Origin of the sequence: Dyadobacter beijingensis DSM 21582 (assembly GCF_000382205.1) — a bacterium.
Classification (GTDB): Bacteria; Bacteroidota; Bacteroidia; order Cytophagales; family Spirosomataceae; genus Dyadobacter; species Dyadobacter beijingensis.
On record NZ_KB907789.1, the window covers coordinates 980,415 to 1,168,699 of the forward strand.

Sequence of the window (188,285 nt, forward strand, 5' to 3'; positions counted from 1 at the left end):
GACATACACATCGCGGCCCGATTTCACCGCCTCGGCGCAATGCAGCGCATGCTGGAAGTCGGCGGTACTGATGATCACCGCGTCCACGTCCTTGCGGGCGAGGAGCTCTTCGTTATTGCGTGCCTTTACAAATTCGCTGGCCGAATAGGGTTTGCCTTTGATAAATGCCTCCGCTTCGTCGCGGCGGCGGTTCCAGAGGTCGGAAACACCCATGAACTCAAAGTTCAGTTCTTTGGCGTGATCTCCGAAGGAAGGTGCCAGCGAACTGCGGAAACGGTCCGAAAAACCGATGATACCTACCCTTACGCGATCATTTGCACCCAAGATACGGCGGTAGCTGGCCGCTCCGAAAGCATTGGCGCCTGCTGCGACACCCGCAGAAGCCAGTGCTGCATTTTTAAGAAAATCCCTTCTACTGGTCATGATATTGGATTGAATAAAAGTTGACTTAATGATTGCCACTCTGTCCGATTTGCGGGCAATCGTTTCTAAATCCCCGATGCCCGTTTATCTACTGTATTTTTTTACCTTTTTTCCGGCGTTTCGGGCTATTTGATTTCCTTCACTTTTAAGCTGCGGAAAAACACATTGTCGCCGTGGTCCTGCAACAACAGGTTACCTTCCTGCGACATACCGAAGCCTTCGAACTTGGCAAATTTCGACCCTGCCACAAATTCCTTGAACTGCGGGGAGCCACGCACGTATTCAACTACCTTATATCCATTGAGGAAATGCTGCACCGTACCATCTTTCTGAACCACAATGCGTCCCTGGTTCCATTCACCGATCTTTTTCACGGCATTTTTGGGCCGGTCGGCGGGAATTACGTCGTAAAAAGACGCGATGGTCCGGTTACCGTTTTTACCCAGTTTCGCATCGGGGTGGCGCTCGTCGTCTAGTACCTGGTACTCGCAGCCGATGCCCGATTTGCCATTGGAATTGAATTTCTGGTCCACAAAATACTTCACGCCGCTGTTGGCACCTTCGGTAAGTTTAAATTCAAATTCGAACTCGAATGCCGGGCCGTACAGCTTGCGCGTCACGATATCGTTGCCTGTTTCCGAGCCGTCGGATTTGGAGATATTGATCACGCCGTCCTGGTAGCTCCATCTTTTGGAAGGAAACTCCGTACCGCCGTAAGACCGCCATTGGTCCACCGATTTGCCGTCGTACAATAATGAGTAACCCTGCGCCTTCTCGGCCGCATCGAGGTTATTAGGGATCAGGTTCACGATGCGCACATTGGTCGCCGGGCTCGGTTTCAGGTTAGTGGTTTGAATGCGTACATTCTTCCAGCTTACCTGCGTGCCTTCCATTTCCTTGCTGCCGATCGCGTGCACTTGCAGACAAATAAACCCTGAGGGCGTCATATCGTCCACCACGTGCGCCACCGGCACGCCATTCAGGAAAGTACGGATCGAATGGCCGATCGCTTCGATGCGGTACTTGTTCCAGGCGTCCCGCTTGAATGCTTTTTTGCCTTCCGGGTTCAGATCGAGCGGGTATAGCCAGCCACGACGGGCCTCGTCGTAAATGCCCGCCGAATAAGCGCGGTCGCTCGGATCGATTTCGACCTGGTAACCGTGCACGCGGCCATTCATATAGTCCGGTTTCGAGAGGCTGCGGATCTGGATGCCGGAGTTCAGCTTGTTATCCACTTTTACATCCAGTTCAAGGATGAAGTCGCCGTAATCCTTTTCCGTCGTGAGGAACGAGTTGGGCGTACCCATCACGGACGTGCCCACGATGGCGCCGTCTTTTACTTCGTATTTCGCCTGACCGTTGAGTTGCTTCCAGCCGGTAAGGTCCTTACCATTAAAGAGGTCCTGCCAACCGTTTTTCGACTTTTGTGCCTGCAACGGCGATACAAGGAGGAACGCGGCCAGACCGACCAGCGGTAATCGGAATTTTTTCATTGTGATGATTAATGGTGATGATACCTGAAAAATGCGAAAGGGTATCTTATCTAATATCAGTTATTACAGTAATAACGAAATATTAATAAGAATACCCTTACAAATCCAGTTGCTGCTACACGGGATATTTCAAAACCCCGGTTATGTACTTTTTATTGATTTCGGCGCAAATCAGCGGCGATTTCTCGGGATCAGGCACGCCGTCGAGTTCTACTACGGCCCAGCCCTTGAATTTGATCTTGTCCAATGCCTTGAAAACCGCAGGCACATCTACCCTGCCCTGCCCCAGCTCCACAAACTTGTAGCCGCTTTTGGTTTCGGCCGGTTTGGTATCCTTCAAATGCAGGGAATGGATAATGTCCTTGTATTTGACGATCGCCTCGTGCGGTTCGCCGCCGCCTTGCTTGTAATGCGCGATGTCGAGCAGGAGCTTGATGTAGCGCGGGTCCATCGCCTGCACGATCACATCCACTTCCTCCGGCGTTTCGCCGAGTTGGTTCATATGGTTGTGGTAAACCGCCTGCACACCCTGATCGGCCGTTTGCTTGCCGATCTCGTTCATTACCTGCGCCAGCTTTTTCAGCTCCTCGGTCGAAGGCGCGCGGTCTTTGGGGCGAAGACTATTCGTCAGCTGCATCGCATTGCCGCCCAACGCTTTCACAAAACTCGCGTGCGCCACGTGCGTGTCCACGGTACTTTCAAATTTCGCCGGGTCGATCTCCACATTCCCGCTCGAAAACATGCAGAGCGTCAGGTTGTTTTTGATCAATGCATCTTTCAATTCCGACGGTTTGCTGCGGTACGGCCCGAAAGTATTGGCACGCAGCTGAATGCCCTTGAAGCCCAGCCCGGCCAGGTCGGTCATGGCCTGTTCGTCCTTGCCGCCCCAGGTAATGGCCGAATAGCCGATTTTTATATCTCCTTTCTTCACCGCGGCTTCCAGCCAGCCGGCTCCCGCCAGGGTAGCGGCCATGGCGAGCGAGGTGTTTTGTAAAAAATTCCGTCTGTTCATTGCAGGTTTAGATTAATGTAAAATCCTCAACTCCCAGACGAAATAAAACAACAATGACCCGCTATCTACGGGCCATTGCGTGTAAATTTATTTCGGAATTTCCGTCAGCGGCGGCGTGTTCTTCTCATACCCCGCATATCCCTTGTTCTGATTGATCCGCCCCTGCGTGTTGCCATCAATCGCCGGCTGCGGTATGGGCCAAAGCACATGGTACGGACTCATGGTGTACTCGTCGGCGTGGCGCGTTTTCACACCTTTGTTGTAAAAATCACTTTTCTCCATCACACGGTCATAAAAGTAATTTTCATCTGAAAACTTGGCAAGGCTGTACGTTTTACCATTCGGCGCGGTTTTGCCGGTTTGCGCAAAAATGTAGGCGATGCGCGTCAGCTCGGTTTTGCGCGGCTCTTCGAAATATAGCTCGCGCGCACGTTCGTCGAGGATTGTACCGATATTGATTTTCGCAGGCGCGAGCGGTGCACAATTGGCGCGGGCGCGCACGGCATTGATATCGTCGGCCGCTTTGGCGAGCTCGCCTTTCCATGCATATGCTTCCGCACGCAGGAGGTAGGTTTCTGCCAAACGGAACACGTACCAATCGGAATTACCGCCCTGCGGCTGCACGCGCGTGGGGTCTTCGACGAAGAGCTTGTAGTTCGGCCAGTCGAACCAGCAGCGGATCGTGTCGATCGTCAGCACGACGCCTTCTGCGTTTTTGAGTTGCAAATTTTTACCGTAGAAGCTGTCCTCGCCCTTTATCGCCGGATTATTGTACAAAATATCTTCCATGCGCGTCCAGTTGCCGGGTGCGTGGCGCAGGTCGTTCTTATCGTCCCAAATCTGGTTCTGCGAATAGTCGGTAGGCCGCAACCGCCCGATCCCGCGTCCCAACTTGCTAACCTGATCGATTTCGATGCCGTAAGTATCGATCGTACCCCGCTTGCCATTCGGCGTATTAATATTGTTGAACCAGAACGGCACCGCATTGCGCATAATAAGCATCCCGCCATCTACATTCCCTTCGATATTCAGCCGGTCGATTACCAGCATCAGCCCTTCGGTATTCGTTGCAATGGCTTTGTTCTGAGGACGGTGCAAATCCCACACCACGTTCCGCGCTGCATCGTTGGCGTTCACGCCGAACCGCGCGGTCATCAGCTTGTGCGTACCGCCGTCGATCACATTGCTCGCCGACTTGATCGCGTCATCGAACAGGCCCAGCGCCAGGTTTACTTTTGTCAGCAAATGGCTTACCGAACCTTTGTTCACCGTTCCCTTATCCGTCACGGCAGGCACCCATTGCTCCGCGAATTCGAGGTCTTCCTTCATTTTTTTCAAAATCACCTCCCGCTTGGTCGACTGGAAATCCAGCTTCGGACCATTGATCTCCGCCAAAATCAGCGGCACGTCGCCAAACTGCTGCGTCAGGCGGTAGTAGCGCGCCGCCCTGTGGAAATAGGCCGCGCCCAGCAGTTCATTTTTCTCCTGCTCGTTTTTATAAGTAGGTAAATCAATGCGTGAAATAGCAGTATTGGCATATTTAATGCCCTTATACCCTTCCAGCCAGTACCATCCGATGCGGTTGTAATCGATGTGGTTCAGCTGTGCGTCGGGCGTGATGAGCAGGTTCAGGTTCTGCGCCGGGCCCGATTTGTCGGTGGTACCCTCCACGGCAATGTCGGAAAAGATCGATTCGGTGATCATCGGCATGGCATCGCCGTACCATTCCATGCGCAGGTTCCGCTCGCAGGCAACGAGCGTCGCTTTCAGCCCGGCGAGGTCCTTGAATGTCAGGTCGGGCTCGTAAAATGAGAGCGGCTCGGGTTTCAGCCATGCTTCCTTGCAGGAGGTCACGGCCAGTCCGGCACCGATCAGGCCCAACGCCAGTATATATTTTGTTTGGTTAAACATAATTCATCCAGTTTTGTGTGTTCAAGATTAAAGGGTGATATCCAGCCCGATGGTGTAAATGCGCGGGCTCGGAACCGACGTCGCAATGCTGTTGTTCGTCGTGCCGTTGGTGCCGTTTTCGGGGTCCCAGAAGTTCCATTGCGGCGCCCAGAAGCCGATATTGCGGACGCTGCCGTATATGCGCAGGTTTTGGACGGCCACTTTCTGGGAAACGGTTTTCGGTACCGTATACGCCACCGAAAGGTTTTCAAACCGCACGAATGACTTGCTCCGGTACACGCTGTAACCCGTCGCCGAGCCCTCGCTCGAATAGAGTCTCGCCCATTCGTTCTGGCGGTTTTCGGCGGTCCAGTAAGGAAATACGTAGGAACTGGTGCGGTCTACGAAGCCGTCGCGGTTTTTCATTTGGTTGAAAGTCCCCTTCTGGCCCCAATAGGAATAGATCATGAACGACACGTCGAACTGTTTGGAGAGCTTGAACTCATTCCGGAGCGTCCAGCGGAAGCGCGGCGAGGTGTAGCCAAGGAATTCTTTATCGTCGTTCGTGAATTTGCCGTCGTTATTGACATCCTTCAACTTGAAATCACCCGGTTTCACGCCATATTTGGCAGCTTCGGTTTCCTCTTCTTTTTGCCAGATGCCCAGAATGCGGTAATTCCAGATCTCGTCGAGCGCGTGGCCGATGAACCAGCGGTTGGTCACGTCGTCGGCTTCGCGGCGGCCGGTCACATTTCCGGAGCCGTCTTTGATATCGACATAATTGCCGTACAAATGCACGATCTTGTTGCGGTTCAGCTGGAAGTTGAATGTCGAGCGCCAGGTGAAGTTTTCGCGACGCATGTTGTTGGAATTGATACTAATTTCCAACCCTTTGTTTTGTACTTCACCGAGATTATCCCAAACATTATCAAAGCCCAGCACATTCGGCAACGCGCGCTTCACGAGCAGGTCTCTGGTCGTCGATTTGTACATTTCAATGCTGCCGTCGACGAGGTTATTGAACAATGCGAAGTCCAGGCCGACGTTCAATGCATTCGTTTTCTCCCATTTCAAATTCGGGTTTGCCATACGGCTCACGTAGAGCTGGCTCACCTGGTACACGGTGCCGTCCGGCTTCACGTGCAGGTATTTGCCGCTCGAAAGGTCGGCCAGGGCGTCGTAGCGCGGGATATCGCGGTTACCATTGTTACCGTACGAAACCCGAAGCTTGCCATAGCTCAGCCATTTGCTGCTCATAAAACTTTCATCCGTAAACACCCAGCCCAACGCCGCCGACGAGAACACCGCCCGCGGGTTTTTCTGCCCGAAAGCCGAGTAGCCGTCGCGCCGGCTCGACAGCGTGACCATGTATTTGTCTTTGAATGAGTAGAATAAACGGGCCATCAAAGCGTCGGCGGTGCTGGTCTGGTCGTCGGTGTACACGATCGGCTGGCCGCCCGCCTGGATGTTGTGATAGCCGAGCACGTCCGTCGGGTTGAAACCCTTGTTGGAAACACTGTCGCGCCAGCTCCTGAACCGCTCGGCATTGGCAAGGAAAGTAAGGTCGATATTGTGTTTCTGGTTGATGGTTTTGGTCCATTTCAGGATATTATCCACCTGCCAGTTAAACACCGTGGAGTCCTTCCGGGACGCGCGGCCGCCCTCTGCGGCCCATTCGGCATGCTTGGCCGATTCTGCGTTGTAGCGGTGGGTATAGTCGAAACGGGGTGTAAAATTGAGTTGATATGTGAAACCAAACGGCAAATTGACCTTCGCGAAAAGGACGGAATTGAGCGTCTGCGCGCCCTGGTCACGCGAGGTGAAGCTGGGTGCATAATAGGGATGGTTACCGCCGCTAGCTTCGCCGTTGGGCCGCCACGAGTAGTTTCCATTGGCATCGAACTCCGAGCCCCAGGGCGACAGCGTTCGAGCCAGATCGTAGTTCACGGGCACCTGGCTTTCATCACGGCGTGCGAATTGCGTATTCATTCCTACCGTCAAATGCCGGTTCACTTTCCCTTCGATATTCAACCGCGCGCGGACGGTACTGTATTTATCGCCGACGACAATGCCCTCGTTGTTCAGGTAACCCAAAGACATATAGTAGGAAATGCGGTCGTTCCGCCCCGACATGCTCACGGTATGGTCTTGCCGGAAACCTTTTTGAAATACCTTACTGTACCAATCGACGCTCTTTCCATCCTTGTAATTCTGGATTTCGGCCGGCTGCATACCGAGGCGCTGGAGCCAAACGGTCGTCGGATCGCCGGTGGAGCCGTCGAAGGCCAGCCATTGTTCGAGCGTGACGCCGGCGGGAAGTTTGTTCGGATCGGCGAAACGGGCGGGATCGGCGGTGGCGTTGATGTTCCGCATGACCTCCTGACGCCATTCGACGAAGCCCGCAGGACTCAGCACCGGCTGGTTCTTCGCCACTTCCGCAAACCCGAAGTTGCTGTTGATATTGATCACCGGCTTACCTTCCTTGCCTTTTTTGGTGGTAATTAAAATGACGCCGCTGGCCGCTTTCGCACCAAATACCGCCGACGAACTGGCGTCTTTCAGCACGTCGATCGTTTCTATATCGTTTGGGTTAATGTCTTCCAAACCGCCATAGTAAATGGTCCCGTCGAGTACGATCAACGGTGTAGAACCTGCATTGATCGAGTTCTGTCCCCGCACCGAAACATTGCCGCCGCCTTTCGCCGAGGTCGAAAAGCCGACATTCATGCCCGGCACATTTCCACGCAGCACATCCTGTACCGACTGCGGGTTTTCGTTTTCCAAACGCGTGGCATTCACCTGCGACACTGCGCCTGTGAGGTCGCGCTTTTTCTGTGTGCCGTAGCCCACTACCACAACTTCGTTGAGCGTTTTCTGGTCCGTCAGCATCGAAACGTCGACGACGCTCGCATTTCCTGTTTCCTGCTCCTGCGTGACATAGCCGACCGCCGAAAACACCAGAACAGCCGTGTTACCCGGTATTTCGATTGTGTATTTACCTTCCGCGTTCGTAGTGGTGCCCTGGTTCGTACCTTTGACGACCACCGTTACGCCCGGAAGGGGCGTATTTCCTTCTTTGGCAAGCACGGTACCGGTAATGCTTTTATCGGCTTGAATGCTATGGCCAACCCTTGCGAGCGGACTCGCGACGACACTGGCGGGCACCGGCGGATGCAGGCATATCGCAAATATGCATACCCCGCTTATGCGCCGCAAAGAGGTGAAAAATCCTTTTGTGATGTGCATAGGTCAGTGGATTAAAAATGATGATTCAGGTGAAATATACCAACCTGACGGCACCCATTCCAGCACGCACCGACCATGAAACAGTCCTAGTTTTTAACCGGATAATTCCACTGATTTAACGGCAACTTTTTTTGCAACTACTCCTTTCCGTATAGCAAAAAAGGGACGGCCGCACGAGGCAGCCGTCCCTTTCGGAACGAAGTCAGGGGTGAATCAATAGCCCGGGTTTTGCGGGAAAACCGATTTACCGTCCGCGGTTTTTGCGCTGCGGTCAATCTGCGTCTGGGGGATGGGTCTCAGCGCATGGTAAGGCTGGATGGCAGCAGCCTGCGGGTTGTATTTTTTAACCCTTTCCACCAACAGTCCCCAGCGTTTCAGGTCCAGCCAGCGGGTTTGTTCGCCGGCCAGCTCCCTTGCACGCTCCTCAATAATCGTCTCCATCGTCAAATCTTTGGCATCGATCAGCATTTTGTCCTTCTTACCTGGCCATCCCGCGCGGTATCTCACGACGTTGATCGCTTCGGCAGCTCCGGCCTTGTCACCCGATTGCAGTAATGCTTCGGCCAGCATCAGGTACACATCTGCCAGACGGACCACATAATAATCGCGGCTACCCGGCTCGTAGGTCATGTCCGGACGTTTGGAATCGAAGAACTTCTGCAATGTCGGGAAGAGCGCCTCCGAGTATTTGCTCGGCACGAGTACCTGGTACTTTTTGGTAGCGCGCACCTCCTTGGTCATTTCAAAACCAGGGATAAAAATGGCCGTATCACCGGATGCGAACGTCACTTTTGTTTTCGAATCGTCGAACGATGCAGCATTATAGGTGCCGGGGTTGTTGGAATACCAGGTGTCGCGGAATGTCTTTTTATAACGCGCGTCGTTCACGCGGTCTGCGAACACGGTGTTGAGCATGTACTCGGTCGGTCTCAGGCGTTTGAACGGACGGCCCCAGTACGTATCGCGCTTCATACCGGGCTGCACGTCGTATTGCATGCCGAAATAAAGGTGCAGGCTGTTACCGGTGCCGTTCGTCAAAGCGTCGGTCGTGTATTGCACGGCGAACACGACTTCGGAGTGGTTCTGGTTATTTTCGTCGAATACCGCCGAGAAATCGTCGAGCAGCTTGTAGCCGTATTTGGTAGACACCTCTTTCAGTAGCGCGGCCGCGTTGGTAAAGTCATCGGCCGCCTTTTCGGTGGAATAACCTTTGGCCAGATACACTTTCGCGAGCAATGCCTGTGCGTGCGGCTTCGTTGCCCGGCCGTAGTCGCTGGATTGCGCCTTGGCTTCGAGGTCGGTCACGGCTTCGCTCAGGTCTTTGATGATCGCGGCGTACATTTCTTTGTCTGTCGCACGTTTGGTTTCCTTGGTAGGAAGCAAAGTTTCGGTCAGCCGGAGGTCGACGCCGCCGTATTGCTGGTGGAGCAGGTAATAATAATGTCCGCGCAGGAATTTGGCTTCGGCCACACGCAGTTTTTTCACATTATCGGCTACGCCGGTCACACTTGCGGCACGGTCGATCACCGCATTACAGGTATTAATGCCCTTGTAAAGCTCGTCCCAGGTGGTTGCGAGGTAATCCACGGTAGGGTTCAGCTGACCGTCGTAAAAATGGAAGCCTTTGTAACCGCCATCGGCGCCGGTAGCGTAAATATCGGTACCGAACTCGCTCAATGTGAGACCCTGCTGGGTGGCATAGTAAAAGCGGAGCGAGGAATAGGCGGCTTTGACGCCGTCCTCAAAACCTTTCGGCGTATTCAGATAGTCGTTACCTACCCCGGAGATGATTTCCTCGTCGAGCACGTCCTTGCACCCCTGCCCTGCCAGCATGAATGCCGCCAGTCCGCACAACACAATCGATTTTCTTATATTTTTCATTTGTCAATATCAGTTAAAAGGAATGTAAAACCGGGTTATCAGAATTTCGCGTTCAGGCCGAAGGTGATTACCATCGTTGCAGGCGTGATGCCCGTTCCACCTGCCGCCAAACCGGTCGTTTCAGGGTCAACACCGTTGTACTTGCTGCGGTATTTGGCCCAGATTACGGGCTGCTGAATGCTCGAATACAGGCGGAGCGATTCCATTCCCAGCTTTTTAGACAATTCCGGCGTAAATGTATAGCCCACGTTCACGTTTCTCAGCTTCACGAATGTGCCATCGAAATAGGTAAGCGTGCTGCCGTAAACTGGAAATTCCTGGTTGCTTTTCGGGCGGGGGAACTCGTTGGTCGGGTTGTTCGGCGTCCAGTAATCCACCTTCATTTGCTGGTAGCGGCCAGCCAAAGCATTGTTGTTACGGTGGAATTCGCTGCGGATCAGGTTGCCGACGCGCGCAAAGAAGAAGAACGAGAGGTCAAACCCTTTGAATGCGAAACGGTTGGTGATACCGCCGCTGAAATCCGGCACATCGGAACCGATGATCTCGCGGTCGTTGGCATTGATCTTGCCGTCACCATCGATGTCTTTCAGCTTGATCTGCCCTACTTCGCTGTTCACGGCTTTGGCAGCATCCGCTTCGTTGGTTTGCCAGATACCGATCTTGCGGTAGTCGTAAACGGTGCTCAACGGACGGCCGATGAACCAGCCATTACCCACATCGTCCACTTTTCCATTATAAAGGGACAAAATAGCTTCGGTGTTTTTGGTAAATGTGAAATCGGTAGTCCACTTGAAGCCGTTGTTGGTGTTGACGTTCGTTGTGGTCAGGCCCAGTTCGATACCGCGGTTGCGCGTTTCGCCCACGTTACGGGTCACAGCGGCAAAACCGATCGACCCCGGCAGCTGGTCAGACAGCAGCAATGCAGTGGTATTGGTTTGATAAAATTCCAGTGAACCCTGAACGCGTCCGCGAACGAGGCTGAAATCCAGACCTACGTTGGATGTTGCCGAGGACTCCCACCGCAAATCGGCATTTCCGATGCGGTCCGGACGATAGCCATATGCCGGGCTTGTGTTCCAGGCGTAGCTGGTACGGCCCAGGAATGCCTGTGTTTGGTAAGGTGCCAAGCCGGTGTTACCAACTTTACCCCATCCTGCACGCACTTTCAGCAGGTCGATCCAGCTCACCCCTTTGAGGAAATCCTCATTACCGATATTCCAGCCGACGGCGATACCGGGGAAGTTACCATATTTACTGTTTTCACCGAACCGGCTCGAACCATCGCGGCGGATCGTCAGCGTAACAAGGTATTTATCGTTGTAATCGTAGTTCACACGGCCCATGTACGAGTTGATCGTCCATTCCACCAAGCCACTGCCCGGAGAGAACACCGTAGTTGCCGCACCCAGGTTGTAGAACGACTGTGCCTCCACCGGCACACCTTGCACCGACGACGAGAACACCTCCGCGCGGTCACGCTGGATCGAGTGCAGCAATGTCACGTTCAGGTTATGCTTGCCGCCGAATGTTTTGGAGTAGTTGATGATGTTTTCCAAAGTCCAGTTGAACCCGAAACCATTTGCATTGCTCGCCTGCGCATCCCCGCCTTTTCTGGCGTTGGTCATGGATCCTACGAAGCGGCCGTAACGGCTGATCGAGAAGTCGGGGCCGAAGTTGACGCGGTATTTCAAACCGGGAAGAATGCTGAACTCGGTGTAAACGCTATTGAAAATGCGGTAGCGCTTCAATTCATCGACCTGTGCCCCTTTTACCAGCTCTGCAAGCGGGTTGGTTAGCAATGCATCGTTGGTCGGGGAGAAGATGAGTTTTCCATTGTCGTCGTAGGGAACAGCTAGCGGGTTTTGGTTGATGGTCATTCCGTAGGTGTTCAGGTTTTCACCGTTACGGATGCTGTTCATCATATAGGAAGAAAGGCCCACTTTCAGCCATTTGTTCACGTTATGGTCAATGTTCGCACGGAGCGACAAACGGGTAAAATTAGCTTCCTTCACCACGCCTTTATCGCGGAAATAACCACCTGAAATGTAGAATTGGGTACGGTCATTACCACCCTGTACACCAATCGAATGGTTCTGCATGACGCCGGTTTTGATCACCAGGTCCTGCCAGTCGGTGCTGGTGCCGTTGGCGATACCTTTCGCCACATTCGGGTCACCGCCGAGTACCGCCACTTTCGCGTCCGCCTCCGCATTGATCACGCCCGTAGGGATCGCATTGCCTGCTGCATCTTTATAACCTCCCGTGGCACGATAGGCTTCCCGTACGAACTCGGCAAATTCCGGCCCGTTGAAAAGGTCAACCTTATCAAGGGCTTTCGAAACGCCCACATAACCATCGTAGCTGATGGTTGTCTTGCCTTTCTGTCCGCCGCGCTTGGTGGTCACGATCACGACGCCATTCGCGCCGCGGGAACCGTAGATCGCCGTTGCCGTAGCGTCTTTAAGTACCTCCATCGACTGGATGTCGTTCGGGTTCATGTCTTCGTAACCTCCCGCCAGCGGGATACCGTCAACTACATATAATGGATCATTACCGGCATTGAACGAACGGCGGCCGCGGATGAGGATCTTCGGCACGGTACCGGGTTTGGAACCCGACTGCGTTACGTCCACCCCCGCCGCACGGCCCTGCAGGGCCTGGCCGAGGTTGGTAATAGGCATTTCATTGATTTCTTTTGCCCCAACCGACGAAATCGCGCCCGTCAGCTGGCTTTTCTTTTGCGTACCATAACCTACCACTACCACCTCCGTCAATATCTTCTGGTCGCTTGCCAGTACGATGTCGATCACGCTTTTGGACCCGACAGGCACTTCCTGCGTGGTGAAACCCACGGCCGAAAACACGAGGATCGCGTTATCCTCCGGCACATTCAGCTTGAATGTTCCGTCCGCATCGGTGTTGGTACCGGATTTACTGCCTTTGATCACCACCGATACGCCCGGGATTACCTGGTTGTCCTCCGCGGAAGTTACTTTTCCTGAAACGGTCCTGTCGATTACCCTGATGGCCGGGTTTGATGGCCTCATTGCGAGGGCCTGCCCTGTAAACCCTGTCATCACCGCACCAGCCATTGCCCAACGCATCATACAGTGGCCAATACTTGTAAAGTTTCTTTTCATACGCCTTAATTGTTTAACCATTAATAGTTCACCATAAACTGTCAAATTGACGATCACTCGATAGAATTCCCCTTACAAATAGTTACATTTTTTCCATATATAATTACAAATATGCACAGAGTTACTTAGCGCAGATTTGTAACCAATCTGTTCAAATAGTTTATCTGGAAAGAGGCTTAGGGATGAAAGGCATTTTGGATTCTCTGAAAACAGGCCTGCTTGTACAATTCCAATAAGCCTATTTATTGTACTTAAAATACAATTTGAAAATCTGATTGAGAATAGAAATTCGGAGAGAGAATCGGAAACGATCAGGGAAGATTATTTATGCAATCGTTGTCGGGAACGTTGCCAGAATTGACTCGATCCAATAATTTATTATAAAATATTTGCACAAAGCAATACAAAAATGCCATATCCGCCGGAAACCCTCCGCCAAAATATTGTACTTAAACAATATTATCTTAGAGAATATCCCAGCAGACATGGCCGGAGATTTCGTGATGAAGGGTAATCTGACGCTTATTTGTAGTGGTCGGGATTCTCGTCCTGCCACTCGTTCACACCATCACGGATTCGGTTCCGGAAAGTGAGCGTATCCTGCGCGTAGGAAGTGGTACCGTCCTCATTTTCATATTTATAACTCAAATACAGCTTGCGGTCCTGCAACAGCCTGGGGCGGTTGAAAGTACTTGCTCCCTCGGGCTTTACTTCTACTTTCGAACCGTCGGCTTTGCTGATTTTAACGGTGTTTCCATCCAGCGTAATCTTGAACGAACCTTCCTGGTCGCTGATCTTGTTCGTCACCAGGGCATCCGGGGCGACGGTTTTGAGCTTGAAAATCTTGGCTTCCGGCGACGGGATCGTCGTGTAGTACTTCACCGTCCTGACCACCTTGCCCGAAGCGTCCTTCACTGTCGTTACGCCGCCATGCCAGTAGTTACCGAACAGCATATTCTCGTATTTGAGCGCCACCACGGCCGAACGCTTCGTGCCGATCACCGAATCGGCATCGGCGGAAGCAATGTAGAACGGAATGGCATAGCCCGCGCGGATCGTCGCGGCATCTTTCAGGAACTTCGCCGAATCTGGACGGATCACCACCGAGCCCATGTGCCCGCCTGATTTGATCACCATTTTACTATTGTCGGAAATGGTGAAATAGTCGGCCGGCATCGGTTTCAGGGTATCTACACCCGCGATAGCCTCGCGGATGTACGTCGCGCCGGATTTCATCGCCTGCAATGCGCCGGCATTCACCAATGCATTGTCCAGGACAAAATTCACGACACGGTCCTGCTTGTTCTCGCGAACGCCCGCCAGCGCCGCGCCCACCTCGATCTTCATCCCCTCGCCCACCACGAACGTACGTGCGTTGGTCTGGTACATGAAATACACTGAGGTGTAATCGAAATCCTTGATGTAGTCGTCATAGCAGGCGCTGAGGGCCAGGCTGAGGCCGAGGGCCATTGCAATAAGTTTTTTCATAGCATCAATATTTATTTCCAGGCTTGCCAGCCATCGTTCTGTACCAGGTTACTCATTCTTAGCATTTCGTCGTAAGGGATGGGCAGGAATGCGGACGTGTATGTGCGCTGCTCCACCACCTCGTCGAGCTTGTACTGGAATGTGCCGTCGGAATTGCGGGTGATCCGGGCCATTCGCACGGGCTTGTTCAGGTCGGTGAGGTTGGTCGTCCAGCGGCGCATGTCGTAGAACCGCAGGCCTTCGAAGCACGTCTCGATCCGCCTTTCGTTTTTGATAAATTCATTGAAACCGGCTTTGCCTTTCGTGGCGACTTCCGCCAGGTAAGGGTCCGTGAGAAAGCCTTTTCCGCCATCGGTGTTGTCCTTTTTGCGCAAATACTGCATGGCATCCTTGGCCGACATACCGTACTTGGCACCGTCCGGGCCTTCCACCTGGTTGGCCGCTTCGGCGAACGTGAGCAGCATATGCTCCCAGCGGATGAAGAACTTCGAATGCGGCTGACGGTTAATGGAGTTGTCCGACCAGTTGAGCCCCATGAATACCATTTTCTTGATATGGTAATTGGTACGGCTGTTCACGGCCGGGCCGGCCGCGTCCTTCGCATTCTGCCAGTTTTCGAAGGTGTACATGGATTTGTCGGTATTGATTTTCACCGCTTTGGCATTGTTGTGAAAAATCGTCGCGTAGAAGCGCGGGTCGCGGTCGGCGTAGGGGTTGGCGGGGTCGTACTTGCTGCGCGGATCGGTGATGGGGTAGCCGTTCTTCATCGGGAATGCATCCACCAGGTCCTGTGTGGCACCTACCGAGCCCGTGCCCTGGAAGCCGCCGGGATAGAACATGCGCTCCATGGCGTCATTGGCATTGTTGTACCGCGACGACCAGACGATAGACGGCGAGTTCGGATCAAACCAGTTCACGGCTTTCGTCGCGCTGAAACCGTTGGTAACGGCGTCGGTCTTCATTTTGAAATCGATCACCTCCTTGGCATTCTGCGCGGCCAGGTCCCAGCGCGTCATGTCGTTGGCCGGGTTAAAGCGCGGGCTGGCCCAGGTGAGGTACACCAGCGCCTTGATAGCCCTCGTGGTAATGCCGTCCATCCGGCCCCAGTAGCGGCCGCCGGCATAGGCGCGGTCATTGACATTCTTGACGAGGAAATCGCGGTGCGCAATGGGCAGGTATTTGTAGGCCGAATCGCAATCCGCAACGATCTGCGCCACACACTGGTCGTATGTGTTGCGGGCGAGGTTGGTTTCGGCCTTGATATCCACCGGGTCGAGCACGATCGGGAAGCCCAGCAGCTGGCCGTTGGCCATCCCGCCGAATTTTTGGAGCAAATCCCATTGAAACCATGCCCGCAATGCATATGCCTCGCCTTGCAGGCGGTTTTTCACGAGACTATCCAGATGCGCGTCCACCAAAAAGCGGGTATTGTAGCCGCGGCGGTCTTTGAGGAACAGATTAACGAGGTAAATGGAGCGGTAATTGCGGTCCCAATACGTCCTGAAAGGGTCCTGGCTCGTGGGCAATGCGCCTACTGCGAGGCGGTTCAGTGCGTGGGTGGTGCTGGTGATCACCACGTCGTCGCTGGCGCCGTCGAGGTACACGCCCTCGTTGTCGTTGTAGTTGCGGGCCATAACATCGTAGCATTGGCCCACGAGGCCCTGCACCATGTCCTGGTATTTCCAGATGTCGTCCGTGGTGCGGTTGCCGTTCGGGTATGGGTCGAGGTAGTCGACGCAGGAAGTGAATGCGAATGCGGCGACGATCAGTGACAGTATTTTTTGGATATAAATCGATTTCAAATGCATAGCGCTGGCTTTAAAATGTCAGTTTAACCCCTCCTGAAAATGTGCGGAAAAGCGGGTAAGTAGTAATGCCCGAGTTCACCGATTCCGGGTCCACGTTTTTGATCTTCGAGAAAGTGAATACATTGGCCCCGCGTACATACAGGCGCAGCCCGCGCGCGGCGATGATGTTTCCGAGGCGCATCGGCACATTGTAAGCGAGTTCCACGGTCTGGATCTTGAAAAATCCGCCGTCACGGAGCCAGAAATCCGAGGCTACGAAGTTGTTGTTCACTTTATAATAGGTAAGCCGCGGGTATTGGCCGCCCACATTTTCCTTCACGAACTCGGAGTAGTTGTTGTCGCCCCAGCCATTCCAGAAGTATTTGTTCGTGAAAGGTATCTGGTAAAAAGCGCGACCATTTCCGATGGCAGTCAGTTCGAGGTTACGGAATGCAACCCGGAGGTTCAGTGCGTAAATGAGCCTCGGAGAGCCGTAGCCGATCTGGCTCTGGTCGTTGTCGTCCACGACGCCGTCGCCGTTGCGGTCGAGGTATTTGAGGTCTCCGGCTTTCAGGTTTTCATCGTAAATCTGCGGTACTACGCTCGTCTCGGCGTCCGTGGCAAATTTGCCGAGGTAGGTTTGGCCCCAATAGGCGTCCGTGGGCTTGCCTACGCGCGTCTGGTACCCGAACCGGTAGTTGGGCTCGTCCCATTTCAGCACCTTGTTGTTCTGCACGGTGGCATTACCGCCTACCGAAACCCGGAACTCCCCTACCCGTTCCGTGTACTGCAAAGCCATTTCGAGGCCGGTATACCGGATCTTGTTGTAGTTGTACCAGGGCCGGGCCGTCGAAATGCCCACCACCAGCGGTACCGTGTTCGCGAGCTGCGAAACGATACCGTCGCGCAGGTTATTGAAATAGTTTATTTCAACCGAAAGCCTGCGTTTCAGGAACAAGCCGTCAATCCCTATATTGAATTCCCTGCGCTTTTCCCACGAGAGATCGGGGTTGCCAATGCGGCTGGGCGTGGTTCGGTACACCGAGTTGTCGGTATTGCTGCCGAACCATTGGCCCGTGGAATAAGGCCCGAATGCGGAACCGGTGGAATTGACGCCCCAGCGGTCGAGATAGTAGAATGGCGGCAGGAAGCTTTCATAGCCGATGGTACCGGCCTCCGCCCTGATTTTGAGATAATCAATGGCTTTTACGCCCTTCAAAAATCCTTCCTCCGAAATCACCCAGCTCACACCTGCCGCGGGGAACATCGCGTAGCGCTTGCCCTTATCGAAGCTGTAAGTACCGGCATAATTAAGCACGCCCTGGAACACGTAGCGGTCTTTGAATGTGTAAATACCGTTGAAAACCGCATTCTGCTGGCGCTGGGGCTCCTCGATGCCGTTCCGCGTCGACTTACCGAGGTAGTAGGTCATCCCGGCCTGGATGCTGTGGGCATCCCAGCTTTTTTCGTAGCTCAGGTTTTCATACACGACAAACCGCTGCGAATAGTAGTCGTGGAGCTTCGCCTGCCCGGCCATATCCACGCCGTCATGTACTTTGGAAAGGCGGATCGTGTCGGCGCCGGCGTCGGTTTTGCCCGGTGTCACGATGTAGGCGATGTAGTCTTCGGCCTTACCGATACGGATGCTGTTGAACAAGTTAAAACCGGCATAGGTAGTCGATTTGAGACCTGGAACGATCTCTTTCAAATCGTAATCGAAGGTAATGTTCGATGCGCCCGTGCGGCCCGTTTCGGTATAGTATCCATTGTGCATGAGGTTACCGATGGGGTTGGTTTTGTAATTGGAACTTACCCCGTACCAAGGCGCCACCGGGTTGTCGGCGAAGGCGGCATATACCGGGAATGCGATCGGCGGCGTATTGGTCATGTCGTTGATCACCGTATTGAATTCCACGAGGTCGAGCGCCGTGTTGGTATTGCCGTCGTCGCTCGTGAAGTTGGAATTGTAGCCGTAGTTGGGCGAACGGCGCAGGGTAAGTCCGCCAAAAAAGTCGAATTTGACCTTGATCAGCGGATTGATTTTAATATCGATATTCGAGCGGACATTAATGCGGTTGTAATCCGACTTCGCACCGATTTTGTAAATATCCCCTTCCCCATTATAGCCCAGGTATGCATTGTACTGCACCGTTTCGTTACCGCCTGTCGACGAGAGATTTACGCGGGTAAATGGCTTCGTGTTTTTGAGCATCAGCGCCCGGTAATCCACGCTCGGCCGGTAGAGGTTGTAAGGATCGTTTTTGGCATAGGCGGCAATGTCGTTCTCATTGTAAAGCGGCGACAGGAAGCTGTTGCCCCGGGCCACGTTGTTCAGCTGCGCATATTCCGCGCCGGAAGCCCAGCCGGGAAACCGGTCGACGATGCTCACGCCCTGTTCGGCATTCACGCTCATAACGCGCTCGTTCACCTTTCCTCTTTTTGTTTTAATGTAAATAATGCCGTCGGCACCCCGCGGGCCCAGCATCGCTTTGCCTACAATGTCCTTAATGATCGTCACGGACTCTATTTCCTGCGGGTCGATGGGCATTTCGGTAATGTCGGTCGGCACGTCGTCGATGATGAAAATCGGGCTGCGGCCGCGTGTGGCGATTCCGATCTTTTCGGTGATCCTGAAATTCCCGATCTCTTCCTCGGCGGTAAGGCCCGGTGAGCCGTCGCGCTCCACCACTTCGAGGCCATTCACGAGCCCGGCGAATGTGTTGCGGAGATCGTTGGTAGGATATTTTTCCAAATCGGAAACTTTCACCGTCACGTAGCTTCCCGTGGCGAGTCGTTTTGGGATACTCATAAAAGGCATGGGAACCGCGTCGTCCGGCGTGGCGAAAAGCTTGGCCTTTTTGAGTTCCACCACACTATTGGCAGCGATATCGCCCACCAGCGAAACCGATTTGCTATATCCGTACGACGACACCGTCACAAAATCCTCCGGCAATGCTTCGAAATCGAAGTCGCCGTTCGCATTGGTTTCGGCGTGGATCTGCCCCTCGCCTACCACCACGGAGGCATTCGGGATGGGGTTGCCGTTTTCGTCGGTCACTTTCAGGCTTACATTCACCGGCTTTGGTTTTTTGGCCGGCATGTCCTGGGCCAGCGCACCGGGCCCGCACAGGAGGCAAAGCATTATCATTCCGATAACCGCCTGCCCGATATAATGCATTGTTTTATTCGTCATGGATTGGGAGCGTAAGGTTACCAGACTTCGTTAGGGACGAAATTTTTCATTTTGTACATATCCTCCGTGTTGAACGGCAGGTAGTACATCGCATCTTTCCAGCGCGCCTGGCGGTCGGCCGAGAGGGGCATGCGGGTGTACCGGTAACCGGTCGGGTAAGTGGTGCTCACGGGCACTTTCTCCACGTTCATGCGGTACAGCGTGCCACTCATAATGCCCGGCGCGTCTTTCCAGCGGCGGATATCGTGGTAATAGTGGCCGCCCTCGAAGCAGAGCTCGATGGTGCGTTCATTCTTGATGCGTTCGCGGAGCTTGTCCTTCGAAGACGCGTATGCGGCCAGCACGTTCGGCATTCCCGCACGTGTACGGATGCGGTTGAGCGCCTGCAAGGCCGTCATGGATGCGCCCGGCGCAGAGCCGTTCGGGCCGTAGGCTTCGTTGGCGGCTTCGGCGTAGTTGAGGTACAGCTCCCCGAGGCGGATCAGCGGATCGGTGTATTGCGGCGTCGTTTTGTTGTTGACGCTCTGCTCGCCCCAGGTCTTGCGCTCGTAGTAGCCCGTGCGCGTAATGCCTGCATACGACTGGTCGAGGAGCTGGCCGTAAATGGCCGCGCCGTCCTTCGTTTCGTAGTAGATTTTGGCATTGCCGTAACCTGGCACCGGTGCGGTATTGTAGATAATGTCAATGTAAAAACGCGGGTCGCGGTCTTTGTACGGGTCCTGTTCGCTGTAATGCCCTGCTTTCATGGCGGCCTGGCGGTCGGCATCGGTGTTCAGCGGCTCGCCCCATTTCGTTTCGAATTTATCGACGGTATTCTGCGTAGGGCATTCACCAGACCAGCCGGTTTTCCCCCCACCGAATACGCCGTTCATCTGGCCATTCAGGTCACCGTTGTTATAAGCTTTCGTTCCGGCGTACCAGGCCCACAGCTGCTCGTTGGAATAGGTGGTACCAATGTAATTTTTCTTGTAATCATCGAGCGAAAGCAGGTCGTAGCCGTATTGCTGGGCTATTTGAATAGCTTCCCAGTTAGCCTGCGCAGCCGCCTGCCAGTCGGCAATGCCCTGCTCGTTGTTCAATGGGCTGGCGGCATACAGCAATGCCCGCGCCTTGAATGCCTTGGCGGCTACGCCGGTCGGACGCTTTTGCTCAGGGTTATTCAAATGCCCCGTCACGCCGGGCCCGGGGTCGCGGCGCATGAGGTCGGCCTTCTCGAAATACGAAGCGGCCGTGTCCATATCCATCGCGATGCGGATGAGCGTTTCGCGCTTCGACAGCCGCGGAATGTCCCACTCGTCGTCCTGGTCCATGACCGACGTCAGGTAAGGCATCGCGCCCCAGAGCCTGAAGAGCTCGAAATGTGCAAAAGCGCGGATGAAATGCGCCTGGCCCTTGAAATCGTTGATATCCACCGGGCTGGCATCTTTCAGCATCCCGATGTTTTTCAAGGAGGTGTTGCATTTACGGATAATGTAGAACATCGAACCCAGGATCGGGCGGCGCTGCGGGTCGTAGGTCATTTTATTGATAATCGCCGAAATTTGCCCGGCTTTGATCACCTGCGCATCCATTACCCGGCCCATATCGCTCATATCCGTGAGCGCTTCGAGGGTATATTTCTGGTCCCAGAAGTCGAAATACAGCGAATAGGCATTTTTGATATTGTAGGCACGCCAGGTGGTACCGTCCAGCCGGTTGCCCTCATAGATATCATCGAAGTACTTTTTGAAATTCTCGTATTTGGAAAAAACGTCGTCAGGCGTAAGCCCCGACTCCGGTGCCTTGTCGAGATAATCTTCCACGCACGAGCCCAGCAGCAGGACGAGCAGCACCGGTATGCATAATATCGTAATGAATCTTTTCATCATGAGTTGGTTAGGATTAGAATGCAGCCCTGATGGCAAATTTCACGGTCGTCATTTGCGGGTAGAAACCCTGGTTGAAATCTTTCCGCTCGGGATCGCCTTCGATGAGCTTCGTGAATGTCCAGAGGTTATTGCCGGTCACGAAAAACACGAGGTTCGAGGTCCCGATCACACGCCGCAGGAACTTGGAATTGAAGGTGTATGAAGCGTACACTTCTCTCAATCTCAGATAATTGGAGTTTCGCCAGAACCGGTTTTCGATCATGATATCGAAGCCGCGGTCGGCCTCGCCGCCACCCCAGAAGAGGTTGTCGGTACTGCCGCCGCCCGAGTAATGCAGGGTAGCGTGGTTCGCGCCGGGGTTCGCAGGCGTCCAGTAATCGAGCTGCGATGCGTGCACGCGCCAGTCGCCTTTGATAAACTCCACTTCATAAGGCTGGTTGAACTCTACATATTTGCCTACATTCCCCTGGAACATGAAGTTGAAATCAAACTTTTTCCACGTAAAACCCGCTGAGAACGAATAGGTAATCGGCGGATAGTCGGAGCCGGGGATCGGGTATTTGTCTAGATTGGTCACCTTGCCGTCGCCATTGTAGTCGAGGAATTTGTAATCTCCGACATTCAGCTTTTGCAAATCAATGGCCGATACATTGTTATGAATATCATCCACGGAAGTATAGTAGCCGGTGCCCGTCAGCTCCACTCCGCTCAGCTGCGCGCCCAGTGGTTTGCCGGCCGCTTTCTGGTAATCGAATGCATACGGGAGGTCGTCTTTGAACAGGATGCGGTTCTCATTGAAGCCGAAAAGCCCTTTGACAAAATAGCCGAGGCCGGAAGCGGTATTGTTGCGGTACTCCATTTCGAGCTCTATACCGTGTTTTTTCAGTCGGCCGAGGTTGAGCTCTTTGAATGAATTACCCACGAGCATGGTGACACTCTGCGGCACGAGCAGCATTTTCTGGCGGTGCTCGTCGAACAGGTCCACGCCGAATGTGAATTTATCGTTCCAAAGCCCCAGCTCGATCCCGAAGTCGCGCTTGCGGGCTTCCTCCCATTGCGAAACGAGGTTCGGGCCAAGGTCTTCGTGGATATAGCCGGCATTATCCTTGAAAAATTCGCTCAGGTACAGCCAGCGGTTATCAGCAATGTCGCTACCCACTTTTCCGTCGGAATAGCGCAGTTTCAGCTTGCTGATCCAGGAAATGCGGTCTTTGAAAAACTTTTCTTCCGACACCACCCAGCCCACGGCTCCCGACGGGAAAAACCCGTAACGCTTGCCCGGCGCGAAACGCTCCGAACCGGTATAACCCACGTTCAGTTCGAGCAGGTATTTGTTGGCATAATCGTAGGTAGCACGGCTTACGAGCCCCTGGTTATAGTAGGGAAATTCCGTCGTTTTGTCCTTCTGCTGGCGATTCACGAGCACGAGCCCCGTCACACTATGCTTGCCGAACGCCCGGTTATAGCTCGTCGAGAGTTCGTAGTAGAAGTCTTTGTAATAATCATTTTCCAGTTCACCTACATTGATATCCAATGGCGGCTGCTGGAACACCTCGTTGCCCTGCCCGGCGCGGAACCAGGGGTTTTCCTCGGTGCCGATCTTGTCGTAATTCAGCTGGTATTCAGGGAACGAATAGCTGGCCGTGAGCGAGCGGTTACGGTAATAGGTGCTCATCGACACCTTTCCTTTTACCGAAAGGCCCTTCGTAATGCCATCCAGTTTCTGGTCGAGAATGAGGTCGGTGAATAGCTTCGAATCCAGGTACCGGTTAAAGGATCCCTGGTTCATGGAAGTGTAGGGATTGCCGGTAAATTCCCCGAAGTTCATTGCGAGGCGGTCGCCCGTGTCGTTGGGGTAATCCGGATCGGGCACCTGCGCGAGCACCCAGGCCGGGAAATAGGCCGGGTAGCGCGATGGCCCCGTGGAATACAAATTCCGCCAGGGCGAGGTGCTGGGCTGGTTCTTGACGCCGGTTTCACCACCCACATTGAGCGTCAGCGTCGTGCTGCGCGTGAGGTTAAAATCGATGTTTGTGCGGTAGTTGAAGCGATTGTACCAATAGCGGGTATCGTTATAACCATTGTGGTAAGCCTTGAAAAAATCGCCCTGGTAAGCGTAGCCGAGGGAAGCAAAATACTTGACAAAATTGGTCCCGCCCGACACGTTAAAATTCGCATTCGCATTGGTAGCGAACGGCTTGGTCATGATATCGAACCAGTTTACGTCGGGATAACGGAGGCTGTTCAGCGGCGTCGACGGGCTTTTGTATTCGTTCAATGCATTCTGCGGAATGAGGTCCGTGAATTGCTGACCGTTCATCAACGCCTGGTTGTACATCGACATCGTCTGGTAGGAACTGATATGGTCGGGAATGCGCGTGGCTTTGGCCAGACCATAGGAGCCCGTAAAGTCCAGTTTCGGCTTTCCGATCGTACCACGTTTGGTCGTGACGATAATCACCCCGTTCGCCCCTTTTGCCCCAAAAACGGCCGTGGCCGAAGCGTCTTTCAATACGGAGATCGTGGCGATCTCGTTCGGGTCCATATCACGGAAATCGCGCTCCACACCGTCCACCATTACCAATGGCTGCGAGCCGTTCCAGCTAGAAAGCCCGCGGATAATGATCTCCGAATGGTCGCTGCCGGGCTCGCCGCTCTGCTGCATCGTGAGCACGCCCGAGAGCTTTCCCGCGAGCGCATTCGTGATGTTGGAGGTACCCGAGCGCATAAGGGCCTTGTTGTCCACCTGCGCAATGGCGCCCACAACGCTCTCCTTGCGCTGCGTGCCGTACCCCACTACCACCACCTCTTCCAATGCCTTGTTTTCCGGGATCAGCTTCACATCCACCGTTCGGCGACCGGCTACCTGCACCTCCTGCGAAATGTATCCGATATAACTGAATACCAGTATGGAAGCATTATTGGTGGTCGTGATTTTATACCGCCCTTCCGTATCCGTCGAGAGGCCGTTGAGCGTGCCTTTCTCCACGACGTTCACACCGGGCAGCCCGATGCCGTTTTCGTCGACCACCATGCCCGTCACCGTTGCCTGCAACGAGGCAATGGCATTGTCCATCACCTGTTGCAGCCTGCGGGCGTGGTAGGCTTCCATCGAGCCGATCATGGCTTCCGGCTGGCTGCTGGCCGAGGTTTTGAGCACGGGCATGCCGTTCAATACCTCGGTAACGGCGTGTTTACGGGCATTCGAAACGTAGATCGTCTCATTCACCCGGTTGAAACTCAGGCTCGTTTCCTGCGAAATATGCCGCAGGAGCTTCCCCACGCTCGCCTGTGGGAAGCTCAGGTCGACCTTTTTGTCGCGGACGAGCCGCTGGTCGTACTGAAAATTGAAATTGGTCTTGTCATTGATCACCACAAAGGCATCTTCCAGCGGCACGTTGTGCAGATCGATGGAAATGTAGATTTTCTCAATGCTTTGCTCCTGCGCCTTGCCGTCGGAAGCTGACAGCAAACCCGCAAAAATGCATTGCAAAACCGTACCGATAACCGCATACCTAGACATCGCTACAATTTGTCGTAGTAGTTTATATTGCATATTTTTGATCGTTTTTGAATTTCACGTTCATGACACGTGACCTCTCCCGTTCCTGATTGAGCGCCAACTCTTAGCACAGGGAAGTCACACGGACCGGTAATCAGCAATGGTTACCGGTTCTTTTTTTAGCTGGTATCTGACGACATCATTTTTTCGGTTAATGAAGGTTTACGGTGTTGTTATGGATCTTGTAGGAAAACCGGTTGGGGTAGCTCATCACGCCAAGGACGTAGTCGAGCGGCTTGTCCTGGAACTTGCCGCTGAACCGCCAGTCGGCGTCCAGGCGCATGCCCGGCGCCACTTCGAACTGCACGCCGTACCAGCGTTCAAGCCGGATTAGGGTTGATTTGAAATCGGCTTTCTGGAAGTAGAGCATGCCGTCCTTCCAGCCGATCTGCTCTTTTTCGTCGTAAGTGCTTACAATGAGCTCGCCCGCCTCCTGCTGGAAAGTCGCCATTTCACTTTTGGTGAGAAAAACGCAGGCATTCTGGTCTACCGACCCGATTTTAGCATTCACTTTCACTTTCCCTTCCACCACTGCCACCTGCACGGCCTTGTTTTCGGGATAGGCGCGGATATTGAAGGAAGTGCCGAGGACTTTGGTCACCACGTCGCCCGTCGTGATCACGAACGGGGCTTTTTCATTTCTTTTTACATCAAAAAACGCCTCGCCGGTGAGGGTAACCTTGCGGACATTGGCCGCAAATGTTTCGGGATAGGAGATCGCGGAGCCCGCGTTGAGCATCACGCGGGTGCCGTCGGGCAGGACGAGCTTGCGTTGCTGGCCGTTTGCGGCCTTATGCTCCACCGGCACAGAAACCACGGCCGGCACATCGCGACCGGCCAGGTAGCGGTTCATGAAAAAGAATGCACCTGCCACCACGCACGCAGCCGCGGTAAGCCGGAAAACCCAGCCCAGACTAATGCGCCGGCGCGGTTGTTCTTCCGCTTTGGCGCCACCCGATTCGGCCATCGACGATTCGAGACGCTTCCATTGCTGCTCGATGTCGTACGTCGGGACGGGCCTGCCCTGAAAATCCAGGGCGTGAACGATTTTCCGGGCTTTTTCGATCTCGGTGTGGCGGGAGGGGTTGGCGAGGAGCCATTTTTCCCACCAGTGATCATTTTCGGGGGCGGTACCATTCAGCCACGCACGAAAATCGTCGTCGAGGACGAAATCCTTGTAGCCAAACCGGTCGTATTTGTGCGCTTCCAATAGGATAATATTTATTCTTTACTTTGATAAAGCCAGAATAAATACGGAGTGACCCTCGACCAGTGAATTTTTTTATAAAAATTTTTACATAAACTTTATAAGAACTTCTACACCCTCTCCCGCCACGCTTCCTGAAGCGAGCAACGAAAGGTAAACGCCCAAAACGAACGGCACATCTTTGCCTTGTGGGGCGAGTTCTTCGTTCAATGCGTCGAGGGCTTTGTAGATGAGTTTGTAAACGGCACGTGTGGAAATATTCATGATCAGCGCGATCTCTCCGAACGACTGGTCATTGTAAAACCGCAGGTATAATGCCTCTTTCTGCCGCGCAGGCAGGTTCATGATTGCATTTTGCAGGGACGATACGCTTTCTTTGAGCGTCTGGTCATGGATCATTTTCATCTCTACCGACAACTCCACATGAAATACCGAATCGTCGTCGTCGAGCGCGACGGTGAGCGGGTTGGATTTCACCCGTTTGAGAATGAGCCTGCGGAGCGACGCCAGCAGGTAATTGCGGATCGAATCGGAGTTGCCCAGGAATGCTTTTCGTTCCCAGATGTTCATGAAAAGGATCTGAATGCAGTCTTTCACTTCCTCGTCGTCCTTGTTAAAACGCAGCCCATAGTTCAGCAGCGACGGGTAATACAACTTGAATATCTGCTCGAATGCCTCGCCGCTACCGGCCCGCAGCGCATTCCAGAGGGGCGCTTCGCCGGAAGGTACCGCCGGGGCGGCCCGGCGCAGTTTTTCGTCAGTCAGGTTGATACGCGCTTCCATGATCGCTGAGATGGCTAAATTAGGTTTAGGGATGTCACCGGCGTGTCACCGCGCAATGATTTCTAGGTGACGCAGTTATTGCCGGTTACCCTTAAAAAAGTCAACATTTTTCAGGAAATAATAAAATCAGCGAGGGTGCGCGGGCATCAGGAAATGCCCAGTATGACATAAAAAATGAACAGTATAAATGTTACCGACATGAGGATCAGGATGATATTCCCGGCTGAGAGCCCGGCACCCCGGTTTTCACGGGGCTTTTTTTTTGAATCACGATCGCCCATAATGTCGAGCGAGCTCATGATCCGGCCCCAGATCGAGTTGACTTCCTGATTGGAAAGGCTGTCGGGTTTCCAGTCGGAGGCGATCAGCACGAGCTCGCGTGCTTTGGCCACCGTATCTTTCTGTGCGGGGTATTTCAGTATCCAGTTTTCCCAAAAGGAGCGGATGGGAGGATCATCCGGAAACCGTACCCATCTTATGAAGAGGTTTTCCATCGCCAACTCCTCAGCCGATAACTCTGAAAACGGTTTCATTGAATCTTAGTAGATTGATTTTTACAGCCTATGACATTAAAATCCGGATTTGAAACAGCTCCGGCATTATATGTTTGTTAAGCTTTTTGTTTAAAAAAGTAGGCGTTTGCGGGTTTATACTCAATTTTCGGAGCGTTAAGAAATAATTTCAAAAATAGCCATCCTGTACTATGGGGTACCCCGAAATTTCGAATATGCGCAGGCTTAGTGACTTAATCTCATTGCAACTATGTACCTTTGCGGCAAATTTTAGGATGATATAGTACGAAAACAGATACAATGACCTCGCATCAAATACGTCAGGCTTTTCTTGATTTTTTCCGCAGTAAAGAGCATTTAATAGTACCCTCGGCGCCGTTGGTGGCCAAGAACGACCCCACGCTGATGTTCAACAACTCGGGGATGGCGCAGTTCAAGGACTTTTTCCTCGGCAACGGCACGCCCCCGTCCCGCCGGATCGCCGATACCCAGAAGTGCCTGCGCGTGTCGGGAAAGCATAACGACCTCGAAGATGTCGGTTTCGATACCTATCACCACACGATGTTTGAAATGCTTGGCAACTGGTCGTTTGGCGATTATTTCAAAAAAGAAGCCATCGCATGGGCGTGGGAATTGCTGACGGAGGTCTACAAGCTGCCGAAAGACAGGCTGTATGTATCTGTATTTGAAGGAAATGAAGCCGACGGCGTACCTTTCGACCAGGAGGCCTGGGACCTCTGGAAAGGCATTGTGGGCGAAGAGCGCATTATCCTGGGTAACAAGAAGGACAATTTCTGGGAAATGGGCGATACCGGCCCATGCGGCCCTTGTTCCGAAATCCATATCGACCTGCGCTCGCCGGCCGAGGTAGCCGAAGTGTCGGGCAAATCGCTCGTGAACAACGATCACCCGCAGGTGGTGGAGATCTGGAACCTGGTATTCATGCAGTTCGAGCGCAAGGCCGACGGCTCGCTGATCCCGCTCCCGTCGACGCACGTCGATACCGGAATGGGCTTTGAGCGCCTTTGCATGGCTATCCAGCAAAAAACATCGAACTACGACACCGACGTTTTCCAGAATACTATTCAAGTACTGGAAACGCTTTCGGGCAAAAAATACGGGCAGAACGACGAACCGTTTGCCGACATCGCGATGCGCGTCATTTCCGACCACATCCGCGCCGTGTCGTTCGCCATCACCGACGGTCAGCTGCCTTCGAATGTGAAAGCGGGTTATGTGATCCGCCGCATCCTGCGCCGCGCGGTGCGTTACGGCTATTCGTACCTGGGCCTGCAAGAGCCGTTTTTCCACAAACTGGTACCGGTGCTGGCCGAGCAGTTCAAGGATGTATTTACAGAATTGAAAGACCAGGAAGAATTTGTGACACGTGTGATCCTGGAAGAAGAAAAAAGCTTCCTGCGCACACTGGAATCGGGCTTGAAAAGGCTTGATACCATTATTACCGGGCTGAAAGAAAGCGGCCTCAACACCATTCCGGGCGACGAAGTGTTCGAACTTAGCGACACATTCGGCTTCCCGGTTGACCTTACCGCACTGATCGCCCGCGAAAAAAGCTTCCAGATCGACGAGGCGGGCTTCCAGGATGCATTGGCCGAACAGAAAAAACGCTCCCGCCAGGATGCCGCCAAAGAAGCGACTGACTGGATCGAGCTGCGCGAGTCGGATGGTGTGGAATTCCTCGGTTACGATTTCGAAGAAACCCACAGCCACATTGTCAAATACCGCAAGGTGAAAACCAAAACCGGCGAAGAATACCACATTGTCCTGGACCGCACGCCTTTCTATGCTGAAATGGGTGGTCAGGTAGGTGATACCGGCGTTTTGATTTTGGGTAGTAAGGAAGATGGAGGAAAGAGGATTTCGATTGTCGATACTAAAAAAGAGAATGATCTTTTCGTTCATGTTTCGCGTGATAAAGACCTTGACCAGGCGTTATCGGAAGCGGGCATTATCACCGCGAAGATCGATATCGGCCGTCGCAATAAAATTAAATCGAACCACACGGCTACGCACCTGATGCTCTCGTCCATGCGGGAGGTATTGGGTACGCACGTGAGCCAGAAGGGTTCGTTCCTGAACGACGAAGTGCTGCGTTTCGACTTTGCGCATTTCTCGAAAGTGACAGATGAGGAACTGCAAAAGATCGAAGACCGCGTGAACGAGAAGATCCGCGAGAACATCGCATTGGACGAACGCCGCAATGTACCGATCCAGCAAGCACTGGATGCCGGCGCGACGGCTACTTTCGGTGAAAAATATGGTGATTTCGTACGGCTGATCATCTTCGATCCGAAATTCTCCTTCGAGCTTTGCGGGGGTACGCACGTACCTTCTACGGGCGAGATCGGCGTGTTCAAATTCATTTCCGAAGGTTCGGTTTCAGCCGGTGTACGCCGCGTGGAAGCCGTTACCGGAGAGAAAGCATTGGAACTGATGCGCCAGCAGGAGGAAACCCTGAACAAAATCAAAGACCTGCTGAAAGGACCGACCGATCTCATCAAAGCGGTTGAAAACCTGATCGAAGAGCGCTCGGCATTGCAGAAGAAGATCGCCGCGCTGGAAAACGAGAAGATCCAGGCATTGAAAGCGACATTGATCGAAAACATGGAAACTCACAGCACGTTCAACCTGATCGTGCAGAAAGTGGACGTACCAGGCGCCGATTCATTGAAACAGCTTTCCTACGAGCTCCGTGAGCAGGTAGAAAACCTGATCGCCGTGTTCGGTGCGGAAATCGGCGGTAAGCCGCAGCTTTCGGTGTTCATCGCGGAAAGCATCGTGGCGGAAACCGACCTCAATGCAGGCAAGATCGTGAAAGACCTCGCGAAGGAAATCCGCGGCGGCGGCGGCGGACAACCGTTCTTCGCCACGGCCGGCGGCTCCGATGCAAGCGGACTGGACGCGGCGCTCGAAAAAGCCAAAGGGCTGTTTTAACAGAACATTACTACTAGTCACCTGATAGCAGAAGAGCGGCGTCCTCACGGAGCCGCTCTTTCTTTTCCGGGTGCACCGGGTGCTTAAAATCAGTGGGTTATTCCTCAGCTTTGAGCTGGCCTCTGATCTCTCCGTTCGGGTATTTCGCCGTATGGATATTGACGTAGTACAAACCGGCTTTGAGATCGGCGACCTGCGCCTCGGTGAGGGTATCGACAAACGCGAACGGCGTTTTGAAATCGGTACCAAAGTCGATCACAACGGAGCCTGTCGAGTCAGGCGAAGCCTTGTGGATATGCCATGCTGTGGGGGTAAAAACCGAGTCGGCCGAAGCGGAATCGGAAGCAGCGGAGTCGCTGTACATAATGTTGAGGCTCAAAATCCTCGTCTCCTGATCCAATGTACCATCTACTGAACCGGTCGCTGTTGATGGATTAGCGGGCACTTCGTTTGCACCGGAAAGGGTCGTGGACACTTTCAGCTCGGGCAACACGGGAGTCGGGTCTGTCGTATCGTCGTCATCATTACAACCTGCCACCATCGCGGCGATCACAAACACACCCATGAATGCTAATTTTCTCATAATGCTTCGTTTTGGTAAATAAATTGGTTTGACCGCCGCAAGGTTAAATTATGGTACCCTTCAAATCCATTTACCAAGAAACAACTCATTTACAGCTTTTTACAAAACTTATTCAAAAATCCACACCTGGGGAAAAGACCTACCCTTTGCTGAATATTACAACAATTTCAACGCATTCACCGGCTTCTGGCCCTGCCGGGAATGGAACTTCCACCGGTTATGCGACCACAGCCAGAGCTCCGGCTGCCGCTCGATAGTGGTTTCCAGCGCTTTGTAATAATGCTCCATAATGCCCGCCTCCCCCAGTTCGCCGGGTTGCTCGGTAATGAGCCGGAACCGGAAATGGTACGTATTGCGCCGCGTCCGGGTCACATCCAGGTATACGACGGCACAGTTGCGCTGGACTGCAATCCGCGCCGCGCCCGACTGGATGAACGTCTTCCGGTTCATGAAATTCAGATAATACTTCCCCGACTCCGGCGGCCGCTGGTCGGCGATGGTCACGAAAATGGCCGGCGAGCCTTCCTCCCACCCCAATGCCTTCCGGTACCATTCCGATTTCGGTACCATCACCACTCCGAAACGGCTCCGCAGTCTCAGCAGCCACGCATTGAGCCATTTGCTCGATACCGGGGTGTAGGCGGCCAGTACCTGGCAATCCGTTTGCAGCGGCAGCGATAGCAGGTATTCCCAGCTTCCATAATGTGAAGCCATCAGCATGACACTTTTCTTATCCTGTAAAAGCCTGTCTATCAGCTGTGTGTTCTCATAGTACACCAGGCTGCCAAGGCCGCCGTGAGGCATTTTGCGGATCAGGAAAGGCTCTACGATAAGGTCTGCCAGGTGGCGGAAATAGCCCGTTACCATTTGCCGCAATTCCTTCTCCGAGCGGGTCGGGAAGCAGCGGGCCATGTTGACGAGCACCATGTTCCGCCGGTAGGGCCACAGTCCAACCAGGACCCAGAAAATCAGGTCGGACAAAGAACGCCAGCCCCAGAGGGCCAGCCTGAACCGGAGCGCCTGCATCAGAACAAGAATTGTACGCCGGCATTAAACCCTACAAACAAGCCCTGGAAGTCTTTGGAAGTGTTGTTCTTCCAAATGTAATGCTTCACGAAATCGTAGTCGTGCTCGCGCCCGTACGACACGTAGTTGAGCGTAGGCCCGGCAAATGCTTCGAAGCGATCGGCGAATTTCAATGCAGGAAGCACGCGGAGCGAATTTTTGAAATAGCTGCCCCCGTCGAAATCGGTGAGCGTGTGGCTGACGGCTTCGAGGTTCAGCCGGAAACTTCTCGCGAGCGCTATATGCGCGCCCAGGCCACCCTCGGCCGCGTACATTGGTTCGGGATTGTCTTTGAGATTATACCCTACCCCGGCGATCCCGTAGAGTACACGTCCACCCGAGCGGAACGACACAATGCCCGTCATCGTCTCGTCGATCGTCACCGCTACGGATTTCTCGCCGTTTTTGATAAAGTTGAACAGCGCGATTGGGTAATCGCTGCTGTCGGCGATGTTGATGAAGCCAGCCAGCTGGATCCCTTTCACCTTTTTGGCAACGTTGGCGAAACCGGCAATCTGGGCGTTGGCTTCTTCGGCCCGGTTGAGAAAACCTGCCACCTGCGCACCTTTGGCATTTTTGCGGGCAATATTGGCAAACCCCGCCACCTGGGCGGCACCCGACGCATCGGCCAGGTTGAGGAAGCCGGCTACCTGCGCACCCCGCGCTTCGGCCCCGGCAATGTTGGCAAAACCCGCCAGCTGGGCCCCCGCAGCACCTCCGCGGGTAACATTCGCGACTCCCGCCAGCTGCGCCCCGCTTGCCGAACCGCCGATGACGTTGGCCACTCCCGCCATTTGCACGCCGCTTACATTTTGCTTCACCACGTTGGCCACCCCGGCAATGGACGCACCGGTTTCGGCTTTGGAAAGACCTGCGATGACGTGTAGTGAAAAGCGGTTCGTGATGGACGCAGCCTGTTTTCCATTGGAACTGATGGGGTAGATAAACCCGAAATGGACGATCGCCGTGCTGTCGCGCTGCGCGAAAACGCGGGTGGAGAATGCGATCAGTAGTATGCTGATGATGAATAGTCTCGATGTATCAGAAAGCAAATTTTTCATGGGTAATGCATTTAAATAGGATTGCGATAATGCATACGCTCCCGTTTTTGCTTGCAGGCCTTCAAGTGTACCGGTTGTAATCCGTATGCATTAAACCGACAACCTGATGTGGCCTTACCCTAAAAAATTTTTTGAAATATCTCGGACATAGTTGTTCAAAAGGCTATTGTTTCGATATATATCTACAAACTAGATTCACAGGTGTGATTTAATAAGTAGAAATAATTTTATATCAACTTCTTTATTCTTTAAATATTTATATACATTTATTTCATTATCACATTCCCCAGTTCACTTAATCAAATCACTATGATGAAACGCTATCTGCTTTTTTGCCAGTTGGCATTACTTCCAACGCTGGCAGCACATGCGCAGTTTACGGCAGGGACCGAAGGGTTCTTTATTGCGCAGGACACGCAAGTCTTTATCGACAGCCTAACCCTGAAACCGAGCGCCGACTTCACGCTGACGTCGCAGACGCTGACCATTTCGCCGACGGCCATTCCTGGTTCGCCGCCCAGCATCGCGCGGGTTTACAACCTCACCACGCCGGTGGATTTTCAGGGTGTGGCGGGTTTCTTCTACCGGGCTTCCGAGCTGAACGGCAACACCGAAAGCACTTTGCAGCTCAACCACGGTAATGCCAGCTTCGTGTCGACCACCGGTAGCACGGTGAATACGGGCCAGCATTACATTTCGAATACCTTGCCGCTCACCAATTTCACTTCGCTGACTGCCGCGCAGGAGAACGCTTTGCCTGTGACGCTCGTCGCATTCCAGGTTAAGCGCGTCGAAAACGCGACCGTACTGACCTGGCAAACGACCGAGGAACGCAACAGCGACCATTTTGAAATCCTGCAAAGCGAAGATGCGCGCAGCTGGACTGCATTAGGTACGGTGAATGCCGCGAAAGAAAGCAACTCCAGAAAGGATTACACCTTCCGGGATGCGGCAGAGCGGTTTGGTACCCAGTACTACCGGCTCAAAATGGTGGATACCGACGGTACTTTTGCTTACAGCGCCATCCAGTCGATCCGCCTGGCGTCCGGCGGGCTCATCAGTGCCTATCCTAACCCCGTTGTGGACAAGCTGCTGATCGGCTCCAAGGAGGCGCTGGCGAGTGTCAAAGTAACCGACCTGGCAGGGCGTTCAATTTTACAGGTATCAAAGCCTGTGGCTGGCCAGGAGGTAAGCCTGAAAAGCTACCCGGCCGGTACCTACCTCGTGAAAGTTGAAACAGCTGCCGGTAAAACGCAGGTTATCAAAATCATCAAACAATAAACATTCGCATTCCCATGAAAAGAACATATATTTTCAATGCTATTTCGTCCCGGAAAACCTTGAAAGGGACTATCCTGGCAGCAGCGCTTGCCTTGTTCACATTGACCGCCAAAGCGCAGGTGGGCGTAGGGACCATCAGCCCCGACGGTAGTGCCCAGCTGGAAGTACAATCCACCTCGAAAGGTTTGCTCATCCCGCGTATGCTCGACACCGAACGCGCGGGTATCTCGGCGCCTGCTACCGGCTTGCTCGTGTACCAAACCAATGGTAACGCCGGCTTCTGGTATTACACGGGCTCGGAATGGGTTCCGCTGAAAACACCGCCGGCTGTGGCCAACCCGTCCATTATACCTTACGCTTCCGGTACACCGGCCGTCGTGACGACCCTGCTCGGCGGATTGGCAGGTACTACTTCCGTGATCGGCTTCGGCTCATCCGCAGCGGGCATATCGCTTGTAGGCGGGCTTATTGATGCCACTGGGCTCACCAACATGGCATTTTCGGTGCCTCGCGCAGGTAACATTACGTCCATTTCGGGATTTTTCAGCAACACGGTGGCATTGGCACTGATCGGCGCCACCGTTACGCTGCAAGGCCAATTGTACTCAGCTCCTCCGGGAAGCAACTCATTTGCCCCGGTACCTGGTGCAATTGTCTCGCTGGCGCCCGGATTTACCGGTATTCTGGCCATCGGAACCACATCGACAGGCATTACATCGGGACTGAACATACCTGTTACGGCAGGAACAAGACTGCTGCTGGTGCTTTCAGCCTCAGGAACCGGTATCCCCATCGCAACGACCGTTTCCGGCTATTTCAGTGCAGGTGTCGGGATCAACTAAGGCCTGCATTCAGAATTAATCAAAAGAGCTTCCGGACAATGGAAGCTCTTTTGATTAATCCCCTATAATTTCCCGTACCGCCAGCTAATACCCGCCTGCCAGCCGATCCAGGAGGTAACGTTCGAGCTTCCGAGGCGGATGTTCGGGTAACCGGAGGGCGGAAATGACTTGTAGCCCTTTTTGACTTCTGCGCCATCGCCGTCGTAAATCGTGTAGGATGGTCCTGCAAAAAGGAGGAAATGCTTGCCCGGCTTGTATGTAGCGGCGATTTGCAAGCGGTAAACGGAGGGCATTTTTTCCCAATCGCCCTGGTAAATGTTCTGGCTGACGACCTCTACAAAAAAGCCTGTTTTACGGAACGGATAAAATTCCCGCCCGATCCCGGCGCCGAATGTCTGCACTTTTTTATCGGCGTTGAAACCCGTTCCGGCCATGAGCAGGCTGTAAAATTTGTGGGTGCCCATTTTCCAGGCCACATTCAGCGGCGCGACGTCGGTCGCATATACCGAAATATTGGATGTACTTTTTCTGACAATATTAAAAAGCCCGATACTCGCACCGGACGAGCTGTCGGCGATATTGACGATACCTACCTGCACGCCGCGCATTCGTCTGGCATAATTGAACGGGGCAAGCTGCACCCCTTTGATGTTCCGGGCAATGTTGATACCGCCGGCAATCTGCGTTGCACGGATCGAATCGCGGGCGTTGTTGGCCGCCCCGGCGATCTGCACGCCCTGGAACACGCCCCTAACCTGATTATACCCGCCGGAGATCTGCGCCCCGCTTCCGCCGTTACGGATAAGGCTAATGGCACCCGAGATCTGCGCACCGTCTATGCCGCCGCCCGTCCGGCTCAGGAACCCGCTCACCTGCACGCCGTCCACGCGCTTCCGCACCATGCCGCTAAACCCGGAAACCTGTACCCCGTGCAGCGAATCGAGCACATTGTTACTGAACCCGGCAATCTGCACCCCATTCACGTGCCCCGACACCACGTTGAATGCCCCCGCCAGCTGCACATAGCGTACATTTTCTTTGGAAATATTAAAACCGCCCGCGATTTCGACGCCATTCACCCCGGCTGTGTAGCCGCCTGCGAGGTTCAGTGAAAACTTGTTCACCACCTGCCCGCTCATGCGCCCGTGCGTCCCCAACCCGGGTGTGAGCGAGGCCTGATAGGGCAATGCCACGAAAAAACGCCCTATGTTCCGGCTCTGCGCACGCAGCCGCGCCGAAAGGAACAGTCGCCCGAGCCAGGTAGATTCTCCCTCGGCATACCGGACAATGAGCGGGTCGAGGTCCACCGCTTTTTGCTGAATGCGCAGGGTACGCTCGGTTTCGTCGGCCTGGGTAATCACCATCGTCGTGTCGCCATAACCTACCTTGCTGATGGTGAGGTACACGGGAAATGCGCGGTCTTTGATCCGCAGCCTGAAACCGCCGTCGTCTTCCGAGAGTGTGGACACAAGCAGCTGCCGCGAATACACGCTGGCATAATCCACGGGCTGGCCGGTCTCGAAATCCAGAATGCGTCCGTTCACGTGGAAGGGTTTTTCTTTGGCAGCAGGCAGGATGATCAGGTAATCGCCCTTTTCCTTGTATTGAAACCGGTTATGAAAAAGTATTTCAAGGACTTGCTTTACCGGCTGGCGGCTGGCATTCAATGTCACCAGGCTGTCGCCGGAAATGAGGTTGCTGTTGTAGGAAAAATAAAACTTCCCCTGCTCGCTCATAGACCGCAGAACGGCAGAAACCGGCTGTCCCTTTACAGAGATGTCAACCGGTTTGTTCAGGATCTGCTGTGCGAAACACCCGCACGGGACCATTATCCAGATCACAGCAAGCCTTAAAATACTACGGAATATAGAATTCTGATTCATCCCGAAAGATAAGGCTATTTCAAAATGATCTGCCCGTGATGGTGTTCAACTTTGAGTGAAAGGGTTTCGCTGATGACGCCCAGGATGCTATCGAGGGAATTTTGGTCAAACGTCGTGTTAATCGGCTCCTCCCACAGTCTTGCGTTGCCGATCACGATGTCGGCGTCGTAGGCTTCGTTCAGGATTTCGACCAGTCGCCATAGCGGCGTGCCGTCGCAGAACAGGCGCCGCGTGCGGTAATAGTTGTGGAATTCGTCGGCTGTTGTGCGCTTTTCGATCTGTGCGCTTTCCTTGATGACCGTCGCTTCTTCCCGCGGCGTAATCCGCACCTTCTCGCCAGCACTCGATACTTCCACCACGCCCGTTTCGACGATCACTTCCGTTTTCTTTGCATTGTCTTTCACATTAAATGAAGTGCCTACCACTTTCACCGTCACGTCTTTCACCGAGATCAGGAACGGCTTGCTTTTATCAGGTTGCACATCGAAAAATGCCTCGCCCGTGAGCTTCACCGGCCGGGTATTCCCCTTGAAGTCGTGCGGATAGGTAATGCTCGACTTTCTGTTGAGCGTTACAATGGAGCCGTCCGGCAGCGTGTCGGTCAGCGGCTGCGCACCCGAGCTTACCGTGAGCATTTCCGGGGCGGCATTCCGTGTGGAGACGAGATAGCTCAGCCAGCCTACGCCGGCCGTGAGCAGTACCATCGCCACCATTCGTAGAATCCTGAAAACCGGCCTGACATGCAGCGGGATTATGTCGTGCTCGGGTTCTGAGGTCCTCGTGCGGGCTTTGAACCGCTCCCAGGCTGCATTTTCGTCCACGGTGCTTACCCGCGCAAACCGCTTGCTTTCGGCCCATATGAGCTCGAAATGCTCAAAATACTGCTGGTTATCGTCGTCGTCGAGCAGCCATTGCTTGATCTCGATCTGCTCGGCAAAGCTGGCCTCGTCGAGCATCGACTTCACCAGCAGTTCATCTATATGGGGGTTGTGTTCTGTTTTCATGACTGATCAGCTGAGGAAAAATAGTAAAATGGATGCCGGGAGGAAGTCGGCGAGTTTGACGCGCAGCAGCCGTAATGCCTTGCCCATCTGGTTTTCCACCGTTTTGACGGGCAGCTGAAGGCGATCGGCGATTTCCTGGTATTTCAATTCTTCAAACCGGCTCATCTGGAAAATCGTCCGGCATTTCTCGGGGAGCTCGCGCAATGCAATGTCCAGGCGTGTTTCGAGCTCCGACAGTTCGAGGGCGTGCGAGGCGTGGTCGCTCTGCTGTTCCTGGTGGAGCACGTAGTTTTGATGCGCTTCGCGTACTTTCAGGTGTTTGAGGTAATTGAGGCTCTCGTGGTACACCGACCGGTACAAATATCCGCTGACCGATTCGCGGATATCGATATGATCGGTTTTTTCCCACAACCGGCAAAACACGTTCTGGACCATCTCTTCGGCCATGACATCGTCCTTCAAGATCGTGCAGGCGTAAGCGTGCAATCCTTTGAAATGTTTTTTGAAAACTTTCTCGAACTCCGATTCCCTGTCCCTGCTCAAAACCGTTACGTGGTCATCCGCTAAGGCTGCATTCATTGCACTGACTGGTTAATGTAAAAAAATAAGCGCCCGACTCGGGTTGTACAATGCATTGACAACCGGTCGGGCGCTTACCCTAAATTTTCCCGAAAAATTATCGGGGTATTGCTTGACTATTTCTTCTTGGCCGCCTTGGTAGTATCGGCTTTGTTGGTTTTGTAACGCTTATCGGGCGTACCGTCTTTTTTGAGGTGTTTGTTCTCTTTGTAGCGTTTGTCTGGTGTTCCGTCCTTTTTCAGTTTGGCTTCTGTTTTCTGTTTTTCGGCCGGTGTGGTCTGAGCAAACATCGGCGCCGCCACGGCCATCATCGCCAGCAGCATCCATGCTTTCAGGTTTTTCATAGTTGACAAAATTTATGTGAGTGATAGTTTAATGTGAGGCTAAATTACAATTCCTGGCTGAAATACAAGGGTTAGAATCTTCGAAAGAGGAAGTTTAATCAGGATTTAATGCTAATAAAAATTGTGACCGATCTGAGATACCATCGTAACAAGGGGCGTACACTATAAACATGTCTTGTTATGAAAAATCAAAAATTGATGGTGAATGATCGGGAAATCGGTATGCTGAGCCAGGGCAACGGGGATTATATTTCATTAACGGATATTGCCCGGCAGAAAAACAGCGCCCCCGGCCTGGTGATCGCCAACTGGATGCGGACCCGGTTTACAATTGAATTTAACGGTCTCTGGGAACAGCTTCACAACCCTGATTTTAACATACTCGAATTCGAATATGTTAAAAATGAAGCGGGAGGTAACAGCTTCGTTCTCAACGCAAAGCAATGGATCGAAAAAACCAATGCGATCGGAATAATTTCAAAATCCGGCCGGTACAACGGCGGAACATTCGCGCACAAAGATATCGCCTTCGAGTTCGCCTCCTGGATTTCGCCTTCCTTTAAACTCTACCTGATCAAAGAATTCCAGCGTTTAAAAGAAGGAGAAAACGACCGTCTCCAACTCGACTGGGACCTGAGGCGCAGCCTGGCAAAAATCAATTACTCCATTCAAACGGACGCGATCAAGGAAAACCTGATTCCCAAAGAGCTTGATCCAATAGCCGTCGGCAAAATTTACGCAGAAGAGGCAGATATTCTGAACCTCGCATTATTTGGCATCACGGCCCGCGAATGGTCGGATATGAATCCAAACAGCGGTAACCTTCGCGATTCTGCTACGTTGGAACAGCTCGTGGTACTTTCGAACCTGGAAAGTATCAATGCCATGCTCATCGGCCAGAGGCGGCCAGCGACAGAGCGCATGATGGAACTGAACCGCATCGCGATCATTCAAATGAAGTCCCTTGTCGCAAGCCATGCGCTGCAAAAAGCTGCATTCTCGATAGATCAATCAAAATGATAGGTATTATCTTTGTATAAATGGAATTTATTGAACTCTTTCTCTTATGAACATCCAGCAACTGGAATATATCGTCGCCGTCGACAATCACAGGCATTTTGTGCAGGCGGCCGAGCATTGCAATGTTACCCAGCCTACCCTTTCGATGATGATCAGAAAGCTCGAAGAAGAGCTTTCTATTAAAATTTTCGACCGCACGAAGCAGCCGATCGTGCCCACGAGCGTCGGGCGGGAGATTATCGATCAGGCCAGGACCATTTTGCGGGAAACGTCGCGTATTAATGAAATTGCCAAGCATTTCAACGGCGACCTGTCGGGTGAACTGCACGTGGGCGTCATCCCGACCATCGCACCCTATCTTCTGCCGCATTTCGTGAATCCATTCATTTCCAATTACCCGGATATCAAGCTCCACGTCTCCGAAATGATCACCGACCGCATCATCAGCGGACTCAAAATGGGTAATCTCGATGTGGGCATCATCGCGTCGGTTTCGGAAGAAAACAGCTTGCAGGAAATCCCGCTTTATAAGGAACGCTTTTACGCCTACGTATCAGAAAAAACGGATTTGTATGCCAAACAGTACATCCTGCCTACCGACATCGAGCCCAACGAGCTCTGGCTGCTCGAAGAAGGGCATTGCTTCCGCACGCAAATCCAGCGCCTCTGCGAACTGAGCCGGAGCAGCCAGTTCGGCAGCAGTTTCAGCTACCGCTCGGGCAGCATCGAAACGCTGATCCGCATGGTGGAACGCAACGGCGGCATCACCATCCTTCCCGAAATGGCCGTGATGGAACTGTCGGAAGAACGTCAGAAGCACATCCGCCACTTTCGTTTCCCGGAACCCGCCCGCGAGGTATGCCTCGTCGTGAACCGCGAACAAATGAAAGCCCGCCTCATCGACGCCCTGCGGGAGGGCATTACCGCCCATCTGCCGGAGGGGATATTGGATAAGGAACTGGAAGTTAGGGTGTTATGAAATTTATGTTAGAAGAAAGGAAGGTTATTATAATTACACTTTAAGAATAGTTAAGAAATACGCCCCGCACGCCCCTTCAAATAGCCTTCCATCTGTTCCAAAGTCAGCGCGTTGAAGGTCATATCCTTTGTCAAACCGCCCTTTCTGGCATTGGCTACGCCGTAGTGCATATCGAGATAGCCTTCCATCGCATGGGCGTCGGGGTTGATGCTGAGCATCACGCCTTTTTCCATGCAGTAGGCAATCCAGCGCCAGTCGAGGTCCAGGCGCCAGGGAGAGGCATTGATTTCGATCACGACGCCGTTGGCGGCGCAGGCATCGATGATCACCTGGTGGTCGATCGGGTAACCTTCGCGGGACAGAAGCAGGCGGCCCGTCGGGTGGCCCAATATCGTTGTATAGGGATTTTCGATGGCTTTCAGCAGGCGTGCCGTGGCTTTTTCGAGTGTCATCGTGAGGTTGCTGTGCACGGATGCCACAATGTAATCGAACGAGGCGAGCACGTCCGCCGGGTAATCCAACGAGCCGTCGCCGAGGATGTCCGACTCGATTCCTTTCAGTATTTTGAATGGTTTTGCGGGATTTTCTGCCGCAAAACGGGCGTTCAGCCGCGCTATTTCCTCGTGCTGGCGAATTACTTCTTCCACTTTCAGTCCCTGCGCGTACGTAGCCGTTTGCGAGTGGTCGGCGATGCCGAGGTACTCGAAACCGAGTTCCCGGCAGTACAGTGCCATTTGTTCGAGGGTATGCTGGCCGTCGGAGTAAGTGCTGTGGTTGTGCAGAATTCCTTTGAGATCGTCCCAGGTCACCAGTTGGTCTGGCGTGCGGGTTTCGGCCCAGACGAGTTCGCCGGCGCCTTCGCGCATTTCGGGAACGATGTACGGCAGGCCCGCTTTTTCGTAAATAGCCTGCTCGGTGTCGGCGGTATCGTAGTATGCATGCCGCCAGATCGTGCTGCCCGATGTCCCTGCCAGGCCCAGGTGGTCGGCGCCGGCAGTTTCGAGGAACAGTTCGTTCACGAGCCTTTCCGGTTTCACGGCCACGATCTCTATCGCGACCGCCACGTCCTGCACATTACCCCGCCACACAAATGGCGACGAAGACTTTTCATCCTGCACCAGCACGTCGATCGCACCGATGGTCGCCTGCAGAAGGGCCGGCGAATCGGTGCCTACCAGCACGCGGATCGTTTCCACGACCTCCGATTTTCTCCTCACCTCCCCTGCCACTTCTACCTGATCGAATGTCTTTTTCAATTCATTCACAATTACTTGCGCCACGGCATCGGCCTTGTCCATGCGGAGCTTCCCTGCCTGGTCTTTCAGGAATGCCAGCGAATCGAGGATTTTTTGCTGGGTATTGCCCCCGAAACCTTTGACTTTGGCAACCGTACCATTCAGGCACGCCAGTTCGAGTTCGTGCAGGTTGTCGATCCCCAGCTCCTGCCACAGCACGGCTATCTTTTTGGGACCTATACCTTTAATATTAAACATTTCCATCACACCCAGCGGTGTGTTGGCGATGAGCTCTTCCAATTCGGGGAACGTGCCGGTTTTGGCAATCTGCGCGATTTTGGTGGCCGTACTTTTCCCAACCCCCTGCAATTTCGTCAGCTCCTGCTCGGTCATGTATTGCAGTTCGCCTTCTTTGTATTTGTCCAGGTAAAAAGCCGCTACCGAATACCCTTTGATCTTGAAAGGGTCGGCATTGTGCAGTTCGAGCAGTTTGGCGGTCAGTTCGAGAACTTCTACGATTTCGGAATTACTCATGGGGATCGGGATTGATGAATTCATTGCGAATTACGACGTATGGATCAGCATTTGCAAGCGGGCGATACCCCGCGGTTGCCCTGATAGAGTAAATATTCCAGAAAAAAATATTTATAGTGATAATTCACCGGGCCGATAGCCGACGCCGGTGGCAAGCCAGTATATCCATTAACCATTTCGAAACTCTTACCTTTTCTTATTCCAATGAATGTAGATCAATTGAAAAGTTACCGCGACGAAATCCGCCAGCATTTGACGACCGAACTACTCCCTTTCTGGGAAAATCGCGCTGTGGACAAGGAAAACGGCGGTTTTATCACCCATTTCGACAATGCAGGCAACGATTCCGGCGAGGACGAAAAGTCGCTGATCGCGCAGACCCGCACCGTATACACCTTCTCTTCCGCGCACCGGGCGGGTTATGGCGAGGGCCGGTATGCCGACATTGCGCGCCACGGGGTGGATTTTCTGATCAACAAAATGTGGGATAACGAGCACGGCGGTTTCTACTGGCTGATGGACCGTAAAGGCAACGTCAAAATCGATGAAAAGATCGTCTATGGCCACAGTTTCGCCATTTACAGCCTTGCGGAATACACACTCGCCACGGGCGACCCGCGCGGTCTCGAATACGCGGAAAAGGTTTTTGATTTACTACAAAAACACGGCGCGGACACCTACTACGGCGGTTACTTCGAAATGTTCCACCGAAACTGGGACCTTAAAGGCCCGGGCGCTGCCGGCGGCGACCGCAAGACGCTCGATGCGCATATGCACCTCATGGAAGCATTCACGACACTATATGAAGCATCGGGCAAGCAGGTGCATCGCCGCAAGCTCATTGAGATTATCCGCTTGCTGATTAATAAGATCATGCACCCGCAGTACAAAACGGGCATTCCGCAATTTTGGGAAGACTGGACGGTGGCACCGCAGATCAAATTCGACATTATCTGGGGATGGGACCGCTTCACGGCCGACGGCGTCAAAAGCGCCGCCGAGGACAATACCAGCTATGGCCATAATGTGGAGTTTGCATGGCTGCTTATGCATGCGCTCGACATCGCGGGCATTCCCTACGATGAGTACCACGACCAGCTGAAAGCTTCCTACGACCACGCCGTGGCGTACGGCATCGACTGGGAGTTCGGAGGTGTGTATGTGGAAGGATCGCACGCAGGTGAGGTGTACGACCGCGAGAAGGAATTCTGGCAGCAGGCGGAGGTGATCATCGGGATGCTGGATGCTTACCGGGTGTATGGCGATGAGAAGTACCTCAAAGCTTACGATGCCACGCACCGCTTTGTTTTTGATAAAATGATCCACCATTCCGTGGGCGAGTGGCTGCCGTTGCTGACCCGCCAGGGCGAGCCGATCTGGAAGCACATGAGCCATTCGTGGAAGGTCAATTACCATTCGGTGCGCTCGATGGTGCAGGGTATCGTGCGTTTGAACAAGCTGATCGACCGTGGCTGATTTCGCGGCCGAACCGGAATGATACGTCGCAAGAATTTGGACGTTTCGTGTAAATTTTTGCTCATTAACATGGCCTGAATCGCCTAAAAAGGGGCGTATGGCAATGGAATGGTTCTTGAAACAAGTTATTCAACAAGCGTCGGCAACGGCGCTATTACAAACTCAAAACCACACAATCATGAGCTCATTCACACAACAAGTAAAAGGCAACTGGAACGAAATCAAAGGAAAGTTCAAGCAACAATACGCTGACTTGACCGACGACGACCTGCTTTATGAAGAAGGAAAAGAAGATGAACTTCTTGGAAAGATTCAGAAGAAGATCGGTAAAACCAGAGAGGAAGTAGAACAGGAGGTAAATAGCTGGTCAAACTAGATCTGAAAACAGGTCGATATAAAGCCCCGGAGCCATTGGTGCCGGGGCTTTTTTTGTAGTAATCAGCCACCGGGAAGCGCTTTTAACCTATATTCCCGAAACAATAATCCTAAATCCGCATTCAGCAATGAATCCTAATGAAATACCTGTCGGCATTGTCGGCCTTGGTTTAATGGGTTGCAGTATTGTGACCTGCCTGCTCATTGCCGGTCACCCGGTAGCGGCGATTGCGCCCGTCCCGGCCGACCTCGACCATGCCGAACGCCGCATCCGAGAGCATTTACAGAATGCCTGGCAAAACGGTATCATCGACAACGAGCCCGAATATTACCTGCGCCGGCTGATCATCAGCGAAGATTATTCGGTACTGCACCCCTGCAAGCTGGTGAATGAATGCACGATCGAAAACGTCGATATTAAAAATGCCGTGTACCGCAAGATCGAGCAGGAAATTTCGGCCGACGCCTTGCTGACCAGCAACACCTCGGCGATTCCGATCAGCCAGCTGCAAAAGCTCACACAGCACCCCGAACGCTTCCTCGGCCTGCACTGGACCGAACCTGCGCACACGACCCGGTTCCTGGAAATCATCTGCGGCGACGATACGGACATTCAAAAGGGCGAATATTTGTACGAATTATCGCATTTGTGGGGCAAGGAGCCTATTCTCGTCCGGAAAGACATTGCGGGCTTCATCACCAACCGCCTCATGTATGCGATGTACCGCGAGGCCATCAGCCTGGTAGAGAACGGTTATGCCACGATCGAGGACGTGGACCGCTCGTGCCGCAACAATGCAGGCTATTTCATGACGTTCGTGGGCGTATTCCGCTGGATGGACCTCACCGGCGTGCCGGCATACCACACCGTGATGAAAAACCTGCTTCCTACCCTCAACAACAGCACCGAAATTCCCGAGCTGATCGACAAGGTCGTGCGGGAAGGCGGCAAGGGCGTACTCAACTCTCACGGTTTCTACGAATACGAGCCGGGCGAAGCGGAAGTTTGGGAGGAAACATTCAAGGAATTCACCTACGACATTCGCGAGCTGGCACTGAAATACCCGGGGGATATTGTAAAACGGCGGCTGGCAGAAAAGAAAAATCAGGAGTCATGATTGTCCCAGCCCATCGCTTCGCGGAACGCTTCACAGGACATTGTATCACCTGTATCAAGTTCTTCCGTGGTTTGCAGCAATGCCCGGTCTTCAAGTTCAAGATTTTCAATATTCACATTCCATCCTAATTCACTTTACCGTCCTGCAAAAACATCGTTGTCCCCGACACACCGTCGCTATCCTTCAAATAGATGAATGCGTACTTGAAACCTTCTTTCGGGACGGGGTAGGTAATGGACTGGATGTCGGGATGGTAAGTGGCGGGATGGTGCTGCCATACACGATGCTCGTTGTCGGACGTCGTGTCGTTGGTGTAATAGAATTCGGCGGAGGCCAGTTGCTTTCCGGCGACGGGTTTGAGCACCGCTACGACCTGATTATCCCTGACCGTGACAGCCGAAAATGAGAGGAATGGCCTCGGATTACCATTCAATGCGCCGTCAAAAAAGGTGCGGATCTCAACGGGCGCCCAGCCGTCCTTGTGGCTATGCGGCATGTCCGGGATAATGCAGACCTGCTTATTATCGGCGAGGTCGCAGGTCTTTTTGTAAGGCCCTACATTATAGTGCTTGTCCTTATTGCCATTGATAAAATACATAAACGGCTTGGCATAACGCAAGTATGAGGCAGGATCGAAATGCCTGATCCACAACTTTCTGCCATTAAAACTCAGCGCATTGAGCGGCTCCTTGAAAACGTCGGATTCGATGTAGTACGCGCAGCCGTACACCGGCGCGGCGGCGATGAAGCGGTTATCAAGGCTGGCGACGATACAGGTAAGATACCCGCCCCAGCTGATGCCCGTCACCCCCGTCCTGATGGGGTCGATTTCGGGAAAGCTGAGCAGCAGGGAATGCGCCAGGATGGAGCTCGCTACGGCATGGTAGCTCCATACGTCGCGCAGGTTCCCTTGTTCGATTTTCTGAAATTTGTTATCGTTGGACTGCTCCGGGCCGGGATGTGCTACTTTTTGTCCATCGGGACCATTGCCTGACAAATCCATCGCAATGGCCGCATAACCCTCCCTGGCCCATTTCTCCACCCATTCGCGGAATGCCTTGCCGCCGCCGCCGTGGATGAGCACGAGGCCGGGGAATTTCTGCTTACCTCCCGGCTTGCCTGCGATGATATCCGGGTTGGAGTAGTAAGCGAACACCTCGGTAGGCTTGCCTTCATAGTCGACGCTTTGGTACAACAATGAACGAACGGGGCCCGCCTGATCTACCCAGCGGAATTGCGGCGCGCTGCTGAGCTCTTTCAGGTCCCACAAAAGGCTGTCGGTACGGATGTTTTTTGTATCGATCAGCCACGGCCGGCTGAACTGCGCATGGGCGGCCGACGCCAGCAATAGCAGTATGGCAATGATTTTTTTCACCCTGTTCATTGATGTTTTGACACACAAATATTTTTCAGCAAAAAATAGCCAAAAACCCGATCATTTTAATGCAAATGGTGGTTCTTCTAAAAAGTCTTGACTAGTTTTGGACTACCCTTTGGCAGGCTGTTCCTAACCCGGAAAACGATATTTTTTCAGTAAATCTATTCCCATGAACGACTTCATAGCCGCCAGATCCCAAATGGCCCTCTCCCTGGGTTTTCATATCATATTTTCCTGCATCGGCATGGTCATGCCCTTTTTTATGGCCGTCGCCCACTTTTATTATCTCAAAACCGGACAGGCCGTTTACAAAAACGTTACCAAAGCTTGGAGCAAGGGCGTTGCGATCTTTTTCGCGACCGGCGCCGTGTCGGGGACGGTACTTTCGTTTGAGCTCGGACTGCTGTGGCCGGAATTTATGAAACATGCCGGACCTATTTTCGGAATGCCGTTTTCGCTTGAAGGAACGGCATTTTTTATTGAAGCGATCGCCCTCGGTTTTTTCCTGTACGGCTGGGACCGGTTCAATCCGTGGTTCCATTGGTTCACGGGCGTGGTCGTGGGCGTGAGCGGGCTCGCGTCGGGCATACTGGTAGTGGCTGCCAACGCGTGGATGAACAGCCCTGCGGGTTTTGAATACCTGAACGGCCAATACCTGAACATCGACCCGATCGCGGCGATGTTCAACGAAGCCTGGTTTTCGCAGGCATTGCACATGACGATCGCGGCATTTGCAGCCACGGGCTTCGCGGTGGCGGGCGTCCACGCGCTCATGATCCTGCGCGGGAGCCATGTACTTTTCCATACCAAGTCATTCACGATCGCGGCCGTGTTCGGCTGCGTGGCGGCGCTGGTACAGCCATTGAGCGGCGACATTTCCGCCAAAGACGTAGCCATTCGGCAACCTGCCAAACTGGCGGCCATGGAAGCACATTTCCATACCGAAAAATCGGCGTCCCTGATTGTTGGAGGTATTCCCAATGAAGAAAAAAAGCAAGTCGATTACGCCATTAAATTGCCCGGTTTTCTGAGTTTCCTCGCACACGGCGATTTTACCGCCGAGGTGACCGGCCTCGACCGCATTCCGGAGGAAAACCATCCGCCCGTCGCCATTACGCACTATGCATTTCAGATTATGGTGGGAATGGGCATGGCGATGATGCTTATTGCCGTACTTTATTTCACGGCATTATGGAAAAAACGCAAATGGTTGCAGGAGCCGTGGCTGCTGAAACTCTTCGCCCTCGCCACGCCGCTGGGATTCATCGCCGTAGAAGCCGGCTGGACCGTGACCGAAGTAGGCCGCCAGCCGTGGATCATTTACAACATCATGCGCACCGCCGACGCCGTCACCCCTATGCCTGGCATTGCCTATTCATTCTATCTTTTCACCGCCATTTACGCCTCGCTGGCAGTCTTCGTCGTGTTTATGCTTTACCGGCAGATCAAGATGGTTGGAAGGCTTTATGATCATAATTAGTCATGAATGGTCGAATGACTGAATGATTGAATATTATGAAAAATCATTCGGTCATTCCATCATTCCATCATTCAATATTAGCTATGCTATACATCGTCATCACATACCTCTGGGCGTCTATCCTGCTATATCTGCTCCTGGGCGGGGCGGATTTTGGGGCGGGGATCATCGAGCTTTTTACTTCGCAGAAGAATAAGCAGGTTACCCGCAAAACGCTGTATTCGGCCATCGGGCCTATCTGGGAAGCGAATCATATGTGGCTCATCATCGCAATCGTAATCCTGTTTGTCGGGTTTCCCGTCATTTACGCTACGATGTCCGTGAATATGCATATTCCGCTCACGGTCATGCTTATCGGCATCATCGCGCGGGGCACGGCTTTCACGTTCCGGCATTATGACGCCGTCGTCGATGATATGCAGCATCTTTACAACAGCATTTTCGCGGTTTCGAGCTTCACTACTCCGCTGTTCCTCGGCATCATCGCGGGCAGCGCCGTTTCCGGGCATATCGACCCCTCGGCCGCGACGTTCGTCGACGCTTACATTTTCAGCTGGCTGCATTGGTTTTCCATTACCGTTGGCCTGTTTACCGTTTCGATCTGCGGGTTCCTGGCATCGGTTTACCTGATCGGCGAAACCCAAAACGAGCAAGAGCGGCTGCGGTTCGCCCACAAGGCGCAGTTTTTCAACATCGCGGCGGTGGTCTGCGGCGCGTTGGTGTTTGCCGCGGCGTGGTTCGAGCATATCCCGCTTTTCGACTGGGTTTTCGGTAACTGGGTAGGCCGTATCGCCATTTTGTCGGCCACGGCGTCGCTGATATGGATGTGGACTTTGCTTTATCAGGGCAAAACAGGCCTTTTGCGCCCGCTGGCGGGATTTCAGGTGACGATGATTTTACTTACTACCACTTACAAGCATTTCCCGAACATCATCATCCTGAAAGGCGGCGGCTACCTGTCCCTTACCGAGCACGCCGGCCAGGAAAAAACGATCGGGGCACTTGCCTGGGCACTTTTGCTCGGCAGTATCCTCATCCTTCCTGCCCTGTTCTACCTCATTTACAGCTTTCAGAAGAAGCCGATCGGTTACGGCAGCGAAGCGCATTGATTCCCGCGCGCTGACCCGGCTGTTTTAGCCGCTCACGTCAGACCCTGATTCCATTCAATAACCGTGTGATGCCATACGGACATTGGAATGGGCTCAGTTGTGCCCGTTATCATACTTTGTGGAAAAATCGCGGAGGTAACACCGCTATTTCAAAAGTGATTTAAACAACACTTGACCCACCATGATAAAAGCACTGATCATCGACGACGAGCCGCGCGCGCGCAATGTTTTGCACCAGTACATCACGAGTTTCATCCCCGAAATCGTTGAGGTCCGAACGGCGGGCACCGTAGAGGAAGCACGGGGCATCCTGGAATTTTACCGGCCCGATCTCGTATTTCTCGATGTGGAAATGCCTAATCAGAATGGCTTCGATTTCCTGCAATTGCCCCATAATTCCGATTTCGACGTCATTTTCACCACCGCCTACAACCAGTACGCCATCCAGGCCATCAAATTCAGCGCCCTCGACTTCCTGCTGAAACCGATCAGTCCGGAAGACCTGAAAACGGCCGTCAAGCGGCATTTAGACAAGCACGAAAGCTCGCGCTACCGCAAAATGCTGTTCGACAACCTCGCCCTGAACGTCGAAAAGCACGATGTACAGGACTTTCGCCTCGCGGTACCGTCCAGCGACGGCGTTTTCTTCTTCATGATCAGTGAAATTATACGCCTCGAAGCCGACCGCAATTACACGATCATCCACCTGATCGGCAAGCGACCGTTCATCGCCAGCAAAACACTGAAACATTTCGAGGATATGCTGGTCAAGTTCCGGTTCGTCCGCACACATAAGTCCCACCTGGTCAATCTCGACCACATTGTCCGCATCAGCAACAACAACGAATTTATTATCCTTTCCGACGGAACGCGCATCGAGGTTTCGCGCAGGAAAAAGGACGAGGTGCAGCGCCAGCTTAAGATCAACTGACCGGCCCCGGCAAAACAATGTATGGGAATATTTATGGGGAGAAGCGACATTTCCCCGTAAAAAAATATAATTCCTTTGCATTGTTTTGTTTTACTTTACAGCCGTTCCTGCATCTAATAATACTAACCTTTATGACCGATCGTAAGACGCGGCTGGCTGTCATCCTCATCACGTCACTGTTTTTCCTCTGGGGTTTCGCCCTCAACCTCAACCCGATCCTGATCCCGCATTTGAAGAAGGCCTGTCAGCTCAGCGACTTCCAATCGGCCCTCATCGACTCCGCTTCCTACATCGCCTACTTCCTCATCGCATTACCCGCCGGGCTGTTTATGAAAAAGTATGGGTATAAAGCCGGCATCGCCTTTGGATTGCTTCTTTTTGCCACTGGCTCATTTCTATTTTACCCAGCGGCGGAAATGCGGCATTTCGGATTTTTCCTCTTTGCATTGTTCGTGATCGCCAGCGGGCTTACCATGCTCGAAACCGCCGCCAACCCGTACATTACCGTGCTCGGCGACGCGGATTCGGCCACACAGCGGCTCAATTTCGCACAGTCGTTCAATGGGTTAGCCGCATTCCTGGCGCCTGCGATGGGAGGCAGATTCATTCTTTCGGGTAAAACGCTTTCGGAGGCTGAGCATAACGCCATGACGCCCGATCAGCTGAACGCTTACCTCGATACCGAGGCCTCGTCTGTCCAGGTTCCATTCATTCTCATTGGATTGGTCGTATTGCTGGTAGCCGTTCTGATCTGGCGCACGTCACTACCGGAAATCAAAGAGGAAGAGTCGCCGGAAGCGAAAAGCGGCGGCTCGATTTGGGGCGAGAAAAATCTCATCCTGGGCACAACGGCCCAGTTTTTCTATGTCGGCGCACAAGTTTGCATCAGCAGCTTCTTTATCCGGTTTTCCGACAAAGTAGCGGGCATCGATGAAAAAACGGCAGCCTATCTCCTGGCCGGCGCGCTGGCCGCATTTATGGTCGGGCGGTTTATAGGTACCTATTTAATGCGCTTTGTGGCACCTCCGCGTTTACTTGCATTGTACAGCATTATCAACGTAGTGCTGCTGATCGTGGCGGTAATCACGAGCGGCATGTTCCCCGTGTATGCCCTCATGGGCGTCGAATTCTTCATGTCGATCATGTTCCCGACAATTTTCGCATTGAGCATCCGCGGATTGGGAGAAAAAACCAAAATCGGTTCGTCGCTCGTGATCATGTCGATTGTCGGCGGCGCTTTTTTCCCGGTGATTATGGGGCAGGTGTCGGATATTTCGTCCATTCAAACGGCTTACATAGTCCCGGCGGTGTGTTTCCTCGTAGTGTTATATTTCGCGATCCGCAACAGCGCCGTCAAGCACGTGACGCTGGGCACTTCGCATTAAGGCATAAGCAGTTTATTGATCAGTATTTATTCAAATAAAATGGATTTAAAACTTCAGAATAAAATCATTATCGTGACTGGCGGGGCCAAAGGCATTGGCGAAGGGATCGTGCAGGTTCTGGCATCCGAAGGCGCGATTCCCGTGATCGTGGGCAGAAATGCGGGAGATAACCAGAAGGTCGTCGATGCGCTGGCTGCGCAAGGAAAAGAAGCATTTCAGGTAGCGGCAGAACTCACCCGGCCGGAAGCTTCCGAAAAAGCGGTCAATGCAGTGCTGGAAAAATACGGCCGCATCGACGGGCTCGTCAACAATGCCGGCGTGAACGACGGTGTCGGCCTCGAAAACGGCACCTACGACGGTTTCATCGCTTCATTGCATAAAAATGTCGTGCACTATTACCTGATGGCGCATTATGCATTGCCTGCGTTGAAAGCTTCCAAAGGCGCCATCGTCAATATCAGTTCCAAAACGGCGGATACCGGGCAGGGCGGCACGTCGGCTTATGCGGCCTCCAATGGCGGCCGTAATGCGCTCACGCGTGAATGGGCCGTGGAATTGCTCAAATACGGTATTCGCGTCAACTCGGTGATCGTTGCCGAATGCTGGACGCCGCTGTACGAAAAATGGATCGAAACATTGCCGAACCCGAAAGAAAAACTGGCGTCGATCACCGCGAATATCCCATTGGAAAACCGCATGACCACCGCCGAGGAAATCGCGAATATGACCGTTTTCCTGCTTTCAGAAAGATCCAGCCACACAACCGGGCAGCTCATTTACGTCGACGGCGGCTATGTCCACCTCGACCGCGCGCTCGCCAACTCCTGACATCGATCCATGGAAATACTCGTTTGCAACACGCCCGGCTCGTTCTCCTACGAGCAAGCGGAGGCGCCGGTTTCCAAGCCGGGCCATAGCATATTAAAAATCAGGAGGATAGGCATTTGCGGTACCGATCTGCACGCGTTCGAAGGAACGCAGCCTTTCTTCAACTATCCCCGGATACTGGGCCACGAACTGGCCGGAGAGATCGTCGAGACGGACGCGCCGGGATTTGTACCGGGTGAGGCCGTGACGTTTGTGCCCTATTTCAACTGCGGCAAATGCGTGGCCTGCCGCAATGGGAAACCCAACTGCTGTACCACCCTGAAAGTATCGGGTGTGCACATCGACGGCGGCATGGTGGAATATCTTTCCGTTCCTTCCTACTCGCTCGTACACGGCGACGGCCTGAGCTACGACGAGCTTGCCCTCGTGGAGCCGCTCGCGATAGGGGCGCATGGCGTACGCCGCGCGGACGTCCGTAAAGATGAATTTGTGTTGGTCGTCGGCGCGGGGCCCATTGGCCTGGGAACGATGGAATTTGCACGCATTGCAGGGGGAAAGGTAATCGCGCTGGATATCAACGACCAGCGCCTCGCATTCTGCCGCGACCGCATCGGCGTAGGCCATACCGTGAATGCGCTCACCGAAAACGTGACGGAACGCCTCGCCGAGATTACGAACGGCGACATGCCTACGGTTGTAATCGACGCCACGGGTAACCTCCGGGCTATCAATACTGCATTTGCTTACCTCGCGCATGGCGGCAAATATGTGCTCGTAGGCCTTCAAAAAGGCGAAATAGCATTCAGCCATCCCGAGTTCCACAAGCGGGAGGCTACATTAATGAGCAGCCGCAACGCCACCCGCGCCGATTTCGAGCATGTGATCCACAGTATGAAAAACGGGCTCGTAGACCCGAAAACATATATCACCCACCGCGTAGCATTCGGGCAAGTGAAGGATGAATTCGAAACCTGGCTCGACCCGGCTAATGGGGTTATTAAGGCGATGGTGGAGGTGGGGTGACCGCCGACGACCGACCGCCGTTTTTTAGCCACGATGTTGCGCCTTCGGCTGTTAATATCAGCGGTCGGCAGTCAGCGGCCGGCGGTCGGCGGTCGGCAACTCAATTCGTTTTTTTGTAATTCAATATCGCCCATCCATTCAGCACCGCGGCCATTGCGGCTACAATACCTAAATGCGGGAGGACGTCGGCGAAACTGCTGCCTTTGAGAATGACCATCCGCATGACTTCGATCATGTACCGCACCGGGTTGACGCGGGTGATCATTTTCGCCCAGTCGGGCATGCTGTCGATCGATGTAAACAGCCCGCCCAGCAGTATGAACAGCATCATGAAGAAGAACATGATGAACATGGCCTGCTGCTGGGTGTCGCAAAACGTCGAAACGAGCAATCCGAAGCCCAGCACGGCGAGCAGGTACACGGAAATGAATGCATAGAGCGTCAGCAAGCTACCCTCCGGCACGATCCCGTATACAAACCTGGCCACCAACAGCCCGATCGTAAAAACGACATTGGCCAGCACCCAGAAGGGGATCAGTTTTCCCAGGATAAAAATGTGCTTCTTAATGGGGGTCACGTTGATCTGCTCGATGGTACCAATCTCCTTCTCCCGCACGATATTTAACGCAGTAAGAAACCCGCCTACCATCGTCACGAGGATCGCGAGGATGCCCGGCACAATGAATACCTTGTAATTCAGTACCGGATTGAACCAGTTGGATGCGACGACGTCGATCACGGGAAACTGGCTGAAACGCGGCGGCGTGACGAGCTGCATGCGTATATCCGCATTGAAATCACCGATGATACTGCCCAGATAGGAACCGCCAAGGCTGGCCTTCGTGCCATTGATCGCATTCACGGCCACGAAAAGCTTCTCATGGTCTTCCCGGATAAGGTTTCGCTCAAAATCGTGCGGAATTTCGAGGATCAGGTCGGCCTCGTCGGATTCGATCAGCCCGAATGCTTCTTTGAACGACCCATTATAGCTTGTCAGCCGGAAATAGCCCGATGCAACGATCTTCGAGATCAGCTTTTGAGAGTAGGGTGATTTGTCATGATCCACGACCGACAGATTGATATTCCTCACCTCGTAATCCGCCGCGAGCGGCATCAGTATCAGCTGCACCATCGGCATGAAAAAGATCAGCGCCACGATGGATTTGTCCCTGAAAATCTGCCGGAATTCTTTGCGTAACAAAAATCGTAATGTCCTCATTGCAAACGGATTTTAAAGCTTTTTAAACTGATCAGCAGCAAAAACAGGGTCATACCGAGCAAAATCAGCGTCTCTTTCCACAGCATCGAAATGCCTAATCCTTTGATCATAATGGATTTGACAATGATGTAAAACCACTTGGAAGGGACAATATTCGAAATGACCTGCAACGGTACGGGCATGTTTTCGATCGGGAACAGGAAGCCGCTGAACATCATCGTCGGCAGCAGCATGCCCATCAGCGAGATGAGCATAGCGATTTGCTGGGACTCGGTTTTGATGGAAATGAATATCCCCAGCGCCAGGCAGGTAATGATAAACAACGTGCTTTCTGCAAATAGCAGCGGGACGCTTCCCTTCACGGGCAAATCCAGTACGAAAACGCTCAGCAGCAGGATCGCCGTCACATTCACGAGCGACAACGCGAGGTAGGGAAATGCCTTGGCAAAAATAACCAGTACCGGCTTGAAGGGCGATACGAGCAGGATTTCCATCGTACCCGTTTCCTTTTCCCGGACGATGGAAATGGCCGTCATCATCACCGAAACGAGCATCAGCACCAGTGCCATCACGCCCGGCACGAACCCGTGGGCGCCTTTCAGCTGCGGGTTGTAGAGCATCCTCACCTCCGGCGTGATGCGGTACGGCATTTGCAGGTTTGCATTCACCTGGTTCTGGTAATCGAGTATGATCGAAGACAGGTAATTGGTGATCATATTGGCCGTGTTCACATCGGTAGCGTCTGCAATGAGCTGGACCTGCGCCTTGTTGTGGTGCAGCAGATCTTCGTTGAAACCCTCCGGGAACACCACCACCGCCTTGATTTTCCCTTGCCGGAAAGTGCTCAGAATTTCCTGGTGACTCAATGCGGCCTGCCGGATATTAAAGTACCGGCTCGACCCGATCTTCGTCAGCAGTTCCCACGAGGCATTGTCTTTCGCATAATCCACCACCAGTATTTCGGAGTCCTTCACTTCGTTGGTTAAGGCAAAACCAAAGATCAAAATCTGCGCAATGGGCATCCCGAAGAGGATCAGCAGCGTGCGGCGGTCACGGAGGACATGGTAAAATTCCTTCCTGACAAATGCGAGAAACTGTTTCATACTAATCCCCTCTTTTGGCGCCGCGCGCGAGTTGATAAAAAACCTCGTCCATGGAACGTGCCTGAAAGCTGTGTTTCAGGTTTGTCGGCGTGTCGAGCACTTCCATTCTCCCATCCACCATAATGGATATACGGTTGCAGTATTCGGCCTCGTCCATATAATGCGTCGTCACGAAAACGGTAATGCCGCGGTCGGCCGCTTCGTAAATCAGGTCCCAAAACTGCCGCCGCGTCACCGGGTCGACGCCGCCGGTGGGCTCGTCGAGAAACACAATCTGCGGATCATGGAGCACGGCCACGGAGAACGAAAGCTTCTGCTTCCAGCCCAGCGGCAGCGAGGCCACCAGCTTGTTAGCCTCGGATTTTAAGCCAAGCACCCGAAGCAGTTCGTCGGTTTTGGATTTAATGCGTTCGTCGGAAAGGCCATAGATGCCGCCGAAAAACTCAATGTTTTCCCGCACGGTCAGATTTTCGTAAAGCGAAAACTTCTGGCTCATATAACCGATGTTCTTTTTGATCAGCTCGGTTTGGGTATACACATCATATCCTGCAATGGTGGCCTTTCCCGAGCTGGGCGACGACAGGCCGCACAGCATCCGCATGGCCGTCGTTTTACCCGCGCCGTTCGCGCCGAGAAAGCCGAAAATCTCTCCTTTGTGTACGTTGAATGTAATTTCGTTGGTAGCGATAAAATCTCCGAAGCGCTTCGTAAGCTTCTCGCAGACAATCACTTTATCGTCCTGCATCATGGCTATGACATTTTAATGTAATAATTTGATAAATGAGTCCTCGATCGTCACATCGGCATCCTTCACCTCCACGCCCGTGAGCCCCTGCCCGCGCAGGTATGCCTGCAATGCCTCCGTATCCGTGTCGGCCAGGGTGGCGTGCGCGTACTCGCCGAACGCGTAGCTGCTCAGGATCGCCGGGTAGCTTTCCAATGCTTTCAGCAACCGGTACATTTCATGGGCCCGGACGGCCAGTAGCCGGTCGGGGTACGCGTTGACTATATTCTGCGGCGTGTCTATCGACAGGATTTTGCCGCCCTGGATCAATGCGATACGGTCACAGAGCGAGGCTTCGTCCATGTAGGGCGTCGAAACGAGGATGGTAATGTGCTGTTCTTTCAACCGTTTCAGCATTTCCCAGAATTCCTTGCGCGACACGGGGTCCACGCCCGTGGTAGGTTCGTCGAGGAACAGCGTCGTCGGTTTGTGGATCAATGCGCAGCACAATGCGAGTTTCTGCTTCATACCGCCCGACAACTTGCCCGCCCGGCGGTTTTTGAATGGCTCGATCTGCACGTAAATGTCTTGGATCAAATGGTAGTTCTCCTCAATCGTCGTCCCGAACACGGTAGCGAAAAAATGCAGGTTTTCCTCGATGGTCAGGTCCTGGTAGAGCGAAAATTTACCAGGCATATACCCTACCGAACTCCGTATCTGCCTGAAATCCCGAACAATATCATGGCCGTCCACGCTCGCCGAACCGCCGTCGGGCAGGAGCAGCGTCGTGAGCATGCGGAATATGCTCGACTTACCCGCGCCATCGGGACCAATGAGGCCGAAAAGCTCCCCTTTGTTCACGGAAAACGACACATCGTCCACCGCCACGGTCTTCTCCTTGCCGTAAGTTTTGGTCAGGTTTTTGACAACAACCGCTTCCATTATTGCCATGCGACTTCTCCGTACATGCCTATTTTCAGGTAACCGTCATTCTTCACACGGATCTTCACCGCGTACACAAGGTTAGCGCGTTCGTCTTTCGTCTGGATCGTTTTGGGCGTGAATTCGGCCTTGTTGCTGATCCATTCGATCGTTCCCGGGAGCTCGCGGTACTTTCCTTCGGCGCTGTCTACCAGCACTTTCACTTGCTGGTCCAGTTTGATACCCGTCAGCTGGTCGCCCGTCACGTAGGCGCGCAGGATGATCGTCGAGAGGTCGGCCACTTTGTACAAAGGCTTACCGGCCGCCGCCACCTCGTTGGCCTCCGCATATTTGGTGAGCACCGTCCCATTCACCTCGTTCACGATCTTCGACTTCGCCAGCTGATCATTAATCTGCTCAATCTGAACATATAACGGCAGCACATCGGCCCGGAGGCCGGACGTTTGCGTTTTCAGCACAGACGTCTGCGCGGCATCCTGCTTGCGGATCACGTCCAGCTGTTTTTGCAGTTCTTCCACCTGCGCATTGATGTCGTCGAGTTGCTTGGGCGTCGCCGCATCGGCTTTCAGGAGGTTCTGAACACGTTTTTGTTCGTGCAGCAAATTATCGAGACGAACCTGCGAAACGGCGATTTGCTGCTTATAGACATTGGTTTGCGCCGCAATGTCCGGCAACCGGCTGCCGGTGGCGCGGATTTGGGCTTCGAGCTGCTTTTTGCGTAAAAACAGTTGCAGGCTGTCGATGTACCCCACCGTTTGCCCGGCTTTCAGTTGCTGGCCTTCTTCGAGGTTCAGCGCCACAATGCGGCCTGTGGCTTCGGCCGAAACGATCGTCTCCACCGCTTCGAACGTCCCCGATGCGTCGTATGGATTTTCTTTCCCTTTGCACGCTGCCAAAGCGGCAGCCATGATGATCAGATATGAAGTGGTTTTCATGATTTTGTCGTTAAATGCATTATTCAATGGTGGTTCCCAATGTGTTATCGAGGTTATATTCCGACATCAGCAGCTGGATGCCATGGAGAATCTTGTTCTGCCGCGCGGCGTCTTCGGCATTCACTTCCCGCAGAAAATCGTTCGTATTGATCACGCCGTTTTCGAGCTGGGCGGCCGATGTCGTTTTAATGCCCTCTCGGAGGGCGATAATCTCGTCGTCGGTCGTGAGCAACTGGCGGAAACGGCTCAGTTCTGCGTTCTGCTGGCGCGCGGCGAGGTTGGTGTTGAAAAGAAATGTCTCTTTTTGCAGCTGAATGGCATCCCGGCTGTTCCGCACCAGCTCGCGGTCCTTTTTTACCGTATAAAGTCCTGAAAGCGACCAGTTCAGCCGCACGCCCGTGATGTAGTACGGGTCAAACCCGTTGCTGAGGATATTCAATGCCGGCCTTCCGTAGCCGCCCTGGAAGAAAAAGTTGAGCCGGGGCCGGTTGCGCACATCGATCATTTGCGACTGGATATCCAGGCTGCGGTGCTGCGCCTCGTACAATTTCAGCTCCGGGCGGCTGATCTCGCGGTTGCCCGCCAGTTCCGCCGGCCTTTCCAGCACCGCCGAATCGCCCAGCGTCCGGCCGGTGAGCAAGCCCAGCATATCCAGGTAGGCTTTCCGGCTGGCATTCAGGTCGATCGTACGCTGGTCGGCTTTCAGCAACTCGGCCTTGAATGTATTGGCATTGCTTTTAAATGCGGTGCCGTTGTCGATGAGTGCCTGTACCTTTTTAATACCGAGATGAATATCTTTTTTCAGCAACTCATTCTGTTTCAGCTGCTCTTCCAGCATTAATATGCCAAAAAACAGCTGGTTCACCCGCTCATTCAGTTTGTACAGCTCCACTTCCAGCTTCTGCGACTCCACCTGCGCATTCGCCTCGTGCGAGCGGACCTGCGTGCGGACGTTCCCGCCGTCGTAAATGACCTGGTTCACCTCGCCGAGCACCTTGTACTGGTCCTTGTTGAGTGTCGGGAACTCCACGCCGGGCACCGATACCGGCAGTTTGAACTCCGTCACGGCCGACTGGTAAGTAGCCTGCCCCAGGACGCTCAGCTGGGGCAGATAGCCTTTGGCCGCATTGCTCACCGAATAGTCGCGCGTTTTCTCGATAAGCCCCTGCTGGCGGATCATCGGGTAATTCTTCCGCGCGAGCTGGTAGGCGTCCCGGATCGTCAGCGACTGCGCCTGCGCGCCCAGGGCGGCGAGTGCCAGGCAGCTGAAAATCATTCGCATTTTCACTTCATTAATCATTTTATTTATTCGTTTTATTTAATCATTTGATTAATATATGGGCAAAAAAAATCAGGTGGATCAGCCTCGAATTGTCGTTCCGCACGCCTGATCAGCTATGGTCGAGCATCAGTTTCATCCACATCGGGATAAGTTTTTTGCGCTGTTCCATCATTTGCCGGTAAAAATCCTCATTGCCCATGATCGGCTGCAAAACCGGCTTGGCTACAAATGGGAACAGGTTCATACCAAGCAGATTAATGACAAAATGCAGCGGATTAATATCGCTCCTGCGCTCCATCAGCTGCCGCACGAAGGCCGATTCCTTCAATATCTTCGGCGCTTGCAGGCGGTTGGCGAGCTGTTCGGGGTTGTTACGGATCTCGCTGAGCACGAAAATGGGCAAGTCGGGATGTTCGAGGAGCATGTTAATATAGTTCTCGGTAATATTTTCCAGCTTTTCGTCCAATGTGGTTGATGCGTCGTTCAGGATCGGGGCCAGCACGCCGAAGAGCTTCTCGATCCGTTCGGCCATCACGATCTGGAAAAGCTTCTCCTTGCTGCGGAAGTAGTAATTCAGCAATGCAAGGTTGATACCCGCTTCCTCGGCAATGTCCCTGGTGCGTGCATTGCCATACCCTTTTTTGGTAAAAACAACGCCCGCCGCCTCTTTGATCTTCTCTTCCGTACTCAGATCCAACGCTTCCTTTTTCGCCTTCGCCATTTGCCGTTTTCAGTTTGATACGTCAAAGGTAAAAGCGTTTTCTGGTTTAACCAAATTATTTAATCAAATGATTAATTACTGCTGGGTGACGACTGATGGCTGGCGGTCGGCGATTACTTTTCGTTTTCCCACTCAAAACATCTTGAAATATTAATTACCCTCGTAATTTTGCATTCGCTTTGGCCTGAACGTACATTCAAAGCACTTGAATAGGAACTGTTTTCATGAAGAAAATCCGTAATTTTTGCATCATTGCCCATATCGACCACGGTAAAAGTACCCTGGCGGACCGTCTGCTGGAATTTACCAAAACCGTAAGCCAGCGCGAAATGCAGGCGCAGCTTCTGGACAATATGGACCTGGAACGCGAACGTGGCATCACCATCAAGAGCCACGCGATCCAGATGAACTATATGTACCAGGGCGAAGAATACATACTGAACCTGATCGATACCCCGGGCCACGTGGACTTTTCCTACGAGGTTTCGCGCTCGATCGCGGCCTGTGAAGGTGCATTGCTGCTCGTGGATGCATCCCAGGGCACGGAGGCACAGACCATTTCAAACCTTTACCTGGCGATCAACCACGACCTGGTGATCATCCCCGTTCTCAACAAAATCGACCTTCCCGGTGCCATGCCCGAAGAGATCAAGGACGAAATGGTGGACCTGCTCGGGTGCGAGCGCGAGGACATTATCCCGGCCAGCGGTAAGGAAGGTATCGGCATCGAAAACATCCTCAATGCGATCGTGGAACGCATTCCCGCCCCTACCGGCGACCCAGAAGGCCCGTTGCAGGCTTTGATTTTCGACTCGGTTTTCAACTCCTACCGAGGGATCGAAGTTATTTTCCGGGTGAAAAACGGCAGCATCAGAAAAGGCGACAAGGTCAAATTCATGGCGACCGGCAAGGAATATATCGCCGATGAAATTGGCACCCTCGGCTTGCAGCAAATCCCGAAACAAGTGGTGGAATGCGGCGACGTAGGTTACCTGATTTCGGGTATCAAAGTGGCCAAAGAGGTGAAGGTGGGCGACACTTTCACCCACATCGACCGCCCTGCCAGCGAAGCCATCGTCGGCTTCTCGGAGGTTAAGCCGATGGTTTTCGCCGGTATTTACCCTGTGGATACGAGCGAGTTCGAAGAGCTTCGCGAGGCGATGGAGAAATTGCAGCTGAACGACGCGGCGCTCGTTTGGGAACCGGAAACTTCCGCAGCCCTCGGCTTCGGTTTCCGCTGCGGCTTCCTCGGAATGCTGCATATGGAGATCGTGCAGGAACGTCTGGAACGCGAGTTCGACATGACGGTGATCACGACGGTACCTTCCGTACAGTTCCGCGTGTTGACTACCAAAGACAAATTACTGAATATCAGCGCTCCTTCCGAAATGCCGGAGCCTAACCATATCAAGTACATCGAAGAACCTTACATCAATGCGCAGATCATCACGAAGTCGGACTACATCGGCCCGATTTTGAACCTGTGTATGGACAAGCGGGGTATTCTCAAAAACCAGATTTACCTCACGGCAGAGCGCGTGGAACTTCAATTCCTGATCCCGCTGGCCGAGGTGGTATTTGATTTCTTCGATAAACTTAAAACAATATCAAGAGGTTACGCCTCGCTCGACTACGAACTGGCAGGATACCAGGAGTCGGACATGGTGAAGCTGGACGTGATGCTGAACGGCGAGGCGGTGGATGCATTGTCGGCCATCGTGCACCGGTCGAAATCCTACGAATGGGGTAAGAAGCTTTGCGAAAAGCTGCGGGAGCTGATCCCGCGGCAAATGTTCGAGATCGCCATCCAGGCGGCCATCGGACAGAAGATCATTGCGCGTGAGACGGTGAAAGCGATGCGGAAGGATGTTTTGGCCAAATGTTATGGCGGTGACATCTCCCGGAAACGCAAACTCCTTGAAAAACAGAAGAAAGGAAAGAAACGGATGCGCCAGGTCGGTAGCGTAGAGATCCCGCAGGAGGCATTTATGGCCGTTTTGAAGATCAACTAATTATCCCGACGGTTTAGAATTATCCGTAAAAGCAGGTGCGAAGTTGCCCTTTTATTGTAATTTTGACCGAAAGCTAAATTTCGACCAAGAACAAAAATACCTTAACAAGCGATATGGCAGAAGTAATTCGTATGCCCAAAATGAGCGACACCATGGAAGAGGGTGTTATCGCGGAATGGCACAAAAAAGTAGGCGATAAAATTAAATCCGGTGAAGTGATTGCAGAGGTGGAAACCGACAAGGCAACCATGGACCTCGAATCTTACTGGGACGGTACCCTTCTTTACATCGGCGTGAAAAAAGGCGACGCGGTGCCTATCGACGGCATTATGGCGATCGTTGGTTCGGAAGGTGAAGACTATCAATCACTGCTCGACGGCGCCAGCAATGGCAATGGAAGCGCTCCCGCCGCTGCTGAGGCTCCCAAAGAAGAAGCCAAAGCTGCTCCTGCCGTTGAAACTGTCACACCGGAAGCAGCAACTGCGCCGGCTGGGGCAGCCCCCGCTGCAAAACCTGCCGCGGCTTCTACCGAGAAAATCAATGCTGCGGTAGTGCGTATGCCGAAAATGAGCGATACCATGGAAGAAGGTACGCTGGTTTCATGGCAGAAAAAAGTAGGCGATAAAGTAAAATCAGGCGATATCCTGGCCGAAGTCGAGACAGACAAGGCTACGATGGAGCTCGAAGCATATGAAGACGGTACCCTGCTTTATGTAGGTATCAAAGAAGGCGAAGCCGTACCTGTTGACGCGATCATCGCGGTAATCGGTGAGGACGGCGCGAATGTGGAAGCATTGCTCGCACGTGAAAACGGCGAAGCGCCTGCGGAAACGGAAGCTGCCCCCGCTGCTGCACAGGCATCGGCCCCTGCCGTAAATAGCGCTGAAAAGGCCGTTTCGCAAGCTGATTCGAGCGAGCGCGTGAAAGCATCGCCATTGGCCAAACGCCTGGCCGACGAAAAAGGGATTAACCTGAGCGAAGTATCAGGAAGCGGCGACAATGGCCGTATCGTGAAACGCGATGTGGACGAGTTCAAGCCTGCTGCCAAAACAGAAGCTCCGGCTGCTGCGCCGGCACAAGCTGCTCCCGCCAAAACAGAAGCTGCTCCCGCTGCCGCTGCTGCACCGGCGACCGGCGATTTCGTGGATACCCCGATCTCGCAAATGCGCAAAACCATTGCGCGCCGCCTGAGCGAAAGCTTGTTCACTGCACCGCATTTCTATGTGACCATGGAAATCAATATGGACAAGGCGATGGCGCTCCGTCCGCAGCTGAACGAAGTGGCTACGGCGAAGATCTCTTTCAACGACATGGTGATCAAAGCTTGCGCCGTGGCACTGAAGCAGCATCCTGCCGTCAACTCCGCATGGCTGGGTGACAAGATCCGCAAATACAATTATGTCAATATCGGTGTGGCCGTGGCAGTGGACGAAGGTTTGCTGGTACCGGTGATCCGCGAGGCTGACAAGAAAACGCTTTCTGCCATTTCAGGTGAAGTAAAAGACCTGGCCGGCAAAGCAAAAGATAAAAAACTGCAACCGAAAGACTGGGAAGGCAACACATTCTCCGTATCGAACCTGGGTATGTTCGGTGTAGACGAGTTCACTGCGATCATCAACCCGCCGGATTCCTGCATCCTGGCGATCGGCGCGATCAAGAAAGTGGCTGCTTTCAAGGAAGATGGAACGGTTTACCCGACCAACATCATGAAGGTAACGCTTTCGGCCGACCACCGCGTGGTAGATGGCGCCACCGCTGCGCAGTTCCTTTTGACAGTAAAAAAACTGTTGGAAGAACCAATGAGCATGCTGGTGTAACCCAACATCGATTGCATGAAAAAGTGTCAGGCCCGCAAGGTCTGGCACTTTTGTTTTCAGAGGCATTGTGTTTCAAACGCGACCAACATTTGCATTAAATATCAATATGGAGAAAATACACGCTACTACCGTCCTCGGGGTACTACACAACGGAACTGTCGCATTAGGCGCGGACGGTCAGGCTACGATGGGTAATACGGTGGCCAAGAGTAATGTCAAAAAGATCCGCACGCTGCAAGGCGGCAAAATCCTCGTCGGCTTCGCCGGCTCTACGGCCGATGCATTCACGCTTTTGGACCGGTTTGAAGAAAAACTGAACGGCTACGGCGGCAATATGAAGCGCGCGGCCATTGAACTCGCCAAAGACTGGCGCACAGACCGCTACCTGCGCAAGCTGGAAGCGATGATGATCACGGCCAATAAGGATGAAATCCTCGTTATTTCGGGTACGGGCGATGTGCTGGAACCTGAAAATGGCATCGCGTCGATCGGCTCGGGCGGGAACTTCGCATTATCGGCTGCGCAGGCATTGAAGAAACATGCCACGCACCTGAGTGCCGAGGAAATGGTGCGGGAAGGCCTGACGATCGCGGCTGATCTTTGCATTTATACCAATCACAACCTGGTGATCGAGAAAGTCGAGCAGTAGATTACCCCTATGCGATTGATGTTTTCCGGCATAGTGGCATGGCTTAGTGAGCCGCAGAGCGGCAACCTGTTTATTGAAATGCTACCTCTACCCGTTTTGGCTCCATCGGAGCCTCCTGCTGGCATAGTCAGGAGGCTGCGGTGGAGCCTGAATGTGTAAAACCACCTTCCCTCACAGCTCCGCCATCAGCGTCATCAGCTTCACCAGCGAATCGGAAATGACCCGGTTACTCCCCGGCACATATTTGTGCGCGATAATCGTAAAACTCAGTAATGCGCCCGATTTGGCGTTCACATAACCCGCGAATGCCCGCGTACCTTCGATTGACCCGCTCTTCGCATGCACATTACCCGCAGCGCGCGAGCCTTTGCCCAGGTTGCGTACCGTGCCGTTCTGGCCGATGACGGCGATACTTTGATAAAAATCCTTGAAACTGGTGTCCTTATTGGCCAGATTGAGAATGTCCGTCAGGCTGCCGGCGGTAATGGAGCCGGAAGGTGAAAGGCCGCTCCCGTCTTTGATATAAAAACCGCGCAGATCCGCTCCCCTGCCCGACCAGTAGCCCGTAATAGCCGTAGCCGCATCATCGAAGCCCGACTTGCCGGAAAGCCGCTTGCCCGATTGTTTGAAAAATACATCAGCGAAAAGGTTAATGCTCCAAAAATTGGCCTGCTGGCACAGTTCGCGCAATGGCGGCGATTTGTATTCGTCGATGATCTTCTTCGGACTGGGCGCCAGCGACGCGTTGTTGCCGGGGATTTGGTCCGCCTCCCCTACCACGACCCCATTGCCCGATAATGCGTTTTTTAATGCATACGCCGCGTACCAGGCCGGGTCGGGAATGGAACCTTTGACGGTAAAAACCGGATTTCCTGCCGGTACCGTGCCGGTGAGGAGCACATTGTTGCCAAGCGGACTACTGTATATGATCGTCTGATCGCCCGAGCCGCGCTCCCCGGTGGTGACCTGGTTCGTGAATGACAGATATGGGATCGCAGGTTCTGTGCCCGTAACGGTCGTGGGGTCACCTGCTTCGACGCCGGGTTTGAATTTGACCCGGTAAAGGTTTTCATTGAAATTCAGTCCCTGGACGCCGGCACCGTAATAGTTGCCCATATCGCCCCAGATCCACGTGCTCGCAACAGCTTCTTTATCGAAAAACGAGGCGTCGGCGAGGATTTTTCCCTTGACATACCGGATACCTGCTTTCCTCACCGCCGCGACCCACCGGCTGATCATTTCCGGTGCCGTTGGATAACCCTTAAACCGGTCACTGCCCAATGACGGGTCGCCGGTGCCGTGGATGTAAAGATTGCCGGCAAGCGTGTCGCCGCGGAGTGCGCCGTCGTATTCGAGGAATGTCTGGAACCGGAAATCGCCGCCGAAAAGAGATAGTACCGTCGCCGTCGAGACGAGTTTTAACGTGGATGCAGAGGGTAATGATCGCTCCGCATTCAATGCAAATACATTTTTACCTTCCTTCACAGCTTTCACGCTGATGGCCAGGGAGCCGCTTCTGAGGAACTCGCTGTTTTGCAGTTCAAGCACCGCGTCGCTGAAACGGACGAGGCCGGCGCTGTCGATCACTTGTGCGGACGCTGTTTGGAATACAAAAAAAACAGATAGAAAAAGAAGGGTGGCTCTCATCATATTAAATCTTCGCAAGGCATAAAAATGGTGCCGCTTTGTCTAATCTAGTAACTAATGTCCGTATCTCAGGCTGTTTTTTGGTACTTTTGTAAGATATTAGACAATCGATTAGTAGTTTACAAAGAAAAGATACAATAGTGATATTGATTTTTCCGCCAGACGAAAAATACCAATATAGCTTACACCCCATACTATTTATATGAAATTGACATTTTGGGGGGCTACACAGCAGGTCACCGGGAGTATGTTCCTTCTCGAATCGGACGACTACCGGATACTGATCGACTGCGGCTCCGATTTTGATCTCGATGAGATCGGCAAGAAAACACGATACGAACAGCAGAAGAGCGTTTTTCCATTCGAACCCAGTCTGATCAACACTGTACTGCTCACACACGCCCACATCGACCACTCCGGCAACATTCCTAATCTCTATAAGGAAGGTTTCGAGGGACGGGTGGTTTGTACCGAGCCTACGATGGCGCTGACGTCGCTTTTGCTCAAAGATGCGGCCAACCTGCATCAGAAACGGCTCAATTCCCGCATTAATAACCGTAAAAAAGGCAAGAAGAAGCGCGAGGTGCCGATGGATTACTATGTCGAAAAACATGTGACCGAGGCATTGGACAACTTCGTGCCCGTGGCTTTCGGCCAGCGCTACCGCATTGCCGACAATGTGACGGTGACTTATTACGCAGCGGGCCACTTGCTCGGCGCGGCGCATATCGTGCTGGATGTGTATGAGAATGGCGAGAAAAAACGGCTGTGCTTTTCGGGCGACATCGGCCGGAAGAACTATCCGCTGCTGATCGACCCGCAGGAAGTACCGCAGGTGGACTACCTGATCTGCGAGTCGACGTACGGCAACCGCCTCCACGAAGACCAGCGCGGCCCCGTGGAAACGCTCGCCGATGTGATCAAACGTACATGTATCGACATTCCCGGCAGGCTTATTATCCCGTCGTTTTCGGTGGGCCGTACGCAGGCGCTGCTTTACACGCTCAACCAGCTCTACCTCGACCGCTCCTTTCCGTTCATTAAAGTATTCTCCGACAGCCCGTTGGCGCATAGCAGCACGAAGGTTTACCAGAAACATTCCCGCATGCTGAACAAGGAAGCGCGCGAGTTCAAGGAGGACAACGATATGCTTTTCGACTTCGAAAACCTGATCTACCTCGAAAGCTCCGACGCAAGCCGCGCGGTATCGAATTACAACGAGCCGTGCATTATCATTTCGTCGTCCGGTATGGTGCAGGGCGGGCGCGTGGAACAGCACGTGGAGGCCAATATCGGCAACCCGTACGCGACGATCCTCATGATCGGCTATGCCTCGGAAGGCACGCTGGGGTGGCGGCTTTTGAATGGGCAGGATACGATCTCGATTCGCGGAAAGCAGCATCCGGTCTTGGCTAATATTGAAAAAATTGACGTATTTAGCGGCCACGGAGACCAAAACGACCTAATTCAATTTGTAAAAATGCAGGACCCGGAGAAACTCAAAGGCATTTTCCTCGTCCACGGAGAGCAGCAAAGCATGGCTGAGTTCCAAAGTAAAATTCAAGAAATCGGCTATCATTCGGTGGAAACGCCGTTAAGAGGCACTACCTACGAACTCTGACCGCTTCTGATTTCGCCCACTAATCACCAGAACCTGAATTATGAGAACATACCTGGATTTTGAAAAACCTATGGCCGAGCTCGAACGAAAGCTCGAAGAAATGAAAACATTGGCGAATGAAAACAATGTGGATTTTTCGGACGCCATTGCGTTGCTGGAAGGCAACATCACCAACCTTCGAAAAGAAATCTTTGAAAACCTCACGCGCTGGCAGCGCGTGCAGCTCTCCCGTCACCCGGACCGTCCCTACACGCTTGACTACATCGAACTGATCTGCGACGAATTCATCGAGCTCCACGGCGACCGCCAGGTGCGCGATGATCCGGCTATTATCGGTGGGCTCGCGAATGTCGGCGGACAGTCGTTCATGCTTATCGGGCAGCAGAAAGGCCGTAATACCAAGCAGCGCCAGCACCGTAACTTCGGTATGCCGAACCCGGAAGGTTACCGCAAGGCATTGCGCCTGATGAAGCTCGCCGAGAAGTTCAACAAGCCTATCGTGACGCTGATCGACACGCCGGGTGCATTCCCCGGTATGGAAGCCGAAGAGCGCGGACAGGGCGAGGCGATCGCGCGCAACCTGAAAGAAATGTTTATGCTGAAAGTGCCCGTGATCTGTATCGTGATCGGCGAGGGCGCTTCCGGCGGCGCATTGGGTATTGCCATCGGCGACCGCGTGCTCATGCTCGAAAACACCTGGTACTCCGTAATTTCTCCGGAAAACTGCTCGGCGATCCTCTGGAGAAGCTGGGATTTCAAGGAGCAGGCTGCCGAGGCGATGAAGATCACCGCCAAAGATATGACCAACTATAAACTCGTGGACGGCATTATCCCCGAGCCGCTCGGTGGTGCCCACCTCGACCACAAATGGATGGCCGACGAGCTGAAAAAGGTGATCCTCGAAAATATAGCCGAGCTTTCCTCGATCGAGGAACAAGACCGTATCGATCAGCGTATCGAGAAGTTCTGTTCGATGGGCGTGGTAGTTGAAGCATAACAATATTCATGAAAAACGACCAGATCAAGAATATCATTTTCGACCTCGGCGACGTGATCCTCAACATCGACGTGCCCATTGCGTCCAGGTCGTTTGCAGACCTCAGCGGGCGCGAACAGAGTGAGATCCTCACGATTTTCAAAGAGAGCGAAATTTTCCGCCATTTTGAAACCGGACTGATGGACGAACCATCTTTCCGGAACTATGTGCGCGAAATACTGGATTTTCCTGATCTGTCGGACGAGGCTATCGATACCGCCTGGAACAGCCTCCTGCTGGACCTCCCGCCCGAGCGCGTGGAGCTGCTGAAAAAACTGGCCGCGAAATACCGGATTTTCCTGCTCAGCAACACCAGTTCGATCCACATTACCCAGGTGAACAAAATCCTGAAAGCCTCAACGGGTGTGGAACGACTGGAAGATCTGTTCGAAACCGTGTTCTTGTCCTACGAAATGGGCCTCATGAAGCCAGATCCGCGGATTTACCAGCAAGTTCTCGAACAAGCAGGCCTGAAAGCGGAAGAAACGCTTTTCCTCGACGACAATGCGGACAATATCCGCAGCGCCGCGGGCCTCGGTATCGAAACCATCCACGTCCAAAAGCCGGTTACCATTCTGGAATATCTCAAAGACTATGCAGTCTAACACACGCACCCACATCATCCAGGCGGCATTATTTGTAATCACCATCGTCACCACGACGATGGCCGGTGCAGAATGGATGTTCGGGAACCTGTTCGGCTTTGTTTACGACATATTTTACTTCCTGATCGGCCAGGAGCAGGCCAAGCAGGTACCCACCCCACCGAAAGCAATGGGCTGGGCGGAATTCAGGCAGGGCTTCCACTTTTCGGTCCCTTTCCTGCTCATCCTGACGATCCACGAGTTCGGACATTACTTCGTCGCGAGGGCGCACAAGGTGAAAGTGACGCTGCCGTTCTACATTCCGCTGTGGTTCGGCATTTCCCAAAGCATCGGTACATTGGGCGCATTTATCCGCATTAAGGAAGTGGTTAAATCGCGTGTGAAGTTTTTTGATATCGGTATAGCAGGCCCGCTAGCCGGGTTTGTGGCCGCATTGGTGGTGCTGTGGTACGGATTCACGCATTTGCCGCCGCCAGATTACATTTTCAAGATCCACCCGGAATACGAACGTTTCGGGCTGAATTACCCGCAGTTTGCCTACGAAAACCCGGCCGGCAACCTCATGCTGGGCGACAATATCCTGTTCTGGTTTTTCAAAAACTATGTCGCCGATCCCGCGCGCCTGCCGCATGCGTACGAGCTCATCCATTATCCTTACCTTTTTGCAGGATATCTGGCACTATTCTTCACCTCGCTGAACCTGATTCCCATCGGCCAGCTCGACGGCGGGCATATCCTGTACGGTATGATCGGCAAGAAACGGTTCAACGTGATCGCGCCCATCCTGTTCGGTATTTTTGCATTCTACGCCGGCCTGGGCGTGTTCCGCACCGAATCCTTCGCCACCGGCAGCGACGCATTGTTTTACGAACAGCTGCTATACCTGGCCATTTACATATATTTCCTCTACATCTGCTTCAAACGCGCGTTCGACAACCCGTCCACCGCGCTGATGATCAGCCTGCTGATGGTCGTCGGACAATTCGCCGTTTGCTACGTCCGCCCGGACTGGGACGGTTCCGTCAACCTGCTGCCGTTCGTCCTGATCCTCGGCCGCTTCCTTGGCATCCGACACCCCGAAACCGAAGACAACAGCCCGATCGGCACGCCGCGCATGATCCTGGGCGTGGTAGCGTTCATCATTTTCGTTATCTCATTCAGTCCTACGCCGTTTATTGTGATTGAGTAGGAAGGAGATCGGTGAGCATCCAGCCTTTTGTAGTTTTCCAAAAGCTGCATGAGCACCCGCATTTCCCGCAGACATTTCCTGACCGCACTCGCCGCCGCGCCCCTGATCCCGAACATCAGCGCCGCCGAAGCGCCGTTCACCTATTCCGTCAATGGCAGAATCCCCGTTTCCCAACTCGGTACCGCATTGATCCATGAGCATGTGCTGGTGGATTTTATTGGGGCGGATCAAATTTCTCCCGATCGCTGGAAGCATGAGGAAGTGGTTCGGAAAGTGCTGCCTTATTTAATGGAAATTAAAGCCCGGGGTATCAAAACGCTCGTGGAATGCACGCCGGCATTCATTGGCAGGGATGTGCTGCTGCTCAAAAAGCTTTCGGATCAATCGGGGCTGAATATTGTGACGAATACCGGCTACTACGGCGCTTCGGATAACAAGTATTTGCCCAAATGGGCATTCATCGAAACGGCGGAACAGCTGGCCGATCGCTGGATCTCTGAGTTTGAAAAGGGCATCGAAGGTACCGGCATTCGGCCAGGATTTATCAAGACCGGCGTTAATAGCGGCGCATTGTCCGAATTGCATCAGAAGCTGATCAGGGCAGCGGCGATGACGCATTTGAGGACCGGGCTGACTATTTGCTCGCACACGGGCCCCGCTTTGCCCGCGCGGGAGGAGATTGAAATACTCAAAAAATCGGGCGTGCATCCGTCTGCATTCGTGTGGGTACATGCAGGCGGGACCGCGGAGGAACTGGCGGATATTGGCAAAAGCGGCTGCTGGATCAGCCTGGATGGCGTGAATTCTGATAATATCGACCGGCATGTGGCGCTCATCCGCCATTTGAAAACTCAAAACCAACTTTCGCAAGTCCTCATTTCGCACGATGCCGGCTGGTACCGCCCCGGCGAGCCGAATGGTGGCGAGTTCCGCGGCTACACGACGATCTCCGACAAGCTGGTGCCTGCATTAAAGCAAGCCGGATTCACCGATGCAGCTGTGCGGACATTAATGGTCGGCAATCCCGCGAATGCTTTTGCGATCCGCGTTCGGAAGGCGTAGCCGTCAGGATCTTTCAATGCGGAATTCCGTCCAGCCGTCCGTGCCGGTCTGCAATGCGAATGCAAAGCCGTGGTTACCGAGGATTTCACGCGTTAATGTGAGGCCGATGCCCTGGCCGTCGCGCTTGGTGCTGAAAAACGGGTTGAAAAGCTTACTGCTTACCTCGGGATCGATCGGTTTGCCATTATTACGGACCACTACCTGCTCAGCGGAGGCGACGATCCGTACCTCCTGCCCGCTACCGCACGCTTCGATGGCGTTTTTGACGACATTGATCAGCACTTGCTCCATTTGCCCCTTATCGACCTTCCAGAATACCTCCCCTGCGGTTTCGCTATGTACCCGTACATTCCGCAGCGAGGCGGCATGCTGCATAAAAACGGCCACGTCGCGCGTGAGCAGGCCTATATCCGTGTGCTCCGGCGCGGGCGCAGGCAGGCGTACCACGTCCGCGAAGTTGCGCATGAAGCGCGTGAGCTGCTGGTTTCGCTCGGAAGCCACATGCAGGGCGTCCTTCACGTCGCGGTAGTCGGCATCGGGGAGCAAATGCGTGGTAGTTTGTAAAATCGAGTCCGTCGCGCCGAGCGTGTTGTTCACCTCGTGGGCCATCATGCGGATTACCTTGCCGTAGGCGTTCTTCTCCGATTCGAGGATTTCGTTCGTCAGTTCCTCGATCATCAGGAACGACCGCCGGAAACCCCGGTCCATAAAATGCGACCGCTGGGCCTTGAATGTGGCAACGCCGTTGGTCTTAACCATCCGCGATTCGCCGTCGAGTATACCAGCAAGTTCGATCAGCAGCGGCAGGCCGGTTTCTTCCAGTTTTTTGCCCGTCAGTGCAACGTTATGCTGCTCAAACTGGCCTTTACCCTTGCTGTTCAGCGACTCGATGCGGTCGTCGTAGTCGAGGATAATGATGGAAATGGGCGACGCTTCGATGAGTTTTTCCAAAAAGAAATGCTGCTCGTTGAGCTTGATACGCTCCTCGCGCAGCTGGTCGATCATCATGTTATAGACCTCAATCAGCACATCGACTTCCCCTTTGCCCGTCGGAACGAACTTGATCGAAAAGTCTTTGTCCTTGATGGCCTCGATTCCGGACTTCACAAATTGGATAGGTTGCATAAAATTGTTGTAAAGCAGAATGGACGCCCCGGCTGACGCGAGCAGAAAGATCTCCGAGACGATAAATAGCGCCTTGTTCTCAAAAAGCAGCTTGTAAACGAGCAATATCAGCACCAGGTGCAGGATCGTGATATAGGCAATGTATTTCGTCTTCGTGGATAACCTCATGCCTCTTCCGAATCAAACGATATGCCGAATTTTTCCAACCGCCGGTACAATGCAAACCGCGTAATGCCGAGCGACCTTGCTACTTTGCTCACCTTATTCTGGTGATGCTGCATGGCCCTTACAATCATCTGGTACTCCATTTCTTCGAGTGTAATGCTGCCCACTGCGGGCACGTTCTTCTGCGTCGGCGCGGTATTCCCAGCATGCAGGTTACGCTGAAAATCCTCGATATCGAGCACATCATTATGCGCGAGCAGTACCGTTCGCTCCACGAGGTTTTTGAGCTGGCGGATGTTACCCTGCAACGGCAGCGTTTTGAGCCATTTCAATGCGGCCGCGCTGATTTTTAGCTCCGGGCGGTTGTAAATTGCTTTCAGGTTATCTGCAAAAAACGACGACAGTAATGGAATATCGTCCGGCCGCTCGCGCAATGCGGGCAGCTTAACGGTGATCAGGTTAATGCGGTAATACAAATCTTCCCTGAATGTACCCTGCGCCACCATTTCTTCGAGGTTCCGGTTGGTAGCGCAAATCACCCGCACGTCCACCGTCCGGCTCTTACTGCTGCCCAGCGGCTCGAATGTGCGCTCCTGCAACACGCGCAGCAATTTCACCTGGCTCGACAAGTCCAGCTCGCCGATCTCGTCGAGGAAGATCGTACCCCTGTGGGCCATTTCAAAGCGGCCGGTACGGTCGGTTTTGGCGTCCGTAAAGGCGCCCCGCACGTGACCGAACAGCTCGCTCTCGAACAATGTCGAAGAAATCCCGCCCAGGTTTACCTTTACAAAAGGCCGCATTTTCCGGCGACTGTTGGAATGGATCGCCTCGGCGATCAGCTCCTTGCCTGTGCCGCTCTCGCCCGTAATGAGCACGGGGGCGTCGGTAGGTGCTACCCGGCCCGTCGTTTCCAGGATCGCGAGCAGCTTGGCATCCTCGCCGACGATATTTTCAAAATGATATTGCTGATCGAGCTTGCGGCGGCTTCCGGCCTGCTGGGCCGGTTTGGCCAGGTTCAATATCGTGCGGATCGACTGGACCAGGTAATCGTTCTGCCACGGCTTGGTCACGAAATCGGCCGCGCCCTCCTTCATTCCCCGCACGGCGAGGTCGATCGTCCCCCAGCCTGTGATCAATATCACCGGAATGGCCGCATTGTGCTTTTTAATGCGTTGCAGCAAATGCATGCCTTCCTTCCCCGACGTTTCGATCGAAAAATTGAGATCGAGCAGGATTAGTTCCGGCGTCGTGGTTTTCAGTATTTCAAAAGTTTCCTCCGGCGACCCTACCCCACGCACGTCGAATCCCTCCTTTTTTAAAAGAAGCATCAGCGAGGTACGGATAGCAAGGTCGTCGTCTACGATTAGGAGCATGCGATGCTGGTATGTTGAACGTTTGTGTTTTTGACGGCCGACAGCCGTCAGCCGTCAGCCATCAGCCATCAGCCGTCAGCGGTCGGCCATCAGCGGTCAGCTGTCGGCCGTCAGCCGTTAGCCTCCTACTCCTCATGCAACGCAACAGCCGGATGTATTCTGGCCGCTTGCTTGCTGGGGAACCAGGCGCAAAGCGTTACAATGATATAAATTACTACGACGGCGGCAAAGATCGCTATCAGGTATATTTCCTTGTCGAGGTCAAAAACGTTCATCAGGGGGAACTGGATGGCGAAAATCAGGCCTATCACGAGGCTGAATGTCGCGAGCACCCATATTTCGCCCAGGAACTGCGTCGTTACCTTCGCTTCGGTGGCGCCCATGGCGCGGCGCAGGCCTATTTCTCCCTTCCGTTTGGCAATATTCAGGTTCAGTACCCCGAACAGCCCCAGTGCCACGTTCGTCAGCAGGAAGCCGCTCACGATGAGGAATATCAGTACCGGCACGAGTGTCAGGTTTTCCCGGTTTTTACGCGAATCTTTGAGATACCCTACTTCCACGCCCCAGCCGGGCAGCATCACCGCTACTTCCTTTACCAGCCTCGCTTCGAATGCCGCGTCGGTACCGGGTTTGGTCTTGATGAGGATATTCGAATTCCAGCGGTCACTTTTTTCCAGCATTTGAAACAATGCGGGATTATCGGACATGTATTTTCCCTTGCCCTTAAACTTATCCACGATGCCCACGATTTTGTACATCGTCTTGTCATCGCGCTTCACGACCTTGTTCAGCCCCGATTCATTTTGAAACAACTTGTCCTCCATCACCTGGTTGATCACGACCGGGACGAACTTCCCGACCAGATCGCCCTCGGCGTACCAGCGGCCCTTTTTGAGCGGCAGGTCCAGCACATTGGCCAGCTCGGTATCGGTATAATAGAAATCCGCGCCCACATTCACCTTGTTATACTCGACCGAATTACCGATCTGGTTGGCCGAAAACGGCGTATTGCTGCTCATACGGCTCGCCGCGGTCACTTCGGGATAGGCCTTGACCCTTTGCAGGGCGCGTTGCAGTTTTGCGGCAATTTCCGTGGTATCCTGGTTGGAGGAGAGTTCGAGGTTCCATACATTCTCATACTGAAAACCGATGGGTTGCAGGTAATTTCGCAGGTTAAAAACAATGAGCGTCAGCACGCCGAAGAGGACCATAAAAGCGGCCCACACCTCGATCATCAGCAGCGAATGCGTGCCTTTTTTATTCCATATCAATTTAAAAAGATGTTGCAGCATGGAATTTCGTTTTGAATGAGTGAATAACTGAATGCAGGGTGGCGCCTTTGTTCATCATACTTTGAGCGCCTCCGCGATTTTCAAACGGGACATCCGGAAGGCCGGCAGCACGCCCGACAGCAGCCCGAAAACGAGGCAAACCACGACGCTGACCAGGAACACGGACACATTGATCGTCAGGTCGGCATAGGCGATCCAGCCGCTCGCGTTGATAAAATGGATCACCACCCATGTCAGCACCAATGCAAATGCGCCGCCGATGAACGTGATGAAGATGTTTTCAATGATAAACTGCCATAACAATGCCCTCGAAGGTGCCCCGAATGCCTTCCGCACCCCTATTTCCGATGCCCTTTCAAGAATGCGGCTCACATTCACATTCACCAGGTTCACGGCGGGTAATCCCATGATCATGAGCAGCACCAGGCCCACGATCGCGTAAAGCGCCACCCGGTCCTTATCACTGCGGGTAAACGTGTTCAGAAAATGATCGAAATAAGTATCGGCCTTCACTACCAGCACGCTCATTCGCTGGCTGTCGGGAATCTCCGACTTCGGGATACGGGCAATATGGCTATCGAATTCCGCCTGGACGGCCGGCAGATCAGACGCTTTTCTGGCCAGTACAATGGCGACGAATCTCCCGCGTAAGCCCTTCTCCTCATAATTGCTTTTGGGAGCCGTGTAGGGGAAGTAAACGTCCGAATAAGTGTACACACGCGTCGGCGGACTGCCCTTCACGACGCCTATCACGCGGTAATTGATGTTTTCGATGTCGATCGTCTTCCCTACCACCGTGGCGTGGTCGCTTCCGAAATATTGGTCGCGCAGCGCGTCGGTGATCACCGCCACGTGGTCGGCATTTCGGATGTTGGTATCATCGTAGGGCTTGCCTTCGAGGAATTCGAAGTTAGTTACCGACCAGAATTCCACGTCGGTATACTTGGTGTTCAGCTTGATGCGCTTGCCATTCACATAGGCATTCGAAAAGCCGAAATTGTTCATAACCGCGACGCGCTCGGCGGTTTTGAGCGTTTTGGCGTATTTCTTCAAGAAGTCGAAAGAAGCCGGCCCCGACGACATCGACGTGTTCGCCGAATCGGTTTGCATAATGGTGGCAATATACAACGAGCGATCGCGGTTGGTTTCCGGGTAGTGCGCCCCGAAAAGATGGTCGATAAAAGACGCCACCACCATCAGCACCGTCAGCGTCAGCGTGATGCCGAACAGGGTGATAAAAGTATAGAAAGGATGCCGCAGCAAGACTTTCCAGGCGATTTTGATATAGTTCGTGAGCATGACGTTAATGTTTAATGTAGTAGCGATTGGGGAGGTTGTCCGCCGGCGACCGACCGCGGACCGCCGATTACTTATGGTTCCTGTGATGATAGCCACCGGCTGTCGCATGTTTGCAGTCGGCAGTCGGCAGTCAGCCGTCGCCCCCTAACTAACCTGCGTTCCGTCGAACAGCCTTACCAGCCGGTCGGTTTTTTTGGCCATCGCTTCGTCGTGGGTTACCATGACGATCGTGGCGCCGTCGGTGTTCAGCTTTTGTAGAATGCCCAGGATTTCGTTGCCCATGGCACTGTCAAGGTTGCCCGTCGGCTCATCTGCGAGGATGATTTCCGGCTTGCCGACGATGGCCCGCGCGATGGCCACGCGCTGCTTCTGTCCGCCCGATAATTGCTTTGGAAAATGCTTCATCCGGTTGCTCAATCCTACCTTTTCCAGTGCCTCCTGCGCGAGCTCCCGGCGCTGCTTCGCGGAAGTATTCCTGTAAAGCAGCGGAATTTCGACGTTATCTATCACCGATAGATCATTGATCAGGTGAAAGCTCTGGAAAATGAAGCCCAGCTTGCGGTTGCGCAATTCGGCCAGGTGCTTGTCGGTATAACGCTCTACCGGGCTGCCGTCAATCTCGATCTGTCCCTTCGACGGCGCGTCGAGCAGCCCGATAATGTTCAGCAATGTACTTTTCCCACAGCCCGACGGCCCCATGATCGAAACGAATTCCCCCTTCCTCACATCGAGGTTGATGTTGTTGAGGGCCAATGTTTCAATCGAACTCGTACGGTAAACTTTTTCGATGTTTTGTAATTTGATCATGGCACGTTGCTTGTATGTTGGATGTTTGTTTTTATGACCGCCGAACGGCTGTCTGTTACGGTGGCGTTTTGCGATCTGTTTTAGATGTCTTTTGTGTTTAACTCAAATTCAAAATCAATAAAAATGATCCCGAAGCGGCGCTTCGTGTCAACGATTCCCTATCGGCGCACCCAGAGTCGGTGGTCCGCGGTCAATAAGCAATTTTCCTCCCCCGCTCGAAATCATAAAGCGTCAGCAGCCGCAAACTGTAATACGCCTGCCAGTAATCGCGTAGTGCGAGGATGTAGTCCCGGCGGGCGATGTCTTTTTCCTGGGTGGCGATGCCGAGGTCGGTGACGCTGAGGTCGCTTAGGATGAACCGCTCCTTGGCGATCTGGTAGCGGTCGGCCGCGATGCCGTCTGCTACCTGCGTAAGTTTGACCTGCTTTTGGAGCATCTGCAAAAGGGTGACCTGTGTGAAAATTTCCTGCTCAAAGGTAAGCTTATCCTGCTCCACCGATTGCTGCGCAAATTCCCGGTTGGCCCGCGCCACTTCGGTCCGCGCCTTGTTGCGGCCCCAGGTGAGGATCGGCAAGGTCAGTTGCAGCTCCACAAACTCGCGGTCCTGCGGGCTCCGGTACACGTCGCGCGGGAGGTTACCCTGGTTGGAAAGCCCGAAGTTGGCATTCAGGGTTGCGTTAAGGCCGTTCGTTTTGCGGGCGTCATCCACGTCACGTTCCGCTTCGAGCAGCCGTCGCCGGAATGCGACCGAGGCCGAGCGGTTGGCAAATGCCTCGTCGAGCGCCAGCTGCGGGTCTATCGCAAACTCCGCAGCTTCCACAGGAATGCCCAGTTCCAATGCCCGCTCGTCGCGGGAGCCCATGTACATTTTCAGCTTCAATGAGGCTACCGCCGCGCTCTGCTGGGCCGAAGCAAGGTCTTTCTGAGCGGTCAACAAGCCCATTTGCAGTTGCAAAAGGTCGTTCTGAGAGATTTTTCCCAGTTCCAGCTTATGCCCGGCAATTTTGAAAAGCGTATCATTATTGCTCCGGTTCTTCTCGGCGATCTGCAAATTTACCTGCGCCACCAGCAGGTCGAAATAGTAACCCGTAGCGTCCAATGCCACCTGTTCCAGCGACTGGATGTATTGCTGGTTACCCTCCTGGAATTTCAGCGGCGAAATCTTGCGGTCCCATTTCAGCGGGTTGAACTGGAAAAGCGGCTGTTTAATGCCTATTTCAAACGGCACCCCGTTGTAGCGCGTCACATCCCGCTGAAAATCGTCGAAACGCTGCATTTGCTGCTGCACGTAAATGGTACCGCCCGTCATGGCGATGCTCTGGCTGAGCGAAAGGTTCAGCATGGAGTTGTTGTTCGAAACCGGCTGGAATGAAACCGTACCGTCGGGCTGTATTACCTCGATGTACGACCGGGTAAAGCCCGGTACCGTGCCGAGCAGGCTGAGCTGCGGCTTGTAATCGGCCAGGAACGAGCGGTATTGCCAGTAATTGGTCTTCTTTTGCGTGACCGCCTGTTTTGAAGAGATGGATTGCTCACGCGCCTGCTGCACCACTTCTTCGAGCGTGAGCTTGCGTACCTGCGCGGAAACCGTACGCGCGAGCAGGAGGATGAAAACAAGGGTAAAGAGCTTTCTCATAATGGTCATTGAATGGTCAGCTCTTCGAGGTGTTCGTAATCGTTCATATTGATCAGTATGACCTTCTCACCCTGTTTCAGGCCGCTTTTGATCTCTACATAATCAAAGTTCGACAGCCCGGTTTCGATCGGCCGGCGGCGCGCGGTGCCGTTTTCCAGCACATACACATATTGCTTACGCTTGCCTGTGAACGCCGGCCCATTGGCCACCCGGAGCGTTTTTGCGCTTCTGCTCGTCACCACGTACACCTCCACCTTCATATTCGGCCGCAGCGATTCATTTTTGGCATTATCGAGTTGAATGGTAAAGCCGATAACGCCGTCCTTCACGGCCGGTTTCACCTGCGTGATCACCCCGCGCAGCTGCGTCTCGTTGATTTTCACAATGGCCGAAAGCCCTGCCTTTACCTGGTCGGCGTATACGTCGGAGCAGCTGCCTTCCACCCTGAAACTCCCCAGATCGGCCACTTTCGCCAGCATTTCGCCTTCGTTGACCGATGAACCGATATTCTCGTTCACCCAGGTAAGTACGCCGGGCCGGTCGGCGATAATGTCGGCCATTTTGAGCTTATGCTGTAATTCCTGCAAGTTTTTACCCTCGATCTGCGCGCCGAGCTCGGTTTCGCGCAGGCTGGCGCCCATCGATTGGCGGTTGTAAGTCAGGTCGTTTTCGAGCTGCTTCTTTTCCAGTTCAGCTATTTTCAATGCATTTTCCGCCCGGGTAATGTCCTCTACTGTCCCGCCGCCTACTTTCTGCAAGCGTTTGGCATCTTCAAAATCCGCTTTCAGCTTATTGATATTCAACGACTTGATCTTATCATTGATCTCGGCATCGTACAGGTTCTTGTTCAGTTTCATGCGCAGCTGGTCGATCCCGTTCTTTTTCAATTCCAGCTGGTCCTTGTAGCGCTCGAATTCAATTTCGGTCAATGATTTATCGAGCTCCACGATGGGCTGGCCCGGCTTCACGCGGGTTCCGGGTGTGAGCAGGATGCGCTTGATACTTGCGCGGATGGGGCTGGTAAAAATCTGTTCGTAAGCCGGGATGATCTCGCCGGAGGCAGTGAGCGTGTTCTCGACGTCGCCGGTCTCCACGGTTCCCGTTCTTACGCGGGCCTTTTCGAGCGTACTGGAAAGCGATTGTTTGAAAAAATAAAAGAGCACTGCCAGCGTCGCCACGGCCGCGCCGATGACGAGCCATCGACGGTTCCTGCTTTGCTTGACATATTCCGGCGCAATTTCCCGATCCATGTGGGTTGGTTGGAGGTTTTCTGGTGAAAAAATTCATGGCTAATACCCATTCATTTATCCGAAATCCGTGCCAATACATAACTAACTACAAATCAAATATTTACACCCAATTATAAAAACAAAAAACCGTGCGATAACGCACGGTCGGTGTGATTTCAAACACTGTTAACTTTTCGTTCAGGTCTTCAATTTCTTCTTTTTCGCCGCCGGAAAAAGGATATTGTTCAGGATCAAACGATAGCCTGCCGAGTTTGGATGCAGGTTCAGATCGGTCGGTTCCTCGCCTACGCGGTGCTGGTAATCTTCGGGATCGTGGCCGCCGTAGAAGGTAAAGAAGCCCTTACCATGCGTGCTGTGAATGTAGCGCGCCTCTTTCGCATTCTTATTCTCGGCGAGGATAATAACCTCCGGTTTGATGAGCCGGTTTTTAAATGCGGTCGTCTGGCCCAGGAAGCCTTTGATCATCGTCTGGTGGTTCTGCGTGAGCATGCTGGGCACGGGGTCCCATTTGGCCGAAAACTGGAACAATGAGAAGAAGTCGTTCGACTCCACGAGGCCGCGCTCGTCGGGCTGGTTGTCAATATCCGAAAATTCGATTTCGTACGGGTAAGGGATCGTTTTGAAATCCTGGAATGCGAAGGAATTTCCGTAGTTCAGTTTCGTGTTCGCGCTCGGGTCGGCCGGGGTGCCGTCGTACATGGCGTCCACAATGTCGATACCGTCGGCAGCCAGTGCGATATCAAACGTATCGGTGGCATTGCACATCGCGAACATATAGCCTCCGCCGGTCACGAACTCGGCGATCCTTTTGGCTACGGCCAGCTTCATCTGCGGCACATTGTTGAAGGAAAACTTGTTGGCTGTCTCTTCTGCTTCCTTCTTCTGCTCGCGGTACCAGGGGTAATCCTTGTATTGGAAAAACTTTCCGAACTGCCCGGTGAAATCCTCGTGGTGCAAATGCAGCCAATCGTATTCGGGCAGCTTGTTGTTAAGTACCTCGTCGTCGTACACCACATCGTAGGGGATTTCGGCATAGGTGAGCACCAAAGTCACGGCATCGTCCCAGGGAAGTTTGGATTTGGGCGAATACACGGCAATGCGGGGTGCTTTTTGCAGTTTCACCGCATCCATATTCACATCGGGCGCGCTGATCTGGTTCAATATCTGGCCCGCCGCGGCATCGGAGATCACCTCAAAACTCACGCCGCGCACGGTCATTTCCGAAGCAAACTGCTGATTGTAAGCTACCATAAAACTGCCGCCCCGGTAGTTGAGGAGCCAGTCCATCTCCATTTCATAGTTTTTCAGTATCCAGTACGATATGCCGTATGCCTTTAAATGGTTCTTCTGCGACTCGTCCATCGGGATCAGCAGGCGGTTCGCCATCGCGTTCAACGAGCCGATCAAAAAAATGACGAGCGGGATATACAGGCGTATCACTGGTTTGATTCTTTCGACTTTCATGCGCAGTTTTACATTCAGGTAAAGATTAAATATAACAAAGAAACCGTCACGATCCGAAAATTATCCCAAAACTCGTACCGGTTCCTGAGGATCAGCTTCCAATACTAACGACCAAACCCTGTTTCTGGTGCGCCAGTTTTAGACCGCTATGATAATACGCGAAAATATCGAAGAAGGCCTGCGTTCGATCCAGAGTAACCTGCTCCGCACGGTACTTACCGCCATGATCATCGCCATCGGCATTACCTCGCTCGTGGGCATTCTTACGGCCATCGACGGCATCCAGGGCTCCGTCAACAGCAGCTTCGCCGACCTCGGCGCCAATACTTTCACCGTCCGCAACCGCGACGACGACAATTTTCGCCGCGGCGGTCGCCGTAACAAGCAGTACCCGCCGGTAAGCTACCGCCAGGCCCGCACTTTTGCCGATAAATTCAAAGCCACGTACGAAGCCACCGCCTCGCTGTCCGCCGACATCGCCGGTGCGGTGCAGGTGAACTACCGGAGTAATAAAACCAACCCGAACAGCAGCGTCGTCGGCTCCGACGAGCAGTATCTTGGCGTTAACGGCTACAAAATCGACCTGGGCCGTAACCTGGACAAAAATGACCTCGAAAATTCCCTGAATGTTGCAGTGCTGGGCCAGGAAATTGCCCGCAAGCTGTTCGAGCGTAACGACCCGATCAACAAGGAAATCACTTTTATGGGCAGCCGGTATAAGGTAGTGGGTGTATTACAAAAGAAAGGTTCGCTCGGCGGCAACAACGACTCCGACCGGCTTATCCTGATACCGCTCGAAAGCGGCCGCGGACTCGCCGCTAACCGGACCCTCACCTACAATATCACCGCCTCCGCCCCCAACGCCGCCGACGGCGACCTGATCGTGGAAGAAGCGCGTGGTATCATGCGCCGCATCCGCAACGACGAGCTGGGCAAGGAGGATTCGTTTACGATCGACCGTGCCGATGCCATGGTGAAGGATTTTGAGAGCATTACCGGCTACCTGCGCATCGGCGGCTTCGTGATCGGTACGGTAACGCTGCTGGGCGCTGCCATTGCATTGATGAACATCATGCTTGTGTCCGTGACCGAGCGCACGCGTGAGATCGGCATCCGCAAATCGCTCGGCGCCACGCCGCGGGTGATCCGCATGCAGTTCCTGATCGAAGCCATCGTGGTATGCATCCTCGGCGGCATTGGCGGGCTGATCCTGGGCATTATCGTCGGCAACGGCATTACGGGCGTGATCAGTCAGAACAGCACGTTCGTCGTTCCGTGGCTCTGGATGGCCGTCGGTATCGCCATATGCGTGATCGTGGGCGTGCTTTCGGGCATTTATCCGGCCATCAAAGCATCCCGCCTCGACCCGATCGAAGCATTACGCTATGAATAAGGTGGTTAGCTTGCGGCATCGAATTTTCTCACAAAAAACTCGCGAAAATTTGCACCCGGGGCTTGCGTAATCTTTTTTTCTGCCTACTTTTGCACTCCCAACAAGTAAGAGAATGCCCAGATGGCGGAATCGGTAGACGCGTTGGTCTCAAACACCAATGAGGTTACACTCGTGCCGGTTCGACTCCGGCTCTGGGTACAGGAAAGCCCTTCAACGCAAGTTGAGGGGCTTTTTTTGAGTGTATAGTGAATCATTCGCTCCGTAAACTCTTAACCGGATTCATTAACGCTGCCTTAATACTCTGAAAACTAATCGTAAACAATGCAATCCCTGTCGCCAATAGTCCAGCCAGGGCGATGACCCACCAATCGAGGGCGGTTTGATAGGCGAATCCTTGTAACCATTTATTCATGGCATACCAGGCAATGGGTGACGCGATAACGATGGCAATCAATATCAACCTCAGGAAATCCTGGGAAAGCAAGCCTACAACTCCGGCGACGGTCGCGCCTAGCACTTTGCGTACGCCTATTTCCTTTGTCCGCTGCTCGGCCATGAAGGCAGACAGTCCGTATAAACCCAGACAGGAAATGAAAATGGCGAGTCCGGCAAATAGGTTGAAAATGCTTCCCATTTGCTGTTCGCTGCGGTAAAGATTGTCGAGATCTTCGTCCAGAAAACCAAAGGTAAACGGGAACGCGGGGTTTAGTTGTTGATTGATCTTTTCCAATTCTTTGATCGTCTGTTCGTTATTGCCGGCAGTGGTTCGCACCATTACCACGCCGCCCCATTTATTTAGACGCAGGATCAGCGGCTCCATCGCATACTGCAGGGATTTGAAATGAAAATCCTTGACAACCCCTATGATCGTTCCCTTGGTATCGCCAAAAGTCAGGTTTTGTCCTACTGCATTCCCGAGATTCATACCCATGATTTGCATTGCTTTTTCATTGATCATATAGCTGGAACTATCCCCCGAAAACGACTCGTCGAAACCCCGACCAGCCAATACCTGCGATTTGAAAACTTTCACGAAGTTTTCATCCACATCCAGCGAAGGGAAGACGACCTGGTTGCGAGCAGTTTGTCCGTCCCATACCACATCGACAGTGCCGGTTTCGAGCGTAGTAGGCAAACCTGAGATGACTGTGAAATTTTCTGTCAATGGATTTTGGGCCAGTGACGCTTTGAGTGCCTGTTTCTTCTCGCCCAGCTCGCCGGTCATAGCCAGATAAAGCAAGTTGGATTTGTCAAAACCAAGGTTCCGATTTTTAATAAAATCGAGCTGTTTGTAGACCACCGCCGTGCCTACAAGCAGTACAATGGCGACCACAAATTGCGTTACCACCAGCGCATTCCGGAAAAGCAAGTTTCCCCGAGCGACTCTCAACTTACCTTTCAGCACTTTTACAGGCGCGAACCCCGAAAGGAAAAATGCTGGGTAGCTGCCGGAAAGCAAGCCCGTCAATATTGCAATGCCGATCAGGCTCAGCAACAGTTTTCCATCCAGCCAATCAATAGCAAGGGATTTCTCTGTCAGTATTTTAAAGACTGGTAACAGCAAGTACACCATACCGATCGCAATTACCAGCGAGAGGAAGGAGAAAATAAAGGATTCGCCAAGGAACTGAAAAACAAGCTGGTACCGATTCGCTCCCACTACCTTGCGCAGCCCAACTTCTTTGGCCCTTCGCTCGAAACGGGCCGTAGCCAGGTTCATGAAATTAATGCACGCGACAACCAGAATAAAAATCGCGACAACGAAGAAAATATTGACATACTGAATGTTGCCGTGCCCTGGAAGATCGATCTGCAGATTGGAATGCAGGTGGATATCCGTCAGCGGTTGGAGCTGGAAATCGATTTTGGCAGTCGCGCCGTGGGTCTTGAAAATTTTGGCAATTTGTTGGAGAAGGTTCTGTTGGGCGGATTCGGATTCCGCCGTTTTCTCGTCTAGTTCGAGATAGGTATAAAAGTTAAAATTATTCCATGTGTCGTTTTGTAAATCCCAATTCCACTTGGCCATGGTTTTCATGGGGATGATGACATCGAACTGCAAATGAGAATTGGAAGGCGTATTGGCCAGAATCCCAGCAATGGTAAAGTTTTCATTGTTGTTGATACGGATTGTCTTACCCACGGCATCGCGCGTTCCATAATATTTTTCGGCCGTTTGCTGCGTAATCAATATCGCCCCCGGATCTTTTAGCGCTGTGGCCACATTTCCTGACAGCAGGGGAAAAGAGAAAACCTGCAAGAAATTGGAATCTGCAAAAAATACACGTTTCTCTTCCACCCTTTTTTCGCCCACTTCGAACAGTGCAGGAAAGGGCTTGCTAATTCTTACCCCGGCTTTTATCTGCGGCAACTGCGCCTGCAAGCCTCTCGCCATACCGGCAGCACTGACGGCCGCTTTGAAGTCGCCGGCACTACAGGTGATGCGGAACAGCTGATCGGCCCGGGAATGGAACCGGTCGTAACTCAGCTCGTTTTGCACCCACAACAGGATCAGAATGCTGCAGGCCAGACCGATAGATAAACCAGCAATGTTCAGTACAGAATATGCTTTTTGACGAACAATGTTTCGCCAGGCGATTTTGAAATAGTTTTTTAACATATCAGGGCTAAGAGAAAATGGTTGTTCATATTTTGTTTTTTGCTGGCGCCTGCGGACAAATGGCGGGACCACGGTTACCAGATTCAGCAGATAGTGCAGCAGTGCCTTTCGTTTTCCCGAACGCTGATAAGAATACGCGTATAATTCGTCCAGGTCTCCTTCCACTTCCTCAATCGTATTTGTGGGATGCAGCCAGCGAAGCAGTGTTTTTGCCCACCGTGGCGGTTGGGTCACCTTCATATGTTGCTCAGCTTTAAAATGTCATCGGGCATTAGTTTCCAAAGCCTGTTACGCAGGTGCTGAATATCGGCCAATGCGGCTTTTCCCAAAGCTGTGATCTCAAATAGGCGTTTGCGTCTCCCGCCGCGCTCAGTAGTCGCCCCGCCCAGCTCAGAGGTAACAAACCCTTTCTCTTCCAGACGGATCAATGTGTTATGAATCGCTCCAAAGGTGACGACCCTGCCCGTTTGCTCCTCAATTTCCTGAGAGACCGTGACGCCGTAAGCACTCCCGTCGTGGATTGCGATCACCATTAAAACGAGTTCTTCAAATTCTCCTAAATACGTCCTGCGCATTCCAAAAATGATTAGTTTATATTTTATAGTACAAATACAATGCTAGATTTGGAGAAGGATAAAAAAATGGCTTCCTGAGACTGTTTGACTGGGTCTTGGAGAAATTCAATGTTCGCAAAGGAACAGGTTGCGTCCGGTTTCGAACAGCAAATTCCGTCTTCTGGTAAAAAAACGGCTGTTCATTCACAAAACACACCAATCCGCAGCGCTAAACACCGTCAAACACATTGACTAAAAATCAAGTTAAATCAGATATTTTACACAAATCAACCAGCATTCGGTTCGACATTTTTTCCGTTGTGCGTACAAAAGTGTTCGAAATAAAATCCTGCCTTGTTTTGATGTAATTATAAGACATTAGGTAAGCGTGACCATTCAGCCGCGTAGCAATCAGTTTAGCGACCGGTAGTCATTCGGTGTGAAGCCGGTGGTTTTCTTAAATAGTCTCGTAAAGTGCTGGGGATATTTGAAGCCCAGCTCGAATGCGATTTCACTAATGGACCTGCGCCGTTCCAGAATTTTCTCTTACCGCATAAAAGCCGAAATTCATTTTCGATGCATATACCTCCGGCGTCCTGCCCGTAATCAGCGCCGAACGACCTTTGTGCAGGGATAATTTTAGCACACCATCCTAAAAATTATGGGTACATTCATCAAAAATATTTTCATTTTTCTGTCAGCCTGAACGCACGGAATGTGGTCTGGCCTGCGCCAGTGGCGGATCTGGAATATGCCAAAGTCAATCAAAAATAATAGGAACTATGATCGATCCCGGATTTTCGAAATGGATTGTAACAGGAATAATTCTGCTCATTGCAATGGATATAAACGCGCAAAATAATGGCAATGATGGCCAGTCGCTGGACGCCCGGCAGCAAAGTATAGTGGCGATTTCCGCCGCCACGGCCACCGGTGACCTGCCGGCCTTGAAAACATCATTGGCTACCGGCCTTGACGCCGGCCTTCCCGTCAATCAAGCCAGGGAGGTACTGGTACACCTGTATGCCTATTGCGGTTTTCCGCGTAGCCTGAACGGTATCAATACTTTGATGGCGCTTTTAAGTGAAAGAAAGGCTCAGGGAATCGTCGATCAAGACGCGGCCGAGCCGGAAATCAAGGCGGACACAACCGACAAATACGAGAAAGGCCGAAAGGTTCTTGAAGCACTGACAAAAGTACCTCAGGCAAAACCTGCGCCGGGTTTTGGCGGGTTTGCCCCACGTATCGACGCATTTTTGAAAGAGCATTTGTTTGCCGATGTTTTCGAAAGCAGTGTTTTAACCTACCAGCAACGGGAACTAGCCACGATTTCGGCATTGGCAGCGATGACGGGCTTGGAATCTCAGTTGAAATCCCATCTCTCCATGGGAGCCAATACAGGCCTTACGCCAAACCAGCTCACCCAGGTAATCAGCCAGGCAGGAAAGCAGCATGCTGGAACCGCGCAGGTATTATCCGGGAAAGCAATCAATGCGAGTCCGTGGATCGTTCGCCTGGCGAAAATTGAAATTGATCCCAATTTCCTGGACCAGTACAAAGCGGCCATCGACGAGCACACGCATGCAGCGTTGGAATCAGAGCCTGGCGTGCTCACATTATATGCGATGACAGAGGAGCTGCACCCCACTCGCGTCACTGTGCTGGAAATATATGCCAGCGCTGAGGCGTATCAGGCTCACTTGAAAACGGCGCATTTCATTAAGTACAAGACAGGAACGCAAAAAATGGTAAAATCGCTCGAACTGGTTGAAGTTGACGCCATTGCATTTGGGTTGAAATCTAATTTGCTGCAATCAGAAAAGTGATCATGGAAAACGACCGCGAGATTATGGAAAAGCGCAAATTAATCGTGTTTGGTCTGGGAATTCTTGCCCTGGTGTCGTCGATTCTCTTTACCAGCTGTAAAGCCAGCCAGGAGGACGACAGGACGTCGAACAGCTCTGGGCTTTTGTCTGTCGATGTAAACTTATAACTAGCGACGGGCACAAATTCTTCATCCGCGAAACCATCTTCCAGGGTAAAAAGCCGCTGATTTTGAGCTTCAAAAGTGACAATCCGATTGTTAAACAATTCATAACGGCCTTCGGCGTCGTCCACAATCCCGCCGCGGCCATCTCAGGGTAAATGTGCCAGCGACCTTCCACTACTTTTCGATTGCCGTAATGACCGGTTGCCGTCAGTTTGGCCAATTCGGGAGGTAAGGGTTGCTGATAGGAACTATTTTTCATGCCAACGGGCGAAAGCACATTTCTTCGCCGTGACGGGTACCTTTCCGTCCTTGTCAATAAATCCATATCGCTGAGCATTCAGGACCTTTCCGTCCTGAATGATCGCCAGCGACAAGCCGGGGACGCCCCGCTGGTGTAAATGCCTAATGGTTGGTTTTCTTGTCAAAAAGGTAGAATATTTTGTCTTCTTTGACATAGTTTTTCTACAACCATTGATCATATACGACAGCGTTCGGTACATTTATAACTTGTAAATAGAGGTCGCCTTAATCAGTTATCCCCTCATGCCCTTTTATCAGCGTATAATGATCGTGATGGTTTGTACCATCCTGCTATTTCCCAATGCGTACGGACAGGTTTTCAAGAATTTTACCGAAGTAAACGGAGTGCCATTATCGTCCACATTGGGCATTACCCAGGACAAGCAGGGGTTTATGTGGTTTGGCACCGAGGGTGGACTGTACCGGTACGACGGCAAAACATTCACCCCCTACCGCACCGGCAACGATCACAATCCAAAGTACATCCGGGAGATGACAACCGATTCCCGGGGAAATATCTGGATCGCTTCGACGCGCTCGGGCCTGCACCGGTACGAACCGGACAAGCATATTTTTACAAACTTCGAGCACGATTCGGCAAACGCGAACTCACTTTCGCACACCTCCGTCAATTGCGTCATGATCGATCGAAAAAACCAAATCTGGGCGGGAACGCAGGACGGCGTGTCGCGTATAACCGAGGATCGCGGCAAGTTCCGCATCAAGCGGTATTTGCAAAAGGATTTTTCCGGCCAGACATTGCAGATCAGGTCGCTTGCCGAGGATAAGGCCGGAAATATATGGGTAGCCACAGGCGACGGTCTCCTAAAAATGCGCAACGACGGCAGCCAGGCCCGGCTGTACCGGATCCCGTCCCAAAAAACGCAGATCGATCTCAGCCAGATCATTTTTGTATATGTCGACGATAGCGGCACGATATGGCTCGGAAGCAATGGTACAGGGCTATATCAGTTCGATCCTGTTGCGGAGAAATTCAGCCTAATCGAAACATTTAAAGCGCCGAATGGCGAGTTTCCCCGCGTTTCCAAAATGGTACCGGACGGCAAGGGGAAATACTGGATGGCGACCACGCTGGGGCTGGTGCATTTCGATCCGCGCACGCTGCGAGCCGATTGGTACGTGAATCGCCCCGGCGACTCGAACAGCCTCGGCAACACCGTGCTTTTTTCGGTGTACCTGGACCGCCAGGGCGGGGTTTGGTGCGGCTCTTTCTACGCCGGCATCAGCTACCTCCACTCCGACTCTCCCCAATTCACTTCCTGGCCATTTGCCGTGACCGACGTACGGAGCAGATCGTTCACGAATGCATGGCTGGGCAAAGGTAAGGCGAAACACATCTGGGCCGTTTCCGATAACCTGGACCAACTGCTCGTCTTCGACACCAACGGTAACAATCCTTCCTCCTTCGCCCTGAAACTTGCGAAAGAGGCGGACTACTATGGCATTTTTCTCGATGAAAACGATGTATTTTGGGCCGCAGGCAATTCGATATTGACCAGCTTGAACCTCCGTACGGGCAGCTACCAGCATTACCCGATTACCGCGGAGGGCGAAACCTGGCTGGCCAACGCCCGGACCTTCGCCATCTTTACCGACAGCCGGGGCCGTTTCTGGATCGGAGGCTATTACGGGCTGCTGATGTTCGATCAGAAGCGAGGCAAATTCATCCGCCAGACGCCGGTAAACATCAGCGTAAGAAGCTTTTATGAAGATTCAAAGCAAAATATATGGATAGGCTGCGCAAACGAAGTTTATCGGGTCAATGCAAAAGACAGTACTGCTGCCGCACCGCCGTTGGAAAAAATCTCCGTTGGCCCGGAAACGACCAACTATTTTTGGAAGATAACCGAAGACCCGTCTGGCACTATCTGGGCTGCCGGCACCAATTTCCTTTTTCAATACAATGCTAAAAAAAACCGGTTTGAGCCGAATGCGGACGTTCCGGGCGGCTTTATCAAAGATGTAGTGCCCGATGGCCAAGGCTATTTGTGGTTGAATGCGACACACAAGCTGCTGCGGTACCATCCCAAAAACAGGACGCTTCAATCCTACGGTTATGGTGACGGCCTGCCGCAAAACGGCCTGATCATGCAGGGTTCCGGGACAACCGACGCCAGGGGGAATATTTATTTTCTGACAAATCAGGGCATGTTTTCATTCGATCCGGCGGCCATTTCCGTCAATGAAGACACCAATCCGCTGATGCTCACCTCCCTGAAACTCTACAACAAGGAAGTGGCCACCGGCGATAGTACGGGACTTTTACCGGAACCGCTCTGGAAAACCAGGGCCATCACATTCCGGCACGATCAGAGCATTTTTACAATCGAATTCGCGCTGCTGGACTATGTTCGTTCCGGTCAGAACAAATATGCGTACAAGATCGACGGCGTCGACCACGACTGGAATTATGTCGAAAACCCTTCCGCCACCTACACCAACCTGCCTTCGGGTACTTATACTTTCCAGGTTAAAGCCGCCAATGGCGACGGTGTCTGGATGAGGGAGCCGGTGGAGCTTCAAATTACCATCCTTCCGCCCTGGTGGAAAACCTGGTATGCGTACCTGTTTTACCTGCTGGTAACGGCGGCGGTCGTTTACGGCGTTACCCGTTTCCTCTGGATCAGGAGTTCCTTCCGCAGGGAAACAGCATTGAACCAGGTCAAACTGGATTTCTTTACGAATGTGTCGCACGAGATCCGGACGCACCTCTCGCTGATCAGCGGGCCTTTGGAAAAGGCGCATAAGCAATGGCAGGAAGGCGAGGACGTCGAGCACAACCTGAATTATGCCCGGGCCAGCTCCGACAGGCTGATGCTGCTTGTCAACGAATTGCTCGATTTCCGAAAAATACAAAGCGGCGGCGTGCGGTTGCAGGTTCGGGAACACGATGTGGTGAAAATCATGAAGCGCATTATCGCCGCGTTCGAACATATTTCCCGGGAGAAGGAGGTCGAAACATCGCTCGTGTGCCCGGATACGCCCGTAATGCTGTGGTTCGACATCGCGCAAATGCAAAAGGTATTTTACAACCTGCTGAGCAATGCCTACAAATTTACACCCAGTGGCGGCAGGGTGTCGGTGCGGATCACCGAGCTTTCCAATGAAGTAAATATTGTTGTGGAAGATACCGGAAAGGGCATTTCTCCCGATCACCTGCGCAAGCTGTTTACCTACTACTATCAGGCCGATTCGGAAAAGCCGGGTTATGGGATCGGATTGGCACTTTCGAAAAGCATTGTAGAACAGCATCGCGGCTACCTGACGGCCGAAAGCCGCCTCACCACAGACACCGGGTCCGGCGGAACGACGCTAAGCGTCAGGCTGCTCCGCGATAACAGGCATTTCTCTCGTGATGAAATTGCCATAAAGGGAAGCGATTACGTCGCCGGGGTATTCGCCGGGCCGGCTGCCGCAGCCGTGATGAACGATGCCGTGGCCGATACGCAGCGTAACACCATTTTGGTTATCGAGGACAACGACGAGCTACGGGCGTTCATAAGTGAGCTTTTCGAAGGGGAATTCAATACGCTGACGGCTGAAAACGGCCTGCGTGGCCTCGAACTGGCCCGCGCACATATTCCCGACGTGATTGTGAGCGACGTCATGATGCCCGAAATGAACGGCCTGGAACTATGCCGCCGGGTCAAAAGCGATATCGCCACGGCGCACATCCCCGTGATCCTGCTCACCGCCCGGACCCATAGTGAACAAATCATCGAAGGCCTGGAAGTAGGGGCCGACGACTATCTGATGAAGCCATTCGACCCGCGTGTTATTACACTGAAAATAAACAACTTGCTACGGTTGCGCGACGACATGAAGGAGCGTTACCGGCAATCTGTGCTTGTGGAACGGGAAGCTGGTAATGCCGTTGCGCAGGACATGAACGACGCATTCATCGGCAAGCTAAGGGTGCTCACGACAGAACACATCTCCGACCCCGATTTCGGCGTCAGCGAACTGGCGGTGCAGGCAGGCATGAGCGTATCGGTGCTATACCGGAAATTGCGCTCGATCACGGGGATGACGATCAACGAATTCATCAAAACCATCCGGCTGGCCGAAGCCAAAAAGCTGCTCGAATCGGGCGTTTACCAGGTTGGGGAGGTTGCTACGTTTATCGGCTTTGAAGACAGCAAATATTTCAGCAAGGAATTCCGAAAGGCATTCGGGAAAAACCCGGCGGAATTCAAGAAGATGGAATCTTTCAAAAAAACCTGACAACCGGATTGTCTGAATTCAGGCCAACCAATGCGCTATCGGCCGTCCTTTTTTTCCAGGATTTCGTAAAAAAACGTCACCACCCCGCTGCCGAAGGTTTTCGTCTTCGAAAGTTTCAGCATGACCTTGTCGCTGATCTGATCGAACAACGCCAAGCCCTTTCCGGCAATAATCGGGTGAACGCTCAGCTGGAACTCGTCGACCAGGCCGAGGTTGAGCAGCTGGACGATCAGGCTGCGGCTGCCGACCAGGATGTCTTTTCCCGGCTGTTCCCGGAGCGCGATCGCTTCCTCTTTCAGGCTTCGCGTGGCCAGGGTAGCGCTATGCCATGCGGTATCGTGCAGGGTGCGGGAAAAGACAACTTTGGGAACGCTGTCCATCGCTTTCGCGAAATCGTCCATTACCGGGTCGCCACCAGGTTTTTCTGCAAGGTCCTGCCAGTATTTCATCAGTTCGAATGTCGTCCTGCCGTACAGGATCACGCCCGAGTTCAGCAGCAGTTCTTCATAATGCTGGTGCAATTCGTCGTCGGCAACGCCCTCCGTATGATCGCAAACGCCGTCAAGCGTCATATTCATGCCTGCGATGATCTTTCTCATGGTATTTCTGATTTGATTTAGGATTGATACGAAATTAGGTAGCCACGGCACAACATCGCAAAGCCATTCGGGACAAATAAAGGGGGTATTAACGACAGGTTGAAGGGAAAGTTTGTACCAAATAACCTATTGCTGACGCACCGCGGCACATATTTTTTGTATTTTCAAAAAACAACCTGAACAATCACTATTACGGCCTCAAATCCCTGCAACACCACTATGCTGATAGGCAAAAAAATCTCCGTCGGATACTTCCTGAATATGATCAAATGGGACGTGATAGCCATTTTTTGCTATGCTTCCCTCTCCGGCGCGCTGGATCACTTCTCATTTCTCAAAAGCATTACCATTCCTCTGGCCGTCTCGGCGTTGATCGGCACATTGCTGTCGCTGCTGCTCGCATTTCGTACGGCGCAGTCGTACGAGCGCTGGTGGGAAGCGCGCATCGTCTGGGGCGCAATCGTGAACGACAGCCGGACGCTCATCCGCCAGTTGCTCCACTTCCTCCCGCCCGACGACAGGAAATCCGATATCGTCACAGATTTCGCCGTCAGGCAATCGGTTTGGTGTTTCGCATTGGCCGATAACCTCCGCCGGCTCCCCTACTCGCCCCACGTAGCCGAATACGCGATCGACCATGCCTACACCGACCAGCATTTGCCCAACCAGCTGCTCACCGTCCACGCCGAAAAACTGGCATTGGTAGCGAATGCCCACGCCCTGGACCCGATCCGCCAAACCCAGCTGGACAGCACCCTGGCCCGGCTAACCGATGCGATGGGCAAATGCGAACGCATTAAAAACACGGTTTTCCCCCGCTCGTACAGTATGCTGCTGCATTTCCTCATTTACGTACTCATGACCATCCTGCCCTTTGGCCTGGACGACCAGAACCCGTTCGTCGAGGTGGTAATGGTAACGCTGGTTCCCGTGCTGCTCATCGCCATCGAAAAAACGGCGATTGTCCTGCAAGACCCGTTCGAAAACCGACCGACCGACACGCCGATGACGACATTATCGATCAATATCGAGAAAAACCTCATGGAAATGGCCGGCGAACCGGCGCCAGAACGGGAAAGTGCCACGATAGATTACTACCAATTATAGCAATTCAAAAAGAATTCCAAATTGACTCATAGGTTGCTCCGCAAAAAGGGCTTTTGCCGCCCTGCTGACACCTCTGATGATAACCACCATTCAAAGGCCGGAAGATGAACGGAACCGGCGCATTTCAAAAGCGGGATTTTTATGCCCCTCATGGACCATCGCGTCCCTCCTTATCCTCGTTTCAATGATCACCCGGGCCGCATTGGCAGCCAAAGTCGCAGGTAACCTCGATACCGGACCGCTCGCTGTTCCCGGTGCATTTGCGATCGGATTTTTTTATGACCTGGTCAACGCCCTGTATTTCATATTCCCTTTGATGCTGATCGGCTGGCTGACCCCGCGCAAACTGGCCCGACGGAACGGTTTCCGCTGGTTTGTAACCAGCCTTATCTTCATCCAGACTTTCCTGATCTTACTTAATGCAGTCTCGGAATGGATTTTCTGGGACGAATTCGGATCAAGGTTCAATTTCATCGCGGTCGACTACCTCGTGTATACGCAGGAGGTATTGGGCAATATCCGCCAATCCTATCCGGTGGAGGTGATTGTGCTGGTCCTGTTGTTGCTCGCGGCCCTTCTTACCTGGGAGCAGCGGCGGATACTGGCCCGGCAAGACGTTCCCGGTGCGGGGTTCGGGCAGCGTTCGCTATGGATGACCGGCTACCTGGCAGTGCTTCTCGCCGCATTTATGTGGGTGGGTAATCAGTTCAGGCAGTTCAGCGACAACAACTACGCCAATGAACTCGCCGGCAACGGCATGTACGAGCTATTTGCCGCCTACCGTAACAACGAACTGGATTACAACCAGTTTTATCGCACGCTGGATAACCGGCAGGCATTTCGGGACATCCGCGCGCTCATAAGCACCCCGGAAAGCCATTTTACCGACAACAACCCTTTCAGCATTCAGCGGGACATCGTCAATCCGGCCCCGGAACTGCACAAAAATGTTGTGCTGATCAGCGTAGAAAGCCTCAGCGCCGATTTCCTGGGGAGCTTCGGTAACGAGCAGGGTATCACGCCCTACCTGGATTCGTTGGCCCGCAAGAGCCTTCTTTTTACCAATCTCTATGCCACAGGCACCCGCACGGTTCGTGGGTTGGAGGCACTATCCATCGGCACGCCGCCGACGCCGGGTCAGTCAATCGTGCGCAGGCCGCACAACGAAGACCTCTTCTCCCTGGGCCACGTGTTCAAAGAAAAAGGCTACGAATCGAGCTTCATTTACGGAGGATATGGCTATTTCGATAATATGGGCTATTTCTTCGGGCACAATGACTACCGCGTCGTGGATCGCACGGTGCTTTCCAAAAAAGAAATCGACTATGAAAATATCTGGGGAGTGGCTGACGAAAACCTGTTCAGTCTCGCTGCGCGGGAAATCGAGAAAGGTACCAGCGCCGGAAAGCCGGTGTTCGCGCACATCATGACAACTTCCAACCACCGTCCCTACACCTATCCCGAAGGCAGGATCGATATTCCATCGCATACCAGTCGGGAAGGTGCCGTAAAATATACCGATTTCGCTATCGGCCGGTTCATCCGGGATGCCAGCCGAAAGCCGTGGTTCAAGAATACCCTGTTCGTGATCGTGGCCGACCACTGCGCATCCAGCGCGGGGAAAACCGATCTGCCCGTTAACCGCTATAAGATTCCCTTGCTGATATACGCCCCCGGCTTTATCAAACCCGGCATCATGCCACGTCTGATGAGCCAGATCGATCTCGGACCGACAATTCTCGGCCTGCTGCACTTCTCTTACCGGAGCAAATTTTTCGGTTACGACATTTTCCGGCTTGAACCGGGCCGCGAGCGCGCATTTATCAGCACCTACCAAAGCCTGGGCTTCATACATCACGATTCGCTCGTCATTTTGAAACCCCAGAAATTCGCCGCTACTTATATCCCCGATTTTACCACCGGTGCCGCCCGCGAAGTCGTGCCCGACAGGCGTATGACGGACGAAGCCACGGCCTGGTACCAATGCGCCAGCTTTCAGTTCAGAAAGGGACTGATGGGGAAATAGCGGAATGGGCCTTTCGTGCCATGCCCCATTTGTAGCGGTGCGTCCAGTACGCGACCTTCATGGACAGATACCCGATTCCAGCTCCCACCAGCACGTCGCTGATATAGTGCCGGTTGTTAGCCACCCTTAACAGTCCTACGGACGACGCCACGGTGTACGAGGCGTAGGGCATCCACGGGTATCGGTCTTTGTACTCTTCATTGAGAAACGTAGCCGCTGCGAATGCCTGCGTGGTATGGCCCGACGGGAAGGAGTTGTACGAACTGCCGTCGGGGCGGAGCGTGTGGGTGGCCGATTTCAGCAGGGTCGCGGTGGTGAGGGCCATTGCTTCGCCCTTGATGAGGATCACCGTCCGGTTCAGCACGTCGGTTTTGGAGTGTATGCCAAAGGCGTCGAGCCCGTAAGCGATCACGATCGGTGAAAATTGCATGTAATCGTCGATATGGGTGCGGAAACGGGGAATGAGGTGGTTGCGGCTTTCCGCCAGCTCATTTTTGATCGATTCTTCCGAATGCCCGTTGGCGAGCAGTCCGCCGATAATAAGCGATGCCGGCGGGTAAAATGCATGCAGGGTAACAGGCTTGCGGGCAGTCAGGCTGTCGTCCGGTACCGCGGGCGAAGCTGCCGCCCAGGTTGAAATCAAAAGCAGAATGAACGTGGTACGCATGATCAGAGGAATTGGTAATGGGTTAAAATTTAAAACTGTAACCGGCCCTGACGAGCTGGGTTTCGTAGTAATCGCGGCTCGTGTAGCGAAAACCGTCGCCGTAAACCGTCTTTCGGACTACCAGGGTACCAAACAGATCGGTGGCGTTGACGAAGAGTTCGCCTTTACGCAGCAGCCGTTTGGCGCCCGCATCCACCGTGAACCGATACCCTGTCCGGCCCTGCGGTACGACGTCGGGCGCCTGATAAATGACGGCCACCTGCAATTCGGACTTTTTCCCTTTCAACACCGCATTGGCCTTGGCACTACCTGAAATAAGGCTTTGCTTGCCCGCGGAGTATACCGACCGAACCGGATACAGGTTCTCGACTGTGAATGCTTCGATGCTGTTTCGGTAAAGGTTTGCGTTCAAATTCAGCGCAAACCAGGGCGCCAGGTCCTGTTGCCATACGAGCTCACCACCCGTATTGTCGCTCCTGCCTGCATTTTGAAATATATTGTAAATCAATGTACTACCAGGCACCACAGTACCGATCCGGGTAATGGTTCCATTAATCTGCTTGTGATAAAGTGCCGCGTACAATGAGCCACCGGCCCAGCTGGTTTTATATCCGGCTTCCCAGGAACTCGTGAACTGCGGTTTCAACGCCGGGTTTCCTATTTTGATAATCTCCGCGTCGTCATATTTTGGAAAAATGCGGATATCCACCTCGTTGGGCCGGTCTACGCGGCGGTTGTAGAAAATGGAAAGCTTGTTCCGATCATCGAATTTGTAGGCAAGACGTACGTTGGGAAACGGCTTCGCATACGAATAACCATCGCTGTGATAGGTCGGATGCGTCGGGTTTACGGTATAACGCAGGTCGATATACTCCACACGGAGCCCGGCTTCGAGTTCGAATTTCCGGTTTTCAAATACATAATTGCCGTACAATGCAGGAATCGTTTCCTTGTAATCGGCCCATCCGCCGGCGAGGCTGTCGATCGGTGAGTTCAGGCCCGGGAAAAACTGCATATGGGTGGGTATGAAGCGCCGGCGGAGTTTGAATCCCCCTTCGAAACGCCCGTACCGCAGCGGCCGGAGGTAATCCGCCGTGAGGTCGAATACATTCTCGTCGGAGAGCAGCTTGAATGCATCCTTTCCCGTAAAATCGGGCATGATATTGGTAAAAAAGTACTGCTCGTTTTCCCGGTGAAAAGTGTGGTTAAGACCGACATTCAGCAGGTGTCCCGGCTGTGCGTATTTGTGCTGGTACGAAGCCGCGGCGGTGACGGTCGTCTTCAACTCATCTTCCAGAAACTGCCATAAACGGCTCCGGCGCGTCAGGGTCGCATTGTAAAACGGCTCGTCGCCACGGTCGAGGATCTTCTCGCTGCTGAAAAGCGCCGATACCGACAATGCATTGCGGTCGTCCCAGTTCCAGTCCACACCCGTTTTGGCTGTCACCACATTGGTGCTGCGGTTACGCTTCACCTGTTGCCGTACGGTGTCGCCCGTATCGTAATAGCGGTTGGTAAATTCGTTTTTGTTGAGCGTGGGCGTATGGAGGTAGTCGCCCTGAAAAAACAGGTTCACCTTCCGCTTCTTGTAGTTAAGCGCCAGCGAGGGGTTCAGTTTAAGGGTATTGCGGTATTGCGGGCGAATATCCGGCAGGTTTTGTTTGCGCACCCACAATGCACCCAGCCCGGCCGCCATGCCGAACTTGCCGTTGAAACCCTCCTGCTTATCTTTTTTATAAATAATATTGATAATACCTGCATTACCATTGGCATCGTAGCGGGCCGAGGGGTTATTGATGATCTCGATGCGCTCGATCGCCGAAGCGGGAATGTTGTCGAGGCTCGTCTGGCTGCCGAAGCCGGTCAGCGCGGTCTGGCGGCCATCCACCAGCACGGCCACCTTATCGCTCCCGCGCAGCATTACCCTCCCGTCCTCGCCTGCGGTGACGCCCGGAAGATTTTTGAGCGCCTGCAACACCGACCCTCCACTCTGGCTCACGTTCCTGCTGATATCGAACACCTTACGATCGAGGCGGGCATCGACACCATCGGCCCGCGCTTCGGTGACGACTACTTCTTGCAGCACCCGGGCGTCTTCCTGCATTTCCAGTACGCCCAGGTCCAGAAAGGCACTCAATGTGCCGACCGTTACGGGCATGCGGAGGTTTTTAAAACCGAGGAACACGCATTCAAACCGGTATTGGCCGGGGGTGACGTCGGGAAAGATGAAGCGGCCGTCGGCTCCGGTAATCGTACCGGTTACGAACGCGCTGTCGTTTTCTGTCTTTAAAATTACATTGACAAACGGAAGTATTTCCTTACCCGACCGGGCCGTTACCTGCCCTGCCAATGTGACCTTGCTCACCTGCGCGTGCACTGCGCCGTGCAGCGCGCACACGAGGGCCGCCAGGACGAGTGATTTATTGAATGCCATTCAGATTCGTTGATTGATCCGATGGCGAAATACAGGAGGGATTTGGAAGAAATTTCGAATTCAGAAATGAACCGTAAAATGATGGAGGCCGCCCTCGAAACGGTAGCTGATCCGCCAGCCGTATCGTTCGCATATTTCGCGGGCAATAGCCAGTCCCAAGCCGCTGCCCGCATGTTCGGAAGAAACATTGGTGAAACGCCGGAACAGGCTGGCCTCTTGAAGGGGCATTGTGCCGGTATTGAAAACCGACAGCTCACGCTTCCCTACATATGCCTGCACATGTCCGCCCGCGGGCGTGTAGCGCACGGCATTCACGAGCAGGTTGGTCACCAGAATTTCAAGGAGTACGGGATTGGCCGCCAAAACCAGTTCCTGCGCATCTTCGGTGTAGGTAATGCTGCTGTTTTCGAAACGGTCGGAAAACTGGGCGGCGAGCTCGGTCAGGATTCCCGGAACAGCAATGTCCGCTTGCTCGTCAAACTGCGCATGCTCTATCCTGGCCAGCAGCAGCAGGTTCTTGTTGATCCTCGTGACGCGGTTAATGGCCTGGTACGCCTCTTCGAGTAGCTGCATTTGCGGCTTGTCCAGCGAGCGGCTTTGCAGCAGCAGGTCCAGTTTCGATTTCACGATGGCCAGCGGCGTTTGCAGCTCGTGGGAAGCATTTTCCGTAAATTCCTTCTGCTGCCGGTACGAAGCCAGGCTTTCATCCATAAGCACGGCCAGGCTGCGGTTCAGATCGGCAAATTCGGTCACGTCCGACTCCGGCAATGGGGGCGGAATGCCTTTTTCGAGCCGGAACGTATGCAGGCCGGCGAGCGTATCGTAAAACGGCCGCCAGATCCGCAATGCGGTTTTCCGGTTCAGGTATATGAAGCCTGCGAGCAGCAGCACGAAAAAGAAAACGGTCACTGCTGCAATGGCCAGGATCGTCTCGTCGATCTCCTCCATATTGGTTTCGACGAGCACCCGGAAAAGCTTTCCATTGACACGAATGTCGGTGAGCAGGCACCGGAACTGCTCCCGGTCATTCATGAATGTATCGAACCGAATGAGCGTGTAGGCGCTGTCCGGGCGTGGCGATACGGCTTCGCTGAATGAAAATCCCGGCTGGACCTTGTCGAGCACACCGATCATCTCGCCTACCTCCGCGTCGGGCAGGTTCAGGCTGGTAAGGCGCTTTTCGAGCTTTTCACGAATGGCATAATGGTGCTTGTCCAGCTCGTTTTCCCAAATCCAGTCGATAATGAGGAAATACACGGGAATGCTCACCGCCAGCACCACCATGGCGTAAATGACCAGTGGACGAAGGCTTTGATCGAGCAGTTTTTTCATCCTTCCCATTTGTAGCCCGTCGCGTAGATCGTTTTGAGATAATTACCGTAACCCGCGTCGCTCAGCTTCTTTTTCAGATTTTTGACATGGGCATACACAAAGTCGTGATTATCGAACATATCTGCAATATCCCCCGACAAATGCTCTGCCAATGCGCTCTTGGCGATTACGCGGTTCCGGTTTCCGATGAAGTACAGCAGCAGGTCTAGCTCCTTGCGGGTAAGCGCCACCAATGTACCGTTGACGGTCACGACGCGGGCATCGAGATCCACTTTCAGCTCGTTTTGGATGATACTGTTCTGGTTCGCAAAATTTCTCCGCCTGATAACGGAGTAAATGCGTGCCGCCAGTTCGGGAAGATGGAACGGCTTGGCGAGGTAGTCGTCGGCCCCGGCGCGCAGGCCGCGGATCTTGTGGTCGTAATCGTCTTTGGCAGAAATGATGATCACGCCGTCCTGCTGGCCCTGGTCTTTGAGCATATCGAGGATGTCCATCCCGTCGCCGCCCGGCAGCATGAGGTCCAGGAGAATGCAGTCGTAACGGTACAGTTCTACCTTCTCGCGTGCCTGCATCCAGGTGCCGGCGTGCTCACACAGGTAGCCCTGCGACAACAGATAAGTCGCGATATCCGCCGCCAGCTCGGGTTCATCTTCGATAATGAGGATCTTCATGCCCCAATTTAACCCAACAATTCTGAATTATTTTTGAAGGCGCTACGCCATTTCAAAACAACAAAACCATTTTACCTGCCCGAACTCCGGAAGATAAAATGGTTTGCCTGCGGGGTTGCCACCGCCCTGTCAGCCTGAAATGGGCTGGTTGCTATTTTTTACCGATGCGGTACAGACGTCCCTGGTCGGTTACGGCGTACAATGCGCCGTCGTTGCCTTCGGTAATGTCGCGGAAGCGCTGGTTTTCAGACGAAAGCAATCTCTCTTCGCCCGTTACCTTGTTGTTCTGGATCACCAGGCGACAAATGTGCATGCCGCTCAGCGAGGAAATGAACAGGTTGTTCTTCCATTCCGGGATCAGTTTTCCATCGTAGAATGTGATACCGCTTGGCGAAATCACAGGGTCCCAGTAATATACCGGCTGCTCCATGCCTTCTTTTTGCTGGATTACGTCGCCGATCTGCTTGCCGCTGTACTCGATGCCGTAAGTGATCGTAGGCCAGCCGTAATTTTTACCCGGCAAAACGCGGTTCACTTCGTCGCCGCCTCTCGGACCGAACTCCGTCTCCCACAGATCGCCCGTCGCAGGGTTCACTGCCAGCCCCTGGACGTTGCGGTGGCCGTACGAGTACAGCTCCGGACGAGCATTCGCCTTGCCGATGAACGGGTTACCTGCCGCCGGCTTGCCGTCCGTGGTAATGCGGATCACCTTGCCCAGGCCTGAATTAATATCCTGTGCCTGCGGGCGCGTCACAAGGTCGGAACGCTCGCCGGTTGATACAAACAGGTTACCATCCTTCGCGAATTTCACGCGGCCGCCGTAATGCAGGTTACCCTTGTATGCAGGCAAAGCCTGGTAAATTACCGTCACGTTTTCGAGCTTGGATTCGTCGGCGGAGAGCTTTCCTTTCGCTACCGATGTCACATTGCCATCAGCCAGCGGTTCGGAGAATGCCCAGTATACCATTCTGTTTTTGGCAAAATTAGGGTCGAGTGTAATGCCAAGCAGACCGCCCTGGCCATCGCTATTTACCTTGGGTACACCATCAATCGCCTTGCCGACCGTACCGGTGGTGGACACGATGCGCATCGTACCGCCTTTTTCGGTCACGAGAAACCGACCGTCGGGCAGCGATGCGATTCCCCAGGGTCTTTCCAGGGAAGAAGTGATCACCTTGCCTTCGTAGGCGGTTTTGGAAGTCACTGCGCCGATGCGCGTCTGGCCCGGGAAGGCCGATTTGTACTCGGAATTGGGCTTTTTAGTTTCGACAGATGCCGTACCTGACTGCGCCACCGAACAGATCGGGGCAGCGATCACAGCCGCCGCGGCTAGAAAGACATTGATTGCGTTTTTCATTGTTTGGATTTTTTTGGATTCAGGTGTGAGTTTTCCATCCCGAGTCCAAATATAAGGTTTGCAGCGGCGTAAATCACCAAAAACAATGGTATCAATGCACTCACAATTTGCAAATATCCTAACCGTGATTCAATCCGTAATTCATCACGATGGATTTGAAGGCCCGGTCGCGTTCCTTCGGGGTGGGAAACCGCCAGCGGCCGGTCACCACGAGCCCTTCGTGGGCGGCACGTTGAAAGACAATCTGATAACCGTCCGTGTCGTCTTTGACAATGCTATCGACATTATCCAGGTTAATGGTGGTAGGCTGCGAGTCGTTGTAAGCGAAAGTGGGCATGGCGGGATCCATTTAGTGTTCCCCAACATACCTCGTCTACTGGAAATATCCAAGCGGTAACCAATGAGTGGAGATTATCACGGATGAATGCGGCGATTCGTTACTACGCCACAATCGACAGCCCTTCATGGCGCCCGTCGCGCATACCGCTTACCTCGCGTGTGAGCGAACTTTCGAGGAACGCGAGCTTATCCATGTGCTCGGAACAGGCGCGGGCGGCGTCGCTATCCTGGTCGAGCTGGGTCAGCAGGGCGCGGTATTCTTCCAGGATCGTTTGCTGATGCAATGCAATTTCGGACAACAATGCGTGCTGGTCGATCGATTCGCCGTCGAAATCATCGGCGCTGCGGACAATGCTTGAAAGCTCGCCGTCGTCGAGATTGCTTTTAATGGATTCATACATGTTCCCCACATCCTTTTTAAACAGCAGCGCCATCATGTAGCCGTTGCTGCAAATGCGCCGCAACTTACTCGATGTGTCGAGGCCCATCGCCGAACGGAACAGCGATTCCTGCCTTTTGTACATCCGCCAAATCCTGGCCACACACCTTACAATGTTCCTTGCATCACTCATAATCCTCGTTTTTGATAGCGCCTGTCGCTTCCAAGGCCACTTTTGCTGCCGTTGGAATGCGCTCCTCTCCGTAAAAAGCATACCCAGACGCCGCAATGGCAACATCACCCGAAAGGTACTACACGGCGACGGCGACAAAATGCCGGAACGGCCATTCAAAACCAAACACTTAGTTGGGCTTGCTGCCGGAATTAGTTTCGGTGCTAACGGTAAAATTGTGGATTGCCGACAGCGCTTCCACACCAGCATTGCCGCCAAAAATACACAGTCCCCAATGGCACGACGGTCGTACCGACCGTCAATGCGAAACGGCCTTTAATCCGGCAATGGAAAGTATGAGCGTCGTAATAAAAAATACCCGCCAGAAACTGACCGGATCTTTGAACACCCAGATACCCACCAGCGCAGTACCCACTGCGCCAATACCCGTCCACACCGCATAGGCCGTGCCGATCGGCAGCGTTTGCGTGGCTTTGAGCAGCAACGCCATACTTACCGTCAGCGAAACGATGAATCCTGCGAACCACCAGTACATTTCAGTACCGGAAGTCTCGCGTACTTTTCCCAGGCACGATGCAAATCCGACCTCGAACAGGCCGGCGACAATCAGAATAATCCAGTTCATATACTTCGTATTTTTATTTGATACAAAGCTCCTGAACCGGGGGCGGAAAAAATTTTACAAATGTTAAAAAAGGAATGCGTCAGCGGATTTCAGCGCGAATACGGCTCAGGCTGACCTGCGTGATGCCCAGGTAGGAAGCAATATGGCAAAGCGGCACCCGCTGCAGCAGGTCGGGTGTTTGCGTCATGAGGTCGAGGTAGCGCTGCTGGGCATTCTTAAACTGCATGGAAATAAGCCGTTCCTCGGTGCGTATCAGTTCCTTTTCTATGAGCTTGCGGCCCCAGTTGGCCACGTGAATATCCGTCACAAAAAGCGCGTCGAGATGCCGGGTTTGCATTTGGTATAAATCGCAGGGTTCCAGCGTTTCCACATGCTCATACCCTTCCTGCCCTGCCACATAACTTTTCATGGAGAGGACCACATCGCCCTCCTTCCCGAACCAGAAGGTCACATCGCCGCCCTCCGGGTCCGAATAAGCGCGTACCATGCCGCTTTTCACGAAATAAAGGCTCTTTTCTACCCGTCCGGCACGCAGCAGCGCGTGGCCTTTCCCATAACTCACTTCCGAAATATGCGCTTTCAATGCATTACGCGAATGGGTAGGCAATGGGTAGAACCGCTCGAGAATGTCGTCTATTTCCATCGCCTCAGTTGGATAATTTGGCTACCGCCTGCTCCACCGACGGCAGGAAATTCACCTGCCTGCCCTTATTGCTTTCAAAAATGAAGTCGCGCAGGCTTTTGCTTTCGTAGCGCTCAAAATCGCCGACGATCGCCAGCCGGAATTTGAAATTGGTAAATTTTTGCAGAATCTCGCCCGCTAAGCCCGTTTTGAGGTCGAAGAAATCCGGCGTGATGTTTTCCGCATGCAGGATCATGCAATCGTAGTCCTGATAATAGAGATCGGCGAGCAGTTGAAGGCCCTCCCCGGCACTCCGGACGACGATCTGGTCCGATACGACTTCGGGGATGACAATCCCGTTGATGAAATGCTTTTGAATGTTCATGGCATATCCGGTATACTTTTTTCCTGAACCGGCGCGTTGCGAAAATAGTGAAAAAGCACCGAGGTCCGTGAAAGCCGGGCTTGAAGTCTTTCTACATTTTAAAATATTTATTCTAATCCGTTCGACGCAAAAAGGGTGGTTCACCAATCTGGAAAAGCGCTCCCAAACCCGATCTGATCGCCATTCGACGATAACAGCGTTTCGCCATAAAACTACTTTTACAAAAGGTATAGATTAGAACTTTTACGTTGCAAAACAGGCTAGTTTTGAATTGGGGATAGCTGTTGTTTGGTAGCGGATTTATCATTAATATTCGAATTACAGCGCTCGATAATAGTTAATTCATGGCCCCCGCAAACACGCACCTCCACATAAACCCTAATGACACTATTCCCGTTTGCCGGACAAGTCCAACGGCGACCGGGGCCGGTCGGGCCGGATTGATGGACCAGGTACAGGAATTTTTCGGCGGAATTTTCAGTACTTCGGAATGGCCGCCCCGCTGGTACTGCGGCAACTGGTCCGACTTTCACGGCTGGCTCTACATCGTCTCCGATATACTGATCTGGGCGGCATATTTTCTCATCCCGGTATTTCTCGTCCGGTTTATCATGCGGCGGAAAGATTTTCCCTTTCCCAAGACGATATGGCTTTTTGGCGCCTTCATCCTGTTCTGCGGTGCCACCCATCTGATCGACGCCCTGATTTTCTGGGTACCTGTTTACCGGTTCAGCGCCCTCGTCCGGGCCGGCACGGCGCTGGTGTCGCTCGCCACCGTGTATTACCTCTTCAAAATATTCCCTAATGTACTGCTGCTCAGATCCGTTGCCGATCTGCAACGGGAGATCGACGAGCGTACCGTCGTGGAGGAGAAACTCGCCGACAGCGAATTCCTGCTCACGGCTGCGGGTAACGTAGGCAAGCTCGGCGGCTGGGAATACGACCCCGCCACCGGGCAGTTCCGCTGGACGGCCACGTCCCGGAACATCCTGGAAACGGACGAGGCCGATATTCAGGATGAAAACGACCTGCTTAAATTTTTCCCCGAGCCCTACCAGCTGATTATCAGGGCCGCCTTGCGCGAATCGATCCAGTTCGGACGGCCGTGGGACCATGAACTGCAACTGGTAACCCCGTCGGGAACCCGCAAATGGGTACGCTTTTCGGCCACGCCGCTGCTGAATGCGACAGGCCAGGTGACCAAGATTCGCGGTATCATCATGGACATCGATCGATATAAATCACTGGAAATCAATCTGGTCAAATCAATCGACCAGATGGCGCAGAAGAATAGCCAGCTGCAAAGCTTCACACATATCCTTTCGCATAACCTGCGGAACCATTCGAGCAACATCGCGCTGCTTACCGACTTTGTGGACGAATCGACGCTCTCCAAAGACAATGAAGAGCTCTTTCAGAAGATCAAAACGGTAGCCAAACACCTGAACGGCACGCTCGACGACCTTTCGCAGGTGATCAAAATCCGTGATAATCACCTGGAAGGCGAAATGCTGGACATGCGCGAAGTGACCGAGCAGGTGCTCGACGTGCTGGATGAAAGCCTGCACACCAGCCAGGCGCATATAGACCTTGATTTTGAGGAAAAACAAATTTTCTTTCCGCACATTTACCTCGAAAGCATTCTCATGAACCTGATTTCGAATGGGATCAAATATAAAAAGGACGGGCAGCACCCGATGATCCGCCTGCGGTTTTACAGGAACGAAAGAGGACTAAAAGTACTGGAATACAGCGATCAGGGAAAAGGCATCGACCTGTCGCTGCATGCCGACAAGGTTTTCGGTTTATATAAAACTTTCCATAAACATGAAGATGCTCACGGAGTTGGCTTATTTTTGATAAAAAATCAGATCGAAGCCCAGGGCGGGAACATTCAGGTATTCAGTAAAGTCGACGCGGGTATTACATTTAAAATCACATTTAACGAAAATGCTTGAAATCCTTTGCGTAGTTGACGACGACAAAATCTTCACTTACCTGCTCAAACGAATCCTGGAAAAAGCCCGAATAGCCCGCGAAATTATCTTCTTCGAAAACGGCCGCGAGGCCCTCGATTACCTTATCCACCACGAGGGAGATGCATTGAAATTACCTCAACTGATATTGCTGGACATTAATATGCCGATCCTCGACGGCTGGCAGTTCCTGCACGAATACGGCAAACTGAAACCAAGTGCGCCCAACCCCATTTCCATTTGTATGATGAGCTCGTCGTCCGATTTGGAGGACTACGACCGTGCAATGGGCTCCGGCCATGTGATGGATTACCTGCAAAAACCGGTACAAATACCGTCGCTGCGGGTTGTTACCGAGCGTGTGCTCTCATTTGTTAGCCCGAAATAGCGGTGGACCCGCTATTTTTGTTTTGTAACCAAAATTGATCCGCCCTGCCTTTCCGTATCCTGATAGCGCCGCTGGACTGGGGACTGGGACACGCCACGCGCTGCATCCCCGTCATCCGGTATCTCATTGAAAGAGGATGCGACGTCACGATCGCCGCTTCCGGCCCGACGGCACTGTTGCTGAAAAACAATTTTCCGCATTTGCCGCAGCTCGATCTGCCCGGCTATCAGATCGCGTATAGCCGAAGCGGTGGCACATTCACGGCAAAAATCGTCTCTCAAATCCCGAAAATCCTGCGCGCGATCCGGCGTGAGCGCCAATGGCTGCGCCAAATGCAGGGCATCCACCGGTTCGACCTGGTCATTTCGGACAACCGTTATGGCCTGAAAATTAATGGGCTGAAATCGGTGATCATGACGCATCAGCTGAATATCCTTACCGGCTTCGGCACCGGCGCCGACGGGCTCCTGCGCCGGCTGCATGAAAGCATTCTGGAAAAATTCGATGCGTGCTGGATTGTGGACCAGGCGGAACACGGGCTGGCCGGCAGGTTATCGCACCCCCGCCGCATTCCTGACAATGCGGATTATATAGGGTTGCTATCTCAATTACAACCATACGCGAACAGGGCACAAATACTTCCCGACCGCATTCTCGTTCTGCTTTCCGGTCCGGAACCAATGCGGGGGATTTTGGAAGAGAAAGTCCTCCGACAGGCTGCGCGCATAGCAGGTTACCATTTCCATATCATTGCCGGAAACCCTTCCGGCGTGGCACCGGCGCACCTTCCAGCGCACATCACGTACGCTACGCACGCGAACGCCGAAGAACTCGCCGCGGCATTATCGGCGGCGGGGCTGGTCATTTGCCGGAGCGGCTATTCTACACTGATGGATTTGGTGTTTTTAGGGAAAAAAGCATTGCTGATCCCGACGCCGGGCCAGTCGGAGCAGGAGTATCTGGGACAACATTTACAAATGCAGGGGATTGCATTAAGCAGAAGGGAAACTGCATTGGATTTGGCAAAAGATATTCCCGATGCATTGGGTTACCCGGGTTTCGGGCAGGCAGCCTACGGGGACAACATGCGACTGATGCAGGACGCGATCGACAAAATACTGGCCCAGGCTAAAAATTGATTTACACAAAAAACCGGGGCACCACTTACCGTAATGCCCCGATGAGTTTGCTAGCGGCCTGCTACCGCCATAGGCCCGGCATTCCGGTGCGCACGCACGACGCGCAGCATTTGAAACACCACCGACAAGATAATCAGCGCCAGCCCCAGGTAGAACGACCAGCGCAGTTCCTGGTTTTCATGGTAAATAACGATGGCGAGAATGATCGTGTAGACGGGTTCGAGATTTAAACTGAGGTTCACCGTAAATGCCGAAATGCGCAGCAAAGCCTGCGTTTGCAGCATATACAATACGACCGTGCAGAAAAACGCCAGCAACACCAGGTACCCGAAATCCGACCAGGACGGCACAAATGTAATGACCGGGAAAAAGTAAAAATACAGCGGCATGAACAGCGTCAGCGCCAATGCCCCGCCCACCATCGAATATACGGTGGCCGTTTCGCTTTTAAATGAATGCGCCAGCCGCTCGTTCGTGATCATGTACAGCGACCCCAACGCGGAAGAAACCACACCCAGCGCAATGCCTGCGCGGTACCGGGAGTCGAAACTAAAAATCAATGCGATACCTGAGAGCGTAAGCAGGCTCAGCAGTAATTCCGACGCGACAAACCGCTTGGGGTTGATCAGCGGCGAGAAAACGGCCGTAAAGAACCCGGTCAGCGAAAAGCAGACGACGCCTACCGAAATGTTGGAATACTTGATACTCCCGTAAAAGAAGATCCAATGCAGCCCGAGGAACAGCCCGGTGAGGGAAGCGCGGCCAAAATCGGCGAATGAAATGCGTTCGAGCTTTTTGGTGGCTGCCAGGATAAGTAGCATCAGGATTCCCGCCAGCCAGATGCGGTACCAGGCCAGGAGGCCTTCGTTAACCGTAATCAGTTTGCCGAAAATACCGGTAAAACCGGCCAGAATAATCGCTATGTGCAGTTTGATGAAAGCTTGCTTCATTGGAATATTTGTTCAAAAAGGATAAAAAACAGATATCGGAGCGCCGCATGACAGCGCAAACCGGTTAAGCGTAAACCCGCGGAGGGTTTTGGCCCAACAACCTTCATGAACAATGGTGACTGGTAATAGTAAAATTGCCTCCCAAAAAACAGGAAGTACCAAGCCCGGTGCCGGTCGTTAAGCCGATCAGGCTACCGGAGGAGGCGAAATGCTGAAAAGAAGACGATTCTTGGACATGGTATTTGAAAGTGTCGGACGAAAATAGTGGAATATCCCCGGAAGCACAACCGAATGCCTGATTTTATGCCGCCAGATCAATGATATCGTATAATCTTACCATTTTTTTGGCTTTATTTACCTCCGCATTTTACAACAATACGAAAGGAAATTTGGGCAGATTTTTATCACTCCTGCTTTTGGGACTATTGCTTTACAACATGATGGGCTATCCGGTGCTCTACTTGTTGGAGGAGCGGTATGTGCCTACCGCAGCAAGCCCGGAACACATCGAACGCAGCGCCTATTCCCGTGATATCGTCGTGAAAGTGCCGGTGTCCCTGCCTTACCAGACCAGCTGGTCGCACCCGGAACCTTCGGAAGGGAAAATTGAGCATGAGGGCGACTACTACCAGATCCGCACGCAGCAGCTCGTGAACGACACCATGTATGTGTACTGCGAGTACGACCAGAATGCCCGCGACCGGTATATGGAACTGGTGAACCACGTCCAGGACGAGCTGGAACGGCCCACCCCGAAAAACCACGCCAAATTGCTCAAAACCATGCTGAAAGAGTTCATGTCTTCGCCAGGCAGGCATGTCTTTTTTGTGATGGAATGGATCGAATCAAATTCATCGGCAACAGACCAATACAACGACCCCGTTTCGGAAACCCACCCGGATGTACAGGCCCCTCCGCCCGATTCATTATTGATCTCCTCGTTTTCAATCCGATAGCCCTGCCCCCGCGGCCCGACCGCTATTGATTTACCATCTCAACATCGGGAAAAATTCACCAGATCAGTAATGAAAAAACTATTATACCTCGCAGCCGCAGGGGCAATAAGCCTTTGCGCCACTCAACGTACATTTTCACAAGGCTGCGTCGCCATTCGCGGCACTGGCAATGCGTGCATGATCGCCCATGCCGACAGCAGCGACCAGAAACAATGGATCGTCAGCGCCAGTACGCGCTATTTCAAATCGTTCCGACACTTTTCCGGGCCTAACGAAAATAAAGAGAGGCTCGAACTCCACACGGAGGTAATTAACCACACGGCTTCGCTCGATATCAACGTCATGCGCGTCCTGAACGACAGATGGTCATTGATGGTCGACCTTCCGATCATTTCCAATGCCCGTTCGTCCCTGTACGAGCACGGGCTTATCAATGGCAGCAACAAGTTCAACGAGCGCCACAGCATGCACTCATTCGGCATCGGCGACCTGCGCATTGCGGCCTACCACTGGCTTTTCGATCCTAAAAAGAGCGTTCGCGGGAATGTCCAGCTCGGCTTGGGCATTAAGCTGCCTACCGGCGACTACAAGTATGAGGACTACTGGTATAATGTGGGTGCCAACGGCACGAAGGAGTTGCGTACCGTCGACCAGTCGATCCAGCTTGGCGACGGCGGCACGGGCGTTACCGTGGAGTTGAACACCTATTATAACATCTTCCACAATTTCGGCGTATACGGCAACTTCTTTTATCTGATCAACCCGCGCGAGCAGAACGGCGTCCGCACCTACCGCGAAACGCTGTCGCCCAGGCTTGCCAACGAGGCTATCATGAGCGTCCCCGACCAGTTTATGGCACGCGGCGGTTTCAGCTACTCGCTCAATGCGGTCGCCAGGGGCTGGGCCGTAGCGGCCGGCGCTCGGCTGGAAGGTATCCCCGTCCACGACCTCATCGGCGGCAGCGGCGACTTTCGCCGTCCGGGATTCGTGTGGAGCGTAGAACCGGGCCTTACCTATTCGGGCAGGAAATTCAGCTTTTTCGCCACGGTACCCGTTGCATTTTTCAGGAACCGCACGCAGAGTGTAACCGACAAGGCGTATTCGGACAAAACCGGCACCTTCGTGCGCGGCGATGCGGCGTTCGCGGATTACTCGGTGAATGCAGGGGTTTCTTTCAAGTTTTAGGTTAATTTTTTATTATATCAAAAAGCCAAACGCGCAGGTAGTGCACGTTTGGCTTTTTTACTGGGCATATTCTTTCAGCAGCGTACGGATGTCGCGGATGAGCTCGTAGGTGCCCTCGTCGGTGGTGCCGTCGTACATGCCTCTAATGTGCCGGTCCTTATCGAGCAGCACGAAATGCCCGCTGTGGAGGAAGCCGCCGGGAGATTTGGCGTCTTCGGCGGCGGTAATAAGGTAATGCTGCTGTCCTATTTCGTAAATTTTTTCCCGGTCGCCGGTCACAAACTGCCAGGTTGCATTGCTCACGCCCAGGTCGTTGGAATACGTCTTGAGCACGGCCGGCGTATCGTGTTCCGGGTCTATGGTATGGGAAAGAATGCGGACATCGGGATTATCCTTCACCTCGTCGTACACTTTGAGCATGTTCTTTTTCATGACCGGGCAAATGGTGGGGCAGGTCGTGAAGAAGAAATCGGCAACGTAGATTTTACCTTTGAAATCCGCTTCCGTCACCGGGCGGTTGTCCTGGTTGGTAAATGCAAACGGCGGGATCGCCGGGTAATCCAGTTCCTCCACCTCCTGTCCGTCGACGGTTTTAACCACCTTTTCAGGTTCGCCCATGTAAGGCAATCTTTTATTGTCGCAGGCCACAGCTGCGGCCATTGAGGCTATGAGCAATAGTTTGAATAGCAATTTCATAGAAAAAATAAATACAGCGGCATCCATGCGGGATTGCGCAGGCAGATGCCGAAACAGCCGTGCTTTACGAGCAATGCGACTGTCGCGTTGAAAAGATAATGGGATGATGAACCGGCTGGTTACCGGCAGAAAAGTGCAGATTTATACCAGCGGCGGATGAAAAATATCCGTAGCGGAAATGCGCGAAAAAAATGGGGAAAAGTAATCGTAGGAAACGGCCGGCGGTGTTTCGAAATACTCCGGCACGGTGAAAACGAACGGCTTACGGGTATCCATGACCTGATAAAGCAGCTGGGCCATGTAAGTTTGCTCAGCCCGGCGTTCGTCCTGGTTTTTGGCGTCGACCACCCGCTTTGCAAGATAGCATTGCCCCTCGCAGACGACGATCGGGTTATCGCGGTTCACGCAGAGATTGGCGATAATATACTCCTTCCGCAACTCGTAATCCAGGTATACCAGCGGAATCACCCACGCTTTGACAAGCATAAGAAGCGTAAAGCCCAGCGTGATCCATTGTTTTCCGAAAGCCTTCAAAGCGAATTGCAGGTAAAAAATGCACCGCAAAGCTAACGCCCGAAACCCGACATAACAAATACCCCAAGCACCCCCAAAACACTCCACACCCATACCTCCCTTCTTCCCTTCCTATCCTTCCTACCCTTGCTCCTTCCCCTTTCCTCGCCTCTCTCCTTTCCTCCTTTTCAAAAAATATTTCAAATTTTATTTTGTACCATTTAGTAAAGTATTATATCTTTGTAACATCAAACAAGGAAACAATGGCAGGCAGACCAAAAATATATGACGAAACAGCGATCCTGGACAAGGCGGTGGAAGTCTTTTGGGAGAAAGGATACGCCAACGCGACTGCCGACGACCTGCTCAATGCCATGGGAATCGGAAAAGGCAGTTTTTATTTTGCATTCAAAGGCGGGAAGGAAGAACTGTTCCGCAAGTCCATGGACCGGGTCGTTGAACTGAACTTCCAGGCCATTCGGGAATCGCTCGCCACCTGCGAAAATCCGGTGCAGTTTATCCGCGATTTCTTCTTTTCGTTGACCGGTGCCGAATCGCCGATCGGTAACAAAGGCTGTTACTTCGGTAATGCACTGATACAAGTTTCCGCGGATGACGCAGGCTTGAAACTCATTGCAGCGAAATACCTGCATTTGCTGGAAGAGATCTTTACGGAAGCCATTCAGAAAGGCAAAGACCTCGGAATACTGCAAACCGATGAACCCGCCGCCGCGCTCGGGTCCTATCTGGTCAATCTCTGGAACGGCCTGAACGTAACCCGCCGGATGGAGCCGGATCAGCAAAAACTGGCGCAGCTCGTCCGCATGAACCTGAATATTCTAAACTAATTTTTTTACCCAATTTTGTACCATATAGTACAGTATATTTTTAAAAACCATTTTTCAATTTTAAATTCTGGAAGATCATGAAACGCAAAGCAACAGCCGTATGGGAAGGTGATATCAAAACAGGCGCAGGCCACATCACTACCGGCAGCACCGTCCTGAACAAGACCCAATATTCATTCAACAGCCGCTTCGCCGACGGTATCGGCACCAATCCCGAAGAGCTGCTGGCCGCTGCGCACGCCGGCTGTTTTACGATGAAACTCGACCTGGACCTGACGCAGGCCGGTTACAAAGTAGCGTCGCTCGAAACCCAATCCGTCGTAACGCTGGACAACGGAAAAATCACAAAATCCGAATTGACGCTGCAAGCGAAAGTGCCCGGTATTTCCGACGAAGAGTTCCAGATCATCGCCAAAGAAGCCGAAAAAACCTGTCCGGTAAGCCAGGCATTCAACTTCGAAATCGTGCTGACCGCGACATTGGCATAACGGGTGTCAGACGTAAGCCCGGAAGCCGCAACCGTCCGAATCGGTTGCGGCTTTTGGGTGTTTACCTACCGTTAGATAATCGCTTAACATCCTCTATTAGAATAAGTTTTACAAAAATTGAGGGGTTTGATTTCTTGGCAGTTATTTGGAGAAGCGTTAGTTTCGTGCAAACAATATCTAAAAACAAAAACCACACTATCATGCAGTCTTCTATCGTCACATCCAAAAAGCAATGCAGCGGGGAGCAATGGAGTTCTCTCGTTCCCGCGGTGATTTCTACTTCTTTCGGCGGTGCCGTCATCGGCGGTAGCATTGCGCAACTGACCGGAGCGCTGGTTGGCGGGGCGTTCGGTATTTTTATCGCATTCTGCTCCGAGTACAAGCATAACAAAACAGCCACTGCTAAAAACTAAGCTGCATTGGTGGATGTGCTGAATTCGATTATCAGGGATGTTCTCGCGCCCAGGATCATCTTTGTATTGGCCGGCTTGGGGAGTGTTGCATATTTACTGACGTTCTGGTTTCAAAATCGGTTTATTCAAACCAATCTTCCGGATTTGATCAGCACCGGCTTTCAGATTGTGTCCGTTACCAGCGGATGCCGGTTGGTTTTGCACGTATTTATCGATTTGTGCAAACCCGGGGCCATTATGGAGATGGACAAATTTTACACGGGTTACGGAGGAGCGGCTGTCCTGTGGATTGCCATTACAACTTTGAAGAAACGCTTTAAAGCACCCGTTTAAGGACCGCAACTAGCAGTTGCAAGCATTTGACTACAAAACCGAACCGACTTAATCCCGTTTTTTGTTGCACCCATATAACCAGCAGCAGGAATGGATATTTTCTTCAAAACAATGCCGTCACCGGTGGGCACGCTGACGCTGATTGCCAGCGATGAAGGGCTTCGTGCGGTGCTTTGGGCGCGGCATTATCCGGAGCTGGAAGATGTGGAGCAGGGCACAGAAAGGCCAGACCACCCGCTATTGCTCGAAGCGGAAAGGCAGCTGGACGAGTATTTTGTCAAAAAACGGAAGTCTTTTTCCCTTCCGCTCGATTTTATCGGCAGCGATTTTCAGAAGCAAGTCTGGGAGGCATTACTCACCATTCCGTTCGGCGAGACGCGGTCGTATGGCGACATCGCCCGGCAAATTGGCAATCCGGACGCAGTCCGGGCCGTGGGCGGGGCTGCGAACAGAAACCCGATCCCCATCATCGCGCCCTGCCACCGGGTAGTGGGCTCGAACGGAAAACTGGTCGGGTTTGGCGGCGGACTGCCTAATAAAGCCTTGCTGCTGGACCTGGAAGCACCTTTCCGGCAAACTTCGATCTTCGATTAATGTAACCCATAGTTAACCTGAGTGCAACTTTGCGATTTTCTGCGTAGCTTTGCACCATTGTTCACCAACCTGTAACACTTCGTGTAAGAGACATTTCTTTCAGGAAATCAATGTAAGCGGCCACGACTACGGCTGCCATTATTCATTTTCAAAAGAAATGTACTATGCTTTTTCTTCAAGGTGTTACCTATGCACACCCGAACCGGGATGTGCTGTTTTCCGATATAGATCTCACTGTCAATAGACACGACAAAATTGCCCTGATCGGCAACAATGGCGCGGGCAAATCGACTTTGCTCAACATTCTCGCCGGTCGGGTTAAACCTGCTTCCGGGAAGGCCGGGGCAGATTCGAAGCCTTACTATATGCCGCAGCTTTTCGGGCAGTACAACCACCTCACCGTAGCCGAAGCGCTGGGGATTCATGACAAGCTGCTTGCCTTAAAGGAAATTCTCGACGGGCATTTGACCGATATGAACCTCGAACTGCTTGATGACGACTGGGGCATCGAAGAGCGCTGCCAGACCGCATTTGCGCATTGGCAGCTGCATGGGCTGAACCTCGCGCAACCAATGGCCACGCTGAGCGGGGGCCAAAAAACGAAGGTATTTCTAGCCGGAATCCTCATCCATGAGCCGGAAATCGTACTGCTCGACGAACCCAGCAACCACCTCGACGCGGCCGGTCGGGCGCTTTTGTACGACTACATCCAATCGGCCCCTCATACGCTCGTGGTCGTGAGCCACGACAGGACTCTGCTTAACCTGCTGACAACCGTTTGCGAGCTCAGCAAACGCGGCATTACCGTTTACGGCGGCAACTATAATTTTTACGCAGAACAGAAAAACATTGAAAATGAAGCCCTTAATCAGGACCTAAGGGCGAAGGAGAAAGCACTCCGCAAAGCCAAGGAGGTGGAACGCGAAGCGATGGAGCGGCAACAGAAACTCGATGCGCGCGGTAAAAAGAAGCAGGAAAAAGCCGGGCTGCCGACGATCGTTCAGAATGCATTCCGGAACAGTGCGGAGCGTAGCACTGCCCGGATGAAAGGTGTTCATGCCGAAAAAGTAGGCGGCATTGCGCAGGAACTGAGCCAGCTCCGCGGCGAACTGCCCGGTATTGACAAAATGAAAGTTGATTTCGACAATTCCGCGCTCCACCGGGGCAAAATACTGGTAACCGCCGAACAGATCAACTTCGCTTACAAGGACCAGCCAATCTGGCACGAACATATTGATTTCCAGATCACCAGCGGCGAACGCATTGCGCTGAAAGGCGCGAACGGCTCCGGCAAGACGACATTGATCCGGATCATCCGGGGCGAGCTCCCGCCGGTTACCGGTCACATGGAACGAGCTGATTTCCAATCCATTTACATCGACCAGGACTATTCGCTGATCGACAATGCATTGACCGTCTACCAGCAGGCCCAGCATTTCAATACGGGCGCATTGCAGGAGCATGACGTTAAAACACGGCTGAACCGCTTTCTTTTTACCAAAGAATACTGGGACAAACGCTGCGCCGACCTCAGCGGCGGAGAGAAAATGCGGCTCATGCTCTGCTCATTGTCCATCGGCAACCAGGCCCCGGACATGATCATCCTCGACGAACCGACCAACAACCTCGACATTCAAAACATCGGTATCCTCACTGCCGCCATCAACGAGTACCGCGGAACGCTCCTGGTTGTATCGCACGATGTGCGGTTTTTGGAGGAAATTGGCGTGGAGAAAGAGATCGCACTGAGTTAGTTCCTGAAAAATGCCATGGAGAATGAAACTGATATCACCAATCACGTTTCATTCTCCATTTAGGTAGCCATTTTTAGGGTACTTGACCGAATAGCGCAGATTCAATTCCTTACTTTCTCCCGCAGGCAAAGAAAATTTCCAGGTTACATCACCACTACTGTCATTCACAGCCGCTTCCGGCGCGAACTTATCGAACACATCGATATCTTTGCCGGGCGCCAGTGGGAATTGATCCTTCACCACAATGCGAACGGGCGACCTTTTCACATTCCTAACCGTAATCCGATACCCCCGGTTTTCAGCCATGTTGCCACCCAGGAATTGCTTTTTTGTAAACGTTTTCACCTGTTCCCTACGCACTGACACCGATTTATCTATGCCAAATGAAAGGCTAAGCGTGTCTGCCGCCTTCGAGAGATCGAGTCGGGTTTTACCTATATAGCTGTTTTCTAGATACAAATTCACGTCACCTGGAAGAAGATTTAAACTAGCCCAAGAAGGCAGATATGCATTCAGAAACGCTTCCTGCCGGATTTTGGGGACTGCTACATATTCATAGTAACTATCAGTAAGCTGTTCGGCCTTCAAGTCAACCGTGTAAGTTTTGCCATCGGAAATTAGTGTATAAAGGATCGGGATTTCATAAGTTACACTTGTAGGTGCTTCTCTCTCATCCGTATTCATGCGAATAGTAGCTGGTCTCGCAACATTTACACCGGCAACCCGGCCTCTCAGATCAGCATTTTTTTCTCCCTTCTCATTCTCTATTTCGGCCACTTCCAGCAGAGCCATTTCGTCTGGCTGCATGTTGACATCCATTCGACTGTCTGAGATAGGTTTCGACTGCATTTTATATCCCACGTATGAAAAAACCAGGACGCGATTTTCCAATGGGGCGTTCGCGGGAACGGCTAGCTGGTAAAATCCGTTGCCGTCCGCTTGTGTGCCCACTGTCGTCCCCTTGATCACTACAGAGCCACCGGGCAACGGCTGGTTTTCTTCATCTCTTATAAAGCCGCTCACTTCATTGATGATTCCTGCGGCGGGCAAATTATCATGTCCTGTCGGCCGATATTGAGTATAATCATTTGGAGCGCCCCAATACCAGGTTTTTAATTGTGGAAGAAGGATCTTCTCCTTCGGATTCGCAGTAGACAGAATTATTTTCACCTTCTTCCAATCTTCACCCGAATACTGAAATATGCCTGCTTTAAATTCAAGTAATAATGGAGTTGACAAATCCGCTACTTTGGCGTCATAGCATGGATACCAGCCGGCATTTGCCAGGTAATAACTCAATTCCAGTTTCGCCTGCGTTGTCTTTTTTACCGAAACGGTAATGGCAATTTCTAGCGTTGGTTTTTCCAACTCCGTTTGCAAAACTGATAGCGCCTTGTTGACAGCTCTCAGGCTATCCGCCCATTTCCTGAGGTTATTTGCAGTTTCTAATTTCTTTTGCAATACTTCCACCAATCGTCTTCGCTGAAAATCGACCGCTTCTTTCAATTCGAGCGTTTTCAAAACAACTTTCTCCCCTCCCAATGTCTGATTTTTGAGGAGCATTTCCTCTTCCTGCTTGTAAATAACGTCCATTCCACGCTCAAAAGCCAGTTTTTCCTTCACGGCATCTTTTCTCGCTTCCAGCTGTTTCATCACCGTCGATTTTTCCCCGTCCCCATTGTAATTCATTTTCGGCAGCACCGATAACACCGTCAAGTCAGCCAGCCCAGATAGCCTGATACTTTCCTTCTCCAGCGAACCCGAAAGCCCCTTAAACAAAAGTTCATGCAAACCCTCATCCAGCGTTACAGCTACGTCTCTGGTCACTTCGGCACCGTTCCGGTAAATGGTAACTTGGCGGACCGAACTCGCCATCACCTGGGATTTCTGGGCCATTACCCGCGTCGCGGAAATAAAAAAAAGAAGGACAAATACATTAAAGCAGAAAATGCGCATAGCGAATCGGGTTAGCTCAGGATGGTTCGACTTATAAATATTCAAAAAATAGCTAAAAAAGTGACACATCACTAGCGCATGCGAGTTCCTTTGAATAAACGGCACGTTTCGGCAAACAAACGATTTAAAATCGGCCTTTCGTCACTTGCCGGTCATTACCTATATTTAACCAAAAAAACATTTCCATGCTGGATATCGTAATCGAGGCCCGGAAGGCGGCTATCAGTGAATCGGTGATGGTGAAACGCATTTTACCGTTCCGTCTCAGGAGAATGGTCGGGCCGTTTATATTCATGGACCACGCCGGGCCACTGGGGAGCATACCGGTCAACCCGTCGTCGATGGATGTGCTGCCGCATCCGCATATCGGGCTTTCGACGGTGAGCTACCTGTTCGACGGGCAGGTGATGCACCGGGATAGCACGGGCGCGCAGCAAATCATCAAGCCCGGTGAAGTGAACTGGATGACGGCCGGCAGCGGCATTGCGCACTCCGAACGATTTGAAGATCCGTCGGCGCTCGCGGGCGGCCTTGAAATGATCCAGACCTGGGTAGCGCTTCCCGAAAAGGACGAAGAAGCCGCGCCGTCGTTTCGCAATTATACACGGGACGAGCTGCCGGTATTTACCGATAAAGGCGTGTGGATGCGCCTGATCGCCGGCAATGCATACGGCCTTTCCAACGGCGTGAATACGCTTTCTCCCCTATTCTACCTGCACGTGGTGCTGGAAGCCGGCGCGACTTTTACCATTCCCGACAAGCATTCTGAAAGGGCAATCTACATCGTCAAAGGCGCCGTGGAAACCGGCGGGCATTTTTACGAGCCGGGGCAAATGCTCGTCTTCAATAAAAACGCGGAGCCGACCATCAAGGCCACCGTCAATACGACCCTGATGCTGCTCGGTGGCGAACCGCTGGGCGAAAGGTATATCTGGTGGAATTTCGTATCATCACGGAAAGAACGCATCGAGCAGGCCAAGGAAGATTGGAAACAAGGCCGCATTCAGCTCCCGCCGGCCGATGACCACGAATTTATCCCGCTACCCGAAGACTATTCCAGGCCGGCCGGCACTCCTCCCCGACCAGAGCCGCTATCATAAACCAAAGCCCTGTGATCCGTTGGATGACAGGGCTTTTTCTATTAGTCTAAAATTAAAATGCATTACCCCGCCAGCCTGGAAGGCGATACACCGTACATTTTCTTGAATGCGAAAGAGAAATGGGACAAATCTTCGAAACCGATTTCCAGGTACACATCCGAGGCGGTCCGGCCTTTTTCCTTGATCAGGTAATGCGCTTCCTGCAACCGGCGCTGCTGCAACCAACGGCTGGGCGATGTATGAAAAATGTGCTCGAAATCGCGTTTGAAAGTTGCCAGACTCCGGCCCGTCAGGTAGGCGAAACGGTTCATTTGCACATTGAAATGGAAGTTTTTATGCATAAATGCTTCCAGATCGATCTTCCCGGGCTCGCTGAAATCGAACAAAATATCCTTCATCACCGGCGACGAACGGAGCAGGATCATGATCGCCTCCCGCACTTTGAGCGACTGTAATTCGTCGTCGATCAGCTGGTCGTCCTCGCTGTACGGCAGCAGCGACTCCATGAATCCCTTCACGAGGCTCCCGCCTTTCAAAGCGATCACCGGCTCGGCCTGCTGGCTTTGTGCGTGATCGGCCGCGTAACCATGCTCCATCGCGAAGCTCCGCAATGTGGCCTGAGTCAGGTAAATGGAAATGGATTTGAAAACACCGTCCGCGGGCGGCTGTTTGACGAATTTGATCAGCTGGTTGCGCCGCGTAAACCGGTAATCGCCCGCGCGGAACACATATTCCATCTCGCCGTTATTGATCGTTAGCGTACCGGAAATCTGGTAGCTGAACACATGCTCGGAGGCAAACTGCTCGCCCTCGCGGTTGCGCGCGTAATAGCACGAGTAAGCGATGGGCGATGAATGTCTGTCAGGCTTCGGATCGGTCATAGACAAAGTTAGTAATCACGCGTCTTTTTTAATGCCGGTGTACCATTTGCCCATCGACGTTTCCAGGAAATCTTCCGATTCGTGGTGGTCGGTGGAAAGGCTGATGTCAAGCCATTGCTCCATCTCGGCCTTGCGAGCCTCGTCGGCGCTTTGGAGAATTCCGATCGCCTCGCTGCCCAAGACGAGGTGAACGGGCGGCGCGGGATGTTCGGCCAGGGCCACCATTACCGAGGCGGCTTTGTCGGGATCGCCTACGGGCACGAATTTGCCGGATTTGAAATATTCGGTCCGCTGATTGACCATTCCGTAGCCATCGATTTCACGGGCATAGCTCATCGATGCGCCGGCCCAGTCGGTACGGAAACCGCCCGGTTCCACGCTCGTAACATGAATGCCGAGCGGGGCTACCTCTTTGGACAACGCCTCCGTGAAGCCGCCCAGGCCGAACTTGGCCGCCTGGTACATCGTCAGGCCCGCATTCCCTACGCGACCGCCCACGGAACTGATCTGCAAAATGCGACCGCTACCCTGCCTGCGCATATAAGGCAGCACCGCGCGGGTAACTTCAATGGGCGCATACAGGTTGGTTTCCAGCTGACTGCGCACCTGTTCTTCGGTGTAAGCTTCTGCGGCGCCGATAATGCCGAAACCTGCATTATTTACCAGCACATCAATGCGTCCGAAATGTGCAACGGCGTCGGCTACGGCGTGGTAAACCTGCTCATAATCTGTCACATCCAGTGCAATGGGCCTGATCTGATCGCCGTATTGCGCCACGAGGTCACCGAGCTGGGAAAGGTTACGGGCCGTGGCTGCTACTTTATCTCCGCTTTTCAGAACTGCTTCTGTGAGGCTGCGTCCCAATCCGCGGGAGCTGCCGGTAATGAACCATACTTTTGTCATTGTCTTGTTGTTTTAAGTACAATACAAAAGTACCCGGCGCTACCCTGCCCGGCTTTGCTGTAAAGCTCATTGTTACTTTGCTGAAAAGCTCACAGCCAGATGGCGCTTCAATCCGTATTCTTTTTTAATACATAAAAGAAAATCTCCGTACGGATTTCGAAACCCAGCGACTCGTACACACCGATCGCACGCGCATTATCCGCCTTCACATGGAGGATGGGCACTTCCCCGGCCTGCTGAATGCGGTTCACCTGCCGCAGCAGCAAATGCCGGGCATATCCTTTACCCAAATGACCGGGATGCGTACACACGGCGCTGATCTCCGCAAAACCCTCCGGGTGCATGCGCTGGCCTGCCATCGCGACCAGTTTTCCATTGTCAAAAATACCTTCATAATGCCCGAAACGAATGGTTTCCGTCTCAAACGGCCCGGGGTTGGTGAGGCTCGTCAATGCGACCATTTCGGCAACGTGCTCCGTCGTGAGCGGGACGGCAAGAGGCCCTTCCGAAGCCGGAAATGCCGGGCCTTTGTAGATCATCTGGTTGCCGGGCACAGCCGCCATGAGTTTCCACGGCAGCGGGATGGCCACATTCTCGTTGCTTACAAAAATTACGTGGTTATCAAACGGGATGGCTTCGTACAAGGCAGGCAGCCCTTCCAGCGCGGCACCTTCAACGCCTGCGAATGGCGATACTTCCGGCCGGAACCAGCACGAGCCGCCACTCACCTGCCCAAGTGCGTCATTATGTGCGTTCAGCGCGTACCAGACGGGATTATCAAGAATTTGTTTCATTTCAAAAATGGTATTTCAATGGCTAATTTACGTTTCCTGCTTTAATTTAACCCGACGCAGGCACCGATCTGTTCCTGTTTTTTGAGGCAGAAAATAAAAGGGCGTAAAAACAAAAAAGTGGCTGTTACGAAAGCACAGCCACTTTTGCCAAAACACACGAAAACACTATTCGAAACAGAAGGCCGCAAAGCCACTTCTTGCAAGTCAAAAGCAGGACATTACATCCTGCGACACGCTGCGGATCAACCGCCGCGCGTACGTTCAATGAACGATACAAATATCCGAAAGGCAGGCGGCAATGGTCCGCACGATTTGTCCGAAGGTTAGGACAATCTGAACACGCGGCAAAAACGCCTCACTTGGCTACGCGCACGCCCGAGCGGAACTCTTCGGGTGTAAGGCCGGTCTGTTTTTTGAAAAACCGGGCAAAATAGGACTGGTCGCTGAACCCCAGCCCGTAGGCAATCTCTTTCACCGAATGCTGCTGGTGGTATAGTTCGCGCTTGGCTTCGATAAGCATAAGCCGATACAACAGCTTGCTCACGGTAGTACCCATCTTTTCACGCAGCAATTCATTGATCCGTTTCGGCGTAAGGCCGATTTGCCGGGCGTAGAATGCGGCCGATTTTTCCTGCCGGTAATGCTCCTGCATGAGTTGAAAGAGCTTGACGAGCCGGTGGTCCTCACCAATGCGGCGGTCGTGCCGGCCGAAACGGTAGAGGTGCGTCAGCAATGCGGTGGTGTATTTCAAAAGCAGGGTAACGTCCGCGGCACCGTTGCATTCGAGCAGAATGAGGTCGAAAATGTGCGTCAGCGGTGCCACCATTTCTTCCGGTATTCGGATGCCGGTGTTTTCAAAAGGCAGGAAAAGCTGCCTTAAATGCGGCTCGTCGATCCGATCGAAAACCTCGTGCGCGAACACGATCGTGCGCGAGCCCGGAAGCTCGGGGGCGGGAATGGAATGCACCTGGTTGGGACCGAGCAGGAACACCTCATTGGCCCGGATCGGGAACGATTCGAAATCGATGAGGTGCGTACCGGCGCTTTCGGTGAACCATACGATCGCGAAAAAACTGATCCGGTGACTCGGCGCATGCTCCCCGAAAGCCAAACCGCTGCCGGACGCCATAAAGCGTACCGGCGGCAGTTCATGAAGGGGAAAATCGGTCGGCTGCGACATACTGCGTTTATTTTCTGACGGCCACCTTGTGCGCCATTTCGGAGCCGTCGGCGTGCTTTGTCACGAGAATATACATGCCCGGCGTAATGCCTTTCAGATCGATTTCCTGCTGGGGCCTGCCGGCATGGAAAATGACATTACCGCTACCCGAAACCAGTTTGACGCCCGTGACCGCATTCTGCGGGTTGGCTCTGATAAACAGCTTCTCGCTAGCAGGATTAGGATAAACGGAAACACTTTCTACGGCATTTTCCAGCACTTCGGCCTGCATGCGCAGATTGGAAGCGATGTCCTGCGGCGGCGGCGCCACGCTCTGCCCGGAAAGAAACGCAGGCAGGTAACGCCACGGTCCGTATACCTGGCCGGTCAATGCGGTTGCAAGCTCGTACTTCACACGGGCCCGGACTTTGGTTTCCGGCGTCAGTTTCGGAACGAGGCTTTTGAGTTCCTTGCCGAAATAGCCTAAATCTACAAAATCGGCCTGCGAACCCGTAAAGGCCACGCTGTTGCCGATCGGCGTGTTAGGCTTGCTTGAAAAAGGCTGACCGTTGGTTTTCGTTTCCCAAACCAGTTTCCCTTTGGCTTTACCCAAAAACGAACGGCAGAAAAGTCCGATCCCAAAATTGCTTTCGCTGCCTTGTCCTGCGAGATTCGGCGAATAGAGCGTCGCCAGGTCGGCATTGTATAATTTCAGTTTGCTTTGCTTCGCTATCTGGGTAAACTGGTCCGGCGCGCTTTCCCACTCGCTGCCGCCAAGGTACACCTGAACGCCACCTGTGTTCTGGCCGATACCGTCGAGGTCGGGAATGCCGACGATCATATCCGAAAACCCATCGCCGTTCAAATCACCCGCACCCGATACGGAAGCGCCCAAATGGTCCATAGCCGACGTGCCGAGCACCTCCCAGTCGGGATAGTTGCTCAGCCCGTACCGCGAGCCGAGGATCAGTGATACTGAACCTGCTTCCGGGTGCGGCCACCCGTGCTTGCCCGCACCCGCGAGAATATCGCTGTAACCATCTCCATTCACGTCTCCTGCGCCCGAAACCGAAGTCCCGAATGCGGAATTGGGCATGCCGCCGCGGTAAAAACGCTTGTTAGGTTCAGTCAAACCACCCGATGCACCGTGATATACTGCAATGGCGCCTTCCTTTTGAAGCCCGTAACCGGGAAGTCCCACGATGCATTCATTATAGCTGTCGCCGTTCACGTCGCCGCCCGAAGCCACCGCCGCGCCGAAATGCGCGTAGGCATTGTCGTTTTTGAAGAAAGTCGTGCTGTTATCGACGCCATTGGCCGAGCCGTAATATACCCAGGCCATACCGCCTTCCACGGCCGCCGTGTTAGTCGTAGGCGCACCCACGATAAGGTCGCCGTAATGATCGCCATTCACGTCGCCGAGGCCCGCTACCGCAGCGCCCATGCTGGAATTGATGTGCTTCCCTTCCAGAATCTTGGGTGTGGTGATCAAGCCGTTCGCCGAGCCGTAATATACAAACACCGCTCCCCGCACTTCATTACCTACTTTGTATTTGGGAGCGCCTATTGCCACATCGGCGTAATGGTCGCCGTTGAGGTCCGTCGCGCCCGCTACCGCGGTTCCGAATAGCGAGCCTGTATTTGAATCCGTCAAAACCTGCTCTCTCAGCGTATCTATACCATTGACGGTGCCGTAATAAAGGATTGCCAGGCTCTCGCCCGTGTTGGCGTAATTGGGAGCGCCCACGATCACGTCGGCAAAGCCATCACCGTTCACATCTCCCGCGCCGGCTACCGTGCGGCCGATATTCAATGCCGGTATCCTGTTCCAATAGTAAATCGGGTTGCCAATGCCACCCGACTGGCTGCCGTACAGGAAGGTGGTACGGCCAAACGAACCGGCACCGGAGCTGCTCACCGCCACGTCGTCGAAGCCGTCGCCGTCAATGTCGCCCACGTTGGCCACCACTGCTCCGAAACGCCGCGAGGCGACGGAGTCGCTCATGGCAATCTTCGATGATTCGCTCGGGGCCATTCCGCCGCCGTGGTAGATCATCGCCGCCCCCTCGTCGTTTTGTCCGTTATCGTATGTGTATGCCCCAATCAGCAGATCACTGTATCCGTCGCCGTTCACATCGCCCGCGGAGGCTACCGCCGACCCTAGCCAGGCCTCGGGCTGGTAGCTGGTAATCATCGCACGATGGTAAGGGAAACTCCTCTTCGCATTGCCATAATATACAAATGCGGCTCCTTCATTGGGTTTTTCATTATCGAAATAGCGGGCACCAATTACAAAATCGCTGAAACCGTCGCCGTTCAAATCGCCGGCTCCGGCCACTGCCCAGCCAAACCACGCCTCTTGCTGCGTTCCCGGAATCAGGGTTTCGTTCCAAACGGGTGCGGAGCTTCCGCCGGTACCGAAGTACAGGTACGCAGCTCCTGCATTCTGAGCGAATGCTGGGTTTTGTTCATACAGGTAGGCCCCGATAATGATGTCCGCATTGCCGTCGCCATCCACATCCCCCGCGGGGGCAAGCGAATGCCCGAAACGCGCATCCACCTGGTTGCTTTCCAGCCTGTACGGGTTGCTTGTCACCAAGCCTGCCGCGCTTCCTTTATAGATGAACACAGCTCCTTCGTAAGCCTGCCCGTTGGAATAGAGCCGTGCTCCCACCATCACGTCGGTGAAACCGTCCGCATCGAGGTAGCCGGCCGATGCTACGGCATAGCCCATCATCGCGCCAGCCTGGTTCGCTTCCAATGTCACCGCACCGCCGCCTACGTTATTGGCATTGCCATAAAACAGGAACGCCGCCCCCTCGTTCAGCTGGCCGTTGTCGTACTGGTGTGCGCCGATGAGAATATCGCTGTGGCCGTCGCCATTGACATCACCCGCCATCGCCACCGAAATACCGAAATTGGCCGCCGTCTGATTGATTTCCAATACACGGTTCGGGTTGACGCTTACGCCATTGGCGCTGCCGAGGTGGAGGAATACCACGCCCTCGTCCGTTTGGCCGGCGTCGTAGTAAGGCACGCCTACGAGCACGTCGCTGTATCCGTCCTTGTTCACGTCGCCCGCGCTCGACACCGAGAAACCGGCCTGCGCATTGTCCTGGTTGCTTTGCAATACTGTCGCCGCGAGGCTGAGCCCGCCGGCCGTACCCGGGAACACGAATGCCGCGCCTTCGTCGGTCTGGCCGTTATCATATTTCGGGGCGCCGATGATCACATCGCTGTACCCGTCGCCATTCACATCGCCCGCGCTCGATACCGAGTAGCCGAACCATGCATTGCTCTGGTGGATTTCGAGGAACTTGTCGGCGTATTGTGCATAGGTGCCGTTCACGATCGGGTCTACGGTAACGGGAAATGCGGCGTTTGCCACGCCGACTGCAATCTGAATATGGTTGTCCTGGTAGGCCAATGTCGCGTCCAATACTTTTCCATTGGCATCCCAGCATTTCAAACCATTGTAAATGAGCTCTTCATTGCCGCCTTCCTCCATTATTCCGGTTATAAAGCGCAGCTCGTTTTTACCCATATCACGCACCGAAGCACCTTCTACGGCTACTTTTATTTGCAATGATTTTGCGCCGGCCGGTGCGCTGTCAATGATAAAATTCTGGCGAACGCCTTCTTCATTATTGACAAACTCTTCGGTGAACCGGCCATGGTCGATGGAAACCGTATTTTCCAAAGCGGCTAATTTACTGTTACCATCCGTGGTATAAAGCAATTCGCCATCCGCGAAAATGCCTTTGTTAATCAATTTCAATTTAAAACCGGAATGCGTGGAATCGACGCGTTTTTGCAGCGTAAGCACGCCCGGCGAGTAACTCGCGCGGAGGTTTTGTTTCCGGTTCGGACTTTGATAGGTGCGCGTTTGTGCGTCGTAGCTAATGTGGTATTCGCGCTGTGAAATAAGCTGTTGAATGTTTTTCAGCGTGCTGTCGGGCACCAGAACGGGTTCTTTTGAAGCAGCTTCCCGCGTTATCGGGACTTTGTTATGGGTTTTAAGGGTAAATGTTTCACCGATTTTTTTATGAAACAGGATACAACAAACAAACAGAGAGAGGAATAAATAATGGTAGCGGTTTTTCATTGGCAATTATTGAAATGAGAGAATAACGGACATGAATAGTAAGCAATTTTGTCACCAAATATAACCATTAATATTCCTGTTTTGGCTACACATCCCCCCGATTAGACTACACATCAACATAGGTATATCCGGACCTTTGATCCATCAAAAAGAAGGAATACAATCATGATACAACAGACTGAAAATGCAAGTGCTTCCACGGCACTTACGGCGTCCCCCAAAGTATGGTTTATCACCGGCGCGTCCCGTGGGTTCGGGCGCGTGTGGGCCGAGGCTGCCCTCCGCCGCGGCGACAAAGTTGCGGCCACCGCACGAAAACTGGAAAGCATTGCCGATTTGAAAGAAAAATACGGCGACCGGGTGCTGACCCTCGAACTGAATGTGACCAATGCCGCCCAGGCCAAAGCGGCCGTCGAACAGGCGCACGCCCATTTCGGCCGGCTGGATGTCGTGCTGAACAATGCGGGTTACTCGCTGGTAGGCACGATCGAGGAAGCGAGTCCGGACGAGATCCGGGCCTTGTACGAAACGAACGTCATTGGCCCGGTGACCGTCATCCAGGCGGCGTTGCCCCTGCTGCGCCGGCAGGGCGGCGGCCACATTGTGGGCACATCCAGCAACCTCGGGCACGTGACGCTGCCCGTGATCGGCTACTATGCTTCATCCAAATGGGCATTCGAGGCAATCCACGAAAGCCTCGCCGAGGAGGTTAAAATGTTCGGGATCAAGGTCACTATCGTCGAACCGGGTGCCTACGCGACAGAGTTCGGTACGCCCGATTCGCTGCAATTTTCGCAGGGAATGGACATTTACGCGGATTTCAAGCAGGATTTCTTCGGGCATTTGCAAAACCTCGAACGCGGCGACCCGAATGCAACGCCCGACGCGCTCTTCCAGGTGATAGATGCGCCGGAGCCGCCGCTCCGTTTCTTCCTCGGCAACCAATGCCTCCCGTGGGTGCGCAAGGCCTATGCCGAGCGCCTGGCCACATGGGAAGCCTGGGAAGAAGTGTCCAATTCAGCGCAAGGATAAGCGGCCGGAACCCAACGGGCACAAAAACACTTTAACAATCAGCGACGATAACCGGCCGTGAAATGCGGCCGGTTATCGTCCTTTCCATTCGGACCAATGAAAAAAGAAGAACATAGCCCCATCAAAATGGAATCGCTGGCCGATGCGCACCGGGCATTCGGCCTGTTGAAACCGCAACATCCGCTCGTGAGCCTCGTCAACGGGTCGTACACGCAGGTGGACGCGACCAAAATGGCGCATTACCATGTCCTGGGTTTTTACAAAGTATCCTACAAACCGGCATTGAAAGGCAAACTGAAATACGGCCAGAGCTATTACGACTTTGACGAAGGCGGGCTGCTGTTTGCATCGCCGGGGCAGATTGTGGGCAACGAGGAGAACGACATCAGCGCCTGCTCCGAGTTCACACTGCTGATCCACCCGGATTTCTTCCTGGGTTACCCGCTCGCCAAAAACATCCGGCAATACGGCTTTTTCTCCTATTCCACCCGCGAGACATTGCACCTTTCGGAAGAAGAGAAAACGACGATTTTTGAAATATTCAAAATGATCGAAAAAGAACTGGCGAGCCGGATCGACGATTTCAGCCAGGATGTCGTCATTTCGCAAATTGAATTGCTGCTCAACTACGCGAACCGATTTTACAAAAGGCAATTCATTACCCGCAAAGCCATTAACCATGATCTTTTGCAAAAACTGGAAACGGTAATGGATCAATATTTTGCCGAAAACACATCTGCCAATAAAGGCCTCCCCACCGTGGCCTATCTCGCCGAACAGGTGAATCTAACGCCCAGCTATCTGAGCGACATGCTGCGTTCGCTGGTCGGGCAGAATGCGCAGCAATACATTCATGATAAATTAATTGAGAAGGCGAAAGAGGATTTATCGACCACCCGCCTGACCGTGCGGGAGGTGGCCTATGCGCTGGGATTCGAGCATTCGCAGTCGTTCAGCAAATTATTTAAATTAAAAACCAACCTTTCCCCGCTCGAATTCCGGCGGTCGTTCAACTAGGGTTTGCATCGCGAATGATTGTTTCAAGATGGCTGGCGAAGCTTTGACCGGTATGTATTTTCAGGTATTCTATTTTGTATCCGGGCATGTACAAAATAACTCTATATTTACACCACTCAACGTTATTCGATCATCATGAAGAAACCTTACTACTCCACGTATGTATTTACTCTACTACTATGCACGATCGCAAGCTTTGCGGCACGTTCGCAGGGCATAAACCAGTTTTGGGGCGTCGCGTTCGGCGGCGGCACGGAACTGCTGGGCAACATCTTCAATGCTTCGCCCGACGGCACCCTGCCAACCTCACAATTCAATTTCTACATCGCGAGAAAAGCCCTTGCTATCGGGCAGTTTGTGGAATACAATGGTGAGTTGTATGCTACGGCACGGACAGAGTCCGGCCTGAATGTCGAATTCTCGGGAAACCTCTTTAAATGGAACCCTGCTACGGACGAATACACGCTCCTCCACAACTTCCGGCGCGAGACGGGCGCCAGGCCGCACGAAGTGATGGTACTGATGGGCAGCAAGCTTTACGGCATCACCATGGAAGGCGGGACGAATGCGCAGGGCGTAATATTCGAATACGATCTGACGACGAATACCTATGCCAAACGGGCCGATTTCGCCAGTCTCGCCAACGACCGCGAACTTTGGCCCAGCACGGCCCTTTCGCAAATGAACGGCAAGCTGTACGGCATTGCCCGGACGAATTTCGGCGAACTCGACGATGCACTTTACGAATGGGACCCGGCCACTGCTCAATTCACCCAAGTACGGGACGTGTTCGGTCCGTACCAGCCCGGCCTTCATGCGCCCGACACCCCGTGGGAAGGCCTGAACGGCAAATTATACGCGACGACCAAACTGGCAGGCACCAGCTTCGGCGACCTGGTGGAATGGGACCCCGAGGCAGGCACTTATGTTTCCAAAGCTGCCTTCTCTCGGGAGGCGGGCTACAATTGTCTGACCAAGATGACCCCGAAAGACGGTAAGCTCTACGGCGCCACGACCGCCGGGGGCGCGGAGTCGAGCGGTACACTGTTCGAATTTACGCCGGAGGCTGGTACCATTACCAAAAAAATCGACCTTGCTGCGGGTGCCAATGCGCCATTCAACGGATTTGCGCCGGTATTGCTGGGCGACAAGTTTTATGGGGTTACCCAGGGCGGAAAAACCATGCGGGGACGCGTATACGAATGGAACCCGGCGACAAACACCTTCTCGCTCCGCTTCGGACTACCCGATTATACCAACGGCCTGCTTTCGGGGGCATTCACGCCCTGGCAGGGCAAATTGTATTCGGCCATCGGCCGGCCACAACCCAATAACGGGCGCATAGTTGCCGAAGTCTTCAACTGGGACCCGGCGACGAACCAGTACACGACCGGGTTCATTTCACAGGAGTCTGTCGGTGCGCACCCCAGGGGCGGTGTCACATTAGCAGGCGGCAAATTCTATGGCGCGACTACCTACGGTGGAAAACTTAACATGGGGGTGATTTTCGAGTTTGATCCCAAAACAAAAGCCTATAAGATCCTGAAAGAACTGGACGAAACAACCGGGCAGGAACCTTATGGCAAACTGACCTTGCTCAACGGAAAACTCTATGGTATAACCTCCACCGGCGGAAGGGTGGGCTTTGGGGCAATATTTGAAGTAGATTATCAGAATTCTACGGTCACCAAGAAACGGGATTTTGAAGTCGCCACCGGCAGGACGTCGTACGGGAGCCTGATTGCAAAAGATGGTAAGCTTTTCGGGATGACCATGGCCGGCGGGAACAACAACAGGGGTACGATTTTCGAATGGGACCCGGTTACCAATTCGTTTACGGTCCGGTACCATTTCGATAAGGCGAACGGCGGATCACCGCGCGCGGACCTTTGCCTGAAAGATGGTCTGTTTTATGGCATGACTTACAACGGCGGCACGAGCGACGTGGGCGTCATATTCCGATGGGACCCGGCAACGGATACTTACACGAAGATCCGGGACCTTCGGGCGGGCGTGGGTGTGAACCCGGTCGGTTCATTTGTCGAGTACAACGAGAAATTGTACGGGCTTACCCCCAACTCGCTGCTGGAATTGGACCCGGCGACGCTCAAATCGGGTGTGCTCGCCACATTTGATGGGACAGCGGGAGGCAAGATCACCGTCGGGAACGAAAAATTCTATTTTCTTACCACCAGCTACTCGGGCACGCTTTACGAATGGAATACGAAAACGAAAGTGCTGAAAAAATCGCCCGGCTACGGCAATGGAACCGATTTCACCCTTTCCGGCATGACATTCGAGCCGCTCCCTGCGCCGGTTTCGGACGGCACGCCCGGAAACTGCCTCCCCCTTCCCCCTGCGACCGTGGACGGCAACAACTGGACCGAATGGCTCCCGGTCATCGACGCTTCCAAAAATGCGGTAGCGGAGATCAGAGCCAATAAAAACAACCTCGGGACGGTTACCCCTTCCCTGTTCACGCATACGGGCAATATCAGAAAAGTGAATGGCCGGTATTTTCTGGGTAGAGACCTTACCCTCACGACTTCGGGCGCCATAGCGAGCGGAACGCCGGTAGATGTGCGGATTTATGTCAAACAGGAGGAATATGACGCGCTCGTAGCTGCTAACAATGCCGATCCCAAAGCGGAACCGATCACAAACGCATCACAAATCGGCGTGTTTGCAACGGCAGCCAACGATTGCAATGGAAATATTTCCGGGGCAACGCGCGCGATACAGGCCACATCCGAGCCCTGGGCGGGCGGCGGTTATGTGTTTAGTTTTAAAACCGAATCCTTTTCGACCTTTTACCTGGCCAATGCGAACGCGCCTTTCCCCGTTAAACTCGTCGATTTCAATGCACGTTTGGAAGAGCACAACGCGGTACTTAGCTGGCAAACAGCCGCGGAAATTAATTTTTCGCATTTCGAACTCGAACGCAGCACGGATGCGCGGAATTTCGGCAAGATCGGGCGCATTAACCCGTCGGAATCCGGGCGGCCGGGGCATTATGCTTTCCTGGACATGCATTTAAATGAAGTTCAGGCGCCAAATGCCTACTACCGCCTCAAAATGATCGACGCGGACGGCACTTACGCCTATTCGGTGATCCGGCAGGTGGCGGTGCCAGGTATGGAAGCCATGCTGTACCCCAACCCGGCAAGCGATGTAATAGAGGTGAAGCAGGCTCCGGCATCCGCGCCATGGCAGCTGATCGGCGCGGATGGAAATGCGGTCCTGAACGGCCGGTCCGAAGGTGGAAATTTCAGGCTGGACGTGCGCAGCCTTCGACCGGGCACCTATTTGCTGCGGTTCTCCACCGGGCAGGACATTCGAACGTTCCGGATGGTGAAGCAGTAATTGAAGTAGAATCCAGCCCCATTTTTCGCGGGAGGTGGGTCCATTTCCGTGAACAAAATGCCTCGTTTGCATTATCTTTACCAAAAATCCCTCAAACCACCGTGCACCGATTACTGGCAACATTCTTACTGGGTTTGTTGACATACAACATGATAGGCTACTCGATTACCTATCTTTTGGAGCGGTCTGCACGTACGTCATCCGAAGAAATGATCGGCGAGGATATTAATTCCCCAAACATCATTATCAAAGTACCGCTCACCTCCCCTGACCGGTCGCATTGGTCTTCATCCGGCCCCATCGACGACCATATCGAGGGCAATGGTCAATTTTACCAGATCACGGCGCAGCAGATTGTAAACGACACGCTTTTCGTCTACTGCCAGTACGACCAGCGTGCCAGGGAGCATTTTGCCGACCTTGTTTCAAAAATCCAGCTTGCCGCCAGCACGGATACAAGCACGCCAGCCGGCGACAGCCATTCCAGGTTGCTCAAAGGTTTTTTGAAAGACTATCTGAGTACCCATCGTCAACACGTCTTTTTTGTCCTCGAATGGGCGCCTGACGAACTGGCCGCACGTTCAACGAATGCCCCATTCCACGCCGGTATCAAGCCGGCGGTAGCACTACCCCCACCTGATTTCGCTTAGCTCCCCTATTTCTTGACAACCAGTGCTACCGGGAAAACTGCCCTTTCCGGAGCATGCGGCTATATGTCAGCATTCATCAAGTTCGCCCACGACGCGTTTGCCCCGGAGGCATGATGTCGGAGCGGGACTTATACCCTATCATTTCTGCATAGCGAAATATGAAACTACTGTATCTTCTTACATTACTGACAATCCTCTCCACCGGCGCCCGCCACGCGGTGGCACAAAACGGCAAACCGGAAAAAGAAAAGGTCGAAAAAGTGTTCGACCTGAACGAAGTCACCGTCGGCGAGCGTAAAAATGTGATCCACACCGAACGGCTTCCCGACGTCCATAACACGTACATTACCGCGGGTAAGAAAAGTGAAGTGGTCCAAATGGAAGGCGTAAACGGAAACATCGCCGAGAAAACTGGCCGCCAGATCTTCGCCAAAATACCAGGCGTGTTCGTATATGACATGGACGGAAGCGGCAACCAGGTCAACATTTCGACGAGAGGACTGGACCCGCACCGTTCGTGGGAATACAACATCCGGCAAAATGGCATCATTACCAACTCGGATATGTACGGCTACCCGGCCAGCCATTACAGCCCCGCGATGGAATCGATCCAGCGCGTGGAGCTGGTGCGCGGGACGTCATCGCTGCAATACGGCGCACAATTCGGCGGAATGATCAACTACGTGACCAAAGGCCCCGATACGTCCAAAGCATTCTCTTTCGAAACGATCAATTCGGTGGGTTCTTTCGGGCTTTTCAGCTCCTATAATGCCATCGGCGGGAAAGTGGGCAAGCTGACGTACCAGGCCTATTACCAGAAACGCCATTCGGACGGTTACCGCAAGAATGCCAGATCCGATGCGCAATCGCAGTTCGTGAGCCTGACGTACGAGTTCAGCAATTCGCTGCGTGTGAAGGCAGAGCTGGGCCGCTCCGAATATGTATACCAAATCCCCGGGCCGCTCACCGACGCCATGTTCGCGCAGGACCCGCGGCAGTCGACGCGCTCGCGCAACTATTTCAATCCGGACATTTACGTGCCGTCGATCGTGCTGGACTGGAAAATCAGTCCCGATACCCAGCTGAAACTGACCACCTCGGGTGTATACGGCGCGCGTAACAGCGTGATGTTCGACGCATTTGCCAACGTACCAGACACGATCAGCCGCGTCACCAATGCCTACCGTGCCCGGCAGGTGGATATCGACAATTTCAAAAGCTTCACTACCGAACTGCGCCTGATGCACCAGTATCATTTTATGGGCTTGCGCAATGTGGTTTCGGGCGGCGTACAGTATATGCACAACAAGCTCCGCCGCCGCCAGCTCGGCAAAGGCACCACCGGCAGCGATTTCGACCTGACCGTTACCGACGCGCAATTCGGCCGCGATATGTACATGACGACCGACAACGTGGCATTGTTTGTCGAAAACCTCATTTTCATCACCACGCGACTGAGCTTCTCGCCCGGCGTGCGCGTGGAGAAAGGCAGCACCGATATGACCGGCAAGATCACCTACTACGACCCGCAGAACCTGCCGAATACGATCAGGCACAGCTTCCCGCTGTTCGGTATCAGTTCGCAGTACCGCATCGGCGAGAGCAGTCGCGCCTACGCAGGCTTCTCCCAGGCCTACCGGCCCGTCGTTTTCAAGGACATCATTCCAGGCTCGGTATTGGAAAGGGTGGATAAGAACCTCAAAGACGCCTATGGCTATAACCTCGAAGCCGGTATCAGCGGTCATGTGCGCGACAGGCTGCGTTACGACATCGGCCTTTTCCAGGTGATGATCAACCACCGAATGGGCACTGTGGCCATGAAGGACGACGCCGGCACGGCCTACCTCTACCGCACCACCACCGGAGATAGCCGCACCAGGGGCGTAGAGGCTTACATCGAGTACAGCCTTTTCAAGACCTACGAGCAATCGGTACCGGCCACGGAGCTTTCCTTTTTTACTTCTACCTCCTATTTCGATGCGAAATATGTGCGCGGGACGGCTGTCTTCAATGGTGAAAACCGGGTCATAGACGGCAACCGGGTGGAAGGCGTGCCGACCTGGATTTCGCGCAATGGCGTTCAGTTGCTGTATAAAAAACTATCTGTAACTGCGCAGTACAGCTACGTGAGCTCGAACTACGCCAACCCGCTCAACACGGTGGAGCCGTCGGCCAACGGCACGATCGGGAAAGTCCCCGGCTATGGCCTGCTCGACTTTAACGCGACGCTGCGATTAGGAAAAGCCTACACGCTGCGCGCAGGCGTGAACAATATCACCGACAAGCAATATTTCACCAAAAGGCCGACCATGTACCCGGGCGCAGGCATATGGTCTTCCGACGGCCGGAGTTTTGGGATTTCGTTTGGGATAAAAATCTGATAATAAAGAAAAGAGGCCGCCTCAAATCAATTTGAGGCGGCCTCTTCGTTCTTTGTGATCCCGTTGTGATTCGAACACAAGACCTACTGCTTAGAAGGCAGTTGCTCTATCCAGCTGAGCTACGGGACCTGGAATTTGAAAAAACCTACTGCTTAGAAGCGGATCTCCGCACGGGCAGTTTGGGCCATTTAAGGTCATAAAAAAAGGCAGTCAGCAGTGCAGTTATACTGCATACGGCTTACTGCCTTTTTGCTTTTTGTCGGGGAGACAGGATTCGAACCTGCGACCCTCTGGTCCCAAACCAGATGCGCTACCGGACTGCGCCACTCCCCGATAATTTTTCTCTTCTACTTTAAGAAGAGCACTTTGGCGAACGTTGAAAACCGCGTGGAGGAAGCGGGATTCGAACCCGCGGTACCCTTGCGAGTACGGCAGTTTAGCAAACTACTGGTTTCAGCCACTCACCCATCCCTCCGTTCTTCCGTCGTTCGGGAGTGCAAATATAGCAGGTCTATTTTCAGAAAAGCAAACATTTCAAGAAAAAAAACTTCACCAGAAGCCTTAAATGCCTATTTTTGCCCAAGTTTAAATTACACAATTCGTTCATTATGAACTGGAATTACCCCTTTGAAAGCACTGAATATTTTTTTATATTTTTTTTCATTTTCGCTTACACAGCCTACATTATCCGTACTGTTCGCATTGCCCGGCAGCTGCAAACCACTGCCCGTACCCTTATCATCAAACTCTTTTTACGCAGTATTACCTTCTCGCTTCTGATCATTAGCCTGCTCGGGCCGTCGTTCGGCGAGGCGGAGCGCGACATTCAGGCGAAGGGTAAGGATATATTCATGGTCGTGGACTTGTCGAAGTCGATGGACGCGGCGGACGTGACGCCCTCGCGGCTCGAAAAAGTGAAGTTCGAGCTCAACCGCTTCATCGAAAACGAGCGCGCCAACCGGATCGGCATTATCATCTTCTCCAACGACGCCTACATACACGTGCCGCTCACGTACGACGCGGCCGCGCTCGAACTGTTCATCCAGTCCCTGCAAACCGACCTGCTGCCGACGAATGGTACCAATGTGTGCGGCGCCATTGAAATGGCCTATAACAAACTGATGAATGCCGCCGATCCGACGAGCCGTGCGAAAATGATGGTACTGTTTACCGATGGTGAGAACAGCAGCACCTGCACCAACGCATTGTTCAATAACCTGCGCCGCTTCGGTATCGGGGTGTATTCGGTGGCGGTGGGCACGAAAGTGGGCATCAGCATCCAGCAGAACGGGAAGCCTTTAATGGATAAAAACGACAAGCTCGTGATCAGCAAGCTCGACGAGAATTTCCTGCGCGGCATCGCCGGTTCCGCGCGCGGCAGCTATTACGAACTGAATAATTCGAAGAACGACATTCAAAAGCTGATCAGCGATATTAACCAGGCCGAGGGAGCGCTGATCGACTCCCGCACGATCACCGTCGTTTCCAACAAATACTACTATTTCCTCGGCGCGGCGCTGATATTGATCCTGCTCGATGTACTAATTACCATCGGAACGTTTCGACTGTAAGCAGCAATTCCCTATTTTTGCACGCAAATGTGAACCGATATGACGTCTCTGATCCTCTATGTCCTGCTCTGGCTTTGGGATAACCGGACCTTCGATTCCATTACCAAGGCGAACCAGCGAAAGCTCGATGCGGAACAGGCGTTCCAGAAAAAGGAATTTACACGGTCTGCCGAGCTGTACCACCAGATTACCTACGGCTCACTCTTTTCAGATCCCGCTGCGCGACTGAACCTTGCGCATTCGCTATATAAAATGGGCGACTATAAACAGGCATTGAAACATTACCGGCTGCTGAGTGATATCGGTAACAGCGGTATCGCGTCGGTGGCCAATGCGCAGATCGCCCTGATCCTCGTCAACAGAAAAGATACCGCCACCGCGCTGACCAGCCTGCGGACCGCATTGCGGCTCGAACCGGGCAACACGCTGGCCCGTAACAATTACATTATCCTGAAAAAGAGCTTCTCGGGCGTGGATGAACAGTCGGACATCAGGACCCGGAAACGGAAGTCGAACCAGCAGCAGCCGAACCAGGTCCAGCCGGCACCGCCGCCTGCCCCGCCGCAGGAAATACGCGAGGTGAGCGAGGATTTAAAAAAAGAGGAATTACTGAAAAGCCTCAAAGCGATGAACATGAGCGAAGAGCAGGCCAGGGCCATTCTCGATGCCATGAAATCGAACGAATCGCAATATATTTACCAGCTCCGCCGGAAGCAGTACAACCAGAAACCGGCGCAAAAGAGCGAAATCGAATGGTGATTTTATCCATAATCTAATGAACAGCATACCAGCAACCAACTTCCAGTTCCCCGGCCAGACGGCATTTTACAAAGGGAAAGTCCGCGACGTGTACTCTTTCGACAAGCGTCTGGTGATGATCGCTACCGACCGCATTTCGGCATTCGATGTGATCCTGCCCCGCGCTATACCCTACAAAGGCCAGGTTTTGAACCAGATCGCCGCCCACTTCCTGAACGCCACCTCCGACATCGTGCCCAACTGGCTCGAAGAAGTGCCCGACGCGAATGTGAGCATCGGTATCAAATGCCAGGCTTACCCGGTGGAAATGGTAGTACGCGGTTACCTCGCCGGCCACGCATGGCGCGAGTACAAATCCGGCAAGCGCGAAGTATGCGGTGTGGCATTGCCCGAGGGTTTGAAGGAAAACGACAAACTCCCCCAGCCTATCATCACACCTACGACGAAGGCGCACGAAGGCCACGATGAGGACATTTCGAGGGAGCAAATCCTCGCGCAGGGGCTCGTAAGCGAAGACGAATATGAGCATCTGGAACGCTACACGCTCGCATTGTTCGCGAAAGGGACTGAAATGGCGGCCGATCAGGGATTGATATTGGTGGATACCAAATATGAATTCGGCCAGCTGGATGGCACGATTTATTTGATTGACGAAATCCATACGCCCGACTCTTCAAGGTACTTCTATAAAGATACTTATGAGGAAAATCAGCGCGCCGGAATAGCCCAAAAGCAGCTTAGCAAGGAATTTGTAAGAGAATGGCTGATCGAAAACGGCTTCCAGGGTAAAGACGGCCAGAAAGTGCCTGAAATGACCGACGAAAAAGTGACGTCCATCTCAGAGCGCTACATCGAGCTGTTCGAAAAAGTGACCGGTATGAAGTTCCAGAAAAACAACCTGGACCACCCGCTGGAGAGAATTGAAAAAGCAGTGCTCCGCGCACTGGCCTGAGCCGAACTACCGCTTAACAAAATATTTGTTCGACAAAACGACAACCGAAATGGATTTTAAACTGGAAAAGAAAGAACAATACGTGTATATCGAAACGGATGCGACCGCTTTTGCGGACGATGTGCCCGCAGCCTTCGAAGAAACGGCCCGCTCACTCTTCCGGGAGGGCTACCACAGCCTGATCGTCAACATGCAGACCGTGAAGTCGCTGGACGCTACGGGGATTACCACATTAAAGAAGGTGAATTACCTCTGTGCGAACGACCTTGGGATGCTCGCGATCGTTACCCGCGATGACGATTTCATAGACCTCCTGGAAGACCTGCGCATTCCCGACCTGACGGTTTTACCTACCAAAGAAGAAGCGATCGACGCCATTTTCATGCACAGCCTGGAAAACGAGTTCGGTGCCGGCGACGACGACTATGACGATGAAGACTACGAGGGCGTGAGCGAATCGAAAGAGCCCTGATATTTGAATAGTATAATTTTCAGCCACTTACACGAACGTCCCGCCGAAGCCCGGCGGGACGTTTTTCTTACGTCATTCTAACACTTTTTATATTTTTCGCAGGCGCTTTTTGTAATCCTCCAAGTCACCTCAAAAAGCCTTCCAGCGTGTGCCAAATGGCAATAAATCCCTCGATTCATTGCACATTTATCAATATTCTGATAATAATTGTAATTAATCGGCCAAATCCATATTGGTGATATAAAATTTTGCCATTCCCATAATAAGCCAAATATTTTTTATGGGTATATTGCGTGGCTTTACCCAAAACATCACACACTGGCGTTTTCGCTTTCCTTTTAAAGTGCTTATTTAAACAGATTCTAATTACGAATTTGTTAATTACCTACAATTCGATAAATGTCGCAAATGTCTGAACAAATGGTAGAAAATCAGGGACTGTACCGCCCGGAATTTGAGCATGATGCATGTGGAATCGGTTTCCGGGCTAACATCAAGGGTCGTAAGTCGCACCAGATCGTGGCTGATGCCATTCATATGCTCGAAAGGATGGAGCATAGGGGTGCTACTGGTTTTGACCCTAACACCGGTGACGGTGCTGGTATTTTAATTCAGATCCCTCACGAGTTCTTTGTAGAAGAATCTACCAAGTTGGGCTTTCACTTGCCGCCGGCAGGTGAGTATGGTGTAGGGATGATCTTTTTCCCCGGCAGCGAGCTTGCCAGGGAAGAAAGCAGGGATATTCTGAACCGAAAGATCAAGAAGCTGGGCCTTCAACTGCTCGGCTACCGCAAGGTTCCTACATTGAACAATACCCTGGGTGAAGGCTCTCTCTCCGTTGAACCGGTAGTAGAGCAGGTTTTCATTAAACGTCCGGACGACATTACGGACGATATGGCGTTTGAACGCAAGCTGTTCATTCTCCGCCAGGTTGCTGCACGATTGATTAAAGACACGGTCAAAGGCGCGAAAAATTTCTATTTCTCCTCGCTTTCAAGCCGTACTATCTCATACAAAGGGCAACTTACGACTGCCCAGCTGAAATATTACTTCCCGGACCTGGAAAACGAGTCGGTGGTATCTGCATTGGCAGTAGTACACTCGCGTTTCTCGACCAACACCTTCCCTTCATGGGAGCTGGCCCAGCCGTTCCGCTACATCGCGCACAATGGCGAGATCAACACCGTGAAAGGTAATGTGAACTGGATCCGCGCCGGGGAAAAATCATTCGAGTCCAAATTCTTCTCGAAAGAAGAAATGGATATGCTCCTGCCCATTTGCGACAGGAACCAGTCCGACTCCGCCAACCTCGACAATGCGATCGAACTGCTGCACCTTTCGGGCCGCTCATTGCCGCACGTCATGATGATGCTTATCCCCGAAGCATGGGACGGCAACGAGCAAATGGACCCTGAGCGCAAGGCATTCTACGAATACCACGCGGCCATTATGGAGCCTTGGGACGGTCCTGCATCGATCTCATTCACCGACGGCAAAATGGTAGGCGCTACGCTCGACCGCAACGGTCTGCGCCCGTCACGCTACTGGGTACTCGACGACGATACCATCATCATGGGCTCGGAAGCGGGTGTATTGGAAGTGGACCAGGCGCGCGTCGTAACCAAAGGCCGCCTGCAACCCGGACGTATGTTCGTGGTGGATATGGAGCAGGGCCGCATTGTTCCCGATGAAGAAATCAAATCGCAAATCTGCACCGCGCAGCCTTACCAGCAGTGGCTGGACGAGAACAAGCTGCACGTGGACGCGCTCGATCACCCGATCCGCACGTACCGCGCATACGACGAGAATGCATTGCTGAAACGTCAGGTTGCATTCGGTTATACTTCGGAGGATTTGCGCATGATCCTCGGGCCAATGGCTCAGACGGGCATGGAAGCGATCGGTTCGATGGGTACCGACTCGCCGCTGGCCGTTCTTTCGGACCAGTCACAGCATTTGTCTACCTATTTCAAACAGCTCTTTGCACAGGTTACCAACCCGCCGATCGACTCGATCCGCGAGCGTGCGATCATGTCTTTGATCTCTTTCGTAGGCAGCACCGAGAACATTCTCACTGAAACGCCAAAACATTGCCGCCAGATCGCATTGCCGCACCCGATCCTTTCGGTGCAGGAATTCGACAAGCTGCGTTTTGTAGATAAAGACGGCTTCCAGGCCAAAACCATCAATACGTATTTCCGTGCCGACGAAGGCGGAAAAGCATTGGAAAGAGCATTGGACAGAATCTGCCGTTACGCGGTAGACGCGATCGAAGACGGATTTGAGATCCTTATCCTCTCCGACCGCGCCATCGACTCCGACCACGCGCCGATCCCTTCACTGCTCGCAACGGCAACCATCCACCACCACCTGATCCGCGAGGGATTGCGTGGTAAAGTGGGCTTGCTCGTAGAAGCGGGAGACGTTTGGGAAACCCACCACGTAGCGACGCTGATCGGCTACGGTGCAGCGGGTATCTGCCCTTACATGGCGTTCGAAACGCTTTCGTACATGAACCGCAAAGGCATGATCGAAGGCGAGTTCACCGACGAAAAACTGCATTACAACTACATCAAGGCCGTTAACAAGGAGCTTTTGAAGATATTCTCCAAGATGGGAATCTCGACCCTGCAATCTTACCAGGGTGCGCAGATCTTCGAATGCGTGGGCTTGAACAAGGACGTAATCGACAAATATTTCACAGGAACCATCTCGCGTATCAGCGGTATGGGTATTCCTGAGATTGCCCGTGAAATCCTCGTACGTCACAAAGTGGCTTACCACGAAAGCGCGGAGCAAAAGCCAAGACTGGAAGTAGGTGGTGTTTACCAATGGAAACAACGTGGTGAAGCACACATCTTCAACCCGCAGTCGGTGCATTTGCTGCAACAATCTACCCGCAATGCGAGCTACGAACAGTTCAAGAAATACTCTAAACTGATCGACGAACAGAGCCACAAAGCGCTGACGTTGCGCGGCTTGCTGAAATTCAAAAAAGGCAATGCGATTCCTCTGAGTGAGGTAGAGCCGGTTGAAAATATTTTCAAACGCTTCGCGACAGGTGCCATGTCTTTCGGATCGATTTCATGGGAAGCGCATACGACGCTGGCGATTGCGATGAACCGCATCGGCGGTAAATCCAACTCCGGTGAAGGTGGCGAGGACGAGCTGCGTTACAACAAGCTGCCGAACGGCGACAGCATGAATTCGCAGATCAAACAAGTTGCTTCGGGCCGTTTTGGTGTAACAAGCCACTACCTGAGCAATGCGGGCGAGCTGCAAATCAAAACTGCCCAAGGTGCAAAACCGGGCGAAGGTGGTCAGCTTCCGGGCTTTAAGGTGGACGACTGGATCGGCCGTACCCGTCACTCGACGCCGGGCGTGGGCTTGATCTCCCCTCCTCCTCATCACGATATTTACTCGATCGAGGATTTGGCGCAGCTGATCTTCGACCTTAAAAATGCCAACCGTGCTGCACGTATCAGCGTGAAGCTGGTATCCGAAGCCGGTGTAGGAACCGTAGCATCCGGTGTAGCGAAAGCACACGCCGACCACATCCTTATCTCGGGTTACGACGGTGGTACCGGTGCCTCTCCATTGAGCTCGATCCGCCACGCGGGTCTGCCATGGGAACTTGGCTTGGCTGAAACGCACCAGACTTTGGTAAGAAACAAACTGCGCGGACGGGTAACCGTTCAGGCCGACGGACAGCTCCGTACCGGCCGCGACCTCGCGATCGCCGCATTGCTTGGTGCCGAAGAATGGGGTGTAGCAACGGCAGCATTGGTAGCAGCCGGCTGTATCATGATGCGTAAATGCCACCTGAACACCTGCCCGGTAGGTGTAGCTACGCAGCGTAAGGAACTCCGCGCATTGTTCTCGGGCAAGCCTGAGCACGTGGTGAACATGTTTACCTACATGGCGGAAGAGCTGCGCGAGATCATGGCCCAGCTTGGTTTCAGAACCGTAAATGAAATGGTTGGTCAGGCCCAGTACCTCGAACTGCGCAATGATATCAAACATTGGAAATACAAAAACCTGAACTTCGACGCGATCCTGTACAAAGAGGGCGACCTTTCGGTAGCCCAATTCAAGCAGGAAGAGCAGGACCACGGTATCGACGCCATTCTCGACCTCGACCTGATCCGTTCGGCGCAGCCCGCATTGGAGAAGAAAGACGAGATTTATGCAGAATTTCCGATCAACAACCTGAACCGGTCGGTGGGAACGATGCTTTCGAACGAAATCTCGAAGAAATACGGCGGCTCAGGCTTGCCAAACGGCAATATCCACTTCAAATTCCGCGGTACTGCGGGCCAGAGCTTCGGTGCATTCAATACCTTGGGTGTACGCCTCGAACTGGAAGGTGACGCGAACGACTACTTCGGAAAAGGCCTCTGCGGCGCCGAACTGATCGTGTACCCCGACCGCGACGCGAAATTCAAGCCGGAAGAGAACATCATCATCGGTAACGTGGCATTCTACGGTGCTACTTCGGGTGACGCCTACATCCGCGGAACGGCGGGCGAGCGCTTCTGCGTACGTAACTCGGGCGCGAAAGTGGTTGTGGAAGGTGTCGGCGACCACGGTCTCGAATACATGACGGGCGGGTTGGCGATCATCCTCGGCGAAACAGGCCGCAACTTCGCGGCGGGTATGTCGGGCGGTGTGGCTTACGTCCTCGACAAGAACGGAACCTTCGAAGAGAAAGTAAATAAAGAAATGGTGTCGCTCGAAGCATTGAATGAAGAAGACAAAACGATTCTTCGCGAGTATCTGGATAAACATTTCCAGTACACGACCAGCAACATCGCTTTCCAACTGATCCAGAACTGGGAAGAATCTGTGAAGCAATTTGTGAAAGTAATGCCATCCGACTTCCGCAAAGCGCTGGAAGGACGCGGTATCACGCTCGCACAGCAGATTGCAGACAAGAACGTGGTGTACAAAGACATCGTCGTAGACGTGGTACACCAGTAATTTTCAGTTTCAAGATCAACTATCAGAATTTTTTAAATCAGTAATAAGAATGGGAAAACCAACCGGATTTTTAGAGTTTGAAAGGGAGTTGCCGAAAAAAAGAAGCGTAGACGAGCGCTTGAAAGACTACCGTGAGATTGAAACCGCACCAACCGACTCTAATTCCAAACAGCAGGCAGCCCGTTGTATGGACTGCGGAATTCCTTTTTGCCATAATGGTTGTCCGCTGGGCAACATCATCCCCGAGTTCAACGACGCGGTGTATGATGAAAACTGGGGACTGGCCTACGAAATATTAGCGTCTACCAACAACTTCCCTGAATTCACAGGCCGCATTTGCCCCGCTCCTTGCGAAGCATCCTGCGTACTGGGTATCAACAAGCCGCCGGTAGCGATCGAGTACATCGAGAAATCGATCATCGAAAAAGCATTTGAACTAGGTTTGGTGAAACCACGCATCCCGAAAACCCGCACCGGTAAAAGAGTGGCGGTGGTAGGTTCGGGGCCTGCGGGTATGGCAGCTGCTTACCAGCTCAACCAGGCCGGTCACTCGGTAGTGTTGCTGGAAAGAGCAGATAAAATCGGTGGTTTGGTACGTTACGGTATCCCCGATTTCAAACTTGACAAAGGCATTATCGACCGTCGTATGGCGGTGATGGAAGCCGAAGGCGTGGAGTTCCGTACCGGCGTAAATGTAGGTGTGGATATCAAAGCGGACGAGCTGCAGAATGAATTCGACGCCGTGCTGCTGACGATGGGATCGACCGTTCCGCGCGATGTGAAAATCGCGGGCCGTCAGTTCAAAGGCGTACACTTTGCGATGGAATTCCTGAGCCAGCAGAACAAACGCGTTGCCGGTATCGACCGCGTGATGGATCACCGCGGCGTGGCTTACCCGAATGGCGAAATCCTTGCGACCGACAAGCACGTGGTGGTAATCGGTGGCGGTGATACGGGTTCCGACTGCGTGGGTACTTCGGGCCGTCACGGTGCGAAATCCGTTACGCAAATCGAACTCATGCCGATTCCTCCGAAAGACCGCGACGCCAGCACCCCTTGGCCGAACTGGCCGATGATGCTCCGCACATCGACCTCACACGAGGAAGGTTGCGACAGACACTGGTCCATCAATACCAAGGAATTCATCGGTGACGAAAACGGTAACCTGACCGCATTGAAGATCGTAGACCTCGACTGGCAGAAAGACCCTGAAACGGGCCGTATGCAAATGAAAGAGGTAGAAGGCAGCGAGCGTACCATTCCTTGCGACCTGGCCTTTTTGGCAGCCGGCTTCCTGCACCCGCAGCAAGAAGGCCTGTTGAACGACCTCGAGCTGGAATTCGACGAGCGCGGCAACATCAAAACCAACGGATACCAGTCGACTTCCAACGAGAAGATCTTCGCAGCGGGCGACTGCCGCCGCGGACAATCGCTCGTGGTATGGGCGATCAGCGAAGGCCGCGAAGCGGCACGTTCGGTGGACGAGTACCTGATGGGTGAGTCATTCCTCGAAGCCAAGGCTGTATCGATGCTGAATCCTGTATTTGCACATGCATAATCAAGACAGGATTTAAGCCAGCCTCTATATCATGTATCACAAGAAAGCTGCCCTACCCGGCAGCTTCTTGTTTTATATCCCTTTATATTTGGCTTCAAAATATCATCACGCTATATGTTTTTGCATTATTCGCCATTCTGGCTGAAAGCATTTTTCCCGGGCTTTATCTGGCACATCCCCACGAAGGAAAAGGCCATATACCTCACTTTCGACGACGGCCCTATCCCGGATATTACCGAGCAGGTGCTGGAAATATTGGCCCGGTACAATGCAAAAGCGACATTTTTCAGCATCGGCGCGAATGTCCGGAAACATCCGGACATATATGAAATGGTGCAAAACGGCGGACACGCCATAGGCAACCACACATTCAACCACATGAACGGCTGGAAAACTGAGGACGCCGTTTACCTCGAAAACATTCAGCAATGCAAGGAACAGCTGGGCCTCGAAACGAAGCTTTTCCGTCCGCCTTACGGACGCATCCGGAAGAGCCAGTCGAGCGTGGTTTTGCGGGACAAGCAGATCATTATGTGGGACGTTCTCAGCGGCGACTTCTCCGCAGAAATCACCCCTGAAATTTGTTTAAAAAAATCCATCCAACACACCCGGCCCGGCTCCATCGTGCTGTTCCACGACAGTATCAAAGCCGCTAAAAACATGCTTTATACGTTGCCTCGCTACCTCGAACATTTTAACGAGAAGGGTTACCGTTTTGTAGCATTACCCATGTAAATATGATTGAAACCCACGCCCACATATACAGCGACGATTACGCCGAAGACCGTACCGAAATGCTCGACCGCGCCTGGAATGCAGGAATTGAGCAAATATGGATGCCTAACTGCGACCATGAAACGATCGACGGCATGCTCGAACTCGCTGAAAAGTATCCCGGCAAATGCCTCCCGATGATCGGCCTGCACCCTACTTATGTGAAGGAAGATTTTGAAAAGGAGTTGCAGATCATGGAAGAATGGCTCGGCAAATATGCGTTTATAGCCATTGGCGAGATCGGCATGGACCTTTTCTGGGACGTTACATTTAAAGCGCAGCAGGAAAAGGCATTCCTGTACCAATGCGGCCTCGCGCGCAAGCATAACCTCTGGATCGACATTCACAGCCGGAGCGCATTCCGGGAAACTGTAAAACTCATCGAAGACTTTGCCGATCCCGCATTAACCGGCATTTTCCATTGCTTTACGGGCACATTGGACGAAGCGCAGAAAGCGATTGAGCTCGGTTTCAAGCTCGGTATCGGCGGCGTGGCCACATTCAAGAATGGCGGCCTGGACAAAGTGATACCGCACGTCGGGATCGAGCATTTGGTACTGGAAACCGACGCACCCTACCTGGCCCCCGTCCCCTACCGCGGCAAACGTAACGAAGTCGCCTACATCGATATCGTAGCCCAGCGCATAGCCGATCTGAAAGAAATGACCAAAACCGACGTCATCGCTGCCACCACGGCGAATGCTAAAAGCATGCTGCGGCAGGCGAGAAGTGAGTAATAGCAAACATGCCTGGCACTTGCATAAATCAGTAATTCAATGAGTTATACCAAAATACATATTAACCCCATTTCCCCGGAGCCCACTACCGGTTCGGTCCTTGTGATCTACACCGGGGGAACGCTGGGCATGGTGTACGAAACGAAGGGCAAGCAGCTTGTCCCGTTCGACTTCCAGCAGATTATTGAAAAGGTCCCCGAGATCAGCCGGCTGGATTTCGACATTACCTTTCTCTCCCTCCCTGAGCCGATCGATTCGTCGAACATGAACCCGGCGATCTGGGTGGAGCTCGCGACCATTATCGAGGCGCATTACGAGCAGTTCGACAGCTTTGTGATCCTGCATGGCACGGATACGATGGCTTACACGGCTTCGGCTTTAAGCTATTTGCTCGAAAACCTCAACAAGCCCGTCATCCTCACGGGCGCGCAGCTGCCCATCGGCGTGGCGCGTTCGGACGCGCGTGAGAACGTGATCACCGCATTGGAACTGGCGGCCGCCAAGAATGCGGAAGGGCATCCGATTATCACCGAGGTTTGCATTTATTTCAATTCCAACCTGCTGCGCGGTAACCGTTCCAAAAAGCAGGAAAGCTCGGATTTCAACGCATTCCATTCCGAAAACTATCCGGCGCTGGCAAATGCGGGCGTCAATATCGAATACAACTTTCCATACATCAAACCGTACAAACCGGGCTTGAAACTGAACGTCCACAAAAGCTTCGATAGCAACGTCGCATTCCTGAAAATGTTCCCGGGCATCAGCCGGCAAGTGGTGGAATCGATTTTGAATATCGAAGGGCTTAGGGGCATTGTGCTGGAAACCTACGGTGCCGGCAATGCCACTACCGAGCCGTGGTTTTTGAATGCAGTCAGCAATGCGATCGAAAAGGATATCGTCATATTCAATGTCTCCCAATGTGATGGTGGCCGTGTATCGCAGGGCCAGTACCAGACGAGCAAGTTCCTCCAACAGATCGGCGTGATCAGCGGCTCGGACATTACCGCCGAAGCGGCGATCACCAAAATGATGTACGTTTTCGCCTGCGAACGCCCCGGCGGCGCATGCGTGGACCTGCTCGGCAAGCCTCTCCGCGGAGAAATGAGCATTTGATTTTGGCTACTGCATTTGGAAACAACAATCTCTTCCTTATATTTGCACCCCGATAGAGAGGTGCCCGAGTGGTTGAAGGGGCTACCCTGGAAAGGTAGTATGTGGGTAACTGCATCGAGAGTTCGAATCTCTTCCTCTCTGCTGATAATAGTAACAAAAAGCATCAAAAGCCTGTAAATGAATCATTTACAGGCTTTTTCATTTTCACAGGTTAGTCAAAGCGTGCGTGCGAACTAATTCTTTAATAAATTGACGGGGATTCAAAACCTTACACGCCGGAAATATCCCCATGATGTCCTTTGATCTGAAAAATTTTTGGTTGAATAACAGGTATTTAAATATAGCCAAGCATCTGACATTCTGTTGGTTATACTGGATCTACATCCTCTCCGACTTTTCCGTCACATTGGGCCGCACCGGGGACGAGGAGTGGAATCGCATTCTGTCGAACTGCATTTTTGCCCTGATTATATTGTCGATATACTCGCTGATTTATGCGCTGCAGAAAAGCCTTCCGGATAAGTTCTACATATTTGTCTTTGTAGCGGTCTTCATTTATTTCCTCAATTCCTACGTCATTTATTATTCTTTTAAATTTATCGCTTCCACTCCCAATCCTTCCAAATTCGTGTCTTTTGGCTGGCAGAGAATGAAATCTGAAGCATTTTGGAGGATTCCCTTCAACCGGTTCATGGACCTCTACATCTGGGCGCTTACCGGTAACTACATTGTAATCCCGATTGCCATCATTGGAATCAGCAATACCTTTTCGTATTTCAACCGGATTTTAAAACTCCAGCGGAACAATCTGAGTCTGGAACTGGATTTTCTCAGGTCTCAGCTAAACCCTCATTTTCTGTTCAACAGTCTGAACAACATCTATTCCATGGTGGAAGAAACCAATGAACTGGCTGGCAATACGATCCTCAAACTAGCCGATCTCATGCGTTACTCCCTCTATGAATCCAGCTCGGAAAACGTGCTTCTTTCGCGAGAGATCCTGTTTTTAAAAGATTATATAGAATTGGAAAAAATCCGGCACACACCCGACACACTCATCAGCTTTAAGGCCGAAGGCAATTTCGACGGTCATCGGATTCCGCCTTTTCTGCTTATCCCATTTGTTGAAAATGCTTTTAAACATGGCCTGAATACCGTTGGAAAAAAATGGGTGGAAATAGTTGTACGCCTCGTTGATGGCAAACTGGCTTTTCAGGTAAGAAATAGCAAGCCCTCCATGCAAACCGAACCGCTGCAAAAAGGAGGAATCGGATTAGTAAACCTCAAGAAAAGATTGGATATTTATTACCCAAACCGTTATGAGTTAAAAGTTAACAACTCTGCCGCAGAGTATGACGTCTTCCTGCATATCAGCCTAAAATGAAGAAAGAAATCACGTGTATTATTGTAGACGATGAGCCGTTTGCACAGAATCTCTTGTGCCGGTTTGCGGAGCGATTGACCTACCTGAAGTTGCTTGGTGTCTATCCCAATGCATTGGAAGCGCTGGAAGCTGTCCGTAACCTCAATCCCGATGTGCTTTTCCTGGACATCTCGATGCCGGAAGTGACTGGTCTGGAAATGGTTAAAATACTGGGCGGCTCCCGTCCTTACATTATTTTCACGACCGCATATTCCAATCATGCTGCCGAGAGTTACGATTTCGAAGTAACCGATTACCTGGTCAAGCCCATCTCATTTGAACGTTTTGTAAGATCCGTCAACAAGGTCTCGGAGCAAATAAGCCTAAAAAGCAACACGTGGGGAGGAAACCCGGACAGCGATCCGGAGTCGTCCAAATCCGGCCATGCGGGGGACGACTTCTTCATGGTAAAAAGTAACAAAAAGCTGATCAAGGTGAATATCGGTGAAATCGTCCTTGTGGAAGGCATGAAGGACTATTTGAAAATTCATCTGACCGACTCTATGGTGATCATTCACATGACGATCGGGAAGATGGAGGAACTCCTTAAAAAACACCGGTTTATCAGGATCAACAAATCCTTCATCGTCAACATCAGAGAGATCAAAGCGATCGACGGCAATGAAATGGAGCTTTCCAACAAGCAGAAAGTCACCATCGGGGCGACTTTCCGGGATGTCGTCCTGAGTAATCTTCAAGGTAAAATCATATAGGTTTGTCTAAGGATTGCATCGTTTGATCTAAAATATTTTTTTGTTAGCGTCCTGTACAGTTTGTTTACGCCATACTTAAACAAAATAACTTATATCATGATGTCAGACAACTACCTAACTGTTAAGCTCGTACGAAAAAGGATCCTTACACTTAAGGCCAAAAAACCCATCAAGTCCGGTAACAAAAATTCTACCGACAGCACTACCATCACCGAGACTACCGGGTTCACATTAAGGTAGCCCGGAACCAGCGAAGCCCATTATTTTTTACGAAGTTCAAAATCAGAGCATGCGTGTAAAAAATCAAGCTGAATTTACTTCTTTCGATTTTTTCCTTGTCAGAAGACCTGCTTTACCTGTCGATTTCTTTTGCGGCCTTTATGAACTTTATAAAAAAGACGAACCGTCTTTTTCACAATCATTCAAGCGGCTTGTCGGCACCGATGAACACTTCCTGGAAGCCCTGTATGTAGCCTCGCCCGTCCTTCACGAGCGAACAACACAGTGGCTTTCAGGAACTTTCATTTCGGAAGAAACCAAACTCGTCAAAACCCTCTACAAGTACTGGGGAAGATTGTGCAGCCGCGCAACGCCTTTCGGCTTATTCTCCGGTGTTTCCCTCGGGCATTGGGGGAACCATACCAGCATCGTACCCTCCCGGTCCGGGGACCGGATTTTCATCGAACCGGACATACTGCTGTTAAACCAGATCAAAGACGTTGCATTAGCTACTTCGGATTTACAGGAAAAGTCGTTATTCTATCCTAACAACAGCATCTACAAGGTTGGAAATGATGTCCGGTATGTGGAATACGCCCAGGAGCAAAGGGAACGAAGCTATTTTATTTCTTCCATCAAAAACAGTGAAGCACTTCAAAGTGCCATTTCCCTGGCCAACGACGGGTGCTACCTGTCTGACATCAGAAACCATCTTTCGGCACACGGCCTTTCGGAGGCCAATGCTGCGGAGTTCGTCGACGATCTCGTGCAATACCAACTGCTGGTCTGTGATTTGTCCCCACGGATTACCACCACGAGCGGACTGCATGACTTTATCGATAAGCTGGGGCGGATGCAGGCTGACAGCCCCTTATTGCCGGTACTGACGCAAATCTCCGAAATGCTGGATTCGGACAAGGGCCGTATCAACGTTTACACGGACCTGCAAAACCTGATTGCGCAAAATTTCGAAGGAGTGACAGCCGATAACCTCGTTCAGATTACGTTGCAACAGGCTTACGAGAACCTATCGGTCGCACAATCATTCAGGGAACAAATTGAGCTTGATCTCTTAGAAATACAGCGTTTGTCGCAAAACAGGCCGAGTGTGAACCTCCTTCATTTCACCCGGGAGTTTTATAGCAAATATGGTAGCGCAGAAATTCCCCTGGCGCTTGCATTGGACGGAGAACTCGGGATCGACTATGGCCATGCATCCCGGCTAAGCAGCATTTCCGTTCTGGACGGGATAGACCTAACACCGAAGGAGAAGGTTACTGCCGAATTTACAGAATGGGATAATTTTCTACTTCGCCTATACCTGGATTACACCGAAAATCAGTCGGAGGAAATTAATCTTACCGCAGCGGATATCAGTGCGTTTACGTCTATGCCCAGGGTAAATCCGGGCTTTTACGCTTTTGGAAATATCATCGATGCGTCGGGTGGCGACGGGAAGGACCTGAAATTTTCCCTCGGTTACCTCGGAGGACAATCGGCGGCGGCATTATTGGCCCGGTTTTCCAATTCCAATCCAGCGCTGAAAGCGAAGCTGTTAGAAACGACAGCACATGAGCAGCGCTGTTTTCCCGATTCGGTGCTGGCAGAAATTGTCTTTTTGCCTGAGACGAAAACCGGAAATGTGCTGTCGCACCCGCCCTTGTACGCGTACGAGATTCCATACATTACGCTGTCCTCGGGAGAAGCGCAAAATCAATTGCCTGTCGATGATCTGCTTGTGTCTGTGACTGCCGGTGGCAGCGTCACGGTGCGTTCGAAAAAGTTGGGCAAGAAAGTGATACCCAGGCTGTCCAATGCACACAACTACGGGTCTGAGCTGCCGGTTTACCAGTTTCTTTGTGATATTCAAAATGAAACAGACGCGATTAGTTTCAGTTGGCGATGGTCCATGCTGAGCGGGCGGCCGGTCCTGCCCAGGGTGACCTACAATCACCTGATCCTGAGTAGAAAAACCTGGAATATCGAAAAATCCGGCTCCCTCGACCTGGACTGGTTTATCCGGCAGTACCGTGTCCCCAGATATGTTCAGTTGATTGAAGGTGACAATGAGATGCTGCTCGACTTACATTTACCGCTGGCCAAATCCATTTTGAGGGAGGAAGTCGAAAAAAAGGGCAAGGCACAGTTGAAAGAATTTCTGTCGGTGCCGTCGCAATGCATTATTCAAGATCAGAATGGCTCCTATTCGAATGAAGTGGTCATTCCATTAAAATCGGTGAACCATGTCCCGAATCCTTCGCAAACGGGGTCTTGTTCCATACCGGACGTTCAAAGGAAATTCAGCTTCGGCGATCCCTGGCTTTACGTGCAGATTTACACGGGTACTGCCATCGCAGATAGGATTCTTACGGAGATTATAAGGCCTTTCTGCGATCATTTATTGGAAGAAGGCCGGATTGAAAAGTGGTTTTTTATTCGCTACCAGGACCCACTCCCCCATCTCCGGTTGCGGTTTTTCAGTAGTTCGGACGCATTCAATCCTACGGAAATTGTGATGCATTTGAAGAAAAACCTGGCGCCATTTACCGATCAAAACCTGATCGACAAATCTGTGATCGGCACATACGACCGGGAGTTGGAGCGGTATGGGGCCGAAAATATTGAATTGGCCGAGACGATTTTTTTCATCGATAGTCACTGGGTTGCTTGTTCGATTGAGAAGATCGTCGAACATGAAGCGGACGAATACCGGTGGTTATATGCCTGCAAACTCATCGACGCCACATTGAATTCATTTGGATTTAAGCCGGAGGAAAAGGCTCTGCTCACCAGGCAGTTTATGGTGAACTTCCTGGGCGACTATGCGAATGGCGACAAGGTTGAAATTCAACTAAACGAAAAATTCAGGGCATTACGGCCGCAGGTAGTAACCGTTATGGAAACGGACGACGACCATACGGAAGGCCAGATAGGTGAACTATGCACCCAACTTTCGGCTAACCTGAAAGATGTGCTGATTAACCCCTCATTTTCGCCGGAGCAGATCGGATCATTGGTCCACATGACCTGTAACAGATTACTGATTTCAGAATCGCGTGAACAGGAATTGCTGATTTATCATTTTCTTCACAAATACTACAAAGGCAAAATCGCGCAGGAGCAAGCCTCGCGCAGGAAGTCGTAAAATTGGGCAGGTATGTCGAAAACAGCGGTTGGGTTGTCGAATAAATTTATGGCTCCGGATTTAATTTTCCACATTTGAAGCATCTGTTAGCCAGAACGAATTCCTCAGCCTTCGGCGCATGAAGTCCGGTATGGATCGTGCGCGCCGGCTGCATCACCATCTCCAAAAACTTTACACATGTCCAGCGAGCATAATCGAATAACCTGTGTAATTGTCGAAGACGAGCCACTCGCCCAAAACATTTATCACCGCTACCTGGGAAAGTTACCCGACATCGAACTGATAGCAACCTGCAACAATGCCGTGGAGGCCATTTCGGTGATACAAACCAAAAAGCCCGACTTTATTTTGCTGGACATCAACATGCCCGAAATGTCTGGGTTTGAAATGCTCAATGTACTCCGCCTGCACAGGCCCCTCGTCATTTTCTCGACAGCCTATGTCGAGCATGCGCTCAAAAGCTACGATTTTGATGCCCTGGACTACCTTCTGAAACCTGTTTCATTTGAGAAATTCATCCGGAGCATTGAAAAAGTAAAGGAGATGAAAAGCATGAAGGACGGCGTACGGGGCGGAACTGGGTGGCTGAGCGTACCACAGGAAGTCCAGGAAGAAAATGACTCCGCATTCGTCAAGTTTGACAAGAAAAATATGCGGCTGTTTTTTAACAATATCTCGGTCATCCAGGCGATGGAAGATTACCTCAAGATATTCCTGAAAGAACCCATCAATACATCGGGATATATTGTGATCCGGATGACGATGAAGGAGATAGAAGCGAAACTACCGGAACAAGCATTCCTTCGCATCAGCAGGTCCTTCATCGTGAACTTCCAGGACGTAATGGCCCTGGAGGGCAACGAAATCAAGCTGAAAGACGCGAGAAGGCTTCAAATCGGGCGGACTTTCAGGGATGATGTCCGGAAGAAAATAGAAGGCATCACGATCTGATTCCGTCAAACCGGTCGTTCACCGCAAAAAACATACCGTTTGTCGCTTTTCACAGCTGGCTATCTCAATTTTTTGACGTTCGAATCCATTTGATGTTGTTTTGTTCAGCTCACATAAATCCTGATACATATGAGACTTTCTATCGATGAACTTATGGTCAAATCCTTGCAGAATGACACCACCAATCCGCAAAGGCTCGAAATCCTTGAATCTCAGGACGCGTCTGTATTGAGAGGTGGTGACAGAGAACCCACGCGGCCTGTTTATGAATTTGAATACACCACTATCTGGCAAAAAGCGAGTATGTTATTAGACAACCTAAAATAATACGATCATGGGAAAAGACGACAAAAAACTGTTTGGTAAAAAAAAGGGAGCTAAAAAAGCCCTGGATGAAATTAGCAAGGGAGCCAACAAAATCATTGGTGAAAATATTCACGGCGGCTGGGTAGAGATAATGAGTGAAAGACTCGATGATGAAAAAAACTAGGCGATGAATGGGCATTTACTGAAAGGGTTAATTTTAAAAATTAGCAGTAGGTGTAATCTGGATTGCACCTATTGCTATATGTACAGCCATGGAGATCTGAGTTTTTTAAAACAACCCAAGTTCATGGATGAATCAACCATTAATGAGTTGATTGCCAGGCTCAAAATTTACTTCTCTCAGCATTCCGTTCCTAACTTTCAGCTGATCCTTCACGGGGGTGAGCCAACGCTCATGCCCGTTTCGAAATTTGACGAACTACTCACACACATTTCTGCGGAAATCGGAAACGCAACCCATATCCATTACGCCATTCAGAGCAATGGAATATTGCTCAATGATGCGTGGATTAACGTCTTCCGCAAGCATAAAGTATCACTGGGGATCAGCATTGACGGCCCCGAAAAAATCAACGACCTGCACAGGAAAGACCACAAGGGAAGAGGAAGCTTCCTGGCCGTAATGAATGGCCTGGAAATTTGCTGGAAAAACAATTATCCCTTTGCGCTGCTCGGCGTTCAGAACCCCGAAACCGACCCCGAAGAGATTTATTCATTCATTAAAAGCACCAGGGCTTCCAATATCGACTTTCTCCTCCCACATCACCACCACAGCAACAAACCCAGGCAGAAAGGATATGCCGAATGGTGGATAAAACTATTTGATACCTGGTTTTACGACGTCGACGAATCGAAGCCCAATATACGTTTCCTCACCCAGATCATTGTAAACTGTCTCGGCCTGGGCCAGGGATTTGACATGCTGGGCCAGGAAACCAACGACTATCTCGTGATCGAAACGGACGGAAGCATAGAAACCGTCGACGCGATGAAGATATGCGGCGATGCTTTTACCAAAGAAAGTTACCACCTGAAAACGCATTCCTTCGGACAGGCACTTGGTTCGCCGTTAATGAACCTGTACCATCAAAGCCATCAACGGCTTGCCCCCGAATGCCGGAAATGCCCGGTAGCCTATGTCTGCGGTGGTGGCTTTCTGCCTCATCGGTACAGCGTTGCCCGACACTTTAACAACCCTTCGGTATACTGCGAAGACCTGAAAAAAATCATCGTGCACGTACAGCATGCCATCATGGATGAGCTATCCGACGAAACAATACTGGAAGCCGGGCTGGAAAAACTTTGAGGAATGCAGCATTCATTGAGACGACGCATTAAAACGGTACCGAATATGAAATTACTATCCTGCCTGATCATATTTCTGCTGAACACGGCCGTTTTGCTTGCACAAAGGCCGGAGGAAATTAAACGCCCATTGGCCTTTTTCCCAAAGCAACGGGCCAAGGTGCTCATCGCCGGATCGTTTCATTTCGATTACCCTAACAAGGACATGGCCAAAGTGCAAAAGAGCGATCAGATTGATGTATTGACTGAGCCAAAGAAATCGGAAGTTACCGAACTGGTCAACTATATCAAGAAATTCAAACCTACAAAAATTGCCATTGAAGCATTTCCCGAATGGGAAGCTACCAGGAAACTGAATAGCTATAAGAAAGGGGAATTTTCAGATCAAAGGGACGAAAGGTATCAGCTGGCTATGCGGATCGCCAGTGAACTCAACCTGGATACATTGTACAGCATTGATTCCGAATCTTTTGACAAAGATTTGGTAAAGATCGATTCTGCATATTTTCAGGCATTTTTTGAAGAATACAATGTAAAAACCAATGACGAGTTCGTAACCATGTACCAGAACTGGTACAGCTATGATGATAAACTGGCCGCAAAGCTCACCCTTCTGGATTATTTCAAATATATGAATTCAGAAGAAGTCCATAAGCTGGGGTTCGGCAGTTATCTGATCGGTAATTTCAAACTGGAAGACCATCGGGGTGCGGATATTCTTTCCATTTGGTGGTATAACAGGAACCTCCGCATTTTCAGGAAATTACAGCAGATCACCCAGAGCAATGAGGATCGGATACTGGTGATATTTGGAAACGGGCATGCATCTGTTTTAAGACAATTGGTTGAAAGCTCCCCCGCCTACGAATTCGTTGAGTTTAGCAAGTTGTAACCACTGCTATGGCTTGACCGGGCTCATGAGCAGAAGCCAATTATAAATGGAAGTCTTATGAAACAGTTGATAGTTGTTGCTTTCGTCCTGGTAAGCAACTTTTCATTTTCGCAGATCACTGCGTCTAAAACATTAGCAAAGCCATTGGCAAAAGCGGAAGACGATCAAGAGTTTGATAGCGGCTCGACGCTCACCCGGGAACAGTTGCAGAAAATCCCGGGCAACGAGCTGGCCGAACTCGGTAAAATCTGGGGTTTTTTAAAGTACCACCACCCCGCCGTAGCCAGAGGTCAATATAACTGGGATTATGAACTGTTCAGGATACTGATCAAATATCGGGAAGCAGGCAGCAAGCCGGCAAAACAAGCATTGCTGTTGTCCTGGATCGACAGCCTGGGCCCTTTCGAAGAACAAAAATATACTGAGACACAACGCGGTCAAATTGCACTTCATCCTGATTTAAACTGGATTCAGTCTTCCGGTTTTCATGACAAACTAAAATCCCGGCTAACGGCCGTTAAAAACGCCGAAAGGACCGGGGAGCACTACTACATTGGAAACACGGAGGAGGAAAATCCGGAATTTAAAAACGAAAACCCTTACGAAGCAATGCACTACCCGGACGCCGGGTTTCGTTTGCTGGCCCTGTTCCGTTACTGGAATACGATCCAGTATTATTTTCCATACAGAAACCTGATAGACGGAAACTGGAACGATGTCCTACCCGAATTTATCCCCAAGTTCCTCAATGCCCCCGATGAGATACAGTACAAACTAACCGCATTGAAACTCATTGCGCGGATCAACGACACGCATGCGGATATGCAGGGCGACCCGGTGCTGAACAACTATTTCGGTGATAGAAATGCAGCGGTCGATGTTTCATTCGTAGAAAATGAAGCCGTTGTGACGGGATATTACCATAAAGTACTGGGTGCGAAGTCGGGGCTGAAAAAGGGGGATATACTCCAAAAAATCAACGGAACGGCGGTTACGGAAATTATCCGCGGGTCTCTTCCGGTGACGCCGGCTTCCAACTATCCTACACAGCTGCGTAAAATCGCCGCCAGGCTTTTGCGGACCAACGATTCCCTGATTGTCGTCGATTACCAACGCGGCCACGAAACCGGGAGACTGACGCTCAAAAGTTATGACCTGAAAACCATGCCGGTGCCGCGGAAAAATCAACGGAAAGACACTTGCTTCCGAATGATCCGGCCGGACATTTCCTATCTGTATCCGGGCTCATTCAAGAACCGCTACCTGCCGAAAATCACGCCGGAAATCCTTAAATCCAGGGGTTTGATCATCGATCTCAGGTGCTACCCCAGTGACGATCTGGTGGATACATTCTCAAATTCTTTACTTCCCGCTCCCCGGAAATTTGTAAAGTATTCCGTTGCGAAACTGACCGAGCCCGGCCTTTTTGAATTCGCAAGCCCCATTGAGATCGGCGCGGATAACGCGGATTATTTCAAGGGACAGGTTGTGATTTTGATCAATGAACTCACCCAGAGCGCTGCCGAATATACCGCCATGGCATTCCGGACCGCTCCGAAAGTCAAAGTGATCGGAAGTACCACTGCCGGCGCGGATGGCAACACGTCCCCTATCTATTTCCCGGGTAATCTGATGACCTATATCAGTGCTGTCGGGGTATTTTATCCCGATGGCCGGCAAACGCAGCGCGTCGGCATCATTCCCGACATCCGGATCACTCCTACCATTCAAGGTATCACGGAAGATCGTGACGAGTTAATGGAAAAGGCTATTGAAATTATCGACGGGAGCCGATAATTTCAATAGCCTTCTACCGGCTCAGGTTTCCGTCAGCTACGCGTCAAACAGTCCTCCAAAAATCCGGTTCAGTATGCTTTTTTCGTCTAATATGATCTCTGCTTTTCCTACAAATGTCGGCTGCTTTTCCAGTTTGTAGCCCGTATTGGTGACAAGTCCGTTGACCAGCTCGACATTCACACGGTACTGGCCTTCTATTTTCACCGGCAGTACTGAAACGATCTTCCCGACAATAAAGCCGAATTCGTTCTGCGAAAACTCGTCGAGGCTTATCTTTACCTCCTGCCCTACCTTGACCTTCCCTGAATTCTTAACAGGAATCTTGACCAGAACTTCGTAGTTTTTGATATCGGGAACAACCCATATCGTCCGCTTATCGGCATTTTCCTTGTAACCCTGGGAGAATGAGACGGTACCGGCGATCGTCGACCGAAAATAGGTTCTTTTCAAAGACCCTTTCTCCACTACCAGGCTGTCGCCGGCCTTCACTTGCTGCCCTTCCTTCACCAGGGGCGAATAGTCGTCGCCGGGGTTGGATACAAACCAGCTGACCCTGCGCGGCTTCTCTTTGGCCTGCAACTGGCTTTCTCCGATGATAATGTCAGGAAAGGAAATGTTGGCCGCTATGATGAGAATGACGATCACGACACCAAACAGCGCAGAGATGCCCCACCGGACAATCCACGGCGGTATCTGGCCGATGATGTCCTGAATTTCGTCACTCACTCTTTCGTATTCCGAGTTTGTATCTTTTGTTTCCATAGTTTTAGGCAGCTCCGAGCTCCAATTGATTTTTAACTAGTTCAAAATAATATCCCTTTTTGGCAGTCAGCTCCTGGTGTGTTCCCACTTCACGGATTTCACCGTTATGCAGCACCACAATCTGATCGGCGTTTTTCACGGTACTTAACCTGTGTGCAATCACCACAACTGTTTTTCCTTTGAAAAATTCATCCAGGTTCTCCATAATGACCTTTTCGTTGTTGGCATCCAGCGCGCTGGTTGCTTCATCGAAAAACATGTATTTCGGATCTTTGTAAACTGCCCGTGCTATAAACAGCCGTTGACGCTGGCCACCGCTGATCCCTGCGCCCGTGTTACCGATCCTCGTGGTAAATCCAAGTGGAAGCTTTTTGATGTAATCCTGCAAATTCGCTACGTGGATCGCTCTTTTCATTCTTGACTCCAAAATACGCTGGCCGTCGACAGCGATATTCCTGGCAATGGTGTCCGAGAAAATAAACCCGTCCTGCATCACGGTACCGCACTCTTTCCGCCACGCTTTGGCAGAGATCTGGTCGAGGTCCTCTCCATCCACCGTGATCTGCCCGGACGACAGTGGGTAGAACCTCAGGAGCAATTTCAGCAATGTTGTTTTCCCGCTGCCGCTGGAACCCACGATCGCCGTCACTTTTCCCTTGGGAATATGCATCGAAACATTTTTCAGAATCAGGGGGGAAGTACTGCTTCCATACCTGAATGAGACGTCGTTCAGCACAATGCCTTTGGTATCACTTTCCAAACTGTTCAGTTTCAGGATATCCAGGTCCTCTGCATCGTCCATATGGCCTCCCTGCATATGGTACTCCTCGTCCAATTCCTCATTCGGCTTGTTGTGTATTTCACCCAGGCGGTCCAAGCTGATTTTTGCATCCTGCACTTTCTTGACGAAGTTCATGATCTGGTTCAGCGGACCGTTCATTTGCCCGATGATGTAGGAGATACTCAGCATGGCTCCCAGGGTAATCTGCTGTTCCATCACCAATTTGGCAGCCAGGTACGAGATCAGGATATTCTTGATCTGCGTAATACAGTTGGCGCCTATTTCCTGGTATTGTTCCAATGAAAGGCTTTCGACACTTATTTTAAACAACTTGGCCTGAATCCTTTCCCATTCCCATCTCCGGGCCTGTTCGCAGTTGTTGAGCTTGATCTCCTGCATTCCGGTAATCAGTTCGTAAATGCTGTTCTGATTTTCCCGCAGCCGTTGGAACCGCATATAGTCCAGGTTTTTCCGGCGGTTCAGAAAAACAAAAACCCAGCTCACCGATATGATACTCCCGATAAAAAAGATTCCCAGAAGTGAAATGTTATAGGTCGAAAGCACCACCGAGAACACGAGCAGGTTGACCATCGAGAACAGCGTATTTAAAGTCGAACCCGTCAGGAACTCCTCTATCCGATGGTGGTCATTGATGCGCTGCGATATGTCCCCGACGTTTTTCGATTCGAAAAAATTAATGGGCAGCTTCATGAGCTTCGTCAGGAAGTTGGAAATAATCGAAACACTGAGCCGGGTATTGACGTGCAGCAAAATCCAGTTTCGAATCATATCGACCCCGATATTTCCTAAAAAGAGCAATAGCTGGGAAAACAATACCAGGTGGATAAAATTATAGTTTTGCAGCTGTATGCCGTAGTCGACCAGGCTTTGTGTCAAAAACGGGAACAATACGCTGATCAGGCTGCCCAGCAACATGCCCAGAAATATCTGCACGAGATATCGTTTGTAGGGCCTGAGATATTGAAAGAGGAATTTGAACCCGATCGGCGTTTGCTTGTGCTCCTCGGCGCGATCATAAAATTCCGGTGTGGGTTCCAGTAAAAGCGCCACGCCTTTTTCATCGTGGGAACTCGCCCAGCTCCGCATAAAGACCTTTTTATCCACCTTCACCAGCCCGTGGCCCGGGTCCGCAACGATCAGGACGCTTTCTTTGCGGAATAAGTTCTTTTCCTTCACATCATATAAAACAACATAATGCTCCTGGTTCCAGTGAAGTATACATGGCAGCGGCACCTCCGTGGCCAGCTGTTCGTAGCTCAGCTTGACGGGCAGCGTTTTGATACCGATTTTCTCCGCAGCCTGGCAGAGGCCGTTCAGGCTTACGCCGTTCTTCCCGATGTGCGCATTGGCCCTGAAAAAATCGAGGGAATAGTCTTTGCCATAAAATGCAGTAACCATCCTCAGACAAGTTGGCCCACAATCCATGTAGTCCAGTTGGCGAAAAAATTTATATTTGTTTTTCATATGCTTTTGGAGTAAGTGGCTAAATGAATGCAGGCTGATTGCTTTGTTTTAAGTAAGGAAACTCTTTGTATATCAGTAGAATAAGGAATCGTTCGGAAGGCTGAGGATGCAGGTGAAAGGATATGTAATCGTCTACTTTTTCACAAACCCGCCGAAGGCTTTCCCCTTTCATGTTTTTCCGGGCAAGATCCAGATAGTTGGCGATCACGGCCAGTTTTAACAGGTCAAAACAGGTATCCATAGGCAATACCAGGAACTCATTCAGTTTGGATAAGAATGCGTCGTGCGCCTGCGCGAAGAATGACCGTTTCAGGGAAATAAATCTTCCGATTACTTCAAGATGGTCGTTCGAAATTTCAAAATGACCTATATCCCTGAAAATGACTTCATACAAGGCCCGTTCTTCTGCTCTTTGGGAATGTGCCAAAATCGTTTTAGTCGTATTCAGCATGACATCGTCGATACCCCGCTGCCTGGAATAACCATCGTGATCAAACATGCCAGTTTGCCACTTTCCGGGCAGGGAGGTATAGTCGTTGTAAACCAGCGCTTTCAAAATTCCGTTGTGCAGTTCAAGCGCCTGGCAGACCCGACCGTCCTGCAAGTGAATTTTAGCCAGATTAGGAATCTGATCCAATATTCTCCTGAATGCCAGGAAAGCGGCTCCCTGATTTTCGAGGCGTTCGGATAGTTCCAGACCTTGGTTCAGATGCGCTACCGCTTTGGCATATACGCCTTTTGAATAATAGAAAAAAGACCAGCCCGAATGGTAAAACAGCCTCGCGTATAAATGTGCATTTCCCGTGAGCAATGCCAGCCCCGCATCCGCCCGTTCGAAATAGCCCAGCGAAAACTTCCACGACTTCGTTCGGGCCACGTTCACTGCCTCGGAATACCTGTCAACGACCTCCACCGCCATTCTTCCGGGCTCTTCTCCCAGAAACCGGTAAATTTCGTTCTTGTCAAGGCGATTAATGCGCGTTTTTCTTTCGAATTCCAGCAGCTCGCTTTGCTCGCCGGAGACAAAAGATCCCGCCAGTTTTTCCGAAAGACCGATGATGCCGCTTGCTTCCATGGTTCAGTTAAATCTCTTTTGGATTTGTTCCAGACTTTTCATTCTGTCTGAATGCGAGGTCAACAGGTCCGTAAATATGAATTCATCTACTCCGAAAGTTTCCTGATAATTGGCTATTACATCATAAAACCGATCGGGGCAGCCCATGTGACAGTGCTCCGGATGCTCCTTTTCACTGAACTGATCATTCCTGCCAGGCTTATATCCTTCCAGGCACACGCCTGAAATGGCCAGATTAATTTTGGGGGCATATCCGAATGAAGCCTGATACCGCTCTTTGAATGCCTGCATCAGCTCTTTATGCGGTTCCAGGTCGGCTCCCTTGTGAAATAACGAGCGGGAGAAATTCATTTCTTTCCGCAGCGTACGGTCTAACCCGTTCAATGAACCGCTCATTCCCCACAATTCCGGCACGGCAGCTTTATAGGGAGGCAAAACGATTCCGTCGCCATCATCAAAGAGCTCATCCTCATTTCTCAAAAAAAACAGTAACTCGTCCAGGGACTTATCGAAACCTGCTTTGATATCTTTTGAACTGTCTTCCAGCGCATACGCCTTCACTTTGTCACTGACACGCCCGTTTACCACGCCGAGATCGATCCGGTTGCTGAACAGGCTGTTGAGCAACTTGAACCGCGCAGCGATATGAAAGGGCTGATGGATAGACAGTAAAATACCGGCCGTCCCTATCCGGATGTTTTTGGTGGCGGAGGCAAGCACACCAATGAGCGGTTCGGGGGTAGTCCAGGCGTGTGTTTTATGACCGTAGTAATGCTCGGCGAGCCATATTCTTGCAAAACCCAATTGATCCGCATGCTGAGCGTACTCCACCAAATCGCTGAGTATTTGCAGGCTATTGGTGGTGCCGCCCCGCAAGCCAAAGTCCAGGAGTCCTAACCTTACGTTTTTCATAGCTCAATACAGTAACATGATTTTTTGCCACTCGTTATATTGAGGATCTTCCAGCGCAAACCGCGCCAGCGCGATACCCGACAAACCACTCAAAAAGGATACATCCGTCGCTGCGTCGTCGTGAAGTATCTTGTCCTGATATTTCTCAGTCTCATTCTCCCAAAAAGCGACACCACCCTCGTAGCCTGCATACATCTCATGATCAAACTGTTTCAGATGCTGAAATATCAGCGCAAGGCTGCTGGATCCGTGACATAAATGCGGGTTGTCTACCCATGTCTCAGTCTGCGTTTTTCTCTTTAAGCACCTGCTTCCCAACCTGCCGGCTATCGAAATCCAGCCGGGATTGCCGAGCACACTGCCTGCGCGGTAAAGCAACATGACCTGATTCAGATCTCCATAGCACCATCCCATTCTGTATGTATAAAACCCCACATTCTGAGGGTCTTCCGCCGGTAACGACAGCATTTGATTGGTAGGAAAAATGCTCTTGTCAAGGTCCTCCTCATTTTCGAATTTCGCCAGGGAGAGCATGTAACCCACACCCCGCTCAACGGCATCGCGGATTTCGTTTTGGAGCAACCCCTTTTCGTACACGCCCAGCAACCCTAGCAAAATGCCCGGAAGCCCGTGGACGAGACCAAAATTCAGATCATCTTCGACAGTGAATTTGAGCTTTCGGTAGATGTATTCGTTTTTGATATAATCTATCCCGGCTGGTCTGCTGCTTAACAGTCCCTGCGCCAGGGCAGTAATATGCTCCCTTACGGTTTGGTTTGCGACGTCACCCTCGCACAGATAAGTCAGCGCGCCTAACGCACCATGCATGTAGTCAAAGTTGTGATGACCAATTTCCAGCAAAGCCCTTTTGTAGATCCGCTCGTCCAGCTCTGTCTTAAAATCGTCGTACTCGGCGCCGATCAATTCGTATTTTTTTAGCAGGAACAGCACCCAGCCCAGCCCCGTAAACCCGGCTGATAAAGAAATGGAACCTGTCAGCCCCGAAGGTGTTCCTATTCTTTCAATGACTTCGTTCAGTTTCTTTAAGGCTTTGTTTTTAAATTTCACATCGCCTTCCAGAAGGAATGCATGCAGGTAAAACAATACGATACCCAGCTCGCCGGCATAAAGTCCGTCACCTTTTGTCGCATTTAAACCGATTTTATGATCGACCAGATGAATCAATTCGGTCGAGGAATATGCTTCTGTTTTTGCAATTGGGTCCAAGATCATGTTATTGTCTTTTAAAGTTTTCCTAAATGAGCATGGTCGGTAGTGGCAAGTCTTTGTCCAAAAAACACATCAAACCGATCCCTATTCCTGCAATTCCTTCATGAAAAGCAATGTTGGTGGATAGGTAGCCTTGATTGTACCTGGCCATAAACCCGGCCGTTTCGTTGTCGAATTTTCTCTGCCGGATAGATTCCGCATACCAAAAATCCGCGGTGCTTCGCAGTTTCTCCTCCCCTGTTGCGGTGTACAGCCAATCAAATCGAAGCGCCAGTCCGGTAGTGCCATATAAAATACTGGCATCGCTTACCCCACAATCGTCAAGCATATGCCTGATGCAGCAAAGATCCAAAGTCCGGTCGACGGCATTCTTTACATCTTCCCTTTTTGTAACCTTCCAGGCATTCCATAAGCCGCATGCAACGGACAAATCTCCGTCCAGCAGCGCATTAGCCTTGTCCATGCTTCCTGCCTTTGCCGGAAAATAGCCCGGATCCGGCTTTTGTTCATGGTGAAGGAGGAAGTCCGTTGCCTGGTCGATGATATGGTGACAGTCGCCCGGACGGATATTGTTCTCATAAATCGCCGATAACAATGTGATCACCCTTGATGAACCGCAAACCATTCCCAGATAAATTCCATCTCTCTTTGCAAACGGCCATTTCCAGGAGTACCCTTTTTCATCTTTGATCGCAAACTTTTCAAATGCATCTACCAGGTCTGTTAAATGATCGGCCGTCTGCGGATTCACTTGTACTCTCGTTAGGAAATACTCCCCGGCGAACATCGCACCAAAGTGATTCAATTCTCCCTCCTGTATTTTCACCCGCATGAAAACACCAATCTGCTTGTCCAGCTTGTCTAATATCGCTGCATCGATCCGCGTGAGCAAGCCTTCATTTTTAACAAACTGAACAAATAAGCCTATTTCAATAATCTCTCTGAAGTAGAATATTTTATCATCGTATAATTTCAATGAAATCGCGTTAATACTTTTTTCAACATATTCGATCGCGAGCGACGCATACTTTTCATCATTCCTGAATTTGGAATAGTAGGAATAGAATAATGCGACACTCAGCAACCCGCTGCCATAACCCGCATATTTTAAATGGAATGCATTCCGATCAAGGGCGGTGCGGATGTCGTCGATCACCTCACTAGTACATTCTGCCTCTCTGATCTTCATTGCCCATTGATTTTTCTTTGATTTTCTTCACTGTTTGCTTCCCGAAATTGTAGCTGAACGAGAGCTGTACCCGGCGGGTGTCATAGAAATTATTGACCGTCATATTTACATTTCCGTAATGCGACGTTCCTCTCCACCTTCTTTGGCGGAAAACATCGGAAACACTCAGCTTGATATTGCCATGCTGATTGAAAATCTGTCTGCCGATACCAAAATCAAGGCTCGAAGTACTTTTCAGTCTGTCGATGCCTTCGAGCCTCGGCGTTTGATAGTAAAACAAAACCTCTCCTTTCCAATGGTTCGGCAAGCTGATCGTGTTGATCATCTGCCCGTAGCCACTCCATGCGGCGTTGTTGAAAGCCACGTTTTGGTTCAATCCGGCATCGTTCAAAACCGTGTAGCCGCCATACAATGTCACGCTGCTGTTCACTTGCTTTAAAGGATGGAAAGGGAATACCAGGGAGATCGAGTACTGGTCCTGGCTATCCATATTCTGGTACAAAAACGTAGTCACCTTCGTCTCGTCATTAATCTTGGGAATGTCGAACATCGCATTTTTAACATGCGTGTATCCCAGGATGACGTTCAGCTGCTTAAAGGTCTGCGTGAATTCCAGGTTGTTGTTATACTGCGGTGTAAGCGCAGGATTGCCCTGCCGGATGGCATACTTTCCGGAATAGGCCACAAATGGGATCAGGATAGAAAATGCGGGACGATTGATTTTTCTGCTGAAAGAAAGGGCCCATTGATAATTATCCGACGGTTTGCTATGGATCAAAAATGAGGGAAAGAAATTCAGAAAGTCCCTTTTTCCCACATGCTGAACATCCGATTTGGTCTGCTCCGCACGGATCCCGCCGTTAAGCTTTATTTTTCCGATTTCCTGCGAAAAGGCAAGGTATCCGGCCAAAATCGTTTCCTCATATCCCGATCGCGCAAACGGATTTTCTATCGGTGCCTCCACACCATTCTGGATCTGGAACTGGTCGATCGAATTGTCGGAACGGGTATACATCCCTTTCACGCCTACTTCCAGTGAGGTTTTATCACTTATATCGTAATTGTAATCCAGCTGAGAAACCAGGAGTTTGATATCCGCGCCATTCGCAGTGTTGATGCGGGTGTCGCTGTCTTCAAGCCTGGCACGATTGGCGTCAAAGTCGTAGTAAAAAATGTCGGACAGGCTTGAACTGTTGTATTTGCTGAATGTGCCGATAAAATTCAAACTGCTTTTGCTGTACTTCCCTTCGTAGTAGCCGCTGTAATTGTAGAGGTGATTTTTACTTTCCCCCAGCGTTTTACTCACAGTACCGTTCAGCAGCGGGCTGGCTTCGTTTACCAGGAAAAACTCCGCGGTCTCGCCGATATTGTCGGTCCGCTTGTCATGGGTATTGTCGAATGTAAAGCCTACCGTATTGGCCTTGTTTAAATTATAGGAAACTCCTGCGCTTACCGGCACCGTATTTCTCTTGTAATTATGGATACCGTCGTTCTTAAATAACTGGTTATCCGACCGGTACAAATTCGTCAGATGCTGGTTGTTTTTTCCATCGTAATAGCTGTAACCCAGGTTCACGAACATCGAAAATTTGTCGTACCGGTATCCCAGGTTCAGCCGTGGGCTCCACCGAAGCCTTTCACCCTGAGAAACCCGGCCGTCGAACTGCCCGGTAAATCCGTTTTGTGTTGCTTTTCTTGTAATAATGTTGATCACCCCGCCGGAAGCTGCCGCATCGTACTTGGCCGACGGGTTTGTGTTCACCTCTATTTTGACGACATCTTCCGATTTCATATTCGAAAGCATCATGGTCAATGTTTCGCCATAATAGGGCTTGTTGTCTATCAATACCAGCACATTGGTCTTACCACGCACGGAAATTCCGCCGCTCATGCCTACGTTAACCAGCGGCACCACGCCCAGCAGCTCTGTTCCGCTCCGGCCTTTTGACAGGATGCTGTTTTCGAGATTCACGACAATTCCGTTCGGTTTTTGCTCTACCAGTGGCCTGGCACCCTTGACGACAACTTCGCTAAGCAATTTCTGATCGGTAGTCATAGTCACATTCCCCAAATCGGCCACTGCGTGTTCCGCGTCCACCTGAATGGGCCCTCTGAATACCTTCTGATATTCGATGGAGGTAACGGTGATGATATATACGCCGGACTTCACGTTGGCAATTTCGAAATAGCCCGAGGTATCTGTCAGCGTTCCCTGCACCAGGCTGGTGTCTCCGGAAGTGTAAAGTGTAACAGAAGCAAACTCCACAGGAGCTTGACGGCTCCCGTCGATAGCGTGACCTTTGATCGATCCGGTCTGCGCATTTACAGACAATGCGTTTACCAGAAACGCAGCGATGAAAACCAAATATCTTCCCATACCGCTCTTCATTTTAGTTATTAAGTCAAAAACAACATAGCAATTCTACCTGCTATACGCGACCATATCAATTTTAAGCGATTAACGTCCTCTTTTTTGCGACGAACGGCAATTCGTTCATGTATTGCCGTTCGTCGCAAAAATTTTCCTAACCGGTGGCTGGACATTTAGTTTGCAAACATGATTTACGACGCAAATACAATGGTCTGTTGGTCTAGCGGTAGGACGTTTCATTTTCGATGAAAAAACAGAGGTTCGAATCCTTTACAGATTACAAACATTTAAAAAAGATTACACCGGCTTTAAATGTGATTCCTAACTTTTCAAACAAAACTTTTTCAATCATGAAAGACGAAAATCAAAAACCAGCAGAAGAAACAACTAAGAAATTGATCGAAGTTGCAAAAGAAAAAATCACCGAACTGGATGACGACCAATTGGAGAAACTTGCAGGAGGAGCCGTCGATCTCGAAGCTGGAACCGGTCAGGGAGCTTGTTCCTGCCAAAATCACTCATGCTAATCAAAAGCACTACTTTCATTGGTTACCTGCATCGTAAAATATGTAGGTAACCAATAAAGTTTCAGGAACATGTATCAGTCAAAAAATAAATTGCTTCGATCATGAAAGATAAAAATCAAAACCTGCCGGAAGAATCAAAAATCAAGTCGATCGAAATAGCAAAGGAAAGGCTTGCCGAGCTGGACGACGATCAGCTGGAAAAACTTTCGGGAGGTGCTAATGACAATGAACAAACGACCATGAGTGCCTGCTCTTGTCAAACGGTTTGTCAGACAATATAAATTTATTCGGATTGCGGAACAATAACCCGTTCGTCTAGTGGAAAGGCATTCATTACCATGAAAAACAAAGGTTCGATTCCTTTACAGGCTGCAAACATTTTTTTAAACATAAACTATTCAGGATCATGAAAGACGAGAATTTAAACCAATCGGGAAATCCGGAAGAAGACAAAGACAAAATTATTGAAGTAGCCAAGGAAAGGCTGAGTGAACTGGATGACGAACAGCTCGAAAAGCTATCGGGTGGTAGCGTCGACGTAGAAGATGGCAGCTGGGTTGGATGTAGCTGCGACCGCCACTCCTGCAACTAATAGCCTAATGAATTTCATTTAAATACATATCTAACTTTAACACTTTAACTTTTACGATCATGAAAGACGAAAACGCAAATCCATCGGAAAACGCAGACGAAACAAGAAAAAAAATCATTGATGTTGCGAAAGAAAAACTCAATGAACTGGATGAAGATCAACTGGAAAACCTGGCCGGAGGATCTGTCGATCTGGAAGCCGGAACCGGTCAGGGTGCCTGTTCCTGCCAGAATCACTCCTGTTAATCCACATTCGAGCCAGGTGCCGCTTACAGCACCTGGCTCGATTCGTAATGCACGACCGTGTACGCCATTTAAAGTCCGGCTGAAATTCTTTTTCTGGTGAGATTACCTAAACAATAGTTCTGTTCGCAATGACTGGCATCGATTTCAAAGACCGCTTTCTTCTGAGAAAACCCCTCCTTTCCATTGACCAGCTGATGGCTTCACAAAACCTGGTGCAAGAGAAAGGGCATAACTACCTCATCCCTTTTATGAGGGAGACATTCTCCGCACCATTGTTCCAGGAAGCCATCTACACGGCATCCACCGACCTTTACCAGGAACTCGTCAAATGGCTAAAACTGCCTGAATCGCAGACGGATAATGATATCAAGCTGGCGACAAGCCTGTACAAATACTATACACGCATGTGTATGCGAAGCACACCCTACGGCCTCTTTTCGGGTTGCTCGATGGGATCGTTCCACGATTTGGAACACACCAGCTTTCGCGTCAACAATGAAAATATCCGCAAGCGCTCTCGCCTGGACATGAACTACCTGGCCGAGATAGCTATATTTATTGCTCAGGATGAGGAGATTAGGCCATATCTGATTTACAAACCGAATAGCAGCATGTACAGGCTTGGCGAAAACCTTCGTCTGGTGGAATACAGGCTTAAAAATAAAAAGAGGAACTACTCCTCCTGCCGGATAAAGAAAAATTACCTGATCGATCTGGTGGTCGAGCGGGCTACCGGTGGCGCATTCATATCTGAGCTGGCCGCTTGCATGGACAATGAACTAGATTCAATTACAGCAACCCAGTTTATCAATAACCTAATCGATAGCCAGATCCTGGTCAGTGATCTGGAACCTACGCTTACAGGTCAATCCTTTTTTAACTATTTGCTGGAAAGGCTCGCAAAAATCCCTGCCGCGGAAAAGTACCTTGCCTTCCTCAACGATATTAACGACACACTGGACAATGACAAACGGTCGGTATCTCATTACGTTGAACTGCATCACAAAATCATCAAGTCATTTCCTAATACATCCGGAAAGGATTTGGTTCAGACCGACCTTTTTTTCGACGACACGAACCTTAAAATAAGTGCGAAAATTAAAGAAACACTCTCAGCGCAGGTTTTGGAATTATTGAAGGTTAATTTCAAAGCAAAAAACGAAGATCTCGACACATTCATTACCAATTTCACGGCCCGCTATGAGGGCGAAGAAATCCCGCTGGCGATTGCCCTGGATAATGAATCCGGAATCGGATATGGTATTAGTTCAAGAAGAATATCAAACCATATGCCCTTACTGGATAATCTGAGCCTGCCCGAGAGGAAAAAAACACCATCCATGGACTGGTCGGACAGGAATAGATTTATTTATCAGAAAATTCAGCACGCGAAAAAAAGCAAAGAATCAGTCATATTGATCAATGATAGTGATTTGCAATCATTGGTAGAAAAAGACAGCAATCCCTTGAATTTTCCGCCAAGTATGCAGGCATTTGGCACGCTCCTGACAAGCAATGGCGAGTCGCTGGATGAAAATAATTTCGTATTCGACCTCACTGTGCTGGGTGGTAAATCATCCAATAATATCCTGGCAAGGTTTGGGCTTGATTCCGAAAGTATATCCGATGAATTGAGCAGCACCTGCCGCTATGAAGAAAATTCGACTCATAAGATTATTGCAGAGATTGTTCACCTGCCGCAATCCAGGATCGGCAATATTTTAATGAGACCACATACATTCAAATATGAAATTCCATATCTGGGCCAGTCTTCTGTTGCAGAAGAATTTCAAATACCAATCAGCGATTTAATGGTTTCCGTGTCGGGAGACCGAGTTGTATTGAGAAGCAAAAAATTAAATCAAGAAGTTCTGCCTGCACTTACCAATGCGCACAATTTTGCGAAAGGGCTGCCTGTGTACAAATTTCTTTGTGATTTACAATTTCAGCAATTAACCCAGCCATTTGCCTGGGCATCCGCTATTGATCAGGAAGAAATATATATTCCCCGCATTCAATATAAAAACATTATTCTGAGGAAGTCTCAATGGACTTTAAAAAAGGAACATTTTGATGTATCAGGGGATATATTTAAAGCATTCAAGAAATTTAAGGACGAGTACAATGTCCCCAGGTTTGTGCTGCTGGCACAAGGTGACAATCAGCTTTTAATTGATACTGAGTCTGAAAATGCATTGGCTGTTTTAAAAGGATATCTGTCAAAAGGTGATATTAAATTGGTTGAATTTTTGCAAACACCTGAAAACTGCATTTTAAAAGACAATCATGGCAACAGGTACTGCAATGAAATCATCTTTTCCATACTCACACGGAAAGAAAAAACGTCGGCACCAGGCATTCAAAAAAATCCGGTAATCGGGGGAAAAAGAAAATACACCATTGGAAGTGAGTGGTTATACGTAAAGATTTACGCCGGCACCAAAACAGCGGATAAAATCCTTACTTCCCTGATCCGGCCCTTGTGTAAGGAGCTCATTGAAAACGAAACAATCGACAAATGGTTTTTCCTTCGTTACGCCGATCCGGAGGACCATATCAGGATCAGGTTTCATAGTAAAAAGGCGAATTTCTGGCCGGAAATTCTCATGAGACTGAATCAGGCATTGCAGGTTTCCATTGAAAACCGGGAAGTGCACAAATTTCAGGTAGATACTTATAACCAGGAAATAGAGCGGTATGGTGCAGAAACGATGGAAATGAGCGAATTGCTCTTCTATCACGACAGTCTCGCAGCCATCAACTTTCTCAATCTGATTGAGGGCGAGGAAGGTGAAAAGTATCGCTGGCTCTTTACCCTGCGCAGCATCGACATGCTATTTTCGGATTTCTCGCTCGATTTAAAAGAGCGGCATGACGTAATGCTGTTCATGTCCCAAAACTACTTCAAAGAGTTTTCCGGGAACGACAAACTAAAACATAACCTGAACCAGAAATACAGGGAAAACAGGCATTTAATCGAAAATATTCTGAACCCGGAAAAGGATCAGCCTGTGGTGAAGCACGCTGCCACATATTTCCAAACCCGGTCCGGCATGAACAGGGCTGTTCTGGACAACCTGCATTTGCCCCTCGCCCAAAAGGAGCGCCTGCTTTACAGCCATATTCATATGACTTCGATCAGACTGCTCATTGCCGAGCCAAGAATGCAGGAGCTGGTGATCTATCATTATTTGTCCAAATATTACGAGTCGCAACTTGCCCGCGCCAAAAGCGTGAAACACTATGCTGCTGAAATAGTTTAAAGTGCGTGAAAGCATGAAGCATATGAGGAAAAATCTACTCTTGGGGCTGCTTTTGGCATGCTCATGCTGGCCTGGGGCATCGGCTCAGCAAAGAAAGATTACCGGCAAAGTAACAGCGGCCGACGATGGGGGCGACCTTGCGGGTGTTTCCGTGGTGGTCAAAGGCACCGGCGCGGGCACCAACACCGGCTCGGACGGCACTTATTCCATCGGCATCCCGGCAGGTGCTGCTACGCTGGTATTTAGCTTCGTGGGAACAGCCACGCAGGAAATCGAGGTCGGCAACCGGAATGTAATTACGGTTGCGCTGCTGCCTGACGACAGGAATCTAGAAGAAGTGATCGTCACCGCGCAGGGGATTGCCCGGGAAAAACGGGCATTGGGCTATGCCGTCACCACGATTGACCAGAAGGCGATACAAGACCGGCCGCAAGCGGACATCGGAAGGATATTGCAGGGTAAGGTCGCGGGATTGAATATTACCTCCGTATCGGGCGTTTCCGGCACAGGCACCAATATGACGATCAGGGGCTACTCTTCCATCACCGGCTCCAATCAACCATTGTTCGTAGTCGACGGCATACCATTTAATTCCAGCACCAATTCCCGGGGCGGGTTCACCGGCGGAGGACAGTCGGCATCGAGCCGGTTCCTGGATATTGATCCCAACAATGTCGAGAAAGTCACTGTTCTGAAGGGGCTGGCGGCCACCGTTACCTACGGAGATCAGGGCAGGAACGGGGTCATACTGGTCACGACGAAAAACGGCAGCAAAAAAGCCCGTCCTGCCGAATACGCCATTACGCAATCCGTATTCGCCAACAAAGCACATCTTCCGCGGTACCAGAACGACTATGTGGGCGGATTTCAGCAAAACCTCGGCTATTTTTTAAGTAACTGGGGCCCATCCCTGCAAGAGGCCGCTACCTATCCTTCGCAAAACGCCAATCCGGCACTGACCACCCATCCTTACGCGTTCCTTACCACCTCGGGAGGACTGCGGGATGCGATGGCCGCCTACGTGGCTTCGGTAAGTCCCTATCAAATGCAGGTATTTCCCGATAACGTGAAGGATTTTTTCCGGACAGGAAAAATCTCCAATACCTCGCTGAATATATCGGCTGGGGGAGAGAAAGCAGGCTTCAACATGTCAGCCGGTTATAACACCGAGCAGGGATACATACCGGAAAACGGGCTGAAACGGCTTAATCTGGGGCTCGGGCTAAATGCACAGCTGAGCAAAAAGCTTCATGTGATCAGCTCTTTTAATTTTGTCAATACAGACCAATACGCACCTCCGTTAAGCGGCGGCGACGGAAACAATGCCCTCGATTTCCCTTCCGTCATGGCCAATGTCCTGTTCACGCCGAGGCAAGTCGACCTGATGGGCTGGCCGTTCGAAAATCCGGTAACCGGGGGAACGGTATATTTCCGCAGCAACAACGACGTTCCAAACCCGCGGTGGGTTTTAAAAAACTACAAGACGACCAGCGTGATTAACCGCGTCTTTGCTTCCACGCTGTTTAACTACCAGCTTGCGACGGACTTTAACCTGATCTACAAGGTCGGGATGGACACTTATACCGAAAATCAACGGTATATGCTCAACAAAGGCGGGGTAACTTTCGTCAACGGCTTTTACTCCACTTTTGACATCAGTAACAGAATTTGGGATAACAGCCTGATCCTGACCTACGCCAAAACCATCAGCGATAACCTTTCCTTTTCGGTCAAGGCAGGTGCAAACATGCGAAATGACCTGCATGAAGGCAAAGTTACCACCAGCCAAAACCAGCTCGCCAGAAGCCTTTTCCGGCACGATAACTTTATCGACAATTCGGCTTCCGATTCGGAATGGGAGGAAACGCGGATGGGTATTTTCGGAGAAGTCACGGCAGATTTCGGAAATGTGATCTTCCTGAATGTCGCGGGACGAAACGACTGGACATCGACGGTGGAAATCGCCAACCGGAGGATTTTTTATCCCTCGGCCAGCTTATCGTTCGTTCCAACTTCTGCCTACAAGGTGATGGAATCCGATTTTCTCAATTTCCTGAAATTAAGGATCGGTGTGGGTACGTCTGCGGGCTTTCCTTCACCTTATAGCACCAGGAATACGCTGGACCAAAATGCCAGGGCGTTTCTCAGCAGCAGCAGGGCTTCCATTCAGACCCATTCCGTTAATAATTACCTGGGCAACCCCAATCTCAGGCCGGAACTGCATACCGAATACGAGGCTGGCATGGAAGGCAGGATGTTTCACAACAGTTTGTCTTTCGACCTGACGGTATTCCGCAGAAATACGAGGAATCTGATAACCAATTCTCCGCTCGATGCATCCAGCGGCTTTACTTCCACGACCATCAACATCGGCAAGATCCGCAACGAAGGAATAGAACTCAGCCTGAGCGCGACCCCTGTCAAACGCGGGGCATTCTCCTGGGACCTGAACCTCGTATACGCACGTATCCTCCCGAAGGTCCTCGACCTGGGCCAGACATTGGAAGAGGTGCAGATTGCAGGCATCGGGGCAGGGCTTGGTAACTATGCCATGAAAGGAAAACCATTCAACGTGATCAAGGGCACCGGTTTCCGACGTGACGAAAATGGCCGGCTACTCATCGGAAGCAACGGCTATGTTCAGGCCACGACAACACCGGTTATCCTGGGGGATCCCAACCCTGCATTCACCACCAGCCTGGCGAATACCCTGACATTTAAGGGAATAAGCCTGGATGTCATGGTATCCTACCGGCATGGCGGCGCGATCTACTCGTCTGCGGCCGGCGTGCTGATGGGACGCGGCCTGCTGACAGATACCGGGCTCAAAAATGGTTACGACCGTGCTCAGACCTTTATCATTCCCGGCGTAAAGGCAGACGGCGCACCGAACAACTCCCAGGTTACGGCTTCGGATGTCGCCTTTAACAACATTTATTTTTCCGCGGACGAGGGCCGGATTTATGATGGCACGACGATCCGGTTGCAGGAACTTTCCCTATCCTACCAATTGCCGGCAACCATCGTAAGCAAGCTTAGAATAAAGAGAGCCTCTGTTTCCCTCACCGGAAACAACCTTTGGTACAAGGCGGTCCATTTCCCCGACGGCCTCCATTTCGACACCGATAATCTGGGACTGGGCGTCGGCAATGGCCTGGGTTTCGAATACCTGACGGGACCCAGCGCAAGGCGGTATGGCGCCACCCTCAGGCTTAGCTTTTAAGCATACGAACGGGTCTTCGCCGCTTGGTCCAGCGAAATCTGTTCCAAAACATGACACTATATGTTACGTACCACAAAAACATGCTTGCTGGCCGTACTGTCGCTTCTTGCAAGCTCATGCTCACTGGATTTGCTGGACAACCCCAATGCGGTCAATGTCAGCAATACAGACATGCATTATCTTCTCAACCGGATCGAATTGGACTATGCTTCGCATTTCAACCAGATGGGTGATTCGGGAATGCGCCTGACGCGAATGCTCAACCAGGGGACGGCTTTTTATGACAATGCAGTGTCCCCCGGAACATTTGACATCGCCTGGACGAATGCCTACGCCAACATCATGACCGATGTTAAAACACTGATCCCGATCGCCGAAACGTCCGGATTCTTTATCCATGCCGGCATTGCCCGTACCATCAAAGCCTCGGTCCTGCTGAACCTGGTCGACGGCTTCGGCGACATTCCTTACAGCGAGGCGCTTGATATAGTCAATTTTAACCCCAGGACCGACCCGGGGGCATCGGTGTACGAAGCGGCTTTAACGATACTGGACGAGGCGATCGCCAACTTTGAGATGACGCCGCGGTCTGGCGCGCCCGGGGACCTGTACTATGCCGGTAATGCGGCAAACTGGATCTCTGCTGCCAATTCACTGAAACTAAAAGCATTGCTGAACTTAAGACTGACTAACAAAGCGAAGGCTACGGCGGGTATCGCCGGTTTAATAGCGGATGGCCGATTGATTGCCGCCAGTGGCCAAAACTTCCAATTCAAATTTGGTTCGAACCTGACCAACCCGGATACCCGTCACCCACGCTACGCCGACCAGTATTCGCCAAGTGGCGGTGGCGACTATCAGGCCAACCATTATATGGCGGCGCTATACGCGTCCAAGAGTTTTCCTGATCCGCGGATCCGCTACTATTTTTACCGGCAAACGATTGCCAATCCAACGGACGTCAACGCATTAAGATGTATAAACGACCGGAAACCGGCACATTATTCCGCTTCTGATGTCTATTGCCTGCCTACCCCCGTCGGTTATTGGGGCCGCGATCACTTAAATGACGAAAGTATGCCACCGGACGGGTTACTCAGGACTGCCTGGGGGCTGTATCCCGCTGGCGGGCTGTACGACAATGATGCCGGGCGGGCAGTTTCGCTGGGCGCCGGCGCCGGAGGGGCAGGGATCCACCCGATCATGCTGCGGTCGTACGTCGATTTCATGCTGGCCGAGGCGGCGCTTACACTGGGTACCGGCGGCATCCCACGCGAATTGTTGAAAAGTGCGATCGAAAAGTCGATGGCCGACATACGGAGCTTTGCCCTGGCTACCATTGAAAATGCGAAAATCGCAGAATTTGAAACAGCGAAACAAATTGTGTGGGCCGATGAGGTGACCAGTTATATTAATCTGGTACTGAAAGCGTACGACGCGGCCGCGACGGACCATGCCCGGCTGAACATCATCGCAACGGAATACTGGCTGGCGCTATACGGCAATGGCGTTGAAGCGTACAACCTTTATCGAAGAACAGGAATGCCTTCCAACATGCAACCCGCCCTGCAGGTTAATCCGGGCGGCTTTGCCAGATCGTTCTACTACCCGACTTCCTTTGTAACCCGGAATGCCAACGCGGTGCAGAAATCCAATGCTGCACAGGCAGTTTTCTGGGATAATAATCCTGCTCAAATTTTCAAATAATCATGACAACACATACACCGAACCCCAGACAATGCGGGCTGTCGCTGAACATCAAAGGCATCCTGCATTCGCTACTCATTTTCGGCCTGATGATGCTGATAGGCGGCTGCGACTCTCCGCTCGAAAACGACCGGATCGATGAATTCGCGCTTGAATCGGGAGGGTATATGCGCATTGTCTCACCCTACCCGGTGACCGCATCCAGCTTTTCGTTCAGCGTCGGCAATATGAAGGGAACAAAAATGGAATGCCTCCATGAAGCTGTTACGCAAAATAAGGGTTCCTTATTTGAGTCCTATCGGCTTGTGATCAGTTTTGTCGACAATACGCCTGATAACGGCGTCAATCCGGTATCCGGCAAGGCCTTTCGGTCTATCCCGGCTTCGTCCTACGCTTTGGATGCCTCGACCGGCTATCCAAGGGCGACCATGATTATCACCGGGCAGGAAGCATTGGAAGCCGTGGGGTTGGATTTGACGAAGATTGCGGCCGGGGACCGTTTCGAAATAACAGGAACGATGATACTAACCGACGGCAAATCCTTTTCAGCCGCCAACACCGCGATCGATATTACGGGCGGAGCGTTTTACAGTTCCCCGTTTTTCTACCGTATTGCGGTCAAACCATGAAGTCCTGCGCAGCAGATTTATGCAATTCTTCTATTTTCCCCGCTGAATACCTTTGCGCAGCCTCACCAAAGGCGACCATACGTTCGATACGAAAGGCTTTTGGGCACCGCAAATGTTCGGGGATAAAGGCACTTATTGACTTACACGGCCGATGAGCAAACCGTCCTGGCAGGGTCGAAATCGCTGCTGGGGCCGTACAGGCAAAAAGGTATCGAGTCCCTGGGTAAAGTATGCGGGTAACCCCATCATCCACCGCTCTATCGTGGGCGAGAATGGGTCCGGGCATGGTCGGCCCTAGCAGGTCGCGCATTGTGGCGATTGTGAAGCAGTGGAACGAAAAAGCGGGCGTTTACACGTTCAGCGTGAAAGGAAATGAGGTGATTGTGCCGGTAATGCGTGAAAAATGATCGCTGGATAGTTCAAAAGGATCCGAAGGCGTACGTTGCTTTGGCAAATCCAGCAATATTTGTATCTTGCTGACTACAAATCAGTTACTACTTCACATTGGATACACTTTCACCATGCACAAATTTTCCGCTATCCGCTTTTTTTCCGCTGTTGCGCTGTTTGCGCTCGCCTTGGTGATGTCCTGCACCGAAGACCATGTTGTGCCCGATCCGGAACCGTCCGCTAACTGTAACCGCCTCAACGGGCAACCGCGTGCATTTCCGTGCGAGTTTGAAATGCGGAAGCTTGAGTTCATGTCAGGCAGTTCCAATACCGTCGCGTTCGCGACGCTCACGCCTGCTGACTCGCTTTTCAGGATTACCGGCCCCTATTATTCGTGGAACAAGACGGGCACCGAGGATTGGGTTGTCCGATACAAAGTGCGGCTGACTTTCAAGCGGATCGCGGATGGGCCACAGGGAAAAGACAACAAATATTATCTGTACATGACGGTAGGCGGGATCGATACGGAAGACTTTTTGAACTGGGGTTCCGACATCAACACGGAAGGCATGGCCGTGGGTGAAGAACGCTCCCAATTCTTCCTGATGGAATATAATCTGAACCCCTGGACTTCCATCACTGCCTACATGCGCCTTTTGGCGCTTATTAACCAGGATACTTACGAAACACTGAAAAAAGCGCCCTACAACTACCAGGCAGTAAGGGACCGTGCCGAATCATGGATCCGGTTCAAGGCAATCGATTAGGGAGAAGTCTTTTACATGCAGGTTACCACCAGAGTTTTTCCTCCTTCATGAACCCCGTAGCCGTCAGCAGCTGCATGAGCATGCTGGTGACGAGCATGGCGCGTACCACGATGAAGGCCGCGCGATAATCCGCCTGGGGTTCCAGAACGATCACAAAATAGTAGAGGGAAATGTTGGTCGCCACGAGCAACACGAATAGTAAAATCTTGTTCAGCATCTTCTTCTGTCTTCTTCTTCGGATTTCTAACACGAAGATAATAAAGCCGTTGCATTTCTCCCGCGCCTTCGAATGGGTGCGGGATTTTTTTAACGGAAAGATAACAACCAACCTCACCGACCGTTCCCAGACGAACGGGGAGTGTCCGCTACCGGACGCCGAGGCGTCTCATATTTTTAACAAATACCTGATTATAAGAACATTAATTATCTGGCAGGCTATTTGAATGAACGAATGTCCGATAGCAACTACTAAACGGACCATGCTTAAAAACTATCTCAAAATCGCATTCAGGAACCTGCTTCGGAATAAGGCATTCTCGGCGATCAATATTCTAGGTCTATCGGTGGGTATGGCGAGCGCGTTGCTGATCCTGTTCTGGATGTACAACGAAATCAGTTACGACCGCTTCCACAAGAACAAAGATTACCTGTACGAAGCCTGGAACCGGGGAACTTTCGATGGCAAGCTGCAATGCTGGAACTCCACGCCGCAGGTGCTTGGTCCGGCGCTGAAACTCGAATACCCGGAAGTAGCCGCCATCTCGCGCCAGTACGGGCGGTGGTTTGTCACGCGCGTAGGCGACAAGAAGATTTCCAGCGAAGCGCTCTTAACCGATCCGGCTTTCCTCACCATGTTCGACTTTCCGCTGGTGCAGGGAAGCCCGCAAAGCGCCTTGAATACGCTCAATTCGACGGTGGTTACGCAAAAAATGGCCATTAAAATGTTCGGAACCGAAGACGCGATCGGAAAAGTGATCTCCATTGATCAGGATAACTTCACGGTGACGGGCGTCATGCGCGACCTGCCGCCCAACACGGCGTTCAGGTTTGAGTATATCCTGCCTATCGACTACCTGAAAAAAATAGGATCGGCCTACGAAGACTGGTCGACGAATTCCGTAAAAACCTACGTACAACTGAAACCGGGCAGCAATCCCGAGGCGCTCGCCGGGAAAATACGGGACATTACGATCCGGCATTCCAACAAAACGGAGGAGCACGAGGTTTTCCTGCATCCCATCACGCAATGGCATTTGTATTCCAATTTCGAAAACGGGAAAGTGGCCGGCGGACGGATCGCCATTGTGCGCTTGTTCGGCATTATTGCGGTATTCATTCTGCTGATTGCCTGCATCAACTTTATGAACCTCAGCACGGCCCGGAGTGAAAAGCGCGCGAAAGAAGTGGGTATCCGCAAGACAGCCGGCGCCAACAAGGGGCTGCTCGTAGGCCAGTTCCTCGGTGAGTCGATCCTGATCGCGATCATCGCAGGCTCCATCGCGCTCATGGCGGTATACCTTACATTGCCTGCATTCAATTTACTGATTGGCAAACAGTTGGAGGTTCCGGTGAGCAATCCGGCATTCTGGGCCGGGGCGGTTGCATTCATATTATTTACCGGGATTGTCGCGGGCAGTTACCCGGCATTCTACCTGTCGTCTTTCAAGCCGATCGGCGTGTTGAAAGGCACTTTTAAGAAAACGCATTCGGCATTCAGCCCGCGAAAAGTGCTGGTAGTGGTTCAATTCAGTTTTGCCATCGCCCTGATCATCTCGACACTCATCGTAGTAGAGCAAATCCGCCACGCCCAGAACCGCGACCCGGGCTACGACCGTGGACAGGTGGTGTATCACTGGATCACCGGCGACTTGGACAAACATTATCCGCAGGTCAAGCAGGAACTGCTCAGCGCCGGCATTGCCACTTCCATTACCAAAACCGCATCGCCGCTCAGCAGTGTCAGCAGCGACACCTGGAGTATTGACTGGGCGGGTAAGAACCAGGCTGAAAAGATCGATTTCGATATTTTTACGGAAGACGAGGACCTGGTCAAAACAGCCGGGTTGCAGCTCATCCAGGGCCGCGATATGGATCTGACGAAATACCCCTCCGATTCTTCAGCGGTGATACTGAATGAGTCGGCGGCAAAGATTATGGGTTTCAAAAACCCCGTCGGCCAGATTATCAAAGACAACGGTACGCCGTACGAGGTAGTTGGCTTGGTGAAGGATTTTGTCATCCGCTCACCTTACGACCGTGCTAGCCCGCTGGTGATCGAAGGTGCGAAAAGCTATTTCAATGTCATCCACATGAAACTGAATGCGGACAAACCGGCCGCCGAACTCATGCCCGCAGTAGAAGCCATATTCCGTCGCTACAATCCCGAATACCCGTTTGAATACCATTTTGTGGACGAAGATTATGCATTGAAATTCGAAGATACCCGTCGCATCGCCACATTGACGGGCCTTTTCGCCGGACTAACGATCTTCATTTCCTGCCTGGGGCTCTTTGGATTGGCTGCCTACATGGCCGAAAACCGCATCAAGGAAATCGGTGTACGCAAGGTGCTCGGCGCGTCGGTCATGAGCATTGCTGCATTGCTTTCAAGCGAATTTATGGCGCTGGTCCTTGTATCGATCGTCATCGCGATCCCCGTCGCGTGGTACGTTATGAACCTCTGGCTCAACGACTTCGAATACCGGATCGGCATGCAATGGTGGATATTCGCGGTATCGGGCCTGCTCGCCGTGGCAGTATCCCTGGCGACGGTCAGCTACCAGGCGATACGCGCCGCATTGCTTAACCCGGTGAAGACGCTGCGGAGCGAATAGGGACCATTATTTGAAATACATCAGTCGGAGCTGATCTTTTCCTGTAAGGCGAGGATCAGCTCCTGCTGTGTCTGGATGAGCTGGTGCAGCACCTGGTTATCTGCCAGTGGATGATGCATTTGTGAGAAGCGCACCTTATGCAGGCTAACCAGCGTCTCAATATCAGTTTCCAGGATCACCGCAATCTCCGAAAGCCGCCCGATCGTAATGGACTGCTGCTCCTCATTTTCCAGCTGCCGGTAACGCTGCTTTGAAATCCCGAGCCTTCCGGCCACATACTCCTGCGAATACCCGAGCCGGCTGCGCGCAATACGTATATTGTTCCCAATAGGAATTTTGGTCTCCTTCATAGTGTGCCGCTGATAGATTTATCCTACCGCCATAAGCACATTTCCGCAGTTTACTCCCCACCCGATTTTCAAGCGGCAACCGTCCGATTATCGAATGTAACCGAAGCCCTTTTTCGGCGTAAAAAAACTAGTCAAATGTATCATGTGGCTAGTCTTAAACTACCGCCAAAATAATGCGAATGCGGTGATTTTTGCGGGAATTTGTAATTGTATTTAGTACAAAAATCACACATGCTATGAGGAAAAATCTACTGGTCGCTACCTGCATATCGATTGGCTTGTTACTAGGCATTTCCAATGCTGAATCTCAGAACATTTACAACCAGCATAATGTTACGCAGGATGTGTTCACCTGGCATTATACAGACTCGCAGCCCTTGCGGGTGATGGAATATTCGACCGACCCGGCAGGCACGATGATCGAACGACGGATCGAAGTACTACCGGAAAATAATTTACCATCGATGAGGGTACGAGTCATTGATGACAAATTTGAAGAAGTCCCGTTCATTAACCTTCCTCCATTCAATGGAATTTTCGAAGATGGTGCTTTCGGCCTGAAGTATTCGGCAGATGCAGCTACGCTTCTTTTCGGTACGGAAGTTGCGTTCCAGGTCATCAAGGACAAATTCGGCTGGCTGGGCATTGATAACCAGGCAGTAAATAGCAAGGAAGTTATTTGGACCATCCTAAATCCCTCCAAACCCAAATTTATCGTCTTCCCCGCTTACGGACTTACAACGAAAGATTTCATCTACGCTTCGGACGGCACCGAGCCTGAAAAAATAACCATGATTGATGCTGTAACGCATGAGATTGTGCACGCCATCATCGACGCCAAAGGAAATGCAGTAATGCCGGAAGACGTAAGCCCTTGCAGTGAACGCCGCGTTCTGGAAGAGGCTCTTTGCGACATTATCGGTTTGTACGTCCGCAACGAATACGAGCAAAATTCACCTGCGCTTTATTCGTGGACCCTGGCAAAAGGCGGATTGTATCCGGGAAGATCATTCGACGATCCGAATGCGTTGCAGCAGCCGGATACTTATTATGGTAATTATTACTCCAATCAGTGCCCCGAAGATGGCGGTTTCATTGTTCACCAAAACGCAACCGTAATCGATCACTGGTATTATCTGCTGGCAAACGGCACAATCGGCACGGAAACCAACGACCTGGGCTATTCCTATCACTTCAACGGAATCGGCGTCAACAAAGCAATTCAAATCGTCTGGAACTGCCTCGATCATCTCGGTAAATACACGGATTTCAACGGCCTCAAAAAGGCTTCGCTTACGGTTACAGAACAACTCTACGGCCTGCATTCCACCGAATACCTCGCAGTCATGGACGCATGGTGTGCGGTAGGCATTTGCGATAACAACCTTGGCGTGTTCTCCATGTCACCCGCACATGGCGCCACAGGCGTGGAGCCCTGGCCAGGCGTGAAGGTAAATGTCATTTGGGAAGGAAAGCCGGCTTCCAAATGGGAGGTGCAAATGGATACCGACATTGCATTCTCCAATCCTCAGACAATCGAAATCAAGAATTTCACAACCGTCGTCAACCCGAACGGCGGCGCCTCTTATTCCGGCTTCGCCACCGGGTATTTCCAACCGGGAGCGCGCGTATATGCACGTGCGCGGATCATCGAGGCAGACCCTGATTTCTGCAAAGGATTTAATCCGCTTTGCGTACTATACCAGCAATTCGGGCCTGCACATGCCTTTGAGCTCGACGATAAAAAAGCTAAATTCTGGCACCCCTTGCCCGTCAAACACTGGGTGGCCAATCCCTGGAACAACCCCGTGATTGAATGGAAATCTGTCCCGAATGCGCAGCAATATACCTTCGAGGTGGCCGAGGATGACGCATTTACCAAAATCGTTCATGCGGGGACCGTCCCGTCCAGCGGCAATTTCACCGAA

At 52.0% G+C, this 188,285-nt stretch carries 146 protein-coding genes and 6 tRNA genes (1 of these 152 only partly in view); 77 read left to right on the forward strand and 75 right to left on the reverse strand.

The features are described from left to right. The 15 genes from H144_RS0122755 to H144_RS0122825 all read right to left on the reverse strand — a co-directional run. Nucleotides 1-423: the 5' end (the start) of a Gfo/Idh/MocA family protein gene (locus tag H144_RS0122755; RefSeq protein ID WP_019944423.1), read on the reverse strand. Its footprint begins 918 nt before the window's first position; 423 of the gene's 1,341 nt are visible here — the first part of the coding sequence; the start codon lies at nucleotides 421-423; its stop codon lies beyond the left edge, outside the window. A 125-nt stretch (nucleotides 424-548) separates the two neighbouring features. After that, nucleotides 549-1,916, reverse strand: a complete 1,368-nt coding sequence (locus tag H144_RS0122760) for a 3-keto-disaccharide hydrolase (RefSeq protein ID WP_019944424.1) — start codon at nucleotides 1,914-1,916, stop codon at nucleotides 549-551. A 115-nt stretch (nucleotides 1,917-2,031) separates the two neighbouring features. Then, nucleotides 2,032-2,928 carry a sugar phosphate isomerase/epimerase family protein gene (locus H144_RS0122765; RefSeq protein WP_019944425.1) on the reverse strand — a complete coding sequence of 299 codons (897 nt, stop codon included), beginning with the start codon at nucleotides 2,926-2,928 and terminating at the stop codon, nucleotides 2,032-2,034. Between the two features lie 87 nt (nucleotides 2,929-3,015). After that, a complete protein-coding gene (locus H144_RS0122770) occupies nucleotides 3,016-4,839 on the reverse strand; it encodes a RagB/SusD family nutrient uptake outer membrane protein (protein ID WP_019944426.1) in 1,824 nt (607 codons plus the stop codon). A 27-nt stretch (nucleotides 4,840-4,866) separates the two neighbouring features. Beyond that, a complete protein-coding gene (locus H144_RS0122775; protein ID WP_019944427.1) occupies nucleotides 4,867-8,064 on the reverse strand; it encodes a SusC/RagA family TonB-linked outer membrane protein in 3,198 nt (1,065 codons plus the stop codon). Between the two features lie 213 nt (nucleotides 8,065-8,277). After that, the gene (locus tag H144_RS0122780; protein ID WP_019944428.1) at nucleotides 8,278-9,945 is read right to left on the reverse strand and encodes a RagB/SusD family nutrient uptake outer membrane protein; all 1,668 of its coding nucleotides are present in this window, start codon (nucleotides 9,943-9,945) and stop codon (nucleotides 8,278-8,280) included. A gap of 38 nt (nucleotides 9,946-9,983) precedes the next feature. Then, the gene (locus H144_RS0122785) at nucleotides 9,984-13,037 is read right to left on the reverse strand and encodes a SusC/RagA family TonB-linked outer membrane protein (protein ID WP_019944429.1); all 3,054 of its coding nucleotides are present in this window, start codon (nucleotides 13,035-13,037) and stop codon (nucleotides 9,984-9,986) included. A 570-nt stretch (nucleotides 13,038-13,607) separates the two neighbouring features. Further along, a complete protein-coding gene (locus H144_RS0122790) occupies nucleotides 13,608-14,573 on the reverse strand; it encodes a DUF1735 domain-containing protein (protein WP_019944430.1) in 966 nt (321 codons plus the stop codon). Between the two features lie 11 nt (nucleotides 14,574-14,584). Next, nucleotides 14,585-16,381, reverse strand: coding sequence for a RagB/SusD family nutrient uptake outer membrane protein (locus H144_RS0122795; RefSeq protein WP_019944431.1), 1,797 nt, complete (start codon nucleotides 16,379-16,381; stop codon nucleotides 14,585-14,587). 10 nt (nucleotides 16,382-16,391) lie between these two features. Next, the gene (locus H144_RS0122800) at nucleotides 16,392-19,553 is read right to left on the reverse strand and encodes a SusC/RagA family TonB-linked outer membrane protein (protein ID WP_051100155.1); all 3,162 of its coding nucleotides are present in this window, start codon (nucleotides 19,551-19,553) and stop codon (nucleotides 16,392-16,394) included. Between the two features lie 17 nt (nucleotides 19,554-19,570). Next, nucleotides 19,571-21,421: a RagB/SusD family nutrient uptake outer membrane protein gene (locus tag H144_RS0122805; protein WP_019944433.1), complete on the reverse strand. Its 1,851-nt coding sequence runs from the start codon at nucleotides 21,419-21,421 to the stop codon at nucleotides 19,571-19,573. 13 nt (nucleotides 21,422-21,434) lie between these two features. After that, the gene (locus H144_RS0122810; RefSeq protein WP_019944434.1) at nucleotides 21,435-24,944 is read right to left on the reverse strand and encodes a SusC/RagA family TonB-linked outer membrane protein; all 3,510 of its coding nucleotides are present in this window, start codon (nucleotides 24,942-24,944) and stop codon (nucleotides 21,435-21,437) included. A 190-nt stretch (nucleotides 24,945-25,134) separates the two neighbouring features. Next, a complete protein-coding gene (locus H144_RS0122815; protein WP_019944435.1) occupies nucleotides 25,135-26,193 on the reverse strand; it encodes a FecR family protein in 1,059 nt (352 codons plus the stop codon). Between the two features lie 84 nt (nucleotides 26,194-26,277). Next, the gene (locus H144_RS0122820) at nucleotides 26,278-26,973 is read right to left on the reverse strand and encodes an RNA polymerase sigma factor (protein ID WP_019944436.1); all 696 of its coding nucleotides are present in this window, start codon (nucleotides 26,971-26,973) and stop codon (nucleotides 26,278-26,280) included. 146 nt (nucleotides 26,974-27,119) lie between these two features. Beyond that, on the reverse strand, nucleotides 27,120-27,506 hold the full coding sequence (locus H144_RS0122825; RefSeq protein ID WP_033403031.1) for a hypothetical protein: 387 nt from the start codon (nucleotides 27,504-27,506) through the stop codon (nucleotides 27,120-27,122). Nucleotides 27,507-27,785: 279 nt separating this feature from the next. On the opposite strand from H144_RS0122825, the gene alaS reads away from it, so the two are divergent. Further along, entirely contained in the window at nucleotides 27,786-30,440 is a 2,655-nt protein-coding gene (alaS, locus tag H144_RS0122830; protein ID WP_019944438.1) for an alanine--tRNA ligase, read from the forward strand. A 97-nt stretch (nucleotides 30,441-30,537) separates the two neighbouring features. Here alaS and H144_RS0122835 read toward each other — a convergent pair whose 3' ends face one another. From H144_RS0122835 to H144_RS0122845, 3 genes are all read right to left on the reverse strand, one after another. Beyond that, nucleotides 30,538-31,023 (reverse strand): CHRD domain-containing protein, encoded by a 486-nt coding sequence (locus H144_RS0122835; RefSeq protein ID WP_019944439.1) that lies wholly within the window; start codon nucleotides 31,021-31,023, stop codon nucleotides 30,538-30,540. A gap of 156 nt (nucleotides 31,024-31,179) precedes the next feature. Beyond that, nucleotides 31,180-32,049, reverse strand: coding sequence for a lysophospholipid acyltransferase family protein (locus tag H144_RS0122840; protein ID WP_019944440.1), 870 nt, complete (start codon nucleotides 32,047-32,049; stop codon nucleotides 31,180-31,182). After that, nucleotides 32,049-33,149 (reverse strand): hypothetical protein, encoded by a 1,101-nt coding sequence (locus H144_RS0122845; protein ID WP_019944441.1) that lies wholly within the window; start codon nucleotides 33,147-33,149, stop codon nucleotides 32,049-32,051. The genes H144_RS0122840 and H144_RS0122845 overlap by 1 nt, the downstream gene beginning before the upstream one ends. Before the next feature lie 309 nt (nucleotides 33,150-33,458). Here H144_RS0122845 and H144_RS0122850 point away from each other — a divergent pair, with 309 nt between their 5' ends. Together H144_RS0122850 and H144_RS0122855 are read left to right on the forward strand one after the other, a co-directional pair. After that, a complete protein-coding gene (locus tag H144_RS0122850; protein WP_019944442.1) occupies nucleotides 33,459-34,430 on the forward strand; it encodes a T9SS type A sorting domain-containing protein in 972 nt (323 codons plus the stop codon). A gap of 14 nt (nucleotides 34,431-34,444) precedes the next feature. Next, a complete protein-coding gene (locus H144_RS0122855) occupies nucleotides 34,445-35,272 on the forward strand; it encodes an exosporium glycoprotein BclB-related protein (RefSeq protein ID WP_019944443.1) in 828 nt (275 codons plus the stop codon). A gap of 62 nt (nucleotides 35,273-35,334) precedes the next feature. Here H144_RS0122855 and H144_RS0122860 read toward each other — a convergent pair whose 3' ends face one another. The 4 genes from H144_RS0122860 to H144_RS0122875 form a co-directional block, all read right to left on the reverse strand. After that, nucleotides 35,335-37,155: an STN and carboxypeptidase regulatory-like domain-containing protein gene (locus H144_RS0122860; protein ID WP_229207965.1), complete on the reverse strand. Its 1,821-nt coding sequence runs from the start codon at nucleotides 37,153-37,155 to the stop codon at nucleotides 35,335-35,337. Nucleotides 37,156-37,169: 14 nt separating this feature from the next. Beyond that, the gene (locus tag H144_RS0122865; protein WP_019944445.1) at nucleotides 37,170-38,159 is read right to left on the reverse strand and encodes a FecR family protein; all 990 of its coding nucleotides are present in this window, start codon (nucleotides 38,157-38,159) and stop codon (nucleotides 37,170-37,172) included. Between the two features lie 6 nt (nucleotides 38,160-38,165). Continuing rightward, nucleotides 38,166-38,738, reverse strand: coding sequence for an RNA polymerase sigma-70 factor (locus H144_RS0122870; protein ID WP_019944446.1), 573 nt, complete (start codon nucleotides 38,736-38,738; stop codon nucleotides 38,166-38,168). 116 nt (nucleotides 38,739-38,854) lie between these two features. Next, nucleotides 38,855-39,082, reverse strand: coding sequence for a hypothetical protein (locus H144_RS0122875; protein ID WP_019944447.1), 228 nt, complete (start codon nucleotides 39,080-39,082; stop codon nucleotides 38,855-38,857). A gap of 180 nt (nucleotides 39,083-39,262) precedes the next feature. Here H144_RS0122875 and H144_RS32360 point away from each other — a divergent pair, with 180 nt between their 5' ends. Both H144_RS32360 and H144_RS0122885 read left to right on the forward strand, forming a co-directional pair. Continuing rightward, nucleotides 39,263-40,102 carry a KilA-N domain-containing protein gene (locus H144_RS32360; RefSeq protein WP_019944448.1) on the forward strand — a complete coding sequence of 280 codons (840 nt, stop codon included), beginning with the start codon at nucleotides 39,263-39,265 and terminating at the stop codon, nucleotides 40,100-40,102. A 46-nt stretch (nucleotides 40,103-40,148) separates the two neighbouring features. Continuing rightward, nucleotides 40,149-41,081: a hydrogen peroxide-inducible genes activator gene (locus H144_RS0122885; protein ID WP_019944449.1), complete on the forward strand. Its 933-nt coding sequence runs from the start codon at nucleotides 40,149-40,151 to the stop codon at nucleotides 41,079-41,081. A gap of 50 nt (nucleotides 41,082-41,131) precedes the next feature. Here H144_RS0122885 and H144_RS0122890 read toward each other — a convergent pair whose 3' ends face one another. Then, on the reverse strand, nucleotides 41,132-42,850 hold the full coding sequence (locus H144_RS0122890; protein WP_019944450.1) for a DNA polymerase/3'-5' exonuclease PolX: 1,719 nt from the start codon (nucleotides 42,848-42,850) through the stop codon (nucleotides 41,132-41,134). Nucleotides 42,851-43,054: 204 nt separating this feature from the next. Between H144_RS0122890 and H144_RS0122895 the strand changes: the two genes are divergently transcribed. The 3 genes from H144_RS0122895 (at nucleotide 43,055) to H144_RS0122905 (ending at nucleotide 45,819) form a co-directional block, all read left to right on the forward strand. Continuing rightward, complete coding sequence (locus H144_RS0122895) at nucleotides 43,055-44,326, forward strand: beta-1,2-mannosidase (RefSeq protein WP_019944451.1); 1,272 nt, start codon at nucleotides 43,055-43,057, stop codon at nucleotides 44,324-44,326. A gap of 178 nt (nucleotides 44,327-44,504) precedes the next feature. Continuing rightward, nucleotides 44,505-44,702: a CsbD family protein gene (locus H144_RS0122900; RefSeq protein WP_026350923.1), complete on the forward strand. Its 198-nt coding sequence runs from the start codon at nucleotides 44,505-44,507 to the stop codon at nucleotides 44,700-44,702. 127 nt (nucleotides 44,703-44,829) lie between these two features. Further along, nucleotides 44,830-45,819 (forward strand): 3-hydroxyacyl-CoA dehydrogenase family protein, encoded by a 990-nt coding sequence (locus tag H144_RS0122905; protein ID WP_033403033.1) that lies wholly within the window; start codon nucleotides 44,830-44,832, stop codon nucleotides 45,817-45,819. A 124-nt stretch (nucleotides 45,820-45,943) separates the two neighbouring features. Here the strand turns inward: H144_RS0122905 and H144_RS32365 are convergent, their stop codons facing one another. After that, nucleotides 45,944-47,194: an alpha/beta hydrolase family protein gene (locus H144_RS32365; RefSeq protein ID WP_169409416.1), complete on the reverse strand. Its 1,251-nt coding sequence runs from the start codon at nucleotides 47,192-47,194 to the stop codon at nucleotides 45,944-45,946. 172 nt (nucleotides 47,195-47,366) lie between these two features. Here H144_RS32365 and H144_RS0122915 point away from each other — a divergent pair, with 172 nt between their 5' ends. From H144_RS0122915 to H144_RS0122940, 6 genes are all read left to right on the forward strand, one after another. Further along, nucleotides 47,367-48,677 carry a cytochrome ubiquinol oxidase subunit I gene (locus H144_RS0122915; RefSeq protein WP_019944455.1) on the forward strand — a complete coding sequence of 437 codons (1,311 nt, stop codon included), beginning with the start codon at nucleotides 47,367-47,369 and terminating at the stop codon, nucleotides 48,675-48,677. An 83-nt stretch (nucleotides 48,678-48,760) separates the two neighbouring features. Then, nucleotides 48,761-49,786: a cytochrome d ubiquinol oxidase subunit II gene (locus tag H144_RS0122920; protein ID WP_019944456.1), complete on the forward strand. Its 1,026-nt coding sequence runs from the start codon at nucleotides 48,761-48,763 to the stop codon at nucleotides 49,784-49,786. 181 nt (nucleotides 49,787-49,967) lie between these two features. Beyond that, a complete protein-coding gene (locus H144_RS0122925; RefSeq protein WP_019944457.1) occupies nucleotides 49,968-50,717 on the forward strand; it encodes a LytR/AlgR family response regulator transcription factor in 750 nt (249 codons plus the stop codon). 131 nt (nucleotides 50,718-50,848) lie between these two features. Further along, a complete protein-coding gene (gene fucP, locus H144_RS0122930) occupies nucleotides 50,849-52,102 on the forward strand; it encodes an L-fucose:H+ symporter permease (RefSeq protein WP_019944458.1) in 1,254 nt (417 codons plus the stop codon). A 39-nt stretch (nucleotides 52,103-52,141) separates the two neighbouring features. After that, nucleotides 52,142-52,930, forward strand: a complete 789-nt coding sequence (locus H144_RS0122935; protein WP_019944459.1) for an SDR family oxidoreductase — start codon at nucleotides 52,142-52,144, stop codon at nucleotides 52,928-52,930. Between the two features lie 9 nt (nucleotides 52,931-52,939). Next, on the forward strand, nucleotides 52,940-53,953 hold the full coding sequence (locus tag H144_RS0122940; RefSeq protein WP_019944460.1) for a zinc-binding alcohol dehydrogenase family protein: 1,014 nt from the start codon (nucleotides 52,940-52,942) through the stop codon (nucleotides 53,951-53,953). Nucleotides 53,954-54,053: 100 nt separating this feature from the next. On the opposite strand, the gene H144_RS0122945 is transcribed toward H144_RS0122940, so the two are convergent. The 7 genes from H144_RS0122945 to H144_RS0122975 all read right to left on the reverse strand — a co-directional run bounded on the left by H144_RS0122945 (nucleotide 54,054) and on the right by H144_RS0122975 (nucleotide 60,879). Next, on the reverse strand, nucleotides 54,054-55,172 hold the full coding sequence (locus H144_RS0122945; protein WP_019944461.1) for an ABC transporter permease: 1,119 nt from the start codon (nucleotides 55,170-55,172) through the stop codon (nucleotides 54,054-54,056). Further along, entirely contained in the window at nucleotides 55,169-56,275 is a 1,107-nt protein-coding gene (locus H144_RS0122950; RefSeq protein ID WP_019944462.1) for an ABC transporter permease, read from the reverse strand. The genes H144_RS0122945 and H144_RS0122950 overlap by 4 nt, the downstream gene beginning before the upstream one ends. A 1-nt stretch (nucleotide 56,276) precedes the next feature. Continuing rightward, on the reverse strand, nucleotides 56,277-57,023 hold the full coding sequence (locus H144_RS0122955) for an ABC transporter ATP-binding protein (RefSeq protein WP_019944463.1): 747 nt from the start codon (nucleotides 57,021-57,023) through the stop codon (nucleotides 56,277-56,279). Nucleotides 57,024-57,035: 12 nt separating this feature from the next. Beyond that, complete coding sequence (locus H144_RS0122960) at nucleotides 57,036-57,941, reverse strand: ABC transporter ATP-binding protein (RefSeq protein WP_019944464.1); 906 nt, start codon at nucleotides 57,939-57,941, stop codon at nucleotides 57,036-57,038. After that, nucleotides 57,941-58,876, reverse strand: coding sequence for an HlyD family secretion protein (locus tag H144_RS0122965; RefSeq protein WP_026350925.1), 936 nt, complete (start codon nucleotides 58,874-58,876; stop codon nucleotides 57,941-57,943). The genes H144_RS0122960 and H144_RS0122965 overlap by 1 nt, the downstream gene beginning before the upstream one ends. 19 nt (nucleotides 58,877-58,895) lie before the next feature. Further along, nucleotides 58,896-60,176, reverse strand: coding sequence for a TolC family protein (locus H144_RS0122970; RefSeq protein WP_019944466.1), 1,281 nt, complete (start codon nucleotides 60,174-60,176; stop codon nucleotides 58,896-58,898). A gap of 91 nt (nucleotides 60,177-60,267) precedes the next feature. After that, nucleotides 60,268-60,879 (reverse strand): TetR/AcrR family transcriptional regulator, encoded by a 612-nt coding sequence (locus H144_RS0122975; RefSeq protein ID WP_019944467.1) that lies wholly within the window; start codon nucleotides 60,877-60,879, stop codon nucleotides 60,268-60,270. 224 nt (nucleotides 60,880-61,103) lie between these two features. On the opposite strand from H144_RS0122975, the gene lepA reads away from it, so the two are divergent. The 3 genes from lepA to hslV all read left to right on the forward strand — a co-directional run bounded on the left by lepA (nucleotide 61,104) and on the right by hslV (nucleotide 65,357). Beyond that, nucleotides 61,104-62,891, forward strand: coding sequence for a translation elongation factor 4 (gene lepA / locus H144_RS0122980; protein WP_019944468.1), 1,788 nt, complete (start codon nucleotides 61,104-61,106; stop codon nucleotides 62,889-62,891). 113 nt (nucleotides 62,892-63,004) lie between these two features. Beyond that, a complete protein-coding gene (locus tag H144_RS0122985) occupies nucleotides 63,005-64,708 on the forward strand; it encodes a pyruvate dehydrogenase complex dihydrolipoamide acetyltransferase (RefSeq protein WP_019944469.1) in 1,704 nt (567 codons plus the stop codon). A 106-nt stretch (nucleotides 64,709-64,814) separates the two neighbouring features. Further along, nucleotides 64,815-65,357, forward strand: coding sequence for an ATP-dependent protease subunit HslV (gene hslV / locus H144_RS0122990; protein WP_026350926.1), 543 nt, complete (start codon nucleotides 64,815-64,817; stop codon nucleotides 65,355-65,357). 171 nt (nucleotides 65,358-65,528) lie between these two features. Here hslV and dacB read toward each other — a convergent pair whose 3' ends face one another. After that, entirely contained in the window at nucleotides 65,529-66,944 is a 1,416-nt protein-coding gene (gene dacB / locus H144_RS0122995) for a D-alanyl-D-alanine carboxypeptidase/D-alanyl-D-alanine endopeptidase (protein ID WP_019944471.1), read from the reverse strand. A gap of 262 nt (nucleotides 66,945-67,206) precedes the next feature. Between dacB and H144_RS0123000 the strand changes: the two genes are divergently transcribed. From H144_RS0123000 to H144_RS0123020, 5 genes are read left to right on the forward strand one after another with little or no spacing between them, the layout of a single operon-like run. Beyond that, on the forward strand, nucleotides 67,207-68,625 hold the full coding sequence (locus tag H144_RS0123000; protein WP_026350928.1) for an MBL fold metallo-hydrolase RNA specificity domain-containing protein: 1,419 nt from the start codon (nucleotides 67,207-67,209) through the stop codon (nucleotides 68,623-68,625). 40 nt (nucleotides 68,626-68,665) lie between these two features. Beyond that, the gene (locus H144_RS0123005; protein ID WP_019944473.1) at nucleotides 68,666-69,622 is read left to right on the forward strand and encodes an acetyl-CoA carboxylase carboxyltransferase subunit alpha; all 957 of its coding nucleotides are present in this window, start codon (nucleotides 68,666-68,668) and stop codon (nucleotides 69,620-69,622) included. Between the two features lie 8 nt (nucleotides 69,623-69,630). Further along, nucleotides 69,631-70,266 carry an HAD family hydrolase gene (locus H144_RS0123010; protein WP_019944474.1) on the forward strand — a complete coding sequence of 212 codons (636 nt, stop codon included), beginning with the start codon at nucleotides 69,631-69,633 and terminating at the stop codon, nucleotides 70,264-70,266. After that, nucleotides 70,256-71,455, forward strand: coding sequence for a site-2 protease family protein (locus tag H144_RS0123015; RefSeq protein WP_019944475.1), 1,200 nt, complete (start codon nucleotides 70,256-70,258; stop codon nucleotides 71,453-71,455). The genes H144_RS0123010 and H144_RS0123015 overlap by 11 nt, the downstream gene beginning before the upstream one ends. 48 nt (nucleotides 71,456-71,503) lie before the next feature. After that, on the forward strand, nucleotides 71,504-72,517 hold the full coding sequence (locus H144_RS0123020) for a phosphotriesterase family protein (RefSeq protein WP_019944476.1): 1,014 nt from the start codon (nucleotides 71,504-71,506) through the stop codon (nucleotides 72,515-72,517). Between the two features lie 3 nt (nucleotides 72,518-72,520). On the opposite strand, the gene H144_RS0123025 is transcribed toward H144_RS0123020, so the two are convergent. The 8 genes from H144_RS0123025 to H144_RS0123065 form a co-directional block, all read right to left on the reverse strand. Continuing rightward, on the reverse strand, nucleotides 72,521-73,810 hold the full coding sequence (locus tag H144_RS0123025) for a sensor histidine kinase (RefSeq protein ID WP_019944477.1): 1,290 nt from the start codon (nucleotides 73,808-73,810) through the stop codon (nucleotides 72,521-72,523). After that, a complete protein-coding gene (locus H144_RS0123030; protein ID WP_019944478.1) occupies nucleotides 73,807-75,180 on the reverse strand; it encodes a sigma-54-dependent transcriptional regulator in 1,374 nt (457 codons plus the stop codon). Before H144_RS0123030 ends, H144_RS0123025 begins: the two co-directional genes overlap by 4 nt. A gap of 125 nt (nucleotides 75,181-75,305) precedes the next feature. After that, nucleotides 75,306-76,472, reverse strand: a complete 1,167-nt coding sequence (locus H144_RS0123035; RefSeq protein WP_019944479.1) for an ABC transporter permease — start codon at nucleotides 76,470-76,472, stop codon at nucleotides 75,306-75,308. A 54-nt stretch (nucleotides 76,473-76,526) separates the two neighbouring features. Next, complete coding sequence (locus H144_RS0123040; protein ID WP_019944480.1) at nucleotides 76,527-77,771, reverse strand: ABC transporter permease; 1,245 nt, start codon at nucleotides 77,769-77,771, stop codon at nucleotides 76,527-76,529. Nucleotides 77,772-77,915: 144 nt separating this feature from the next. Next, on the reverse strand, nucleotides 77,916-78,578 hold the full coding sequence (locus tag H144_RS0123050; RefSeq protein ID WP_019944481.1) for an ABC transporter ATP-binding protein: 663 nt from the start codon (nucleotides 78,576-78,578) through the stop codon (nucleotides 77,916-77,918). A gap of 190 nt (nucleotides 78,579-78,768) precedes the next feature. After that, complete coding sequence (locus tag H144_RS0123055; RefSeq protein ID WP_019944482.1) at nucleotides 78,769-80,223, reverse strand: TolC family protein; 1,455 nt, start codon at nucleotides 80,221-80,223, stop codon at nucleotides 78,769-78,771. Then, nucleotides 80,220-81,464, reverse strand: coding sequence for an efflux RND transporter periplasmic adaptor subunit (locus H144_RS0123060; protein ID WP_019944483.1), 1,245 nt, complete (start codon nucleotides 81,462-81,464; stop codon nucleotides 80,220-80,222). Before H144_RS0123060 ends, H144_RS0123055 begins: the two co-directional genes overlap by 4 nt. 177 nt (nucleotides 81,465-81,641) lie before the next feature. Next, nucleotides 81,642-82,928: a hypothetical protein gene (locus tag H144_RS0123065; protein ID WP_019944484.1), complete on the reverse strand. Its 1,287-nt coding sequence runs from the start codon at nucleotides 82,926-82,928 to the stop codon at nucleotides 81,642-81,644. Between the two features lie 148 nt (nucleotides 82,929-83,076). Between H144_RS0123065 and H144_RS0123070 the strand changes: the two genes are divergently transcribed. Together H144_RS0123070 and H144_RS0123075 are read left to right on the forward strand one after the other, a co-directional pair. Continuing rightward, complete coding sequence (locus H144_RS0123070) at nucleotides 83,077-84,321, forward strand: ABC transporter permease (RefSeq protein WP_019944485.1); 1,245 nt, start codon at nucleotides 83,077-83,079, stop codon at nucleotides 84,319-84,321. Between the two features lie 114 nt (nucleotides 84,322-84,435). Beyond that, a tRNA-Leu gene (locus H144_RS0123075) sits at nucleotides 84,436-84,519 on the forward strand. 52 nt (nucleotides 84,520-84,571) lie between these two features. Here the strand turns inward: H144_RS0123075 and H144_RS0123080 are convergent. The 3 genes from H144_RS0123080 to H144_RS34000 all read right to left on the reverse strand — a co-directional run bounded on the left by H144_RS0123080 (nucleotide 84,572) and on the right by H144_RS34000 (nucleotide 88,032). Beyond that, nucleotides 84,572-87,178, reverse strand: a complete 2,607-nt coding sequence (locus H144_RS0123080; RefSeq protein WP_019944486.1) for an ABC transporter permease — start codon at nucleotides 87,176-87,178, stop codon at nucleotides 84,572-84,574. After that, nucleotides 87,175-87,513, reverse strand: a complete 339-nt coding sequence (locus tag H144_RS0123085) for a PadR family transcriptional regulator (protein ID WP_019944487.1) — start codon at nucleotides 87,511-87,513, stop codon at nucleotides 87,175-87,177. The genes H144_RS0123080 and H144_RS0123085 overlap by 4 nt, the downstream gene beginning before the upstream one ends. Nucleotides 87,514-87,903: 390 nt before the next feature. Further along, nucleotides 87,904-88,032 carry a helix-turn-helix domain-containing protein gene (locus H144_RS34000; protein ID WP_084600009.1) on the reverse strand — a complete coding sequence of 43 codons (129 nt, stop codon included), beginning with the start codon at nucleotides 88,030-88,032 and terminating at the stop codon, nucleotides 87,904-87,906. Between the two features lie 299 nt (nucleotides 88,033-88,331). Here H144_RS34000 and H144_RS34755 point away from each other — a divergent pair, with 299 nt between their 5' ends. The 3 genes from H144_RS34755 to H144_RS0123110 all read left to right on the forward strand — a co-directional run bounded on the left by H144_RS34755 (nucleotide 88,332) and on the right by H144_RS0123110 (nucleotide 94,027). Beyond that, nucleotides 88,332-89,318, forward strand: a complete 987-nt coding sequence (locus H144_RS34755; RefSeq protein ID WP_211220704.1) for a carboxymuconolactone decarboxylase family protein — start codon at nucleotides 88,332-88,334, stop codon at nucleotides 89,316-89,318. A gap of 2 nt (nucleotides 89,319-89,320) precedes the next feature. Continuing rightward, nucleotides 89,321-89,485 (forward strand): hypothetical protein, encoded by a 165-nt coding sequence (locus H144_RS34415; protein ID WP_157505038.1) that lies wholly within the window; start codon nucleotides 89,321-89,323, stop codon nucleotides 89,483-89,485. Nucleotides 89,486-90,025: 540 nt separating this feature from the next. Continuing rightward, nucleotides 90,026-94,027, forward strand: a complete 4,002-nt coding sequence (locus H144_RS0123110) for a hybrid sensor histidine kinase/response regulator transcription factor (RefSeq protein ID WP_229207967.1) — start codon at nucleotides 90,026-90,028, stop codon at nucleotides 94,025-94,027. Nucleotides 94,028-94,062: 35 nt separating this feature from the next. On the opposite strand, the gene H144_RS0123115 is transcribed toward H144_RS0123110, so the two are convergent. Then, nucleotides 94,063-94,626, reverse strand: a complete 564-nt coding sequence (locus H144_RS0123115; protein WP_019944493.1) for a dihydrofolate reductase family protein — start codon at nucleotides 94,624-94,626, stop codon at nucleotides 94,063-94,065. Between the two features lie 219 nt (nucleotides 94,627-94,845). Here H144_RS0123115 and H144_RS0123120 point away from each other — a divergent pair, with 219 nt between their 5' ends. Both H144_RS0123120 and H144_RS0123125 read left to right on the forward strand, forming a co-directional pair. Continuing rightward, nucleotides 94,846-95,733 (forward strand): bestrophin family protein, encoded by an 888-nt coding sequence (locus H144_RS0123120; RefSeq protein WP_019944494.1) that lies wholly within the window; start codon nucleotides 94,846-94,848, stop codon nucleotides 95,731-95,733. A 184-nt stretch (nucleotides 95,734-95,917) separates the two neighbouring features. After that, nucleotides 95,918-97,759 (forward strand): LTA synthase family protein, encoded by a 1,842-nt coding sequence (locus tag H144_RS0123125; RefSeq protein WP_211220705.1) that lies wholly within the window; start codon nucleotides 95,918-95,920, stop codon nucleotides 97,757-97,759. Here H144_RS0123125 and H144_RS32380 read toward each other — a convergent pair. The 10 genes from H144_RS32380 to H144_RS0123175 form a co-directional block, all read right to left on the reverse strand. Continuing rightward, nucleotides 97,734-98,426, reverse strand: a complete 693-nt coding sequence (locus tag H144_RS32380) for a phosphatase PAP2 family protein (RefSeq protein WP_019944496.1) — start codon at nucleotides 98,424-98,426, stop codon at nucleotides 97,734-97,736. The two genes, H144_RS0123125 and H144_RS32380, sit on opposite strands and share 26 nt — an antisense overlap. Before the next feature lie 22 nt (nucleotides 98,427-98,448). Continuing rightward, nucleotides 98,449-100,860 carry a TonB-dependent receptor domain-containing protein gene (locus H144_RS0123135; protein WP_019944497.1) on the reverse strand — a complete coding sequence of 804 codons (2,412 nt, stop codon included), beginning with the start codon at nucleotides 100,858-100,860 and terminating at the stop codon, nucleotides 98,449-98,451. 60 nt (nucleotides 100,861-100,920) lie between these two features. Then, the gene (locus H144_RS0123140; RefSeq protein WP_026350931.1) at nucleotides 100,921-102,192 is read right to left on the reverse strand and encodes a sensor histidine kinase; all 1,272 of its coding nucleotides are present in this window, start codon (nucleotides 102,190-102,192) and stop codon (nucleotides 100,921-100,923) included. After that, entirely contained in the window at nucleotides 102,189-102,863 is a 675-nt protein-coding gene (locus tag H144_RS0123145) for a response regulator transcription factor (protein WP_019944499.1), read from the reverse strand. The genes H144_RS0123140 and H144_RS0123145 overlap by 4 nt, the downstream gene beginning before the upstream one ends. A gap of 151 nt (nucleotides 102,864-103,014) precedes the next feature. Beyond that, complete coding sequence (locus tag H144_RS0123150) at nucleotides 103,015-104,220, reverse strand: PQQ-dependent sugar dehydrogenase (protein ID WP_019944500.1); 1,206 nt, start codon at nucleotides 104,218-104,220, stop codon at nucleotides 103,015-103,017. A 118-nt stretch (nucleotides 104,221-104,338) separates the two neighbouring features. Then, complete coding sequence (locus H144_RS0123155) at nucleotides 104,339-104,557, reverse strand: hypothetical protein (protein ID WP_157505042.1); 219 nt, start codon at nucleotides 104,555-104,557, stop codon at nucleotides 104,339-104,341. Between the two features lie 103 nt (nucleotides 104,558-104,660). Continuing rightward, a complete protein-coding gene (locus tag H144_RS0123160) occupies nucleotides 104,661-105,131 on the reverse strand; it encodes a hypothetical protein (RefSeq protein ID WP_033403210.1) in 471 nt (156 codons plus the stop codon). A gap of 298 nt (nucleotides 105,132-105,429) precedes the next feature. After that, nucleotides 105,430-105,756: a DMT family transporter gene (locus tag H144_RS0123165; RefSeq protein ID WP_019944503.1), complete on the reverse strand. Its 327-nt coding sequence runs from the start codon at nucleotides 105,754-105,756 to the stop codon at nucleotides 105,430-105,432. Between the two features lie 79 nt (nucleotides 105,757-105,835). After that, the gene (locus tag H144_RS0123170; protein WP_019944504.1) at nucleotides 105,836-106,399 is read right to left on the reverse strand and encodes a Crp/Fnr family transcriptional regulator; all 564 of its coding nucleotides are present in this window, start codon (nucleotides 106,397-106,399) and stop codon (nucleotides 105,836-105,838) included. A 4-nt stretch (nucleotides 106,400-106,403) separates the two neighbouring features. Further along, nucleotides 106,404-106,763: a DUF4180 domain-containing protein gene (locus H144_RS0123175; protein WP_026350932.1), complete on the reverse strand. Its 360-nt coding sequence runs from the start codon at nucleotides 106,761-106,763 to the stop codon at nucleotides 106,404-106,406. A 443-nt stretch (nucleotides 106,764-107,206) separates the two neighbouring features. Here H144_RS0123175 and H144_RS0123180 point away from each other — a divergent pair, with 443 nt between their 5' ends. The 3 genes from H144_RS0123180 (at nucleotide 107,207) to H144_RS32385 (ending at nucleotide 110,266) form a co-directional block, all read left to right on the forward strand. After that, nucleotides 107,207-108,721, forward strand: coding sequence for a sensor histidine kinase (locus H144_RS0123180; RefSeq protein WP_026350933.1), 1,515 nt, complete (start codon nucleotides 107,207-107,209; stop codon nucleotides 108,719-108,721). Beyond that, nucleotides 108,714-109,127, forward strand: coding sequence for a response regulator (locus H144_RS0123185; RefSeq protein ID WP_019944506.1), 414 nt, complete (start codon nucleotides 108,714-108,716; stop codon nucleotides 109,125-109,127). The genes H144_RS0123180 and H144_RS0123185 overlap by 8 nt, the downstream gene beginning before the upstream one ends. Before the next feature lie 200 nt (nucleotides 109,128-109,327). Further along, a complete protein-coding gene (locus H144_RS32385) occupies nucleotides 109,328-110,266 on the forward strand; it encodes a glycosyltransferase (protein WP_229207968.1) in 939 nt (312 codons plus the stop codon). Between the two features lie 50 nt (nucleotides 110,267-110,316). Here H144_RS32385 and H144_RS0123195 read toward each other — a convergent pair whose 3' ends face one another. Beyond that, nucleotides 110,317-111,216, reverse strand: coding sequence for a DMT family transporter (locus H144_RS0123195; RefSeq protein WP_019944508.1), 900 nt, complete (start codon nucleotides 111,214-111,216; stop codon nucleotides 110,317-110,319). Between the two features lie 389 nt (nucleotides 111,217-111,605). On the opposite strand from H144_RS0123195, the gene H144_RS0123200 reads away from it, so the two are divergent. Both H144_RS0123200 and H144_RS0123205 read left to right on the forward strand, forming a co-directional pair. Beyond that, nucleotides 111,606-112,172 (forward strand): hypothetical protein, encoded by a 567-nt coding sequence (locus H144_RS0123200; RefSeq protein WP_157505046.1) that lies wholly within the window; start codon nucleotides 111,606-111,608, stop codon nucleotides 112,170-112,172. A 69-nt stretch (nucleotides 112,173-112,241) separates the two neighbouring features. After that, complete coding sequence (locus tag H144_RS0123205; RefSeq protein WP_026350934.1) at nucleotides 112,242-113,357, forward strand: hypothetical protein; 1,116 nt, start codon at nucleotides 112,242-112,244, stop codon at nucleotides 113,355-113,357. 57 nt (nucleotides 113,358-113,414) lie between these two features. Here H144_RS0123205 and H144_RS0123210 read toward each other — a convergent pair whose 3' ends face one another. Continuing rightward, nucleotides 113,415-114,053, reverse strand: a complete 639-nt coding sequence (locus H144_RS0123210) for an SCO family protein (protein ID WP_157505048.1) — start codon at nucleotides 114,051-114,053, stop codon at nucleotides 113,415-113,417. 141 nt (nucleotides 114,054-114,194) lie between these two features. After that, nucleotides 114,195-114,587 (reverse strand): hypothetical protein, encoded by a 393-nt coding sequence (locus H144_RS0123215; RefSeq protein WP_229207969.1) that lies wholly within the window; start codon nucleotides 114,585-114,587, stop codon nucleotides 114,195-114,197. Nucleotides 114,588-114,829: 242 nt separating this feature from the next. On the opposite strand from H144_RS0123215, the gene H144_RS0123220 reads away from it, so the two are divergent. The 5 genes from H144_RS0123220 (at nucleotide 114,830) to H144_RS0123250 (ending at nucleotide 118,996) form a co-directional block, all read left to right on the forward strand. Beyond that, a complete protein-coding gene (locus H144_RS0123220; protein WP_019944513.1) occupies nucleotides 114,830-115,414 on the forward strand; it encodes a TetR/AcrR family transcriptional regulator in 585 nt (194 codons plus the stop codon). Nucleotides 115,415-115,491: 77 nt separating this feature from the next. Continuing rightward, nucleotides 115,492-115,902: an OsmC family protein gene (locus H144_RS0123225; protein WP_019944514.1), complete on the forward strand. Its 411-nt coding sequence runs from the start codon at nucleotides 115,492-115,494 to the stop codon at nucleotides 115,900-115,902. 200 nt (nucleotides 115,903-116,102) lie between these two features. Continuing rightward, nucleotides 116,103-116,315 carry a hypothetical protein gene (locus H144_RS0123235; RefSeq protein WP_019944516.1) on the forward strand — a complete coding sequence of 71 codons (213 nt, stop codon included), beginning with the start codon at nucleotides 116,103-116,105 and terminating at the stop codon, nucleotides 116,313-116,315. 423 nt (nucleotides 116,316-116,738) lie between these two features. Then, complete coding sequence (locus H144_RS0123245; protein ID WP_019944518.1) at nucleotides 116,739-117,242, forward strand: methylated-DNA--[protein]-cysteine S-methyltransferase; 504 nt, start codon at nucleotides 116,739-116,741, stop codon at nucleotides 117,240-117,242. A 164-nt stretch (nucleotides 117,243-117,406) separates the two neighbouring features. Then, nucleotides 117,407-118,996: an ABC-F family ATP-binding cassette domain-containing protein gene (locus H144_RS0123250; protein WP_019944519.1), complete on the forward strand. Its 1,590-nt coding sequence runs from the start codon at nucleotides 117,407-117,409 to the stop codon at nucleotides 118,994-118,996. 48 nt (nucleotides 118,997-119,044) lie between these two features. Here H144_RS0123250 and H144_RS0123255 read toward each other — a convergent pair whose 3' ends face one another. Next, on the reverse strand, nucleotides 119,045-120,952 hold the full coding sequence (locus H144_RS0123255) for a DUF4139 domain-containing protein (RefSeq protein WP_019944520.1): 1,908 nt from the start codon (nucleotides 120,950-120,952) through the stop codon (nucleotides 119,045-119,047). Between the two features lie 185 nt (nucleotides 120,953-121,137). On the opposite strand from H144_RS0123255, the gene H144_RS0123260 reads away from it, so the two are divergent. After that, nucleotides 121,138-122,052, forward strand: a complete 915-nt coding sequence (locus H144_RS0123260) for a pirin family protein (RefSeq protein WP_019944521.1) — start codon at nucleotides 121,138-121,140, stop codon at nucleotides 122,050-122,052. A 62-nt stretch (nucleotides 122,053-122,114) separates the two neighbouring features. On the opposite strand, the gene H144_RS0123265 is transcribed toward H144_RS0123260, so the two are convergent. The 5 genes from H144_RS0123265 to H144_RS32390 form a co-directional block, all read right to left on the reverse strand. Next, nucleotides 122,115-122,933, reverse strand: a complete 819-nt coding sequence (locus tag H144_RS0123265) for a helix-turn-helix domain-containing protein (protein ID WP_019944522.1) — start codon at nucleotides 122,931-122,933, stop codon at nucleotides 122,115-122,117. 15 nt (nucleotides 122,934-122,948) lie between these two features. Then, nucleotides 122,949-123,836, reverse strand: a complete 888-nt coding sequence (locus H144_RS0123270) for an oxidoreductase (protein ID WP_019944523.1) — start codon at nucleotides 123,834-123,836, stop codon at nucleotides 122,949-122,951. Between the two features lie 107 nt (nucleotides 123,837-123,943). Beyond that, complete coding sequence (locus H144_RS0123275) at nucleotides 123,944-124,630, reverse strand: GNAT family N-acetyltransferase (RefSeq protein WP_019944524.1); 687 nt, start codon at nucleotides 124,628-124,630, stop codon at nucleotides 123,944-123,946. A 355-nt stretch (nucleotides 124,631-124,985) separates the two neighbouring features. Next, nucleotides 124,986-125,810, reverse strand: coding sequence for a helix-turn-helix domain-containing protein (locus tag H144_RS0123280; RefSeq protein ID WP_033403040.1), 825 nt, complete (start codon nucleotides 125,808-125,810; stop codon nucleotides 124,986-124,988). Nucleotides 125,811-125,817: 7 nt separating this feature from the next. Continuing rightward, nucleotides 125,818-129,894, reverse strand: coding sequence for an FG-GAP-like repeat-containing protein (locus H144_RS32390; protein ID WP_019944526.1), 4,077 nt, complete (start codon nucleotides 129,892-129,894; stop codon nucleotides 125,818-125,820). Between the two features lie 165 nt (nucleotides 129,895-130,059). Here H144_RS32390 and H144_RS0123290 point away from each other — a divergent pair, with 165 nt between their 5' ends. The 5 genes from H144_RS0123290 to H144_RS0123310 all read left to right on the forward strand — a co-directional run bounded on the left by H144_RS0123290 (nucleotide 130,060) and on the right by H144_RS0123310 (nucleotide 138,337). Beyond that, complete coding sequence (locus tag H144_RS0123290; protein ID WP_019944527.1) at nucleotides 130,060-130,926, forward strand: SDR family NAD(P)-dependent oxidoreductase; 867 nt, start codon at nucleotides 130,060-130,062, stop codon at nucleotides 130,924-130,926. A gap of 96 nt (nucleotides 130,927-131,022) precedes the next feature. Next, a complete protein-coding gene (locus tag H144_RS0123295) occupies nucleotides 131,023-131,943 on the forward strand; it encodes a helix-turn-helix domain-containing protein (protein WP_019944528.1) in 921 nt (306 codons plus the stop codon). 135 nt (nucleotides 131,944-132,078) lie between these two features. Beyond that, a complete protein-coding gene (locus tag H144_RS33450; RefSeq protein WP_019944529.1) occupies nucleotides 132,079-135,306 on the forward strand; it encodes a choice-of-anchor tandem repeat GloVer-containing protein in 3,228 nt (1,075 codons plus the stop codon). A 149-nt stretch (nucleotides 135,307-135,455) separates the two neighbouring features. Then, complete coding sequence (locus tag H144_RS32400; protein WP_019944530.1) at nucleotides 135,456-135,956, forward strand: hypothetical protein; 501 nt, start codon at nucleotides 135,456-135,458, stop codon at nucleotides 135,954-135,956. Nucleotides 135,957-136,114: 158 nt separating this feature from the next. Next, nucleotides 136,115-138,337: a TonB-dependent receptor family protein gene (locus H144_RS0123310; protein WP_019944531.1), complete on the forward strand. Its 2,223-nt coding sequence runs from the start codon at nucleotides 136,115-136,117 to the stop codon at nucleotides 138,335-138,337. A 55-nt stretch (nucleotides 138,338-138,392) separates the two neighbouring features. Here H144_RS0123310 and H144_RS0123315 read toward each other — a convergent pair. The 3 genes from H144_RS0123315 to H144_RS0123325 form a co-directional block, all read right to left on the reverse strand. Beyond that, nucleotides 138,393-138,466 (reverse strand) — tRNA-Arg (locus tag H144_RS0123315). A gap of 130 nt (nucleotides 138,467-138,596) precedes the next feature. Next, a tRNA-Pro gene (locus tag H144_RS0123320) sits at nucleotides 138,597-138,670 on the reverse strand. Between the two features lie 55 nt (nucleotides 138,671-138,725). Further along, a tRNA-Ser gene (locus H144_RS0123325) sits at nucleotides 138,726-138,812 on the reverse strand. Between the two features lie 133 nt (nucleotides 138,813-138,945). On the opposite strand from H144_RS0123325, the gene H144_RS0123330 reads away from it, so the two are divergent. From H144_RS0123330 to H144_RS32415, 19 genes are all read left to right on the forward strand, one after another. Next, nucleotides 138,946-139,908 carry a vWA domain-containing protein gene (locus H144_RS0123330; RefSeq protein ID WP_019944532.1) on the forward strand — a complete coding sequence of 321 codons (963 nt, stop codon included), beginning with the start codon at nucleotides 138,946-138,948 and terminating at the stop codon, nucleotides 139,906-139,908. Between the two features lie 39 nt (nucleotides 139,909-139,947). Then, nucleotides 139,948-140,667 carry a tetratricopeptide repeat protein gene (locus tag H144_RS0123335; protein ID WP_019944533.1) on the forward strand — a complete coding sequence of 240 codons (720 nt, stop codon included), beginning with the start codon at nucleotides 139,948-139,950 and terminating at the stop codon, nucleotides 140,665-140,667. Between the two features lie 16 nt (nucleotides 140,668-140,683). Then, a complete protein-coding gene (locus tag H144_RS0123340; protein WP_019944534.1) occupies nucleotides 140,684-141,619 on the forward strand; it encodes a phosphoribosylaminoimidazolesuccinocarboxamide synthase in 936 nt (311 codons plus the stop codon). 49 nt (nucleotides 141,620-141,668) lie between these two features. Beyond that, nucleotides 141,669-142,091, forward strand: a complete 423-nt coding sequence (locus H144_RS0123345; protein ID WP_019944535.1) for an STAS domain-containing protein — start codon at nucleotides 141,669-141,671, stop codon at nucleotides 142,089-142,091. Between the two features lie 399 nt (nucleotides 142,092-142,490). Next, nucleotides 142,491-147,071 (forward strand): glutamate synthase large subunit, encoded by a 4,581-nt coding sequence (gene gltB, locus H144_RS0123350; RefSeq protein WP_019944537.1) that lies wholly within the window; start codon nucleotides 142,491-142,493, stop codon nucleotides 147,069-147,071. A gap of 49 nt (nucleotides 147,072-147,120) precedes the next feature. Further along, nucleotides 147,121-148,629, forward strand: a complete 1,509-nt coding sequence (locus tag H144_RS0123355; protein ID WP_019944538.1) for a glutamate synthase subunit beta — start codon at nucleotides 147,121-147,123, stop codon at nucleotides 148,627-148,629. 114 nt (nucleotides 148,630-148,743) lie between these two features. Continuing rightward, the gene (locus tag H144_RS0123360) at nucleotides 148,744-149,364 is read left to right on the forward strand and encodes a polysaccharide deacetylase family protein (RefSeq protein ID WP_019944539.1); all 621 of its coding nucleotides are present in this window, start codon (nucleotides 148,744-148,746) and stop codon (nucleotides 149,362-149,364) included. Nucleotides 149,365-149,366: 2 nt separating this feature from the next. Continuing rightward, nucleotides 149,367-150,140 (forward strand): TatD family hydrolase, encoded by a 774-nt coding sequence (locus H144_RS0123365; protein WP_019944540.1) that lies wholly within the window; start codon nucleotides 149,367-149,369, stop codon nucleotides 150,138-150,140. Between the two features lie 39 nt (nucleotides 150,141-150,179). Then, nucleotides 150,180-151,253, forward strand: coding sequence for an asparaginase (locus tag H144_RS0123370; RefSeq protein WP_019944541.1), 1,074 nt, complete (start codon nucleotides 150,180-150,182; stop codon nucleotides 151,251-151,253). Between the two features lie 54 nt (nucleotides 151,254-151,307). Beyond that, a tRNA-Ser gene (locus tag H144_RS0123375) sits at nucleotides 151,308-151,394 on the forward strand. A 550-nt stretch (nucleotides 151,395-151,944) separates the two neighbouring features. After that, nucleotides 151,945-152,637, forward strand: coding sequence for a sensor histidine kinase (locus tag H144_RS34630; protein ID WP_169409418.1), 693 nt, complete (start codon nucleotides 151,945-151,947; stop codon nucleotides 152,635-152,637). Beyond that, entirely contained in the window at nucleotides 152,634-153,389 is a 756-nt protein-coding gene (locus tag H144_RS0123385; RefSeq protein ID WP_019944543.1) for a LytR/AlgR family response regulator transcription factor, read from the forward strand. The genes H144_RS34630 and H144_RS0123385 overlap by 4 nt, the downstream gene beginning before the upstream one ends. Nucleotides 153,390-153,678: 289 nt before the next feature. Beyond that, on the forward strand, nucleotides 153,679-156,753 hold the full coding sequence (locus H144_RS0123390; RefSeq protein WP_019944544.1) for a lantibiotic dehydratase: 3,075 nt from the start codon (nucleotides 153,679-153,681) through the stop codon (nucleotides 156,751-156,753). 177 nt (nucleotides 156,754-156,930) lie between these two features. Beyond that, nucleotides 156,931-157,704 carry a LytR/AlgR family response regulator transcription factor gene (locus H144_RS33460; protein WP_019944545.1) on the forward strand — a complete coding sequence of 258 codons (774 nt, stop codon included), beginning with the start codon at nucleotides 156,931-156,933 and terminating at the stop codon, nucleotides 157,702-157,704. 129 nt (nucleotides 157,705-157,833) lie between these two features. Further along, nucleotides 157,834-158,031, forward strand: coding sequence for a hypothetical protein (locus H144_RS0123400; RefSeq protein ID WP_019944546.1), 198 nt, complete (start codon nucleotides 157,834-157,836; stop codon nucleotides 158,029-158,031). Between the two features lie 7 nt (nucleotides 158,032-158,038). After that, nucleotides 158,039-158,194: a hypothetical protein gene (locus tag H144_RS34420; RefSeq protein WP_019944547.1), complete on the forward strand. Its 156-nt coding sequence runs from the start codon at nucleotides 158,039-158,041 to the stop codon at nucleotides 158,192-158,194. A gap of 3 nt (nucleotides 158,195-158,197) precedes the next feature. Next, nucleotides 158,198-159,337 carry a radical SAM protein gene (locus tag H144_RS0123410; protein WP_084600003.1) on the forward strand — a complete coding sequence of 380 codons (1,140 nt, stop codon included), beginning with the start codon at nucleotides 158,198-158,200 and terminating at the stop codon, nucleotides 159,335-159,337. Between the two features lie 45 nt (nucleotides 159,338-159,382). Next, on the forward strand, nucleotides 159,383-160,228 hold the full coding sequence (locus tag H144_RS0123415; protein ID WP_019944549.1) for a DUF5694 domain-containing protein: 846 nt from the start codon (nucleotides 159,383-159,385) through the stop codon (nucleotides 160,226-160,228). A gap of 57 nt (nucleotides 160,229-160,285) precedes the next feature. Beyond that, nucleotides 160,286-162,025: a S41 family peptidase gene (locus H144_RS32415; protein WP_019944550.1), complete on the forward strand. Its 1,740-nt coding sequence runs from the start codon at nucleotides 160,286-160,288 to the stop codon at nucleotides 162,023-162,025. A gap of 36 nt (nucleotides 162,026-162,061) precedes the next feature. Here H144_RS32415 and H144_RS0123425 read toward each other — a convergent pair whose 3' ends face one another. From H144_RS0123425 to H144_RS0123455, 7 genes are read right to left on the reverse strand one after another with little or no spacing between them, the layout of a single operon-like run. Then, nucleotides 162,062-162,787 carry an HlyD family secretion protein gene (locus H144_RS0123425; protein ID WP_019944551.1) on the reverse strand — a complete coding sequence of 242 codons (726 nt, stop codon included), beginning with the start codon at nucleotides 162,785-162,787 and terminating at the stop codon, nucleotides 162,062-162,064. A 4-nt stretch (nucleotides 162,788-162,791) separates the two neighbouring features. After that, nucleotides 162,792-165,053: a peptidase domain-containing ABC transporter gene (locus H144_RS0123430; RefSeq protein WP_026350937.1), complete on the reverse strand. Its 2,262-nt coding sequence runs from the start codon at nucleotides 165,051-165,053 to the stop codon at nucleotides 162,792-162,794. 19 nt (nucleotides 165,054-165,072) lie between these two features. Beyond that, on the reverse strand, nucleotides 165,073-166,128 hold the full coding sequence (locus H144_RS0123435) for a hypothetical protein (protein ID WP_019944553.1): 1,056 nt from the start codon (nucleotides 166,126-166,128) through the stop codon (nucleotides 165,073-165,075). A 3-nt stretch (nucleotides 166,129-166,131) separates the two neighbouring features. Next, on the reverse strand, nucleotides 166,132-167,040 hold the full coding sequence (locus H144_RS0123440; protein ID WP_019944554.1) for an LLM class flavin-dependent oxidoreductase: 909 nt from the start codon (nucleotides 167,038-167,040) through the stop codon (nucleotides 166,132-166,134). 3 nt (nucleotides 167,041-167,043) lie between these two features. Next, nucleotides 167,044-168,267, reverse strand: a complete 1,224-nt coding sequence (locus H144_RS0123445; protein WP_169409420.1) for a lanthionine synthetase LanC family protein — start codon at nucleotides 168,265-168,267, stop codon at nucleotides 167,044-167,046. A gap of 28 nt (nucleotides 168,268-168,295) precedes the next feature. After that, nucleotides 168,296-169,459 (reverse strand): lanthionine synthetase LanC family protein, encoded by a 1,164-nt coding sequence (locus tag H144_RS0123450; RefSeq protein WP_019944556.1) that lies wholly within the window; start codon nucleotides 169,457-169,459, stop codon nucleotides 168,296-168,298. Beyond that, nucleotides 169,431-171,836 carry a TonB-dependent receptor gene (locus H144_RS0123455; protein WP_169409421.1) on the reverse strand — a complete coding sequence of 802 codons (2,406 nt, stop codon included), beginning with the start codon at nucleotides 171,834-171,836 and terminating at the stop codon, nucleotides 169,431-169,433. The genes H144_RS0123450 and H144_RS0123455 overlap by 29 nt, the downstream gene beginning before the upstream one ends. Before the next feature lie 203 nt (nucleotides 171,837-172,039). Between H144_RS0123455 and H144_RS0123460 the strand changes: the two genes are divergently transcribed. The 11 genes from H144_RS0123460 (at nucleotide 172,040) to H144_RS0123520 (ending at nucleotide 183,173) form a co-directional block, all read left to right on the forward strand. After that, nucleotides 172,040-172,110, forward strand: a tRNA-Glu gene (locus H144_RS0123460). A gap of 70 nt (nucleotides 172,111-172,180) precedes the next feature. Continuing rightward, nucleotides 172,181-172,357 carry a class I lanthipeptide gene (locus tag H144_RS34635; RefSeq protein ID WP_019944558.1) on the forward strand — a complete coding sequence of 59 codons (177 nt, stop codon included), beginning with the start codon at nucleotides 172,181-172,183 and terminating at the stop codon, nucleotides 172,355-172,357. Nucleotides 172,358-172,458: 101 nt separating this feature from the next. Beyond that, nucleotides 172,459-172,638 (forward strand): hypothetical protein, encoded by a 180-nt coding sequence (locus H144_RS0123470; RefSeq protein ID WP_019944559.1) that lies wholly within the window; start codon nucleotides 172,459-172,461, stop codon nucleotides 172,636-172,638. 125 nt (nucleotides 172,639-172,763) lie between these two features. After that, nucleotides 172,764-172,949, forward strand: coding sequence for a hypothetical protein (locus H144_RS0123475; RefSeq protein WP_019944560.1), 186 nt, complete (start codon nucleotides 172,764-172,766; stop codon nucleotides 172,947-172,949). Nucleotides 172,950-173,008: 59 nt separating this feature from the next. Continuing rightward, nucleotides 173,009-173,194 (forward strand): hypothetical protein, encoded by a 186-nt coding sequence (locus H144_RS0123480; protein ID WP_019944561.1) that lies wholly within the window; start codon nucleotides 173,009-173,011, stop codon nucleotides 173,192-173,194. A gap of 272 nt (nucleotides 173,195-173,466) precedes the next feature. Then, nucleotides 173,467-176,457 carry a lantibiotic dehydratase gene (locus tag H144_RS0123485; protein ID WP_169409422.1) on the forward strand — a complete coding sequence of 997 codons (2,991 nt, stop codon included), beginning with the start codon at nucleotides 173,467-173,469 and terminating at the stop codon, nucleotides 176,455-176,457. 22 nt (nucleotides 176,458-176,479) lie between these two features. Then, nucleotides 176,480-179,680: a SusC/RagA family TonB-linked outer membrane protein gene (locus H144_RS0123490; RefSeq protein ID WP_026350938.1), complete on the forward strand. Its 3,201-nt coding sequence runs from the start codon at nucleotides 176,480-176,482 to the stop codon at nucleotides 179,678-179,680. Nucleotides 179,681-179,740: 60 nt separating this feature from the next. After that, nucleotides 179,741-181,387 (forward strand): SusD/RagB family nutrient-binding outer membrane lipoprotein, encoded by a 1,647-nt coding sequence (locus H144_RS0123495; RefSeq protein WP_026350939.1) that lies wholly within the window; start codon nucleotides 179,741-179,743, stop codon nucleotides 181,385-181,387. A 2-nt stretch (nucleotides 181,388-181,389) separates the two neighbouring features. Next, nucleotides 181,390-182,016, forward strand: coding sequence for a hypothetical protein (locus H144_RS0123500; protein WP_019944565.1), 627 nt, complete (start codon nucleotides 181,390-181,392; stop codon nucleotides 182,014-182,016). A 230-nt stretch (nucleotides 182,017-182,246) separates the two neighbouring features. Then, nucleotides 182,247-182,423 (forward strand): hypothetical protein, encoded by a 177-nt coding sequence (locus H144_RS34760; protein WP_188982577.1) that lies wholly within the window; start codon nucleotides 182,247-182,249, stop codon nucleotides 182,421-182,423. 114 nt (nucleotides 182,424-182,537) lie between these two features. Further along, nucleotides 182,538-183,173 (forward strand): hypothetical protein, encoded by a 636-nt coding sequence (locus tag H144_RS0123520; protein WP_019944568.1) that lies wholly within the window; start codon nucleotides 182,538-182,540, stop codon nucleotides 183,171-183,173. Between the two features lie 22 nt (nucleotides 183,174-183,195). Here the strand turns inward: H144_RS0123520 and H144_RS0123525 are convergent, their stop codons facing one another. Next, nucleotides 183,196-183,390: a hypothetical protein gene (locus H144_RS0123525; RefSeq protein WP_019944569.1), complete on the reverse strand. Its 195-nt coding sequence runs from the start codon at nucleotides 183,388-183,390 to the stop codon at nucleotides 183,196-183,198. A 262-nt stretch (nucleotides 183,391-183,652) separates the two neighbouring features. On the opposite strand from H144_RS0123525, the gene H144_RS0123535 reads away from it, so the two are divergent. Continuing rightward, nucleotides 183,653-186,007 carry an ABC transporter permease gene (locus H144_RS0123535; protein WP_026350940.1) on the forward strand — a complete coding sequence of 785 codons (2,355 nt, stop codon included), beginning with the start codon at nucleotides 183,653-183,655 and terminating at the stop codon, nucleotides 186,005-186,007. A gap of 20 nt (nucleotides 186,008-186,027) precedes the next feature. Here the strand turns inward: H144_RS0123535 and H144_RS32420 are convergent, their stop codons facing one another. Continuing rightward, entirely contained in the window at nucleotides 186,028-186,357 is a 330-nt protein-coding gene (locus H144_RS32420; protein ID WP_019944572.1) for a helix-turn-helix domain-containing protein, read from the reverse strand. 236 nt (nucleotides 186,358-186,593) lie between these two features. On the opposite strand from H144_RS32420, the gene H144_RS0123545 reads away from it, so the two are divergent. Continuing rightward, a partial coding sequence (locus tag H144_RS0123545) for a M4 family metallopeptidase (protein ID WP_026350941.1) occupies nucleotides 186,594-188,285 on the forward strand: 1,692 nt, incomplete at its 3' end.

Coding starts and splice junctions, on each gene's coding strand:
- H144_RS0122760 (WP_019944424.1), bottom strand. CDS start 1,916: ATGAAAAAATTCCGATTACCGCTGGTCGGTCTGGCCGCGTTCCTCCTT.
- H144_RS0122765 (WP_019944425.1), bottom strand. CDS start 2,928: ATGAACAGACGGAATTTTTTACAAAACACCTCGCTCGCCATGGCCGCT.
- H144_RS0122770 (WP_019944426.1), bottom strand. CDS start 4,839: ATGTTTAACCAAACAAAATATATACTGGCGTTGGGCCTGATCGGTGCC.
- H144_RS0122775 (WP_019944427.1), bottom strand. CDS start 8,064: ATGCACATCACAAAAGGATTTTTCACCTCTTTGCGGCGCATAAGCGGG.
- H144_RS0122780 (WP_019944428.1), bottom strand. CDS start 9,945: ATGAAAAATATAAGAAAATCGATTGTGTTGTGCGGACTGGCGGCATTC.
- H144_RS0122785 (WP_019944429.1), bottom strand. CDS start 13,037: ATGGCTGGTGCGGTGATGACAGGGTTTACAGGGCAGGCCCTCGCAATG.
- H144_RS0122790 (WP_019944430.1), bottom strand. CDS start 14,573: ATGAAAAAACTTATTGCAATGGCCCTCGGCCTCAGCCTGGCCCTCAGC.
- H144_RS0122795 (WP_019944431.1), bottom strand. CDS start 16,381: ATGCATTTGAAATCGATTTATATCCAAAAAATACTGTCACTGATCGTC.
- H144_RS0122800 (WP_051100155.1), bottom strand. CDS start 19,553: ATGACGAATAAAACAATGCATTATATCGGGCAGGCGGTTATCGGAATG.
- H144_RS0122805 (WP_019944433.1), bottom strand. CDS start 21,421: ATGATGAAAAGATTCATTACGATATTATGCATACCGGTGCTGCTCGTC.
- H144_RS0122810 (WP_019944434.1), bottom strand. CDS start 24,944: ATGTCTAGGTATGCGGTTATCGGTACGGTTTTGCAATGCATTTTTGCG.
- H144_RS0122820 (WP_019944436.1), bottom strand. CDS start 26,973: ATGGAAGCGCGTATCAACCTGACTGACGAAAAACTGCGCCGGGCCGCC.
- H144_RS0122825 (WP_033403031.1), bottom strand. CDS start 27,506: ATGAAACCGTTTTCAGAGTTATCGGCTGAGGAGTTGGCGATGGAAAAC.
- alaS (WP_019944438.1), top strand. CDS start 27,786: ATGACCTCGCATCAAATACGTCAGGCTTTTCTTGATTTTTTCCGCAGT.
- H144_RS0122835 (WP_019944439.1), bottom strand. CDS start 31,023: ATGAGAAAATTAGCATTCATGGGTGTGTTTGTGATCGCCGCGATGGTG.
- H144_RS0122840 (WP_019944440.1), bottom strand. CDS start 32,049: ATGCAGGCGCTCCGGTTCAGGCTGGCCCTCTGGGGCTGGCGTTCTTTG.
- H144_RS0122845 (WP_019944441.1), bottom strand. CDS start 33,149: ATGAAAAATTTGCTTTCTGATACATCGAGACTATTCATCATCAGCATA.
- H144_RS0122850 (WP_019944442.1), top strand. CDS start 33,459: ATGATGAAACGCTATCTGCTTTTTTGCCAGTTGGCATTACTTCCAACG.
- H144_RS0122855 (WP_019944443.1), top strand. CDS start 34,445: ATGAAAAGAACATATATTTTCAATGCTATTTCGTCCCGGAAAACCTTG.
- H144_RS0122860 (WP_229207965.1), bottom strand. CDS start 37,155: ATGAATCAGAATTCTATATTCCGTAGTATTTTAAGGCTTGCTGTGATC.
- H144_RS0122865 (WP_019944445.1), bottom strand. CDS start 38,159: ATGAAAACAGAACACAACCCCCATATAGATGAACTGCTGGTGAAGTCG.
- H144_RS0122870 (WP_019944446.1), bottom strand. CDS start 38,738: ATGAATGCAGCCTTAGCGGATGACCACGTAACGGTTTTGAGCAGGGAC.
- H144_RS0122875 (WP_019944447.1), bottom strand. CDS start 39,082: ATGAAAAACCTGAAAGCATGGATGCTGCTGGCGATGATGGCCGTGGCG.
- H144_RS32360 (WP_019944448.1), top strand. CDS start 39,263: ATGAAAAATCAAAAATTGATGGTGAATGATCGGGAAATCGGTATGCTG.
- H144_RS0122885 (WP_019944449.1), top strand. CDS start 40,149: ATGAACATCCAGCAACTGGAATATATCGTCGCCGTCGACAATCACAGG.
- H144_RS0122890 (WP_019944450.1), bottom strand. CDS start 42,850: ATGAGTAATTCCGAAATCGTAGAAGTTCTCGAACTGACCGCCAAACTG.
- H144_RS0122895 (WP_019944451.1), top strand. CDS start 43,055: ATGAATGTAGATCAATTGAAAAGTTACCGCGACGAAATCCGCCAGCAT.
- H144_RS0122900 (WP_026350923.1), top strand. CDS start 44,505: ATGAGCTCATTCACACAACAAGTAAAAGGCAACTGGAACGAAATCAAA.
- H144_RS0122905 (WP_033403033.1), top strand. CDS start 44,830: ATGAATCCTAATGAAATACCTGTCGGCATTGTCGGCCTTGGTTTAATG.
- H144_RS0122915 (WP_019944455.1), top strand. CDS start 47,367: ATGAACGACTTCATAGCCGCCAGATCCCAAATGGCCCTCTCCCTGGGT.
- H144_RS0122920 (WP_019944456.1), top strand. CDS start 48,761: ATGCTATACATCGTCATCACATACCTCTGGGCGTCTATCCTGCTATAT.
- H144_RS0122925 (WP_019944457.1), top strand. CDS start 49,968: ATGATAAAAGCACTGATCATCGACGACGAGCCGCGCGCGCGCAATGTT.
- fucP (WP_019944458.1), top strand. CDS start 50,849: ATGACCGATCGTAAGACGCGGCTGGCTGTCATCCTCATCACGTCACTG.
- H144_RS0122935 (WP_019944459.1), top strand. CDS start 52,142: ATGGATTTAAAACTTCAGAATAAAATCATTATCGTGACTGGCGGGGCC.
- H144_RS0122940 (WP_019944460.1), top strand. CDS start 52,940: ATGGAAATACTCGTTTGCAACACGCCCGGCTCGTTCTCCTACGAGCAA.
- H144_RS0122945 (WP_019944461.1), bottom strand. CDS start 55,172: ATGAGGACATTACGATTTTTGTTACGCAAAGAATTCCGGCAGATTTTC.
- H144_RS0122950 (WP_019944462.1), bottom strand. CDS start 56,275: ATGAAACAGTTTCTCGCATTTGTCAGGAAGGAATTTTACCATGTCCTC.
- H144_RS0122955 (WP_019944463.1), bottom strand. CDS start 57,023: ATGATGCAGGACGATAAAGTGATTGTCTGCGAGAAGCTTACGAAGCGC.
- H144_RS0122960 (WP_019944464.1), bottom strand. CDS start 57,941: ATGGAAGCGGTTGTTGTCAAAAACCTGACCAAAACTTACGGCAAGGAG.
- H144_RS0122965 (WP_026350925.1), bottom strand. CDS start 58,876: ATGAAAACCACTTCATATCTGATCATCATGGCTGCCGCTTTGGCAGCG.
- H144_RS0122970 (WP_019944466.1), bottom strand. CDS start 60,176: ATGATTAATGAAGTGAAAATGCGAATGATTTTCAGCTGCCTGGCACTC.
- H144_RS0122975 (WP_019944467.1), bottom strand. CDS start 60,879: ATGGCGAAGGCGAAAAAGGAAGCGTTGGATCTGAGTACGGAAGAGAAG.
- lepA (WP_019944468.1), top strand. CDS start 61,104: ATGAAGAAAATCCGTAATTTTTGCATCATTGCCCATATCGACCACGGT.
- H144_RS0122985 (WP_019944469.1), top strand. CDS start 63,005: ATGGCAGAAGTAATTCGTATGCCCAAAATGAGCGACACCATGGAAGAG.
- hslV (WP_026350926.1), top strand. CDS start 64,815: ATGGAGAAAATACACGCTACTACCGTCCTCGGGGTACTACACAACGGA.
- H144_RS0123000 (WP_026350928.1), top strand. CDS start 67,207: ATGAAATTGACATTTTGGGGGGCTACACAGCAGGTCACCGGGAGTATG.
- H144_RS0123005 (WP_019944473.1), top strand. CDS start 68,666: ATGAGAACATACCTGGATTTTGAAAAACCTATGGCCGAGCTCGAACGA.
- H144_RS0123010 (WP_019944474.1), top strand. CDS start 69,631: ATGAAAAACGACCAGATCAAGAATATCATTTTCGACCTCGGCGACGTG.
- H144_RS0123015 (WP_019944475.1), top strand. CDS start 70,256: ATGCAGTCTAACACACGCACCCACATCATCCAGGCGGCATTATTTGTA.
- H144_RS0123020 (WP_019944476.1), top strand. CDS start 71,504: ATGAGCACCCGCATTTCCCGCAGACATTTCCTGACCGCACTCGCCGCC.
- H144_RS0123025 (WP_019944477.1), bottom strand. CDS start 73,810: ATGAGGTTATCCACGAAGACGAAATACATTGCCTATATCACGATCCTG.
- H144_RS0123030 (WP_019944478.1), bottom strand. CDS start 75,180: ATGCTCCTAATCGTAGACGACGACCTTGCTATCCGTACCTCGCTGATG.
- H144_RS0123035 (WP_019944479.1), bottom strand. CDS start 76,472: ATGCTGCAACATCTTTTTAAATTGATATGGAATAAAAAAGGCACGCAT.
- H144_RS0123040 (WP_019944480.1), bottom strand. CDS start 77,771: ATGCTCACGAACTATATCAAAATCGCCTGGAAAGTCTTGCTGCGGCAT.
- H144_RS0123050 (WP_019944481.1), bottom strand. CDS start 78,578: ATGATCAAATTACAAAACATCGAAAAAGTTTACCGTACGAGTTCGATT.
- H144_RS0123055 (WP_019944482.1), bottom strand. CDS start 80,223: ATGACCATTATGAGAAAGCTCTTTACCCTTGTTTTCATCCTCCTGCTC.
- H144_RS0123060 (WP_019944483.1), bottom strand. CDS start 81,464: ATGGATCGGGAAATTGCGCCGGAATATGTCAAGCAAAGCAGGAACCGT.
- H144_RS0123065 (WP_019944484.1), bottom strand. CDS start 82,928: ATGAAAGTCGAAAGAATCAAACCAGTGATACGCCTGTATATCCCGCTC.
- H144_RS0123070 (WP_019944485.1), top strand. CDS start 83,077: ATGATAATACGCGAAAATATCGAAGAAGGCCTGCGTTCGATCCAGAGT.
- H144_RS0123080 (WP_019944486.1), bottom strand. CDS start 87,178: ATGAAGGTGACCCAACCGCCACGGTGGGCAAAAACACTGCTTCGCTGG.
- H144_RS0123085 (WP_019944487.1), bottom strand. CDS start 87,513: ATGCGCAGGACGTATTTAGGAGAATTTGAAGAACTCGTTTTAATGGTG.
- H144_RS34755 (WP_211220704.1), top strand. CDS start 88,332: ATGGATATAAACGCGCAAAATAATGGCAATGATGGCCAGTCGCTGGAC.
- H144_RS34415 (WP_157505038.1), top strand. CDS start 89,321: ATGGAAAACGACCGCGAGATTATGGAAAAGCGCAAATTAATCGTGTTT.
- H144_RS0123110 (WP_229207967.1), top strand. CDS start 90,026: ATGCCCTTTTATCAGCGTATAATGATCGTGATGGTTTGTACCATCCTG.
- H144_RS0123115 (WP_019944493.1), bottom strand. CDS start 94,626: ATGAGAAAGATCATCGCAGGCATGAATATGACGCTTGACGGCGTTTGC.
- H144_RS0123120 (WP_019944494.1), top strand. CDS start 94,846: ATGCTGATAGGCAAAAAAATCTCCGTCGGATACTTCCTGAATATGATC.
- H144_RS0123125 (WP_211220705.1), top strand. CDS start 95,918: ATGATCACCCGGGCCGCATTGGCAGCCAAAGTCGCAGGTAACCTCGAT.
- H144_RS32380 (WP_019944496.1), bottom strand. CDS start 98,426: ATGCGTACCACGTTCATTCTGCTTTTGATTTCAACCTGGGCGGCAGCT.
- H144_RS0123135 (WP_019944497.1), bottom strand. CDS start 100,860: ATGGCATTCAATAAATCACTCGTCCTGGCGGCCCTCGTGTGCGCGCTG.
- H144_RS0123140 (WP_026350931.1), bottom strand. CDS start 102,192: ATGAAAAAACTGCTCGATCAAAGCCTTCGTCCACTGGTCATTTACGCC.
- H144_RS0123145 (WP_019944499.1), bottom strand. CDS start 102,863: ATGAAGATCCTCATTATCGAAGATGAACCCGAGCTGGCGGCGGATATC.
- H144_RS0123150 (WP_019944500.1), bottom strand. CDS start 104,220: ATGAAAAACGCAATCAATGTCTTTCTAGCCGCGGCGGCTGTGATCGCT.
- H144_RS0123155 (WP_157505042.1), bottom strand. CDS start 104,557: ATGCCCACTTTCGCTTACAACGACTCGCAGCCTACCACCATTAACCTG.
- H144_RS0123160 (WP_033403210.1), bottom strand. CDS start 105,131: ATGAGTGATGCAAGGAACATTGTAAGGTGTGTGGCCAGGATTTGGCGG.
- H144_RS0123165 (WP_019944503.1), bottom strand. CDS start 105,756: ATGAACTGGATTATTCTGATTGTCGCCGGCCTGTTCGAGGTCGGATTT.
- H144_RS0123170 (WP_019944504.1), bottom strand. CDS start 106,399: ATGGAAATAGACGACATTCTCGAGCGGTTCTACCCATTGCCTACCCAT.
- H144_RS0123175 (WP_026350932.1), bottom strand. CDS start 106,763: ATGAACATTCAAAAGCATTTCATCAACGGGATTGTCATCCCCGAAGTC.
- H144_RS0123180 (WP_026350933.1), top strand. CDS start 107,207: ATGGACCAGGTACAGGAATTTTTCGGCGGAATTTTCAGTACTTCGGAA.
- H144_RS0123185 (WP_019944506.1), top strand. CDS start 108,714: ATGCTTGAAATCCTTTGCGTAGTTGACGACGACAAAATCTTCACTTAC.
- H144_RS0123195 (WP_019944508.1), bottom strand. CDS start 111,216: ATGAAGCAAGCTTTCATCAAACTGCACATAGCGATTATTCTGGCCGGT.
- H144_RS0123205 (WP_026350934.1), top strand. CDS start 112,242: ATGAAAAAACTATTATACCTCGCAGCCGCAGGGGCAATAAGCCTTTGC.
- H144_RS0123210 (WP_157505048.1), bottom strand. CDS start 114,053: ATGAAATTGCTATTCAAACTATTGCTCATAGCCTCAATGGCCGCAGCT.
- H144_RS0123220 (WP_019944513.1), top strand. CDS start 114,830: ATGGCAGGCAGACCAAAAATATATGACGAAACAGCGATCCTGGACAAG.
- H144_RS0123225 (WP_019944514.1), top strand. CDS start 115,492: ATGAAACGCAAAGCAACAGCCGTATGGGAAGGTGATATCAAAACAGGC.
- H144_RS0123235 (WP_019944516.1), top strand. CDS start 116,103: ATGCAGTCTTCTATCGTCACATCCAAAAAGCAATGCAGCGGGGAGCAA.
- H144_RS0123245 (WP_019944518.1), top strand. CDS start 116,739: ATGGATATTTTCTTCAAAACAATGCCGTCACCGGTGGGCACGCTGACG.
- H144_RS0123250 (WP_019944519.1), top strand. CDS start 117,407: ATGCTTTTTCTTCAAGGTGTTACCTATGCACACCCGAACCGGGATGTG.
- H144_RS0123255 (WP_019944520.1), bottom strand. CDS start 120,952: ATGCGCATTTTCTGCTTTAATGTATTTGTCCTTCTTTTTTTTATTTCC.
- H144_RS0123260 (WP_019944521.1), top strand. CDS start 121,138: ATGCTGGATATCGTAATCGAGGCCCGGAAGGCGGCTATCAGTGAATCG.
- H144_RS0123265 (WP_019944522.1), bottom strand. CDS start 122,933: ATGACCGATCCGAAGCCTGACAGACATTCATCGCCCATCGCTTACTCG.
- H144_RS0123270 (WP_019944523.1), bottom strand. CDS start 123,836: ATGACAAAAGTATGGTTCATTACCGGCAGCTCCCGCGGATTGGGACGC.
- H144_RS0123275 (WP_019944524.1), bottom strand. CDS start 124,630: ATGAAACAAATTCTTGATAATCCCGTCTGGTACGCGCTGAACGCACAT.
- H144_RS0123280 (WP_033403040.1), bottom strand. CDS start 125,810: ATGTCGCAGCCGACCGATTTTCCCCTTCATGAACTGCCGCCGGTACGC.
- H144_RS32390 (WP_019944526.1), bottom strand. CDS start 129,894: ATGAAAAACCGCTACCATTATTTATTCCTCTCTCTGTTTGTTTGTTGT.
- H144_RS0123290 (WP_019944527.1), top strand. CDS start 130,060: ATGATACAACAGACTGAAAATGCAAGTGCTTCCACGGCACTTACGGCG.
- H144_RS0123295 (WP_019944528.1), top strand. CDS start 131,023: ATGAAAAAAGAAGAACATAGCCCCATCAAAATGGAATCGCTGGCCGAT.
- H144_RS33450 (WP_019944529.1), top strand. CDS start 132,079: ATGAAGAAACCTTACTACTCCACGTATGTATTTACTCTACTACTATGC.
- H144_RS32400 (WP_019944530.1), top strand. CDS start 135,456: ATGATAGGCTACTCGATTACCTATCTTTTGGAGCGGTCTGCACGTACG.
- H144_RS0123310 (WP_019944531.1), top strand. CDS start 136,115: ATGAAACTACTGTATCTTCTTACATTACTGACAATCCTCTCCACCGGC.
- H144_RS0123330 (WP_019944532.1), top strand. CDS start 138,946: ATGAACTGGAATTACCCCTTTGAAAGCACTGAATATTTTTTTATATTT.
- H144_RS0123335 (WP_019944533.1), top strand. CDS start 139,948: ATGACGTCTCTGATCCTCTATGTCCTGCTCTGGCTTTGGGATAACCGG.
- H144_RS0123340 (WP_019944534.1), top strand. CDS start 140,684: ATGAACAGCATACCAGCAACCAACTTCCAGTTCCCCGGCCAGACGGCA.
- H144_RS0123345 (WP_019944535.1), top strand. CDS start 141,669: ATGGATTTTAAACTGGAAAAGAAAGAACAATACGTGTATATCGAAACG.
- gltB (WP_019944537.1), top strand. CDS start 142,491: ATGTCGCAAATGTCTGAACAAATGGTAGAAAATCAGGGACTGTACCGC.
- H144_RS0123355 (WP_019944538.1), top strand. CDS start 147,121: ATGGGAAAACCAACCGGATTTTTAGAGTTTGAAAGGGAGTTGCCGAAA.
- H144_RS0123360 (WP_019944539.1), top strand. CDS start 148,744: ATGTTTTTGCATTATTCGCCATTCTGGCTGAAAGCATTTTTCCCGGGC.
- H144_RS0123365 (WP_019944540.1), top strand. CDS start 149,367: ATGATTGAAACCCACGCCCACATATACAGCGACGATTACGCCGAAGAC.
- H144_RS0123370 (WP_019944541.1), top strand. CDS start 150,180: ATGAGTTATACCAAAATACATATTAACCCCATTTCCCCGGAGCCCACT.
- H144_RS34630 (WP_169409418.1), top strand. CDS start 151,945: ATGGACCTCTACATCTGGGCGCTTACCGGTAACTACATTGTAATCCCG.
- H144_RS0123385 (WP_019944543.1), top strand. CDS start 152,634: ATGAAGAAAGAAATCACGTGTATTATTGTAGACGATGAGCCGTTTGCA.
- H144_RS0123390 (WP_019944544.1), top strand. CDS start 153,679: ATGCGTGTAAAAAATCAAGCTGAATTTACTTCTTTCGATTTTTTCCTT.
- H144_RS33460 (WP_019944545.1), top strand. CDS start 156,931: ATGTCCAGCGAGCATAATCGAATAACCTGTGTAATTGTCGAAGACGAG.
- H144_RS0123400 (WP_019944546.1), top strand. CDS start 157,834: ATGAGACTTTCTATCGATGAACTTATGGTCAAATCCTTGCAGAATGAC.
- H144_RS34420 (WP_019944547.1), top strand. CDS start 158,039: ATGGGAAAAGACGACAAAAAACTGTTTGGTAAAAAAAAGGGAGCTAAA.
- H144_RS0123410 (WP_084600003.1), top strand. CDS start 158,198: ATGAATGGGCATTTACTGAAAGGGTTAATTTTAAAAATTAGCAGTAGG.
- H144_RS0123415 (WP_019944549.1), top strand. CDS start 159,383: ATGAAATTACTATCCTGCCTGATCATATTTCTGCTGAACACGGCCGTT.
- H144_RS32415 (WP_019944550.1), top strand. CDS start 160,286: ATGAAACAGTTGATAGTTGTTGCTTTCGTCCTGGTAAGCAACTTTTCA.
- H144_RS0123425 (WP_019944551.1), bottom strand. CDS start 162,787: ATGGAAACAAAAGATACAAACTCGGAATACGAAAGAGTGAGTGACGAA.
- H144_RS0123430 (WP_026350937.1), bottom strand. CDS start 165,053: ATGAAAAACAAATATAAATTTTTTCGCCAACTGGACTACATGGATTGT.
- H144_RS0123435 (WP_019944553.1), bottom strand. CDS start 166,128: ATGGAAGCAAGCGGCATCATCGGTCTTTCGGAAAAACTGGCGGGATCT.
- H144_RS0123440 (WP_019944554.1), bottom strand. CDS start 167,040: ATGAAAAACGTAAGGTTAGGACTCCTGGACTTTGGCTTGCGGGGCGGC.
- H144_RS0123450 (WP_019944556.1), bottom strand. CDS start 169,459: ATGAAGATCAGAGAGGCAGAATGTACTAGTGAGGTGATCGACGACATC.
- H144_RS0123455 (WP_169409421.1), bottom strand. CDS start 171,836: ATGGGAAGATATTTGGTTTTCATCGCTGCGTTTCTGGTAAACGCATTG.
- H144_RS34635 (WP_019944558.1), top strand. CDS start 172,181: ATGAAAGACGAAAATCAAAAACCAGCAGAAGAAACAACTAAGAAATTG.
- H144_RS0123470 (WP_019944559.1), top strand. CDS start 172,459: ATGAAAGATAAAAATCAAAACCTGCCGGAAGAATCAAAAATCAAGTCG.
- H144_RS0123475 (WP_019944560.1), top strand. CDS start 172,764: ATGAAAGACGAGAATTTAAACCAATCGGGAAATCCGGAAGAAGACAAA.
- H144_RS0123480 (WP_019944561.1), top strand. CDS start 173,009: ATGAAAGACGAAAACGCAAATCCATCGGAAAACGCAGACGAAACAAGA.
- H144_RS0123490 (WP_026350938.1), top strand. CDS start 176,480: ATGAGGAAAAATCTACTCTTGGGGCTGCTTTTGGCATGCTCATGCTGG.
- H144_RS0123495 (WP_026350939.1), top strand. CDS start 179,741: ATGTTACGTACCACAAAAACATGCTTGCTGGCCGTACTGTCGCTTCTT.
- H144_RS0123500 (WP_019944565.1), top strand. CDS start 181,390: ATGACAACACATACACCGAACCCCAGACAATGCGGGCTGTCGCTGAAC.
- H144_RS34760 (WP_188982577.1), top strand. CDS start 182,247: ATGCGGGTAACCCCATCATCCACCGCTCTATCGTGGGCGAGAATGGGT.
- H144_RS0123520 (WP_019944568.1), top strand. CDS start 182,538: ATGCACAAATTTTCCGCTATCCGCTTTTTTTCCGCTGTTGCGCTGTTT.
- H144_RS0123525 (WP_019944569.1), bottom strand. CDS start 183,390: ATGCTGAACAAGATTTTACTATTCGTGTTGCTCGTGGCGACCAACATT.
- H144_RS0123535 (WP_026350940.1), top strand. CDS start 183,653: ATGCTTAAAAACTATCTCAAAATCGCATTCAGGAACCTGCTTCGGAAT.
- H144_RS32420 (WP_019944572.1), bottom strand. CDS start 186,357: ATGAAGGAGACCAAAATTCCTATTGGGAACAATATACGTATTGCGCGC.